General features: G+C 63.7%; 224 protein-coding genes, 3 tRNA genes, 1 other RNA gene and 1 pseudogene. 138 read left to right on the plus strand and 91 right to left on the minus strand.

Translation table 11 applies throughout. From position 1 onward, the window contains the following. Positions 1-161: 161 nt before the first annotated feature. Positions 162-1922, minus strand: coding sequence for a fatty acyl-AMP ligase (locus IEX64_RS01680; protein ID WP_188817645.1), 1761 nt, complete (start codon positions 1920-1922; stop codon positions 162-164). A 149-nt stretch (positions 1923-2071) separates the two neighbouring features. Here IEX64_RS01680 and IEX64_RS01685 point away from each other — a divergent pair, with 149 nt between their 5' ends. Together IEX64_RS01685 and IEX64_RS01690 are read left to right on the plus strand one after the other, a co-directional pair. Further along, positions 2072-2617 carry a regulatory protein RecX gene (locus IEX64_RS01685; RefSeq protein ID WP_188817647.1) on the plus strand — a complete coding sequence of 182 codons (546 nt, stop codon included), beginning with the start codon at positions 2072-2074 and terminating at the stop codon, positions 2615-2617. Beyond that, the gene (locus IEX64_RS01690; RefSeq protein WP_188817649.1) at positions 2618-3106 is read left to right on the plus strand and encodes a DUF192 domain-containing protein; all 489 of its coding nucleotides are present in this window, start codon (positions 2618-2620) and stop codon (positions 3104-3106) included. Here IEX64_RS01690 and IEX64_RS01695 read toward each other — a convergent pair. Further along, positions 2995-4557 carry an MFS transporter gene (locus IEX64_RS01695; RefSeq protein WP_188817651.1) on the minus strand — a complete coding sequence of 521 codons (1563 nt, stop codon included), beginning with the start codon at positions 4555-4557 and terminating at the stop codon, positions 2995-2997. The genes IEX64_RS01690 and IEX64_RS01695 overlap by 112 nt on opposite strands. A gap of 123 nt (positions 4558-4680) precedes the next feature. Between IEX64_RS01695 and IEX64_RS01700 the strand changes: the two genes are divergently transcribed. Both IEX64_RS01700 and IEX64_RS24340 read left to right on the plus strand, forming a co-directional pair. Beyond that, a complete protein-coding gene (locus IEX64_RS01700) occupies positions 4681-5082 on the plus strand; it encodes an NADH:ubiquinone oxidoreductase subunit NDUFA12 (protein ID WP_188817653.1) in 402 nt (133 codons plus the stop codon). Between the two features lie 11 nt (positions 5083-5093). Then, positions 5094-5696, plus strand: a complete 603-nt coding sequence (locus IEX64_RS24340; RefSeq protein WP_229710011.1) for a DUF2155 domain-containing protein — start codon at positions 5094-5096, stop codon at positions 5694-5696. Between the two features lie 17 nt (positions 5697-5713). Here the strand turns inward: IEX64_RS24340 and aat are convergent. Beyond that, positions 5714-6397: pseudogene (aat, locus tag IEX64_RS24345) on the minus strand (leucyl/phenylalanyl-tRNA--protein transferase); the annotation flags it as partial. Between the two features lie 50 nt (positions 6398-6447). On the opposite strand from aat, the gene IEX64_RS01715 reads away from it, so the two are divergent. The 9 genes from IEX64_RS01715 to IEX64_RS01755 all read left to right on the plus strand — a co-directional run bounded on the left by IEX64_RS01715 (position 6448) and on the right by IEX64_RS01755 (position 13957). Continuing rightward, positions 6448-6523: transfer RNA gene (locus tag IEX64_RS01715), tRNA-Trp, on the plus strand. 183 nt (positions 6524-6706) lie between these two features. After that, positions 6707-8254 carry a hypothetical protein gene (locus tag IEX64_RS01720; RefSeq protein ID WP_188817657.1) on the plus strand — a complete coding sequence of 516 codons (1548 nt, stop codon included), beginning with the start codon at positions 6707-6709 and terminating at the stop codon, positions 8252-8254. A gap of 131 nt (positions 8255-8385) precedes the next feature. Beyond that, positions 8386-8580: a preprotein translocase subunit SecE gene (gene secE, locus IEX64_RS01725; protein WP_188817659.1), complete on the plus strand. Its 195-nt coding sequence runs from the start codon at positions 8386-8388 to the stop codon at positions 8578-8580. 32 nt (positions 8581-8612) lie between these two features. Next, on the plus strand, positions 8613-9149 hold the full coding sequence (nusG, locus tag IEX64_RS01730) for a transcription termination/antitermination protein NusG (RefSeq protein ID WP_188817660.1): 537 nt from the start codon (positions 8613-8615) through the stop codon (positions 9147-9149). A gap of 524 nt (positions 9150-9673) precedes the next feature. Then, entirely contained in the window at positions 9674-10105 is a 432-nt protein-coding gene (gene rplK / locus IEX64_RS01735; RefSeq protein WP_039278447.1) for a 50S ribosomal protein L11, read from the plus strand. Positions 10106-10109: 4 nt separating this feature from the next. Further along, positions 10110-10811, plus strand: a complete 702-nt coding sequence (gene rplA / locus IEX64_RS01740) for a 50S ribosomal protein L1 (RefSeq protein ID WP_188817662.1) — start codon at positions 10110-10112, stop codon at positions 10809-10811. 360 nt (positions 10812-11171) lie between these two features. Continuing rightward, entirely contained in the window at positions 11172-12158 is a 987-nt protein-coding gene (locus IEX64_RS01745; RefSeq protein ID WP_188817664.1) for a sterol desaturase family protein, read from the plus strand. A 177-nt stretch (positions 12159-12335) separates the two neighbouring features. Further along, positions 12336-12962: a hypothetical protein gene (locus IEX64_RS01750; protein ID WP_308422578.1), complete on the plus strand. Its 627-nt coding sequence runs from the start codon at positions 12336-12338 to the stop codon at positions 12960-12962. A 146-nt stretch (positions 12963-13108) separates the two neighbouring features. Continuing rightward, positions 13109-13957, plus strand: coding sequence for a TauD/TfdA dioxygenase family protein (locus IEX64_RS01755; RefSeq protein ID WP_188817668.1), 849 nt, complete (start codon positions 13109-13111; stop codon positions 13955-13957). 24 nt (positions 13958-13981) lie between these two features. On the opposite strand, the gene IEX64_RS01760 is transcribed toward IEX64_RS01755, so the two are convergent. The 4 genes from IEX64_RS01760 to rimO form a co-directional block, all read right to left on the minus strand. Next, positions 13982-14494: a hypothetical protein gene (locus IEX64_RS01760; protein WP_229710012.1), complete on the minus strand. Its 513-nt coding sequence runs from the start codon at positions 14492-14494 to the stop codon at positions 13982-13984. A 38-nt stretch (positions 14495-14532) separates the two neighbouring features. Further along, positions 14533-15294 carry a competence/damage-inducible protein A gene (locus tag IEX64_RS01765; protein ID WP_188817670.1) on the minus strand — a complete coding sequence of 254 codons (762 nt, stop codon included), beginning with the start codon at positions 15292-15294 and terminating at the stop codon, positions 14533-14535. A 9-nt stretch (positions 15295-15303) separates the two neighbouring features. Beyond that, complete coding sequence (locus IEX64_RS01770; RefSeq protein ID WP_188817672.1) at positions 15304-15564, minus strand: hypothetical protein; 261 nt, start codon at positions 15562-15564, stop codon at positions 15304-15306. Between the two features lie 444 nt (positions 15565-16008). Beyond that, positions 16009-17403 carry a 30S ribosomal protein S12 methylthiotransferase RimO gene (gene rimO, locus IEX64_RS01775; RefSeq protein ID WP_188817674.1) on the minus strand — a complete coding sequence of 465 codons (1395 nt, stop codon included), beginning with the start codon at positions 17401-17403 and terminating at the stop codon, positions 16009-16011. 68 nt (positions 17404-17471) lie between these two features. Between rimO and IEX64_RS01780 the strand changes: the two genes are divergently transcribed. After that, the gene (locus IEX64_RS01780; RefSeq protein ID WP_188817676.1) at positions 17472-18005 is read left to right on the plus strand and encodes a hypothetical protein; all 534 of its coding nucleotides are present in this window, start codon (positions 17472-17474) and stop codon (positions 18003-18005) included. Positions 18006-18017: 12 nt separating this feature from the next. Next, positions 18018-18407, plus strand: coding sequence for a DUF1761 domain-containing protein (locus IEX64_RS01785; RefSeq protein WP_188817678.1), 390 nt, complete (start codon positions 18018-18020; stop codon positions 18405-18407). Here the strand turns inward: IEX64_RS01785 and IEX64_RS01790 are convergent. The 4 genes from IEX64_RS01790 to serS all read right to left on the minus strand — a co-directional run bounded on the left by IEX64_RS01790 (position 18399) and on the right by serS (position 23049). Then, complete coding sequence (locus tag IEX64_RS01790) at positions 18399-19436, minus strand: potassium channel family protein (RefSeq protein WP_188817680.1); 1038 nt, start codon at positions 19434-19436, stop codon at positions 18399-18401. The two genes, IEX64_RS01785 and IEX64_RS01790, sit on opposite strands and share 9 nt — an antisense overlap. A gap of 10 nt (positions 19437-19446) precedes the next feature. Next, positions 19447-20889 (minus strand): LysM peptidoglycan-binding domain-containing protein, encoded by a 1443-nt coding sequence (locus IEX64_RS01795; RefSeq protein WP_188817682.1) that lies wholly within the window; start codon positions 20887-20889, stop codon positions 19447-19449. Further along, positions 20886-21650, minus strand: a complete 765-nt coding sequence (gene surE, locus IEX64_RS01800; protein WP_188817684.1) for a 5'/3'-nucleotidase SurE — start codon at positions 21648-21650, stop codon at positions 20886-20888. Before surE ends, IEX64_RS01795 begins: the two co-directional genes overlap by 4 nt. Before the next feature lie 118 nt (positions 21651-21768). After that, positions 21769-23049: a serine--tRNA ligase gene (gene serS, locus IEX64_RS01805; protein WP_188817686.1), complete on the minus strand. Its 1281-nt coding sequence runs from the start codon at positions 23047-23049 to the stop codon at positions 21769-21771. A 106-nt stretch (positions 23050-23155) separates the two neighbouring features. On the opposite strand from serS, the gene IEX64_RS01810 reads away from it, so the two are divergent. Further along, positions 23156-23965 (plus strand): CmcJ/NvfI family oxidoreductase, encoded by an 810-nt coding sequence (locus tag IEX64_RS01810; RefSeq protein WP_188817688.1) that lies wholly within the window; start codon positions 23156-23158, stop codon positions 23963-23965. Positions 23966-23969: 4 nt separating this feature from the next. Here IEX64_RS01810 and IEX64_RS01815 read toward each other — a convergent pair whose 3' ends face one another. Next, on the minus strand, positions 23970-24161 hold the full coding sequence (locus IEX64_RS01815) for a YgaP family membrane protein (RefSeq protein WP_188817690.1): 192 nt from the start codon (positions 24159-24161) through the stop codon (positions 23970-23972). 117 nt (positions 24162-24278) lie between these two features. After that, a tRNA-Val gene (locus IEX64_RS01820) sits at positions 24279-24353 on the minus strand. Between the two features lie 93 nt (positions 24354-24446). Between IEX64_RS01820 and IEX64_RS01825 the strand changes: the two genes are divergently transcribed. Further along, complete coding sequence (locus tag IEX64_RS01825; protein ID WP_188817692.1) at positions 24447-24761, plus strand: DUF3297 family protein; 315 nt, start codon at positions 24447-24449, stop codon at positions 24759-24761. A 117-nt stretch (positions 24762-24878) separates the two neighbouring features. Here IEX64_RS01825 and IEX64_RS01830 read toward each other — a convergent pair whose 3' ends face one another. Continuing rightward, entirely contained in the window at positions 24879-25481 is a 603-nt protein-coding gene (locus IEX64_RS01830) for a CHAP domain-containing protein (protein WP_229710013.1), read from the minus strand. Between the two features lie 167 nt (positions 25482-25648). Between IEX64_RS01830 and der the strand changes: the two genes are divergently transcribed. Next, on the plus strand, positions 25649-27025 hold the full coding sequence (gene der / locus IEX64_RS01835; protein WP_188817695.1) for a ribosome biogenesis GTPase Der: 1377 nt from the start codon (positions 25649-25651) through the stop codon (positions 27023-27025). 40 nt (positions 27026-27065) lie between these two features. Further along, positions 27066-27473 (plus strand): DoxX family protein, encoded by a 408-nt coding sequence (locus IEX64_RS01840; protein WP_308422579.1) that lies wholly within the window; start codon positions 27066-27068, stop codon positions 27471-27473. A gap of 18 nt (positions 27474-27491) precedes the next feature. On the opposite strand, the gene IEX64_RS01845 is transcribed toward IEX64_RS01840, so the two are convergent. Then, positions 27492-28619 (minus strand): AI-2E family transporter, encoded by a 1128-nt coding sequence (locus tag IEX64_RS01845; RefSeq protein WP_188817698.1) that lies wholly within the window; start codon positions 28617-28619, stop codon positions 27492-27494. A 238-nt stretch (positions 28620-28857) separates the two neighbouring features. Between IEX64_RS01845 and IEX64_RS01850 the strand changes: the two genes are divergently transcribed. Continuing rightward, positions 28858-30879, plus strand: coding sequence for an alpha/beta hydrolase family protein (locus IEX64_RS01850; protein WP_188818210.1), 2022 nt, complete (start codon positions 28858-28860; stop codon positions 30877-30879). Here IEX64_RS01850 and IEX64_RS01855 read toward each other — a convergent pair. From IEX64_RS01855 to IEX64_RS01875, 5 genes are all read right to left on the minus strand, one after another. After that, positions 30869-31924 carry an NAD(P)H-dependent flavin oxidoreductase gene (locus IEX64_RS01855; RefSeq protein ID WP_188817700.1) on the minus strand — a complete coding sequence of 352 codons (1056 nt, stop codon included), beginning with the start codon at positions 31922-31924 and terminating at the stop codon, positions 30869-30871. The two genes, IEX64_RS01850 and IEX64_RS01855, sit on opposite strands and share 11 nt — an antisense overlap. A 19-nt stretch (positions 31925-31943) precedes the next feature. Further along, the gene (bfr, locus tag IEX64_RS01860; RefSeq protein WP_188817702.1) at positions 31944-32423 is read right to left on the minus strand and encodes a bacterioferritin; all 480 of its coding nucleotides are present in this window, start codon (positions 32421-32423) and stop codon (positions 31944-31946) included. A gap of 60 nt (positions 32424-32483) precedes the next feature. Further along, positions 32484-32678 (minus strand): (2Fe-2S)-binding protein, encoded by a 195-nt coding sequence (locus IEX64_RS01865; RefSeq protein ID WP_188817704.1) that lies wholly within the window; start codon positions 32676-32678, stop codon positions 32484-32486. 67 nt (positions 32679-32745) lie between these two features. Further along, the gene (locus IEX64_RS01870; RefSeq protein WP_229710014.1) at positions 32746-34002 is read right to left on the minus strand and encodes a DUF418 domain-containing protein; all 1257 of its coding nucleotides are present in this window, start codon (positions 34000-34002) and stop codon (positions 32746-32748) included. Between the two features lie 14 nt (positions 34003-34016). Continuing rightward, positions 34017-35081 carry an SPOR domain-containing protein gene (locus tag IEX64_RS01875; protein ID WP_229710015.1) on the minus strand — a complete coding sequence of 355 codons (1065 nt, stop codon included), beginning with the start codon at positions 35079-35081 and terminating at the stop codon, positions 34017-34019. A 341-nt stretch (positions 35082-35422) separates the two neighbouring features. Here IEX64_RS01875 and IEX64_RS01880 point away from each other — a divergent pair, with 341 nt between their 5' ends. The 3 genes from IEX64_RS01880 to IEX64_RS01890 are packed head-to-tail and all read left to right on the plus strand — an operon-like array spanning position 35423 to position 38200. Continuing rightward, entirely contained in the window at positions 35423-36145 is a 723-nt protein-coding gene (locus IEX64_RS01880; RefSeq protein ID WP_188817708.1) for an AAA family ATPase, read from the plus strand. Between the two features lie 13 nt (positions 36146-36158). Then, on the plus strand, positions 36159-36776 hold the full coding sequence (locus tag IEX64_RS01885) for a hypothetical protein (RefSeq protein ID WP_188817711.1): 618 nt from the start codon (positions 36159-36161) through the stop codon (positions 36774-36776). A gap of 41 nt (positions 36777-36817) precedes the next feature. Next, a complete protein-coding gene (locus IEX64_RS01890; RefSeq protein ID WP_229710016.1) occupies positions 36818-38200 on the plus strand; it encodes an SPOR domain-containing protein in 1383 nt (460 codons plus the stop codon). A 94-nt stretch (positions 38201-38294) separates the two neighbouring features. Here IEX64_RS01890 and IEX64_RS01895 read toward each other — a convergent pair whose 3' ends face one another. Next, the gene (locus IEX64_RS01895; protein WP_188817713.1) at positions 38295-39551 is read right to left on the minus strand and encodes a dihydroorotase; all 1257 of its coding nucleotides are present in this window, start codon (positions 39549-39551) and stop codon (positions 38295-38297) included. Next, the gene (locus tag IEX64_RS01900; protein ID WP_188817715.1) at positions 39548-40528 is read right to left on the minus strand and encodes an aspartate carbamoyltransferase catalytic subunit; all 981 of its coding nucleotides are present in this window, start codon (positions 40526-40528) and stop codon (positions 39548-39550) included. The genes IEX64_RS01895 and IEX64_RS01900 overlap by 4 nt, the downstream gene beginning before the upstream one ends. Positions 40529-40638: 110 nt before the next feature. On the opposite strand from IEX64_RS01900, the gene sppA reads away from it, so the two are divergent. Beyond that, positions 40639-42507: a signal peptide peptidase SppA gene (gene sppA, locus IEX64_RS01905; RefSeq protein ID WP_188817717.1), complete on the plus strand. Its 1869-nt coding sequence runs from the start codon at positions 40639-40641 to the stop codon at positions 42505-42507. A 112-nt stretch (positions 42508-42619) separates the two neighbouring features. Here sppA and IEX64_RS01910 read toward each other — a convergent pair whose 3' ends face one another. Further along, positions 42620-42781, minus strand: coding sequence for a hypothetical protein (locus tag IEX64_RS01910; RefSeq protein ID WP_188817719.1), 162 nt, complete (start codon positions 42779-42781; stop codon positions 42620-42622). 150 nt (positions 42782-42931) lie between these two features. Between IEX64_RS01910 and IEX64_RS01915 the strand changes: the two genes are divergently transcribed. Both IEX64_RS01915 and tig read left to right on the plus strand, forming a co-directional pair. Further along, positions 42932-43016, plus strand: a tRNA-Leu gene (locus IEX64_RS01915). 75 nt (positions 43017-43091) lie between these two features. After that, positions 43092-44765 (plus strand): trigger factor, encoded by a 1674-nt coding sequence (gene tig / locus IEX64_RS01920; RefSeq protein ID WP_188817721.1) that lies wholly within the window; start codon positions 43092-43094, stop codon positions 44763-44765. A gap of 71 nt (positions 44766-44836) precedes the next feature. On the opposite strand, the gene IEX64_RS01925 is transcribed toward tig, so the two are convergent. Beyond that, positions 44837-46342, minus strand: a complete 1506-nt coding sequence (locus IEX64_RS01925) for a hypothetical protein (protein WP_188817724.1) — start codon at positions 46340-46342, stop codon at positions 44837-44839. Positions 46343-46420: 78 nt separating this feature from the next. Next, positions 46421-47905 (minus strand): amidase, encoded by a 1485-nt coding sequence (locus IEX64_RS01930; protein ID WP_188817726.1) that lies wholly within the window; start codon positions 47903-47905, stop codon positions 46421-46423. Between the two features lie 217 nt (positions 47906-48122). On the opposite strand from IEX64_RS01930, the gene clpP reads away from it, so the two are divergent. The 3 genes from clpP (at position 48123) to IEX64_RS01945 (ending at position 51527) form a co-directional block, all read left to right on the plus strand. Next, a complete protein-coding gene (gene clpP, locus IEX64_RS01935; RefSeq protein WP_188817728.1) occupies positions 48123-48791 on the plus strand; it encodes an ATP-dependent Clp endopeptidase proteolytic subunit ClpP in 669 nt (222 codons plus the stop codon). 120 nt (positions 48792-48911) lie between these two features. Then, positions 48912-50177 carry an ATP-dependent Clp protease ATP-binding subunit ClpX gene (clpX, locus tag IEX64_RS01940; protein ID WP_188817730.1) on the plus strand — a complete coding sequence of 422 codons (1266 nt, stop codon included), beginning with the start codon at positions 48912-48914 and terminating at the stop codon, positions 50175-50177. Between the two features lie 489 nt (positions 50178-50666). Next, positions 50667-51527: a VOC family protein gene (locus IEX64_RS01945; protein ID WP_188817732.1), complete on the plus strand. Its 861-nt coding sequence runs from the start codon at positions 50667-50669 to the stop codon at positions 51525-51527. Between the two features lie 9 nt (positions 51528-51536). On the opposite strand, the gene IEX64_RS01950 is transcribed toward IEX64_RS01945, so the two are convergent. Continuing rightward, positions 51537-52484: a cation diffusion facilitator family transporter gene (locus IEX64_RS01950; protein WP_188817734.1), complete on the minus strand. Its 948-nt coding sequence runs from the start codon at positions 52482-52484 to the stop codon at positions 51537-51539. A 355-nt stretch (positions 52485-52839) separates the two neighbouring features. On the opposite strand from IEX64_RS01950, the gene IEX64_RS01955 reads away from it, so the two are divergent. Then, positions 52840-55401, plus strand: a complete 2562-nt coding sequence (locus IEX64_RS01955; RefSeq protein WP_188817736.1) for a TonB-dependent receptor — start codon at positions 52840-52842, stop codon at positions 55399-55401. A gap of 167 nt (positions 55402-55568) precedes the next feature. After that, the gene (locus tag IEX64_RS01960; RefSeq protein WP_188817738.1) at positions 55569-56180 is read left to right on the plus strand and encodes a carboxymuconolactone decarboxylase family protein; all 612 of its coding nucleotides are present in this window, start codon (positions 55569-55571) and stop codon (positions 56178-56180) included. Between the two features lie 18 nt (positions 56181-56198). Here IEX64_RS01960 and mtgA read toward each other — a convergent pair whose 3' ends face one another. The 4 genes from mtgA to IEX64_RS01980 all read right to left on the minus strand — a co-directional run bounded on the left by mtgA (position 56199) and on the right by IEX64_RS01980 (position 60813). After that, positions 56199-56864, minus strand: coding sequence for a monofunctional biosynthetic peptidoglycan transglycosylase (gene mtgA, locus IEX64_RS01965; protein WP_188817741.1), 666 nt, complete (start codon positions 56862-56864; stop codon positions 56199-56201). A gap of 91 nt (positions 56865-56955) precedes the next feature. Beyond that, positions 56956-58707 carry a sensor domain-containing diguanylate cyclase gene (locus IEX64_RS01970; RefSeq protein WP_188817743.1) on the minus strand — a complete coding sequence of 584 codons (1752 nt, stop codon included), beginning with the start codon at positions 58705-58707 and terminating at the stop codon, positions 56956-56958. A gap of 159 nt (positions 58708-58866) precedes the next feature. Further along, positions 58867-59772, minus strand: coding sequence for an RNA polymerase sigma factor RpoH (gene rpoH / locus IEX64_RS01975; RefSeq protein ID WP_188817745.1), 906 nt, complete (start codon positions 59770-59772; stop codon positions 58867-58869). Positions 59773-59868: 96 nt separating this feature from the next. Next, positions 59869-60813 (minus strand): RluA family pseudouridine synthase, encoded by a 945-nt coding sequence (locus IEX64_RS01980; RefSeq protein ID WP_188817747.1) that lies wholly within the window; start codon positions 60811-60813, stop codon positions 59869-59871. Between the two features lie 30 nt (positions 60814-60843). Here IEX64_RS01980 and IEX64_RS01985 point away from each other — a divergent pair, with 30 nt between their 5' ends. The 4 genes from IEX64_RS01985 to rnpB all read left to right on the plus strand — a co-directional run bounded on the left by IEX64_RS01985 (position 60844) and on the right by rnpB (position 63164). After that, positions 60844-61269, plus strand: a complete 426-nt coding sequence (locus tag IEX64_RS01985; protein ID WP_229710017.1) for a M67 family metallopeptidase — start codon at positions 60844-60846, stop codon at positions 61267-61269. 19 nt (positions 61270-61288) lie between these two features. Beyond that, on the plus strand, positions 61289-61930 hold the full coding sequence (locus IEX64_RS01990; RefSeq protein WP_188817751.1) for a histidine phosphotransferase family protein: 642 nt from the start codon (positions 61289-61291) through the stop codon (positions 61928-61930). A 43-nt stretch (positions 61931-61973) separates the two neighbouring features. After that, positions 61974-62678: an N-acetylmuramoyl-L-alanine amidase gene (locus IEX64_RS01995; protein WP_188817753.1), complete on the plus strand. Its 705-nt coding sequence runs from the start codon at positions 61974-61976 to the stop codon at positions 62676-62678. A 38-nt stretch (positions 62679-62716) separates the two neighbouring features. Further along, positions 62717-63164, plus strand: an RNA gene (gene rnpB, locus IEX64_RS02000) — RNase P RNA component class A. 27 nt (positions 63165-63191) lie between these two features. Here rnpB and IEX64_RS02005 read toward each other — a convergent pair. Next, the gene (locus IEX64_RS02005) at positions 63192-63989 is read right to left on the minus strand and encodes a metallophosphoesterase (protein WP_188817755.1); all 798 of its coding nucleotides are present in this window, start codon (positions 63987-63989) and stop codon (positions 63192-63194) included. 236 nt (positions 63990-64225) lie between these two features. Between IEX64_RS02005 and IEX64_RS02010 the strand changes: the two genes are divergently transcribed. Further along, positions 64226-64978, plus strand: coding sequence for a TorF family putative porin (locus IEX64_RS02010; RefSeq protein ID WP_188817757.1), 753 nt, complete (start codon positions 64226-64228; stop codon positions 64976-64978). Positions 64979-65073: 95 nt separating this feature from the next. On the opposite strand, the gene IEX64_RS02015 is transcribed toward IEX64_RS02010, so the two are convergent. Continuing rightward, on the minus strand, positions 65074-65766 hold the full coding sequence (locus tag IEX64_RS02015) for an SIMPL domain-containing protein (RefSeq protein ID WP_229710042.1): 693 nt from the start codon (positions 65764-65766) through the stop codon (positions 65074-65076). A gap of 156 nt (positions 65767-65922) precedes the next feature. Between IEX64_RS02015 and IEX64_RS02020 the strand changes: the two genes are divergently transcribed. Continuing rightward, positions 65923-66354 carry a VOC family protein gene (locus IEX64_RS02020; protein WP_188817761.1) on the plus strand — a complete coding sequence of 144 codons (432 nt, stop codon included), beginning with the start codon at positions 65923-65925 and terminating at the stop codon, positions 66352-66354. 10 nt (positions 66355-66364) lie between these two features. Here the strand turns inward: IEX64_RS02020 and nhaA are convergent, their stop codons facing one another. Next, complete coding sequence (nhaA, locus tag IEX64_RS02025) at positions 66365-67567, minus strand: Na+/H+ antiporter NhaA (protein WP_188817763.1); 1203 nt, start codon at positions 67565-67567, stop codon at positions 66365-66367. An 88-nt stretch (positions 67568-67655) separates the two neighbouring features. On the opposite strand from nhaA, the gene IEX64_RS02030 reads away from it, so the two are divergent. The 5 genes from IEX64_RS02030 (at position 67656) to IEX64_RS02050 (ending at position 73769) form a co-directional block, all read left to right on the plus strand. Next, a complete protein-coding gene (locus IEX64_RS02030) occupies positions 67656-69074 on the plus strand; it encodes a glycosyl transferase family protein (RefSeq protein WP_229710019.1) in 1419 nt (472 codons plus the stop codon). Beyond that, positions 69071-70267, plus strand: coding sequence for a hypothetical protein (locus IEX64_RS02035; protein WP_188817765.1), 1197 nt, complete (start codon positions 69071-69073; stop codon positions 70265-70267). Before IEX64_RS02030 ends, IEX64_RS02035 begins: the two co-directional genes overlap by 4 nt. A 47-nt stretch (positions 70268-70314) precedes the next feature. Further along, on the plus strand, positions 70315-71229 hold the full coding sequence (locus IEX64_RS02040) for a sulfite exporter TauE/SafE family protein (protein WP_188817767.1): 915 nt from the start codon (positions 70315-70317) through the stop codon (positions 71227-71229). Next, positions 71226-71990 carry a TIGR02186 family protein gene (locus IEX64_RS02045; protein ID WP_188817769.1) on the plus strand — a complete coding sequence of 255 codons (765 nt, stop codon included), beginning with the start codon at positions 71226-71228 and terminating at the stop codon, positions 71988-71990. The genes IEX64_RS02040 and IEX64_RS02045 overlap by 4 nt, the downstream gene beginning before the upstream one ends. 87 nt (positions 71991-72077) lie before the next feature. After that, positions 72078-73769: an ATP-binding protein gene (locus tag IEX64_RS02050; RefSeq protein ID WP_188817771.1), complete on the plus strand. Its 1692-nt coding sequence runs from the start codon at positions 72078-72080 to the stop codon at positions 73767-73769. A gap of 15 nt (positions 73770-73784) precedes the next feature. Here IEX64_RS02050 and IEX64_RS02055 read toward each other — a convergent pair whose 3' ends face one another. The 3 genes from IEX64_RS02055 to IEX64_RS02065 all read right to left on the minus strand — a co-directional run bounded on the left by IEX64_RS02055 (position 73785) and on the right by IEX64_RS02065 (position 79270). Further along, the gene (locus IEX64_RS02055) at positions 73785-75209 is read right to left on the minus strand and encodes an MATE family efflux transporter (protein ID WP_188817773.1); all 1425 of its coding nucleotides are present in this window, start codon (positions 75207-75209) and stop codon (positions 73785-73787) included. Beyond that, entirely contained in the window at positions 75206-75952 is a 747-nt protein-coding gene (locus tag IEX64_RS02060) for a 7-carboxy-7-deazaguanine synthase QueE (protein WP_188817775.1), read from the minus strand. The genes IEX64_RS02055 and IEX64_RS02060 overlap by 4 nt, the downstream gene beginning before the upstream one ends. Before the next feature lie 480 nt (positions 75953-76432). Then, the gene (locus IEX64_RS02065; RefSeq protein WP_188817778.1) at positions 76433-79270 is read right to left on the minus strand and encodes a valine--tRNA ligase; all 2838 of its coding nucleotides are present in this window, start codon (positions 79268-79270) and stop codon (positions 76433-76435) included. 162 nt (positions 79271-79432) lie between these two features. Here IEX64_RS02065 and IEX64_RS02070 point away from each other — a divergent pair, with 162 nt between their 5' ends. The 5 genes from IEX64_RS02070 to IEX64_RS02090 all read left to right on the plus strand — a co-directional run bounded on the left by IEX64_RS02070 (position 79433) and on the right by IEX64_RS02090 (position 83885). After that, positions 79433-80548 (plus strand): ABC transporter permease, encoded by a 1116-nt coding sequence (locus IEX64_RS02070; RefSeq protein WP_188817780.1) that lies wholly within the window; start codon positions 79433-79435, stop codon positions 80546-80548. Then, positions 80545-81429, plus strand: coding sequence for an ABC transporter ATP-binding protein (locus tag IEX64_RS02075; protein WP_188817782.1), 885 nt, complete (start codon positions 80545-80547; stop codon positions 81427-81429). Before IEX64_RS02070 ends, IEX64_RS02075 begins: the two co-directional genes overlap by 4 nt. Before the next feature lie 10 nt (positions 81430-81439). Then, on the plus strand, positions 81440-82378 hold the full coding sequence (locus tag IEX64_RS02080) for an MlaD family protein (RefSeq protein WP_188817784.1): 939 nt from the start codon (positions 81440-81442) through the stop codon (positions 82376-82378). After that, positions 82378-83043: an ABC-type transport auxiliary lipoprotein family protein gene (locus IEX64_RS02085; protein WP_308422580.1), complete on the plus strand. Its 666-nt coding sequence runs from the start codon at positions 82378-82380 to the stop codon at positions 83041-83043. Before IEX64_RS02080 ends, IEX64_RS02085 begins: the two co-directional genes overlap by 1 nt. 284 nt (positions 83044-83327) lie before the next feature. Continuing rightward, positions 83328-83885: an outer membrane protein gene (locus IEX64_RS02090; protein ID WP_188817786.1), complete on the plus strand. Its 558-nt coding sequence runs from the start codon at positions 83328-83330 to the stop codon at positions 83883-83885. 86 nt (positions 83886-83971) lie between these two features. Here the strand turns inward: IEX64_RS02090 and IEX64_RS02095 are convergent, their stop codons facing one another. The 7 genes from IEX64_RS02095 to crcB form a co-directional block, all read right to left on the minus strand. Next, entirely contained in the window at positions 83972-84706 is a 735-nt protein-coding gene (locus IEX64_RS02095; RefSeq protein ID WP_188817788.1) for an Nmad3 family putative nucleotide modification protein, read from the minus strand. Then, a complete protein-coding gene (locus tag IEX64_RS02100; RefSeq protein WP_188817790.1) occupies positions 84703-85416 on the minus strand; it encodes an ATP12 family chaperone protein in 714 nt (237 codons plus the stop codon). Before IEX64_RS02100 ends, IEX64_RS02095 begins: the two co-directional genes overlap by 4 nt. Continuing rightward, positions 85413-85628, minus strand: a complete 216-nt coding sequence (locus IEX64_RS02105) for a hypothetical protein (RefSeq protein ID WP_188817792.1) — start codon at positions 85626-85628, stop codon at positions 85413-85415. The genes IEX64_RS02100 and IEX64_RS02105 overlap by 4 nt, the downstream gene beginning before the upstream one ends. Positions 85629-85884: 256 nt before the next feature. Next, positions 85885-86535 (minus strand): HAD-IA family hydrolase, encoded by a 651-nt coding sequence (locus IEX64_RS02110; protein WP_188817794.1) that lies wholly within the window; start codon positions 86533-86535, stop codon positions 85885-85887. After that, positions 86532-87134 (minus strand): FMN-binding negative transcriptional regulator, encoded by a 603-nt coding sequence (locus IEX64_RS02115; RefSeq protein ID WP_188817796.1) that lies wholly within the window; start codon positions 87132-87134, stop codon positions 86532-86534. Before IEX64_RS02115 ends, IEX64_RS02110 begins: the two co-directional genes overlap by 4 nt. Beyond that, positions 87134-88363, minus strand: coding sequence for an RluA family pseudouridine synthase (locus tag IEX64_RS02120; protein ID WP_373290119.1), 1230 nt, complete (start codon positions 88361-88363; stop codon positions 87134-87136). Before IEX64_RS02120 ends, IEX64_RS02115 begins: the two co-directional genes overlap by 1 nt. A gap of 11 nt (positions 88364-88374) precedes the next feature. After that, on the minus strand, positions 88375-88782 hold the full coding sequence (gene crcB, locus IEX64_RS02125) for a fluoride efflux transporter CrcB (RefSeq protein WP_188817800.1): 408 nt from the start codon (positions 88780-88782) through the stop codon (positions 88375-88377). A 296-nt stretch (positions 88783-89078) separates the two neighbouring features. Here crcB and rpsU point away from each other — a divergent pair, with 296 nt between their 5' ends. The 7 genes from rpsU to gatB all read left to right on the plus strand — a co-directional run bounded on the left by rpsU (position 89079) and on the right by gatB (position 94262). Further along, positions 89079-89285 (plus strand): 30S ribosomal protein S21, encoded by a 207-nt coding sequence (gene rpsU, locus IEX64_RS02130; RefSeq protein ID WP_039278277.1) that lies wholly within the window; start codon positions 89079-89081, stop codon positions 89283-89285. 153 nt (positions 89286-89438) lie between these two features. Further along, positions 89439-89951, plus strand: a complete 513-nt coding sequence (locus IEX64_RS02135; RefSeq protein ID WP_188817803.1) for an FKBP-type peptidyl-prolyl cis-trans isomerase — start codon at positions 89439-89441, stop codon at positions 89949-89951. Positions 89952-90073: 122 nt separating this feature from the next. Further along, positions 90074-90376, plus strand: a complete 303-nt coding sequence (gene gatC / locus IEX64_RS02140) for an Asp-tRNA(Asn)/Glu-tRNA(Gln) amidotransferase subunit GatC (RefSeq protein ID WP_188817805.1) — start codon at positions 90074-90076, stop codon at positions 90374-90376. A gap of 138 nt (positions 90377-90514) precedes the next feature. Then, positions 90515-92002, plus strand: coding sequence for an Asp-tRNA(Asn)/Glu-tRNA(Gln) amidotransferase subunit GatA (gene gatA / locus IEX64_RS02145; protein WP_188817807.1), 1488 nt, complete (start codon positions 90515-90517; stop codon positions 92000-92002). Between the two features lie 37 nt (positions 92003-92039). Then, positions 92040-92360, plus strand: a complete 321-nt coding sequence (locus IEX64_RS02150; RefSeq protein ID WP_188817809.1) for an AbrB/MazE/SpoVT family DNA-binding domain-containing protein — start codon at positions 92040-92042, stop codon at positions 92358-92360. Then, the gene (locus tag IEX64_RS02155) at positions 92357-92767 is read left to right on the plus strand and encodes a type II toxin-antitoxin system VapC family toxin (protein ID WP_188817810.1); all 411 of its coding nucleotides are present in this window, start codon (positions 92357-92359) and stop codon (positions 92765-92767) included. The genes IEX64_RS02150 and IEX64_RS02155 overlap by 4 nt, the downstream gene beginning before the upstream one ends. Continuing rightward, a complete protein-coding gene (gene gatB / locus IEX64_RS02160; protein WP_188817812.1) occupies positions 92760-94262 on the plus strand; it encodes an Asp-tRNA(Asn)/Glu-tRNA(Gln) amidotransferase subunit GatB in 1503 nt (500 codons plus the stop codon). Before IEX64_RS02155 ends, gatB begins: the two co-directional genes overlap by 8 nt. A 36-nt stretch (positions 94263-94298) precedes the next feature. On the opposite strand, the gene IEX64_RS02165 is transcribed toward gatB, so the two are convergent. The 4 genes from IEX64_RS02165 to IEX64_RS02180 form a co-directional block, all read right to left on the minus strand. Continuing rightward, positions 94299-95057 (minus strand): hypothetical protein, encoded by a 759-nt coding sequence (locus IEX64_RS02165; RefSeq protein ID WP_188817814.1) that lies wholly within the window; start codon positions 95055-95057, stop codon positions 94299-94301. A 20-nt stretch (positions 95058-95077) separates the two neighbouring features. After that, positions 95078-95761, minus strand: a complete 684-nt coding sequence (locus tag IEX64_RS02170) for a hypothetical protein (RefSeq protein ID WP_188817816.1) — start codon at positions 95759-95761, stop codon at positions 95078-95080. Positions 95762-95898: 137 nt separating this feature from the next. Continuing rightward, positions 95899-96201, minus strand: coding sequence for a hypothetical protein (locus IEX64_RS02175; RefSeq protein WP_188817818.1), 303 nt, complete (start codon positions 96199-96201; stop codon positions 95899-95901). A gap of 5 nt (positions 96202-96206) precedes the next feature. Next, positions 96207-99116: a M16 family metallopeptidase gene (locus IEX64_RS02180; protein WP_188817820.1), complete on the minus strand. Its 2910-nt coding sequence runs from the start codon at positions 99114-99116 to the stop codon at positions 96207-96209. A 611-nt stretch (positions 99117-99727) separates the two neighbouring features. Here IEX64_RS02180 and IEX64_RS02185 point away from each other — a divergent pair. Then, entirely contained in the window at positions 99728-100612 is an 885-nt protein-coding gene (locus IEX64_RS02185) for an OmpA family protein (RefSeq protein WP_188817823.1), read from the plus strand. Between the two features lie 40 nt (positions 100613-100652). Here the strand turns inward: IEX64_RS02185 and IEX64_RS02190 are convergent, their stop codons facing one another. Continuing rightward, positions 100653-101102: a nuclear transport factor 2 family protein gene (locus tag IEX64_RS02190; protein ID WP_188817826.1), complete on the minus strand. Its 450-nt coding sequence runs from the start codon at positions 101100-101102 to the stop codon at positions 100653-100655. Positions 101103-101407: 305 nt separating this feature from the next. Here IEX64_RS02190 and clpB point away from each other — a divergent pair, with 305 nt between their 5' ends. Continuing rightward, positions 101408-103987 (plus strand): ATP-dependent chaperone ClpB, encoded by a 2580-nt coding sequence (clpB, locus tag IEX64_RS02195; protein ID WP_188817828.1) that lies wholly within the window; start codon positions 101408-101410, stop codon positions 103985-103987. Between the two features lie 222 nt (positions 103988-104209). Here the strand turns inward: clpB and IEX64_RS02200 are convergent, their stop codons facing one another. The 3 genes from IEX64_RS02200 to IEX64_RS02210 all read right to left on the minus strand — a co-directional run bounded on the left by IEX64_RS02200 (position 104210) and on the right by IEX64_RS02210 (position 108230). Continuing rightward, positions 104210-104752, minus strand: a complete 543-nt coding sequence (locus tag IEX64_RS02200; RefSeq protein ID WP_188817830.1) for a hypothetical protein — start codon at positions 104750-104752, stop codon at positions 104210-104212. A 154-nt stretch (positions 104753-104906) separates the two neighbouring features. Beyond that, the gene (locus tag IEX64_RS02205) at positions 104907-105200 is read right to left on the minus strand and encodes a hypothetical protein (RefSeq protein WP_188817832.1); all 294 of its coding nucleotides are present in this window, start codon (positions 105198-105200) and stop codon (positions 104907-104909) included. Between the two features lie 189 nt (positions 105201-105389). After that, complete coding sequence (locus IEX64_RS02210) at positions 105390-108230, minus strand: TonB-dependent receptor plug domain-containing protein (RefSeq protein ID WP_229710020.1); 2841 nt, start codon at positions 108228-108230, stop codon at positions 105390-105392. 474 nt (positions 108231-108704) lie between these two features. Between IEX64_RS02210 and IEX64_RS02215 the strand changes: the two genes are divergently transcribed. From IEX64_RS02215 to mtnP, 3 genes are read left to right on the plus strand one after another with little or no spacing between them, the layout of a single operon-like run. Continuing rightward, positions 108705-109490: an SDR family oxidoreductase gene (locus IEX64_RS02215; RefSeq protein ID WP_188817836.1), complete on the plus strand. Its 786-nt coding sequence runs from the start codon at positions 108705-108707 to the stop codon at positions 109488-109490. An 8-nt stretch (positions 109491-109498) separates the two neighbouring features. Next, positions 109499-110152, plus strand: coding sequence for a TetR family transcriptional regulator (locus IEX64_RS02220; RefSeq protein ID WP_188817838.1), 654 nt, complete (start codon positions 109499-109501; stop codon positions 110150-110152). Further along, entirely contained in the window at positions 110142-111032 is an 891-nt protein-coding gene (gene mtnP / locus IEX64_RS02225; protein ID WP_188817840.1) for an S-methyl-5'-thioadenosine phosphorylase, read from the plus strand. Before IEX64_RS02220 ends, mtnP begins: the two co-directional genes overlap by 11 nt. An 81-nt stretch (positions 111033-111113) precedes the next feature. On the opposite strand, the gene IEX64_RS02230 is transcribed toward mtnP, so the two are convergent. Next, positions 111114-111479, minus strand: a complete 366-nt coding sequence (locus IEX64_RS02230) for a hypothetical protein (RefSeq protein ID WP_188817842.1) — start codon at positions 111477-111479, stop codon at positions 111114-111116. A 206-nt stretch (positions 111480-111685) separates the two neighbouring features. Here IEX64_RS02230 and gntA point away from each other — a divergent pair, with 206 nt between their 5' ends. The 3 genes from gntA to IEX64_RS02245 are packed head-to-tail and all read left to right on the plus strand — an operon-like array spanning position 111686 to position 113560. Then, the gene (gene gntA, locus IEX64_RS02235) at positions 111686-112381 is read left to right on the plus strand and encodes a guanitoxin biosynthesis heme-dependent pre-guanitoxin N-hydroxylase GntA (RefSeq protein ID WP_188817844.1); all 696 of its coding nucleotides are present in this window, start codon (positions 111686-111688) and stop codon (positions 112379-112381) included. Next, positions 112368-113000 carry a DUF1989 domain-containing protein gene (locus IEX64_RS02240; RefSeq protein ID WP_229710021.1) on the plus strand — a complete coding sequence of 211 codons (633 nt, stop codon included), beginning with the start codon at positions 112368-112370 and terminating at the stop codon, positions 112998-113000. Before gntA ends, IEX64_RS02240 begins: the two co-directional genes overlap by 14 nt. Further along, complete coding sequence (locus tag IEX64_RS02245) at positions 112997-113560, plus strand: DUF421 domain-containing protein (RefSeq protein WP_188817846.1); 564 nt, start codon at positions 112997-112999, stop codon at positions 113558-113560. Before IEX64_RS02240 ends, IEX64_RS02245 begins: the two co-directional genes overlap by 4 nt. Positions 113561-113854: 294 nt before the next feature. Here IEX64_RS02245 and IEX64_RS02250 read toward each other — a convergent pair whose 3' ends face one another. The 7 genes from IEX64_RS02250 to IEX64_RS02280 form a co-directional block, all read right to left on the minus strand. Next, positions 113855-114874, minus strand: coding sequence for a type II secretion system F family protein (locus tag IEX64_RS02250; RefSeq protein WP_188817848.1), 1020 nt, complete (start codon positions 114872-114874; stop codon positions 113855-113857). Between the two features lie 19 nt (positions 114875-114893). Further along, entirely contained in the window at positions 114894-115865 is a 972-nt protein-coding gene (locus IEX64_RS02255; RefSeq protein ID WP_188817850.1) for a type II secretion system F family protein, read from the minus strand. A gap of 70 nt (positions 115866-115935) precedes the next feature. Then, positions 115936-117201: a P-loop NTPase family protein gene (locus tag IEX64_RS02260; RefSeq protein WP_188817852.1), complete on the minus strand. Its 1266-nt coding sequence runs from the start codon at positions 117199-117201 to the stop codon at positions 115936-115938. 3 nt (positions 117202-117204) lie between these two features. Further along, a complete protein-coding gene (locus tag IEX64_RS02265; RefSeq protein ID WP_188817854.1) occupies positions 117205-117864 on the minus strand; it encodes a CpaD family pilus assembly protein in 660 nt (219 codons plus the stop codon). A 14-nt stretch (positions 117865-117878) separates the two neighbouring features. After that, positions 117879-119492 carry a type II and III secretion system protein family protein gene (locus IEX64_RS02270; RefSeq protein WP_229710022.1) on the minus strand — a complete coding sequence of 538 codons (1614 nt, stop codon included), beginning with the start codon at positions 119490-119492 and terminating at the stop codon, positions 117879-117881. Beyond that, a complete protein-coding gene (gene cpaB / locus IEX64_RS02275; RefSeq protein ID WP_188817856.1) occupies positions 119492-120508 on the minus strand; it encodes a Flp pilus assembly protein CpaB in 1017 nt (338 codons plus the stop codon). The genes IEX64_RS02270 and cpaB overlap by 1 nt, the downstream gene beginning before the upstream one ends. A 69-nt stretch (positions 120509-120577) precedes the next feature. Then, positions 120578-121288, minus strand: a complete 711-nt coding sequence (locus IEX64_RS02280) for an A24 family peptidase (protein ID WP_188817858.1) — start codon at positions 121286-121288, stop codon at positions 120578-120580. An 86-nt stretch (positions 121289-121374) separates the two neighbouring features. Between IEX64_RS02280 and IEX64_RS02285 the strand changes: the two genes are divergently transcribed. The 3 genes from IEX64_RS02285 to IEX64_RS02295 all read left to right on the plus strand — a co-directional run bounded on the left by IEX64_RS02285 (position 121375) and on the right by IEX64_RS02295 (position 123708). Next, positions 121375-122349, plus strand: a complete 975-nt coding sequence (locus tag IEX64_RS02285) for an alpha/beta fold hydrolase (RefSeq protein ID WP_229710023.1) — start codon at positions 121375-121377, stop codon at positions 122347-122349. Between the two features lie 5 nt (positions 122350-122354). Next, complete coding sequence (locus tag IEX64_RS02290) at positions 122355-123440, plus strand: NAD(P)/FAD-dependent oxidoreductase (protein WP_188817860.1); 1086 nt, start codon at positions 122355-122357, stop codon at positions 123438-123440. A gap of 85 nt (positions 123441-123525) precedes the next feature. Further along, positions 123526-123708: a YegP family protein gene (locus IEX64_RS02295; RefSeq protein ID WP_188817862.1), complete on the plus strand. Its 183-nt coding sequence runs from the start codon at positions 123526-123528 to the stop codon at positions 123706-123708. Positions 123709-123711: 3 nt separating this feature from the next. Here the strand turns inward: IEX64_RS02295 and IEX64_RS02300 are convergent, their stop codons facing one another. The 4 genes from IEX64_RS02300 to ispH form a co-directional block, all read right to left on the minus strand. Further along, a complete protein-coding gene (locus IEX64_RS02300) occupies positions 123712-124818 on the minus strand; it encodes an FUSC family protein (RefSeq protein ID WP_229710024.1) in 1107 nt (368 codons plus the stop codon). Between the two features lie 103 nt (positions 124819-124921). After that, positions 124922-125356 carry a ribonuclease HI gene (gene rnhA, locus IEX64_RS02305; protein ID WP_188817864.1) on the minus strand — a complete coding sequence of 145 codons (435 nt, stop codon included), beginning with the start codon at positions 125354-125356 and terminating at the stop codon, positions 124922-124924. Then, a complete protein-coding gene (gene thrB / locus IEX64_RS02310) occupies positions 125353-126333 on the minus strand; it encodes a homoserine kinase (RefSeq protein ID WP_188817866.1) in 981 nt (326 codons plus the stop codon). The genes rnhA and thrB overlap by 4 nt, the downstream gene beginning before the upstream one ends. A gap of 13 nt (positions 126334-126346) precedes the next feature. After that, the gene (gene ispH, locus IEX64_RS02315; protein WP_188817868.1) at positions 126347-127309 is read right to left on the minus strand and encodes a 4-hydroxy-3-methylbut-2-enyl diphosphate reductase; all 963 of its coding nucleotides are present in this window, start codon (positions 127307-127309) and stop codon (positions 126347-126349) included. A 67-nt stretch (positions 127310-127376) separates the two neighbouring features. Between ispH and IEX64_RS02320 the strand changes: the two genes are divergently transcribed. Beyond that, entirely contained in the window at positions 127377-128039 is a 663-nt protein-coding gene (locus IEX64_RS02320) for a hypothetical protein (protein WP_188817870.1), read from the plus strand. 3 nt (positions 128040-128042) lie between these two features. Here the strand turns inward: IEX64_RS02320 and IEX64_RS02325 are convergent, their stop codons facing one another. The 6 genes from IEX64_RS02325 to IEX64_RS02350 form a co-directional block, all read right to left on the minus strand. Continuing rightward, complete coding sequence (locus IEX64_RS02325; protein ID WP_229710025.1) at positions 128043-128786, minus strand: lysophospholipid acyltransferase family protein; 744 nt, start codon at positions 128784-128786, stop codon at positions 128043-128045. A gap of 41 nt (positions 128787-128827) precedes the next feature. After that, entirely contained in the window at positions 128828-129274 is a 447-nt protein-coding gene (locus IEX64_RS02330) for a Fur family transcriptional regulator (protein WP_188817872.1), read from the minus strand. Between the two features lie 157 nt (positions 129275-129431). Then, on the minus strand, positions 129432-129884 hold the full coding sequence (locus IEX64_RS02335) for a Ros/MucR family transcriptional regulator (RefSeq protein WP_188817874.1): 453 nt from the start codon (positions 129882-129884) through the stop codon (positions 129432-129434). A 162-nt stretch (positions 129885-130046) separates the two neighbouring features. After that, positions 130047-130505 (minus strand): GNAT family N-acetyltransferase, encoded by a 459-nt coding sequence (locus tag IEX64_RS02340; RefSeq protein ID WP_188817876.1) that lies wholly within the window; start codon positions 130503-130505, stop codon positions 130047-130049. Then, a complete protein-coding gene (tsaB, locus tag IEX64_RS02345; RefSeq protein WP_188817878.1) occupies positions 130502-131149 on the minus strand; it encodes a tRNA (adenosine(37)-N6)-threonylcarbamoyltransferase complex dimerization subunit type 1 TsaB in 648 nt (215 codons plus the stop codon). The genes IEX64_RS02340 and tsaB overlap by 4 nt, the downstream gene beginning before the upstream one ends. Before the next feature lie 19 nt (positions 131150-131168). Continuing rightward, the gene (locus IEX64_RS02350) at positions 131169-131747 is read right to left on the minus strand and encodes a NifU family protein (protein WP_188817880.1); all 579 of its coding nucleotides are present in this window, start codon (positions 131745-131747) and stop codon (positions 131169-131171) included. Between the two features lie 91 nt (positions 131748-131838). Here IEX64_RS02350 and IEX64_RS02355 point away from each other — a divergent pair, with 91 nt between their 5' ends. The 8 genes from IEX64_RS02355 to IEX64_RS02390 all read left to right on the plus strand — a co-directional run bounded on the left by IEX64_RS02355 (position 131839) and on the right by IEX64_RS02390 (position 142771). Next, on the plus strand, positions 131839-134769 hold the full coding sequence (locus tag IEX64_RS02355; RefSeq protein WP_188817882.1) for a M16 family metallopeptidase: 2931 nt from the start codon (positions 131839-131841) through the stop codon (positions 134767-134769). 153 nt (positions 134770-134922) lie between these two features. After that, complete coding sequence (locus IEX64_RS02360; RefSeq protein ID WP_188817884.1) at positions 134923-136296, plus strand: class II 3-deoxy-7-phosphoheptulonate synthase; 1374 nt, start codon at positions 134923-134925, stop codon at positions 136294-136296. Between the two features lie 131 nt (positions 136297-136427). Beyond that, complete coding sequence (locus tag IEX64_RS02365; protein ID WP_188817885.1) at positions 136428-137204, plus strand: DUF2189 domain-containing protein; 777 nt, start codon at positions 136428-136430, stop codon at positions 137202-137204. Positions 137205-137295: 91 nt separating this feature from the next. Further along, positions 137296-139182: a CocE/NonD family hydrolase gene (locus tag IEX64_RS02370; RefSeq protein WP_188817887.1), complete on the plus strand. Its 1887-nt coding sequence runs from the start codon at positions 137296-137298 to the stop codon at positions 139180-139182. A 41-nt stretch (positions 139183-139223) separates the two neighbouring features. Beyond that, positions 139224-140009 (plus strand): SDR family NAD(P)-dependent oxidoreductase, encoded by a 786-nt coding sequence (locus IEX64_RS02375; RefSeq protein WP_188817889.1) that lies wholly within the window; start codon positions 139224-139226, stop codon positions 140007-140009. Next, positions 140006-140755: an SDR family NAD(P)-dependent oxidoreductase gene (locus IEX64_RS02380; RefSeq protein ID WP_188817891.1), complete on the plus strand. Its 750-nt coding sequence runs from the start codon at positions 140006-140008 to the stop codon at positions 140753-140755. The genes IEX64_RS02375 and IEX64_RS02380 overlap by 4 nt, the downstream gene beginning before the upstream one ends. Positions 140756-140768: 13 nt before the next feature. After that, on the plus strand, positions 140769-141761 hold the full coding sequence (locus IEX64_RS02385) for an NAD(P)H-dependent flavin oxidoreductase (protein WP_188817893.1): 993 nt from the start codon (positions 140769-140771) through the stop codon (positions 141759-141761). An 11-nt stretch (positions 141762-141772) separates the two neighbouring features. After that, entirely contained in the window at positions 141773-142771 is a 999-nt protein-coding gene (locus tag IEX64_RS02390; RefSeq protein WP_188817896.1) for an amidohydrolase family protein, read from the plus strand. A gap of 4 nt (positions 142772-142775) precedes the next feature. On the opposite strand, the gene IEX64_RS02395 is transcribed toward IEX64_RS02390, so the two are convergent. Further along, entirely contained in the window at positions 142776-143465 is a 690-nt protein-coding gene (locus IEX64_RS02395) for a TetR/AcrR family transcriptional regulator (RefSeq protein ID WP_188817898.1), read from the minus strand. Positions 143466-143611: 146 nt separating this feature from the next. Between IEX64_RS02395 and IEX64_RS02400 the strand changes: the two genes are divergently transcribed. From IEX64_RS02400 to IEX64_RS02420, 5 genes are all read left to right on the plus strand, one after another. Further along, complete coding sequence (locus IEX64_RS02400) at positions 143612-144982, plus strand: aromatic ring-hydroxylating oxygenase subunit alpha (protein ID WP_188817900.1); 1371 nt, start codon at positions 143612-143614, stop codon at positions 144980-144982. 47 nt (positions 144983-145029) lie between these two features. Next, complete coding sequence (locus IEX64_RS02405) at positions 145030-145488, plus strand: hypothetical protein (RefSeq protein WP_188817902.1); 459 nt, start codon at positions 145030-145032, stop codon at positions 145486-145488. A 159-nt stretch (positions 145489-145647) separates the two neighbouring features. After that, on the plus strand, positions 145648-146991 hold the full coding sequence (locus IEX64_RS02410; RefSeq protein WP_188817904.1) for an aromatic ring-hydroxylating oxygenase subunit alpha: 1344 nt from the start codon (positions 145648-145650) through the stop codon (positions 146989-146991). 14 nt (positions 146992-147005) lie between these two features. Next, entirely contained in the window at positions 147006-147476 is a 471-nt protein-coding gene (locus IEX64_RS02415) for a hypothetical protein (protein ID WP_188817906.1), read from the plus strand. A gap of 32 nt (positions 147477-147508) precedes the next feature. Beyond that, complete coding sequence (locus IEX64_RS02420) at positions 147509-148201, plus strand: TetR/AcrR family transcriptional regulator (RefSeq protein WP_188817908.1); 693 nt, start codon at positions 147509-147511, stop codon at positions 148199-148201. On the opposite strand, the gene ppsA is transcribed toward IEX64_RS02420, so the two are convergent. The 3 genes from ppsA to IEX64_RS02435 form a co-directional block, all read right to left on the minus strand. Further along, positions 148198-150585 carry a phosphoenolpyruvate synthase gene (gene ppsA / locus IEX64_RS02425; protein ID WP_188817910.1) on the minus strand — a complete coding sequence of 796 codons (2388 nt, stop codon included), beginning with the start codon at positions 150583-150585 and terminating at the stop codon, positions 148198-148200. The genes IEX64_RS02420 and ppsA overlap by 4 nt on opposite strands. 28 nt (positions 150586-150613) lie before the next feature. Beyond that, positions 150614-151756, minus strand: coding sequence for a site-2 protease family protein (locus IEX64_RS02430; RefSeq protein ID WP_188817912.1), 1143 nt, complete (start codon positions 151754-151756; stop codon positions 150614-150616). A 201-nt stretch (positions 151757-151957) separates the two neighbouring features. Beyond that, complete coding sequence (locus tag IEX64_RS02435; protein ID WP_229710026.1) at positions 151958-152254, minus strand: rhodanese-like domain-containing protein; 297 nt, start codon at positions 152252-152254, stop codon at positions 151958-151960. A 276-nt stretch (positions 152255-152530) separates the two neighbouring features. On the opposite strand from IEX64_RS02435, the gene IEX64_RS02440 reads away from it, so the two are divergent. The 20 genes from IEX64_RS02440 (at position 152531) to IEX64_RS02535 (ending at position 164275) form a co-directional block, all read left to right on the plus strand. Further along, positions 152531-153529 (plus strand): NAD-dependent epimerase/dehydratase family protein, encoded by a 999-nt coding sequence (locus IEX64_RS02440; protein ID WP_188817916.1) that lies wholly within the window; start codon positions 152531-152533, stop codon positions 153527-153529. 90 nt (positions 153530-153619) lie between these two features. Continuing rightward, the gene (locus IEX64_RS02445; RefSeq protein ID WP_229710027.1) at positions 153620-153868 is read left to right on the plus strand and encodes an SDR family oxidoreductase; all 249 of its coding nucleotides are present in this window, start codon (positions 153620-153622) and stop codon (positions 153866-153868) included. A 37-nt stretch (positions 153869-153905) separates the two neighbouring features. Then, positions 153906-154148 (plus strand): tautomerase family protein, encoded by a 243-nt coding sequence (locus IEX64_RS02450; protein ID WP_188817918.1) that lies wholly within the window; start codon positions 153906-153908, stop codon positions 154146-154148. Positions 154149-154182: 34 nt separating this feature from the next. Then, on the plus strand, positions 154183-155577 hold the full coding sequence (locus tag IEX64_RS02455) for an MFS transporter (protein ID WP_188817920.1): 1395 nt from the start codon (positions 154183-154185) through the stop codon (positions 155575-155577). 149 nt (positions 155578-155726) lie between these two features. Further along, positions 155727-155921 (plus strand): 4Fe-4S dicluster domain-containing protein, encoded by a 195-nt coding sequence (locus IEX64_RS02460; RefSeq protein WP_188817922.1) that lies wholly within the window; start codon positions 155727-155729, stop codon positions 155919-155921. Positions 155922-155945: 24 nt separating this feature from the next. Then, positions 155946-156797, plus strand: a complete 852-nt coding sequence (locus IEX64_RS02465) for a 4Fe4S-binding leucine-rich repeat protein (RefSeq protein WP_188817924.1) — start codon at positions 155946-155948, stop codon at positions 156795-156797. Continuing rightward, positions 156794-157012 carry a putative nitrogen fixation protein NifT gene (gene nifT / locus IEX64_RS02470; RefSeq protein ID WP_188817926.1) on the plus strand — a complete coding sequence of 73 codons (219 nt, stop codon included), beginning with the start codon at positions 156794-156796 and terminating at the stop codon, positions 157010-157012. Before IEX64_RS02465 ends, nifT begins: the two co-directional genes overlap by 4 nt. A gap of 2 nt (positions 157013-157014) precedes the next feature. Continuing rightward, the gene (locus IEX64_RS02475; RefSeq protein ID WP_188817928.1) at positions 157015-157857 is read left to right on the plus strand and encodes an SIR2 family protein; all 843 of its coding nucleotides are present in this window, start codon (positions 157015-157017) and stop codon (positions 157855-157857) included. A gap of 281 nt (positions 157858-158138) precedes the next feature. After that, positions 158139-159701 carry a nitrogenase cofactor biosynthesis protein NifB gene (gene nifB / locus IEX64_RS02480; RefSeq protein WP_188817930.1) on the plus strand — a complete coding sequence of 521 codons (1563 nt, stop codon included), beginning with the start codon at positions 158139-158141 and terminating at the stop codon, positions 159699-159701. A 5-nt stretch (positions 159702-159706) separates the two neighbouring features. Then, complete coding sequence (locus tag IEX64_RS02485; protein WP_188817932.1) at positions 159707-159925, plus strand: 4Fe-4S dicluster domain-containing protein; 219 nt, start codon at positions 159707-159709, stop codon at positions 159923-159925. Positions 159926-159938: 13 nt separating this feature from the next. After that, on the plus strand, positions 159939-160484 hold the full coding sequence (locus tag IEX64_RS02490) for a hypothetical protein (RefSeq protein ID WP_188817934.1): 546 nt from the start codon (positions 159939-159941) through the stop codon (positions 160482-160484). Next, complete coding sequence (locus IEX64_RS02495) at positions 160477-160806, plus strand: nitrogen fixation protein NifZ (protein ID WP_188817936.1); 330 nt, start codon at positions 160477-160479, stop codon at positions 160804-160806. The genes IEX64_RS02490 and IEX64_RS02495 overlap by 8 nt, the downstream gene beginning before the upstream one ends. After that, entirely contained in the window at positions 160803-161054 is a 252-nt protein-coding gene (locus IEX64_RS02500; RefSeq protein WP_188817938.1) for a nitrogen fixation protein NifZ, read from the plus strand. Before IEX64_RS02495 ends, IEX64_RS02500 begins: the two co-directional genes overlap by 4 nt. A 12-nt stretch (positions 161055-161066) precedes the next feature. Next, complete coding sequence (locus IEX64_RS02505; RefSeq protein WP_188817940.1) at positions 161067-161435, plus strand: DUF3024 domain-containing protein; 369 nt, start codon at positions 161067-161069, stop codon at positions 161433-161435. A gap of 14 nt (positions 161436-161449) precedes the next feature. Further along, positions 161450-161725, plus strand: coding sequence for a DUF6129 family protein (locus tag IEX64_RS02510; protein WP_188817942.1), 276 nt, complete (start codon positions 161450-161452; stop codon positions 161723-161725). Further along, positions 161722-162900 carry a DegT/DnrJ/EryC1/StrS family aminotransferase gene (locus IEX64_RS02515; RefSeq protein ID WP_188817945.1) on the plus strand — a complete coding sequence of 393 codons (1179 nt, stop codon included), beginning with the start codon at positions 161722-161724 and terminating at the stop codon, positions 162898-162900. The genes IEX64_RS02510 and IEX64_RS02515 overlap by 4 nt, the downstream gene beginning before the upstream one ends. Positions 162901-162918: 18 nt before the next feature. After that, positions 162919-163200, plus strand: a complete 282-nt coding sequence (locus IEX64_RS02520; RefSeq protein WP_188817947.1) for a 2Fe-2S iron-sulfur cluster-binding protein — start codon at positions 162919-162921, stop codon at positions 163198-163200. Between the two features lie 11 nt (positions 163201-163211). Beyond that, complete coding sequence (locus tag IEX64_RS02525; RefSeq protein WP_188817950.1) at positions 163212-163472, plus strand: BolA family protein; 261 nt, start codon at positions 163212-163214, stop codon at positions 163470-163472. A 3-nt stretch (positions 163473-163475) separates the two neighbouring features. Beyond that, complete coding sequence (grxD, locus tag IEX64_RS02530; protein ID WP_188817952.1) at positions 163476-163790, plus strand: Grx4 family monothiol glutaredoxin; 315 nt, start codon at positions 163476-163478, stop codon at positions 163788-163790. Between the two features lie 2 nt (positions 163791-163792). After that, positions 163793-164275: a TOBE domain-containing protein gene (locus IEX64_RS02535; RefSeq protein ID WP_229710028.1), complete on the plus strand. Its 483-nt coding sequence runs from the start codon at positions 163793-163795 to the stop codon at positions 164273-164275. A gap of 46 nt (positions 164276-164321) precedes the next feature. Here the strand turns inward: IEX64_RS02535 and IEX64_RS02540 are convergent, their stop codons facing one another. Next, on the minus strand, positions 164322-164753 hold the full coding sequence (locus tag IEX64_RS02540; protein WP_188817954.1) for a response regulator: 432 nt from the start codon (positions 164751-164753) through the stop codon (positions 164322-164324). Positions 164754-165106: 353 nt separating this feature from the next. On the opposite strand from IEX64_RS02540, the gene nifH reads away from it, so the two are divergent. The 13 genes from nifH to IEX64_RS02605 all read left to right on the plus strand — a co-directional run bounded on the left by nifH (position 165107) and on the right by IEX64_RS02605 (position 175744). Continuing rightward, the gene (nifH, locus tag IEX64_RS02545; RefSeq protein ID WP_188817956.1) at positions 165107-165979 is read left to right on the plus strand and encodes a nitrogenase iron protein; all 873 of its coding nucleotides are present in this window, start codon (positions 165107-165109) and stop codon (positions 165977-165979) included. A gap of 154 nt (positions 165980-166133) precedes the next feature. Further along, positions 166134-167636 (plus strand): nitrogenase molybdenum-iron protein alpha chain, encoded by a 1503-nt coding sequence (gene nifD / locus IEX64_RS02550; RefSeq protein WP_188817958.1) that lies wholly within the window; start codon positions 166134-166136, stop codon positions 167634-167636. Positions 167637-167672: 36 nt separating this feature from the next. Continuing rightward, positions 167673-169232, plus strand: a complete 1560-nt coding sequence (nifK, locus tag IEX64_RS02555; protein WP_188817960.1) for a nitrogenase molybdenum-iron protein subunit beta — start codon at positions 167673-167675, stop codon at positions 169230-169232. A gap of 141 nt (positions 169233-169373) precedes the next feature. Further along, on the plus strand, positions 169374-170849 hold the full coding sequence (gene nifE, locus IEX64_RS02560) for a nitrogenase iron-molybdenum cofactor biosynthesis protein NifE (RefSeq protein ID WP_188817962.1): 1476 nt from the start codon (positions 169374-169376) through the stop codon (positions 170847-170849). A 2-nt stretch (positions 170850-170851) separates the two neighbouring features. Then, complete coding sequence (nifN, locus tag IEX64_RS02565) at positions 170852-172231, plus strand: nitrogenase iron-molybdenum cofactor biosynthesis protein NifN (protein ID WP_188817964.1); 1380 nt, start codon at positions 170852-170854, stop codon at positions 172229-172231. Then, the gene (nifX, locus tag IEX64_RS02570; protein ID WP_188817966.1) at positions 172228-172632 is read left to right on the plus strand and encodes a nitrogen fixation protein NifX; all 405 of its coding nucleotides are present in this window, start codon (positions 172228-172230) and stop codon (positions 172630-172632) included. The genes nifN and nifX overlap by 4 nt, the downstream gene beginning before the upstream one ends. 1 nt (position 172633) lies before the next feature. After that, entirely contained in the window at positions 172634-173104 is a 471-nt protein-coding gene (locus IEX64_RS02575) for a NifX-associated nitrogen fixation protein (RefSeq protein ID WP_188817968.1), read from the plus strand. Positions 173105-173118: 14 nt separating this feature from the next. Continuing rightward, positions 173119-173322 carry a CCE_0567 family metalloprotein gene (locus IEX64_RS02580; protein ID WP_188817970.1) on the plus strand — a complete coding sequence of 68 codons (204 nt, stop codon included), beginning with the start codon at positions 173119-173121 and terminating at the stop codon, positions 173320-173322. After that, entirely contained in the window at positions 173319-173609 is a 291-nt protein-coding gene (fdxB, locus tag IEX64_RS02585) for a ferredoxin III, nif-specific (protein WP_188817971.1), read from the plus strand. The genes IEX64_RS02580 and fdxB overlap by 4 nt, the downstream gene beginning before the upstream one ends. Positions 173610-173684: 75 nt before the next feature. Continuing rightward, entirely contained in the window at positions 173685-174308 is a 624-nt protein-coding gene (locus IEX64_RS02590; RefSeq protein ID WP_188817972.1) for a nitrogen fixation protein NifQ, read from the plus strand. Next, positions 174305-174697: a group III truncated hemoglobin gene (locus tag IEX64_RS02595; RefSeq protein ID WP_229710029.1), complete on the plus strand. Its 393-nt coding sequence runs from the start codon at positions 174305-174307 to the stop codon at positions 174695-174697. Before IEX64_RS02590 ends, IEX64_RS02595 begins: the two co-directional genes overlap by 4 nt. Continuing rightward, on the plus strand, positions 174694-175104 hold the full coding sequence (locus IEX64_RS02600; protein WP_188817974.1) for a Rieske (2Fe-2S) protein: 411 nt from the start codon (positions 174694-174696) through the stop codon (positions 175102-175104). The genes IEX64_RS02595 and IEX64_RS02600 overlap by 4 nt, the downstream gene beginning before the upstream one ends. Before the next feature lie 64 nt (positions 175105-175168). Further along, positions 175169-175744: an NAD(P)H-dependent oxidoreductase gene (locus tag IEX64_RS02605; RefSeq protein WP_188817975.1), complete on the plus strand. Its 576-nt coding sequence runs from the start codon at positions 175169-175171 to the stop codon at positions 175742-175744. A 19-nt stretch (positions 175745-175763) separates the two neighbouring features. Here IEX64_RS02605 and IEX64_RS02610 read toward each other — a convergent pair whose 3' ends face one another. Beyond that, on the minus strand, positions 175764-176372 hold the full coding sequence (locus tag IEX64_RS02610; RefSeq protein ID WP_188817976.1) for a hypothetical protein: 609 nt from the start codon (positions 176370-176372) through the stop codon (positions 175764-175766). A 265-nt stretch (positions 176373-176637) separates the two neighbouring features. Here IEX64_RS02610 and IEX64_RS02615 point away from each other — a divergent pair, with 265 nt between their 5' ends. From IEX64_RS02615 to IEX64_RS02675, 13 genes are all read left to right on the plus strand, one after another. Further along, positions 176638-176958, plus strand: coding sequence for a HesB/IscA family protein (locus IEX64_RS02615; RefSeq protein WP_039285898.1), 321 nt, complete (start codon positions 176638-176640; stop codon positions 176956-176958). 12 nt (positions 176959-176970) lie between these two features. After that, a complete protein-coding gene (gene nifU / locus IEX64_RS02620) occupies positions 176971-177894 on the plus strand; it encodes a Fe-S cluster assembly protein NifU (protein ID WP_188817977.1) in 924 nt (307 codons plus the stop codon). Positions 177895-177911: 17 nt separating this feature from the next. Further along, entirely contained in the window at positions 177912-179120 is a 1209-nt protein-coding gene (nifS, locus tag IEX64_RS02625; RefSeq protein ID WP_188817978.1) for a cysteine desulfurase NifS, read from the plus strand. A 27-nt stretch (positions 179121-179147) separates the two neighbouring features. Then, the gene (gene nifV / locus IEX64_RS02630) at positions 179148-180290 is read left to right on the plus strand and encodes a homocitrate synthase (RefSeq protein WP_188817979.1); all 1143 of its coding nucleotides are present in this window, start codon (positions 179148-179150) and stop codon (positions 180288-180290) included. Further along, positions 180290-181036: a serine O-acetyltransferase gene (gene cysE / locus IEX64_RS02635; RefSeq protein WP_188817980.1), complete on the plus strand. Its 747-nt coding sequence runs from the start codon at positions 180290-180292 to the stop codon at positions 181034-181036. The genes nifV and cysE overlap by 1 nt, the downstream gene beginning before the upstream one ends. Beyond that, positions 181023-181382: a nitrogenase stabilizing/protective protein NifW gene (nifW, locus tag IEX64_RS02640; protein ID WP_188817981.1), complete on the plus strand. Its 360-nt coding sequence runs from the start codon at positions 181023-181025 to the stop codon at positions 181380-181382. The genes cysE and nifW overlap by 14 nt, the downstream gene beginning before the upstream one ends. Before the next feature lie 2 nt (positions 181383-181384). Further along, positions 181385-182242, plus strand: coding sequence for an electron transfer flavoprotein subunit beta/FixA family protein (locus IEX64_RS02645; RefSeq protein WP_188817982.1), 858 nt, complete (start codon positions 181385-181387; stop codon positions 182240-182242). Between the two features lie 13 nt (positions 182243-182255). After that, positions 182256-183356 carry an electron transfer flavoprotein subunit alpha/FixB family protein gene (locus IEX64_RS02650; RefSeq protein ID WP_188817983.1) on the plus strand — a complete coding sequence of 367 codons (1101 nt, stop codon included), beginning with the start codon at positions 182256-182258 and terminating at the stop codon, positions 183354-183356. A gap of 10 nt (positions 183357-183366) precedes the next feature. Beyond that, positions 183367-184680, plus strand: a complete 1314-nt coding sequence (locus IEX64_RS02655) for an FAD-dependent oxidoreductase (RefSeq protein ID WP_188817984.1) — start codon at positions 183367-183369, stop codon at positions 184678-184680. 52 nt (positions 184681-184732) lie between these two features. Then, positions 184733-185038 carry a ferredoxin family protein gene (locus tag IEX64_RS02660; RefSeq protein ID WP_188817985.1) on the plus strand — a complete coding sequence of 102 codons (306 nt, stop codon included), beginning with the start codon at positions 184733-184735 and terminating at the stop codon, positions 185036-185038. Positions 185039-185222: 184 nt separating this feature from the next. Beyond that, the gene (nifA, locus tag IEX64_RS02665) at positions 185223-186953 is read left to right on the plus strand and encodes a nif-specific transcriptional activator NifA (protein ID WP_188817986.1); all 1731 of its coding nucleotides are present in this window, start codon (positions 185223-185225) and stop codon (positions 186951-186953) included. Between the two features lie 75 nt (positions 186954-187028). Then, complete coding sequence (locus IEX64_RS02670) at positions 187029-187979, plus strand: aldo/keto reductase (protein ID WP_188817987.1); 951 nt, start codon at positions 187029-187031, stop codon at positions 187977-187979. 154 nt (positions 187980-188133) lie between these two features. Next, on the plus strand, positions 188134-189918 hold the full coding sequence (locus IEX64_RS02675) for a thiamine pyrophosphate-binding protein (RefSeq protein WP_188817988.1): 1785 nt from the start codon (positions 188134-188136) through the stop codon (positions 189916-189918). Positions 189919-189945: 27 nt separating this feature from the next. Here IEX64_RS02675 and IEX64_RS02680 read toward each other — a convergent pair whose 3' ends face one another. Continuing rightward, positions 189946-191211 (minus strand): phospholipase A, encoded by a 1266-nt coding sequence (locus IEX64_RS02680; protein ID WP_188817989.1) that lies wholly within the window; start codon positions 191209-191211, stop codon positions 189946-189948. Positions 191212-191519: 308 nt separating this feature from the next. Here IEX64_RS02680 and IEX64_RS02685 point away from each other — a divergent pair, with 308 nt between their 5' ends. From IEX64_RS02685 to IEX64_RS02695, 3 genes are all read left to right on the plus strand, one after another. Continuing rightward, complete coding sequence (locus tag IEX64_RS02685) at positions 191520-193889, plus strand: TonB-dependent receptor (protein ID WP_188817990.1); 2370 nt, start codon at positions 191520-191522, stop codon at positions 193887-193889. A 154-nt stretch (positions 193890-194043) separates the two neighbouring features. Then, entirely contained in the window at positions 194044-195024 is a 981-nt protein-coding gene (locus IEX64_RS02690; protein ID WP_188817992.1) for a phosphotriesterase family protein, read from the plus strand. A gap of 35 nt (positions 195025-195059) precedes the next feature. Next, the gene (locus IEX64_RS02695; RefSeq protein ID WP_188817994.1) at positions 195060-196007 is read left to right on the plus strand and encodes an SDR family NAD(P)-dependent oxidoreductase; all 948 of its coding nucleotides are present in this window, start codon (positions 195060-195062) and stop codon (positions 196005-196007) included. Positions 196008-196020: 13 nt separating this feature from the next. On the opposite strand, the gene IEX64_RS02700 is transcribed toward IEX64_RS02695, so the two are convergent. The 3 genes from IEX64_RS02700 to IEX64_RS02710 form a co-directional block, all read right to left on the minus strand. Continuing rightward, positions 196021-196440 (minus strand): acyl-CoA thioesterase, encoded by a 420-nt coding sequence (locus IEX64_RS02700; RefSeq protein ID WP_188817996.1) that lies wholly within the window; start codon positions 196438-196440, stop codon positions 196021-196023. An 87-nt stretch (positions 196441-196527) separates the two neighbouring features. Then, positions 196528-197628 carry an NAD(P)/FAD-dependent oxidoreductase gene (locus tag IEX64_RS02705; RefSeq protein WP_188817998.1) on the minus strand — a complete coding sequence of 367 codons (1101 nt, stop codon included), beginning with the start codon at positions 197626-197628 and terminating at the stop codon, positions 196528-196530. Positions 197629-197873: 245 nt separating this feature from the next. Continuing rightward, complete coding sequence (locus IEX64_RS02710; RefSeq protein ID WP_188818000.1) at positions 197874-198773, minus strand: LysR family transcriptional regulator; 900 nt, start codon at positions 198771-198773, stop codon at positions 197874-197876. A 203-nt stretch (positions 198774-198976) separates the two neighbouring features. On the opposite strand from IEX64_RS02710, the gene IEX64_RS02715 reads away from it, so the two are divergent. The 4 genes from IEX64_RS02715 (at position 198977) to IEX64_RS02730 (ending at position 201951) form a co-directional block, all read left to right on the plus strand. Beyond that, positions 198977-199588, plus strand: coding sequence for a glutathione S-transferase family protein (locus IEX64_RS02715; protein ID WP_188818002.1), 612 nt, complete (start codon positions 198977-198979; stop codon positions 199586-199588). Further along, positions 199585-200550, plus strand: coding sequence for a pyridoxamine 5'-phosphate oxidase family protein (locus IEX64_RS02720; protein ID WP_188818005.1), 966 nt, complete (start codon positions 199585-199587; stop codon positions 200548-200550). The genes IEX64_RS02715 and IEX64_RS02720 overlap by 4 nt, the downstream gene beginning before the upstream one ends. A gap of 238 nt (positions 200551-200788) precedes the next feature. Then, the gene (locus IEX64_RS02725) at positions 200789-201253 is read left to right on the plus strand and encodes a nuclear transport factor 2 family protein (protein WP_188818007.1); all 465 of its coding nucleotides are present in this window, start codon (positions 200789-200791) and stop codon (positions 201251-201253) included. Between the two features lie 143 nt (positions 201254-201396). Then, complete coding sequence (locus IEX64_RS02730) at positions 201397-201951, plus strand: carboxymuconolactone decarboxylase family protein (RefSeq protein ID WP_188818233.1); 555 nt, start codon at positions 201397-201399, stop codon at positions 201949-201951. Positions 201952-202027: 76 nt separating this feature from the next. Here IEX64_RS02730 and IEX64_RS02735 read toward each other — a convergent pair whose 3' ends face one another. From IEX64_RS02735 to IEX64_RS02745, 3 genes are read right to left on the minus strand one after another with little or no spacing between them, the layout of a single operon-like run. After that, the gene (locus tag IEX64_RS02735) at positions 202028-205231 is read right to left on the minus strand and encodes an amidohydrolase family protein (protein ID WP_229710030.1); all 3204 of its coding nucleotides are present in this window, start codon (positions 205229-205231) and stop codon (positions 202028-202030) included. Continuing rightward, complete coding sequence (locus IEX64_RS02740; RefSeq protein ID WP_188818008.1) at positions 205228-206391, minus strand: PepSY-associated TM helix domain-containing protein; 1164 nt, start codon at positions 206389-206391, stop codon at positions 205228-205230. Before IEX64_RS02740 ends, IEX64_RS02735 begins: the two co-directional genes overlap by 4 nt. A 29-nt stretch (positions 206392-206420) precedes the next feature. Then, complete coding sequence (locus IEX64_RS02745; RefSeq protein ID WP_188818010.1) at positions 206421-207026, minus strand: FMN-binding negative transcriptional regulator; 606 nt, start codon at positions 207024-207026, stop codon at positions 206421-206423. A 189-nt stretch (positions 207027-207215) separates the two neighbouring features. Here IEX64_RS02745 and pdxR point away from each other — a divergent pair, with 189 nt between their 5' ends. The 4 genes from pdxR to IEX64_RS02765 all read left to right on the plus strand — a co-directional run bounded on the left by pdxR (position 207216) and on the right by IEX64_RS02765 (position 212577). Continuing rightward, on the plus strand, positions 207216-208667 hold the full coding sequence (pdxR, locus tag IEX64_RS02750; protein ID WP_188818013.1) for a MocR-like pyridoxine biosynthesis transcription factor PdxR: 1452 nt from the start codon (positions 207216-207218) through the stop codon (positions 208665-208667). Between the two features lie 179 nt (positions 208668-208846). Beyond that, entirely contained in the window at positions 208847-210991 is a 2145-nt protein-coding gene (locus IEX64_RS02755; RefSeq protein WP_188818015.1) for a TonB-dependent receptor, read from the plus strand. A gap of 101 nt (positions 210992-211092) precedes the next feature. After that, positions 211093-212061 carry an alpha/beta hydrolase gene (locus IEX64_RS02760; RefSeq protein WP_188818017.1) on the plus strand — a complete coding sequence of 323 codons (969 nt, stop codon included), beginning with the start codon at positions 211093-211095 and terminating at the stop codon, positions 212059-212061. A 69-nt stretch (positions 212062-212130) separates the two neighbouring features. Further along, positions 212131-212577, plus strand: coding sequence for a DUF3429 domain-containing protein (locus IEX64_RS02765; protein ID WP_188818019.1), 447 nt, complete (start codon positions 212131-212133; stop codon positions 212575-212577). Here IEX64_RS02765 and IEX64_RS02770 read toward each other — a convergent pair. Then, complete coding sequence (locus tag IEX64_RS02770) at positions 212552-213535, minus strand: NAD(P)/FAD-dependent oxidoreductase (RefSeq protein ID WP_188818021.1); 984 nt, start codon at positions 213533-213535, stop codon at positions 212552-212554. The two genes, IEX64_RS02765 and IEX64_RS02770, sit on opposite strands and share 26 nt — an antisense overlap. A gap of 17 nt (positions 213536-213552) precedes the next feature. Continuing rightward, positions 213553-214164 carry a GTP cyclohydrolase I FolE gene (gene folE / locus IEX64_RS02775; RefSeq protein ID WP_229710045.1) on the minus strand — a complete coding sequence of 204 codons (612 nt, stop codon included), beginning with the start codon at positions 214162-214164 and terminating at the stop codon, positions 213553-213555. A 164-nt stretch (positions 214165-214328) separates the two neighbouring features. On the opposite strand from folE, the gene IEX64_RS02780 reads away from it, so the two are divergent. After that, on the plus strand, positions 214329-214907 hold the full coding sequence (locus tag IEX64_RS02780; RefSeq protein ID WP_188818236.1) for a LuxR C-terminal-related transcriptional regulator: 579 nt from the start codon (positions 214329-214331) through the stop codon (positions 214905-214907). A gap of 3 nt (positions 214908-214910) precedes the next feature. Further along, the gene (locus IEX64_RS02785) at positions 214911-215924 is read left to right on the plus strand and encodes a homoserine dehydrogenase (RefSeq protein WP_188818025.1); all 1014 of its coding nucleotides are present in this window, start codon (positions 214911-214913) and stop codon (positions 215922-215924) included. Between the two features lie 251 nt (positions 215925-216175). Here the strand turns inward: IEX64_RS02785 and pip are convergent, their stop codons facing one another. From pip to IEX64_RS02820, 7 genes are all read right to left on the minus strand, one after another. Continuing rightward, complete coding sequence (pip, locus tag IEX64_RS02790) at positions 216176-217126, minus strand: prolyl aminopeptidase (RefSeq protein ID WP_188818027.1); 951 nt, start codon at positions 217124-217126, stop codon at positions 216176-216178. A gap of 47 nt (positions 217127-217173) precedes the next feature. Next, complete coding sequence (locus tag IEX64_RS02795) at positions 217174-218619, minus strand: efflux transporter outer membrane subunit (RefSeq protein WP_188818030.1); 1446 nt, start codon at positions 218617-218619, stop codon at positions 217174-217176. Next, the gene (locus tag IEX64_RS02800) at positions 218619-219515 is read right to left on the minus strand and encodes an efflux RND transporter periplasmic adaptor subunit (RefSeq protein WP_188818032.1); all 897 of its coding nucleotides are present in this window, start codon (positions 219513-219515) and stop codon (positions 218619-218621) included. Before IEX64_RS02800 ends, IEX64_RS02795 begins: the two co-directional genes overlap by 1 nt. Continuing rightward, on the minus strand, positions 219512-219727 hold the full coding sequence (locus IEX64_RS02805) for a DUF1656 domain-containing protein (RefSeq protein ID WP_188818034.1): 216 nt from the start codon (positions 219725-219727) through the stop codon (positions 219512-219514). Before IEX64_RS02805 ends, IEX64_RS02800 begins: the two co-directional genes overlap by 4 nt. Next, on the minus strand, positions 219724-221811 hold the full coding sequence (locus tag IEX64_RS02810) for an FUSC family protein (protein ID WP_188818036.1): 2088 nt from the start codon (positions 221809-221811) through the stop codon (positions 219724-219726). The genes IEX64_RS02805 and IEX64_RS02810 overlap by 4 nt, the downstream gene beginning before the upstream one ends. Further along, positions 221811-222260: a MarR family winged helix-turn-helix transcriptional regulator gene (locus IEX64_RS02815; protein WP_188818038.1), complete on the minus strand. Its 450-nt coding sequence runs from the start codon at positions 222258-222260 to the stop codon at positions 221811-221813. The genes IEX64_RS02810 and IEX64_RS02815 overlap by 1 nt, the downstream gene beginning before the upstream one ends. A 102-nt stretch (positions 222261-222362) precedes the next feature. Continuing rightward, positions 222363-223814 (minus strand): aromatic ring-hydroxylating oxygenase subunit alpha, encoded by a 1452-nt coding sequence (locus IEX64_RS02820; RefSeq protein ID WP_188818040.1) that lies wholly within the window; start codon positions 223812-223814, stop codon positions 222363-222365. Positions 223815-224010 lie beyond the last annotated feature (196 nt).

Consider the following 224010-nt stretch of genomic DNA (forward strand, 5'->3'; position numbering starts at 1 on the left):
CCCACGAATGCGCCAACTACTTCAAATCATGCGGGTACGAACCAGAATGATCGAAAACCGCTCTAATTTTACAAAAACAATCTGCAGTCAGCGGTGTCACAAAGAAACGGGCCGGAAAGCCTACGCCTTCCAGCCCGCCTTTCGTCACCTCGTGAAGCCGCTCAGGCGGCGAGCTTGAAGGGTTCGATCTCGCCCGAGAGGTAGAGCTTCTTGGCCTTGGCGCGGCTGAGCTTGCCCGAGCTGGTACGCGGCAGGCTCTTGGGCGGGACCAGTTCGACCACGCAGTTCATGCCGGTGATCGAACGGACCTTGTCGCGGATCTGCTCGCGCAGTTCCAGGCGCTTGTCCGGATCGGAAACGCGGCAGTGGACGAGCACGGCGGGGGCTTCCTCGCCGTTTTCGGTTTCCACCGAGAACGCGGCGATGTCGCCGTGGTTGAAGCCGGGAAGCTGCTCGACGGCCCACTCGATGTCCTGCGGCCAGTGGTTCTTGCCGTTGATGATGATCATGTCCTTGGCGCGGCCGACGATGAACAGGTAGCCATCGGCCATGTAACCCATGTCGCCGGTGTCCAGCCAGCCATCGACCATGCATTCGGCGGTCGCTTCGGGATCGCGGAAGTAGGAATGCATCACGCTGGTGCCGCGGCACCAGACCTTGCCGATCTTGTGATCGGCCAGCGTCTGGCCCTTCTCGCCGCGGATCACGACTTCCATGTCCTTCACCGGCTTGCCGCAGTTGACGATGGCGCGGTAGCGGGCGGGGCGCGAGAGGTCGCGCGGGCTGCCGGACAGGCGTTCTTCCTCGACCAGCTCGACGCGGATGCCTTCGCCCGGTGGCATGATCGTCACCGCGAGCGTCGCTTCGGCAAGGCCGTAGCTGGGCAGGAAGGCGGTCGCCTTGAAGCCGGCGTCGGCGAAGGCGTTGACGAAGCTCTGCATCACGTCCGGGCGGATCATGTCGGCACCGTTGCCGGCAAGGCGCCAGCGCGACAGGTCGAAGCGTTCCGAAACCGCAGTCTGCGTCGAGATCCGGCGCGAGCAGATGTCGTAGCCGAAAGTCGGCGAATACGAGATCGAGGCGCCCTGGTTGCGCGTGATCAGGTCCAGCCACGCCAGCGGGCGGCGGGCGAAGTCCTCGGTCTTGAGATAGTCGCCCGAAACCTGGTTCGCGATCAGTGAGAGGAAGCAGCCGACCAGGCCCATGTCGTGGTACCAGGGCAGCCAGGAAATGCAGCGATCCCCATCGGTAAGCTGCATGCCGTGACTGTGCGCGGCGAGGTTCGACATGAGCGAACGGTGCGTGACGGCGACGCCGTGCGGGAAGCGGGTCGAGCCGCTGGAGTACTGCAGGTAGCAGATGTCGTCGGGGCTGAGCTTCGGCAGGTCGCAGGGCGCTGCGTCCCTGGCGGCGAAGTCGGCCCAGGTCGCGTGACCGCAGCCCTGACGTTCGGCAGCGGCCGAGGTCAGCGCGGCGATCTCGTCCGGGCCGATCAGCATCAGCGGGTCCGAGCTGGAGAGCTGGACGGCAAGCTGCTCGATGTAGTTGTCCTTGCCGCCGAAGCTGGTCGGCAGCGGCAGCGGCACCGGCCAGGCACCGGCATAGACGGCGCCGCAGAAAAGCGCGGCGAAGTCCGGGCCAGTCTCGGCGATCAGCGCGATGCGGTCGCCCGGCTTCACGCCGCGCGCAATGAGCGCATAGGCAACGGTAAGCGAATCTTCACGCAATTGGCTGAAAGGATAGACCTGCTTCAGCGTGCCGCGCGGATCATGGAAATTGAAACCACGCTCACCCTGCGCCGCGTAGTCGAGCGCGTCGCCAAAGGTGTCGAAGTCGGCGAACCGGCGCGGCAAAGCGTCGTCGTTCGGCGTCGCTACAAGTGCCTCATTTGAATTCGGCACCATGCTGATGGTGTCGGCCATATTCGTCTAACCCGTTGTTGTTATACATTAAATTCTTCAAAGAGATGCGCTTCTAGCCGGTACTTTCTGAACCGGAGATAGCTGACGTCTCCTGCTTGCCACCACGCGCTCTCCCCAATCTGAGCCGAGTGTGGCACGAATAGGGCAAGATGTCGGTCAAGCGTCGCAATCCCCGTCCCCTTACGTCGGCCCGCCTGGAAGAGCTGGCGCTGGCCTATGTCGCGCGCTTTGCCACGACGCAAGCGAAGTTGCGCGCTTATCTCCAGCGCAAGCTGCGCGAGCGGGGCTGGGAAGACGAGGGCACGCCACCGATCGACGATCTGGTGAGCCGCTACGCCGAGTTGGGCTACATCGACGACGAAGCCTGGGCGCGGATGAAGGCGGGCAGCCTGATGCGGCGCGGTTACGGTAGGCGGCGCGTGGCCGAGGCGCTGGGGCACGCAGGCATCGAGGAGGATGTTCGCGAGGACCTGCGCGCATCGGAAGGCGATCAGCGCCGCGCCGCCTTGATCATGGCGCGTAGGCGGCGCTTCGGACCGTTCGCGGTTCAGCCTGTCGACAGGCCGGCGCGGGAAAAGCACCTCGCCGCGATGCTGCGGGCTGGACACCCGCTCGACATTGCGCGCCGGATCGTCGATGCCACCGACCCCGACGAGACCGAGGAGTGGGTCGAGTCGGCTTTCGGAGATGAATAAGTGCGCCTGACCAGGACTTTTGCCGCCACTTTCCTTTTGGCTATCGCCGCTTGCTCGCAGAGCGGCCCCGAAGCCGCGGCCAGTGCCGCGACCAAGCAGGCGGCCGTGCATCCTGTTTCCGGCCTGCCGGTCGTGCCGCTAACGGTGACGTCGGACGGCAAGACTCACACGTTCCAGGTGGAAGTCGCCAAGACCGAGGCGGAGCAGGCCAAGGGCCTGATGTTTCGCACCGAACTGGGCCCCGACGAAGGCATGATCTTTCCGAAGGACCCGCCCGAGCGTTCGGCTTTCTGGATGCGCAATACGGTGATCCCGCTCGACATCATCTTCATCGGTACCGATCACCGCATTCTGAACATCGCGGCGAACGCCGTGCCTTACGACGAGACGCCGTTGCCTTCGACCGGGATTACCTCGGGCGTACTGGAACTCGCGGGCGGCCGCGCCGCCGAACTGGGCATCAAGCCCGGCGACAAGGTGAAGTGGTAACCGTCGCAGTCCTCATGCCATGACAGCGGGCGCGCCACGTGTTCTAGCGGCTTGCGCGCGCTGTCGAGGCCGAAGCGCCATGCGGCTGCGCCGGCTACGATCATGAGCACGGCGGCAAAGAGATAGCCGCCCAGCACTTGCAGGCGCGATCCGCTCTCGATCAGCAGGCCGAAGACCCACGGGGCCAGAACCCCGCCGACGCCGGTGCCCATTGCATAGAACAGGGCGATGGACAGGGCGCGGATCTCCAGCGGGAAGCTTTCCGCTACGGTGAGGTAGGCCGAGGAGGCTGCGGCCGAAGCGAAGAAGAAGGTCAGGCTCCAGCATAGCGTCTGGGTCGTGGCGTCGAGCAACTCGGCGGCGAAAAACAGGCCGGTGATCGCGAGCAGGGCGCCGGAGACGGCATAGGTGAGAGCGATCATCTGTCTGCGCCCGACGGTGTCGAACAGCCGCCCCAGCAGAAGCGGGCCCAGCACGTTACCCGCCGCGAAGGGCAGGACGTACCAGCCCACGTCTGCCGAGGGGATGCCGTAGAAATCGCTCAGCATCAGTGCGTAGGTGAAGAAGATCGCGTTGTAGAGAAACGCCTGCGACGCCATCAGCAACAGGCCGAGTGCGGCGCGTTGCGGATAAGTGCGCAGCAAAGTGCCGAAGACTTCACTCAGCGGCGTGTAGCGGCGGGCCCTGAGGCGCATCTTCTGGTCCACCGGATCGAGCTTGCCGCCGCTTGCGACGATGTTGCTTTCAATGTCCGCCACGATCGCTTCGGCCTGTTCGGCATGGCCGTGCGTGATCAGCCATCGAGGGCTTTCGGGCAGGTGGCGGCGCAGGAAAATGATCACGAGGCCGGTGATGGCCCCGATCAGGAAGGCGAAGCGCCAGCCAAGATCCACGTGCAGGACTTCCGGGTCGAGCACGACCACCGCCACCACGCCGGCCACGGCGGCTCCGATCCAGTAACTGCCGTTGATGACGAGGTCGGTCCAGCCGCGATGGCGGGCCGGGATCAGCTCCTGAATCGCTGAGTTGATCGCGCTGTATTCGCCGCCGATCCCGGCGCCGGTCAGGAAGCGCATCAGCGCGAAACTCGGCAGGTCCCAGGTGAGGGCAGTTCCGGCAGTCGCCGAAAGATAGATCAGCAGCGTGATCGTGAAGAGCTTCTTGCGACCCATCCGGTCGGTCAGCCAGCCGAAGAACAGCGCGCCCAGCACAGCGCCGGCGAGATAGGCGCTGTTGGCGAGGCCCACATCGCTCGCGGTGAAGCGCAAGGTGGGGCTTTCGCGCAGGGCAGGGGCTACCGAACCGGCAAGCGTGACTTCCAGTCCATCGAGAATCCAGGTGATTCCCAGCGCCACGACCACAAGCCAGTGAAAACCCGCCCATGGCAGGCGATCGAGGCGCGCGGGGACGTCGGTTTCGACAATCCGCGCGGGGGACGGCTCGTGATTCATCGTGGGCAGCCTATCCGCAGCCCCGCAGGGGATCAAATAGGACGTTGTGGGATCACTCCGTTCGTGCAGGGCTCCCGCTCAACACGCTTGCCTTGGCGCAGGCGGAGAGGTAACGCGCGGCTCATGGGAATTCTCGGCAAGATCTTCACCTGGTGGGACGGCGCCACCATCGGCACCTCGCTCTGGAGCGCGCGTAACGGCGAGCATGTCGGCACCGACGCACAGGGCAACAAGTACTATCGTGCCAAGAAGGCCACGACGCCCGAAGGCTACGACAAGCGCTGGGTGATCTATGCCGGCGCCAACGATGCCAGCAACGTGCCGTCCGAGTGGCATGGCTGGCTGCACCACTCCTATGACGAGGTGCCCGAAAGCCACCTTCCGCCGCCGCGGATCTGGGAAGTCGACTACACACCCAACGCCACGGGTACGGTCGCTGCCTACCGTCCGCAGGGCGCGCTCGAACGCGGCGGCCGACGTGCGGCGGCAACGGGCGACTACGAAGCCTGGTCGCCGGACGCCTGAAGGGCGGCCTAGTGAAGCGGGCCGCCGCCAATCTGACGCTTTTCGCCTCGCTGTCGCTGCTTGCAGCCTGCGGTAGCGGGGGGAACGATCCGGAAGCGCAGGATACCTCTGTGCCGGAGGCGATCGCCGGCATGCAGGCAGGGCCGGCGCAGGCCGAGCAGGGCCAGCACCTCGGCACGCCCAACAAGGACCGCGTGGTCACGCTGGGCGTGCTCAACAAGCGCAACAACCTCACGCAGGACGTGGTGATGAAGCCGGGCGAATCGAAGCGCCTCGGCAATCTCGTCGTGAAAGTGGCAACCTGCGAGAAGACGCTTCCCTGGGAGCACCCGGAGGAGCAGGGCGCTTTCGTTCAGGTCTTCGTCGAGGAACGGGCCAACGCCGACGAGAAGCTGGCGTGGCACAAGGTCTTTTCAGGCTGGCTGTTCAAGAATTCGCCGGGCCTGAATGTGGTCGAGCACCCGGTCTACGACGTCTGGGTCAAGAAGTGCGCGATGAGCTTCCCGGGCGAGGATTCGAGCCCGGCCGCCACGGCATCCTCGCGGAGTGCCGCGAATGCCGCGGGCAGTGCCAGTACGTCTGCTCCGGCGAGTTCCGAAGGCGAAACGGACTGAGCGTCCTTCAGTAGCGCAACATAGCGCTTCTGGCTGATCTCCACGGCCCCCAGCGACGAAAGATGGTCGGTTATGAACTGGCAGTCGAGCAGGCTGCCATGGCCGCGGCGCATGGCTGCGACGAGCCAGGCGAGGGCCACTTTCGAGGCATCCGGCACGCGGCTGAACATGCTTTCGCCGCAAAAGACCCCGTCGAAGCCGACTCCGTAGAGACCGCCGACGAGTCGCGGACCGCTGCCATCGGGCCCGTCCTGCCAGCATTCCACCGAATGGGCCTGACCCATCTCGTGCAGGTTTTCGTAGCTGGCCTGGATGCGATGGCTGATCCAGCTGCGCCCGTCGTCGTCCTCGCCGGTCGGCTCTCTTGGTGCGGCGCAGGCCTCCACAACCTGCGAAAAGGCGGCATTGCAGGTCACCTTGAAGCGGCCGCGGCGCAAGGTGCGGGCCAGCGATCGCGAGAGATGGAAGCCGTCGAGCGGAAGAATTGCGCGCAGGCGCGGTTCCACCCAGAAGATTTCCGGGTCGTCGCGGCTGTCCGCCATCGGGAAAATCCCGGTGCGGTATGCGAGCATGAGAAGATCGGGCTCGATCAGGTCGACGGCGCGCGGGGCATGCATTCCGGGTGTCATAGCAAATAGAAGTGAACGCGAATATCGTATCACCGCGCGATGGCGATTTGTGCGTTGTCGCGGCAGGCGCATTCCGCCCTTGTAATCCTCATCGTCTCCCTCTAGAGGCACCCGGCGCCTGCAGGAGTGTAGCTCAGTTGGTAGAGCATCGGTCTCCAAAACCGAGGGCCGCGGGTTCGAATCCTGCCACTCCTGCCAGTCTCTCCCCAAAGCCTCGCCGCTACGGATCATGCGGAAATTGCGGCCTGCCGCGATCCCGTATAGCTTATGCGGGACTTGCCAACGGCTTGGGGGCATTTAGGACGGCGACGTTTCCGGCGAGTCGTTACGCACGTACGACCCGGTCCGGTTTCGACTTTGCGGGGAAAGATTCAGTCGCACATGCACGGAACGGCTAAGCCAGACGCGGGCGATAAGGGCGACGTGCCGGAGACGGCCGCCGAAAGCGAAGCCACCGAAGCCTATCGTCGCAAGCGCGATGTCGCTTTCTGGCTGGGACTGTTCCTCTCGATCGTCGCCTCGCTCCCCGTACTCGTCACCTGGGCTCCGCAGATGACCGACTATCCCTCGCACCTCGCGGGATACAAGGTTCTGCTCGACCACGGCTCCGATCCCTGGCTGACGCATTATTTCCTGCACAACTGGGAATGGACCGGCAATCTCGGGGCCGAACTGCTGATGGTGCCGCTGGCGCCGATCTTCGGCCTGGAAGAGGCGGGACGGTTGATAGTCGCGCTGATCCCTTTCCTGACCGGGCTTTCCATCATGGCGGTGGCCTGGAGCCTGCGCAAGAACATCGGCGTGGGCGCGATCCTGGCCTTTGCGATGATCTGGTCGCCGTCGCTGCTGATGGGCTTCCTCAACTATTCGCTCTCGCTGGCCATGGCGCTGTTCGCGTTCGCGCTGTGGGTGCGCATGGAAGGATCGGCCTGGCGCCACGTCGTTTTCGTGCCGATCTCCTTTGCGGTATGGCTGTGCCATGTCTCGGGCTGGGGCATCATGGGTGTGCTCGTGTTCGGCTACGAATGGACCCGCCGCCGCAACTGGCTGGACTGGCGCCCGTTCACCAAGCCCTGGCCGCTGGTATTCCCGATTGTGCCGATGCTCGCGGGGATGGGCGCCAATTCGCAGGTTTCCTACGGTCGCTGGGGCGTGCTCGAGTACAAGTGGGCGATCCTCTACAAGGCGATGCGCAGCTACGATCAGGTGTTCGACATCGCCAGCCTTTGTCTGGTGATGCTCGTCATCACCTTTGCGTTGTTCACCAGGCGTATCGACGGCCGCGCCGGCTGGGCCGCACTGCTGCTGTTCTTCCTGACGCTGGCCGTGCCGCGTCAGATCTTCGGCGGCGACTATGCCGACTACCGGCTCAGCACCGCCGCGCTGCTGGTCGCGTGCCTGGCGATCGACTGGCCGGTGTCGCGCTGGGGGCTGGCGCTGGCCGGCCTGCTGTTCTCGGCGCGCACGGCCGTGACCACTGTAGTCTGGTATCAGGATGCGCAGAGCGCCAAGCAACTGATCGCCGCGCTCGATTACGTGCCTGAAGGCGCCAAGGTCGCTACGGCCGTCGCCATTCCGCGCGTGCAGTGGCGCTTCGGCCCGTTCGAGCATTTCGGCAGCTATGCCGTCGTCCGGCGCAGCGCCATGGAGAATTCCAACTTCGCGCTCCCCGATGTGCACATGCTGGCAATGCGTGAGACCAAGTACCGTTTCAACGATCCGACTCAGCGCATTCTCTATTCCCCGAACCAGCGGATCGATCTGCGCAAGTTCAAGCCTGCGCGCCATGCGGACTACCTCTGGTTCATCGGCAGCGTACATCCAGTGGCGGTGCCCGATGGGGCACGGATCGTTTACAGCACGCCCAATTCGTTCCTGGCGCGCATGCCAGATGCAGTGGACCTTGCAAATCCGGCAGACGGGGGCTAAGTCGCCAATTCCTTCCGACATAGGAAACGCAATCTGCCCCTCCCGGTCTCGACCGGGGTGGCGATGGCCCCTAGCCGGAAGCCACGAGAATTTTGCTCAGGCATCAGGCAAGAGATACGAAAGCGACTGACATGGCCAAGATCAATCCCGGCGAATTCATGCGTCAGGTCCAGGCGGAAGGACGCAAGATCTACTGGCCCTCGCGCCAGGAGACGGTGACCACGGCGATCTTCGTCGGCATCATGACGGTGCTGCTCGCGACGTTCTTCCTGGGTATCGACGCCCTGTTCGGCTGGGTCGTCAGCGCGCTGCTGTCGCTGCTGTGATCGCCTGAAAATAGACTTAGATAGAGAGAATCATGGCCCGCTGGTACATCATCCACGCCTACTCCGGCTTCGAGAACAAGGTGAAGGAAGCGATCCTCGCCGAAGCTGAACGGATGGGGCTCTCGCAGCTCGTCGAGGACATTCAGGTCCCTTCGGAAACCATCACTGAAGTGAAGCGCGGCAAGAAGGTTCAGGTCGATCGCAAGACCATGCCCGGCTATGTGCTCGCCAAGCTGACGCTGAACGACGACATCTACCACCTTGTGAAGAACACGCCCAAGGTAACCGGATTCCTCGGTGCCAGCGGCAAGCCGCAGGCGATCAGCGAAACCGAGGCCGCACGCTACTTCGGCGCCGCCGAAGCCGCAGCCGCCGCCCCGCGCCAGCAGGTCAGCATCGATTACGAGATCGGCGACTCGGTCAAGGTTCTCGACGGTCCCTTCGCCAGCTTCAACGGCGTGGTCGAGGAGCTCGATTTCGACAAGAACCGCGTCAAGGTCTCGGTCTCGATCTTCGGTCGTGCGACCCCGGTCGAACTCGACTTCGAGCACGTCGAACTCAGCAAGTAATCGCGTCACCGCGGCGCGTGCCTTGTCGGCATGCCGCACTGGTGCATTGACGATAAGCGTACCCTGAAGGTGTCCCCGTTCCCGTATGCCGGGAATGAGGTCAGACGGCGGGCGCATTGCGTCCGCAGGGGTGGCGCGCCTTCCGCGACTGGGCGGCCTGCGCGGGCTCGCCGGTTGCGGTGTGGCCTTTCTCGATCATCTGCAGTTTCTTTGCTCGCGAATGCGCCGCTTCCGCTCCCAGGGTTCCAGGCTTGGGGTTGGCCGACCGGATCTTCCTGATTTCCGGCTATGTCTTCGCAAATGTCTGCCTGCAGGGTAGTCGCGACCAGCCCCACATAAGGGCCATCAACACGGCGCTTTCCTTTTGATCCGAATTCGGTTAGGGGCGCGCTCTTCGCGGCGGCCTTGCGGATTTTCCGGGGCCGAGGTGATTATCGTGCGGGAGGGCGCTCAGGCGCCTGTTCGACCGCTTAACATGAGCTTCTGCCAAGGTGCAGGGGCGATAGTGTGAAAGGAGGCCTCTCGTGGCCAAGAAAATTGAAGGCTACATCAAGCTGCAGGTGCCTGCCGGCGCCGCCAACCCCTCGCCGCCGATCGGCCCCGCCCTGGGTCAGCGCGGTGTGAACATCATGGAATTCTGCAAGGCGTTCAATGCCGCCACGCAGGAGATGGAAAAGGGCATGCCGATCCCGACCATCATCACGGTCTATGCGGATCGCAGCTTCACGTTCGTCACCAAGACGCCCCCGGCTTCGTTCCTCATCAAGAAGGCTGCCAACCTCAAGTCCGGCTCGAAGGAGCCCGGCAAGGTGTCGGCCGGCAAGATCGCTCGCTCGAAGCTGAGCGAAATTGCCGAGATGAAGATGAAGGATCTCAACGCCAACGATATCGAGGCTGCGACCAAGATCATCGAAGGTTCGGCCCGTGCGATGGGCCTCGAAGTGACGGAGGGCTGATCACATGGCAAAGCTGACCAAGAAGCAGAAGTCGCTGAACGAGAAGCTGGGCGACAACATGAAGCTCTACGCCGTTGGCGAAGCGCTGCAGACCCTGCGTGACCTCAAGACCACCAAGTTCGACGAGACCGTTGAAGTCGCGATGAACCTGGGTGTCGATCCGCGCCACGCCGACCAGATGGTCCGCGGCATGGTTTCGCTCCCGGCCGGTACCGGCAAGACCGTTCGCGTCGCCGTGTTCGCCAAGGGCGACAAGGCCGAGGCCGCTGTCGCCGCTGGTGCCGACAAGGTGGGCGCCGAGGACCTCATGGAAGACATGCAGGCCGGCAACCTCGACTACGACCGCGTCATCGCCACTCCGGACATGATGGGCGTCGTCGGCCGTCTCGGTAAGCTGCTGGGTCCCAAGGGCCTGATGCCGAACCCGAAGCTGGGCACCGTTACCCCGAACGTCGAGCAGGCCGTGAAGGACGCCAAGGGCGGCCAGATCGAGTTCCGCGTCGAGAAGCAGGGCATCATCCACGCCGGCATCGGCAAGATGTCGTTCTCGGATGACGATCTGAAGAAGAACTTCGACGCTTTCGTCGATGCCATCGTCAAGGCCAAGCCGTCGGGCGCCAAGGGCAAGTACGTGCAGAAGATCGCGCTGTCCTCGTCGATGGGCCCGGGCCTGAAGATCGACACGACGGAAGTTGCCGGCGCCTGATTCGCTCAGAGCACCGAAGAGACAAGAAAAGGTCGGGAGGGAAACCTCCCGGCCTTTTTTATTGCTCGCGATAAACGCCGCAGACTTTGCTTTCGCAGCCATGGCCGAAGGGGGGGTGGTGGGAAGCCTGCCAGGTTTTTCGGGCGCTGCGATGGCAAATCCGGCCTGCGATTGGTTCGCCCTGTTACAGCGACAACCAAACACTTGGAATCAGGACAGAATCTGACGTCAGCAGGGGCTGTCTCGAATTATTATGCCGCATGTGCGAAGGTGGCCGTAGACACAGGCTGGAAATAGTATTACTATGATTCCATTGCGTATTACTGAGATGGGTAGCTAGGTATTACGAGGGTGGAAAATATGAACGGCGTTCGGGTTGGCAAAAGGATCATTGGTGCGGATGCGCCGGTGACCATCGGATGGGAAAATCTCCCCCGCGTGGAAGGTGGTCCGGTGAAGCAGTTCGTCTTCACATGGTTCCAGCCTGCCATGCTCTTTGCACTGATTGCTTTCTGGTACTACGCCCCCAATTCCATCGCCAAGTTCTCGACGGCCATCGGCATCGGTATCGGCGTGAAAATCCTGCTGCTGGGGCTCGAATGGGTGAACCCGCGGCACGAGAGCTGGCGTCTCACGTGGAAGGAGCTGGCGACCGATCTGTTTTTTGTCAGCCTGGGCTATACGATTCTGCGCATGGCCGACACTTACGTCGGCGATACGGTCATCATCACTTCGATCCAGAACTTTTTCCAAATGGAAAAGTTCACATGGTTCACCGGTTTGCCGCTGCTGGTGCAGGCTTTCCTGATCTCGTTCATTTTCGATTTCGGACAATACTGGATGCACCGCGGGATGCATAACTGGTATCCGCTGTGGCTGACCCACGCGCCGCATCACTACATCACCCAGTTGAACATCAACAAGGGCGCTGTCGGCAACCCGATCGAACTCTTCCTGATCGGCCTGGGTATCGGCGGATTTTTCGACTTCCTGCCGCGCGCCTTCCTGCTGGCAGGGTCGCTCGGTCTGGCCGTGAGCATCTACCAGCATATCAACGTGCGCTTCAACACGCCGCGCTGGTGGCGCTTCGTGTTCAACACGACCGAGCATCACAGTGTGCACCATTCGCAGGACTATGAAGCCACGCGCAGCAACTATTCCGGAACCTGGATCATCATCGACCGCATGTTCGGCACTTGCGTCGACGGCGAGGCGGAGCTGCTGGGCATGGAAGGCGGTCGCAAGATGTCGATCCGCGAGAACATGACGTTCCCCTTCAGCGAGGGCTGGAAGACGCTGAAGGCGAAATTCGGCCGCCACGAACCGGCAGCCGTTCCGGCAGAGTGACTGCACGGCAGCCGCACTGGAACAAGTACAAAACATGCCGATAATGGTCAGGCCGGAGCGATCCTAATCGATCCGGCCTGACCCTGCTTGCCGCATCGAGCGGCAAGATAGGCCCTGCAAGAAGGAAATCGCGTGGTCCCTCGCTTTATCGACTGGATCTGGCACATCAGGGGGAGCGTGGCACTCGCCCCCGGACAAACGAGCGACGAGGCTTTCGACAAGCTTGAACCCTTGTTCAACCAGGTCGGCACCACCCATGAACGCGCAGGGGACACTCTGAGGTTCAAGAAAAAGGACTCCGCCGCTCAGGACAAGATGTCGGTGTTCGACGGCGGCGTGCTGCAAGTCGAACGAGGCCCGGGTGGCGGCGTTTTGCGCTATCATATGATCAGCCGGGCATTGCTGGCCTGTTTTCTGGCGCCGTTGCTTTTCCTGGGTTTCGCCCAGCTGGCCATTTTCGTGAATTCGTACGAAGCGGCGTCAGCCAAAGCCGGGGCTGCATCGGAAGAAAAGAAAAAGGCGGAGAAGGAGAAGGCCGAGGTGCCGATGCACCCGATCGACAAGTTCCTCGGTGCGCCAGAACCCGAAAAGCCCGAGAAGGACAAGGCCGACAGCGAGGAAGAAGGCGCTCAGGAAGGCAAGCACTCGCCCACGCCGGCTTGTGTCTTCGCCGGAATATTTGCCGCGCTTTATGTTGGCGGCCGCATTCTTGAGGACAGGCTCATCAAACGGCTGTTCCGGAAGAGGTTGTACGAGGGTATGGTCGCTACCAGCCACAGCCCGATGATGCCGACTACAGACTGAGGCTCCTTTACACGACAGGCTTCCGCATGTCCGCCTTCGGTGGCGTGCGCAAGCCTGTATGCGTTGGCCGTTTACCTGCGAACCGTTCCCATGTATTGGCTTGCTGTACACATGTTCAGCATACAATCTGGGAGAAGGTAGCGTCCATGGCTATCCACTTTGAAAACATTAAGGAACATATCGGATCGCGAGTGTCCTGGGACGACCGCGCCGATCTCTTCACGCCTGAAGCCGCAAAGGCGATTCGCGAGCAGGTGGCCGAGCGCACCGTGCTGGTCTTCCCCGAAGTGAACCTCACCGACGAGGAACAATTGGCGATCACCAATGCCATCGGCCCGAAGATGCGCCTGACCAACACCACCAATGTCCAATCGAACGATGAGGATGTCTATCAGGTCACGCTCGACGAAAAGATCAACCCGCAGCCCGAATACGTGCTGGGCACGTTCTTCTGGCACATGGACGGCATAACCGTGGACACGCCGCCGCCGTTCGCGACGCTGCTGTCCTGCCGCATTGCTCCGGACAAGGGCGGCGAGACCGAGTTCGCCAGCACTTATGCCGCCTACGAGGGGTTGCCCGAGGAAGAGAAGCAGGCGCTCGAAGGGCTCAAGGCCGAGCATTCGGTCAAGGCCAGCCTCTCGCCGATTGCCGATGCGATCCCCGAAAAGCATCGCGAACGCGTGCTGGGCATCGGTCTCGTGAAGGAGCATCCGGTGGTGTGGACGCATGAGGACGGGCGCAAGTCGATGGTAATCGGCACGACCGCCGATCACATCGTTGGCATGGATATCCCGGCCGGCCGCGCAATGCTGGTACGGCTGCAGGAATGGGCCGCCCAGCCTGCCTTCTCGCTGCGGCACAAGTGGACGAAGGGCGACTTCGTGATCTGGGACAACACCGGCGCGATGCACCGGGCGATCCCCTACGAAAAATCGACCGGCCGAATGATGCACCGCACCTCGATCGCGGGCACTGAGGCGGTAGCGGCCTGACCGTAAAGCGGCCGGCGGCCTCGCCTAGAGGCTGTCGGCCAGGTTCGCGGCGGTATAGCACTCGATAAGGTAGGCCAGCGGCCGCCCGTCGGGCAGGACCAGCATGGCGCGGTGCGTGGAGATGGTCCCTTGGGGGCAGCCCTCGGCCCGGCCGCGCACGTTTTCGAGCGGTTGCCGCCGAAAGTTCAGCGGCGCAACGACCTTGCCGAACGGCGCGTCGCTGCCTTCGAGCGCCGCGTTCATTTCCGGCGTGAGCCGCGCGGGGACATACCAGTTCCAGGCCACGGAGAGCACGGCCGGTCCGCAGGTCAGCCGGACGTTGCGCATGGCCACCGTTTCGTCGCCTTGCAGTACAAGGTGCGCGCGGGCTTCGGCCGGCGGTGCTCCGGCAGGTGCCTTGGTGCCGTGGGCAGTTACCTCGGCCGGATTGGCCATGCCGCGCATGGCGCACCACTCCTCAAGCGCAAGGGTAGCGCTGTCGTGACGGCGTAGCACCGCCTCGAAGGCGTCCAGGGTCGGTTGGGCGGGGTGTTCCATCGCGGGGGCTGCCATCGCAACGATCGGCACGAGCAAACTCAGATTCCCCCGGCGATGGCAGGTTTGTCGATCGCTTCCAGGCGGCGCACCAGAGCGCGTGTGCAGGAGGCGAGATCGTCGGCGCTGACCGAACGGATGACGAAATTGGCGCCTGTCCGGCCCTCGGCCCAGAACGGATAGGAGCCGATCTGGCAGGTGTCGAATTCCTGTTCGGTCTCACGCAACACGTCGGCCACTTCGCTTTCGGCGACCCAGCAGCCGATGGTCTCGGCCAGCAGCGGTGCGCCGCCTTCGAGCTGCCCCGAGAGCGCATCGAGCATGCCCGCCGTGATGCTGGGCACACCGGCCATGATGAAGATGTTGTCGTAGCGGATCCCCGGTGCGCCGGTGTAACGGTTGGGTATCAGCGTCGCGCCTTCGGGCGTGCGCGCCATGCGCAGGCGGGCATCGCTGAGGCCGCCGCGGGTTTCATAATAACCTTCGAGGATCTCGCGCGCTTCAGGGTGCACGATCACGGGCACGCCGAGCGCCTGCGAAATGGCATCTACGGTAATGTCGTCGTGCGTGGGGCCGATACCGCCTGTGGTGAACAGATAGTCGTTGCGGGCCCGCAGCGTGTTCACAGCCTCGACGATGGCGTCGACGTCGTCTGCCACGACACGCACTTCCTTGAGGCGTATGCCCTGAACCTGCAGCCAGGAGGCGACCTGGGCGATGTTCTTGTCGTGGGTCCGGCCCGAGAGGATTTCGTCGCCGATTACGACGAGGGCGGCTGAATAGATTCGCGGAGCACTGGCCATGCAACGTCGCTAGGACAATTGCGCGTCCGGGGCCAGAGTTTCGCGCCGTACTATCCTTTGGAAACGCAGGTTTCCGTCATCGATCGGCGTTTCGCGCAGGGCCTTGCGGTCGACGAGCCAGTCATGGCTGAGCCGCCACGGGCCTTGCGCAGCGCTCTTCGGAATGAGGCCGCGTCCGCGGGTCGAGGTATCCGGACCTGAAACCGGCGAGCGGATCGGCTTCGGTGAGCGCGTGATCGTCCGGCAGATAGGGCGTGACCACATCGGCATGCCATGCCTCCATCTGGGCGAACAAGCGGCACAGCCATGCTGGGCACCCTGAAGTCATAGCGCACAGGGCGCACAAATCCCAAAGCATGCGAAATTCGGGCAAAAAGAAAGGGCCGGTCCGAGGACCAGCCCTGTAGAAGTTTTGGGAGAGGATGCCTGAAAGGTCCGATCCTTATGCGCCAGAGTCACCCATGCTGCAAATGCGAAAAGGTTCAGCAATGTTGCATAACGTGCAACTGCAGATCGGGTGGAGGAGGATGCCACCGAGGGGCCGCAGAAGGCCAAAAAAAAGGGCCGATCCGAAGACCAGCCCCTTGGAAGTTATTTGGGAGAGGATGCCTGAAAGGCCGTTCCGATATGCATCCCGGCCCCGATTCCGGCAAATGAGAAAACCTTTGCAGAAGTTGCATGATTTGCAACTACATATCGCCCTTTCGATGAGAGTCAGGCCTGGGCGATCGCTCCGAAAAGGTCGTGCTCGTCCGCATCTTCGACAATAACATCAATGATATCACCAACTTGTAGGTCTTCCCCGACATCACGAAGGAAGACGTTGCCGTCGATCTCCGGGGCATCCGCCTGGGAGCGACCTGTTGCACCGATGTCGCCTTCCTCATCCGGTTCACCGACTTCGTCGATGATCACGGGCAGAACGCGGCCAACCTTTGCGGCCAGCTTTGCGGCGCTGATCGCGGCGGTCTTTTCCATGATCCGGGCGTAACGCTCTTCCTTGACCTCTTCGGGAACGGCGCCGGGCAGGTGGTTGGCGCTGGCCCCTTCGACCGGTTCGAAGCGGAACGCGCCCACGCGATCGAGCTGCGCTTCGTCCAGCCAGTCGAGCAGGTACTCGAAGTCCGCCTCGGTCTCACCGGGAAAGCCGACCACGAAGCTGGAGCGGATGGCGATGTCGGGGCAGATCTCGCGCCAGTTACGCAGCCGCTCGAGCACCTTGGCTTCGTTCGCTGGGCGTTTCATCGCTTTCAGCACCGACGGTGCGGCATGCTGGAAGGGAATGTCGAGGTACGGCGTCAGTAGCCCCTCGGCCATCAGCGGGATCACCGCATCGACGTGCGGATAGGGATAGACGTAGTGCAGCCGTACCCAGGGTCGGCGCCCCTGCGCATCAGAGAGCTGGCCAAGTTCGCGGGCGAGGTCGGTCATGTGGGTGCGAACCGGATGGTCCTTCCACATGCGTTCCTCGTGCTTGACCTCGACACCGTAGGCCGAGGTGTCCTGGCTGATCACCAGCAACTCGCGCGTACCGGCCTGCACCAGCTTTTCCGCCTCGCGCAGCACCGCGTCGATGCGGCGGCTTGCCAGCTTTCCGCGCAGCGAGGGGATGATGCAGAACGAGCAGGCGTGGTTGCAGCCCTCGGAAATCTTCAGATAGCTGTAGTGGCGCGGCGTCAGCTTCACGCCGGCCTCGTCGCCAAAATCACCGCGGGCCTGCGGGATGAGATCCACGTAGGGGCTCAGATCTGGCGGAGCAGCCTCGTGCACGGCCTCGACGACGGCCTCGTACTGGTGCGCACCGGTAACGGCGAGCACTTGCGGGAACCTGGCCCGGATCGCGTCCGCTTCGTTGCCCATGCAGCCGGTGACGATGACGCGGCCGTTTTCGGCCATCGCTTCGCCGATCGCGGCAAGGCTTTCTTCCTTGGCCGAATCGAGAAAACCGCAGGTGTTGACGAGCACCACATCGGCGCCGGCATAGTCCGGGCTCATGCTGTAGCCGTCCGCGCGCAGGCGGGTGAGGATGCGTTCGGAGTCGACAAGCGCTTTGGGGCAGCCGAGGCTGACCATGCCGACCTTGGGCGGGGAGGGAATTTCTATGGCCATGGGATCGCGCGCCCGATACGCTGAAAGTGGCCGAGAGTCACGAAAAACGCGAAGAGTGCCCGAACACCATGGAAATCGCCATTACCAAGGGCTCTCGTGACGATGCCATCGAGATTCGCCGCGCCGATGGCAGCGTCGCGGTGACGCGCTTTCCCGGGAAAGGCCCGGTGCCGCATGATGCGGTCCACTATTTTGTTGAAACGGGGATGGGACTGGCCCGCGGCTTTTGGGGACTCGTGGCGGAAGGCATGCATCCCGAGGATATCGCCGAGATGGCCAAGGCCAGCGGCCATGCCAGCGCCAAGCGCGCGCAAGTGCCGGATGCCGGGATCGTGGAACTGTTGCAGGTCGAACGGCTGGTCGAATGCTTCGAGGCGGATCTCTGGTCGGGCAGCGGCGACGATCAGGCGCTGATCGGGATTGCCGAAACCGCGTTTGCGTCTTCCCACGTGCCTGCGCCATCGGCGCTGGGGGCAGCGATACCGGCTATTCGTACGGCGCTCACGCGTTTTTCGTGTGACTGGATGGACGCGCGGGAGGGGCATGTGGCACGCTTGCACTGGACGCGCCCGGACCGGTCGCTCAACGAAAACGAAGATTGAGGGAGAGATGCGATGGGCCCCGTGAACTGGTTGGCGGTATTCCTGGCTGCAGCACTGGCAGTGGCCGTGGGCCTCGTGTGGAACGGGCCGCTTTTCCGGACCGGACGGCAGTTACTGCCGGGTAACGCCCAGCGCGGCAATTACATGCTCGTGGGGTTCGTCTTCCTGATCAGCGCGATCATGCTGGGGCACAACTTTGCACGGATCGGCGCGGAAACGCTCGCGGCAAAGCCCTGGCTCTACTTCATGCAGACGGGCGGAATCGCGCTGGCCTTCGTGATTCCCTCTGTTTGGCTTACGCACTTGCGCAATGGCGCAGAGCCGATGCGCAGGGTGATCGACTGTCTGTTCTGGCTGGTGGCCTATCTCGCGATGGGCCTGGTGTTCTGGGTCTTAAGCTGACGGCTGCGGGCACGCGGCGATCTCTACGATGATGTCGCCCGCTTCCAACACATGCGCGCCGGGTTCCCAGAAGCCGATTTCCTTGCCCTTGCGGTAGATGCGCAGGCCCTTTCCGGTGGCGATCTCCTCCAGCGGCTTGCCCACTTCGCCGGGTTCTACGGCGCGCTCGATAAGCTGCACACGGCCCGTTACCGAGGCGAGGTCGGCCAGATAGTCGGAAATGTGCTGCCCTTCGGCAGAACCGGCCAGCAGCAGTCCGGTGAAACGCACGGGATTGATGACATTGTTGGCGCCGGCCTGCCGGGCCAGCGCTTCGTTGTCGTCAGCGCGTACTACCGCTGTGATCGGGACGTGCGGGGCTACATGGCGCGCCGTCAGGATGATCAGGATCGTGGTGTCGTCGCGGCCTGCCGAAACCAGCACGGTACGGGCTGACCCGATGCGCACGGCCTCCAGCGTCTCGTCGCGCGTGGCATCGCCTTCCATGACGTTGCAGCCTGCCTGTTCGGCAAGGGCCAGACGCTGGGCGCTGGGGTCGATCACGACGATGCACGAGGGATCGGTGCCGCGGGCGATCAGTTCCGCGACCGATTCCGAGCCGCTGACGCCGTAGCCGAGCACCACGATATGGTCCGAGAGGCGCTCCTGAATTCGTTTCATGCGCCAGGTCTCCCAACTGTGCTTGATGATGAAATTGTAGGCGGTGCCTACGAAGATGTAGATCACGGCCAGTCGGATCGGGGTGACGATTACCGCCTCCACCAGCCGTGACTTGTCGCTGACCGGGGCGATGTCGCCGAAGCCCGTGGTCGTGATTGAGATCATCGTGAAATAGACGACATCGAGAAAGCTGACGACGCCATCGTGCGAGTCGTTCAGACCGTCGCGGTCCAGCCAGTGAACCATGACGACGATGAACACGAGCGCCAATGCGCCGCCCAGTCGCAGGGCAACGTCGGCCCATACGGGCATGCCCAAGGCGCGGCGCAGCGGTTTGAAAAGGGAAGGCGGTGGCCGCTTTCTCGACATGGGAAGAGGACTAGGGTGCCTTGGGCAGCTCGTCCAGCGGGTCTACGGGCTTGCCGTCCTGACGCACTTCGAAATGCAGTTCGTTGCCCTTGGCCAGGCCGGTGCCGCCGACGAGCCCGATACGTTCGCCCGCCGAGACCTTGGTGCCTTCCTTCACGGTGATCCGGCTGAGGAAACCGTAGGCGGTGTACCAGCCGTTACCATGATCGATCACGACCAGATTTCCGAACTGTTCCTTTTCCTTGCCGGCGAACTTGACGGTGCCGGCCGCAGCAGCGCGGACCATCGTTCCCTTGGCGGCCTGGATGTCCAGACCGTCATGGTAATTCGTGCCGGTGGCATAGCCGCGGCGGATCGGCCCGCTGACCGGCCAGCCGAAGCGCGCCGTCTTGGCGTTGCTGGCGGGCAGTTCGGTTGCCGCCGGGGCAGGGGCCGGATTGAGCTTGGAGACGCCCGTTGTCGGCGGATTGAGCAAGGTCGGAATCAGCAGGTTCTGGCCGGTCTGGACGGGGGTATCGGGCTCCATGCCATTGGCGGTCGCGATCTGTTCCCACGGCATCCCGTACTTCATCGCGATCGAGAAGCCGGTATCGCCGCTGGCCACCGTGTAGTGCCGGGTGCGCGGGATCTGCAGTTTCTGGCCGACGCGAACGGTGAACGGCGGCTGCAGGCCATTGGCTTCCGCGATGAGCACGCGCGGTACCTTGGCGCGCGCAGCGATCCCGCCCAGCGTCTCACCGGGTGCGACAACGTGAACGCTTTCGGTTTCAGGAGACCCGCCGGAGGAGACGGGCGCCGACGATGGGCGCGTCTCAATGACCCGCGAGGCGACGCGTGTCGATGCGGCACCAGGGATCGTCAGCTTCTGACCGATCCTCACGATGTAGGGCGCTTCAAGGCCGTTGGCTTCGGCAAGAGCAGAAGCGGAAACGCCGCCGCGGTTGGCGATACCGCCAAGCGTTTCGCCTGCCTCCACGACATGAAAGCCGGGCGTCGCTGCCGCGCTTGCAGCGGTGGCGCTCTTCGATCCGCCTGCTCCGGGGATCGTCAGCTTCTGGCCGATCCGCACGATATAGGGCGCTTCCAGCCCATTGACTTCGGCAATGGCGGAGGCAGAGACACCGGCCCGGTTGGCAATGCCGCCCAGCGTCTCGCCGGGCTCGACGACGTGGACACCGCTTTGCGACGTAGACGCCGTGGCAGGCGCTGCGGAACTCTTGCGCGGAATGCTGAGCTTCTGGCCGACTTGCACGACGTAGGGTGCTTCGAGCCCATTGGCCTCGGCAATGGCGGAAGCGGAGACGCCGGCCCGGTTGGCAATGCCGTTCAGCGTTTCACCGGATTCGACGACATGGACCGCCTCGTCTTCCGGCGAGACCGCCAGAGCCGGTGCAGCCATGGCGAGGGGAGCGAGGACGAGCGCCGCGCCGGCCAGAAGACGGAAGTTCCTCATGCCCGGTAGATCTCCGCCAACGGGGCGAGAGAATCGTGATGGGTCAAGTCAATCTGCAACGGCGTCACCGAAACAAAGCCCCCTGCAATCGCTTCGAGATCTGTATTGCTACCTAAAGTATGCTCTATGCCATGTAGCCCGAACCAGTAATAAGGGAAACCGCGAGGGTCTGTTCCTTCCACAACTGATCCACGCGCATAGTCGTGAAAGCCCTGCCGCACGACACGAATGCCGGCAACTTGGTCACCGGCGACCGGCGGAAAGTTCACATTGATCAGCGTGCGCGGTGCGAAGGGCGCATCGAGCAGCGGCTTCAGGACTCTCGCACCCCATTGTTCCGCCGCGGAAAAATCGACATTGTTGCCAACGCCTTCCTTCGAATAGACCTGGCTGAGGGCCACGGCGCGGATGCCTGCCAGCGCGCCTTCGAAGGCGGCCGACACAGTGCCGGAATAGGTGACGTCATCGCCCAGATTAGCCCCGCGATTGACGCCCGAGAGGATCAGATCGGGCGGAGCAGGCAGAATTTTCTTCAGCGCCATGGTCACGGAGTCAGTCGGCGTGCCGCTGACCGAGAAACGCCGCTCGGCATGCTGACGCATCCGCACGGGACGGGTGAGCGTCAGCGAATGGCCTGCGCCCGACTGTTCCTCGCTCGGCGCGCAGATCCAGATATCGTCAGAAAGCTGCGCCGCGATCTTTTCCAGAACGTAGAGGCCGGGTGCGTTGATGCCGTCGTCGTTGGTGAGGAGGATGCGCATTGCTGGTGACCTCTGGTTCAGGTTTGTCGGGTTGTCCCCATGTCCGCTCATCCTGAGCTTGTCGAAGGATGATGGCACAGTGCTCGCGTCCTTCGGCAGGCTCAGGACGAGCGGGGCGTCATGATAGGGGCGTGAGCTTCTCGATCCCGCCCATCCACGGCTTGAGCGCGTCAGGCACGAGGACCGAGCCGTCTTCCTGCTGGTAGTTTTCCAGAACCGCCACGAGCGTGCGGCCCACGGCAAGGCCGGAGCCGTTGAGCGTGTGCACGAACTCGGTCTTCTTCGAACCTTCCGGCTTGAAGCGCGCGTTCATGCGGCGGGCCTGGTAGTCGCCGCAGTTCGAGATCGAGCTGATCTCGCGGTAGGCGCCCTGGCCCGGCAGCCAGACTTCGAGGTCGAATGTCTTGCGCGCCGTGGCGCCCATGTCGCCGGCGCAGAGCAGCACCTTGCGATAGGGCAGGTCCAGTGCCTGCAGGATGCCTTCGGCAGCGGCTACCATGCGCTCGTGCTCGGCCTCGCTTTCCTCCGGCTTGCACACGGTGACGAGTTCGACCTTCTCGAACTGGTGCTGGCGGATGAACCCGCGCGTATCGCGCCCGGCCGCACCCGCTTCCGAGCGGAAGCAGGGGGTGAGGGCGGTCATGCGCAGGGGAAGCGCTTCGGGATCGAGGATCTGCTCGCGCACCGCATTGGTCAGGCTGACTTCGGCGGTGGGGATCATCCAGCGCCCGTCAGTCGTCTGGAACAGGTCTTCGGAAAACTTCGGCAATTGCCCGGTGCCGAACACCGCATCGTCCTTCACCAGCAGCGGCACATTGCATTCCATGTAGCCGTTGGTGGCCGTCTGCGTATCGAGCATGAACTGCGCCAAAGCGCGGTGCAGGCGTGCCATCTGGCCCTTGAGGAACGTGAAACGCGCGCCCGAGATCAGCGCGCCGGTCTCGAAATCGAGGCCGAGGGCAGGGCCGAGGTCGGCGTGTTCCTTGGGCGTGAACGCGAAAGTACCGGGCGTGCCCCACTTGCCGACTTCGACGTTCTGGCTCTCGTCCTCGCCGTCCGGCACTTCATCGACCGGGATATTCGGCAGGCGCGCGAGTGCGTCCTGAAGCTTGGCCGTCAGCTCCTTTTCCTCGGCTTCGAGCGCGGGGAGCGTTTCCTTGAGCTGCGCGACTTCGGCCTTCAGCGCTTCGGCGGTTTCGGTGTCGCCCTGGCCCATGGCCTTGCCGATGGCCTTGGAGGCCTCGTTGCGGCGGCTCTGGCCTTCCTGCATGCGCGTGGCGACCGAGCGGCGCTGCTCGTCGATGGCAAGGATGGTCTGGGCGACGGGTTCTACCCCGCGGCGGGCGAGGCCGGCGTCGAAGCTTTCCGGGTTTTCGCGGATCTGGCGGATGTCATGCATGGTCCCGCGCCTATGCCGTCTTGAGAGGGCCGTCGCAAGTCGGCTCGCTTGTGCTTTTCAGGGTTTTGAGTGAGACTTGCGGCCAAAGATCGAGGGGAGAGCGATCATGACAGAGGCGGAAACGCTCGGCGCCATGCAGGCGCAGATCAATTTTGCAACCAACCGCGAAGATGGTGGCACCTGGAGCAATCTCCACAAGTCGCTGATTACACAGCCGCTGACGGCGCAGGGCATCATGTTGCGCGATCGCTCGCTTTCGGCCGACGCGCCTTCGCTGGAATGCGAAGGTTTCGAAGTGCATCGGCTGGCGTTCGACGGTGCCAAGTGGCGCAATCCCGAATGGGTCGAGACGACCGGTAGCCCGCTGACCATGGAGCACATTCGCGAATGCACCGGCGCGGCGCATATCGCGCCTTTTTACGGCCATATGGCGCTGATCCGCGATACCGGCGATCCCGCCCAACCCACCGCGGCCGAATTCGTCCATCTCGACCATAGCCGCACGTCTGCCCTGCCGTTTATCGAGCGCTGCGCGCCGGAAAATATCCGCGCCCGCTATCCGCACGTGCGCATTTACAACGTCTGGCGCGCACTCACGCCGCCGCCGCACGACATGCCGCTGGCGATTTGCGACCAGCGCACGATCGATCCGGCAGACTGGGTGGAAGGCAAGACCGTCGAGCCGGTGATGCCCGAAGGCGTCCCTTACGTGACGACGGTCTTCAATCCCGGGCAGCGCTGGAACTGGTTTTCCGATCTCACCCCGGACGATGCGCTCGTGTTCAAGGCCTGGGACAGCGATCCGTCCGTGCCGTTCGGATGCCTGCACGGCGCCTTCCGCAACCCGTACGCGCCAGCCGATACCGTGCCGCGCGCGAGTGCGGAACTACGGTACATCGCCTTTTTCGAGGATTGAGCGCTTACGAAGCCTTGCAGGTCCGGATGCCGAGCAGGCTGTAGAGCGGGCAGGTGCGGAAAAGCCCGGTCACCAGCGGCACGACGCCGATCAGGCCCCACATCGTCTTCGGTCCCACGAACACCAGCGCCAGCAAGACAATGCCCAGCACGATCCGCAGCATGCGATCGACGGAGCCGACGTTTACTTTGAACATTTCCATTCTCCCTGTCCTTGATAGGCCGGAAGTGCGCCAGACAGGCGTTGTCCGCATTGATTGCGGTCAACCGATCTTTGGTAGGCGATGGAAGGAGGAGGCATCCCGTCTGGGGGATGGTGGGCGCGACAGGGATTGAACCTGTGACCCCACCCGTGTGAAGGGTGTGCTCTACCGCTGAGCTACGCGCCCGCTACCATTTGCGGAAGCGCGCCCCTAGACAACTCGGGGCGCGTTGACAAGCGCTGAATTGACAAGCCCCGATAGGACACTAGAGGCGCAGACATGACCGAAGAGACCAGCACGCCCGAGCAGGCATCGCAGCAGACCGGCGCCGACGTGCCGCCCGATCACCTTGCCATCAATCCGCGCAGCCCGTTCTTCGATGCGGAGAAGCTGCAGCGCGGCATCGGCATCCGGTTCAAGGGCACCGTGCGGAACAATGTCGAGGAATACTGCATTTCCGAAAGCTGGGTGCGCGTGCAGGCCGGCAAGACGCTGGACCGCAAGGGTAACCCGCTGACGATCAAGCTGACCGGCCCGGTCGAAGCCTGGTACGAGGATCTCGGCGACAACCCGCCCGTCGCGAAGAAAGACTGAGCTCCAGGCTTCAGTCCCTTCGGAGGCTCCGGCGAGTGTCCCGTCTCTGAGACGTTAAATCGTCTAAGCACAGGCGCTTAAGCGCGGCCCTTAAACTTAGCGGGGTCGGGCCGTCCTTCAGTATGTCCCGGCGATGATCTCGCCGATGGGATCGCTGTGACGGCGCTTGCGCTTGGTTTTCGTCTGGGGAGGCGTGGAAACCTGCGTGAGGCGGTCGCTGCCGAGATCGGACATGCTTCCCGGCTCGGCATTGTAGATGAAGCCCGCGACCGGCCAATGGGTGGTACCCAGGTTATGGCTCGGGCCGTACCAGATGCGCACCTCGCTCCAGTCGTTGTCTGGGGAGACATCGAGCGCGGTGACGTTCCGTTCGATCTTGCCGGGATACGACCAGTTGGCGTGGCTCAGCAGAATCGTACGCGAATCGACGATCTTGCTGACCGCCGCAACGTGGCCGAGATGCGAGTTGCGGAACGGGCGGACGGCCATGACGGCGCCGACTCTGGGCGTACGCCCGCGGGCGTAACGGCCCTTGGCCTGCTTCCACCAGGTATGCGCATCGCCGTATATCTGGATGCCCGAGAGCCGGCGCGCATAGGGCACGCACTGCAGGATGCCCGACGACGTCTTGTTCGACGTGATTGCGCTACCGCCGGTGTCCTCATCGCCCGATACTATCGTGTCGATGGCCGAACTGGCTGCTGCCGGTGACAGGGCCACCGCGCAAGCTCCGAGAAAAATTGTCTTTTTGAGACTCTTCATGCCACCCGTTTTATGGCGGCTAAGTTAGTGCCATCCTGCAAAGAAAGGTTAACAACACGGCAAGCATGTGCCGTTCGGTTGCCGGATGCTTGCCAAATGGCCGAAAGATCCCCAAGCGCCTAGTCATGCTCCCTCAGGTCATCATCATCGGCCGGCCCAACGTCGGCAAGTCCACGCTATTCAACCGGCTCGTCGGCAAGCGTCTGGCGCTGGTCGACGACCAGCCCGGCGTTACGCGCGATCGCCGCTTCGGCGATGCCGAACTGCTGGGGCTGAAATTCCAGATCGTCGACACCGCTGGCTGGGAGGACGACGAGGCGGAGACGCTGCCCGGCCGGATGCGCAAGCAGACCGAAGCCGCGCTGGCCACCGCCGATGTCGCGCTCTTCGTGGTCGATGCGCGCGCAGGGGTGACGCCGCTCGACGAGGAAATTGCCAACTGGCTGCGCTCCTCACCGGTTCCGGTTATCCTGCTCGCCAACAAGGCGGAAGGCCGCGCGGGCGAGAGCGGCTTGCTTGAGGCCTATTCGCTGGGGCTCGGCGATCCGGTTGCCATTTCGGCCGAGCACGGCCAGGGCATGGGCGATTTGTTCGAGGGGCTGCTGCCATACCTCGAACCGCTGCAGCCGCCCGAAGAGGAAGAGAGCGACGAGGACTGGGAGTTCGATCCGCAGGCCGTTCTCAAGCTCGCGATCGTCGGACGACCGAATGCGGGCAAGTCCACGCTCATCAACAAGCTGCTACAGGAAGACCGTCTGCTCACCGGACCCGAGGCCGGGATTACCCGCGACTCGATCGCCATCGACTGGATCTGGACCGATCCCAAGACCGGCGACTCGCGCGATGTGCGGCTGATCGATACGGCTGGCATGCGCAAGAAGGCGCAGGTTACCGAGAAGCTGGAGCGCATGGCCGTGGCCGATGCGCGCCATGCCGTCGATTTCGCCGAAGTGGTCGTGCTGCTGCTCGATGCCACGCGCGGGCTGGAGCATCAGGACCTCAAGATCGCCTCCATGGCGCTGGAGGAAGGCCGCGCGCTGATGATCGCCATCAACAAGTGGGACGTGGCCGAGGATGCCAGCAAGCTGTTCAACGGCATCCGCGCCGCGCTCGACGAAGGGCTGGCGCAAGTGCGCGGCGTGCCGCTGCTGGCGGTTTCCGCGCGCACCGGCAAGGGGCTGGACGACATGATCGCCGCTGCCTTCTCGATCCGCGAGGCCTGGAGCCGCCGCGTACCGACCTCGGCGCTCAACCGCTGGTTCGATGATGCCCTCGCCGCCAACCCGCCGCCGGCGCCGGGCGGCAAGCGCATCAAGCTGCGCTACATCACCCAGGCCAAGACGCGCCCGCCGGGCTTCGTGCTGTTCGGCACCCGGCTCGACATGCTGCCGGAAAGCTACAAGCGCTATTTGATCAACAGCATCCGCCGCGAACTCGGCTTCGAAGCGGTGCCGATCCGGATCAACCTGCGCTCGCCCAAGAACCCGTTCAGCAAGGGTTGATGGCCCCGACGCCTTTCATCGGACGGGTCGGAGGGCGAAGGTGAATTTGCCCGAGGAGCGCGGGCGTGCGGTAGCGCTGGTGGCCTTGTGCCTCTTCTATCTGGCGGCAGGGATCATCCATCTGCTGTCGCCATCGGTGTTCGTCAGCGTGACACCGCCCTGGGTTCCCGACGCATCGCTCGTCGTGAGGGCCACGGGCCTATGCGAAATTGCCGGAGCTTTCGGTCTCCTGATCGCACGCACCCGAAAGTTGGCCGGGGTGATGCTGGCGCTCTATGCGCTTTGCGTATTTCCCGCGAACATCATGCATGCCGTGCACGATCTTTCGACCGGCACGGGGCTGGGCTGGGCGTATCACTATCCGCGTCTGTTCGTTCAGCCGCTGATTTGCTGGTGGGCACTCTGGGCCGCGGGAGTGGTCGGCGGTTCGCGTGGGAAAGATATATAAATCTTACCGCCGCACCTTCTACGAAGGATGCGCCACGGTCTCGTCGCGCGCATTCGCGGGGTCGTCCGCCTGCTCATCCAGCACGGCCAACTTGCGGTCACGTTGCTGGTTCCACACGGCCATGAACAGCGCGGCGATCACCGGACCGACGATGAAGCCGTTGAGGCCGAACAGTTCGAGCCCGGCAAGCGTTGAGATCAACACGACGAAGTCGGGCATGCGGGTGTCGCGGCCGACGAGGATGGGGCGCAGGACATTGTCCACCATGCCGATGATGAAGACGCCGCAGAACACGAGGATTGCGGCCTTGCCGACTTCTCCGGCCGCGAACAGATAGATCGCAACGGGGACCCAGATGATGCCCGATCCCACCGCCGGCAGCAGCGAAAAGAAGCCCATCAGGACGGCCCAGATCAACGCACCTTCGATGCCCAGCGCCGAGAACAGGATGCCGCCGAGCGCGCCCTGAACGACAGCGACGACCACGGTTCCGCGCATGGTCGCGCGGACCACCAGCAGGAAGTGGGCGACCAGGGAATCGCGGGTTTCCGGCTTCAGCGGCAGCGATTCGCGCACCAGCAGACCATAGCGGTCGCCGTCACGCAGGAGGAAGAAGCTGAGATAGAGCATCACGCCCAGCGCGGCGATGAAGCTTAGCGCGCCCTGACCCAGCGACAGCAGCCGCCCGGCAAGAGCCTGGAGACCGGAAGTTATGCTCGATCCGAACTCGGTCCGCACCTGCTCGAAGTCCCTGATGCCGTACTGCGCGATGAAGCGGCGCAGGCTTTCAGGCAGCGCATCCTGCAGGTTGCGCACGATTTCCGTGATGTCGATCTGGCCGGTGACGATCCGGTTGTAGATGCTGCTGGCTTCGTTGACGAGGTTAATGCCAAGCAGGATTGTCGGGATCACGAAAACCGCGATGAGCCCCAAAAGCACCAGTGACGCCGCCACGTTCTTGCGGCCTCCCAGCTTGTCCGCGAGCTTGGCCGAGAGCGGCTGGAACATGATGGCGGCGACCACGCCCCAGAGCACGGCGCCGAAGTAGGGCGCGAGCAGGTACGCAAAGGCAACGGAAATGAGGATAACGAGCGCGATGAAGCCGCCGTCTTCTACCTCGAAAGTGCGATTGGGGGGTGTTTCCATGGGCTCTCCTTAGCACGAATTTTCCGTTTGCAATCGGCCCTATCGCGCTGCTGCGTTGGTCCGACGAACGCAGCAGATGGATCGACCAACACCATGATCCGGGGTGGATTTCGCTTCGTAAACCGGCAAGACACCCTGCATCCAGAAATTTGCAGGAGTGCGATCCTTGCCCACAATCCGTTTCGTCCGTTTTGCAGCCGTGGTTCTGGCTGGAACCGCGTGTATCGCTGCGCCGGCCATGGCCTCTGCCCAGGAGGCTGCGAAGGCCGCGGGGCCTGAACGCGCTTTCACGCCCGATGATCTTTTCAAGCTGGACGGCGCGACCCATCCCGAAATCTCGCCCGATGGGTCGAAGATCGCCTACGTGCGGTCCAGCGCGGACGTGATGACTGACAAGGTCGTGCCCTCGATCTGGCTGGCCGATGCAAGCAGCGGCGCGCAGCGCCCGCTGGTGGCGGGGCCGGGTGCGCATTTCTCGCCCGCATGGTCCCCGGACGGCAAGCGGCTGGCCTATGTCTCCAGTGACGGTTCCAGTTCGCCGCAGCTCTATGTGATGTGGCTGGATAGCGGGGCCAAGGTAAAGGTTACCGAACTTCCCGACAGCCCCGGCAGCATCGCCTGGTCTCCCGATGGCAGCACCATCGCCTATACCATGCGGGTGCCGGGCGAGGGGATGAAGCTCGGCTCGCAACCGGCGGGCCGTCCCGAAGGGGCCGAATGGGCCAAGCCGCTGCAGATCATCGACCGCGTCATCTACCGCTTCGACGGCGCGGGTTATCTGCCTGCCGGTTTCGATCACATTTTCGTCGTCTCCGCCGATGGCGGCGCACCGCGACAGGTGACCTTCGGCAACTACGACGATGGCGGTCCGCTCTCGTGGAGCACGGATAGCCGCCGCATCGTGTTCAGCGCCAATCGCCATGAGGACTGGGAACGCGACATCAACAATTCCGAAGTATACAGCGTCGATGTCGCGACCAGCACGATCACGCCGCTGACCAGCCGGCAGGGGCCCGATGCCGGAGCGAAGCTCTCGCCCGACGGCAAGTACATCGCCTATGTCGGCTTCGACGACGTCAATCGCTCCTATGAGAACAACGACCTCTACCTGATGAATGCCGATGGCAGCGGCTCGCGTCTGCTGCTGCCGGATTTCGACCGGTCGATCGATGCGCTCGAATGGGCGGGCAGCAACGCGATCTACATCAAGTACGACGATCACGGCGAAACCAAGGTCGCCCGCGTCGGCCTGAACGGATCGATGAAGACCGTGGCCGAGGGGCTTACGGCGGGCACGCACTTCGATCGGCCGTACACTGGCGGCGAGTTCAGCGTCTCGGCGGCGGGCAAGGTCGCCTACACCAGGGGCTCGACTACCAAGCCGGCGGACCTGTGGGTCAACGGCAAGCGGCTGACCGACCTCAACGGCAACTGGATCGATGCCAAGGCCATGGCGCCGGTGCGAAAGCTGCCCGTCACGGCGCCCGATGGTCGCACGATCGATGCCTGGCTGGTGACACCGCCCGGGCTCAAGCCGGGCGAGAAGGCTCCGCTGATCCTGGAAATCCATGGTGGTCCCAATGCGGCCTATGGCCCGTCCTTCGCCACCGACAACCAGCTCTATGCCGCGCATGGCTACGCGGTGCTCTACACCAACCCTCGCGGCAGCACCTCCTACGGCGAGGAGTTCGCCAACCTCATCGACCGCGCCTATCCCGGCACCGACTACGACGACCTGATGGCGGCGGTCGATGCCGCGATTGCCGATGGCGTGGCCGATCCGGACAACCTGTTCGTGACAGGCGGTTCGGGCGGCGGTGTGCTGACGGCGTGGATCGTCGGCAAGACCAACCGCTTCAAGGCAGCCGCGACGCAGAAGCCGGTGATCAACTGGACCAGCGAGGCGCTGACCATGGACGCGACGCCGTTCACCTCGCGCTACTGGTTCGACAAGAAGCCGTGGGAAGATCCCATGGCGTACTGGAAGCGTTCGCCGCTCAGCCTTGTCGGTAATGTCGAGACGCCTACGCTCGTCGTGGTGGGGTCGGACGACTACCGCACGCCGGACAGCGAGTCCGAACAGTACTATGCCGCGCTGCAGATCCGCGGTGTGCCGACAGCGATGGTAAAGGTGCCCGACGCGAGCCACGGCGGCATTGCCGCGCGTCCGTCGCAGGCGGCGGCCAAGGCTTCGGCAGTGCTGGCGTGGTTCGACAAGTACCGGACCGACGGAAAGACGGACGCCGCAGCTAGCGAGTAGCGGCGAGTTCCCCGGCCAGCAGGGCGACAAGCTTTGCAGCCGGCATCGGGCGGGAGAGGGGCGCACCCTGTCCCGCCCATTGTGCGCCGAAGCCATGCTCGCCGTGTGCTTTGGCCGCCGCGTTGAGCGCCTTTCCGGCGTGATAGGCGCGCGGATAGGCCGCCACTTGCGGCAGGTCTGGGTTGTCGGCCAGAGCGGTGAAGCGGTTGGCAAGGCAGCGCGCCGGGCGACCGGATACGGCATCGACCATCACGGTACGATACGCTGCATCGCTGGCGAGCGTCTCGCGGTAAGCCGCATCGGCACTGCTTTCCGGGCAGGCGACGAAGGCCGTGCCCATCTGTGCGGCGACGGCGCCCAGATCGAGCGCGGCGCGGATTCCGGCACCGCCCATGATCCCGCCCGCTGCAATCACCGGCAGGCCTGATTGCGCGACAAGCAGCCGCGTAAGCGCGAAAGTTCCCAGCCGGGCGTCCGGTCCATCGGGATCGAAAATGCCGCGGTGCCCGCCGGCTTCCCACCCCTGCGCCACCAGCACATCGATCCCGGCATCGCGCGCCAGGTGCGCTTCGGCAAGCGAGGTCACCGTCGCGAGCAGCAGGCAACCGGCGGCCTTCAGCGCGGCTAGCGCGGCGGGTTCGGGCAGGCCGAAATGAAAGCTCACGACCGGAGGCGCCAGACCTACCAGCATTGCGAGCATCTCCGCGTTTCCCGCGAAGGTCGGATAGATTGTCTCAAGCGCTTCGGGCGGGGCCGCGCCGTATTCGGCGAAGCGCGGTGCCAGCGCCTGCAGCCACGCCGCTTCGCGCGCCGGGTCGGGCACTGGATCGGTATGGACGAACAGGTTGACGTTGAAAGGCCGGTCGGTCGCGGCGCGGACCTGCGCGATGTCGCGCGCGGCGGCTTGCGGTGTCAGCGTGCCGACAGCGATGGAGCCCAGCGCCCCGGCATTGCTGACCGCCGCGCCGAGGGCGGGTGTCGAGGTTCCCGCCATCGGCGCCTGGATCAGCGGCAGCGACAGGCCGAGGCGTTCTGCGAATTTCACGGGACGCTCGGCGAGGCGCTTACTCTTCGGCGGGCTTGCTCTGAAGCTGGCAGTAGTTTTCGAGGCCCATACGGGCGATCATGTCGAACTGCTTCTCGAGGAAATCGATGTGCTCTTCCTCGCTTTCGAGGATGCGCTCGAAGATCTCGCGGCTGACGTAGTCGCGCACCGCCTCGCAATGGGCGATGGCTTCCTTGAGCAGCGGTACGGCTTCATGCTCGAGCGCGAGGTCGCACTTGAGGATTTCTTCCACGCCTTCGCCGACCTTCAGCTTGCCGAGCGCCTGGAAGTTGGGAAGTCCGTCGAGAAACAGGATGCGATCCGCGAGGGTATCGGCATGTTTCATCTCGTCGATCGATTCGTGGCGCTCGTAGTCGGCGAGACGCTTGATCCCCCAGTTGTCCAGCATGCGGTAATGCAGCCAGTACTGGTTGATGGCGGTCAGCTCGTTGAGCAGGGCCTTGTTGAGAAAATCGATGACCTGTGGGTCGCCCTTCATCGTGCGCTACTCCTGTAACTGGGAGCGCACAGTATGCGGTCAGGGACCGGTCAATACAAGTCAGGCAGCGGCGTAAAGCGCCACGCCCGAGGCGGAATTTTCTTCCGCGATGATTTCTTCTGCCTCTTCGAGACACTGACGACACTGCGGAGCGCGACCGAGAGCGGCATAGATTGCTTCGGCATCACCCTTGCTGCGACGGGCTGCGTCGCGAAGATCGGTTTCCCGAATGGCATTGCAGATGCAGACATACATAGGCGAATCCTCTTGTCCCCAGTATAGCTAACTGCGATCCAATCGCAATAGCTTTTGAGAACGATTATCATGCGCGGTTCGTCAGCACCTTGCGCTCGATCAAGGAACGCCACAGCCATTCGAGCGGTCCGCGCCGGTACCGGCGCAGCCAGGGCTCGCTCCAGCCGAGCATGAGCGCCCAGCCGCCGAGCACGAAAAGCCATTGCATCGCAGGCCCGACGGTGCCGAACAGGCCGAGCCCCCAGCCGTAGAACAGGAAGGTCATGACGAGGCTGGTGAGGATGTAGTTGCTGAATGCCATTCGCCCTGCCGCGATCAGCCGCCGTCCAAGCGCCGTGGGCGCTAGGCGCGGGGTGGAAAGCACAAGAAGTGCCGCATAGCCGCAGCCGCTCAGCAGGTGGGGTAGCGCAAGCCCCCAGACGAGGGCGGCATGCATGGTGACCGGCGGAAAGTGACGGGGCCATGCCCAGCCCAGAAACAGGGCCGTAAGGCCAAGTCCGCCCAGCGCGCAGGCAAAGCCGACGGCTCTCAGCCGCCGCCGCGAGAGTGTCCCGGTGAAGACCCCGCGCCGGTACAGAACCATCCCCACCAGCATCAGCGGCAGCGTTTCCGAGAAACTGCCGGTGACCATCTGGAACTGCCAGAACGGGCGCTCCTGCAGTTTCACCAGCACCAGATCGAAGAAGCCATAAGTGCTTTCGCGCATTTCCTGCGCGGCCCAGCTGCGCATCGGATCGAGCCATTCGCCCAGCATGGCAAGCTGCGAAGCGGATGCGGTTCCGTGGCGCAGCGCGGTCTCGGCGCTGATGGCAGCGGACGAGTCGAGAACGCCCCAAAGATGCCAGAAGTAATAGAGCCCGAGCGCGATGATCAGCAGGGTGCGGTCGCGCAGCGGACGCAGCAGCAGGGCGCCGAGCCCGCAGACGGCATAGAGGAAAAGGATGTCCCCCCACCAGAGCAGCAGGTAATGCAGCGCGCCCAGCAGCATCAGCCAGAACAGCCGGCGCGTCTGCAGCGTATCGCCGTTGCGCCCGGCGGCTTCGGCGCGCTCCCAGAACAGGACTAGCCCGGCGCCGAACAGCAGCGAGAACAGCGCGCGCATCTTGCCTTCGAAAAACAGGAACGAGAAAGCGAAGGCGGCTTCGTCGATCGGAGAGACCGGCTGCGGCATGTTGGGTGACGTCATCGAGGCCATCGGCCCCGCGAAACCGGCGATGTTGATCGCCAGAATGCCGAGTACGGCAACGCCGCGAACGAGATCGAGCGACGCGAGGCGCTGAGCCCCGGCGGCGCTTTTTTCTCCTTCCGGTTGGGTATCAGGCAATCATGCCGCCGAGCCTAGTTCCGCACGGCAATGCAGGCATAGCCTCCGGCCGAGAGGCGCGAGCATGCGGCGTCCGCCGCAGCCTTCGAAGCGAAACCACCCGCCTGAAGCTTGGTCAGCCGGCCTGCCGGGACCAGCAGCTTGCCGTGGCCCGAGAGTTCGGGACGGCCGCGGATCTTCGCCCAGAGGGCATCGGCATTTCCGGCCACCCCGAAAGCGCCGAGCTGTACGCGCCAGGGGCCCGACGGGGACGCGGCAACCGGAGCAGGCGCTGGGGTCGGGGATGCGGCTATGGCGGCCGGGGCCGGGGCCGGTGCCGGTTTGGGCGCGGGGTGGCTGGTAACGGCGGGAAGCGTCGCCGGTCGGGCGTAGTCCGCGCCGGCGGTGGCTGGACTGTCGTTGCCTGCTACGCGGGTGGCTTCAGCAACCGCGCGGTCGGCCGAGACGACGGCGGGCGCTCTGGCGGGAGCGGCGGCAACACGCGGAGGGGCATAACCGGGCTGGGCGGCAGGTGTGCCGAGTTCCGCAGTTGCGGCCATGCGCTGGCTTGTGGCTTGCGCTTCGGTGGCCATCTGGGTGGAGAGGATCACGCTCTTCTGGCGGTCTGCCAGCGGAATGTGTTCGTCCATTTTCTGCAAGGCGCGGGAGGCCTGCGGCAACCCGGACTGCCGGGCAAGGCTGACCAGCGCATAGGCGCGGATCCAGTCCTTCTCGACCAGGTCGCCGTTGAAGTGGGCGACACCCAGAATGTATTGCGCCCGCGGATCGCCGCGTGCCGCAGAGGCCTTGATATAAGGCATGGCCTTTTCGCGCTCGCCGTCTTGAAACAGCAGCAGGCCATAGACGTCGGCTGCCTGAATGTGGCCGTTGGCTGCCGCCTGACCGTAAAGCGTCTTGGCCTTGTCGAGGTCCATCGGCACACCGCGGCCAAGCTTGTAGGCCTGGGCGAGATTGAACTGGGCGTCGGGATCGCCTTGCTTGGCCAGTGGCATCCAGTCGCGCACGGCGGTGTCGTAGTCGCCCGCACTCCAGGCATCGACTCCGGCCTTCACGTCCGCAAAGGCGGCGGTAGAAGCCATGGCGAGGGAAGCCGCAATTGCACTTGCATAGCCAAGAATCGGCAGAATTTTTTTCACGTCGATCATGCCCCCGTCTGAGCCGTCTGTCTGGCGGTATGGTAAGCGAAAAACAGTAGCCGACGCCAGCGACAAGGCGTGAAAGCTATGAACCTGCACCATTCTTTCTTGTTACCGGGAATGGTGAATTTTGCATTAGCATTGTCTGCAAAACGCCGCATTTCGCCTGCGATCTTGGGCATTTTCAGTCTCGTAACGATTAACTCAAAATTAGGAACGATCTGCGAATTTCCACCCGCAGAAAGTTTCATTTGGCCTGTTTGATTTAATTAGGGGACGTTGTTTTGCGGGTACTGGCTTTGGCATCGCAAAAAGGTGGGTCGGGCAAGACGACCCTGTCGGGCCACTTGGCTGTCCAGGCGCAGCGCGCCGGTGCCGGGCCGGTCGTCCTGATCGACATCGACCCGCAAGGCTCACTCGCCGACTGGTGGAACGAGCGCGAGGCAGAATTGCCCGCTTTCGCCCAGACCACCGTCGCACGCCTCGCCAGCGACCTTCAGGTTCTGCGCCAGCAGGGCTTCAAACTGGCGGTCATCGATACGCCGCCGGCGATTACCATGGCGATCCAGAGCGTTATCTCTGTCGCTGAACTCATCGTCGTGCCTACCCGTCCCAGCCCGCACGATCTGCGCGCCGTGGGCGCCACGGTCGATCTGTGCGAACGTTCGGGCAAGCCACTGCTCTTCGTCGTCAATGCCGCGACCCCCAAGGCGCGCATCACCGGTGAAGCCGCTGTCGCGCTGTCGCAGCACGGTACTGTCGCCCCTGTCACGCTGCACCAGCGCACCGACTTTGCCGCGTCGATGATCGACGGGCGCACGGTGATGGAAGTCGATCCCAAGGGACGCTCGGCGCAGGAAGTCACGGCGCTCTGGAATTACATCGCCGATCGCCTCGAACGGAATTTTCGCCGCACGGTGTTCTCGGTTCCCGCTGCGGGCCAGCATGTCATGCAAGGCGCGGTGCGTCCGGTCGGCGGTTTCGGCCGCCGTGTGGCCGGTTCCTGAGGAGGCTTAGACCATGGCCGAAAATCACGCTTTCGCTTCGCTCTCGCCGCGGCTGCTTGCCCGCAAGGGCGGCGCCAAGCCGGCCATGCGGCGCCAGGATGCCACCAAGTTCGTGAACGGCGGCAGTGTCGCTCCGACCGAGGATCTCGGCTGGAACGATTGGGGTCATAACCACGACCACGCCGCGCCGGATCCGGCCGACCATGAAACGGCGGCGCACGATCAGAACCAGAAAACGCAAGGCGGCGAGGTCGCAAAGCTCATAGCGACTGCTCCGAAGCGTGCCAGCACGGCAAACCGCGGCGGCGCGCGCAAGGTGGTGATCCCGACAGCACCCGCTGCCCGTGCATCCGACCTGCAGGATCGCGAGATTCCCGAAGTGCTGCGGCAGATCGAACAGATCGCCTGGCGCATCAATCGGGCCATGCCGGCCGCCGAAGCGCCCAAGCCCGAAGGCCGCCGCGCCGCATTCACGCTGCGGCTCGATGCAGAACGTCATTTCCGCCTCAAGATGGCGGGCGTCGTCCTCAATCGCAGCGCCCAGGTGCTCGTGACCGAGGCGCTCGACAAGTACCTGTCCGAAATTCCCGAAGTTGCTCAGGCTCAGCGCCCCGCCGGCACGCGGCCCTGACCCTAGCGCTTCGTAAAGAGATCCAGGGGGACCTTAGTTCGATGGAACGCTTCACTTTCAAAGCCAGGTTCGCAGGCCTTGCCGCCTGCAGTGCAATGGCAGCGGTCTTGCTCGTGGGCTGTTCGGCCCACGCGCCGCTTGCCAGCTCCGGCAGTCCCGCCATTTCCGGCGAAAGCGCCGATGCGCAGATGAGCGAGGCGATTGCCAAGGCGGAGAAGCGGGTGGCCAAGTCGCCGCAAAGCGCTTCCGCGCGCGTCGATCTCGCGCAGGCCTATCTGACCGCAGGACGTTTCGATTCGTCGGCGACGACCTTTCAGGACGCGATGAGCCTGGGTGAAAAGGACCCGCGCGTCGCTCTCGGGCTGGCCCTCAGCTACATCGGGTCGGGCCGCAATGCCGAAGCGCTTTCGCTGCTCAGTAGCCACCGCGCGGACATTCCCGTCAGCGACTTGGGGCTTGCCCTCGCGCTGGCCGGTCAGCCCGCGCAGGCGGTGGGTCTGCTTTCCGATGCGGTGCGCAGCGGTAACGACAATCCCAAGACCCGTCAGAACCTTGCCTATGCCTACGCGCTCAACGGCCGCTGGGCCGAAGCGCGCGTGGTTGCCTCGCAGGATGTGCCGGCAGACCAGATCGATGCCCGCATGAGCGAATGGGCCGCCAGCGCGCGTCCGGAGCAGTTCCAGGTTCGTGTGGCCGGTCTGCTTGGCGCTCCCGTGCGTGCCGACTCGGGCCAGCCCGCTGCGCTCGCGCTGAACGGTGCAGCCAGGGACGATACGCCGCGCATGGCTGTTGCCGACCTTCCCGTACCGACGCCGATCGCGCCGGTTCAGGCTCCGGAGCCCGCCACAGCCGAACTGCCGCCGGTCGCGACTCGCGAACTGGCCGCCGCCACCGAGGGTGATTTCCAGCAGGCTTTCAAGGCCGAGCCGGCGTCAGCCCCCGCATCCGCGCCGGTATCGCTTGCCACCAACGCCGCGGAAGTTGCCAAGGAAGCACCTGTTGCGCTGGCTTCGCGCAGCATCGAGAATCCGAAGGCGGTACCGGTTCGCAAGTTCGTTTCGCAGCCGACGGTCCAGTCGGTCAGCGCGACGCACAGCGCTTATGTCGATGCGCCGAAGTCTGCCACGCATCTGGTGCAGCTTGGTTCCTTCAGCACTCTGGAAGGCGCAAAGCGCGCCTGGGGCATCTTCGTGGCCCGCAATCCCAAGCTCAAGGATCACACTATGCGGATTACCGAGGCCGACGTTCGCGGCCGCCGGTACTATCGCGTCGCGGCTGAAGGTTTCGATCGCGGTACCGCGCGCAACCTCTGCTCCAGTGTCCGCGAGCGCGGCGGCGGCTGCTTCGCCTACGCCAAGACGCACACGCTTCCCGGCACCATCCCGGGCAAGTCCACGAGCGGGGCGATGCTGGCAAGCCTCTGAATTCAAAAAGTTCCCATGTGAAACCTTGCAGGCCTCCGTCCTTCGGGACGGGGGCCTTCTTTTGCATGGGGCCGGTTCTAATTGAGGGCGGGGCTCAGGCGGGCTTGGTCTTCTTCGTGCGCACCGTGACACCGCCCTTGAACAGGGCCAGCACCCGGCCCTGAACCGGCTGCTTGTCGAACGGCGTATTGCCCGCGCTGGCGGCCATCTTGTCCGAATCGACAATCCATGGGCGGTCCGGATCGACCACCGCAATATCCGCCTCCGCACCGACTGCGAGCCGTCCGGCATCCACGCCCAGCAGCTTCGCCGGATTGGCGGCAAGCAGGTCGAAGGCGCGTCCCATGTCGATCACGCCGTCGCGCACGAGATTAAGCGTGAGCGGCAGCAGCGTTTCGGCGCCAGCCATGCCGGGGGCCGAATCGGTAAAGGGCAAGCGCTTGTCTTCCGGGCCGCGCGGATCGTGGCTTGAGGTGATGACGTCGATCGTGCCGTCGCCGACCGCGGCGATCACGGCCTGACGGTCCGCCTCGGAGCGCAGCGGCGGGGAGAGGTGGGCGAAAGTGCGGAATTCGGCCATCGCGAGGTCCGACAGCATGAAATAGGCGGGCGAGACGCCGGCGGTGACTTTCACGCCGCGCTGCTTCGCCCCGCGGACCAGATCGAGCCCGGCGGCGGTCGTGACCTTGCGGAAGTGGATGGCCGCACCGGCCAGTTCGGCCAGCGCGATGTCGCGGGCAATCGCCAGCGCCTCGGCCTCGGACGGGGCGCTCGGCAGGCCCAGACGGGTCGCCATTTCGCCGGCGGTGGCCACCGCGTTGCCGGTGATCCCGGCATCTTCGGCATGCGCGATCACCACCATGCCAAGCATCCCGGCATATTGCAGCAGTCGCAGCATCGTGCCCGAATCGCCGATCCATTGGCGCCCGGTCGCCACGGCGAGGGCCCCGGCCTCGCGCATCAGCGCGATTTCCGCGAGCGACTCGCCGCCCAGATCCTTGGTCGCTGCCGCAAGCGGGTGGACCCAGAAGTCCGGCTTGCCCGACTGCGCGGCGAAACGGACTCGCGCCGGCACGTCGAGAGGCGGGTTCTGATCCGGCATGACCGCGGCGCGGGTGATGCCGCCGAAGTGGAAGGCCGGTTTGTCGATCTCGAACACGCCGATGTCGACGAGGCCGGGCGTGACCAGCTTGCCGGCGGCATCGTGGACCGTATCGCCGGGTTGCGCCGCGACGTCAGGCCCGACGGCGGTGATGAAGCCGCCTTCGCAGCGGAGCGCGCCGGTTTCGATCGTGCCGCCGGGAAGCAGCAGGCGGCCGTTTGCGATGGTGAGGGGGGCGTGCGAGCTCATGACCAGCCCTCCAGCTTGCGAGCCCTTCGGGTCAGCACGTCGAGGCAGGCCATGCGCAGCGCGACGCCCATTTCCACCTGCGTGGTGATCTGCGAGCGACCGACCAGATCGGCAACGTCGCTTTCGATCTCGACCCCGCGGTTCATCGGGCCGGGGTGCATTACGAGGGCATCGGGTTCCGCCTTTTCAAGCCGCTCCAGCGAGAGGCCGTAGAGGTGACGGTATTCGCGCGGGGAGGGGATGAACTGGCCCTGCATACGCTCCATCTGCAGGCGCAGCATCATCACCACGTCCGCGCCCTTCAGCGCCGCGTCGAAATCATGGAACACCTGCACGTTCATCCGCTCGATGTCCGTCGGCATCAGCGCGGGCGGGGCGCAGACGCGCACTTCGGCGCCGAGCGAGGAAAGGCACAGAATGTTCGAGCGGGCTACGCGGCTGTGCAGGATATCGCCGCAGATCGTCACGCGCAGCCCGTTGAACACGCGCTTGGCGTGGCGGATCGTGAGGGCATCGAGCAGCGCCTGGGTCGGGTGTTCGTGCTGTCCGTCACCGGCGTTGAGCACCGGGCAATCGACCTTGTCGGCGATCAGCTGCACCGCGCCTGAGCTGGCATGGCGAATGACGATGGCGTCGGCGCGCATGGCGTTGAGCGTCATCGCCGTATCGATCAGCGTCTCGCCCTTCTTCACGCTTGAAGTCGCGACCGCCATGTTGACCACGTCGGCGCCGAGACGCTTGCCGGCGATCTCGAAGCTCAGCAGCGTGCGGGTCGAGTTTTCGAAGAAGGCGTTGATGATCGTCAGGCCGGAGAGCACTTCGCGGCGCTTCTGGGCATTGCGGTTGAGCTCTACCCACTGTTCCGCCTCGTCGAGCAGGAACCAGATTTCGTGGGGCGCAAGCCCGGCGATCCCTACAAGGCTGCGATGCGGGAAGGCGGCGCCGCCTTCCGGATAGATGTATTCCGGAGATGTCATTGAAGACGATGCCTTAGGCATGCCTGCCCCCCGGCTCAAGCCAATTCGCGCAGCGCCTTTCAACCGGGCACCGCTATGGCTATCTAGCAGCTCGAAAGGCAGGTGTATTCATGAAGTTCGCGAGCAAGATCTGGAAGCTGCTGGTCGGCATCAAGGATGCGCTGGCGCTGGCGTTTCTGATCCTGTTCTTCGGCGTGATATATGCCGTGCTCACGGCCCGGCCCACGGCGGGGCATGTCGAGAAAGGCGCGCTTCTGCTCGACCTGAACGGCGTGATCGTCGAGGAAAAGAGCGAGGTCGATCCGCTGAGCATGCTTCTTGCGAGCGAAGCACCGACGCGTGAATACCAGGCCCGCGACATCGAGCGCGCGCTGCACCTTGCCGCCAAGGACGACCGGATCAAGGTTGTCGTCCTCGACCTGTCGCGCTTCATGGGCGGGCGCTTCGTACACCTGAGCGAGATAGGCCGGGCCATGGACGAGGTGCGCAAGGCCGGAAAGCCGATCCTGACATTCGCCAATGTCTATGTGGACGACTCCGTTCAGCTTGCAGCACATGCCAGCGAAGTCTGGATGGATCCAATGGGCGAAGCGCTGGTGATGGGGCCAGGCGGTGAAACGCAGTACTTCAAGGGACTGATCGACCGCTTCAACGTCAACGCGCACGTCTACCGTGTCGGGACCTACAAGAGCTTTGTCGAGCCTTACATGCGCAAGGACATGTCGCCCGAGGCGCGCGAAGATTACCGCGACATCTACGGCGCGCTCTGGAGTGCGTGGCAGGCTGATGTGAAAAAGGCCCGCCCCAAGGCGCAGATCGACAAACTGGCTGCTGATCCGCTTGCCGCGATCAAGTCTGCCGGTGGGGACTTCGCACAGGCGGCCAAGGCTGTCGGTCTCGTCGACAAGCTGGGCGACAAGACCGAATTCGACAAGCACGTGGCCAAACTGGCGGGCGCCTCGAGCGATGGCGATCTGCCTTATGCCCATACGGGCCTTGCGACATGGCTGAAGGCCAATCCGCCCAAGACCCCCGGCAAGGGAGTCGCCGTGGTGACCGTGGCCGGTAACATCGTCGATGGCGATGCCGGGCCGGGCGAAGCCGGCGGCGACCGTATTGCCGGCCTGCTCGATGACAATATCGATGAGGGATACAAGGCGCTGGTAGTGCGAGTCGATTCGCCCGGCGGGTCGGCAACCGCCGCCGAACGCATCCGCCGTGCGGTGCAGCGCTGGCGCGACGCCAAGATTCCTGTGGTGATCTCGATGGGCAACATGGCTGCGAGCGGTGGCTACTGGGTCTCCACGGCGGGTCAGCGAATCTTTGCCGAGCCCGCCACGATTACCGGCTCGATCGGGGTCTTTGCTGTGATCCCCAGTTTCGAGAAGACGCTGGCCGACTTCGGCGTGACCAGCGACGGGGTGCGCACGACGCCGCTTTCGGGCCAGCCGGACATTCTCGGTGGCTTCACGCCGGAGCTGAACGACCTGCTCCAGTCCACGGTCGAGGACGCTTATGGCAAGTTCATCAATCTGGTCGCCAAGGCCCGCGAGCGGACGCCCGAGCAGATCGATGCGATCGCGCAGGGCCGCGTGTGGGCCGGCGCGGAAGCGCAGAAGATCGGACTGGTCGACCAGATGGGCGATCTCGATACGGCGCTCGCCTATGCGGCGAAGCTGGGCGGACTGGGCAATGCCAAGTGGCATCCCGTGTTCCTGCACGAAAAGCCCGATGCCTTCTCCAGCTTCCTTCAGGGGCTGGAAGCCGAGCCGCAGGATAATGCCGTCGCTCACGATTTCGCGGCAATGATCGCCATGCGTCAGCAGGCGAAGGCGGGCAGGGCGCTGGAACAGCTGGATGGATTGCTGGGCGCGCGCGGCGTGCAGGCCTATTGCATGGAATGTCCGCCGCTGCCGGGCGCCAGGGTGAAGAGTGGGGATCTGACCTTGGTTCAGGCTCTGGCGCGGTTCGTTAAGTAGGTAGGTTCACCATAGCCGGTCATCCCAGCGCAGGCTGGGATCGCTCTCGACCGTGCGCCGGGCGGCAAGCGGTCCCAGCCTGCGCTGGGACGACATTGGTAGCGAGAGGGCATCAATCCGGCGGTGGCATTTCCACCGGCGCTTCGTCCGGCTGGTCGAAGTCGGGCATGTCGGGCTGCGTTTCGGGCGGGGTCGCCGGTTCGCCGGGCTCGCCGGGCTGAACGGGCACTTCGGCAGGCGAGCCGCCGGGGTTGTCATCGGGCTGGGTGGCCATGTTAACCTCTCGTGTAGAGCTTTGACTTCTACGTGGGCCCAATCCCGCCGTCCCGCAAGGGGGCATGAAAGCGTGTGTAACGTCGCGGCGCTTGCCCTTTTCCGCGTGACATTCTAAGGGCCCGTCCCTTGAGTTTCAGGCTTCTTCCATGCGGGCGTGGCGGAACTGGTAGACGCGCTGGTTTTAGGTACCAGTATCGAAAGATGTGGGGGTTCGAGTCCCTTCGCCCGCACCAGTCCGCCGCCTGTGGGAGGGGGAGCCAAGAAAATCGGCCGAAAAGGCCCCGAGAATTGCACAGGAAGGCATCGAAATGCAGATCGTCGAAACCACCAATGAGGGCCTGAAGCGCGCCTACACGGTGACCATTCCCGCCCAGACCATTACCGACCGCGTCGAGGGCGAGATCAAGAAGATTGCACCGCAGGTGCGCATGCCCGGCTTCCGCCCCGGCAAGGTGCCCGCGAACCTCGTCAAGAAGATGCACGGTGACGCGATCCATCAGGATGCGCTGAACACCACGATCCGCGAAGCGATGGACAAGCTGGTTGCCGACAAGGCGCTGCGCCCGGCGATGAATCCCGACGTCTCGCTCGGCGAAGGCTACGAGCAGGGCAAGGATGCCGAGCTGACCGTCAGCCTAGAAGTGCTGCCGCAAATCGAGGCTCCCTCGACCGAGGGCCTCAAGCTCGAGAAGCTCATCGTCGCCGTTGCTGACGAGCAGATCGAGGAAGGCCTGGAGCGCATCGCCTCGCAGCAGCAGCGTTTCGAGACCAAGGACGGCGCGGCCGAAGACGGCGACCAGGTGATCTGCGACTTCACCGGCAAGCTCGACGGCGTCGAGTTCGAAGGCGGCAAGGCCGAGAAGCAGCCGATCGTAATCGGTTCGGGCAACCTGATCCCGGGCTTCGAAGAGCAGCTCGTCGGCATCAAGGCCGGTGACGAGCGCACTATCACCGTGACCTTCCCCGAGGACTACCAGGCCGCGCATCTCGCCGGCAAGGAAACGACCTTCGACATCGTCGCGCACGAAGTGAAGGCGCCCGCCGAGAGCAAGATCGACGACGATTTCGCCAAGGAACTGGGTCTCGAGAGCCTGGAACAGCTCCGCGGTCTGCTCAAGGGCCAGCTCGAGCAGGAAACTGCCGGCATGACCCGCACCGCCATGAAGCGCTCGCTGCTGGACCAGCTTGCCGCCGGCCACGATTTCGACGTGCCGCCGACGATGGTCGAAGCCGAATTCTCGCAGATCTGGCAGCAGCTCACCCACGAAGCCAGCCACGAGGAAGATCCCGAGGCGGCGATGAAGGAAATCGAGGCCGAGAAGGACGACTACCGCAAGATCGCCGAGCGCCGCGTGCGCCTCGGCCTGCTCCTGTCGGAAATCGGCCAGGCCAACGGCGTGGAAGTAAGCCAGCAGGAAATGTCGATGCTGGTCTCGCAGGCCGCGCAGCAGTACCGCCCCGAAGACCGCCAGCGCTTCATGGAATACGTCGCCAACGATCCGATGATGGCCGCCCAGCTGCGCGCGCCGCTCTATGAGGACAAGGTAGTCGACTTCCTTATCGAGCAGGCCGAAGTCACCGAGCGCGAAGTGACCCGCGACGAGCTGCAGGCTGCGATCGAGGCCGACACCGACGGCGAGACCGCCGAGGCCAAGAAGCCGGCAGCGAAGAAGCCTGCCGCGAAGAAGGCGCCGGCCAAGAAGGCTGACGCCGACAAGGCCGAGGACGGCGAGGCCGAGACTAAGCCTGCCGCCAAGAAGGCTCCGGCGAAGAAGGCCCCCGCCAAGAAGGCCGAAGACGCTGACGATGCTGCCGTGGAAAAGCCGGCAGCGAAGAAGCCTGCGGCCAAGAAGGCCCCGGCCAAGAAGCCTGCCGCCAAGAAGGCCGAGGCGGCTGAGGAAGGCGAGGCCAAGCCCGCCGCCAAGAAGCCTGCTGCGAAGAAGGCTCCGGCCAAGAAGGCAGCTGCCAAGACCGAAGACTGATCCCTACCGGATACGGTCCTACAGCAAGGGCCCGGGGCGCCGAGCGCTCCGGGTCTTTCTGATTCCGGCTGTCAGCGCGTCTCCGGCAACGGGCGGTCGCTGGCGACCCAGCCCACACCCACGCGGTAAAGCGTGACCGTTGCGACCGGAAATCCGCTCTCGCGCAGGTGCCGTGCAATCGCATCGGCGTCGAAGCGGCGCTGCGTTTCGTGCTCGGCCCAGAAAAGGTTTGGGCAAGTGCCCGACAGTTCGCGCGAGGTGGCAGGCGCGATGCGAAAGCCGAGCTGGTCTGCCACCCGATGATAGGCCCAAGGTGCCACCTGGCGGTTGTCCGCTGGCGACATGGCCATCACGTCCGCGTTCCAGAAGGCATCGGTGTGGACCGTGGTGTCCGGGCAGGCGGCAACGGTGCGGGCAATGAGCCGGCCAGTGCCCAGCCAGCTGTTGCGCACCGCGATGGTCTGCGCATTGCGCATGAGCGCAAAGCCGGTCCAGATGAGCGCGGCGATCAGAAGAAGCACTTCGATCCGTCCGGACACGGCGGCCAAGAGCCGCGCGCAGGCGGCGGCCAGGAAGAAGGCCAGCGCACCGCCCATGACCACGAGGTACTTTTCGATAAGGATAGGCCGGACGAGATGAATGCCCGCGAGCACGGCTAGTCCGAGAACGATTCCGACGCCGGTCAACAGGCAGACGCTCAGGAGGTTGGGAAGGGCGCGTTCGCGCAAGGCATCGCGGATCAGCAGCAGGCTGCCGGCGGCACTGCCAAGCAGGATCGGCAGGTTTGCTTCCAGAGTACGAAGCGACAGATACAGTGCCGCATGCCCAGCTGCAGGAAGACCGGCTTCGATCCAGAACACCTGCGTGTTGCGTGTCCAGTAGGGAAGCTGGAAGGCCGTCACCGCCAGAAACAGCGTTCCCGCCGCGATGGGTGCGGGAAGGAGCGCTCGCAGCCGCGCGCGGTCGCGCCGAAGCAAGGCAGTGGCAATGAACGGAACCAGCAGAAAGCCCGAAAACAGCGTTGTTATGATGTGCGTATTGAAGGCGACCAAGACCGTGGCAGCATAGACGGCTTGCCGCCCGCGTCCGCCTTGTGTCGGCGCCATCCAGATGCTTGCCAGCGTAAGCGACAGCAGCGCACCTGCGCATAGCGAGATGAAGTAGGAGCGCAGTTCGCTGCCCGCGTGAAGCGTCCACTCGTTGCTCGCCAGTAGCAGCACCAGCAATCCCGCTGCACCGCGAAGGCGCGGCTCGCCCCGGGCGATGATCCAGCCACCTGTCGCCGTGACCGCAGCCACCGCAATGTTGACCAGACGGTGATGTGCGATGTCTCCGGTCCAGGCCGTGGCCCGCATCAGCATGTAGAAGAAGGGCGGGTGGTTGTCCGCCAGCCAGCTTGTCCGGAGGGCCTCGATCCAGCCCCGATCGGGGCGGGTGACGTACTGGGTGTAGAACTCGTCGTACCACGGCCCGCGTGTTAGCGATGTCCACACCAGTGCCGCAGCGAGCCCCAGCAGCGCCACCGCCACGACGGCGCCACGCGGTGCGCTACGGGCGGTGTCCTCCTGGCTGGCCATTACGTGCTCCTGATCGGTCCGTCCGCCGCGTTAGGCGCAGCAGGCAAAGATTCCGTGAAGCCGGCGGGGCGCTGGAGCCTACTCGTGCCAGTTGCGGAAGGACGGCTGGGCAAGTTCGGCACTACGGGCGCGTTCGTAGGCGGCGCCGATGCGCAGGACTTTCGCGTCCTCCCACTGGCCCGCCATGAACGACAGGCCCACCGGCAGGCGCTCCACCTGGCCCATCGGCACGGTAAGATGCGGATAGCCTGCGATGGCCGCCAGCGATCCCGCGCCGATACCCATGAAATGGTCGCCGTTGACGAGATCGATGGGCCACGCCGGGCCCGTCGTCGGCGCAATCAGCACATCGACGTCGTTCTCGCGCATCAGCTTGTCGATACCGTCGGACCTCGCCAGTCTGAGAGAGTTCTCGCGGGCCTTTTCGTATGCCTCGGCGTCGGTCGCTTCCAGCGCTTCCTTGAAGGTTTCCTGCCCGTACCAGCGCAGCTCCTCGGCCGCGTGGGCCTCGTCGAAAGTGATCAGGCCGGCAAGGTCGCGGGCAGGGGGATCGCCGGGCAGGCTGGCGAGATAGGCGTTGATGCCTTCGCGGAACTCGTAGAGCAGCACGGTGTACTCGTCGCGGCCCATGGCCGGGTCGCGCTCATAGTCGATCTCGACGATCTCCGCACGGGCGCGCTTCATGTCGGCAATGGCCCGGTCGAACAGCGAAAGAACGCCCGGCAGGTTGCCTGCCTGCTTGCGCAAGACGCCGATGCGCACGCCTTTCAGGCTCGCCTGGGCGAGACCCTGCGTGAAATCGACCAGATGCTCGTCTGCTTCCGCCGTGGCCGGGTCCGCCGGATCGCTTCCCGCCATGGCATTGAGCAGCAGCGCGGCGTCGGCAACGCTGGTGGCCATCGGGCCCGCCGTATCCTGGCTCGCGCTGATGGGAATGATGTGCGTGCGGCTGACGAGCCCGACCGTGGGCTTGAAACCGACCACGCCGTTGACCGAGGCCGGACAGGTGATCGAACCGTCGGTTTCAGTGCCGATGGCCGCCCAGGCGAACCCGGCGGCGACAGCCGCGCCGCTTCCCGCCGAGGAGCCGCAGGGGCTGCGGTCTATGGCATAGGGGTTGCGCGTCTGCCCGCCCACGCCGCTCCAGCCGCTGGAGGAGCGGTCGCCGCGGAAGTTGGCCCATTCCGACAGGTTGGTCTTGCCCAGGATGATCGCGCCTGCCTTGCGCAGCCCCGCCACCAGCGGCGCATCGCGCCCGGTCTCATTGTCCCTGAGCGCGAGGCTGCCCGCAGTCGTGGGCATGTCGCGGGTTTCGATGTTGTCCTTGATCAGGACCGAATGGCCGGCGAGCGGGGCACTCATGCCCGCTTCGAACGCTGCTGTTGCATCGCCCGCATCGGGATCGATTGCAATCACGGCATTGAGGCGCGGCCCCACGTCGTCGATGGCCTCTATGCGCTTGAGATAAGTCTCGGGGCTTTCCTGTGCTGTAGCGGGAAAACCCGGTAGTGCCGCCAGTAGCGCGGATGCCAGGGACAGCAGTTTGACTCGCGGAAAACCCATAAACGCCCCTTGTTCCTTTTGCAGCCCACGGGATGAAACTGCGCGCTCGGGATCGCGACTGCAACAGGATAAAACCGGCGGCGGTGCCCGATCCAGCCCGATTTTCGCAGCAAAAGCGGCGAATTGTCTCAAACGCGACAACGATTGAAGGGTTAATCCCCTTGAACATCGATGACGGGCGCGCGACATAGGCGGTCCCATTCAGAAGAGGACTCTCATGCTCGACCTGTTTGGCGCCTCGGGCGCCCAAGGAAAGTTCACCACCGATCCCGTGACTGGCGCCCTGGTGCCGATGGTTGTCGAGCAGACCAGCCGCGGCGAGCGCAGCTTCGACATCTATTCGCGCCTCCTGCGCGAGCGCATCGTGTTCATCACCGGCCAGGTGGAAGACCACATGGCCTCGCTGATCGTGGCGCAGTTGCTGTTCCTGGAATCGGAGAATCCTTCGAAGGACATCTCGATGTACATCAATTCGCCGGGTGGCGTCGTCACGGCGGGCATGGCGATCCACGACACCATGCAGTACATCAAGCCGCGCGTTTCTACCGTTTGCATCGGTCAGGCTGCCTCGATGGGCAGCTTCCTGTTGGCCGCCGGCGAGCCGGGCATGCGCATTGCGCTGCCGAACGCGCGCATCATGGTCCATCAGCCGTCGGGCGGCGCCCAGGGCATGGCATCCGATATCGAGATTCAGGCGCGTGAAATCCTGCGCATGCGCAAGCGCCTCAACGATCTTTACGTGAAGTACACCGGCAAGACGCTCGACGAGATCGAGAAGGCCATGGATCGGGATACCTTCCTCGAGGCCGAGGAAGCGCTGTCTTTCGGCTTGGTCGACAAGGTCTTCGAGACGCGTCCTGATGCCGACAAGTCGGCAGAGGGCTGACTTTTTGGCCACTGATATCTATCTTCAGTCTGTGGCAAGCATTTTTGCCTAGGATTGATAAATCGCCCCCTGCCAGAGTAGACTGTGCGAGTCGCCTCAGTGGGGGGCCCAAGACGGAAAATGACGAAATTGAGCGGATCTGACGCGAAAAGCACCCTGTACTGCAGTTTCTGCGGCAAGTCGCAGCACGAAGTGCGCAAGCTGATCGCGGGCCCTACGGTTTTCATCTGCGATGAGTGTGTCGAGCTGTGCAACGACATCATTCGTGAGGAAACCAAGGCTGGCATCGCGGGCAAGAAGGACGGCGGCGTGCCGTCTCCCCGCGAAATCTGCGAGACGCTGAACGACTACGTGATCGGCCAGCAACGCGCCAAGCGCGTGCTGTCGGTGGCTGTCCACAACCACTATAAGCGGCTGAAGCACGCGGGCAAGCAGGGCGAGGTCGAACTGTCGAAGTCGAACATCCTGCTGGTCGGGCCGACCGGCTGCGGCAAGACGCTGCTGGCCCAGACGCTGGCCAAGACGTTCGATGTGCCCTTCACCATGGCCGACGCAACCACGCTGACCGAAGCGGGCTACGTGGGAGAGGATGTGGAGAACATCATCCTCAAGCTGCTTCAGGCTTCCGACTACAATGTCGAGAAGGCGCAGCACGGCATCGTCTACATCGACGAGATCGACAAGATCAGCCGCAAGGCCGAGAACCCGTCGATCACGCGCGACGTTTCGGGTGAAGGCGTGCAGCAGGCGCTGCTCAAGCTGATGGAAGGCACCACGGCTTCGGTACCGCCGCAGGGCGGGCGCAAGCACCCGCAGCAGGAATTCCTGCAGGTGGACACGACCAACATCCTGTTCATCTGCGGCGGCGCCTTCGCCGGCCTCGAAAAGATCATCGCCGACCGTCTGCAGAAGCGCTCGATCGGTTTCGGCGCGCATGTCGCCGATCCGGACAAGCGCCGTGTCGGTGAACTGCTCCAGAAGGCCGAGCCGGAAGACCTTCTCAAGTTCGGTCTCATCCCCGAATTCGTCGGTCGTCTGCCGGTGATCGCGACGCTGGAAGATCTCGACATCGCCGCACTGGTTATGATCCTGCGCGAGCCGAAGAACGCGCTGATCAAGCAGTACGCCAAGCTCTTCGATCTTGAGGACGTGGAACTGACGTTCACCGACGATGCGCTCGAGGCGATTGCCCAGAAGGCGATCGACCGCAAGACCGGCGCTCGTGGTCTTCGCTCCATTGTGGAGGGCCTCCTGCTTGACACCATGTTCGACTTGCCGACCGAGAGCGATATTGCTGAAGTCGTAGTCGATGCAGACGTGGTGGCTGGCCGCAAGGAGCCTGTTCGCGTGCTGAAGGGCGACAAGACGGAGACGGCTGCGGCCTGATCTGCCTGATTTTGTAGAGACAAAAAAAGGGCTGCTTGCACCTCGTGTAGGCAGCCCTTGCTCTTTGTCGGTTCATGCGGATGGGCATGGACTTGTTCGGGTATAAGCCTAGAGGTCGTACATCCCCCTGTGTTGTCACGCCTTGCGTTTCAGCCCCCTGTAATCGGAGCTACGCATGGAACGTGTTCACCAAGTCTACCTCGCATATGCGCTTACCGTCGGAATGGTCGCGACGATCGTCGCCATCATTCTTCGCGCTCGGTACAATGCCCCGCGGCGCAAGAACGCACGTGCTCGAAAGCGGGATAATGATGCTTACGAAGCGCGCATGGCACGGCAGGACGCGGATAAAGACACTAACTGAGGCTGCCTGCATTCCTGGTGGAGCGGTGCTGTCCCATTGGGCTACATCGCTCTCACGGAGTCTGTCGCGGACCTTGCGCCGCGCGCGGCGGCGGCGCTAGCCTTTCAAAAACGAGGGGAGAGCCGATGACAGACGCCCGGATTCCGGTTTCGCGTGTGATCCATACGATTCACGCCACCACCGACATCTACAAATGCCGCCTGCTCTATCAGGATGCACTCGGCGGGCTGGTCTTTGCCGAAAACTACTTCCCGGCCGAGGATCGCGACGCGGCCTTGCTTTATGTGACCGATCACATGGTCGAGCCGATGGCGCCGCGCAACGCGGAGGATCTGACCAAGCCGTTTGTGCGGATGACGGCCAAGATCGGTCAGGCCTTCCACTCCTTCGAGATCAAGGTGCCCGACGGGAAGGCGGCCAGCGCCGCTTTCCGGGAAGCCGGTTGCACCGTCGCCAGCGACTACGGCGTGTTCTTCTTCGTGAAGCCCGAATCGACCGGCGGTGTGTTGCTCGAGGTCTGCGAACTGCCGATGCCGAACGATCCCTACGATCGTGGCAACTGGAATCCCGCAGTTGGCGCAGGGCACGCCTGCACGGTAAGCGGGCTGGATCACATCGCTTGCGTAACTGCCGATATCCCCACGGCCTTGCACTTCTTTACCGAGGTGGTGGACGGGCAGCTTCTCGACGACGCCCGTACAGAACTGCCGCAGCCTGGCCGACGGGTGTTGCTGCGGGTAGGCGATACGCGTGTGGCTTTCATCCAGCCCGACGATACGGCGTCAGGGCCGCTGGGGGCCTTTCTCGCAAAGGAGCAGAACGGCATCTACGCACTTGTCTGGAAGGTCGCGGACGAGAGCAAGGCCCGGGCGCACTTTGCGGACAAGCTCAAGCTGCGGTTGACGCAGGATGACTGCGTGACACCGGGCTTCGCCATCAATCCCGAGGACTTCCTGGGCGCCCGGCACGAGTTCGTTACGGGCTGACCGCAAGCGTCAGACTGTGGCTGCGCTTTCCAGCGGGCAAGCGCAGTTGCCGTCCGTCTCGATCTGGATGGTCGGATGGCCGATTCCGAACGCGTGCTCGAGGTCATGCGCGAGATCGCGCAGGAACGAGTCGTGCGGTGCCCCCTCGGGCATGAGCAGGTGCGCGGTCATCGCGGTTTCGGTCGTGCTCATCGGCCAGATGTGCAGGTCATGCACCTGCGTCACACCGGGCTGGCGCTCGAGCATGGCCCGCACTTCGGCGCTATCGATATTGGCCGGAACGCCCAGCATGCCCATTCGCAGCGAATCGCGTAGCAGGCCCCAACTCGACCAGGCGATGACGGCGGTAATGACGAGCGACGTGATCGGATCGACCAGTTCCAAGCCTGTCAGCATGATGATCCCCCCGGCGACGACCACGCCGACCGATACGACGGCGTCTGCCATGAGATGGACGAAGGCGGCGCGCAGGTTGAGATCCGACTTCGAATCCTTGACGAAAAGCAGCGCGGAAAGCGCATTGATGACGATGCCGATGCCCGCCACCACCATCATCGTCGTACCGGCCACAGGCGCAGGATCGGCGAACCGCCGGATGATCTCGACCAGAATCGCACCGACAGCCACCCACAGCAGGGCTGCATTGGCGATCGCGGCGAGGATCGAGGAACTCTTCAATCCGTAGGTGAAACGGTCCGAGGGAGGTCGTGCCGACAGGACGTTGGCAGCCCAGGCGAGGATCAGCGAGAGAACGTCGGAAACGTTGTGCCCGGCGTCGGCCAGCAGAGCCATCGATCCACTGACAACGCCGGCGACGACTTCGGCAATCACGAAGATGACGTTGAGCGCTATCGCAAGCGCGAAGGCCTTGCTGGCATCGCCGCTGCTGGGTGGTGACGGGTGAGCATGTCCATGATGGTGCCCGTGACTGTGATGATGATGATGGCCTGCGCTCATGTTTTGTCCATCGCACGCGCCACGTCGCACCAGCAAGCGATGACGTATCATCTCATGGCCATTTGACGGGCGTAGCAGAGGTCGGCGGAAATGCTTTTCCGTGACATTTTTGCCGCACTGCAAAACTGCATGGGTTAATTATCAATTTGAAATTAATAGATAAAAATATGTTCTCGACGGAGATATGACAATCTGGTCATAAAATTTCGCAGTTGCGAACGTAAATGAATCCCAAACGTCAGAAAGTTGTCATATCGGGCTGCTCTTAGCAGCCGCAGCAATCTTGCGGCGGAGGGTAAAAAACAAACCGTCGCACTTTGTGTCCACCCAGTCCGAAAGAGCTCAGGGGGCTAAAATGAAGTTCCAGTCCGTTCTCAAGACCGCTGCCAGTAGCCTGGCTGTCGGTACCGCATTCCTCGCCGTTCCGGCATTCGCGCAGTCGACCGGTTCGATCGACTTCGAAGATAACGCGATCGTCGTCACCGGCCTTCGGGCCAATGGCGTCGAGGGCATCGAACTGCCCGATACGCCGAAGGCCTCGCAGGTTCTCACTTCGGAGCAGATCCAGCGTGCGCGCCCCGGTCAGACCATCAACGACATCATCAACCTGGTCCCCGGCGTCAGCTTCCAGAACAACGACCCCTGGGGTTCGTCGGGTGGTGGCTTCACCATCCGCGGCTTCGGCGCAGACCGCGTCTCGCAGACACTCGACGGTCTCCCGCTCAACGACTCGGGCAACTACGCGCTGTACACCAACCAGCAAGTCGACACCGAGATCATCGACAACGTCAACGTCAACCTCGGCGTGACCGACGTCGACAGCCCGACCGCTTCGGCTTCGGGCGGTACGGTCAACCTGCGCACGCGCGTTCCGGGCGACGACTTCGGCGTCTTCACCACGATGTCCATTGGTGACGTGCTTTCGCCGGGAAGCTATTCGGACAGCCTGTACACCCGTGCATTCGGCATGATCGACACCGGCGACATCACCGGCATGGGCACCAAGGCTTTCGTTTCGGCCAGCTACCAGCGCTATGGCGTACCCTACAATCCGTACGGCATGGTCGACAAGACGCAGCTGAACGCCCGCATCTACCAGGAACTGGGCGGCAGCGGCGACTTCGTTTCGGTCGCGGCGCACTGGAACCAGAACCGCAACAACTTCGCGGGCTCGGAAGACGTCAACGATCTGCTTGGCTACTACGATGGCGAGTTCAGCAAGCGTGATCGTTTCACCGTCTACGCGAAGGAAGCCGAAGCGCCCTATCCGTGCAGCGTTCCTGCCGGCCAGGTCTATCAGGGCGGCGGGGATCCCACCCAAAGCGAACGCTACGACGACCGTAACGGTTGCGGCGCGCCCTTCTATCGCCGCTATAACCCGTCCGACACGGGCAACATCCGCGGTTCCTCGCGCTTCACACTGGCCGATGGTCTCATCCTGACCGTCGATCCGAGCTACCAGTACGTCAAAGCCAACGGTGGCGGCCCCGACGATCTGCGCGAAGCATTCTACACCGAGGGGGGTGTCAATTACACGGGCGCTTTCGGTGGCGGTTACTACTTTGGCCGGGATCTCAACGGCGACGGTGACATGCAGGATCGCGTCGCTGGTAACGACCCCAGCCAGACCCGCACCGACCGTCTTGGCGTGATCGCCAACCTGATCTGGGAAATCAATGACGACCAGCGCGTTCGCGTCGCCTACACCTGGGACCGCGCCCGTCACCGTCAGACCGGCCAGATTACCTACATGCTGCCGAACGGCGAGCCGAGCGATGTTTTCGCGATTGATAACCCCGTGCTCGACCTCAACGGTAACGAAGTCAACAAGCGGGATCGTCTGTCGTGGGCCATCCTGCATCAGGTTTCGGGTGAATACCGCGGTACGTTCGGGGATCTCACTGCCAAGCTGGGTTTGCGTGCACCGTTCTTTACGCGTCGCCTGAACCAGAACTGCTTCACGACGTCGGTTAGCGGTTTCGTCGATTGCCCGACTCCCGGTCAGGACCTGACGGCATACATGGCAGCCAACCCGAACTACGCTCAGCCGCAGTCGCGCGTTTACAAGTACGACAAGCTGCTGCCGAACGTCGGCTTCACCTACAACTTCACGCCTGAAGCTTCGGTGTTCGCCAACTATGCCAAGGGTCTTTCGGTGCCCGGCACCGACCCGCTGTACGACTCGCTCTACCTGCCCGACAGCGACTTCGCTCGCCCGGTTCCGGAAACGACCGACAGCTTCGACCTTGGTGTGCGCTATCGTAGGGGCCGCCTCACGGCTCAGGTCGCGGGTTGGTACACCAAGTACAACAACCGTCTGGCGAGCTCGTTCGACCCCAATGCCAACAACGGTGACGGTGCCACCGTTTATCGTAACCTCGGGCAGGTCGATAAATGGGGTCTCGATGGTTCGATCGCGTACAGCCCCACCGATAATACGCTCCTCTATATCTTCGGCTCGTACAACGACTCCAAGATCAAGGACGACATCCTTGGTGGCAATTGCAGCCAAAGGGACGTCGACAACAGCGACAACGGTTGCACGGTTGTAGGTGATCAGTACTACTTCCTGACCGGTGGCAAAATGGAATCGGGCTCGCCGAACTACTCGTTTGGTGCCCGCGGTCAGGTTCGTTTTGGCGGGCTCGAACTCGGTGCACAGGTCAAGCGGACCGGCAAGCGCTGGTTGGATGACGTCAACTCGACTCGCATCCCGGCTTACACGCTCGTTGATCTCGACGTGCGCTACGTGATCGCTGAGGGGCCGACCGGTGGCGATGTCGCGCTCCAGCTGAACCTGACCAATCTGTTCGATGAATACTACATCGGCTACTTTGGCGGTTCGACCAACGGTGAGAGCTTTGCCCAGATCGGTGCTCCGCGCGCCGGCAGCCTTTCGCTCTCGATCGGCTTCTGATCCTTCGATCAGTCTGAAAGAAAAAGGAGGGAGGGGCCTGCGGGTCCCTCCCTTTTTCTTTGTCTGCTATCCTCCCGGCGGTAATCGGCGGCATGCTCTTGTTCGCATCGACCAGTGCGATAGCGTGATCCCACAGGCTCCGATCAGAGGGCGAGGGAGGACAGGGCATGCGATGGAACGAGGCCGAGCGGAATGCGCAGGTCGTGGGGGCGAGGGAGCGGCTTCCGTTCCTCAGCGAAGACCAGCTCGACGATCGTCACTTCGAAGCGATGGAGCAGTTGCGTGTGCTCTATGGCTATCCCGAAGGAATGCCGCTGGCGCCCTTCTTCGCTACTCTGGCGCACAGTCCCGAATTTTTTGCCGGGTATATCGATCTCGGCGTGACTGCCTCGATCCGCAGTGCCTTGCCGGCGCGGGTGCGTGAACTGGCGATCCTGCGGACCGGATGGCTCCACGGAGCGCCTTACGTTTGGGGAGAGCATGTCCATTCCTCGCGGGACCGCGTGCTGAGCAGCGAAGAAATCGAACGGATCACGCAGGGATCGCAGGCCGAGGGGTGGGATGAACTCGACCGCGCTGTTCTGCGCGCTGCAGAGGATCTGCATGCCGATTCCATGATCTGCGACGAAACCTGGGATCTGCTCGCTAGCCATCTCGACGCGAGGCAGCTTCTCGAACTGCCGATCGTCATCGGGCACTATGTGACGACGGCGTATGTGCAGAACTCGCTGCGCACCCGGCTTACCGACAACAATCCTGAAGGTCTGGCGACGCGCTGACGGCGTCGCGCTGGGGGGCTATTCGTAGACGCAGGCGTCGTAACCGTCGCGCTTCACGGTCCCGAGGCGCGCGGCGATGGTGTTGCCGTAGCGGCGGGTGAAACCGCCCGGGCTCTTCACGCTCCGGGTCTTGGGGCTGGGCAGGGCGGCTGCCATGCGCGCGGCTTCGAGCGGCGTCAGCTTGGCCGCCGATTTGCCGAAATAGCGCTGCGCCCCGGCCTCGACGCCGTAGGTACCGATGCCGGTTTCCGCGACGTTGAGGTACACCTCCATGATCCGCCGTTTGTCCCACAGGTTCTCGATCAGGAAAGTGAACCAGACCTCCAGCCCCTTGCGCAGGTAGCGGGACCAGCCTTCACCCTGCCAGAGGAACACGTTCTTGGCGGTCTGCTGGCTGATGGTGGAGCCGCCGCGCAGGCGTTCGCCCTTGGCGTTGCGCTCCATGGCCTTTTCGATGGCCTCGGTATCGAAACCGTTATGGCTGCAGAACTTGCCATCCTCTGCCGCGATCACGGCGGCGACCATGTTGCGGTCGATCCGGCTTAGCGGTTCCCAGTCCTTGGTCAGGCCATTGCCGTCGGCCAGCATGGTGAACGTCACCGGCGGGGGGACGAAACGGTAGAGAACCGTGATGCCCACGCTGATCGCGACGAACCAGACGATAAGCTTGGCGATGAAACGCATGACCCGCAAAATGCCCTGAACCGGAGTGTTGCAGCGGTTCTAGAGCCTGCCGCAGCGATCTGGCAACGGGGCTTGATACGGGTGTCGCGGGTTATGCGGCGTGGATCGGCGGGTTGTCCCCGGCTTCGTGGCCGGCATTCTCGGCGCGGTAGAATACCACGCGATCGCGCCCTTCGTGCTTGGCACTGTAGAGCGCCTCGTCGGCGTGCCGGTAAAGCTCGCGGAAATCGCTGTCGGGCGTTGCTTCGGCGACGCCGATGCTGACCGTCACCGGGCCCTCGCCAATGGCCTCGGCGTGATTGCACTCTGCGATCCCCTTGCGCACGCTCTGCGCGAAACGGTGCAGGGCGAAGCCGTCCATGCCGGCGACCATCAGCGCGAACTCCTCGCCGCCGAGACGGGCCACCTTGCACATGTCGCCTTCCCAGCGGGCGATGCGATTGCCAATGGTGACGAGCACCATGTCGCCGGCATCGTGGCCATGAGTGTCGTTGATGCGCTTGAACTTGTCGATGTCGAGCAGAAGCAGGGCAAGCGGGCTGGCGCCCGAGCGGTTGACGTCGAACATCGGGGCGGCCGCTTCCACAAAGCCGCGGCGGTTGCGCAGGCCGGTGAGGGGGTCGCGGCGGGCGAGTTCGTGGGCCTGGGCCTCGGCCCTGCGCGCCCGGTCGTGCTCGATGCGTAGCCGGGCATGGGTGCGCGAGGCGGCAGCGGCGAGCCAGAGCGTCTGCCAGGCGGCGGCGAAGAGCACCAGAAGCTGCGAGCCGCCCCCCCAGAAGATAGTGTTGGTATCCACGAACTGCACGCTGCCCAGCGCCAGCATCGGCAGCGACCATGCGCCCGCGAAGGTCCGCGCCTCGACGCTCCCGCGCCGCCATGCCCAGCCGAGGCACAGGGCGACACCGATCAGCACGCCGAGGATCAATGCGCCCAGAACCGCCGCCATGGTCTCGATCGGGCCTTGCCGCATGAAAGTCAGCGGAATGCCGAGAATGGCGACGGCAGCGGCGAGGGTCAGCGTGATGCGGCGCATCGGTTCCGGCAGGACCTGCCGGTCGAGCGCCATCACGGCACTGAACGCCGCCATGGTCACGGCAAGGCACGAGAGCGCCGTGCAGGTCTGGGCGGAAACGGCACCGGCCAATCCGGGTAAGATGAAGAGGTGCAACTGCGACCACATCGTGCCCCACACCAGCATGCAGCCTGCCCATGCCGCCTGCCACAAAGGGAACTGGCGTCGCAGGGAAAAGGCCAGCGTTGTGTTGTAGAGCGCACCGATCAGCAGCAGCGTGAGTGCTGCTGCGACCGAGATCGAAAGCGCGGTTGCCTGCACATTGGCCTCGCCGCGGGTCATCATGCGCATGCGCAGGAGGTTGGCGCTCGCGAGTCGATCGAAACGCATGGTGATCGAGAGCAGCCGGGCATCGCGCAAAGGCGCCTCGAAGGCGATCTGACCGCCCGTGCGCCAGTGCGAGCCGAAGTTGCCGCTGTTCACTTCCTGGCTCAGGCTGCGGCCATCCGCATACGTGAAAGAGACCTTCAGCCGATCGAACCGCGAATGATGGACGAGCAGGACCAGATTGCGCGGATCGACAGGATAGGTGTCTACGTTCGTGCGCAGCCAGAGACTTCCGCGCTGATAGCCTTGCGGATCACCGATGCATGAGAAAGGCGGTGGAGAAGCGCTGTCGGCCGACAGCGTTTCCGATACGGCATGGCACAGCGAATGGTTGAGGATGACTTCGGCAGCCGCGCGATCCGTCCAGCCCGTCCACAGCAGCAACGCGGCAAGGAAGGCCAGTACCTTCAGGGCCGGATTTCGGGGATAGACGCGGGGCTGCATGACAGCCATCTCCATGGCACGATTATGCCTTACGGTTTATTACCGATCCCTGGATTTTCCCCACTTTTCACGGTGTTGGACGAGCTGCATATACGAAAAGACCGGGCCGTCGGATTGACGACCCGGTCCTTGTTTGATTGTTACGCGCCTGCGAACTTATCAGGCAGCCGGCATAAGTTTCTTTTCGCCGGCGATGCGATTCATCGCCTTCTGCAGCTTCTCGAAGGCGCGGACCTCGATCTGGCGGACGCGTTCGCGACTCACCTTGTAGACCTGGCTGAGTTCCTCGAGCGTCTTGGGGTCGTCGGTCAGACGGCGCTCGGTCAGAATGTCGCGTTCGCGATCGTTGAGCGAGTCCATCGCTTCGACCAGCATGTCGTGGCGCACGGTCTTCTCTTCGGCCTCGGCGACGATTTCGTCCTGCAGCGGGTTTTCATCCTGCAGGATGTCCATCCACTGGCCTTCGCCTTCCTCGCGCAGCGAGACGTTCAGCGAAGCGTCGCCGCCCATCATCATGCGCCGGTTCATGTTGACGACCTCGGTCTCCGACACGCCCAGCGTGGTCGCGATCTTGGTGACGTCGTCCGGGTGCAGGTCAGTATCCTCGTATGCGTCGAGGTTCTTCTTCATGCGGCGCAGGTTGAAGAACAGTTTCTTCTGCGCGGCGGTGGTGCCCATCTTCACGAGCGACCACGAGCGCAGAATGAACTCTTGAATCGAGGCCTTGATCCACCACATTGCATACGTGGCGAGGCGGAAACCCCGGTCGGGTTCGAACTTCTTCACGCCCTGCATGAGGCCGATGTTGCCTTCGGAAATCAGTTCCGACACGGGCAGGCCGTAGCCTCGATAACCCATCGCGATCTTCGCGACGAGGCGCAGGTGGCTGGTCACCAGATGCGCGGCGGCTTCGGGATCCTCGTGTTCCTTGTAGCGCTTGGCGAGCATGTATTCCTGCTCAGGCGCAAGCACCGGGAATTTGCGGATTTCCGAAAGGTAGCGGTTGAGGCTCTGCTCACCGCCCAGTGTCGGCACCGCGGGGAGGTTTCGTTCCTTGTTGCTCACTATCTTCCGTCCTTTCTAGGTCGGCCAGCGGTCAAAGACCCTTAAGAGGCGTCTTAGCTTGCGGCCACCTGTTCATCATAGCACATAAATACGATTTCAGTGTCGCAATTCGTCGATCAGTGTCCGCATGTCGTCGGGCAATGGACTGACGAAGTGGACCGTTTCCTTCTTAACGGGATGAGCGAAGCCAAGTTCCGCAGCATGGAGCGCTTGCCGGGAAAAACCCAAGCTTTGCAGAAGGGGGCGAATCGCTGAAGGTGTACGTCCATAGACAGGGTCCCCTAATAGCGCATTGCCTATTGACGACATGTGAACACGGACCTGATGCGTCCGCCCTGTCTCCAGGCGACACTCGATCAGCGATGCGCCCTTGAGCGCTTCCAGAGTCCGATAATGCGTCACTGCGTGCTTGCCTCTGCCGTCCTCGACCAGCGCCATCTTCTTGCGATTGGTATTCGAACGGCCGATGGCTCCGGTTACAGTCCCCGAAGGTGGAACGGGTCTTCCGGCCACTACGGCGCGGTAGGACCTCTGAATCGAGTGGTCTGCGAACTGGGCGGCAAGCCCCTCGTGTGCGCGATCGGTCTTGGCAACGACGAGAAGGCCGGAGGTGTCCTTGTCGATGCGGTGGACGATGCCAGGGCGGGCGACACCGCCGATGCCAGAAAGCTGGCCGCGGCAATGGTGGAGCAGGGCATTGACCAGAGTTCCGTCGGGATTGCCTGCAGCGGGATGGACGACGAGCCCGGCGGGCTTGTCGATCACGATCAGGTCCTCGTCCTCGTAGACGACGTTGAGTGGCAGATCCTGGGCGACGGCCTCGGCAGGCGCGGCTTCGGGCACATCAATCAGAAACGGCGTGCCGGGCGCGACCTTGAGCGAGGCTTGCGACGCCGGTTTGCCGGCCAGCGTGACGCGACCTTCGCCCATCAGCGCCTTGACCCGTTCGCGGGAAAGCCCGCTGGCGTCGGCCAGCGCCTTGTCGAGGCGGCCGCCTGCCGATCCGATCTCGCCCTGGATGATGTTTTCGTTCGCCCCCATTGCGGCTAGGATTTGGGGATGGTTGTCGAGGTGACAAGTGGCGTTATGGCCACACTGTGCGAGGAAGCGGACCGCGCCGCGCCCGAAGAATGCTGCGGGCTGCTGCTGGGACGGGATGAACCGGGCGGGGAAGGGCGTATCGACGGGCTGGTCCCTGCCGCCAACGTGGCCGATGATCCACGTCTGCGCTTTGAAATCGACCCCGCCGTGCTGCTTTCCGCACACAAGGCTGCGCGCAGTGGTGGCCCTCAGATCGTGGGCTATTATCACTCGCATCCGGTGGGACATCCGGTGCCTTCGGCCACCGATTGCGAACATTCCACTGGCGATTCGCGCATTTGGGCGATCATTGCCGGTGCACATGTTGCTTTCTGGCGTGATAGCGGGAATGGTTTCCGCGCATTGACTTATCGCATGGTTGGAGAGGACCATGCGGACGATATCAAGGCGAAGTGAACGGAAAGCGCCCTATACAATGACTACGAGCTCGCTCGAACTTGCCAGTCTCTTATGCTCCCGACTGTGTCACGACATGCTCAGCCCCGTCGGCGCGCTGTCGAACGGGCTAGAGCTTCTGGCGGACGAGAACGATCCCGAAATGCGCCAGCGTTGTTTCGAGCTGCTGGACCAGAGTGCGCGGATTTCGACCGACAAGCTGAAGTTCTTCCGCCTCGCGTTCGGCGCGGCTGGCGGTTTCGGGGAAATGGTCCCGGTCAGTGAAGCGCGGGCGCTGGTGGACGGACTGGTCGCGAACAATGCGCGGATCGTGGTTAACTGGTCGCTATCCAGTGATTCCCTGCCCAAGGCGGCGATCAAGATCCTGCTCAATTTCGCGCTGTTCGGGATCGAGGCGCTGCCGCGCGGCGGCAACCTCGACATCGCGGCGGAATTCCGCGACAGCGGCAGCGAGATCGCGGTGCGGGCCGCCGGGCAGCGCATTGCCTTCGACCGCGATATCGGTCGCGCGCTGGAGGGAACCTTGCCGACCGGAGAGCTTTCAAGCCGCACGGCACCGGCGGCGATGATCAACGGCCTGGCCGAGGAATATGGCGGCCAGCTGCAATTCGTCCTTGCGGAAGACGCGCTGGTGCTCGGCGCCGTCCTGCCGGGCAGCTGAAGGAAACCGGGGAGAACGCACGCATGCGGAAAGGTCGAGCGAAATGAACCGCTGGCTGGTCAACCGCGTCGTCGAATCGCCCAACTGGAATGCGCGGAAGCTGCCGATCTCGATGGTCGTGCTGCACTATACCGGCATGAAGAGCGCCGACGAGGCACTCGCGCGGATGTGCGATCCTGAAGCGGAAGTGTCGGCGCACTACATGATCGACGAGGAGGGTGTCGTGACCTCGCTGGTTCCCGAGGATAAGCGTGCCTGGCATGCGGGCAAGTCCTATTGGCGCGGTGTTACCGACGTGAACTCGGCCAGCATCGGAATTGAACTCGCCAATCCGGGGCACGAGTGGGGCTATCGTCCGTTTCCCGAGCCGCAGATGGACGCCTTGCTGCCGCTTCTGGCCGACGTGATGGATCGGCATGACATCCCGCGCGCCAATGTCGTGGGCCATTCCGACATCGCACCAGCCCGCAAGCAGGATCCGGGCGAATATTTCGATTGGCACCGGCTCGGCGAACTCGGGCTCGCGCTCGACATTCCCTCGGCAAAGATGAACCTCTTCTACGACAATCCCGGGGCTTTCTATCTGGCGATGGAGCGGTTCGGATATGATATCTCCGACGGCCGCGCGGCCGTGCGCGCCTTTCAGCGGCGGTTCCGGCCGATGATCATCGATGGCGAACTCGACGGCGAGATCGGCGGCATTCTGTTCGAACTTCTGCTGGAGCGCGACACCGGCCGGGCCCGGTAAGCTTCCCTTATCCGAAATTCCTGCTAGGGCACGCAGCGCCGGGGAGCCGGGCAGCCGCGCCGTTCGCAAGAACGTCGAGGAAAGTCCGGGCTCCACGAAACAAGGGTGGCGGGTAACGCCCGCCGGGCGAGGGCGGTTTTCAGGCCGTTCGAAGCTCAGGGAAAGTGCCACAGAGAGCATACCGCCGATGGCCCGCGCCTCTTTCGGGAGGTTGGGGCACAGGCAAGGGTGAAAGGGTGCGGTAAGAGCGCACCGCGCTTCCGGTGACGGCAAGCGGCATGGCAAACCCCACCCGGAGCAAGACCGAATAGGGGCTGCTGGCTATCTTCGGATAGCGGGTCGGTTTCGGACCCAGGCAGCCCGGGTTGGTCGCTGGAGCGGCGCAGCAATGCGTCGCCGAGAGGAATGGCTGCCGCCGCGGCGTAAGGTCCCTCTTAAGGGAGACCACGCCAGGCACAGAACCCGGCTTACAGGCTCCCCGGCATCACGATTTTGAAAAGCCTGTTCCGCCGCTCAGGCGACCGCGGTCGTTTCTTCGGCCGGCACCTCATGGTCGCGTGCCTGCAGAAACCAGCGTTCGGTACCTTCCAGGCCGATCGCGGTGAGCGTGCCATGCACGAACGCGCCGGTATCGATGCCGATACGGTTGGCGCAGACCTCCGGTTCCTCGGTGATCGTGTGCCCGTGAATGACACAGGCGCCGAAGCTGCCCTTGTGGCTGAGGAAAGGTTCGCGAATCCAGCGGCAATCCTGTCCGAGCTGGTGCTCGATCGGTGTCGAGGGGCGGATGCCGGCATGGACGAAGAGGTAGTCGCCGATGCGCACCATCTTCTTGAAACTGTCGAGGAAGTCGAAGTCGTCCTGCGGGATCGCCTCGTTCATCAGCGCCTGCAATTCCTCGATGCTGGCCGCCATGATCGTCTCGGCATCGACTCCGTAGGACTGGATCGTCTCGCGACCGCCGAACTTCAGGAAGCCGCGTAGCGATTCGGTCTTCGTGCGGCTCAGCAGGAGCATTTCCTCGTGATTGCCCTGCAGGAATTCGATCTCGCGCGTCTTGGACCATTCGCGTGCACGCGCGACGACCGCGGCGCTGTCATGCCCGCGGTCGATCAGGTCGCCCAGCAGAACGATGGTCGTATGCGCCCGCCTGCGGCCAGCGTCATCCTCCTCGATCATGCGGATAAGATCTTCGAACAGATCGATGCGTCCATGGATGTCACCGATCGCATATACGCGTTCACCGGTGGGCACGGACGGAGTGGGCATCGCAGGGGACCGACCCAGAATATGTCTGATCTTGGCAAGCATTCGTTGCAGTGCGGTATAGGCCCGCCCGCAATCGCTGACAAGGCGGGAGCTGCCATGTGTGCAGTAGTGGCAGAAAGTCCACACATCATTGCTGGTTTGTTGCAAAAGTGAAATTTTTCTTGTCTCCGATCGTGGTGCAATGCAGCATTATTCCGCTGTCGCAAACGCGTCCGAAACGAGGCGCGCGGTGACTGTGCAGGTGGGACGAGGCATTAAAAAATTGTGAGGGAATGAATATGCTTATGTCCGTCCGCGGCGCTATTGCCGCAACTCTTCTTGCGGGTACCGCGCTTGCTGCGACCCCGGCTTTCGCCCAGGACTCTGATATTCCTGCGGATATTTCGGTCTCTGCCAACGTTGCGCTGACGTCCGACTATCGTTTCCGCGGCGTTTCGCTTTCCGCCGGCGACCCGGCCATTCAGGGTGGCTTCGATCTCAGCCACTCGAGCGGTTTCTACATTGGCACCTGGGCGTCCTCGATCAGCGGTGGCCCGGTCTACGGCGATCAGGAACTCGACATTTATGCCGGTTGGACCGGTGACCTCGGCGCAAGCGGTCTTTCGCTCGATGTCGGCCTTCTGCTGTACGCCTACCCGAGCGGGCACGTTGGCAAGGCCAACTACTGGGAGCCCTATGCCAGCATTTCCGGCACGCTGGGCCCGGCATCGATCACCACCGGCGTCGCCTATGCTTGGGACCAGGATTCGCTGGGTAACCAGGACAATCTCTACATCTACACCGATGCCGAGGTTGCCATCCCCGACACCCCGTTCACTCTCAGTGGCCACCTCGGCTACACCGACGGCGTGCTGGCGCCCGACCTGCTCGCTGGCGGCTATGACGACACCGGTCTCGACTGGTCGCTGGGCGTCTCGGCCACCATCTTCGGCCCGCTTTCGGCCAGCGTTTCCTACGTTGGTGTCGATGGCGCGTCGGTTGACGGCCTGACCGACGACACCATCGTCGTGACCCTGTCGGGCTCGTTCTGATCGTCTGACAGACTCGACTTTGCGATTTTCGCAGGAGGACCCGTCCGGAGCGATCCGGACGGGTTTTCTCGTTTCCGGAGGGTGCCTGCGTCCGTTTAGCGCAGATAGAAGTTTACCGTCGTGACGACGCGGACCTTCTTGAAGGGGGAGTCGGACACGCCCCAGCCACCGGAATCCCCGTCGCGCGCGTCGATTGAGAAATACCCCTGGGTGGCATTCTTGATCGCGCCCACTTCCGCACCGCTGTCCTTGGCGAATTGCTCCGCGGCGGCACGGGCGTCCTTGGTCGCTGCTGCCACCATTTCGGGCTTGATGTCGTTGAGTTTGGTGAAGGTGTAGGACATGCCCGAGCCTTCCTCCAGGATGACCCCGCGCCGCACGAGATCGAACTGTCGCCGGACGGCATCTTCGGCGCGTTCGATGTCATTCGTGCGCAAGGTGATGCGCTGGCGCACGGTGAAATTCGGGACACCGTTGTCCTTGTATTGCGAGACGTTCACGCCGGTTGGCTGAAGTGCATCGTCGGGAAAGCCGAGTTCGCGGAAGAACGCGTGGATCTGCTTGGTGTCCTGATCGACACTGGCCTGCGCCGAGGACAGATCGCTTGCCGAAGCCGAATAGCTGATCGTCCAGGTCGCGAGATCGGCCGTCACGTCGCGTTCGGCAAGGCCGCGCACGGTCACGGAACGGTCGGCGCGCTGCGCCCGCTTGAGGCCGTCGCCGAGGGCGAATCCGCCGATCACGATGCTCGCCGCCAGAATGACGGAGCTGAGAACGATGGGGCGCATTGCAGAACTGCGCCAAGTGGGGGTGGAGCGGGACGTATCTTCTAGGCTATCGTCGGTCATGGCAGCATCTCCCAATAGACCTGCTCGCTATGCGGCCAGATGGCTTTATCTGCGATGAACCGTTTCAATCTATAGATGAAATGAGGTGACGAACCTGTGACGCGATACCTTCACACCATGATCCGCGTGACCGATCCCGATGCGACAATCCGCTTTTTCGAGCTGATCGGTCTCAAGGAGGTACGGCGATTCTCCAATGAAAAAGGGCGTTTCACGCTCATTTTCCTCGCTCCGGAAGGGCAGGAAGATGCCCAGGTCGAACTGACCTACAACTGGCCGGAAGAGGATGGCTCGGCCGAGGAATATACCGGCGGCCGCAATTTCGGTCATCTGGCCTATGAAGTCGACAACATCTACGAGACCTGTCAGCGGCTGATGGACGCGGGCGTGACGATCAACCGCCCGCCGCGCGATGGCCATATGGCCTTCATCCGCACACCCGACGGCATTTCCGTAGAGCTGCTTCAGGACGGCAGGCTCGACCCCGCCGAGCCCTGGGCCAGCATGCCCAACGTGGGCAGCTGGTAACAGGCGCCTGTCAGTCTGGCTGAGGCGCCGGTGGCGCCTTGGCCAGACGCAGGATCGCGTAACCCAGAAGCGACGAGAGGAAGGATCCCAGCAGAACCCCCAGTTTCGCTTCCTCCACCAGGTGCGGTCGGTGCGGGAAGGCGAGGGCGCCGATGAACAGGCTCATCGTGAAGCCGATGCCGCACAAGACCGACGTTCCCCATAATTGAACCCAGCTTGCACCGGCAGGCCGAGGCGCAAAGCCGATCCGGTCCGAGGCGACGATCGCGGCGAAGATGCCGATCTGCTTGCCAAAGAAAAGGCCCAGCGCCACGCCGAGAGGAATGGGATCGAGCAGGCCGGATAGGCCGATGCCTGCGAGGGCGACGCCGGCATTGGCGAAGCCGAACAGCGGCACGATCACATAACTGTTCCACGGCACCAGCGCATGTTCGAGGCGCAGCAGCATGCTGTCACCGCGGGGTGAATTCTTGAGCGGGATAGTAAAGGCGAAGACAACGCCGGCAATCGTCGCATGAATGCCGGAGTTGAGGATGCAGTACCAGAGCCCCAGACCCAGAAGCAGATAGGCCGGTAGGTAAAAGACCTTGCGGCGGTTGAGCAGAATAAGGCCGCCAAGCAGGACAAGGGCTGCGATGCCCCACAACAACTTGATCTGTGCCGTGTAGAAAATGGCGATGATGGCCACGGCACCGAGATCGTCGACAATGGCCACGGTCAGCAGGAACAGCCGCAGCGAGGCGGGGACGCGGTTGCCCAGCAGGCCAAGGACGCCCACCGCAAATGCAATGTCGGTAGCGGCGGGAATGGCCCAGCCGCGGTGCATCGGCTGGCCGGTTCCTGCCACCATCAGGTAGATCAGCGCCGGAACACCCATGCCGGCCGCTGCTGCCAGTACGGGCAAACGCCGCTTGGCAGCATTGGACAACTCACCGTCAAGTATCTCGCGCTTGATCTCCAGCCCGACGACGAAGAAGAAAATCGCCATCAACGCATCGTTGATCCACAAGTGCAGCGTGTCGAGCTTGGCCACAGGCGTCCACGCAAGTTCGCCATGGAACAACTCGTGGTACTCGTGCGACCAGCCGACGTTGACAATGATCATCGCCAGCGCCGCAACAATTATGAGCAGAATGCCGGCCGAAGCTTCGCCGCCCATTAACTTTGTGAAATTGGTTGCCAATTTGTTGGCGAAATGTCTGGGGATGCTCATAAGTATATTTTCAGATGATCTTCTAAAAGATGCAATCGGATTCGGCCGATTGGGATGAATTACCGTACAAGTACGGGAAAGGGGCGTTGTGGCGGCGACCTTTACGATACAGTATGCAATTCATGCGCTGCAATTTGTTGAACAGGAACTTCTGCTGTTCGCAGCGTTCTGGTTCCTGCTTGGTGCCGCCGATGATATCGGTGTCGATCTGTGCTGGATATGGCTGAAGCTGACCGGCCGTGCACAGGTTGATCGGATCACGCGTGAAGAAGCTGGAGCGCCACTCGCCGGGCGTGCCGCCATTCTCATCGCCGCGTGGCGTGAAGCGGACGTGATCGGTCATACCGTGCGTCATGCGCTGTCTGTCTGGCGGCAAGATGACTTCACTCTCTACGTCGGTTGCTATTCCAACGATCCCGAAACAATCGCAGCGGCCATGTCCGGAACAGGCGCGGATGCGCGTGTCCGGATCGTGATCCACGACAACGCCGGGCCGACCACCAAAGCGGACTGCCTGAACCGCCTCTACACCGCCCTGTGCGACGATGAGAAACGATACGGATATCGCTTCAAGAGCGTTGTCTTGCACGATTCTGAAGACATGGTCCACCCGGCGGAACTGGCAGTGATCGACTCGGCACTCTCCAAGGTCGATTTCGTACAACTTCCGGTGCGGCCGGAACCGCAGCCGCAATCACCATGGGTAGCGGGGCACTATTCCGACGAGTTCACGGAATCGCATGCGAAATCTTTGGTCGTGCGCGATGCTTTGGGTGCGGCCATTCCTGCCGCCGGGGTGGCCTGCGGTTTCTCGCGCGAGATTATCGCCGGTATAGCCAGGCAAAGGAAAGCGGAAGGCGGCCCGGGACCCTTCGCGGCCGAGTGCCTTACCGAAGACTATGAACTGGGCGTTCTGGTCTGGCGGGAAGGGGGCTCCTCGCGGTTTGTGCGCGTGCGCGACGAAACGGGCGATCTGGTCGCGACACGCGCCTACTTTCCGGCGCGGCTGGAGGATTCGGTTCGGCAGAAGGCGCGCTGGATTCACGGGATCGCCTTTCAAGGCTGGGACCGTCTTGGCTGGAGCCGGGGGCTGACCGATCTGTGGATGGCCCTGCGCGACAGGCGCGGGCCGTTGACCTCGATCGTCCTGGCCTGTGGCTATGCGCTTGTCGTGATCGAGGGGTTGCTGGCGTCTGCGTGGCTGCTCGGAGCGCAATCGCACCTCGCCGTGTCTCCGTTTCTGCAAGGCATGCTGTTCTTGTGCTTCGTGAGCCTTGCATGGCGCAGCGTGATGCGGTTCGCCTTCACCGCTTACGAATATGGCGTAGGCGAAGGCCTGCTGGCGTTGCTGCGCATCCCGGTAGCCAATTTCATCGCGATCATGGCGGGGCGCAGGGCCTTTATGGGCTATCTGCGCACCCTGAGGGGCGGTGCGGTCAAGTGGGAAAAGACCACGCATAGTGCACATCCGGTGCTGGCGCCTGCCGGCGGGGAGAACGGCCGATGAGCAACGGGAACACGATCAAGGGGCAGCCTCTCGTGGCACTTCTCGCCATCCTGGCGGGATGGATCGGCGGTCGCGCCATCAACTGGGAGGCACCGCGGCTTTCCGACGCAGCCGCAGCGACGCTTCCGCAACCCTGGCAGCAACCGGTATCCAGCGTCGGGTTCGTGATCGATGGCAGGGCGGGGCCGCAGTCGCTTCCTGCAAGAGTGCTTCCTCACTTTGGCGATGCCTATCCGCCGGCCAGCATCGCCGGCCAGATCATTCCGGGGGTGGGGGGATATACTGGGCCCTATTTTGCACCGGCCGCGCCGGCCGTCGCTGCAGCAGGCATGGCAAGGCCCCACGCTTCCCGAACGATCTGGAGGGGGCCTGGATCGGGCCTGGGGGAATCTGACCGCATGTTCATGCCGTTCGACGGTCTGGCGTGGTCGGATCCCGGGCAGCACTTCTATGCCCCGGAATTCGGGTCGTTGCGGCCAGTGGCGGCGCCGCAGCCGGTTTCCCCGGCTCCCGTGCCTGCGGCTCAGCGTAAATCCAACCGCTGGTCACTGGACACATGGGCCCTGTTGCGCCGGGAAACAGGCGGGGGAATTTCGCCAGGCGTGCTGCCCGCGACCTATGGCGGCAGCCAGACCGGCGCTGTTATGCGTTTCCGGGTGGATCGCACCAGTCCACACTGGCCTTCGATCTATGCGCGCACGACCACGGCGCTGGGGGAAGTGCGCGAAAACGCGGCAGCGCTTGGCTTTTCGGCCCGCCCTTTTCCCGACGTTCCGCTGATCGCCGCTGTTGAAGGTCGGATGACCGACCAGATCGGGGGCACGCGCTTTCAACCCGCTGCTTTCGTCTACACGCTCCTTCCACCAGCTCAGTTGCCCGGCAAGCTGCGCTCGGAGGCCTATGTTCAAGCCGGATATGTCGGTGGACGCTTTTCGACCGCCTTTGCCGACGGGCAGGTCCGGCTGGATCGCGGTCTCTTTGAGCTTGGCTCCATAAAGGGAAGCCTCGGCGGCGGCGTTTGGGGCGGAGCACAGAAAGGCGCTGCACGTCTCGACATAGGGCCTTCGGCGATGCTCGAGTTTCCTCTGGGCAACCGCATGTACGGGCGCGCCGCTCTGGACTGGCGTTTTCGTGTCGCCGGCAATGCCCAGCCCGGCTCTGGCCCTGCCGTCACTCTTTCCGCAGGTTTCTGAATAGCCGCTTTCCTATCGCCCGATGCTGCGGTAGCGAGAGCCCAGCAATGGACGTCTACCTTCCGATCGCCAATCTATCGGTCAATGGGCTGATCATCATCGGTCTTGGCGCGATCACCGGGGTGCTCTCCGGCATCTTCGGTGTGGGCGGCGGGTTTCTGACGACGCCGCTAATGATCTTCTACGGTATCCCGCCCACGGTCGCGGCGGCCTCGGCGGCCAGCCAGGTGACCGGTGCAAGCGTTTCCGGTGTTTTCGCGCATTCGCGGCGCGGGGGTGTCGACTACCAGATCGGTTCGGTCATGGTGGCAGGCGGCATTCTGGGTACGGGCATCGGGGCTGTGCTTTTCAATCTGCTCGAGAAGCTCGGTCAGATCGATACGGTCATCAATATCCTCTATGTCCTGCTTCTCGGCTCGATTGGCAGTTTGATGGCGAAAGAGAGCATTCAGTCGATCCGCGCCGAGCGGTCGGGCGTTCCCGTTGCTGCCAGGAAGCGGCGCCATCACCCGATGGTGGCCAGCCTGCCCATGCGCTGGCGGTTCTATCGCTCCGGCCTTTATATCTCGCCGCTGGCGCCGCTCATCCTGGGAATGTGCACCGGCATTCTGACCATGCTGATGGGTATCGGCGGTGGCTTCATCCTTGTGCCCGCCATGCTCTACATTCTGGGCATGAGCGCGAATGTCGTGGTCGGCACGTCCTTGTGGCAGATCCTGTTCACGACGATGGCGACGACAATGATGCACGCGCTGACCACGCATGCCATCGATATCGTTCTGGCCACCATGCTGTTGCTGGGGTCGGTAACCGGCGCGCAGATCGGCGCGATGTTCTCGCAGAAGGCCAACCCGGTGAAGCTGCGGCTGCTGCTGGCGACCATCGTCTTGCTGGTGGCTGCGCGCATGGCTTTGGGGCTGGGGTACAGGCCGGACGAAATCTTCACGATGGCCCCGCTGTGAGCCGCAGGCTCGCCTCGCTGCTCGCGCTCTTCGCGCTCGTTACCCTGACTGGCGCGCGCGACCCGATCCTCGTCCCGGAAGTCTCGCAGCACGAAGTGAACCTGCAGCAGGGGTTTACCGGTACCGAACTGCTGCTTTTCGGGGCCGTACTCACGCCCGAGGGCTCCCGCGCAGCGCAGGATTACGATATCGTCGTGGTTCTCAAGGGGCCGACCCGGTCGATTGTCCTGCGCGAAAAGCAGCAGATCGCCGGCATCTGGATCAACGCCGCCAGTACCGAGTTCCGCTCCGCGCCTGCCTATTATGCTATCGCCTCCACCAAGCCGATCTCCGAGATCGTCGATGACAAGACAGCGGCGATCTACGAACTCGGTCTGAAGTGGCTGCAGCTCTCGCCCATCGGGGCAATCAATCCCGAAGAGCAGGCGCGCTTTTCGGCAGGACTCGTCGATCTCAACCGTAGCAACGGTCTTTACCGCGAAGAAGAAGGCGGCGTGAAGGTCAGCGAGCAGGTGCTGTATCAGGCCCGTATCGATCTGCCATCCAGCGTTCTTACCGGGACCTATACGGCAGAAACTTTCGCGATATCGAAAGGCCGCGTGGTCGCATCCGCCAGCAGCAAGGTCGAAGTGCGAAAGCAGGGCGTCGAACTGGCGATTGCCCGCTTTTCCGATGACTACGGCTTTGCCTATGGCTTGCTCGCCGTGATCGTTTCGGTGGGTATGGGCTGGCTGGCGGGGCGCCTCTTTGCACTCGTTTGAATTAATTTGACGGCTGTCCATGCATTAGGACGAAATTAACTGCCGGCCCCCTAGGCAGAATGCAACTGTCTGGAATGCTGGTGTTGAATGAAGCAAATGCGACATGATGGTTTCGAGACGGCTCGCGAGGCGGGTCCGGGCGAAATCCCGACGAATGGCCCCGCCGGAGGCTCCGACCACGGTCGCGAACCGATCGGAGTCATTCTCGAGATCACCGGTGCCGGGACGCGCATTGCCTTCGACATCGATCGTCTCAACCAGATTTCCAAGAATTCCGATCCTTCCATCGCGCTCTCCGGGCAGGTCGGCAGCCAGGTAAAGATTCGCGTCGACAACGGCTGGCTGCTCGCCAGCGTGCGCAGCCAGAAGCAGGATGCCAAGGTGCCGGGCGGGATCGTCGCCGACGCCGATTTTCTCGGCGAAGGCCAGGAAGAGCGTCTGACCGGGCGGATTCACGGCTTCCGCCGCGGTGTGACGTTCTATCCGATGTCCGGCGGGCTGGTCTATCCGGCCACCAGCGACGACTTGCGCCAGATCTACGCCAGCGACGGGCGCAGCGCGATCCAGATCGGCAATGTCTATCCCACCAAGGACATCCGCGCCGGGCTCTACGTCGATGCGCTGCTCGGCAAGCACTTCGCGCTGCTCGGCTCGACTGGCACCGGCAAGTCGACGAGTGCCGCGCTGATCCTGCACCGCATCTGCGATCATGCGCCCGAAGGCCATGTCATCATGGTCGATCCGCACGGCGAATATTCGGCGGCATTCCGCAACACCGGCATCATCCTCGACGTCACCAACCTGCAGATGCCCTACTGGCTGATGAACTTCGAGGAGCACTGCGAGATCCTGCTGACCTCGCGCGGGGACGATCGCCAGATCGACTCCGAGATCCTCGCCAAGTGCCTGCTCGAGGCGCGGTCCAAGAACCGCCTTGCCGAGCAGATGGGCAAGATCACCGTCGATTCCCCGATCCCCTATCTGCTGTCGGATCTGTCCAACATCATCAACAACGAGATGGGCAAGCTCGACAAGGGGCACACCAGCGCGCCCTACCTGCGCATCCGCAACAAGCTCGACGAACTCAAGAGCGATCCGCGTTACCAGTTCATGTTCTCGGGCATGCTGGTGGGCGACACGATGGCGGACTTCATCGCCAAGCTTTTCCGGATGCCTTCGCGGGGCCGGCCGATCTCGATCATCGACGTTTCGGGCGTGCCTTCCGATATCACCAGCACTGTCGTCGCCGTGCTCAGCCGCCTGGTCTTCGACTTCGCCGTGTGGTCGCGCGAGGATAACACCCGCCCGATCCTGCTCGTCTGCGAAGAAGCGCACCGCTACGTGCCCAACGAGAAGAACGCCGATGGCTCCTCGGTCGGCCGCATCCTGTCGCGGATCGCCAAGGAGGGCCGCAAGTACGGCATCTCGCTCGGCCTGATCACGCAGCGTCCGTCGGACCTTGCCGAGGGCGTGCTCTCGCAGTGCGGCACGATCATCTCGATGCGGCTCAACAACGACCGCGACCAGGCTTTCGTGCGTGCCGCGATGCCCGAAGGCGCGCGCGGCTTCCTCGATTCCATTCCCGCCCTGCGCAACCGCGAATGCATCATCTGCGGCGAGGGCGTGGCGATTCCGATCCGCGTATCCTTCGACGACCTCGAGGAATACAAGCGCCCGGCCTCGGCCGACCCCTCGTTCACCGACTTGTGGAGCAAGTCCGGCGGGGAAGAGGAAATGGTGCTGCGGACCGTCCAGCGCTGGCGCTCGCAGGGCCGGTGATTTCCGGCTCCAGCCTTACATCCTGAACGCGTCGCGCCACTTGCCGAAGCGGTAATAGCCCAGGGTCAGCGCCACGGTCAGCACCGAGCCGACCGGATAGGCCCACCACACCGCTTCGCTGTCGAGCATCGGCCGCGACACGAAATAGAAGCCCAGACGCCCCGGGTAGAGCCCCAGGAACATGATCACCAGCGGCGCCACGACCGCGCCATAGGCGCGCATCGTGCCGGTCAGGATCATGGTGATCGAGACGATCACGAACGAGGTCGTGCAGATCAGCTGGATGTGCTCGGCGACCGGCAGGGCGGGGCTGCCGCTGCCGAGGAACAGGGTGAGCAGAGGACGGTCGAACCCGACGATCAGCGCGGCCAGCAGCACCGAAAGCGCAAGGTTCGTGCCCATGCCCACCAGCGTGACCTTGCCCACGCGTGAATGGTCGCCCGCGCCCAGCGATTGCGCGACCATGGCGCTGACTGCGGTGGAGATCGCGAAGGCGGGCATCTGCAGGTAGTTCCACAGCTGCAGCGAGGCACCGTAGGCGGCCGCGGCGTTGAGCCCCTCGCGGTTGACCAGGCCGACCATGATCAGGCCCGCGGATGAGACCAGCAGCATCTGGGCGCCCATCGGCAGGCCTTTGGTGACGATGTAGCGCAGCTCGCTTTTGCGGGGCAGGACATAGCCCAGCTCGGCGCCGCGCAGCCGCATCGGCAGGTCCTGCCCGTATATGCGCCAGATCTGGTAGACCATGCCGGCAATGTTGGCGCAGGCCGTGGCGAGGGCGGAGCCGGCGATGCCGAGCTGCGGAAACGGCCCGATCCCCATGATCAGCAGCGGATTGAAGATTGCGTCGATCACCACCGTCAGGATCATCGCGTACATCGGCGTCTTGGAATCGCCCGCGCCGCGCATCGCCATGGAGACCATCATGTTGATGCCCCCGAAGGGGATGGTGATGAAGATCACGCGCAGGTAAGCGAGCGCTTCCAGCTTGCTCGCATCCGGTGTTCCCAGTGTGTCGAGCAGGTCGGCGGCGAAGATCCAGCCCAATCCGGCAACAAACAGCGACAGCGCGAAGCAGAAGCCCGTGCCTGACCCGAAGGTCATGCGTGCCGCATCCACATCGCGCGCGCCGAAGTGCTGGCCTACGCGTACGGTCGTGGCCATGCCGAAGCCGAACACGGCGGCATAGAGCAGGAACATGATGACGTTGGCATTGGCAGTGGCCGCCAGCGCGCTTTCGCCGATCAGCCGCCCGACCCAGATCGCATTGACCGAGCCGTTGAGCGTCTGCAGCACGTTCGAAAGCAGCATCGGCAGCGAGAACAGCAGCAGCGTCTTGAGGATCGGCCCCTGCGTCAGGTCACCCTTCATCGGCGGTCGCGCCGCATCGGTTTCGACTGCCGGGTCTTCACCGGCCGGGATGGGGGACGCCTCGTTCATGTGCCTCTCGTGTCGCCCCAGAGATGGATGTGCAAGCGATCGGTGAAGCGCCATCCGCTCTGCGCGCAGAAATCCGCCAGCCATGCCGAACGTTCGCGCAGAATAGCGCTGGAGCGGCCTTCGGGCATGAGGAAGAGGCGTTCGCCGGGAATAGCATAGCGCTCCTGCAGGGCGCGCACTTCGTCGAGGTCCGGCTGCTGTGCCACCACGAACTTGAACACGGCGCGCGATTCGGCGGCCCAGGCGGTAAGGCGCTCGGGGATCAGCGCGAGATCGGCGGGGTTGCCGCTGTGCGCCAGCTTGGGGCTGACGTTGAACTGGTGCACCAGCGGATCGAGCGCGGGGTGCGGCGCGACCGTGCCATTGGTCTCGATCTCGACGTGCATGCCGGGGCGCAGCGCGTTCAGTTCCGCAACCATGCGCGCCAGTGCTGCGCCCTGCAGCAGCGGTTCGCCGCCGGTAATCACCAGCCGGTCGGGCGCCAGCGTTGCAATGCGCTCGGCAACTTCCGCTTCATCCAGCGTGATCTGGTTGGCCTTGCGCTCGAAGGCAGCTTCGTCGCGGTGGGGGCGGTTATCGCCCTCGAAACGCCAGGTGTAGGCGGTGTCGCACCACTGGCACGCAAGGTTGCAGCGCGAGAGACGCACGAACGTGCTCGGCCGCCCGATCGAGGGGCCTTCGCCCTGCAGCGAGGCGAAAATTTCCGGTTCGTCCGGAACGGTGGTGGCGAGGAATAATGTCACAAGGTTACACGTCAGGTTGACACGGTTTACACGGTCCAGAGGGAAAGGTGTCACCTTGCGCCGGACTGTCACCTTGTGCGGGTTCGAGGCGGAGCAGGGCGGTCATGCCGCGACACTGGCAGAAGCCGCGGGCGTAGGAAAACGAAATTGCCTCTAAACCTTCCCCCGCGATGGGGGAAGAATACGAAGCCTTGGTGAGCGGAGCGAACCTAGGCGCAGTTGGAAGGGGGTGAGAGGGCGTGGTGCTTCGAATATCACCCCCACCCAACTCCGGCTAGGCAGACAAGCTGCCAAGCCTGCGTATCCCTCCCCCATCAAGGGGGAGGAGGCCAGCGCATAGATTGCCGCTCAATCAAAAAACTGCCGTCGTCGCCGCGAAGGCGGGGACCCCGCTTCTGGCCGCAGGGCGCTTCGTGAGGAATAAAGCGGGGCCCCCGCCTTCGCGGGGGCGACGATGTGCTTTGATTTGGCGGAGGCTCTTTACCCCAGCCGTTCCAGCGCAGCAGCCAGCCGTTCCGCCTCGGCCGCATGGTGCGCGTGATCGGCGCGGGCCTTTTCGACCGCTTCGGGCTTGGCCTTCTCGACGAACTTGGGGTTCGACAGGCGGCCTTCGAGCGACTTGGCTTCCTTCTGCGAGGCGGCGAGGGCTTTTTCGAGGCGGGCCTTTTCGGCGGCGATGTCGATCACGCCTTCGAGCGGGATCGTCAGCATCGCATCGCCGGCGCCGACCTGCATGGCCGGGCCGTCCGGGGCTGCTTCGAAGTGGATCGCATCGAGGCGAGCGAGGCGGTCGACCGCCGTGCCGTTGCGCCCGATGATTGCCCTTGTGCTTTCCGAGGGTGTTTCCAGGTAGGCCGTGAGGCGCGCGCCCGGCGCAATGCCGAGCTCGGCCTTGGCGCCGCGCAAGTTGCCGATCAGCGCGATCAGCCATTCGACTTCGCGCTTGGCATCGGCATCGACGCTCGCACCCGGCTCGGGCCACTTGGCGGTGATCAGCGGATAGCCCTCGCGGTCGCCCATCTTGCTCCATAGCTCTTCGGTGACGAAGGGCATGAAGGGGTGCAGCATGACGAGGATCTGGTCGAGCACCCAGCCGGCGACGGCCTTGGTCTCGTCGTCGAAATTGCCCTTCACCAGTTCGATGTACCAGTCGCAGAACTGGTCCCACACGAAGTGGTAAATCGTGTTCGCGGCCGCGTCGAAGCGCAGGTCGGCCATGGCCTTGTCGAGTTCGGCCAGCGTCTCGACGACTTCGCCGATGATCCACTTGTTGACCGCACTCTGCGGTACGATGCCGGGACCGGTCTGATTGCCGATGCCGCCAGAAATGCCATTGCTCTGGCAGAAGCGGGCGGCGTTCCACAGCTTGGTGGCGAAGTTGCGGTACCCCTCGACGCGCTTCTCATCCATCTTCACGTCGCGGCCCTGGCTTTCCATGGCGGCCATGAAGAAGCGCAGCGCATCGGCGCCGTACTGGTCGATGAGGCCCAGCGGATCGACGACGTTGCCCTTGGACTTGGACATCTTCGCCCCGTCCGCCGCGCGCACGAGACCATGCAGGTAGAGCCGCTTCCACGGCACTTCCTTCATGAAGTGCAGCCCCTGCATCGCCATGCGCGCATCCCAGAAGAACAGGATGTCGAAGCCGGAGACCAGCAGGTCGTTGGGGTAGTGCTTCTGGAGCAGCGGCGCGTCCTCGTCCGGCCAGCCAAGCGTGGCGAAGGGCCAGAGCGCGGAGGAGAACCAGGTGTCTAGGACGTCGGGGTCGCGCCAGATGCCAATGCGATTTCCCGGCCATTTGCCCTGCAGGGACGCATTTACCACATCAATTGGATCGCTGATCTCGATAATTTCAAGATCGTTGCCGTAATGCGCTTTTGCGCGGGCAATCGCGCCTTCGACATCTTCTGCGACGAAATGCTCGTCTTCTGTAAGCGACATAAGATCGTAGCTGGCATTGCCATCAACAACTCGCGGCCCATACCACGCCGGAATCCGGTGTCCCCACCAGAGCTGGCGGGACACGCACCACGGCTGGATGTTCTCCATCCAGTTGAAGAAGGTCTTTTCCCAGGTCTTCGGGACGATCTCGATCGCGCCGGACTTCACCGCCTCGATCGGCGCCTGCGCGAGCTTTTCGGCATCGACGTACCACTGGTCGGTCAGCCAGGGCTCGATCACCACGCCGCCGCGGTCGCCGTAGGGCGTCTGGATCGTGCGCGGCTCTGCGTCGTGCTCGTGCGCGTTGCCTTCCTTGTCCCTGGTGACGTGCGGGATGAGCAGGCCGAGTTCCTTCATCTCGGCCACGACCATCTCGCGCGCCGCAAAACGCTCGACGCCAAGGAACTGTTCGGGGATCAGGCCGTCGGCGGTCTGGCAGACGTGCGCATCGGCATCGAGCATGTTGAGCATCTCGGCGGGCTTGAACCCGGCGCGCTTGCCTACTTCGAAGTCGTTGAAGTCATGCCCCGGCGTGATCTTCACTGCACCCGAACCGAGTTCGGGATCGGCGTGCTCGTCGGCGACGATGGGGATCTCGCGGCCGGTGATCGGCAGGGTGACGGTGGCCTTGCGTTCCAGCAGCGCCTTGTAGCGGTCGTCGTCCGGGTTCACCGCCACGGCCATGTCGGCCAGCATCGTCTCGGGGCGCGTGGTGGCGACCACGATGTGGCCCGAGCCGTCGCTGAGCGGGTACTTGAAGTGCCAGAAGCTGCCCTGAACCTCGCGCGTTTCCACTTCGAGGTCGCTGATCGCGGTCTTCAGGCGCGGGTCCCAGTTTACCAGCCGCTTGTCGCGGTAGATCAGGCCCTGATTGTAGAGGTCGACGAAGACCTTCACCACCGCCCTGGTGAAGTGCGGGTCCATGGTGAACTGCTCGCGGCTCCAGTCCATTGAGCAGCCGAGGCGCCGCAGCTGGCCGGTAATGGTGCCGCCGCTCTCGTGCTTCCACTCCCAGACCTTCTCGACGAACTGCTCGCGCGTGTAGTTGGTGCGCTTGTCCTGCCGTTCCTCCATCTGGCGCTCGACGACCATCTGCGTGGCGATGCCGGCATGGTCGGTACCCACCACCCACAGCGCATCCTTGCCGCGCAGGCGCTCGTAGCGGATCACCACGTCCTGCAGCGTATTGTCGAGCGCGTGGCCGATGTGCAGGCTGCCCGTCACGTTCGGCGGCGGGTTGACGATGGTGAAGGGCTGCGCGTCGGGCCGCTCCGGGTGGAACAGGCCGTTCTCTTCCCAGTGGGCGTACCACTTCGCCTCGATCTGGGCGGGGTCGAAAGTCTTGTCTAGCGCGGTGTCGGGCGTTGTGTCGGTCATGGCGCGGGGCTTTGCCAGCGGGCGGGTTTGCGCGCAAGACGCTAGTGCCACGCTTTCGCCGCAAGGCCCTGTCATCAGGCCGATGACACACCCTGTAACACAATTCGTCGCGCCGGTGGAACCACTTGCCGGTCCATGCTTTTTGCCTCAATACGAGAGAACATGCGGGAATACGCCGAATTCACCCTGTCGGAAAGCGACGATGGCAGCGCCCATACGCTGGTGCTGAAGGGGCCCCTGCGCGTCTATTCGCTGGGCGATCTCGACACGCGTTTGAACGCGCTGGAGGGCAATTTCGAGCGGATCGACCTTTCGGGCGTAACCGATATCGATACCACCGGCGCCTGGCTCGTCAGCACGTTCGCGCGCGAGCACAATCTTGCGACTGTGGGCGAAAGCGAGCAGGCGCGGCGCCTTTTCGCGGCGATCGGCAACATTACCGAGCATGAAGCGGAGCCGGAACCTGTTCCGGGCGTCTTTACCCGCACGCTGTCCGAGATCGGCGATGTCGTGCTCAACTGGGGGTATGGTTTCAAGCGAGCGGTCGCCTTCCTGGGTGAAACCGTTTCCGCCTTCGGTACGGTGGCACGCCATCCTTCGCGGCTGCGGGGCACGGCGCTGATCCACCACATGCAGTATGTCGGCGTCAATTCGCTGTGGATCATCGGCCTGATGAGCTTCCTGATCGGTATCGTCATCGCGCAGCAGGGCGCGGTGCAGCTCCAGCAGTTCGGCGCCGAGATCTACACGATCAACCTCACCGGCCGCCTGTCCATGCGCGAGCTGGGCATCCTGATGACCTCGATCATGGTCGCGGGCCGCTCGGGTTCCGCCTTCGCCGCGCAGATCGGCACGATGAAGCTGACCGAGGAAGTGGACGCGATGCGCACAATCGGCGTCTCTCCCATGGAGGCCTTGGTCGTGCCGCGCGTGCTGGCTTCCATGATGATGATGCCGCTGCTGGGGTTCTACTCCGCCGTCCTTTCGATCATCGGGGGGGCCTTCATTTCGAACTTCGCGCTCGACATTCCCTTCTGGACCTTCCTGCAGCGGACCCAGGAAGTTGTGCCGATCACCGACGTCTGGGTCGGGCTGGTCAAGGCGCCGGTCTTCGCGCTGATCGTGGCGTTGGCGGGGTGCTATCAGGGCATGCAGGTGGCAGGCAGCGCCGAGGAAGTCGGTCTGCGCACCACGCAGGCCGTTGTCACCGCCATCTTCACGGTTATCGTGCTCGACGCGTTCTTCGCCATCTTCTTCACGGAGATCGGTTGGACATGAACGAGCCGGAGGAATACGTCCGCGATACGCCCGCGTACGAGGATTATCCGATCGTCGTCGAGGGGCTGCGCAATGCCTTCGGCAGCCACGTCATTCACGACAATCTCTCGCTCAAGGTGAAGCGCGGCGAGGTGATCGGCGTTGTCGGCGGATCGGGCACCGGCAAATCGGTGCTGATGCGGTCGATCATCGGCCTGCAGGAGCCGACCGCGGGCCAGATCCACGTGCTGGGCCGCGATATGATGGCGGATCACGACGAGGACGACATCGACATCCGCTCGCGCTGGGGTGTGCTTTTCCAGGGCGGCGCGCTGTTTTCTACGCTGACCGTGGGCGAGAATGTCGAAGTGCCGCTCAAGCAGTTCTATCCCGAGCTTTCGGACGAACTGCGCAGCGAGATCGCGCGCTTCAAGGTGCGCCTGTCGGGCCTGCCGGAAAAGGCCGCGTTCAACTATCCCAGCGAGCTTTCGGGCGGCATGCGCAAGCGTGCCGGCCTCGCCCGGGCGCTGGCGCTCGATCCGGAGCTGCTGTTCCTCGACGAGCCGACCGCCGGGCTCGACCCGATCGGTGCCGCCGCGTTCGACAGCCTCACGCGCGAACTCAAGGAAACGCTCGGCCTCACCGTGTTCCTGATCACCCATGATCTCGATACGCTTTACGCGATCTGCGACAGGGTGGCGGTGCTGGCGGACAAGCAGGTGATCGCGGTCGGGACAATCCCCGAACTGCTCGCGCTCGATCACCCCTGGATTCAGGAATATTTCAATGGTCCACGTGGCCGGGCAGCGCTGGCAGCCAAAGGCGACTCCGAGTTGGAGGATGCCATGCCGGAATCGGATGAGAGTGCGGGCATGGACAGCGCAGGCATGACGGGAGCATAGGACACAAGGCATGGAAACTAGGGCCAATCACGTCTGGGTAGGCGCCGTCACGCTGATACTGCTCGCAGCGCTTGCAGCCTTCGTGCTGTGGATCGCGCGACTGAATGAAGGCGCGCAGCATGAATACGACATCTTCTTCAAGCAGTCCGTGGACGGCCTCGCGAAAGGCTCGCAGGTCGCCTACTCAGGCGTGCCCGTGGGGCAGGTGAAGAAGATCGAGCTGTGGCCGAAGGACCCCAAGTTCGTGCGTGTGCGCATCCGCGTGGATGAAAACGTACCGGTCACTGTCGGCACCACGGCGACCATCCAGGGCAGCTTTACCGGCGTTTCCGACATCCAGCTCGAAGGCGCGGCCAAAGGCGCGCCGCCGATCAAGGAGCCGGGGCCGGAAGGTGTGCCGGTGATCCCGACCAAACCCGGCGGTCTGGGCGAGATCCTCTCCAACGCGCCGCTGCTGATGGAGCGGCTGGCCACACTGACCGAGAACCTCAATCAGCTCTTGTCCGAAGACAATCGCAACTCGATCGCCGGCATTCTGCGCAACACCAACAAGATGACGCGCGATATCTCGAGCGCGACGCCGGAGATTCGCCGGACGCTGGTGGAACTGCAGGGTACACTCGATCAGGCGACGCAGACGCTGGCGTCCTTCCAGGGCGTGGCCGACAAGGCCGACGATCTGCTGGGCAGCGAAGGCAACTCGCTGGCCGTGCAGCTGCGTCAGACTCTGGCGTCCGCACAGAAATCGATGGATCAGCTCAACAAGACGATGGAGCATGCCCAGCCGGCGCTCGATCAGGTTTCGCAAAGTACGCTGCCTGCCGCTGAAGCCGCGATCCGCGACTTGCGCGCGACGAGCAAGGCGCTGCGCAACGTGACCGAGAAGATCGACGAGCAGGGCGCTGGCGCGCTGCTGAAGGGGCAGAAACTGCCCGATTACGAACCGTGATGTCTGCCGGGATGGAAACGATGATGGAAGAAGCGATGAAGTCCCCGGACAAGACCGGTGCTCTCAGGGGTGGCATGATCAAGGGCGTGCTGCTGGCCGCCTCCTGCTTTGCGCTATCCGGCTGCCTCAGCCTTGGCAGTAAGGCCCCCGATGAACTGTTCCGGCTGACGCCGGAGGAAACCGCTCCGGCCGGCGCGACGACCAGCGGCCCGATCACCGAAGCGATCGTGGTGCAGGACCCGGAGGCTGACCGCAGCCTCGACGTCCTGCGCGTGCCGGTGCGCGTCGATGCGTCCAGTCTGGCCTATCTCAAGAAAGCCGGCTGGATCGAAAAGCCGACCCGCCAGTTCCGGTCGCTCCTCGCCGAAACGCTCCGCGCCCGCACCAACCGGCTCGTCGTGGAAGGCGGCGATTTCGAAATGGCGGGCAAGACGCAGCTTGGCGGCCGCCTGCTGGAAATGGGCTACGATGTGCAGAAGCGGGCCGTTGTCGTGCGTTTCGACGCCATCCTCCGCGAGGGTGCGGGTGACGCCAGCCTCAAGACCAGGCGCTTTGAATCCATTGTGAACGTGATGGAACCGAAGGCCAAGTACGTCGGGCCGGCGATCAATCAGGCTGCCAACGACGTGGCGCGGCAGGTCGCGGACTGGGTGCAGGGCGCCTGACCCTTTGCACTGCGCATGGGAATCGCCCTTGCGATAGTAAAGCCTCTGATGCCGAATTATTTTTTGTGCTTTGTAGCAAGTAGGACTGAGATCGATTGAAGTGCCCTGAATCCGAGACATTCTGATCGGGTTAGCAGGTCAGTATTGTTGCAGTATTGCCACAAATATAGATCTGCTTAGGCATTGGGTTTTCTGCATATTTGACAGGCAGTCACTTGGCTGTATGGGGCGCGTCCCGGCTCTGCTCTGAGCCGGAACGGCATAATAATATTGCAGGAGTTCTCATGAAGAAGTTCGCCCTCATCGGCGGCGCGCTTGCGCTGTTCGCGATCCCGGCTGCCGCCAATGCGCAGGCTTTTGTTCAGATTGAAACCGGTCTCGATTCTGTCTCCGCCGACGGGGAATCGGATGAAGGCGTCCTCTACGGCATCTCCGCCGGCTACGACATGCCCCTTTCGGGCGGTATGTTCGTCGGCATTCAGGGTACCGTTGCCGACAGCACGACCAAGGAATGCGTCAGCGACGTCATTTCTGCCGGTGACAAGGCTTGCATCAAGACCGGCCGCGATCTGGCCGCTGTCGTTCGTCTCGGCACCACGGTTGGCGACAAGGGTAAGCTCTACGTTCTGGGCGGCTACACCAATGCCCGCCTCCGCGCGACTTATACCGACGGCACGAACTCGGGTTCGGACGGCGCTAACGGCGACGGCTTCCGTCTCGGAGCCGGTTACCAGTACGACCTGAGCGAGAACCTCTTCCTCAAGGCAGAGTACCGCTATTCGAACTACGAATCCGACTTCAGCCGTCACAATGGCGTTGTCGCTCTCGGCGTGAAGTTCTGATCTCAAGGAGGATGGGCAGGGCTTCGGCGCTGCCTGTCAGGAGGCCCGTCCCGGTTCGTCCGGGGCGGGCTTTTGTCCATCTGGCTCTACTGGGCGCCTTCGATCAGCGCGACGATGCGTTCAAGCCAGCGGCGCGGTTCCTGTGCGCGGCCGAGATCGCAGACGAATTCCTGCCCGCGCTTGGCGGAATCGAGCCCGGTGCGGCCGATCCAGCGATCAGCACGGTCGTGGTAGGTCAGGCCCCGCCGCTTGAGCCAGGGCGGCACGTCCCACAGGTTGAGCGGCCCACCAGGGCGTGTGAGGCGCAACTCTGATGGCGCCGACAGAGCGGTCCTGCCGGTGCCGAACCACAACGCATTGTTGGCAGGCCATTCGCCCTCGAGGTGGGGGTGATGCCGGGGCGGATCGCGCCAGTGCGAGGATTGCGCCACGATATCCGGCGCCCCGCAGGCCAGCACGCGCATGTGGCCGAAGATCCGGTGGTGGCGCTCGCCGGTTACGGGATCGGCGAATAGGCCGAAGAACAGGAAGTGGTCTCCGGGGCCGACGCCGTGCTTGAGCAGATGGCCTTGGGCCGCGCCGCATTGCCCGAACCAGCACAAGCCATCGGCGAACATCGGATCGTCATGGCAGAGATCTTCGCCGGTCAGCTTGCCGCGCGAAACCGTTTTCACCAGATCGCCGAGGTCGCGGTCCGCGAATGTGGTGCGAGACCGGTCGCGCGCAGGGATCGGCAGCGAGACGGGCACGCCGTCAACGATGGGAGAGGGCACGCCGCCTGCGGTGCTGTCGAAACCCTTGCGGCTGAAGACCAGCTTCATGCCGCCCCGAGCGACTCCGTTCGCGAAAGCGCCGCCATGCGCATGGCCAACGTGAAGGCCTCGAACCGGGCGGCGCGGCGTTCTGCGGCTTCCCAGTCCTCGCCCCACAGCTCGACCTGCCAGTCGGCCTCCAGTTCGGCAGCTTTCCACAGCGCTTCGGCATCGGCGCCGGGCCGGATCGCCTCAAGCGCGATGGTCAGCGATGCGGCGAGGCTGGCCAGCATTCTGAGTGCGGCGAGCACGAAGGCATCGTGCGCTTCCAGTTCCTCGCGCAGCCGGGCTAGCGTTGCCTCGGGCTGGGGGCGGTGGACGATGCCCGACACGCGAGTGAAGCGCACGCCCAGCCGGTCCTCGAACCGGGCGACCAGCGGTTCCCACACTTCTTCCTGCCGCGCATAGAGCGGCTCGTCGGGATCGGCGCGGTAGCACAGCGTGTCGGTCTCGGCGTAGGGCAGGACATCGCCGATCACCTGATCGGGGTTCTGGACAACGGCATCGATGGCGAAGTCAGCGAGATCGCGCAGGTGGAACAGGGCGGGATCGATCTCGTCTCCCTGCGCGGCCCATTCCGCTGCCATGGCTTCGGCCAGCGCCTGCGTCGGGACCACCTGCGGGCGTCCGCCGGCAGTCTTGATCGGGCGGCCGTCGAGCAGCACGCGCCAGCCATCGTCGGTCTGATCGACCGTTACAGTCCTGTAAAAGCGCTTCATTTCGGTGTGCGCCACTTTTTGACGAGAATGGAGGGGATAACGAAAATGTCCACCAGCCCGTTGCCTATCAGCAGATAGCCGACCCAGTCGGGCAGGCCGGGCAATATGCGGCCGGTGGCGATCAGCATGCCCGCGATCACGCAGGCCACGCCCAGCAGCCGCGTGATCTGGATCGCGGCAAAGCGTCCGGCGGCGGGGTCTTTCTCGCTCATGCCGGACATGCCTTTTTGAATTGGGATTCGCGCAGAGGCGTGGAGTCGCGGAGAAGATAAGGATTGGGTTCGCGCAAAGGCGCAAAGGCGCAAAGAGGCGGTTCTGCGCCGGAGGCGCCTTTTTCCGTTCCGACGTTTGCATGAAGATCACGCTTGGGTGTCATAGCGGCTTCGCCGCAAACACTTCCCCTTCGCGTCTTTGCGCCTTTGCGCGAACCAGAAGTCTCCGCTTTTCCGCGGCTCCGCGTGAATCCGATCATGCCAGCAGGTATTCCAGAAGCTCGGCAGGGCTCTCGACGACTTTTTCGGCGCCCGCTGCAATAAGCTCGTGCGGGTGGTGATAGCCCCAGTCGACGCCGATCCCGCGGCAGCCGGCGCTGACAGCCATCTGCATGTCGTAGGCCGTATCGCCGATCATCACCGTTTCCTCAGGCAGCGCGCCGGCCTGAAACAGCGCTTCCTCCAGCATTGCCGGGTGCGGTTTGGAGGGGTGGCGGTCGGCGGTCTGGAGCGTGACGAAGAGGTCTGCTATGCCGTTGTCGGCAAGGCAGTGGGCCAGACCCCGGTCGGACATGCCGGTGGCGACGCCGAGCGTCCAGCCTTTGCCGTGCAGGGTGCGAAGGGTGTCCTCGATACCGGGAAACAGCGGCTGCGACACGCGGCCCTCGGTGCGCGCGGTGCGGAAGGCGTCCTTGTAGGCCTCGGCCATGGCGTGCTGCTGCTCTTCGGTGCTGTCCGGTAGCAATTCGCGGATCGCGCGAGGCAGCGAGAGGCCGACGGCGCGGCGGATCTGGCCGCGCGGCGGGGCCGGCAGGTCGAAAGCACCGAAAGCGATCTCCATCGCCTCGCAGATGGAGGCCTGCCCGTCGATGAGCGTGCCGTCGCAATCGAAAACCGCGAGCTTCATCCGACGACATCCCGCATCAGCTGGGCAATGGCGCGCGAGCCTTGCGCATCGAGGCCAAGCGCCAAGCGTTCACGCTCGTCCGCGCTCTTGTTCTGCGAAAGTTTGAAGGTCGGGCGCCAGGCCTGCACTTCCATTTCGAAGCCGACGATCCCGGCTTTCAGCTTGGAAAGCGTGGCGGACGGCACCTTGTCCATGGTCCACGTTTCGCCTTCGGCGATGCGCGCTTCGTTACGGACGGAGAGTGCTTCGAGCAGGCCATCGAGACCGTCGCTGTCCATCCGGCGCACGCGGCCTTCCATTTCCACCGTCACGTAGTTCCATGTCGGCACTTGCGCCGCATCGGCATACCAGCGCGGGGAGACATAGGCCTCGGGCCCGTTGACGACGGCGAGCGCAGTCATGCCACTGAGGTGGCGGGCGAGCGCATTGCCGCGGGCAAGGTGGAACTGGATCGCCCCGTCCCCCGTCCACAGCACCGGCGTATGCGCGACGCGCGGGCCATCGGGCGTGGTCGCGAAGATCATGCCGAAGCCGATCTCGTCGACCAGCGCTTCCATCAGCGCGCGGTTCTCGGTGCGGAAGAGCGGGTTGGGATGCATCAGCGCTTGCCTTTCGGGCCTCCCGACCGGCCGCCGCCGGGCTTGCGCGCGCCGGGGCGTCCGGGTTTGGGCGGACCCTTGCCGGTCGGTTTGCCACCGGGCTTTCCAGGCCCCTTCGGACCAGGCTTGCCGGAACGGACGCGGCCTGATGGGCTCTCGCTGCGCTTGCGCCGCTCGCCGCGCCGTTCCTTGCGGTATTCCTTGGCGTGGGCCTTGGCGGCTCGCTTCTCGTCCGCCTTGCTCGGTTCGGGCGGGCCAAGGGGCAGCTCGGCGCCGTCCGCCTCGTCGAAGCCGAGGCTCAGCATCGAATTGGCGAAGTGCTCGGGCAGCGGCGCGGTCACGTCGAGCGGGGTGCCGTCCGGGTGGTCGATGATCAGGCGGCGCGCGTGCAGGTGCATCTTGCGGCTGATCGTGCCCGAAAGGAACGCATCCTGCCCGCCGTACTTGCCGTCGCCGACGATGGGGTGGCCGATGGCGGCCATGTGGACGCGAAGCTGGTGGGTGCGGCCGGTCAGCGGATGCAGCTCCACCCAGGCGGCGCGGTTGCCGGCGCGGTCGAGCACGCGGTAGCGGGTGCGCGCGATCTGGCCGCCTTCCTCGTCGACATGCATCTTCTCGCCGCCGGTGCCCGGCTGCTTGGCGAGCGGCAGTTCGATCATGCCGTCGTTGATGCTGGGCACGCCCACCACCAGCGCCCAGTAGATCTTCCTGGCCGAACGCCCTGAAAAGCGCTTGGAGAAATAGGCCGCGCTGCCCGGCGTGCGCGCGATCAGCAGCACGCCCGAGGTGTCCTTGTCGAGCCGGTGGACAAGGCGCGGGCGCGGACCATCGGGGGCAAAGGCATCGAGCAGCCCGTCGACATGCTGCTTCATGCCCGAGCCGCCCTGCGTGGCGAGGCCCGGCGGCTTGTTCAGCACGATGGCGGCGCGGTCCTGCGTCAGCACCATCGAATCGGCGAGATCCAGCTCCTCCTCGGTCAGCTCGCGCCGCGGGCGCGGGGCGTTCCCGCCGGGTTTTGCCTCGCCGCCCGGCGGCACGCGCAGGGTCTGACCGGCTTCGAGCCGGGTATCGACATCGGCGCGCTTGCCGTCGACGCGGATCTGCCCGGTGCGCGCCCAGCGCGAGACCATGGCAAAGCCGACCTGCGGCAGATGGCGTTTGAACCAACGGTCGAGGCGCACCCCGTCGTCGTCATTGTCGACGGTAAACTGGCGGACGGAATCGCTCATGTTCTGCTTGCTCATCCTACGTGCCGCATCAGGGAGAGGCCGATGAACAGGCTGGCAACGCCCGCGATCACCGAAATGCCGGTATAGAAAGCCGCCAGACCAAGCTGTCCGCGCTCGGCAAGCGACACGATGTCCAGGCTGAACGAGGAGAAGGTGGTGAACCCGCCCAGCAGGCCCATGGCCAGGAACAGGCGCGTGCCTTCACCATGGCTGCCGAAGCGGGCGAGCCAGCCGACGAGCAGGCCCATGAAGAGGCTGCCGAGCACGTTCACCGTCAGGGTGCCGTAGGGAAATTCGCTCGCGCGCACGGGGCCGAGCATGGCGGTCCAGGCGCGGCCTACAAGAAAGCGCAACCAGGCGCCGGTGCCGCCGCCCAGCGCTACGTAGAGCGAGGCCGCAAGAAAGGAAGGTTGGGGCATGAGGCCGCCTTAGCCGCGAATGCGCGGATTTCCAATCTCCGCCGTGTGTCATGCCCAACTGGAAATTTGCGGCGAAATGCCTTATATAGATAACAGGCCACAGCAGCCCGGCGTTGACCATGTTGTGCGGCAAGTTCTCTGGCGAGATTGCTTGCCTTTTCGTCCGTCCGGTGCTAGCGGCGCCCAACTTCGAGCCGACCCCAGGGGGATTCGGCGTATCTTCGTGTTTTATATGAAGGTGCTCCCCGCGTCGGAATGTGGGGCTAGCGCATTCGTTTTGTGAGGTGTTTCGGTTTATGCAGATCATGGTTCGCGACAACAATGTTGATCAGGCCCTTCGTGCGCTCAAGAAGAAGCTGCAGCGTGAAGGTGTCTACCGCGAAATGAAGCTGCGTCGTCACTACGAAAAGCCCTCGGAAAAGCGCGCTCGCGAAAAGGCTGCTGCTGTACGCCGCGCCCGCAAGCTGGAGCGCAAGCGTCTCGAGCGCGACGGCGTCAAGTAGGAATGGATTCCTGCGCATCTGCGTGGGGACCCTCAAAATCGCGGGTTCGCGCTTGAACGCGGGCCCGGCTTGAGCCATGAGGGCGCGGAAATTCTATCCGCGCCCTTTGTGCATCTGCACTTCCCGGGCAATTCCTTACGAGGTCTTTCGACGATGACAGAGATCACCCGCGTCCCGCTGCAGCCGATCGCCAAGGGCGCGCTTACCAAGATCTGGCTGGGTGTGGCCGCGGTTGCGCTGGCCGCCGGCGGTATCGCCTACGCCGCGCTTCCGCCCACCGTCCACGTCGAGACGCTGACTGCCGGTAACGGCGAGTCGCCGACGATGGATGACGTGGTGCTCATCAACTACAAGGGCACGCTTCCCGACGGGAAGGTGTTCGATCAGGCCGATCAGGTGCCGATGGCGCTGGGCGAAGTCGTTCCCGGCTTCAGCAAGGCGCTGGTGCAGATGCAGCGCGGCGGCAAGTACAAGGTCGAGATCCCCTCGGAGCTGGCTTACGGCGAAAAGGCCGTGGGCGACATTCCGGCGAACACCGACCTGACCTTCGAAATCGAACTGCTCGATTTCAAGAGCCGTGCCGAGATCGAGCAGCAGCAGCGCATCATGCAGCAGCTGCAGCAGATGCAGGCCCAGCAGGGCGCCGGGGCGGCTCCGCAACCCTGATCAGGCTGCCGTCGCTGGACGGCTGCCGCTTGATGAGGTGCCGGGCGGGTGCTAGCGCCCGCCGGTAGCCCTTTTCCTGTTCTGGGGCCGCATGTCGGCCCCGTCATCTTTGAGGAAACGCCATGTCGGTCGATACCGCAACCGTGGCCAAGATCGCCAGCCTCGCCCGGATCAAGGTGTCCGAGGGTGAGCTTGAGGCGATGGTCCCCGAACTCAACGGCATTCTCGCCTGGGTCGAGCAGCTGGGTGAAGTCGACGTCACCGGCATCGAGCCGATGACTGCCGTGATCCCCAACACGCTGCGCCTGCGCGACGATGTGATCGATGCCGATCCGCTCACCGGCGGCGGCAAGCGCGACGCGGTGCTGGCCAATGCGCCCGCGGCTGAGCACGGGTTCTTCGGCGTGCCCAAGGTGATCGAGTGATCCGTGCTGTTTTCCCATCCTTCGATGCTTCGACAGGCTCAGCACTCCGGATGAGCGGGTCGAAGAACAGAACGAATCTATCCCCGCTCATGCTGAGCCTGTCGAAGCACGAGCGGCATACAATGGCTGGAAAACAGCATGACTGACATTACCGAACTCGGCGTAGCAGCCATCCGCGACGGCGTGGCCAAGGGCGACTTCACCGCCGTCGAAGTGGCCGAAGCCTTCAACGCGAACGTCGCGGCGGCGCAGGACGCGCTCAACGCCTTCATCGTCGCCACGCCTGAAAAGGCAGTGGAGGCCGCAAAGGCCATCGACGCCAGGCGCGCCAAGGGCGAGGCGCTGGGCAAGATGGGCGGCGTGCCCATCGGCATGAAGGACCTGTTCGCCACCCACGGCGTGCAGACGACCGCGGCCAGCCACATCCTCGAAGGCTTCACGCCCGAATACGAGAGCACCGTCAGCCAGAAGCTGTGGGATGCTGGCGCGGGCATGCTCGGCAAGCTCAACCTCGACCAGTTCGCGATGGGCTCTTCGAACGAGACGAGCTACTTCGGCAACGTGATCTCGCCGTGGAAGCGCAACGACGGCGGCAATGCTCCGCTGGCGCCGGGCGGTTCCTCCGGCGGGTCTTCCGCTGCCGTCTCCGCGCGGCTGTGCCCGGCGGCGACCGGCACCGACACTGGCGGCTCGATCCGCCAGCCCGCCGCCTTCACCGGCATCACCGGCATCAAGCCGACGTATGGCCGCTGCTCGCGCTGGGGTGTCGTCGCCTTCGCCAGTTCGCTCGATCAGGCTGGCCCGATGGCGCGCGACACGCGCGACTGCGCGATCATGCTCGAAGCCATGGCCGGTTTCGATCCCAAGGACGCGACCAGCCTCGACATGCCGGTGCCCGAATGGGAAGCGAACCTTTCTGCCGACATGAAGGGCAAGAAGGTCGGCATCCCGCGCGAATACCGCATGGACGGGATGGACGAGGACGTCCTGAAGTCGTGGGACCAGGGCATCGCCTGGCTCAAGGAAGCGGGCGCGGAGATCGTCGATATCTCGCTGCCGCACACCAAGTATGCGCTGCCCGCCTACTACATCATCGCTCCGGCCGAGGCCTCCTCGAACCTCGCGCGCTATGACGGGGTGCGCTATGGCCTGCGCGACCTGCCCGACGGCGCCAACTTGCAGGATATGTACGCCGCCACCCGCGCTGCCGGTTTCGGCGCCGAAGTGAAGCGCCGCATCCTCATCGGCACTTACGTGCTCTCGGCGGGCTTCTACGATGCCTATTACACGCAGGCGCAGAAAGTGCGCACGCTGATCAGCCATGACTTCAAGAACGCCTTCACCGAATGCGACGTGATCCTGGCGCCGACCGCACCGAGCGCGGCTTTCGGCCTTGGCGAGAACGTCGACGATCCGCTCAAGATGTACCTCAACGACGTCTTCGCGGTGCCTGCCTCGCTGGCGGGCCTGCCGGCGATGTCGGTCCCGGCCGGGCTGAACCGCGAGGGTCTGCCGCTGGGACTGCAGGTGATCGGCAAGGCCTTCGACGAGCAGGGCGTGCTGAACGCGGGCCTCGCGATCGAGCAGCGCGCCGGGTTTGCGGCCAAGCCGGACAAGTGGTGGTGATTGACGGTATTACCTCGAGCGGGTAATACTTTCATCGATGAGGCACGAGAGCAACCTTACCAGCAAGGGGCAGGTGACCGTTCCCAAGGACATCCGCGATGCCCTGGGGCTCGTCGCCGGCCAGCCGGTGCGCTTCGAACTCGATGCCGATGGCAACGCCCGGATTCTCAAGGTCGACACAGTAGCCGAGAAAGAGCGGCGGAAGGCCGAATACCTCGACCGGCTGAAAGAGGCGCAGGCGATCTTCAAGGCCAACGATGCCTTTCCCGGCATGTCGACCGATGAGTACATGGCGATGATCCGTGAGCCGATCCAGCCGTTCGAGCGCGACGGCGCCGAGAGCGACGATCAGGCGTGATCTTCGTCGATTCCAATGTGGCCATCGATGCCCTTGACCCGGAATCGCCTTTCCATGGCTGGGCGCAGGATGGACTTGCCGATGCGTTGGGCACAGGCGCGTTCTTCAACCACATCGTCGTGGCCGAACTGGCAGCACGCGCGGTATCGGTCGAGGAACTGCAACGGATGCTCGATATCCTGCAGATACCGGTCGAGCCGCTGACGGATGACGTTGCATTCCGTGCCGGTCAGGCCTTCAAGGCATGGATCCGCAACGGAGGCCGCCGCGGCGCCCTGCTGCCTGATTTCGTGATCGGCGCTCATGCCGCGGCGCGCAACGCGCGGGTACTTACGCGTGACCCGCGCCGCTTTCGCTCCTATTTCCCAGAACTAGACCTGATATTACCGGAACCGACCAATGACTGAATCAACCTACCGCATCCAGGGCGCAACCGGTGACTGGGAGGTCGTGATCGGCCTCGAAGTCCACGCACAGGTCACGTCGAACTCCAAGCTGTTCTCCGGCTCGGCAACTGCGTTCGGCGCGGAGCCGAATTCGCAGGTGTCGCTGGTCGATGCGGCGATGCCGGGCATGCTGCCGGTGCCGAACCGCGAGTGCATCCGTCAGGCGGTGCGCACCGGCATGGCGATCAACGCGCAGATCAACAAGTGGAGCCGGTTCGACCGCAAGAACTACTTCTACGCCGATCTGCCGCAGGGCTACCAGATCAGCCAGCTCTACCACCCGCTGGTGGGCGAGGGCTCGATCGAGATCGTGCTTGACGACAAGGACCCCGAAGGCTCGACCAAGACCATCGGTATCGAGCGCATCCACGTCGAGCAGGACGCGGGCAAGCTGATGCACGACCAGCACCCGACGATGTCCTATGTCGACCTCAACCGCTCGGGCGTGGCGCTGATGGAGATCGTCAGCCGTCCCGACATGCGTTCTCCCGCCGAAGCAGGGGCTTACGTGGCAAAGCTGCGGACGATCCTGCGCTATGTCGGCTCGTGTGACGGCAACATGGACCAGGGCTCGATGCGCTGCGACGTCAACGTCTCGGTGCGGAGGCCCGGTGAGCCGTTCGGCACCCGTACCGAGACCAAGAACGTCAACTCGGTGCGCTTCGTCATGCAGACGATCGAGCACGAGGCGAACCGCCAGGTCGACGTGCTGGAGAGCGGGGGCAAGATCGTGCAGGAAACCCGCCTGTTCGATCCCACCAGCGGCACCACGCGTTCGATGCGCAGCAAGGAAGACGCGCACGATTACCGCTACTTCCCCGATCCGGACCTGCTGCCGCTCGAACTCGATGATGCCTTCCTCGAGGACTGCCGCAATTCGCTGCCCGAACTGCCGGACGCCAAGCGCCATCGCTACGAGAGCGACCTCGGCCTGTCCGCCTACAACGCCGGCGTGCTGACCGCCGACGTCGAGACCGCGCGCTGGTTCGAACTGTTGCTGGCCGAGACCGCCAAGGCAGCCGGCAAGCAGCCTGCAGACGTCGCCAAGCAGGCTGCCAACTGGCTGATCTCCGAACTGTTCGGCGCGCTCAACAAGCTTGGCACCAGCCTCGAGGAATCGCCCGTAGCCCCCGAAAAGGGCGGCGAACTTCTCGCGCTGATCGCCAAGGGCACGATCTCCGGCTCGGCCGCCAAGCAGGTGCTCGAAATCATGCTCGAGACCGGCGACGATGCCGGCGTGATCGTCGAGCGCGAAGGCCTCAAGCAGGAGTCCGACACCGGCGCGATCGAAGCCGAAGTCGACAAGGTCCTCGCCGCCAATGCCGACAAGGTCGAGCAGTACAAGGCGGGCAAGGAAGCCCTGTTCGGCTTCTTCGTCGGCCAGACGATGAAAGCCATGAAAGGCAAGGGCAACCCGCAGGTGGTGAACGAGATCCTGAAGGCGAAGTTGGGGTAAGGCAGAGCCCCCGGAACTGGCCCGGGGGCGCTTCCATCAGCGGCGCTTCATCCCGGCGCTCGTGCGTTCGTTGTTGGCATATTCCTGGAAGTTCTTCTTGAACACGCCGACGAGCTCGTCGAGCGCGGCGATCGTGTCTTCGCCTTCCTTTGGCGGGAACAGCTTGAGGCCGTTGCCGCCCCACGCCTTGTATTCGAAGTCAATCTTCTGATCCTCGCCAAATTTGCGGACCATGAACAGCGTCTTGAGCGAGCGGCCGTAGATGGCGGCCTTCTGGTAGAATACGTCGGCGACGATCAGCTCGGAATAGCAGCTCGCCGTGGAATCCGAGCGGCGGGTCTTCACCTTGTTCATCGTCTTGCGCTCAAGCGGCTCTTCGTGGACGACATAGGTCGTGCCGGGGCTGAGCTGCAGTTCCTCGCGCAGGTCGAGCGAGAGCAGTGCGTCGAGCTGGCTGGGGCTGTCCAGCGCACTGGCTAGCAGCGTCTTGTTGTTGGTGTCAGTGCCTGCGTGGAGGGCGACATCGAGCAATCCACCGCCCAGCAGGCCGGTCGTGATCGAGATCATGCGCTCTGCCGGCCAGATGTGCAGTTCACACCCATCGGGAGCGTCGGGAGCAAGCGCGCGACCGGGTTCCTCTGTGGAGTCAGCGACCTCCTCTTCGGCGGACGGCGCGACGTCCGCGGCTACATCAGCCGGGGCCGTTACGTCCTCTCCCTCTTCCGCCGTCTGCGCCTGCAACGGCATGGCTGCGCCAAGGCATATTGCCGCCATGGCTACGATACGAGTTTTCATTTTGCCTCCATGACAAGGGGTCACTTGCCCCGCTTCTTTCCGGCTGGTTTGTTGAGTGCCTTGCCGAATTCCCCGACTGCGTCCGCATAGGCCTTGCCCAGTTCTTCCAGCGCAGCCTCGGCGTCTTCGGGACCTGTGGGCGGGAAGTGGAGCAGTTTAACTTGGCTGTAGGCGCCGAACCGGCGGGCGGGAGCGTCGCCCTCGAATGCACGAAACCGGTAGAGCGTCTTGAGGTATTTTCCGGTGACGATGTCTTCCTGGAAAAAGACGTCGTCGACCACCAGTTCGGCGTAGCAGGCGGTGCCTTCATCGGTGAGGCGGCCCTGTGCCCTGCGGACGACTCGGCTGTCCGGCGCATTCTTGTGGATCACTGCGCGATATCCCGGCAGCTTCAGAAGATCGGCCAGAGGGAGGGACTTCAGAATTTCGGCCTGACGTTCCGGATCGAGCGGCGTTTCGGGAAGTTTGCGGTAGCCGTCTCGCCCCTGAACGGCGCCATCCACGATTCCGCCGTGGAACCATCCGAAGTAGGTCGAACGCAAACCGCTCGACGGCCAGACGTGCAGTTCGCAGTCTACGGGGGCAGGTGCACCAGCGGCCAACGCAGGCTTGTCCACCGGCTGCGCCGTGGACGGCGTAGTCAGCGTGCCGCTTGCAACACTAACGGCCGCGACAATCGCGTACCGCATCCAGTCATGTGGCAATATCTGTTTCCCCCGAAAGCCCGTCCTTCGAATCGACCGGGGAGGGTGCTTTCGGGGGTGGTATTATTATTGAACGAATGTCTCGACAAGCTTTTGATATCAGGGGGTGTCTTCAAGGCTGACGAGACCGAAAAACCTCAGTTTTTCCGCGTTCCCGTCAGGTCCATCGTCCCGAACATCCCGGCCTTCACTTTGCCGGTGAGGGCATCGCCATCCACGGTGGCGGTGCAGTCGAGGTCCATCGGCATCGGCATGGTCATCTTCATCTGCCAGGTCAGCGTGTTGCCGCTCACCGTGCCATGCTCGATGTCCATCGAGCCGAGGTCTCCGGTGATGTTGCCGGTGAAGGTATCGCCTTCGCCCGGCACGATGGTCAGCACGCCCTTCTGCGGCCCCATCGGGGTCTTGGTCACGCAGTCATAGCTTCCTGCAACGGACATCTGGCTTACTCCTGTTCCGATCCTTCGTCGGCGCTCGCGGGCGCCGCGCGCACTTCGACTGGAATGCCGAGGTCTTTCAACTGCGGTTCGACGATCTTGCGATCTCCCACGACGACGAACGTCAGGCCGGTCGGCTGCAGGTATTCGGTTGCCGCTGCACCGATGGTCTTGGCATCGACGGCGCGGTAGATGCTCGCAAGCTGCGCGTAGTAGTCCTCGGGCCGGCCCAGCTGGTCGTTCTTGCGGATGCCGGAGAGAACCGAGGCGTTTGTCTCGAACTGGTTGGGCATGCCGCGGATCGCACCGTCGGTGACGCGCTGGAGTTCCTCGTCGCTGACCGGCTGCGAGGCGGGGAAGGCCGCCATGTCATCCATGATCGCCTTGATCGTGTCACCGGTGCGGTCGGCCTGAACCGGGGCGCTTACTTCGAGCATGCGCGGGCCGACCGGCTGGTCGACCGAGGTGCGCACGCCGTAGCTCCAGCCTTTTTCCTCGCGGATGTCGAGGTTGAGGCGCGAGAGGAAATCGCCGCCGAGCACATTGTTGGCGAGGATCAGCGGTTCCTTGCCCGGGGTCTTGCCGGTGATCGGCAGCACGCGGCCGGCCATCACCACCGACTGCGGCGAATTGGGCCGGTCGATCAGCACGATACGATTGCCGGCGGCAGGCGTCGTCGCCGCATCGATCGGCTTGACCGGGGCCGGGGTGTCAGGGGCTTTCCACCCGCCGAAGGCCTGCTCCAGCAGCGGCTTGAGTTTGTCCATGGTGACATCGCCGACCACGCTGATGCGCGCGAGATCGGGACGCAGCCACTTGTCGTGCGCGGCGCGCATGTCTGCCGGGGTCAGTGCTGCCAGCGATTCCGCATTGCCGAGGCCGTCGAGCGGCTGGGCATAGGGGTGTGCACCGTAGACCTGCGCTTCCAGCGTGCGCGCGGCGAGGCTGCGCGGGGTCGAGAGCGCCTGCGCCAGAGCCGCCTCGGTCTGCGCCTTCACCCGCACGAAGTCGCTTTCGGCAAAGGCCGGGTGCAGGATCAGGTCGGCCGTCAGCGCCAGCGAGGGGGCGAGATTGTCGCTCAGCGCGCTCAGCGTGACCGTACTGGTGTCGAGCGAGCCGTCGGTGCCGATGCGGGCGCCGAGCCGCTCCTGCGCTTCGGCGATCTGCGTGGCGTTGAGCGTCGTCGTGCCTTCATCGAGCATCGAGAGCATGAGGCCCTGCGTACCCGGCGTGTCGAGTGCGTCGGCGGCATAGCCGGCGTCGAAGTCGATCGTCATCACCAGCTTGGGCACGGCGGTACGGCGCGCCAGCACTACGGGAATGCCGTTCGAAAGCGTGGTGCGTTCGATTTGCGGGAACTGCATTGCCTTCACCGGCTGCACCGGCGGAGCTTCGCGCTTGGGTGCGGGGGGCAACGGCGCGGCTTCCGCATGCGGATCGGCCTGCGGAGCAGGGCGTTCCGCCTCGTCGCCCCAGCCGCCCATGCCGTCGCCGCTCTCGGTACGCTCACCGGGGACGACGTTGAGGGCATAGACCGGGCGCGACAGCCACTTGTTGAGCGCGGCCTTGACCTTGGCCGGGGTCAGCGCCGCCATGGCGGCCAGGTCCTTCTTGTAGTGTGCCGGATCGTCCGAATAGACTTCGCCCTCGGCCAGAGTGGCACCCTTGCCGGAAAAGCCGCCGACGCGTTCGAGGCCGCCGATCTCGCCCGAGAGCATGCTGGTGACGGCGCGGCGCACTTCATCCTCGGTGGGGCCTTGGCGCAGGTAGTCGGCCAGAACCGTGTCGAAGGCCTTTGCGGCCTCCGCGCGGTCGACGCCGGGCTTCACGTCCATCGACATCGACAGGAAGCCGAGCTGCTGGAACACCTGATCGTAGGCGGAGACGGAAACGGCCAGTTCCTTGCCGCGTACCAGCGCGTTGTCGAGCCGCGAGCTGGCAAGGCCGCCGAGGATGTGCATGCCGATCTTGAGCGCGGGCGTATCGGCATCGTTGAGGCCCGGCGCGGTCCAGTTGCGGGTGAGGCGCAGCACCGGGACCTGATCGTGGATGTCGCGCGATACCGGCGCGGCGAGCGTGACCGGATCGGCCGCGACCGGATGGATGTCCGGCCCGCGCGGAATGTCGCCGAACCACTTTTCAACCTTGGGGCGGGCAGTCGCCGCGTCGATGTCGCCCGAGAGGACGAGCACGACATTGTTGGAGCCGTAGTGGTCGGTGAACCATTGGCGCACGTCGGTCAGCGTCGCGGCGTCGAGGTCGGCCATCGAGCCGATGGTGGAATGGCGATAGGGATGGCCGAGGGGCAGGAGGCCTTCGCTCTGTACATAATCGAACAGGCCGTAGGGCTGGTTGTCGCCCTGTCGCTTCTCGTTCTGGACGACGCCGCGCTGCTTATCGAGCTTGTCCTGCGTGACTGCGGGCAGCAGGTGGCCCATGCGGTCGCTTTCCATGAACAGGGCCAGATCGAGCGCGCCGGTGGGGACCGTCTCGATGTAGTTGGTGCGGTCGTACCAAGTGGAGCCATTGGTCGAGGTGGAACCGGCGGCTTCGAGCGGAATGTCGAAGTTGGGCACATTGGCCGAGCCACCGAAGAACAGGTGTTCGTATAGGTGGGCAAAGCCGGTGCGGCCGCGCGGCTCGTTCTTGGAGCCGACCTTGTAGTAGAGCGTGACGCCGACGATCGGAGACTTGCGGTCGGTGTGGATCAGCGTCGTCAGGCCGTTTTCGAGGACGAACTTCTCGTAGGGAATGTCGACCTTGGCGACGAGATCCTGCAGCGAGGCGGCTGCGGGTGCCGTCGTTGCCGTCCCGGCATTGGGCGCCTTGGCCAGCGTGGCTACGGGCGTGGCAGTGCCAAGGGAAAGGAGAAGGGCGGCGGCGAGAGCGGTGGCGCTCGGCATGGAGGGGATGCGCATGGACCATGCTCTAGCAAACGCATGGCCCGCCGCAAGCGGGGACTGCGGCGCTTCGGGTTTCGGTGCCGGAAGCGCCGTGCAACCGTCACGCCTGGTTTGGAGGGAGGGGTTGCAATGGCAGGTTTCGACACGCGTTTCGGACGGCGCGAGGCAAGCGCGGCAGGGCTCTTTGGACTGGCCGGCGGAACGCTCGGCATGGCCTGGGCCGGATCGGCGCGTGCGGGCATCGGCGATACGTCTTCCGCTACATCGGTGGTGAAGCGGCAAAGCTGCGGGCCACTCCGCTCAAGCCTGCAGGCAGTCTGCGGAAAGGGCTGTGGGAGGCCACCAGGCGGATTGCGCGGCTCGTCCGGACCCGCGTGAAACGGTTCGCCGCGCGATGGGCTCGCGTTGCCTGTCCCGTGAACGGTGGCTTCGCATGCGTTCATCTGCAGGACAGGTCTGGCTGAACAGGCAGGAGGTCCCTCGCATGCAGGTGCTGCTTCCTGGGTGGTGCCGTGAGCAATGAGGGGTAAAGAGTTTTCGCCAGTCGGAAGGGCGGTCACCGTGGATGTCGCATGACGTGGCGCGGAATGGCCGGGGCGGCTGGTACAATCTGAAGGAGTAAATTCATGCGTGTCACATCCCTGCGGCCAAAGCTGCTTTTCCTGCTTGGCGCTGCGGCCTTGCCGGCATCGGCTGGCGTCTCCGCGCAGGAACTGGACCCGTCCGCCGACACGGGCGTCGCTGCGACCGTCTATGGCGCGCGTCCGGTCGATCCGGCGGAGATGACCGAAGGGCCCGAGGTCGAAGGCATCATCTCGGCGCGTAGCGGTGACAAGATGCGGGTGACGAGCACCGACGGAACCAGCGCCGTGATCACCATCACCGACGATACCCAGATCAAGGGGCGCGGCGGTTTCCTCGGCCTCGCTAGCAAGGAGCGCGCGGCGACGTCGCTGCTCAATGGCCTGCCGGTCAGCGTGAAGACGCTGCAATCAGGCGAAGACCTGTTCGCCAGCGAGATCAAGTTCCGCAACGACGACTTCAAGACCGCGGCCATGATCCACAACGGCACCGATCAGCGCTTCGCCGAGCAGACCGCGGCAACCGAGGCGCTGCGCGGCCGCATGGGCGACATCGACAAGTACAACATCAAGGGCACGACGAACGTGAACTTCGACACGGGCAAGGCCGTGCTCTCCCCGCAGGGCAAGCAGGCGCTGTGCGCCGCGGCATCGCAGGCCGAGAGCATGGACAACGCGCTGCTGCTGGTGGTCGGCTACACCGATTCCACGGGCAGCCTCGAATACAACCAGAAGCTCAGCGAGAAGCGCGCGGGCCGCGTGGTCAACTATCTGCAGCAGGCCTGCGGCTGGAAGCCCTACCGCATGCTCACGCCCACCGGTATGGCCGAAGCCGATCCGCTGGCGAGCAACGATACAGTGGAAGGCAAGGCGCAGAACCGCCGCGTTGCCGTGAACATCCTGGTCAGCAAGGGCCTCGACGGCCTTTGAGATGTGCGGGGTGGGTGCGGCCCACCCCGACAATCGCGACTTATCCGCGCTTGAAGATCTGGCCGCTGTCGAAGCGGGTGATGCGCCATTCGCCGTCGGAATCGCGGCGGCATTCCATCTTCACGTCGGCAACGGCCAGCGGATCGCAGTACTTGTCGAGATCCTTCACGGTCGCGAAAAAGACCAGCAGGTAGCCCACCTTGGCGTGGTCCGCGTCGTCGAAGGAGACGCGCAGCGAGGAGATGATGTGGCGCATGGTCATCAGCCCGGCGCCGGCTTCCATGGCCTCGGCGCGGCCCTTGTAGAACGCTTCGACCGCCGTAAGGCCGTCGCGCCATTCACCGCCCACGAAATACTGCACATCTTCGGCCAGGCAGTCCGCCTTGCGCATCGACAACCCGTTGTTGATGTCCAGCTCGTCGCCCCATTCGTAGATGGCCTGCTTGATCGCCAGGACGTCCGCTGCCTGTTCGGGGGTGAATTTCGCCACGTCTGTCTACCTCTTCCCGTTACTGTCGGTGTTGCGCGTGAGGCTAGGGAAAGCCGGGCAGGGCGCCAAGACCTTTAGGCGACAGCGCTGTCGATTAGCGCCGTGGCGACATGCAGGATTGGCAAAGCGCAGGTCTGTGCCCATCTTGGACGCGGCGAGGGGCGGACGGTCACAAATCGTTCGTATCCTTGTGCAGAATCAAAACATTCCGGCCTTCCCGGTGCTAGAGACAAAAATCATCGGAGAGGCTCTTGTGTTGCAAAAATGCAACACTATATCATCGGGGTCAGGAGGCATCACACACCATGAATCTCGAAAAGTTCACCGACCGCGCCAAGGGTTTCCTGCAGGCGGCACAGACCGTCGCGATCCGCTTGAACCACCAGCGCATCAGCCCCGAGCATGTGCTCAAGGCGCTGCTCGACGATCCCGAAGGCATGGCCGCGGGGCTGATCAAGCGCGCGGGCGGCAATCCCGAATATACGACCGAGGAACTCGACAAGGCGCTCGCCAAGGTGCCGTCGGTGTCGGGCAGCGGCGCGCAGGCCTCGCCGGGGCTCGATAACGATGCCGTGCGTGTGCTCGATGCTGCCGAGCAGGCTGCGACCAAGTCGGGCGACAGCTATGTTACCGTCGAACGGCTGCTGCTGGCGCTGGTGCTCGCCACCACGACCCCGGCCGGGCAGGCGCTCAAGGCGGGTAACATCACGGCCGAGTCGCTCGAAGCCGCGATCACCGAACTGCGCGGCGGCCGCACCGCCGACACCGCTTCCGCAGAAGAAGCCTACGACGCGATGAAGAAGTACGCGCGCGACCTCACGCAGGCGGCGAAGGACGGCAAGCTCGATCCGGTCATCGGCCGTGATGAGGAAATCCGCCGCACCGTGCAGATCCTGGCGCGCCGCACCAAGAACAACCCGGTGCTCATCGGCGATCCCGGCGTCGGCAAGACCGCCATCGCCGAAGGCCTCGCACTGCGCATCGCCAATGGCGACGTGCCCGACAGCCTGAAGGACCGCCAGCTCATGGCGCTCGACATGGGTTCGCTGATCGCGGGCGCCAAGTACCGCGGCGAGTTCGAGGAACGCCTCAAGGCGGTTCTCGACGAAGTGAAGGGCGCCGAGGGCCACATCATCCTGTTCATCGACGAGATGCACACGCTGATCGGCGCGGGCGCTTCCGAAGGCTCGATGGATGCCGGGAACCTGCTCAAGCCTGCGCTGGCACGTGGCGAGCTGCACTGCATCGGCGCGACCACGCTCGACGAGTACCAGAAGTATGTCGAGAAGGACGCCGCGCTGCAGCGCCGTTTCCAGCCGATCTTCGTCGATGAGCCGACCGTCGAGGATACGATCTCGATCCTGCGCGGGCTCAAGGAGAAGTACGAGCTGCACCACGGTGTGCGCATCACCGACAGCGCGATCGTGGCTGCCGCGACGCTCTCCAACCGCTATATCACCAACCGCTTCCTGCCCGACAAGGCGATCGACCTCATGGACGAGGCCGCCAGCCGCATCCGCATGGAAGTGGAAAGCAAGCCCGAGGAAATCGAAGGCCTCGACCGCCGCATCATCCAGCTCAAGATCGAGGAATCGGCGCTCGCCAAGGAGAGCGACGACGCTTCGAAGGATCGCCTCGCGACGCTGCGCGACGAACTCGCGAACCTTGAACAGCAGTCGAGCGAGCTTACCACGCGCTGGCAGAACGAGCGCGACAAGATCGCTGCCGAAGGCAAGATCAAGGAGCAGCTCGACCAGGCGCGCATCGAACTGGAACAGGCACAGCGTTCGGGCGACCTCGCCCGCGCGGGTGAGCTGTCCTACGGCACGATCCCCAAGCTCGAAAAGCAGCTTGTCGAAGCGCAGGAACAGTCGGGCAATGCCCTGCTGCGCGAGGAAGTGACCGAGGACGACATCGCCGGTGTCGTCAGCCGCTGGACCGGCGTGCCCGTCGACAAGATGCTCGAGGGTGAGCGCGAGAAGCTGCTGAAGATGGAAGAAGTCCTCGGCCAGCGCGTGATCGGCCAGAAGGATGCGGTGGAAGCCGTTTCCAAGGCGGTGCGCCGTGCCCGCGCCGGTCTGCAGGACCCGAACCGGCCGCTCGGCTCGTTCCTGTTCCTCGGCCCCACGGGCGTCGGCAAGACCGAGCTGACCAAGGCGCTCGCGAGCTTCCTGTTCGACGACGACACCGCGATGGTGCGCATCGACATGAGCGAGTTCATGGAAAAGCACGCGGTCGCCCGCCTGATCGGCGCGCCTCCGGGCTATGTCGGCTACGAGGAAGGCGGCGTGCTGACCGAAGCGGTGCGGCGCCGGCCCTATCAGGTCGTGCTGTTCGACGAGGTGGAAAAGGCGCACAGCGATGTGTTCAACGTGCTGCTGCAAGTGCTCGACGACGGCCGTCTGACCGACGGACAGGGGCGCCAGGTGGACTTCACCAACACGCTGATCATCCTGACCAGCAACCTCGGCAGCCAGTATCTCTCGAACCTCGAGGAAGGGCAGGACGTCGAAAGTGTCGAGCCCCAGGTGATGGACGTCGTCAAGGCGCACTTCCGCCCCGAGTTCCTCAACCGTCTCGACGAGATCGTGCTGTTCCATCGCCTTGGCCAGGAGCACATGGGTCCGATCGTGGAGATCCAGATCGAGCGGGTGCAGAAGCTGCTCAAGGATCGCAAGATCGTGCTCGAACTGACCGACGCCGCCAAGCGCTGGCTGGGCCGGGTGGGCTACGATCCGGTCTACGGCGCAAGGCCATTGAAGCGCGCGGTCCAGCGCTACCTGCAGGACCCGCTGGCCGAAAAGCTGCTCGCCGGCGAAGTGCCCGACGGCTCGACGGTGAAGATCGACGACGGCGACGGGGCGCTGGCCTTCGTTGTCAGCTAGGACAGATTGAAGCGGGGGCAGAGGCCTGTCGCTTCAGCCAAACGAACGGGGCGGAACCGCGAGGTGCCGCCCCTTCTTTTTTGTTTTGATAGCCAGCGCTTAGTCGGCCCACTCGAAAATGCTGGCAAGCTCTGTGCCGCCCTGGAACTCGAACTTGTCGACCACTTCCCAGGTCATGCCACCATTGCCATCGTCCTTCGCGCCCCGCATGCCGGGAACGATTCAGTTTACGCGGTAGCCTTTAACGCCGGTCTGACGATTGATCCGCACGAAATAGGACCCGAAAGTCGCCTTCTTGAACTCGACCTGATCGCCTGCTTTGGGGCGGCGCAGGTAATAGGGGTTCTCGGTAAGCTGCCAGGTGGCACCTTCGGCGATCGTCAGTCGATACTTGCCGTTGACAGTACTCACATCGGTGATCGTCGTTTGCATGATGTCGTCGGATGCTTCATCTCCGCCGAACAGGGCGATTTTGGGGAGCGAGAAACCGAACAGCGAGCGGCGCATCTCCTTGGCCTCTGCCTTGTCGATGACCTTCACTTCGCCCTTGTCGGCAGCGCTTATCAGGCTTCCGGATTCGCGATCGTAACAGGCGAGGCGCTCGGCATCGTCGGCAAGCGCACGGCATTCGGCGAGCTTCGAGAGGACCTGCGGGAGATCATGGTTCTGACCGTTTTCGTCCTTGGCCGCTGCGGGACTATTCAGGGCCATCGCAGCAGCTGCCACCGTCATAGCGGTGAAGGGGGGAAGGAACATCCTCTTCATTGTCTGGCCTCGCCTAGCCTTGTTGTGACTTGCCGAACGCCGAGGCGCCCGGACGGACCTTACCCTGCACTATGGACAGAGGAAAGAACCGTGTGGTTTGTGCCTGTTGGCCCAAAACTGTGCACCGCACGGGTGCGCCATTGGGCGTTCGATTTCAGGAGCCGGGCGAGCCAACGCCCCAGGTGTTGCCGCGGTCGATCGTGTTCTTGGCGGCAGAGCGATTGAGCTCTTCCTCGCTTTCCCATTCAGCAATCGTCTTGCAGACCTTGATGCGCCGCACGCGCGAACCGGTGACCGATAGGCGCTTACACTTCACTTCCGATTTCGGGTCGACTTCACCTTTGTCGGCGGAGTGCAATGTATCGGTGGCGTCGGTGGACTGCGGGGTGTCGGAGGCGGCAGCCGGACCGGCAGCCAATGCGGCGACGAAGAAGAGGAAGGAAGGCATGAGAATCCTTGGTGTAAATTTGTGAACCATTCAGGCGTCTAGCGGGAGCTTACCCTACTTCCGGTTCGCCTGTCAGGGGGCGATGCGATTTATTTCCATATGTTGATCGGCTCTTCTGCACTCGGGCAACAAAAAAGGTGGCGATGCCCAGGCATCGCCACCTCCTTTTGCGTTATCGATCGAATGTGATCAGAAGCTCACGTTCGTCGTAACCATGAAGCTGCGACCAAGAACGTCGTAGGTCGTCGGGTAGGTGTTACCCGAGTTATACGTGGTCGAGCCGATGTACGAGCTCACGTTCGGCGGCTTCTTGTCGAGCAGGTTGAAGACCGAGAGCGTGACGCCGATGTTCTCGGTCGGCTGCACGCGGTAGGTCAGGTCGAAGTAGCTGTACGACGGGATCGTCATGTACTCGTCCAGGATCGACCGGTCGTCGTCGGGAAGAGCAAGCTCGGCAGCACGGTCTTCGTACTGAACACCGTCCATCCAACGCCACAGCAGCGACAGTTCGCCAGCATCGCCGAAGCCGACGGTACCGCGGACGTTGAAGCTCCATTCGGGAACGATCGGGTCGCAGTTCGTACCGTACTGACCGACGCACTCACGCATGTCGGACGTCGGCGAGGCCTGGAACTTGTACTCGTCCGTCCAGTTGCCGTTGAACGAGAAGCCCACGTGACCGAAGCTGGTCGGCTGGCGGTAGTTCAGGCGAACATCGACACCCGAGGAGATCAGCGTGCCCTGATTGGTGCGCTGCAGGATCAGGCCCGGGGTGTCACCGCCGCCGTTGAGCGAACCGTTGAGCGGGTTACGACCAACGAGAGCGCATGCGTCTGCATTGCCATCGTCGTAGCACGGATCGAGGATGTCACCCGGAGTCGGGACCGTGATCGCGTCGGTGACCTTGATGTTGTAGTAGTCAGCCGTGAACGACAGGCCCGGCACCTGCGGCGGGGTGAGGATCACGCCGATGGTGTACGAGTTGGCCTTCTCCGGACCGAGGTCCAGGTTGCCGCCGCTGGTGGCGTTGACCTGACCAGCCGAAGGCTGCGGGATCGAGCCGATCGAGTTTGCCGGAGCGCCCTGAGCGATACAGATCGCGGTCAAGGCAGCATTGCCAACCGGGTTCGAGCCGGCGCAGGGATCGGTCGCAAGGTTGGACAGACCCGTTGTGACGGGATTGTACAGCTCGAAGATGTTCGGCGCGCGAACGGCACGCTGGTAGATACCGCGAACGGCATAACCCTGCGCGACTTCCCAGGTACCACCAGCCTTCCACGTCCAGGTGCTGCCTGCGGTCGAGTACTTCGAGTACCGCACACCTGCTTCGAGCGAGAGGTTGTAAATGCCCGGAGCGTCTTCGACCACGGGAACGAGCAGCTCGCCGTAGGCTTCGTACACGTCGTAGCCGCCAGTGAAGCTCGGCGCCGGAGCACCAGTGCCAAGGACTTCGTCCTGCGTGGCGCTGGCCGCGTCGGACTGCTGCGAGGCGGTGTACTTGCGGTATTCACCACCGACGGCGAAGCCGATCGGGGTGTCTGCCCACAGGAAGCCGCTTTCGGTCAGGTCGCCCGAGAAGGTCGCGTTGACGACCGACAGCGAGGTCTTGACGGTCGACAGGGCCGGAGCGCTGAAGAACGCGACCGAGCGCGGATCGATCGACTGACCATCACCGAACAGGTTGATCGGATAGCAGTTGTTCGACGAGTCGACGCAAGTGTCGGCATCGGTGGTGCGCAGCGCCTGCTGGACGCGCGACTTCAGACCCCAGTTGATGTTGGTCTCGGCCTTGTCCGACTCGCCGTAGCTGCCGAACACGTCGAAACTGATCAGGTCGGTGACCTGGCCGCGAACACCGGTCCAGATCTGGAACATGTTCGTGGTGTAGTCGGTCTGACGGTTGCCCTGCTCGACCAGACGACGGTTGATGATCGTCGGGACTTCCGTGCCGTTCGCAATGGCGCCGGCGCAGTCGGCAATCTCGTTGTCAGCGCAGAGCTGAGCCTGGATCTGGGGCGTCAGATATGCGTTGTTCAGCGGCATCTGGTAGGTGTCACCGAACAGGCCGGACGGTGCAAGCTGGAGGCTCACGGTCGTCTTGTTGAACATGGCCTTGGAGTAGACTTCGATGCCGTCAGCAACTTCGTAGTGTGCCGATGCAAACGCATTGAAACGCTCGAGCGGGGTCTGGAAGTAGTTGAAGGGAGCGAAGTTGAAGCTGTTGTACTGATCGACCAGGGCTCCGGTTTCCGGATCGTACTGATCGCCGTTCAGGCGGGTCGGAACGGTAGTGCCCGAACCGATCGACTGACCGCCGACGAACAGGGTATCTCTGGAGATCGCACGATCGCCCTGGAGAACCGGATCGATGGACTGGTAACCGACCGACAGCACCGCGTTGCCGCGGCCATCGTCGAAGTTGCCGCCGACGGTGACGTCGGTGCGGAAGCGCTGGCCGTCGCCACGTTCGGTCGTGCCGAACGAGCTGGTGACGTCGACGCCCGAGAAGTCCTTCTTGGTGACGAAGTTGACAACACCGGTAACGGCGTCTGCACCGTACACCGAAGAAGCACCGCCAGTAACGATCTCGACGCGCTCGACGAGAGCGACGGGGATGTTGTTAAGGTCGGTGACGCCGTCGAGGTCGGCGGGAACGATGCGCTGGCCGTCGAGGAGCACCAGGTTGCGGTTGTCGCCGAGACCGCGAAGGTTGAACGTCGCGGTACCGCCGCTGCCGTTGTTGACGCTGGCGTTGATGCCCGGAGCGACACCCGGAAGTTCGCCGATGAGTTCTTCGGCGTTGGTGGCCTGGCGCAGGTTGATTTCTTCTTCACCCACGACGCCGATCGGGCTGGACGTCACGAGGTTGGGGTTAACGATGCGAGTGCCGGTAACGACAATCGCGTCGCCGCCTTCCGATGCGGCCGCGTCAGCAGCTGCTTCCTGTGCGTAGGCACCGGTGGTGCCGATCGCGAAAGCAGCAACGCAAGTAGCGCCCCGCAATGCGGCCTTTTTGAGAAGTGTGTTCACGTTGGTGTCCCTTGTTGCTTTCGTTCGCCCACCAAGTGAGTGACCATTCCTGATGAGCGACCCGGATGCCAGCAGCGGTGCGCCTGTCGGTGCTTTGCTGCCATGGGGCGATCTTGTTGCGCTACGGAAAGCCGCTTTCAATCCAATTTGCCGCATTGCGCAAAATGACTTTCGGGTTGTGTTTTAATTGCAACAGTGTGTCGGGGCGGTAATGCCATTGCCTGCGTCGTCCCGCAGAATCCCAGCGTTTTCAGGCGCAATGGAGATGTGGCAGATGAGCATTAACCCGGCTGAAAATTGCGCTTCGCATCGCTGCAGTGAAATCCTGTTGCGTGGCGGCGGCAAGCGCGGCCTGCTGCATTGACCGTTGCGGTCCGGGCTCTTAACCGTGCGCTTAAATTTATCGGTCGGCACCGTCCGGCGCCGTTGCTTGCGTGAAAGCCTGCGCAAGCGTTCAGGAAAGGAAAAACGAACATGAAGCTTGATAGCTCCGTTGCCGCCGTCGTGACCGGCGCTGCCTCCGGACTTGGCGCCGCGACTGCCCGCGCGCTCGCGGCGCAGGGCGTGAAGGTTGCGATCTTCGACCTCAATGCCGAGGCGGGCGAGGCGATGGCCAAGGAAATCGGCGGTGTCTTCTGCGAGGTCAACGTGACCGACGATGCCAGCGTCGATGCCGGCTTCGCCAAGGCGCGCGCGGCGCACGGGCAGGAGCGCGTGCTCGTCAACTGTGCCGGTATCGCTCCGGCCTCGAAGACCGTCGGCAGGAATCGCGAGACCGGCGAGCCCAAGGCGCATGACATGGGCCTGTTCGAGAAAGCCATTGCCATCAACCTCGTCGGCACCTTCCGCTGCATCAGCAAGTCGGCCGCAGGCATGGCAGCGCTCGATCCGGTGGACGAAGCCGGCTCGCGCGGCGCGATCGTCAACACCGCTTCGGTCGCGGCGCAGGATGGCCAGATCGGTCAGGCCGCCTATGCCGCCTCGAAGGGCGGCGTGCTGGCGATGACGCTGCCGGTTGCGCGCGATCTCATGGCCAACGGCATTCGCGTGAACACGATCCTGCCGGGCATCTTCGAAACGCCGATGATGGCGGGCATGCCGCAGCAGGTGCAGGACGCGTTGGCCGAGATGGTTCCGTTCCCCAAGCGCCTGGGCAAGCCCGAGGAATATGCCAAGCTCGCTCTCTTCATGGTCGAGCATGACTACATCAACGGCGAGTCGGTCCGCCTCGACGGTGCGATCCGCATGGGGCCGAAGTAAGAGCGGCCATGGCGGGTCGCAACACGACGCAGGCGGGGGGCACGGCTGGACTGGCCGCCCCTCCCGGTGCGCGTGAACTGTTGCTGGATACGGCCAGCGCGATCATGCGCGAAGGCGACGTGATCGACATTTCGCTGTCGGAGCTGTCGCTGCGCTCCGGCCTCAATTCGGCGCTGGTGAAGTACTATTTCGGCAACAAGGCGGGTCTGCTCAAGGCCTTGCTCGAGCGCGACTGGCAGGCCATCGTTACCAGCGTCGATGCCTTGGTGGCCAAGGACGAGTGGAACCCGGAAGACAAGCTGCGCCGCCACTTGTGGAAGGTCGTCGATACCTTTTACGCGGTGCCCTATCTCAACCGCCTGACGATGCGCGTGATCCGCGAGAGCGACGATGCCGAGGCGCGCCGCATCGCCGAATGCTACCTCTCACCGATCTACCGTGCCTACGAGCAGCTCATCGGCGAAGGCGTGAAGGCGGGCGTGTTCCGTGAAATCGATCCGCAACTTTTCTACTTCACGGTGACCGGCGCGGTGGACCGGTTCTTCTCCACGCGTCTCGTGCTCAAGCACTGCTTCGATCAGGACACGTTGACCGAGGAACTGCGCGACCGCTACCGCGAACACACCATAGACATCATCATGGCAGGTATCCTTGCGCGCTGAGAAAAGCAGCTACTGGCACATCGGGGTGATCGGCGGCTCCGGGCTGGCCGCGGGCATCGATCTGGAAGACGCACAGGAGATTGCCGTCTCCAGCCCCTTCGGCGAGCCCTCTGGCCCGGTGATTACCGGCCGGCTCAACGGCGTGCGTTTCACCTTTCTGGCGCGCCACGGGGCAGGGCATCGCATTCCGCCCTCGCAGGTGAACTACCGCGCCAATATCGACGTGCTCAAGCGCTGCGGCGTCACCGATCTGGTGTCGCTCTCGGCGGTGGGATCGCTGCGTGAGGAGCTGGTGCCCGGCCAGTTCGTGACCGTGGACCAGTTCATCGACCGTACCCATTCGCGCGAGAACAGCTTCTTTGGACCGGGCCTTGTCGCCCATGTCAGCCTTGCCGATCCGGTCTGCCCGCGGCTCTCCGCCGCGCTTGCCGCCTCGGCCCGACAGGCTGGCGGCACCGTGCATCGCGGGGGCTGCTACGTGGCCATTGAAGGTCCGCAGTTCTCCACTCGCGCCGAAAGCCGCATGTATCAGGCGTGGGGTGCGGACGTGATCGGCATGACGGCGATGCCCGAAGTGCGCCTCGCGCGCGAGGCCGAACTGCCATACGCACTGCTGGCGATGGTCACCGACTACGACTGCTGGCGCGAGGAAGAGGCCGGGGTGGAAGTGACCGATGTCCTCGCCGTCCTCCATGCCAATGCCCGCACCGCGCGCGACACCATGGGCGCGATGGCGCTGCAACTGCAGGGGCTGCGCGAACCCAGCCCGATCGACATGGCGCTGGAGCATGCCTTCATCACGGCGCCGGATGCGCGCGATCCGGATATTATCGCGCGGCTCGATGCCGTCGCCTGCCGCATCTTCGGCGAGAAGGACTAGGCGGCTTCGCTTCAACAGAAAAACCCCTCCCGCGGCCGGGGCCGGGGCCGGGGAGGGGCAGGGGTGCTACCAGACCAGCGGTCAACTGCCGGGGTTAGCTGCTGCGCTGGCGCCCATGTCCTGAGTCCGGTTCTGTGCCTTGCTCATAGTGCGGGAGCGGGTCTGGTCGCCCGATTGCGTCTGGTTCTGGATGCGCTTGCGTTCCTGGCGCATTTCACGGGCCTGATTGCGGCTGCGGTCCCAGGCACGGATGCGGTCCATCGAGCCCGTGTCCGAAGACGACCCCATCATCGTGCCGCCGCCCATGGATCCACCCATGGCGCCCATACCGCCACCCATACCGCCACCCATACCGCCGCCGGGGCCGGCAAGGGCAGGGCTCGCGACCAGCGAGAGGGCAAGGGTTGCGCCGGCGAGAATGCGGACTTTTGCTGCTTTCGAAATCATAATTTCAAGCTCCTCCGTCGTTGCCCCCGACAGTGTCACCCTGCGAAGTCAGATTGGCTCGCAGAGCTGACGGCAACCTGACAACTGTATTCAAGTGAACATAACTGAAGCTCGGTTCGTCGCGGCCAAGCGTGTTTGGGAACTGCCTGTCGCGGCGCCCGTTTTCTAGCCAGCAGATCACAAGCGCTGAACAGCAAGGATGGGGCGTGAGCGAACAACCCGAGCAGATACCCGAGACTATTCGACAATTCGAAGAGTTCATCCGCAAGGATGACTTTCCCTGTGTCGGGGCTAAGAGCGCGCTGGGCCGCGGAACGCTGCAAGTGCACGCATGCCGTTCGATTACCAGCGGCTGGGACGATGTGCGGATCCACCGCCAGTTGCTCGACTGGGCCTTTGCCTACCGCAAGGACCCCGGCCTCTTCCGGTCCATCGCCTTCGTTTTCGACGGGCCCGATGATCTGGATGAAAAGGCCTTCGAGGCGGCGATGTGGGAGCGCATTCAGTCTCTGGCCGACAAGGACGCCTGGCTCGAGCAGAAATACGATCCCGGCGTCAGTTCCGATCCCGAAGATCCACATTTCTCGCTGAGCTTCGGCGGGGAGGCTTTCTTCGTGGTGGGGATGCATCCCCACGCCAGCAGACCCGCGCGGCGGTTTCACAAGCCGGTGCTGGTGTTCAATCTGCACGACCAGTTCGAGCAGCTGCGCGAACAGAAGAAATATGAATCGATCCGTTCCACCATTCTAAAGCGGGACGAGGCGCTGGCGGGATCGATCAATCCCATGCTGGCCCGCCATGGCGAATCCAGCGAGGCGCTGCAGTACTCCGGCCGCATGGTGGAGGAAGACGACTGGCAATGCCCGTTCCGGGACAAGAGGACCGACAATGACAAGGAATGACATGCAGACGTGCGATACGCAGACGACGCGGATCGCGCCGCGAACGGGAGTGGCTTTTACTCTGCCGAAAGGGGCGGCGCTGACCGTCATCGATCCGGAAGGCACGCAGGTTTCCGATCTGCTCGCTTTCGCCGCCGACGATGTGCGCGAGGTCATCTCCAATGGGCGCACGTTCGATTACGAGGAGACGATCGCGCTGACCACCGGCAACCGTCTGTGGTCGAACCGTTCGCGGGTCCTGCTGACCATTGAGGAGGACACGGTGGGGCGGCACGATTTTCTGCTGACACCGTGCAGCAAGGACACCTTTCGCCATTTCTATCCCGACAAGCCGGTTCACCGCGGCTGCTTCGGCAATCTCGCCGAGGCGCTGGCGTCCTGGGGGATCACCGAGGATCAGATCCCTGTCGCCTTCAATTGCTTCATGAATGTGCCCGTCCATGGCGACGGCTCGATCGAGGTGTTGCCGCCGCCTAGCCGGCCCGGGGACCGCATCGTGCTGCGCGCGCAAGAGGATCTGGTGATCGGCCTGACCGCGTGCTCGGCCTATGCCAGCAACGGAGGTGCCTTCAAGCCGATTGACTACCGCATCGATCAGGGCGGCGAGGTGCCGTCATGACGCTTCAGGATCTGCTTTCCTACATCGTCCCGCAGAATATCGGTCCGCTGGTCAAGGTAGTGGTCGCTGCACCGCTCGTCTATCTGCTCGTCATCCTGTTCGTCCGCATTGCCGGCAAGCGCTCGACATCGCAGATGAACAATTTCGACTGGATCGTGACGGTCGCGCTCGGCTCGATGACCGGGTCGACCATCATTCTCGAAGACGTCTCGGTAGCGCGCGGTGTGCTGGCGATCGGCATGCTGCTGGGGCTGCAGATGATTCTCACCATCTGGGTCAGGCGCTCGCGGCTGGTGGCCGACGCGGTCGAGGCGAGCCCGACCATCCTTTACAGCAGCGCCGGTTATCACGACGACCAGATGCGCAAAGAACGCGTGTCCCGTAGCGAAGTGCTGGCCGCGGTGCGTGACCAAGGCCTCTCCGAAATGTCGCAGGTCGCCTACGTCATCCTCGAAAACGACGCATCCTTCAGCGTGCTCGAAAAGCCTGTGTCGACCGATGGCGATGCCCTGGCCTCGCTGGAAAGCCGCAAGGGCCCCGCTGCTGTGTCGACACGCTAAACGAACAGAAGGCAGCGCGTGACGCATGCAACGCCGCGCTTGAAATTCCTGATTTTCCTACTCGCCGGGTTGTCGCCACACTGCGAGCGGCATCTGTCTGGCCGGGCTCTTTGAAACGGTGAAAGCGGGACGTTCGCGGCGATTGCGGGTGTGAAGTTACGCGGCCTGCAAGCGGCTGCGATTGCATGGGTTTTTGAAAAGTTGCCAGTGTTGGAGTGGGCGAAGTTAGAAATTTGCTCGGCCGGGCCTCTCTCGCTGGGAGAGGTGGCCCGGCCGGGGATTCAGGAACCGGTCTCAGTTCGCCTTCGGCGGGTGCGGGTCGCCGCCGGAGAAGGCATCCGAGATCGAGCAGGCTGCCGGACCGAGAATGACGATGAACAGCGTCGGCAGGATGAACAGGATCAGCGGCACTGTCATGATCGCAGGCAGGCGAGCCGCCTTTTCCTCGGCGCGCATCATGCGCTCGTTGCGGAATTCGGCCGAGAGCACGCGCAGCGCGGAGGCAAGCGGGGTGCCGTAGCGTTCGGTCTGGATCATGGTCGTGACCACGCCCTTGACCGCGTCGAGATTGACGCGCCAGGCGAGGTTCTCGAAGGCTTTCCGGCGCTCGGTGAGGAACGACAGTTCGATCGAGGTCAGCGAGAATTCGTCGCCCAGTTCCGGATAGGCGCGGCCCAGTTCGCGGGCGACGCGCTCGAAGGCGGCGTCGACGGTCAGGCCCGCCTCGGCGCAGATCACCAACAGGTCGAGCGCGTCGGGCAGACCCTTGCGGATCGCGTCGGTGCGCTTGTTGACCATGTTCTGGATGAAAATATCCGGGCCCTTGTAGCCGGCGCCCACCGTTGCGGCGAAGGCCATGAACTTCTTCAGGGTGCTCCATTCCGGAAAATAGTCGATCCAGTAGATCACGAGCGCGCCCAGGCCGCCCAGCAGGATCGGCGCGACGAGGCGCGCGAAAACGACAGCGACGGCCCATTCCTTGTTGCGGATGCCGGCCTGCGCCAGCTTCTGCTGGATCGTATGGATCTGGCTGTCCTGCAGCATCTTGAAAGCGCCGAGGAAGCTGCCGATGCGGTCAGTCGTATCGTTGCGGCGAACCACGCTCTGGCGCTTGCGCGCGGTGGTGGTGATGCCGGCCTTGAGCGCTTCGCGGCGCTGGTTGAGCGCCTTGACGCGCTTGGCCATCGGGTCGGTGACCGTAACCGCGGCATAGATCGCCAGAACCATCGCGCCGGCCGCGACGAGCGCGAGCACAGTTGCGACGAGAACGACGTCGAAGCCGAGAAGAGTGGGGCCTGCCTGCTGTTCGAACATGTTGCTTGCCTTCCCCCGGTCAGATCTCGAAGCTGACCATCTTGGCCATGATGAACACGCCGATGCCCATCCACACCATGCCGCCCAGACCGGCCACGATCAGGCGCTCGTCCACGAAGAAATCGCCGATGTAGCCGGGGTTGATCCACCAGATCATGCCGAACACGATGAAGGGCAGGGAGCCCACGATGTAGGCCGAGGCCTTCGATTCCGAGCTCATTGCCCGGATCTTTAGCTTCATCTGCGCCCGCTTGCGCAGCACGTCGCCCAAGTTGGCAAGCGTCTCGGCAAGGTTGCCGCCGGTCTCGCGCTGGATGGCCAGAGTGATGCAGAAGAAGTTGAATTCGGGCATCGCGAGGCGGTCAGCGGTTTCCTGAAGGGCATCCTCCATGGTCTTGCCGATCTTGATGCGTTCGGTAACCAGCTTGAATTCCTCGCCGACCGGTCCCGGCACTTCCTGGGCGACAACGCCCAGCGTCTCCGTGACCGGAAGACCTGAGCGCAGGCCGCGCACGAGAAGATCGATGGCATCCGCGAACTTCACGGTGAACTGGTTGTTGCGCCGCTTGATGAAATGATTGACCACCATGTGCGGCAACCCAACACCGACAGCGAGGCCGACAGCCAGCGACAGGAATGGCGCGCCGGACTTCAGGTAGAAAATGATGGTGATGAACGCGGCCAGACCCAGCGAGGCGTAGAAGTACTGGGTGATGGACCAGGACATGCCCGTGCGGTGCAGGCGCAGGGCGAGGGCTTCCATGCGCGAGCTGGAGCCGGCAATGGTCTTGAGCCGGGGTTTGCGCGCGGCAATCGCCTTGCGCATCTGCGCCTCGACGCGGTCCTTGGTGCTTTCCGAGTGACGAAAGCGCACGGCCCGCAGACGACGTGACGATTCCTTCGCTGCGGATGGACCGGAGAACGCCGTCCAGACGAGCACCATGACGCTCATCAGGCCCGCCGCCACCAGAATCAACTGAAGAATGTTCATCTGCTTCCTGTGCCTTTACGTCCGCGGCGCCGGTGGCGTCCGGAGAGGACGAACCTCTCCGAAACGTCCCTTATTCCGCCGGTTCCGCCTTCTTCGCCTTGGACATCATCGACTTGAAGTCGAGCTTGCCGAGCAGCGATTTCTTGCCGGATGCGCTGGCGTCGGCCTCGCGCTCGGATACCTTGCGTGCCAGGTCGCGCATCGCGCCGGCGGCCTTGCTCGAACGGTTGGCGTCGACGAACGTCTGGCCCAGCTTGGCGGCCATCGACGCGGCCTTGATGTCGTAGGGGATCAGCACGTCGATGTCGGTCTCGATCGAGGCCTCGAAATCGGAGCGGCTGATCTCGGCAAGGTTCGCCTGCACCTTGTTGGCGACCACGATCACGCGGGCCTGCGGTGCATTGGCCTTGAGCCAGGAAAGCATGCGGATGGTGTCTCGCGCAGAGGCGAGAGTCAGTTCCGCTGCCAGAACCACGACGTTCACGTCGCCCATCAGCTGCGGGAAGTTGATCAGCATGTTGCGCGGCATGTCGATGACCGTCATGTCGAACGCCTGACGGAACTCTTCTTCCAGCTGGATGAAGGCGGTGCCGTCGGTCATCAGCGGCGAATTGATCGGCGCTTCTGCAGACAGGATCGACAGATTGTCGTTCGCGCGGATCATGGCGCGCTCGATGAACAGACCGTCGATGCGGCTCGGGTTCTCGATGGCGTCGGTAAGACCGCGGCCCGGTTCGAGATCGAGGCACAGGGCTCCGGTCCCGAAGTGGATGTCGAGGTCGAGCAGCGCGGTCGACAGCTTGTCATCGGCGCTGAACAGCCATGCCAGCGAGGTCGCCAGCGTGGAAGCACCCGTGCCGCCGCGCGTCCCGATCACGGCCGTGGAGATGTGCTCCTTGGCTGCGCTCGCATCGTGGTTCTTGGGCGAGGCGAAGACGGCCTGCGCCTGCGAGAGCGAGTCCCGCAGCTGACCGGGCGAAAGCGGCTTCAGCAGGTAGTCGTGGATGCCGCTGGCGAGCAAGTCGCGGTAGAGGCGCACGTCGTTGACCTGCCCTACGGCGACCACGATCGTGCCGGGTTCGCAGACTTCCGCCAGCGCGTTGATGTCGTTGAGCGGATCGCCGCTTTCGGACAGGTCGACGAGCAGGATGTTGGGGCTCGCCGTGATCGATAGCGACTGGACGGCGTTGCGCAGGCCGCCCTTGTTGCACTTCTCGGGCTGCCAGCCCATTTCCATCGCCACGGGGCGCAGGACGTCGAGCGAGGCCTCGTCGCAGATATAGGCGGCGAACTGATCGCGGCCGTTTCCGCCGCCGGATTTCCAGGGTGCGTTCATGGCTTAGTTGCTCTTGCTGCCGGTTTGAGAAACGGTGTTGCCGTTGCCGGTCGGCTCGGCCTTGCGGTAGGCGCTGATCGCCTTGTTCGAGCTCATCGACACCGTCGAGCCGGTGGTGTCCTCGCCGTTCAGCAGGTCTTCCGGATCGGCGACCATTGCAGCGAGGTTGGTGTTGGTGGCGCAGCCGTAGTTGCTGGTGAGCCCGTTGTTGGGATTGAAGTCGCTCTTGGCCGACCAGTCCGGGCAGCTCGGCACCGAAGCCTTGCTGCGCACGAGCACGATGCGGGCGGTGCCCGGCGAAAGGTATCCGCCAGTGCGCGGCGGTTCGCCGCCCAGCAGGATGCCATAGCGCGAGGCAACGGCTTCGACCGCGTTGTGCGTGGCCGCGTTCGCGTTGGGATCGTCGACGTAGACCTTGTCGCCGTACTTCAGGCCCATGGCGTCGAACCAGCCTGCGAGACGGCCCTGTTCGCCGTAGGCGAGACCGCTGCCGCTGGTGGTGACGTCGAGCGTGTAGCTGACCTTTTCGACCACCGGCTGATGCACCGAGTACATCGACCGGTTGGTGGGAATGCCGCCGCAGCCGGAGAGGGCAAGGCCCAGCGAGATAGCGAGCGCGGCGCCGCCGAAGCGGAAAGCGTGTGCCGGTTTGGAGGAACGCATGGTTTTCACCTTTCTCACTTCAGGCTGAAGCCGGGCTTGGCGCTGTCGTCGGCAGCAGCGCGGCGCGACGATCTGGACTTGGAGGGAATGTCAGCCTTGCCGACGCTCGGGCCATCCACCGGCGAGGGTGCCTGGGTCGGCCCGGGACGCTTGCCGCCGCTGACGCCGTCATTTTCCATATTGCCCAGCAGACGCTGAAGCTCGTTGGGCGAGTTGAAGCCATCGGTGGGCAGCGCGATCTGCGAGCCGTTGACCGGATTGACGAGATAGGGCGTCACCACGATCACCAGCTCGGTCTCGCCGCGGCGGTAGCCGGTTGAGCGGAACAGCGATCCCAGGATCGGCAGGTCGCCGGCGCCGGGCATCTTCTGGATGGTGTTCGAGGTGTTGTTGCTCAGCAGGCCCGCGATCATGAAGCTCTGGCCGGAGCCGAGCTCGATCGTGGTTTCGGTGCGGCGCACGGTAAGCGCGGGCACTTCATAGCCGTTGAGGTTGACCGAGCCCTGGCTCGAAAGCTCCGAGACCTCGGGGCGGACGCGCATCGAGATGCGGCCGTTGGCGAGAACCGTCGGCGTATAGGAGAGGCTGACACCGTACTTCTTGTACTCGACCGAGGTTGCACCGAGGCCCTGGCTGATCGGGATCGGATATTCGCCGCCCGCGAGGAATTCCGCGGTTTCCCCCGAGAGCGCGGTGAGGTTCGGCTGGGCGAGGGTGGAAACGAGGCCCACCGTCTCGCCCGCATCGAGAGCGCCGAGGATGTTGAGGCCGAACAGCTTGCCGGCCCCGGCCAGTGTGCTGCCGGTAGTGATCGGGGCAACGCTGGTACCCGGGGCGGTCGTGCCGTCGGGATAGGTCACCGTGACGCCGTTGGACTGCGTGCCGAGCGGCATTCCGGGCGCGAAATAGGGCGAGAAGCCCGCACGGCCCTGACCGATGCCGAACTTGAAGCCGCCGGTGCCGTCGATGGTCGTCAGGTTGGTGCTCAGGTTCTTCATCATCGAGCGGCTGACTTCGGCGATGCGCACCTGCAGGTTGACCTGCAGCGGCGTCGCCATGCGCAGACGGCTGATGACGTTGGCCTGTTCACCGACGTAGGCCTGAACCAGCCGTTCGGCTTCGGAGGCGTCTTCAGGCGTCTTGACCGTGCCCGTGAGCAGGAAGGTGTTCGAGCCCATCGTCGATACGCCGATCTTGGCCTCGGGCATTGCCAGGTTCAGCATCGAGTCGACGCTGTCGAGGTTGGACCCGACGCGGATCGTGCCGGACCAGATCACCCTGCCGCCGGAGTCGCTGGCGTAGACGGTGGTGGTGCCGCCCGCCTTGCCGAAGACGTAGAACTGGCTGCGGGACTTGACCTGGACATCGGCGACCTGGTCGTTGGCCACGAAGACATCGGTCATCGAACCGGGCACGTTGACCAGCTGGCCGTTGCCGATCGAGAGATCGATGTTCTGCGTGGGACGAACCACGGACTGCGCGGTGACCGGGGCCGAGACCGAGACTGCCAGCGGCGAGAGCGCGCAGGCGGCGGTCATCATGGTCTTGATAAGGCGCGGTTTCATAGACTTGCCCTCAAAGGCGTTGAAACAGGCGGCGGAGAGACGTTTGGCGTTGCCGGTTGCCATCATTTGCTCCCCACGACTTCTTCGGTGGTTTCCTTGCCGCGGGTGACACGGACGACGGGGCCGCTACGGACGGGCTGGCTCGGGCCGGAGGCGCGCTGCGTGAAGGCGGCGGTCATGGCCGGGCGGGGGCCGATTTCATTCGGCATCGCCGGGCGGCTGGAGCGCTGGAACCGGGAGACGTCGCCGCCGGTCACATACGTGGTCTTGCCCTCGATCGGCTTGTTCATGGCCTGGCGCATGAGCTGCTCTTCCTGCTCCTTGGTGGCGCCTTCGGGAACCTTGACGTCGCCGTCCGCCAGAGCGCGTTCGAACTCGGCCTGGTTGTCGGCGATGGAACGCAGCGACAGGCTGATCTCACCGATCTCCTGGGCAACCGCGACCTTCTCGGCGATGCGCGGGGTTACCTCGAGCGTGACGGTGCGGAACGCGCGGACAACGGTCTTGCCGTCCACCACGTCGTTGTCGGTAGCCTGGTCGGTGGCGAGAACGCGCATGTTGCGCAGGATCGTCTCAGCGGTGCGCAGAGGCTCGCCTTCGCCCTTGACCTGCTGGGTCAGGACGAGGTCGACATGGTCGCCAGGGAAGACGAAGCCGCCGACGCCGGTCTTGGCCGAAACGGGAATGGTAACGGCGCGCATGCCCGGGCCGAGCGCGGCGGCGAGGAACCCGCGGTCACCCGGCGCGACGAGCGCGCCCTGGGTCAGGGGCTGGCCGGCGGTGACCTGATAGCGCACCACGGTGCCGAGCAGTTTCGTCATGTCGGCTTCGCCATCGATGAAGTAGGCGTCCTTGACGAGTTCTTCCGGCCAGTCCTGGAACGAGACGGAATCGGCAGTGATGATCGTACCGACCGGCAACGCGCGCTGGGCAACGAGGACCTTGGGCCCCTTGGGTTGGACGGGCACTGCTTCCGCCTGAGGTGCCGAGGCACCGGTGAACAGCGATCGGGCAGCAAACGCCGTACCTGCTGCAACGAGCAGAGCGACGACCAGCAGCACCAGCTTCTTCTTATCCATGGCTTGATAAGCCCCCTGAGAATCCCCGAGTGGAGTGGCCACAATCGGGCAAATTGGTTAAAATCGGGTTCATCCCGAATGCGCCGCCAGCCTGGCCGCGCTAAGTGTCTGTTCCCCAAGCACCCACAGGCCTGCCGCGGAGATCGCGATGCCGTAGGGGATGGGAAGTCTCGATTTCTGCCGTCGGACGATATGGAAGAATCCGAGGGTGAAAATTACGATCAGTCCAAGGGCCGCGAGTGCCAGCGTCCAGAGCTGCGGCACGACGCTGGTAACCGCAGCCATCGTCTCGCCGTCGATCAGCGGCTTGCGCATCGCGAGCGAGAAGACGACCGCGCAGGCGCCCCAGACCCAGACCAGCGCGACCACCAGCGACAGGGCGTCGCGTACCGTCTCGCCGGGGACGCGCTTCATGTTGAAGGCGGCCATGGCGACCGACGCGCCGCCGCCGATCACGGCCATGAGCACGATGACCTGCAGGAAGCTGAGCGGCGAGAACCACAGCGCCAGCGCCGTCAGCAGTTTGACGTCGCCGCCGCCCATCTGGCGCATGACGAAAAGCACACAGGCGAAAACGAAGGTTATGGCGGCAAGCCCGAGCTGGAAGGCGACGTCCATCCACGTGAAGCCCATCGAGAGCCACCACAGCGGAGCCGCCAGGGCAATCGCACCGTTGAGCGTGTTGTCGATCTCGCGCCGGCGCAGGTCGGTGAAGGCGGCAACGAGCAGGGCGGTTGCCAATGCAGCCAGCAGTGCGTACGAAAAAATCCCGCCCGACATGTGTTTGTCCCCCTAGGTAGGGGATGTGATCTACCGGGTATCGCTTACTAAAAAGTAACCAGTCGGCTGAGCATGGAATTAGCCAAGTGACCTCTTCCCTGTTCAGCAAGTCGCCATCGTCTGCGCGCCGGGAGATTCCTTCCGATGCGCGCGAGACGATGTGGCGCCTGCCGGACGGATTTGCCATTCGCCGCATGGACTGGCCTGCGCCGGGCGGGGCGCAGCGTGGTTCGCTGCTGTTCATGCCGGGCCGGGCGGATACTTACGAGAAGTGGCTGGAGTCGCTCGACCAGTGGCACCGCGGGGGCTGGCAGGTCTCTTCGGCTGACTGGCGCGGACAGTCCTATAGCGGTCGGCTGGGGCGCGATGCGCTGACCGGGCATATCGACGACTTCTCCACCTGGGTGGACGACTACGCGGCGCTCTGGGCCGACTGGACAGCGCACACGCGCGGGCCGCATGTCGCGGTTGCGCATTCGATGGGCGGGCACATCGCCTTGCGGGCCGTGGCGCAAGGGCGGGTCCGACCCGATGCGCTGGTGCTCTCCGCGCCGATGCTGGGGCTGCACCCGGCCCGGGTGCCAAGCTCGCTTCTGCACCTAGTGGCACGCGCCGTTGCGGCGATCGGCGACCGCCGGCGCCCGGCCTGGAAGAACAGCGAGAAGCCGGAGGTCATCCCTCGTGCGCGTAGTCATCTGCTGACGCACGACAGCAGCCGCTACGAGGACGAAGTCTGGTGGCGCACGAAGCGGCCCGCGATCCTCATGGGCGCGGCGAGCTGGGGCTGGATCGAACGCGCATTGGCCTCGATCGGCGTGCTCGAACAGCGCGGCGTCCTCGAAGGTGTGGGCGTGCCGACGCTCATTCTGGCGACGCGGGCGGACCGGCTGGTGTCATGGCCCGCGATCCGGCGGGCGGCGGCGAGGATACCGAGGGCGGAGCTGGTCGCCTTCGGCAATGAATGTCGTCACGAGATCCTGCGCGAAGTCGATCCGGTACGCGACCGGGCGATGAATGCCATCGGGGAGTTTCTTGATCGCGTCGTTCCCGCTAGGGGCTGAGCGCGATGGATGCCCGGTACGATATCGTCGTTGTCGGCGCCGGCATGGCCGGTGCCTCGATTGCCGCCAGGATCGGCACCAAGGCGCGCGTGCTGATGGTCGAGGCCGAGGAGCACCCCGGCTATCACACCACCGGGCGTTCGGCGGCCTTCTGGTCCGAGAGCTACGGCGGGCCGGGCGTGCAGCCGCTTACCACTGCATCCGGCCCCACCTTGCGCGAACTCGGCCTGCTGACGCCGCGCACGGCGCTCACGCTCGGCCGGGAGGGGCAGCAGGGCGAAGTCGCGGCCTTTGCCGAGACTTACAGCGCGATCGGGCTCGAGGTAGAGCTGCTCGACCGGGCAGGGATCGAGCGCAAGGTGCCCGGCTTGCGCGAAGGCTGGATCTGCGGCGCGTTCGAGCCGAGCTGCTGCGATATCGATGTCGGCGGGCTGCACCAGCACTATCTGGCCGAAGGCCGCGCGGCGGGTGTCGACCTGTGGTGCCGGGCCGGGCTGCGGGAGATGGAGCGGACGGACAAGGGCTGGACGCTCACGCTCTCCGACGGGCGGCAAATCGAGGCTGGGGTTCTCGTCAACGCGGCCGGGGCCTGGGCCGATCCGGTGGCGAGCATGGCCGGTCTCGCGCCGCTGGGGATCACGCCCTACCGGCGCACCGTGGTGCAACTGGCGGTTTCCCCCGCGGCGCCTGATACCCTCCCGCTGGTTCTGGATGTGTCCGGCAGTTTCTACTTCAAGCCCGAAAGCGGGCGGCTCTGGCTGAGCCCGCACGACGAGACGCCGAGCCCGCCCTGCGATGCCGCGCCCGAGGAAATCGACGTCGCCCTTGCCATTGACCGGTTCGAGCATGTGGCGGACTGGCAGATCGACCGTCTCGAACACCGCTGGGCAGGGCTTCGTTCGTTCGCGCCGGATCGGCTGCCGGTCTACGGCTTCGCACCGCAGGACCCGGCCTTCTTCTGGTTCGCGGGGCAGGGCGGGTTCGGCATCCAGACGGCGCCCGCCGCTGCTGACCTGGGGGCACGGCTCCTGCTGGGCGAGCCGGCCGGTACGGTCGATCCCAACCCCTATTCGCCGAGCCGCTTCGCCTGACCGGTGCGAAAGTCGCTGACTGTACTTGCATCTGTCATTTCGAACTGGTCAGTACTGCACAGACTAACCCGAAAGGAGATCATCGATGGCGCACCGTTTTGAAATCCGGAAGAACAAGGCGGGCGAGTTCGTAGCCTACTTCTGCTACAACTCGGAAACGATGTTCTGGACCGAAGGCTACACCTCGAAGGCTTCGGCCAAGAACGCCATCGAATCGATCCAGAAGAACGGCCCCGAGGCCGAAGTGGTGGATACCACCGTCGAGTAAGGCCTATGCCGACGCGGCGGGCTTCTCCTGTCCGCCGCGGTGCGGCAGGCGCGCGGCAATGAAGTGCCACGCGAGGAGCACCGGCTCCAGCAGGGCCATGCCAACGAGAATGCCGATCAGACGATCCACGGCAAGGCCGGGATCCAGCTGGCGATAGCTGTCGGGCACCAGCGCCATCAGCAAGGCAATCGAGAATTGCAGGCCGACATAGTTCGTGGCCGCACTGCTCGTTTCCAGATGACGGCCGATGATGAGGCCAAGGCAAGTGCCCGCGACGATAACGGCCGGATTGCCATCGGCGATCAGCAGGACGGCAATGGCGAGCGCACCGCCGGCGATGCAGCCGATAGCGCGGTGCAGCAGCCGGCGGCTGACCGGAACCAGCCCGCTCTGGCCGAGCCCGGCCACCGGTACGATCATCACCGCCAGGATCGTGATGGCGGCGCCCGACAGTTCGGGCAGCTTGCTCATCGAATAGATCGGCGGCAGCAAGGCGAGGGCCAGTCCGGTTTGCGCGGCGTGGCGGGCCGCCCGCGGGTTCCAGCGCATGCGGTCCGGGCGCGGCTTGCTGTTTTTCAGCCAGTCGCTGCCCGACAGTAGCGCGGCGCCAAGGCTGACGATGACGCAGGCAATCGTGCCCGCACCGACTTCGATCAGCCGTGTCCAGGCCAGTTCAGCGGTTTCGAGATGCGGGAAGGCCAGCTTGTCGAACAGTACGATCTCGTAGGTCAGGCCGAACAGCAGCCAGGCGTAGGCCCGGCGGCCCGTCAGCATGCCATAGAGGCCGACAGCGCCCATCACGGCGGCGCTCAGGCTCGCCAGAGCCATCGATTCGGCCGCGTAAGGCACGATCAGCAGCGCGAGCCCGGCGCCCGCACTCGTGCCGATCAGGCGCATCACGCCGCGTGCAAGCGTTTCGCGGGCATCGCTCTTGAGCAGAACCAGCGCCGAAACTGCTGCCCAGGAGACCATGCGCGCACCGGCATATTGGGCAAGGGCAATGGCCAGCAGCACTGAAATGACGCAGGCGACTTCGTCGGCCATGCGGGGGCCGGGCGTCGCAAGCGCGCGCAACTCATGCCCCAACCGGTTTTTCATAGCCTCGACCATGAATGTGCCTATGGCGAGCGTTTGCGGTTGTTTGAAGCTCTAGTCAGCTTGCAAAGAACGCAACGATGTGCGTCCATTTCGCAAATGCAGCATGAACGGGACGTCAGCCAATCGCCTGCGCAGCATCGCTGGCCAGCTTGTCGGCCCGTTCGTTTTCCACGTGGCCCGAGTGCCCGCGAACCCATTCCCACTGCACCTGATGCCGCGCGACGGCTTCGATCAGGTCATGCCACAGGTCGGCATTGCGTACCGGCTGCTTGCTGGCGTTGATCCAGCCCTTCTTCTTCCAGCCGTGGACCCACTTGGTGATCCCGTCGATCACGTAGCGGCTGTCGGTATGGAGCGTGACGTCGCACGGTTCGGTGAGGGCGTTGAGCGCCTTGATCACCGCGGTCATTTCCATGCGGTTGTTGGTCGTCTCGGGATCGCCGCCCGACATTTCCTTTTCGTGCTGCCCCATGCGTAGCAGCACGCCCCAGCCTCCGGGGCCTGGATTGCCCTTGCAGGCGCCATCGGTGAAGATGTCGATCTTCTTCATGCGGAGAATACCTCCGCATTGGCCGGATCGGCATAGAACTCCAACCGCCGCACGAAGGCCATCGGGTCCTTGAGCGTCACCAGCGCATCTTCGACGGTGTAGAGCCAGTCGTAGGCTCGGGTGGCGAGGAAACGCATGGCGGCACCTTGTGCGAGCAGCGGCATCGCGGCTCGTTCGACAGCAGAAAGCGGGCGTACGCTCTCATAACCTTCCATCAGAGCAGCGGAGAGATCCGGCAGGAACTCGGCGCCGTCCGCGCTGAAGCACCAGGCGGCATGGGTAACGGCAAGGTCGTAGGCGACGATGTCGGTGCAGGCGAAGTAGAAGTCTATCAGCCCCGTGACTTTATCGCCCAGCATCAGCACGTTGTCGGGGAACAGATCTGCGTGGATCACGCCGCGCGGCAGGTCGGTAGGCCAGCCGGCAGCGAGAACGGACAATTCGCGTTCGACCAGTCTGGACAGGCCGGGGGCGATGGATTCGAGGCCGTCGCTCCTGCAGTCCGAGAGCAACTGGCGCCAGGCATCCGGGCCCATGGAATTGGTGCGCTCGCACCCGAAATCCGCCGCGGCAAGGTGAACCTGGGCCAGTGCTTGCCCGACGGCGCGGGCCTGCACCGGCGTCGGATCTGAGACGGAGATGCCGGGCAGGAACTCGATCAGCGCCAGCGCCTTGCCCTTGTAAAACCGGTGGCTGGCGCCTTCGACGTCGTGAATCGTGCGCGGCACCGGGCAGTTGCGGGCGGCGAGATGATCGAGCAGGTTCAGGAAGAACGGCAGGTCGGCCGTATCGGTACGCGTCTCGTAAACGGTGAGAATGAAGCGGTGGGTCGCGTCCTGCGAATCCTGCGTTTCGATCAGCCAGTTGCTGTTGGAAACACCTTCGGCGATCCCCTTCGCCGAGATCAGCGTACCGACATCGAAAGCCGCAATGATTGCGGCCATTTCTTCCGCACCGAGCCGGGTATAGACCGCCATCTCTTTCCGGCCCTCAGCGAACGAGCTGACGCGGGAGCTTGAAAGTGATGTGCTCCTTGGCGGTCACCACTTCCTCGGCTTCGACGTCGCAGATTTCCTTGAGCCTTGCCACCACTTCGTTGACCAGCGCTTCGGGGGCGGAGGCACCGGCGGTTATGCCGACGGTCTCGACGCCGGTCAGCCAGACCGGGTCGATGTCGGACGCGCGCTGGATCAGCTGTGCGCAGGCTCCGGCACGATGCGCGACTTCGACGAGGCGCAGCGAATTGGAGCTGTTGGGCGCGCCGATCACGAAAACGAGCTGGCAAAGTGGGCTGATCTGCTTGACCGCGGCCTGCCGGTTGGAGGTCGCGTAGCAAATGTCTTCCGCCTTCGGGGCCACGACCTGCGGATAGCGCGCTTCGATAGCCCGGATGATCGCACCGGTGTCGTCGACCGATAAAGTCGTCTGCGAGAGGTAGGCCAGTTCGTCATCGGGGCCGAAATCGAGCTTCGCCACGTCCTCGAGCGTTTCGACCAGTGTCATCGTGCCTTCGGGAACCTGCCCGAACGTGCCGATCACTTCGGGATGGCCAGCATGGCCGATAAACAGGATGTGCCTCCCGGCCTCGATCTGGCGTTCCGCCTGGCGATGGACCTTGCTGACCAGCGGGCAGGTCGCATCCAGCCATTCCAGCCCGCGTTCGGTTGCTTCCCGGGGTACCGATTTCGGTACGCCGTGGGCGCTGAAGATCACCGGTACGCCATCGGGCACGGCGTCGAGTTCCTCGACGAAAACGGCGCCCTTGGCCTTGAGAGAATCGACCACGAACTTGTTGTGAACGATTTCGTGCCGCACGTAGACTGGCGAACCGTAGATATCGAGCGCGCGCTCGACGATCTCGATGGCGCGGTCGACACCGGCGCAGAATCCGCGTGGTGCCGCAATCAGGAGGCGCAGGGGCTGTTTGGTCGGGGACGGAAAGGGCGCGTTCATGCACGGCCCTCTAGCGCTTTGCTGCTTGCATCGCTAGGGCAAGCGCACGCCATTCGAGGATTTGACGATGAATGCACGCCGCCTGACTGCCATTGTTCTCTGCTCTGCCGCTACGCTGACCATGCTCAGCGGGTGCAAGACCAAGGGTGAGATCGTGGTTGACGAAGGCGTCGGTATCACGGCGGTCCGCAGCAAGTGCCCCGCGGTCGGTATTCCCAACTACACTGGCGACATGACCCTGTTCCGCGCGCCCGGCAGCAAGACTGCGGCGAACATCGACGTTGTCGCGATGATGACCGACGTGCGCATGCAGTGCAATCAGGACGCGGGCGACAAGGTCTACGCTCAGGTCTCGTTCAAGGTGCTGGGCCGCCGCAACGATACCAGCGGTGCCCGTCAGGTGACAGTGCCCTATTTCGTGTCCGTTCTGCAGGGTGGCAGCGCCGTTATCAGCAAGCGTGTCGGCAACGTGACCCTGAACTTCGCCAACGGTCAGGACCGGGCTCAGGCAACGGGAACGGTCGAGGCCTATATCGACCGGGCGGCTGCCACCCTGCCGGAAGACATCCGCGATCGCATCACTCGCAAGCGCCGGGCTGGCGATCAGGATGCCGCGCTCGACCCGCTGGCCGATCCGCAGGTGAAGGCCGCCGTTGCGCGTGCCTCGTTCGAAGTGCTGGTCGGTTTCCAGCTTACTGAAGAGCAACTCGCCTACAACGCTACGCGCTGAGGCCTATTGCTTTCGCGCTGACGTCATGGCGGTCGCGATCGCCTGACGGGCTGCGTTCGCACTCGTCTTGCGGTTGGTGCGCTCACGGCCGGTCAGCGGCGGCAGAAACGTGACCGTCAGTGTGATCGGACGAACGCGCGCGAAAATACGCAGCGCGTTGGCGAGCCCCGGTTCGGCGCCTACCCACGCAATGTTCCCGGTTTCCTTGCCGTAGTCGAGCAGAACCGGCTGGATCGGGATATGTTCGGCATCCGCGTCCAGAGCGGAAAGCAGCGCCGACTTGAAGGGTAGCAGTTCCAGCCCGTCGGACGTGGTGCCCTCGGGGAAGATCGTCAGTGCGCCGATTTCGTTCAGGGCGGTACGGACTTGCTCGATCTGAAACGCTATCGAGCGCCGGTCATGGCGGGCGATAAAGACGGTATCGTTGAGATCGCATAGCCAGCGCAGCGGTCCGATGGCGGCCAGCCCGTCATGGGCGACGAATGCCGTCCCCGTGGCGCTGGCGAGGGCGGGAATATCCAGCCAGCTTACGTGATTGGCCAGAAAGAACGCCCGTCCGCGCGATCGTTGTCCGCGCCTGCGTATCCTGACACCGGAAATGGTCGCCAGTGCATACAGGAAGGCGCGGGGGATCGGGTTTTGGGCCGTGAAAGGGGCGGCCAGATAGTAGAGCGGAAGGCTGACCGCGAGGGCGACCAGCATGGCCAGAAGGCGAAGGCCGATGATCGGCCAGCGCCAGAAAGCCACCTTTCGCTCGCGTGAGGAGGCCGGCGGTGACGCCGTGCCGGTCACTTGCGCGTGCTTGTGCTCTCGTCGTCCTGGCGTTCGAGCTTGACGCCGAAGAGTTCCATGCGGTGGTCGACGAGCCGGAAGCCGAGGCGTTCGGCGATCTGGCGTTGCAGGGCTTCCAGTTCAGGATCGACGAATTCGATGACGGAGCCCGTCTCGACATCGATCATGTGGTCGTGGTGCGCTTCGGGCGCCGCTTCGTAGCGGGCGCGGCCATCGCCGAAATCGTGCCGGTCGAGAATGCCGGCTTCCTCGAACAGGCGAACGGTGCGGTATACCGTGGCAATCGAGATGCCGGGATCGATGGCGGTGGCGCGTTCATGCAGCTTTTCGACATCGGGATGGTCGGTGCTGTCCGACAGGACTTTTGCAATGACGCGACGCTGTTCGGTGATCCGAAGGCCGCGTTCTGCGCAAAGAGCTTCGATGTCGATGGGTTGATGCACGAGCTGACCTACTAAACGAATTGGGGTGCACCGGACACATTAGGCCGGTGCACCCGCAATCTCAACCATGATGGCGCGGCACAAACAAGGCTGCGCAAAGGTTTGTACGTGGAAATCCGGTCTGTCGGAAAAATCCGCGGGCCGGATAGGTAATCCCTTAGGCTGCGGCTGCAGCGGCCTTGGGCTTGCGGCCGCGGCGTGCGTTGGGCTTGCGGCCGAGGCCGATCTTCTTGGCCAGTTCGCGACGCTTCTCGGCGTAGTTGGGGGCAACCATCGGATAGTCGGCAGGCAGGTTCCAGCGCGCGCGATACTCTTCCGGGGTCATGTTGTAGTGAGTCATGAGGTGACGCTTGAGCATTTTCAGCTTCTTGCCGTCTTCAAGACACACGATGTAATCGGGCTTTACCGAAGCGCGGACCGAAACGGCCGGTTCCGGCTTTTCTTCTTCCACGACAGCCGGACCACCAAGACCAGCGAGTGCGCCGTAAACGTTGGTGATCAGCGAGGGAAGGTCCTCCACCGAAACGCTGTTGTTGCTGACATGCGCGGCGACGATGTCCGAGGTCAGCGTGATGAGCGTCTCATTGGCGTCGGTTTGAATCTCTTCCATTTTATTTACCTCTTGTGCGACCATTATATGGGGGAGAAGGCTTGTTAGGGCTCTTCATGGCGGGCATTGGACCATTTTGTTCGGGAGCGCAAGTTCAATTGGGCCATTTTCTACAAACGGTCGAATTGATTGACGAAAATCGACTGTATAGCCAGCCGGTTGTCAGCCTATGTCGCAAGCAAAGGTGATCGCGTCGATTCGTTCGCCATTCTGCAAGCGGTAGTATTCACGGCGCTCGCCAATAGAGTAGAACCCGAAACTGCGGTAGAGGGATTCAGCGGGGTTACCGCGGCGCATCTCAAGTAAAAGGCGACTTACATCTCGACCTTTTGCGCCCTTGGCCAACTCGTTTAGCAGATGTCGGCCAAGTCCCTGTCCCCGAAATTCGGGATTTACACCCAGCAAGAGCAGTTCTTCTTCGCCGAATCCCGTACGAGACAGAAAGAAGCCGACTGCCGGCTCGTCTTCGAGCGGGGGCATGCCCTGCGCACCGACAAGGCCGTAATGGCAATTGCCGAAGGCGAGGGCGTCTTCGACCTGTCGTCTGTTCCAGGCTTCGCCGTAGGCAGGATCGAAAGCCACGTTCATCACGGCCATGATCCGGTCCAGATCGTCGGTCATGATTGCGGTGCCGGAGACTTGCCGCCGGGAAGTTTTGCATCGGGCGCGCGACCGTAAAGCGGATGAACGTCCGTCACTACGTCTGCGGGCGATAGCAGCGTGAAGGCACGTGCATCGGGTAGAACTGTCATGGCCTGGCCATGACCGCGCCTGGCGACGAGCGCTTCGGCCTGGCTTCCCGCAACGAGCGGCTGGCCGCACCGCGTCGCGGCATCTTCGGGCCGCATCGAGGCGAGTTCGCTCGAAGCATGGCCCGAGGCCTCAAACGATTGCACGAACCATTCTCCGTGGCCGCCGGTCATGGCAACGTCGACGCCGACCGATCCGTGTTCCCGTCTGGCCACGGCTGCGACAAGTGAGAGGCAGGAATAGCCGACAAGGTCGGCGCCCCATGCCAGCGCGAGTGCCCGCGCGGCGGCAAGACCAACCCTCACGCCGGTGAAACTTCCGGGGCCGAGCGATACGGCAATACGGCCTGCGCGGCCCTTGTGGGGCAGGGCCGAAATCATCGGGACGAGCGCTTCGGCATGACCGCGGCCGAGTAAACGCATTTCGCCCGCTGTCAGGGCGTCTCCATCGAACAGCGCTACCGAGCAGGCGTCGGTCGCGCAGTCTATAACCAGCGTGCGTCCTTCGTGGCTCATCGTGCCATCTGCCGCAGCGTCAGGCGGCTCTGACTTCCGTCACTTCGGGGACGTAGTGCTTGAGGAGGCTTTCGATGCCGTGCTTGAGCGTGGCCGTCGAGGACGGGCAGCCCGAACAGGCGCCCTGCATGGTCAGGAAGACCACACCCTCGCGGAAACCGCGATAGACGATGTCGCCGCCGTCGTTGGCAACCGCCGGGCGTACGCGCGTATCGATCAGTTCGCGGATCTGCGCGACCACGTCGGCATCGGCCGGATCGTCGCCGAAATCCTCGTCTTCATCGGTTGGCACGGCGATGCCGCTGGCGTCGCCGCCTGCAAAGAGGGGCGCCTCGGAAACGAAGTGATCGAGCAGGATCGAGACGACCTGCGGTTTGAGCAAAGGCCATTCGGCGCCGGGCGCGGCGGTTACGGAAATGAATTCGCCACCGAAGAACACGCCGGTAACATCGCCGAGATTGAACAGAGCCTCGGCAAGTGGCGAAGCTTCTGCATCTTCGTGCGACGTGAATTCGCGGGTTCCTGCCGTCATGACCTGCCGTCCGGGCAGGAACTTGAGCGTGGAAGGATTGGGCGTGGTTTCGGTTTCTATAAACATGATTGTCGCGATGTAAGTGAAGTGGCCGGGTGGTCAAGTGGTGCGCTCTATTCACTGGCCCTTAATCCCCTGTGCCCCTATAGCGTCTGCGATGAAGAATTTCACGCGCGCCGCTCGCTCGCTCGCCTGCCTGCTTGTTCTCGCTCAGGTCCCGGCCCAGCCCGTTTTCGCTCAGGACACCGCTCAGGACGAAGCGGTGCCGCCCACGCTGCTGGCCGATCAACAGGAGCCCTGGCTCTACAAGAACAGCGACGTTCCACACGACAAGGCATGGCACTTCGGCGAACTGGACAACGGCTTGCGCTATGCCGTTCGTAAGAACGGCGTGCCGCCGGGGCAGGTCTCGATCCGCATCCGCGTCGATGCCGGTTCGCTTTACGAAGCCGATTCCGAACGCGGCTATGCGCACCTGCTGGAACACATGCTGTTCCGTCAGTCGAAGTATCTCGCGGAAGGTACGGCGATCGCGGCGTTTCAGCGCCTCGGCGCGACGTTTGGCAGCGACACCAACGCGCAGACCACCACCACCCAGACGGTATTCCAGCTCGACCTGCCCAATGCCACGCCGGCATCGCTGGACGAAACCTTCAAGCTGCTTTCGGGCATGGTGACCGCACCGACGCTGTCTGGTTCCAACCTCAAGCAGGATCTGCCGATCGTGATGGCCGAAATGCGCGAGCGGGGCGGGGCTGCCAAGCGCGTGCAGGACGCGATGCAGCAGGTGTTCTACGCCGGACAGCCGCTGGCGGAGCGCGAGCCGATCGGTACGGTCGAGACGCTGACTTCGGCGACACCCAAGTCGGTCCGCGCCTTCTACGAGCGCTGGTACCGGCCCGACAATGCGACCGTGATCGTTGCGGGCGATGCCGATCCGGCGATGCTCGAATCCTACGTGCGAAAGTGGTTCGGCGACTGGAAGGTCTCGGGCGACAAGACACCGGCGCCCAGCTTCGGCGATCCCGTGGCGCCCAAGAGTGCCGATCCCGAAAACCCCGTCGGGGAAACGCGGGTGCTGGTCGAGCCCGATCTGCCGTCGACGCTGATGTACGGCATTCTGCGGCCCTGGCGTCAGGTGGACGACACCATCGTCTACAATCAGGGGCTGATGACGGACTCGATTGCCCAGGCGATTATCAATCGCCGGCTCGAGACCAAGGCGCGTGCCGGTGGCAGCTTCCTCTCCGCATCGGTCAACCAGAAGGACGTTTCCCGTTCGGCGGATGCCACATTCGTGACGGTCACGCCGCTGGGCGATGACTGGAAGGCGGCGCTGCACGATGTGCGTGCCGTGATTGCCGACGCCGTGTCGCGCCCGCCGACGCAGGAAGAGATTGACCGCGAAGTTGCCGAACTCGATGTCGCGTTCCAGGTCCCCGTCGAACAGCAGCGCATCCTGCCCGGATCGAAGCTTGCCGACGATCTCGTGAACGCGCTGGATATCCGCGAGACGGTGGCCGCGCCCGACGATGTGTTGCGCATTTTCCGGGAATCGAAGCCTTTGTTCACGCCCGCGGCGGTGCTCGAGCACACCCGCAAGCTCTTCACCGGAACCGTGAAGCGCGCGCTGTTTACCGTGCAGAAGCCCGGCGAAGTGAGCGACCAGCAGCTTCATCATGCGCTGGCGGAACCGGTAAAGCCCGACCAGACCATCCGCATGGCGGCGGAAGCCAAGCCGGTTTCGTTCGACAAGCTGCCGGCGATCGGAACGCCGTCCGAACCGGTGGTCGATGCGCCGACCGGGCTGCTCGACATCGAACAACTGTCGTTTGAGAATGGGGTTAAGGTTTTGCTCTGGCCGGTCGCCGAGGAACCGGGCCGCGTTATGGTCAAGGTGCGCTTCGGCGGCGGCTATCGGTCGATCGATCCCAAGGACGCGCCCTATATTGCACTGGGTCAGTATGCGCTGGTCGGGTCCGGGCTGGCGACGCTGGGACAGGAAGACCTCGACCGTATCGCCACCGGTCGCAAGATGGGGTTCAATTTCGACATCCAGGACGCGACATTCCAGCTCTCGGCCGAAACCCGGCCGCAGGATCTCGCCGATCAGCTCTATCTCTTCGCGGCCAAGCTCGATCTTCCCAAGTGGGACGTGAATCCCTTCATGCGCGCCAAGGCGGCGGCGAAGATCCAGTACGATACCTTCGCTACCTCACCGCAGGGCGTGCTCAACCGCGACCTGCAGTACTACCAGCGCGGCGAGGATCCTCGCTTCGCGACGCCGACGCCCGAAGACATCGAGGCGACGACGCCGGAAGGTTTCAAACGCGTGTGGAGCAAGGCGCTGTCGCAGGGCCCGGTCGAAGTCCAGATTTTCGGCGATTTCGACAAGGCGAAGGCCATTGCCGCGCTTGAAAAGACCTTCGGTGCGCTCAAGCCGCGCTTGCCCGCGCCCTCGACGGCGAACGTGGCTGAAGTTCAGGTGCCCAAGCCTTCGGACAAGCCGGTCGTGCTACATCACCACGGTGATCCCGATCAGGCCGCAGCGGTGATCTCCTGGCCGACGGGCGGCGGTTCGCTGGGCATCCATGAATCGCGCCAGCTCGAAATCCTCACGCAACTCTTCACCAACCGTCTGCTCGATGCCGTTCGTGAGAAGCTGGGCGTATCCTATGCGCCCTATGTGTTCTCGACCTGGCCGGTGGATCTGCAGGCGGGCGGTTCGATCACGGCGATGGCACAGCTCGATCCCAAGTCGGTGCCGGTGTTCTTCCAGACTGCCGATGAAATTGCCGAGGACCTGATTGCCAATCCGCCCACGGCTGATGAACTCGAACTGGTCACCGAACCGCTGCGCCAGCAGGTCACGCGGGCCGCGTCGAGCACCTCGTTCTTCATGAGCCAGCTCGAAGGGGCGACCAGCGATCCGTCCCGCATCGGCAGCGTGCGTTCGGTCCTCAGCGACTATACGGTGACCACGCCGCAGAAGATGCAGGAACTTGCCGCGCGCTATCTGGGACAGGACAATTCCTGGCGCCTCGAGGTCGTGCCCGAGAACGCCAAGGCGAACGTCGCGACACGGTAGTTTCCTTTTACGAAACAGCCTCCTGAGGTCTCTGGGCGCAATCGATCAGTGTGATCGGGCAATGCGGCTTTGCAAAAATTGCCCGCGAGCGCTAAGGGAGCGCCCCTTGTTTCTGTCCGGCGCTCTGCGTGCCGGGACGTAGGAGTAAAAGAAGTGGCTAGCAATTGGACCCCGGACGGCTGGAAAGCGCAGGAAGCGCGCCACCTTCCGGAATATGGCGATGCGGAAAAGCTGAGCGAGGTCGAGGCCACGCTCGCAAAGTATCCGCCGCTGGTCTTTGCGGGCGAGGCGCGCGAACTCAAGAAGGACCTGGCCGAAGTGGCCGAGGGTCGCGGTTTCCTGCTTCAGGGTGGCGACTGCGCCGAGAGCTTCGCCGAATTCCATCCGGACAACATCCGCGACACGTTCCGCGTGCTGCTGCAGATGGCAGTCGTTCTGACTTTCGCCAGCAAGCAGCCGGTCGTGAAGGTCGGCCGCATGGCTGGCCAGTTCGCCAAGCCGCGCTCGGCCCCGACCGAGAAGCAGGGCGATCTGGAAGTGCCCAGCTACTTCGGCGACATCATCAACGGGATCGAGTTCGGCGAGGAAACGCGCCGTAACGATCCCGAGCGCATGCTTCGCGCCTATGGCCAGTCGGCGGCGACGCTGAACCTCCTTCGCGCTTTTGCGACCGGCGGCTATGCCAACTTGCGCCAGGTCCACCAGTGGACACTCGAGCACATCGGCCGCAGCCCTTGGGGCGAGAAGTTCTCACAGATGGCTGACCGCATCGGCGAGGCGCTCGAATTCATGGCCGCCTGCGGTGTCGATCCGGAAACCGTGCCGCAACTGCAGGGCACCAGCTTCTACACCAGTCACGAAGCGCTCTTGCTGCCCTATGAGGAGGCGCTTACCCGTCGGGATTCGCTGACCGGCGATTGGTACGACTGTTCCGCGCACATGCTGTGGATCGGCGACCGCACCCGCTTCGAGGGATCGGCTCATGTCGAGTTCCTGCGCGGTGTCGGCAATCCGATCGGCATGAAGTGCGGCCCAAGCCTCGAGCCCGACGCGCTGCTGCGCATGCTCGACACGCTCAATCCCTCGCGCGAGGCGGGCCGCATCACCCTGATCAGCCGCTTTGGCCACGAGAAGGTGGAAGCGGGCCTGCCCAAGCTGGTGCGCGCCGTGAAGGCGGAAGGGCATCCCGTCGTCTGGTCGTGCGATCCGATGCACGGGAATGTCATCAAGACGGACTCGGGCCTCAAGACCCGCCCGTTCGACCGCATCCTGTCCGAAGTGCGCGGCTTCTTTGCGGTGCACCGGGCCGAAGGCACGCACGCAGGCGGCATCCACATCGAGATGACCGGCCAGGACGTGACCGAATGCACCGGCGGCGCCATTGCCATCACCGACGAGCGTCTGGGCGATCGCTACCACACGCATTGCGATCCCCGCCTCAACGGCGCGCAGTCTATCGAACTCGCGTTCGAGATGGCCGACCTGCTCAACCTCGAGGCGAACGAGCGGCACAAGCAGGCCGCCTGATTTCGCAGGGCGAATAAAGACAAGAAGGGCGCGGGGAGTATGCCTTCCCGCGCCCTTCTTCTTGTCCGGTGCTTGCCCCCGCTCAAAACCTGTTGCACGATCCGGCGACGCTTCTGTCTGGGAGAGGTGTGATGCAGGTGGGCGAACAGGTACAACTCGCGCCCGTCACGGTGGCCAGCGATCTCGGGGTGCGCGATCTTCGCGCGGCGCTGGCGGCAGGGTGGCGCGACTTCACGGCATGTCCGGTTTACGGGCTGTTCTTTGGTGCAATCTATGTGGTTGCCGGGCTTTTTCTCTATTATGCGCTGTTCAATTGGGGCGCGGTGGTCTGGCTGATCCCGGCGGCGGCAGGGTTCCCTCTTCTGGCGCCGTTCGTGGCCGTGGGCCTTTACGAAGTGAGCCGGCGGCGTGAGCTGGGCCAGCCGATGTCGTGGTCGGTCGTCCTGGGTGCGCTGCGCGGGCGCGGGGACGAACAGATCCTCAGCATGGGCGTGATCGTGTTCGTCGCCTTCGGGTTCTGGCTGATGATTGCGCACGGCATTTTCGCCGTATTCATGGCGGAATCGGGGATCGGCTCGGAATCGCTGGCCTTGTTCACCACAACGGCGGGGATCATGATGCTCGCCGTCGGCACCATTGTCGGCGCGGTCATGGCGCTGGCCTTCTTCTCGATCACCGTGATGAGCCTGCCGATGCTGGTGGACCGCGAGGCGGACTTTCTTACAGCGATCATCGTCAGTCTGGGCGCTGTGCGCTCAAACCGCTTCGTCATGGTGACTTGGGCGGTGTGGATCGCGATCGGTCTGTTCATTGCCATGCTGCCGCTGTTTCTCGGCTTGCTGGTTGCGCTGCCCGTGTTCGGTCATGCGACGTGGCACCTGTATCGCCGGGCCGTGCAGGGCACCTGACCCTTTCGAAAAAAAGCATTCCTGAAAGCCCGGTGTGCGCATTTTGCGTGCCCGGCTTGACCGCGCCCCATGCCCGCGCCACCGAAGGCGCATGAATCACCGCACGATTGCCGCGACCCTTTGTCTCGCGATTTCCGCCACCGCCGTTACCCATGCCGCGGTTCCCACCGACACCATGATGAACGAGCAGGTCGAATCCTACGACTGGGTTCTTCCGCATGCTGACTTCGTGCGGCGCGAAGTGATGATCCCGATGCGCGACGGGACCAAGCTCTACACCGTCATCGTCTTCCGCAAGGGAACGCAGGACGCGCCGATCCTGCTCAGCCGCACACCCTACAACGCGCAGCGCATGACCACGCGCAACCGCAGCCAGAAGATCGAGGAGATCCTTCCAGTGATGGACAAGGAGTTCGTCAACGACGGCTATATCCGCGTTTATCAGGACGTGCGCGGTCTCGACCGGTCGGAAGGCGAATACGTGATGAACCGGCCGCTGCGCGGACCGCTCAATCCGACCGAAGTCGATCACGCCACCGACGCCTATGACACGATCGACTGGCTGGTGAAGAACGTGAAGGAATCGAACGGGAAGGTCGGGATCACCGGGTCTTCCTATCTCGGTTTCACCTCGCTGATGGCGCTGGTCGATCCGCACCCGGCGCTGAAGGCCGCCGTCCCGCAAAGCCCCATGGTCGACGGCTGGATGGGCGACGACTGGTTCCACAACGGCGCGTTCCGCACCTTCGGGTTCGACTACGATCTGGGCCAGACGGTGAAGGAAGGCGGCGGCGCTGTGCCCAAGGGGACCGGCGATGAGTATACGGCCTACCTCGAGGCCGTGTCGGCAATGGAATACGCCAAGGCCTATGGTCTGCTGAAGTTGCCGGTCGTGCGCAAGATGCTGGAGCACCCCATGTACGATGCTTGGTGGCAGGGCCAGGCCGTCGACAAGCTGCTCGCCAAGCGCAAGCTGACCGTGCCGACCATGCTCGTCGTCGGCCAATGGGACCAGGAAGACAGCTACGGCGCCCCGGCGGTCTACAAGGCGCTGGAGCCGCAGGATACGAACAACGACATGGTCAGTCTGGTGATCGGGCCGTGGCGTCACTCCCAGGTGAACTACGAAGGCCGCGAACTCGGCCCGCTCAAGTTCGAGGGCGATACCGCGCTGCAGTTCCGCCAGCGCTGGATGAAACCGTTCCTCGACTGCCATCTCAAGACCGATGCGCCCAAGTGCGACACGCCGCCGGTACTGACTTACGCCACCGGCAGTGACCATTGGGAAGTCGCGCAGAAGTGGCCCGATGGGAACTACAAGCCGCTCTATCTGGCCGGGAACTTCGACCTTTCGTGGAGCAAGCCGGCCGAGGGCAGCGACAGCTATGTGTCCGATCCTGCCAAGCCCGTGCCGATGCTGCCGCGCCCGATCCACATGGAAGGCGACGAGTGGCGCGAGTGGCTGGTGCACGACCAGCGCTTCGTGGACGGGCGCCCGGACGTGCTGAGCTACACCAGCGGCGTGCTCGACAAGCCGGTCCACATCAAGGGGGCACCCAGGGTGGACTTGCGCGCCGCGACGACCGGACGCGACAGCGACTATGTCGTGAAGCTGATCGACGTCTATCCCGAGGAGAACTCGGCCGATCCGACGATGGCGGGATACCAGCTCGCGCTCGGCATCGAGATCTTCCGTGGCCGCTATGTCCATGGCTTCTCTAGCCCGGCACCGCTCGAACCGGGCAAGACTTATGCTTTCAAGTGGTCGCTGCCCAACGTCGATCACGTCTTCCTGCCGGGGCACAGGATCATGGTGCAGGTGCAGTCCACGCTGTTCCCGCTCTATGATCGCAACCCGCAGTCGTGGGTGCCATCGATCATGGAGGCGATGCCCAAGGACTATGTGAAGGCGACCGAAACCGTGCACTATGGCGGGGACGCGGCCAGCGCTGTCTGGCTGCCGATCGCCGAGGACTGAGAAGGAACACTTCCCGGTCGGCTGGAGAGAGGACCGGGAAGATGGACTTTGAACGTTACGGACCCTGGGCGCTTGTCGTCGGCGGGTCGGAAGGTGTCGGCGCCGAATGCGCGCGGCAACTGGCTGCAGACGGCTTCGATCTGGTGCTGACCGCGCGCAAGCTGGAGCCGCTCGAGGCGCTGGCCCACGAATTGCGCGAGACCGGGCGGCGCGTGCGCATCGTCAGTGCCGACCTGTCGCACGGCGACGTACTCGCCCGCGTGCGTGAAGCAACCGACGACATCGAGATCGGGCTGTTGGTCTACAACGCCGGGGCCAACAACACGCGCGGCAACTTCGTAGATCTGCCCGCGGATGTGACGCGCTCGGTCATTGCCATCAACGTGGTCGGGCAGACCGAATTTGCGCGGCACTACGGCGCGCTGATGAAGCAGCGGGGCAGGGGCGGCATCATCCTGACCGGGTCGCTCTCCGGCTACATGGGCTCGCCTTCGCTGGCGACCTATACCGCTGCCAAGGCCTTCAGCCGGACTTTCACCGAAGCGCTGTGGGCGGAATGTTCGGCATTCGGTGTCGACGTGCTCCATTTCGTGATCGGCTTTACCGCCACGCCGGCGATGGAGCGGCTGGGCATCGACACGTCCAAGGCCGAGGACCCCGCCTCCGTCGCGCGAAAGGCACTGGCGAACCTCACCAATGGACCAGTCGTGATCGCGGGTGGTGAGGATAATCTGGAGCGGGCGCGCCAGCGTTCGGTCATCGATGGGCGCGGCGAGGCTATCCGCGCCATGGCGACACCTTCACGGGAGGCAATACTCAAGACATGAGCGGACTATTCGATCTCACCGGGCGCGTCGCGCTCGTCACCGGCGGGGCCAGCGGCATCGGTGTCGGCATCTGCGAACTGCTGACCGAGGCAGGCGCGACGGTCGTCATCGCCGACCGCGACGAGGCGGGTGCCAGGGCGCAGATCGACGCCGGCGCTGCTGCCGATTTCGTGGCGGTGGATCTCACCGACGAGGCATCGATCGTCGGCGCCTGTGCGGAAGCGGTCATGCGGCATGGCGCACCGTGGCTGCTGGTGAACAATGCGGGCCTGCAGCACCGCGAAATGCTGCTCGAAGGCACCGTCGAGCACTGGGAGCGGATCAATAATGTAAACGCCCGCGGACCGTTTCTGATGATCCGCGAGGTGGCGCAGGCGATGATCGCCAAGGGTGAGGGCGGCCGCATCGTCAATTGCGCCTCGTCCGGACTGGTCGGCCAGTTCGTGCAGGGGCTGGCCGCCTACATGGCTTCGAAGGGCGCGGTCGCCGCGCTCACCACAAGCGCGGCGTTCGAACTCGCCGAGCATGGCATTACGGTCAACACCGTGCTGCCCGGCGGTGTCGGAACCCCCGGTGCCATCGGCGCGGAGGGGCCTCCACCGGTAGGGCCGGGCAACCGCAAGCCACCGCTGGGCCATTGCAGCCCGCGCGATATCGCCTCCGCCGTGCTGTACTTCGCGACGCCGATGGCGCGACTGGTGACCAATCAGGTGCTCGCCGTCGATGGCGGCTTCACGGTGAGCTGAGGGGCGATTTGCAATGGCCTTGCCCGAGAGGATCCGAAAGAACCTGACCCTGCCGGCCTTTGCTGCGCCGATGTTTCTCGTCAGCGGGACCGACCTTGCCATTGCCTGCTGCAAGGCGGGCATCATCGGCTCGCTCACCCGCAACCACTGCCGCGACATCGAGGAACTGGAAGCGCAGCTTCGCACCGTTCGCGAGGCGTTGGACCGCTTTGCGGACGAAGCGCCGGGCTATCCGGTCGGTCCGCTGGCCGTGAATATCTCGCCCACCTTCTCGCAGGAGGAGTTTCGCGCGCATCTGGACCTGTGCCGTCGGTACGGGGTGGAGATCATCGTCACCTCGGTCGGCAATCCCACCGTGAATGCGCCGCTGGTGCAGGAGTACGGGCTGCTGCATTTCCATGACGCCACGACCATCCGCTTTGCCGAGAAGGCAGCGGCTGCCGGCGCGGACGGGATCGTCTGCATCGGTGCGGGCGGCGGCGGGCATGCCGGGATCATCAGCCATCTCGCTTTCGTCCCGCAGGTGCGGGCGATGTTCGACGGGACGATCGTGATGGCAGGCGCCATTTCCACGGGCTCCGCGATCCGTGCAGCGGAAGTGCTGGGCGCCGATCTGGCCTATGTCGGGACGCGCATGATCGCCACGCGCGAGTCCGCCGCGCCCGATCCTTACAAGGCGATGCTGGTATCGGGCGGCGTGACCGATGTGCTTTATACCCGCGGCGTCAACGGGCTGCCAGCAAGCTGGCTCAAGCAATCGCTGCGTGAGGCGGGTCTCGATCCCGACAATCTGTTCCAGCCCGAGGGGCGCAGTACCGGCCACTTGCCGCCGGACAAAACGCCCTGGCGCGACATCTGGAGCGGCGGGCAGGGCATCGGCCTGATCGACGATGTGCCTCCGGTCGCGGACCTCGTGGAGCGGCTGCAGCGCGAATACGTCGCCGCATGCCGCGTTCCCGACAGCGCTGAGGCGGCTCTGGCCGCCCTGGATCGCAAAGCCCGATAAGGAGGTACACGATGGTTGAGGAGGCCCCGCTGGATCCGGAATGCGCGATCATCGATCCGCACTTGCACCACTGGGACATCAAGCCCGTTCCCGGCGGGCTGCAGGATCCGCAATGCTTCCTCTTCGACGAATCGGTGCAGACAATTGCCGACAGCGGCCACCGGATCACGCACAGCGTCTTCGTCGAATGCCATGCAATGTATCGGGAGGATGGCCCGCAGGAGATGCGCTCGCTGGGCGAGACGGAGTTCGCCAATGGCATCGCGGCGATGAGCGCGAGCGGGAACTACGGCCCATGCCGGTTCGCGCACCGGATCGTCGGTAACGTGGACCTTTGCCTAGGCGAAGGCGCGGCGACGGTTCTGGAGGCCCATTGCCGGGCGGCGGGTGAGCGCTTTCGCGGCATACGCATGAACACCGCATTCAGCGAAGCGGGCCTGTTCGGCGGGCCTGCGGAAAAGGCAGCCAAGAACCGGCTGGCCGATCCGCGCTTTGTGGAAGGCGCGCGGCAGCTCGCGCGCATGGGGCTCAGCCTCGATGTATGGTGCCTGCATCCGCAGCTGCCACAACTGATCGCTCTGGCCGATGCACTGCCGGACCTCGAGATCATCCTGGATCACGTCGGCACGCCCGACTTGCGCGGTCGTTATGCCGGCAGGGAGGATGAGGCCATGGCCGAATGGCGCGAGGCTATCGCCGGTCTGGCCGAACGTCCCAACGTGCGGGTGAAACTGAGCGGCATGGGTATGGATGTGACCGGCCGCATGCTGGCACACACCGGACCCGCTGCGTCGAAGGAACTGGCAGCGCGGTGGAAGCCGCTGGTGGAGCATTGCATCTCCGCCTTCACGCCGCAGCGCTGCATGTTCGCCAGCAATTTCCCGCCGGACAGGAATGCCGCGAGCTACGGCACTGTCTGGAACGCCTTCAAGCGGATCGCCCAGGGATACAGCGATGCCGAGCGCACCTGGCTGTTCCACGACACGGCCGCCGAGACCTATCGCTTCTGAGCGGCTACCACGCAGTGCGCCCGGCGACGAGGGTGTCGACCATGGCGTCCACCCAGGCCTCGCGTTCCGCGCGGGGAACCGGCGTGTCGCGCAGGAACGCATGTCCGTACCAGCCGCGTAGCAGGAGGATGAAGAACTCCGCCGGCTTTTCGGGCTCGTGGCAGGCGATGCCGTCGGCCTCGGCGCAGCGTTCGATGAATCCGGCGATTTGCTCGATGCCGACGGTCGTGCTCTCCCTTGCCGCACGGGCGACTTCGGGGAACTGGTGCGAGGCTCCGTAGATCAGCCGGTTCACGTCGAGAAAATCGCCTTCCAGACTGTAGGACAGTGCGCGGTTGGCATAGGCCTTGAGCCCGGCGCGCAAGTCCGGCGGCCCGTTCGAATCCAGCGAGGCCGCCGCCGACATCTTCGCGATCTGCTGGGTCATGATTGCCTGGAACAGGGCTTCCTTGGTGGCGTATCGCGCCTGCAGCGTGGTGCGCGCCACATTGGCGGCCTTGGCGATGCTGCGCATCGAGGCGCCGGCGTACCCTTCGCGGCTGAACTCGGCCAGCGCCGCGGAGAGGAGAGCGTTTTCGATTTCCGCCGCATCCTGACTGGTCGGCCGGCCGCGAGGGCGGGAAGGGCGCTTGGGCGTGCCCTTGCGTGGTTTCCGGGGCGGAGTCTCGGTTCTGCTCGCAGCCTGTTTCGTCATACCCATTCCTGCCAAGAGTGCCCGTAACCGTGAGACGCACGGCACAGCCGTCAAAGGCGGCTTGCGGTTAAATAGTCCATGTGGCAGCTTAACGCCAACCGGAGAAAGCGAGTCCGTCAAACGGACCCCGGCGGGAGAGAGCGACAATGCAGGACGAGAAACCGGGCAGGCTGGTCGACGAAGGGCCGCGCATCGCCGACATCGACTTTTCCGGCTACCGGATGCGCATTGCCACCGATCGCTATCATTCGCAGGACTACGCCCGGCGCGAACGCGAGGCGCTGTGGCTGCGGATCTGGCAGGTCGCCGGCCGCTGCGACGACATTCCCGAACCCGGTGACTGGTTCGAGTACCGGCTGTTCGACCAGTCGTGGATTGTCGTGCGCGGGCGCGACGGAGAGGCTCGTGGTTTCGTCAATGCCTGCCGGCATCGGGGCAACGCCTTTTGCGAGGGCAGGGGGCATGCCGCCCGGTTCACCTGCCCCTATCACAACTGGTCCTATGGCCTCGACGGCAAGCTGCTGGCCGTGGCGCGGCCGGACTTCGACGGCACGCTGGAGGATTTCGTCGGCGCCAAGGAAGAGCTTGGCCTGCTGGAAGTGCCGGTGGAGACCTTTGCGGGGTTCATCTTCCTCAATCCCGATCGCAATGCCGCGCCGCTTTCCGAATTCCTCGGCGAAGCCATGGAGCTGATGGCGCCGTATCGGATCGAGGACATGATCCCTTACGGGCTCAACGTGCGCGAGGCGATCGACTGCAACTGGAAGGTCATCATGGATGCCTTTCAGGAGGGATATCACATTCAGGGCGTCCATCCCGAACTGGTCGCGGCGATGGACGAATCCCAGGAACGTTACCGCTTCTGCGGCGATCACAGCGTCGCGACGGCACCGTTCGGAAGTTCGAACCTCGAGGGCAGCAGTCTGGAAAAGCAGGTGGCGGCGATCCACAGTCTGCCTGCGACCTTTCCGGCGGTGGCGAATTGCCTTCCGCGCTTCGACGAACTGCTGGAGGGACACCGCAATGCGGACGGTGCGATGCCTTCCGTAACCGACATTCCGCTGCGCACCCTGCTGCAGCAGGCGATGCGCGAAAGCTGGGAGGCGAAAGGCCTCGATGTCAGCGGGCTGACGGACAACCAGCTCAGCGACAACCACTTCTGGATCCTGTTTCCGAACTTCTTGCTCACCATTCATGCCGGCGAAGGCACGCTTATCATGGCCTATCCGTACGAGAGCGGGGATACGAACCGCTGCTACTGGCTGGTTCAGAACCTCCAGTGGTTTCCGCCCGAAGACCGGGCCGCAAACCGCGCGCCGCTTACCGAAGTGCGCGAAGGCGAACACTTCCCGTACTTTCTCGCGCTCGAACAGGATTACGAGCAGATGCAGCACCAGCAGCGCGGGCTGCGCAACACCGCTCAGCCTTACCTCACGCTGACACGGCAGGAAGTGCGTCTCGCCCACTACCACGCCTCGATTGCGAGCTGGGTGGAAGGCGCGGAGCGCGAGGGCTGACCCGCGCGGGTGCCGCGACGAAAAAAGACAAGTGGGAGAAAGCCGCAATGGAAGTGATCACTGCAACCGCCACGACGAGCGAGAAGGGACCGCTCACCAGGCTGGTCGAGGCCTACAGCGAAGCGGTCGCCCGCCTCGCCGCGCGGGGCGTTTCCTCGCCCGCGGACTGGGAACCGCTGACAGAGTATATCGCCAGGGACGAGTTCAAGCGCGTCGGGGCCTATCTGGAGGAACTCGACTGGGACCAGTACTGCCGCTTTATGACCGAGTGGGTCGGCGGCGGCACGCGTTTCGAGATGACCATGTTCCGCATCACTGAAGCCGGACGGGTCGTGATCCAGGAGATCGAGGAGCGCCACTATCGCGGCGATGAATTCATCCGCAAGAACGTGATCGCGCTTTATGTCTTCAACGATCAGAACAAGATCGCCCATCTCGACATCTACGAACAGGCGAAGGATTCCGGCCGCTGGATCATGGAAGCCGCCGATGCGGCGATGGCCTGAGGCGACGGGCAAGCCTGGCATTTTCGAATTCAATGAGCACGATCGGGCACTGTGCCATTGTGTTGCCTTAAATAAGAATGTATCTATACATTTATCAATAAAATACATGGGATGCCCTGCGCAGGGGCAGGCTTCGAAGCCGAGGGAAAGGTTGATGCGATGACTGAACAGACCGCCGTAAAGCCATTCAAGGAAATAGATTTTTCGGCCTTTAACTGGCGTATCGGTACGGATCGCTACACCTCCGAAGAGGTGCAGGAGCGTGAGAAGGAGCAGATCTGGAGCAAGGTGTGGCAGATCGTCGGCCGCGCCGATGAACTTCCGGAAAGCGGCGACTGGAAAGTCTATTCGCTGTTCGATCAGTCCTATGTGATCGTGCGCGGGCGCGACGGTGTGATCCGCGGTTTCGTCAACGCCTGCCGCCACCGCGGCAACATCCTGTGCGCGGAGAAGAAGGGGCACTCCGGACGCTTCACCTGCCCCTATCACCTCTGGACCTATGGTCTCGACGGCAAGCTGATCGGCGTCGCCCGGCCGGATCTTGTCGGGGATATCGACAAGGGCGCGCATGGCCTGATCGAAGTGCCGGTCGATACCTTTGCAGGCTTCATCTTCCTCAATCCCGACAAGGCCGCCAAGTCTCTCGCCGAGTTCCTCGGGGCGGAGGTCGTCGAGCGCCTGTCTGCCTACAAGCTCGACGAAATGACCCCGGTGGGCATGGACGTTCGCGAGGAACTCGACTGCAACTGGAAGGTCGTGATCGACGCCTTTTCGGAGGGTTACCACATCATCGGCGTCCATCCCGAACTGCTCTCGGTGATCGACCTCGAGGCGGGCAACAGCCGGCACGGGTTCTTCGGCGATCACGGCATGGCGGTTTCCCCCTTCGAAGTGAAGCGCACGGCGGAATGCTCGCTGGAGGAACAGGTCGAGGGCATTCGCAGCCTGCCCGGCACGTTTCCGACCGTCGCGGAAGTGCTGCCGCGCTTCGAGGAACTGGTTGCCGGCTATCGCGATGAAGACGGGGCTCTCGCCTTCCCTGAGGGCGTTACGGTGCGGACGCTGCTGCAACAGGCGACGCGCGAGACGCTGACAGGCAAGGGCCTCGATGTCAGCGGGCTTAGCGACGACCAGATGAGCGACAATCAGGGCTGGTTCCTGTTCCCCAACTTCTTCATGACAATCCGCGCGGGCGAGGCGACGACGATCATGGCCTATCCGCATCCCAGCGGCGATCCGAACAAGTGCATCTGGCACGTCACCGCCTACATGTGGCTGCCCGAGGCCGTGCGGGCGCAGTACCGCGCGGAGCCGATCGAAGTGACCGAAGCCGGCAGCTATCCCTATTTCCTCGCGCTGCAGCAGGACTACGAGCAGATGCCGCGCCAGCAGCAAGGGCTGCGCAACAAGGGCCTCGATCACATGTCGCTGATCCACGAGGAACTGAGCATCGCCCGGTTCCATACCGTCCTCGACCGCTATCTCGCCGCGCAGGCCGCCTGACCGGAGCCAGACCCATGAAAATGTACGAAATCGCAGACATAATCGATGGCTACAGGGGCCTCTCGCGCAAGGCGCTGGAATACGGGGAGACGACCAAGGCGCTGGTCGATGCCTCCAAGCAGACCGGCTTCGATGCCTCCCGCTGGGACGAGATCGCCGCTTTCCTCGATCCCGAAAGCTTCGAGCGTGTCGGGAACTTCAAGGAAGTGATGGACTGGCCCAGCTACCGCGATTTCCTGGCAGGCTGGGCGCCGACGGCGGAATGGGAGTGCTCGTTCAAGCGCGTGACCGAGAAGGGCAACCTCGTCCTGCTCGAGTTGGAGGAGCGCACGACCATGGGCGGCGTGCAGAATGCCGTCAATTCGCTGTCGGTCTATGCGTTCGATCAGGACGGAAAAATCCGGCACCTCGACATATACCTGCAGATGCCTCTCCCCGATCCGGCGATGCTGGCCAGCTACGCCGACGTCGATATTAGCGGGTGACATTCGGGCGAGGCGTGCTCTAGTCCCAAGTCATGGACGCAGGAACCACGACCAGACTGTTCACCGGAAAGCCGGTCCGCAAGCCGCGCAGCGATGGGCGCAGGCCGGGTCGGCCAACGCGCGAGATGATCGAGCAGCGCAACGAGGAACTGCTCGACAGCTCGCTCGATCTGTTTCTGGATCGCGGTTTCGAAGCCACAACGATCGACACGATCTGCGCCGAAGTGGGCATGTCGCGGCGCACGATCTACTCGCGCTATGGCGACAAAGAGACGCTGTTCAAGGCGGCGCTGCAGCGGGCCATAGACCAGTGGATCATCCCGGTGGATCGGCTGCGCGAGCAGGAGTGCGACGACCTCGAGGACACGCTCGTTGCGGTGGCGCAGCTGTGGGTGTCCAACATCAAGAAGAAGTCCGGCATGCGGCTCGTGCGCATTGCCAATACGGAGGTCTTCCGCAGTCCTGAAATCGCCGCCTACCTCTGGGAACGGACGGCGGGGCCGACGCTGGGATACATCACCGATCTGCTCGAACGCCGCTTGCGGCCCGATGCGGCCACCGTGCCGGATGCGCACGATGCAGCCGCGTCTTTCCTGATCCTCGTCGTCGAGGGATCGGTACAACTGGCGCTGTGGGGCCAGATGGCCCCCGACGACTACGACCGCCAGATCCGCTATCGCACGCGCCTGTTCCTCAAGGGTGCGCTGGCCGCGCCCGACGCCTAGCCCGCTTTTTTCTCGGCATCGGCAATCGAGCCGATGGTGCGCACGAAGCTGTCCGGGTTGAGCGAGATCGTATCGATGCCTTCGTCCACCAGGAATGCCGCGAAGTCGGGGTAGTTGCTGGGGGCCTGGCCGCAGATGCCGATCTTGATCCCGGCCTCGTGGGCCTTGTCGATGGCCTGCGCGATCATGCGTTTGACCGCCTCATTTCGTTCATCGAACAGGTCGGCGAGCATGTCGGAATCGCGGTCGATGCCGAGCGTGAGCTGGGTCAGGTCGTTGGAGCCGATCGAGAAGCCGTCGAAGCGCTTGGCGAATTCCTCAGCCAGGATCACGTTCGCCGGGATTTCGCACATCATGTAGATCTCGAGCCCGTTCTCGCCGCGCTTGAGGCCGTTTTCGGCCATGACCTCCAGCACCTTGTCGGCCTCTGCGGTGGTGCGGCAGAAGGGCACCATGATCACGACATTGGTGAAGCCCAACTCCTCGCGGACCCGCTTGAGCGCGCGGCATTCCAGCGCGAAGCCTTCGCGGTAGCGCTCGTTGTAGTAGCGTGAGGCTCCGCGGAACCCGATCATCGGGTTTTCCTCTTCCGGTTCAAACGTCGAGCCGCCGAGGAGGTGGGCATATTCGTTGGTCTTGAAGTCGCTTAGCCGGACGATAGCGGGGTGCGGGTGATAGGGTGTGGCCAGCCTCGCGATCCCGCGGGCCAGTGTGTCGACGAAGTAGTCCGCCGGGCTGTCGTACCCATGGGTAAGAGCGCTGATCGTGCGGGCATCCTCGTCGCTCAGGCGCTCAGGGTGGAGCAGCGCCATCGGATGGACCTTGATCAGGTTGTTGATGATGAACTCCATGCGGGCGAGGCCCACGCCCTTGGCGGGCAGACGCCACCACTGGAACGCCGCGCCGGGATCGGCGATGTTCACCATCACTTGCGTGCGGGTCTCCGGCAGCGCGCCTACGTCGATTTCCTCGCTGTCGAAAGCGAGCAGGCCGTCGTAGATGGTCCCGGTTTCGCCGCCCGCGCAGGACAGGGTGATCTCCTGCCCGTCGCGAAGGTCGCGCGTGGCCGTGCCGGTGCCGACGACGGCGGGGACTCCCAGTTCGCGGCTTACGATCGCGGCGTGGCTGGTGTTGCCGCCATGGTCGGTGACGATGCCCGAAGCGCGCTTCATCACCGGCACCCAGTCGGGATCGGTATTGCCGGTGACGAGGATCGCACCGTCGGGAAAGCGCTCGATATCGGCGACATCGCGGATGACGCAGGCCTTGCCCGCGGCAATGGCGCTGCCTACGGCAGCGCCGGTGGCGATGGGCGTACCCTTTTCCTTGAGCCGGTAGCTGCGAAAGGCGGTGCGGCTGGCGCCTGACTGGACCGTTTCCGGGCGGGCCTGCACGAGGTAGAGCAGGCCGGTCTCGCCGTCCTTGGCCCATTCCATGTCCATCGGCCGGCCATAGTGCTTCTCGACCGTCGCCGCCCAACGGCCGAGTTCGACGATGTCCTCGTCTTCCAGCACATATTCGCGCTGCTCGGCCGGTGTCGTTTCCAGCAAGCGGGTGCGCTTGCTGCCGCCTTCGGCGTAGACCATCTTGGTGGCCTTCGCGCCCAGGCTCTTTTCGATGATCGGCTTGACGCCCGCGGTGTCCAGCAGGGGCTTGAATACGATGTACTTGTCCGGGTCGACCATGCCCTGCACGACCGTTTCACCGAGGCCCCAGGCGCCGCTGATCACGGCGACATCGGGAAATCCGGTTTCGGTGTCTAGCGTGAAGATAACGCCCGATCCTGCCAGATCGGACCGCACCATCTGCTGGATGCCGATCGAGAGCGCGACGGAGAAATGATCGAAGTTCTTGGCTTCGCGGTAGGAAATCGCGCGGTCTGTAAAGAGCGAGGCATAGCAGCGCCGGCAGGCATCGAGCAGGGCGCGGTGGCCGCGCACGTTGAGGAAGGTCTCCTGCTGGCCGGCAAAGCTGGCGTCCGGCAAGTCCTCGGCGGTAGCGCTGCTGCGTACGGCAACGGCGGGACTGGACATGTCGAGCCGGCGCGCCAATTCATCGTAGGCAGCACGGATCTCGTCGGCAAGCGCATCGGGAAGCGGGCTCGAGAGGATGTGTTCGCGCACCGCGCTCCCGGCCTTGTGCAAGGTAGACTTGCCTTCGTTGTAGGCCCGGATTTCGGCGCGGATGTCGCTTTCGATGCCGCTGGCGTCGATGAAGTGGCGGTAGGCGGCAGATGTGGTGGCGAAGCCGTTAGGCACGCGCACGCCGCTCTTGCCGAGTTCGCGCACCATTTCGCCGAGCGAGGCGTTCTTGCCGCCGACAGTGGGGACATCGGCAATGCCGATGTCTTCGAACCACAGGACGGATGAGGGGGGCTTGGTCATCGGTTCGGCCTCTCTTTGTTATCGTTGTCTAGTGTCCGGGGTGCGCCCCGGCGGGGAAGCTTTCCGCTTTCCGACGCTTGAGCGCGCGTGAGATAAGCAGTTCTTCCATCAGGTTTTCCCAAGTGATGTAGCCCAGGCAAAGTCCATCGTCGGCCGCCACGCCGACAGCCTTTGTCCCACTGGCCAGCATTGGGATGATCTCGTCCATGCGGGTCCATTGCGACACTTGCGGGATGTCCAGCATGACCTGCCCGATCGGGGTGTCGGGGCCGGGACCGGCAAGCGCATGAATGATCCCGTCGCGGGTCAGAAAACCGACGAGATGACCATGATGGTCGAGCACGGGAAATTCGCCCTGATCGGAATGGATCAGCGTGCTTGCCGCTGTGGCGACGGGATCGCTTGCCTGCAGCCGCACGAAGTTGTCGATCATCGATTCCCGTGCGGTCTTGCCTGCCGTGATATCGCGCAGCGCCACAATGCCGGTTTCCGAACCCGCAGCGAAATAGACGAAGACCGCGATCAGGACGAGGATGATGTTGCTTGAGAATATGCCGGCCACGCCCAGCAGGATCGCGCAAAACTGACCGATTCCGGCAGCAACGCGGGTGCCCTGCGAATGACCGAGCCACGCTGAGAGACCGGCACGCAGCACGCGGCCTCCGTCCATCGGAAAGGCCGGGATCAGGTTGAACAGGAACAGGAAGAGATTGATGTAGGCAAGCTGGGCAATCATCCCCTGCACACCGCCACCAAGCTGGATCTCCTCGGCCGACGGCATCCTGCCCAGAACCAGCAGCAGGCCGAGCGCGATTGCCAGCGTGACCAGCGGCCCGGCTATGGCGATCACGAACTCCGCGCGCGGTTCCTCTGGAATACGTTCGAGCCGCGATACGCCGCCGATGGGAAGCAGCACCACTTCGGGCGTGCGCACACCGAACCGTCTCGCTGCAAAAATGTGGCCGAACTCGTGCAGGACGACGCAGAAGAAGACCAGACAGATGAGTGTGATGATATGAAGCGCGGCGGTCGGACCTCCGGTTGCCCAGCCTCCAATGCCCACCCAGAGCAAGAGCAGGAAAAAGGTCGCGTGAATGCGGACGGCGGTGCCTTTGACGGTTCCGATCGAGAAGGACCAGCGGCGCCCCATGGCTGATGCAGTATGACTCATTACGACCCGCGCGTTTCCAAGCGACTCTGACGGTTATCTTGCGCGGCGACTATGAACCCTTGTGTACACATGGTCCACCGGTAGGGCATCCGGTGTGGCCATGCGTTGATCCGTCTCAACGTTTTGCTGGACATCGGTTTTTTGAATGGCAGGGCAGGCGCTGCGCGACCGTTGCCAAGCCCTGCAGATAATCCCGAGCGATCAGCCGTGCGCCGACGTCCAGGCGCCCATTAAGCCGAGATAGATGTCGAGGTTCTCGAACCCCTTGCTGGCGAGCCAGCCCGCGGCCACGGCCGCCCGCATGCCGCTGGCGCACATCAGCGTGTAGTCGCCATCCTTGTCCCGTTCCTGGCAGCGCTTGTTCAGTTCGCCCACATAGATGTGCCGCGATCCCTCGATAGCCTCGGCGGCCCGCTGATCGGCGGCGCGGACGTCGAGCAGGGTCCATCCCTCCGGGGCGTGCGACACCCTTCGCTCGACGGTGTCGGTGCCGACCATCGGAGTATGCTCCATGGCTTTGGCTTGGACAGATGCGAAAGACCCGGGGTTTTGAATTTTTCCAAAAGCAAGAATTCTCTCCTTTTGGGAATTTCAACGCGACCGACCAACTCTCGTTCGAACCCGTTTAGGGAGCATGGGACGCAGGCATAGATCGGCGTGGCGCTTCTGTGCTGGCCTGCCTTGGCGAAGCCGCCCATGCCCGGTACCTGTAGCGGCAGAGGGAAATCCGATGCCGCGGGCTTGCCAACCCGGCGCGGTGCGATGGGGACAAGCATGACGGATACGGACACCAAGATAACGCTGGTCACCGGCGGCAGCGGTTTTGTGGGCAGCCACATCGTGCGACAGCTGGTGGAGCAGGGGCGCAAGGTGCGCGTGCTGCTGCGCAAGAGCAGCAATCAGCACGCGATAAAGGGGCTGCCGGTTGAGATCGTCTATGGCGACGTGCTCGATCCGGAATCGCTGCGCAAGGCCATGGAGGGCTGCGGCACGGTCTTCTACAGCGTCGTCGATCCGCGCTTCTGGCTGACCGATCAGACCCCGATCTTCCGCAACAACGTCGATGGGCTGGTGAACGCGATGGATGCGGCGCTGGAATGCGGCATCGAGCGTTTCGTCTTCACGAGCACCATGGGCACGCTGGGCATCAACCCTGACGGCCCGGTGACAGAGGACATCCCGTTCAACTGGCTCGACCGCGCGCCACCCTACATCAAGGCGCGGCTCGAGGCGGAAAACCGCCTGCTGGCCTATTGTCGGGACAAGGGGCTGCCGGGCGTGGCGCTTTGCATCGCCAATACCTACGGGCCGGAAGACTACCAGCCGACCCCGCACAATCATGCGCTGTGGGACGTGGCCCGCGGGGCGATGCCGATCGGCATCGATGTGGGGCAGCCGACCGTCGACATCCGCGACGCGGCGCAGGCCGCGTTGCTGGCCGAAAAGCACGGCCGCATCGGCGAGCGCTACATCATTGCGAACGAATATGTCCGCAACCGCGACTTCTACGCGATGGCGACGAAGATCCGCGGCAACAAGTCGCCGCGTTTCCTGCCCTACAAGGTCGGCTATGGCATCGCCTGGGTGGCGGAGCGCGTGATGAAGCTGCTGGGCCGCAAGGATTTCCTCGTCAGTACCGATGCCATGTACCTGTCCGATGTGTTTCGCGAACTGGACAACGGCAAGGCGCGCCGCGAACTCGGCTGGAACCCGCGCCCGCTCGAAGAAACCGTGCGCGATGCCATCGCGTGGTTTGCCAAGCGGGAAGGGTAACCGCGCCTATTCGCCGGAATGTTCCGCGTCGCTGACGGGCTCCAGCCAGTTGACGTTTTGCCCTCCTTGAATTGCTGGATGGCATAGTGAGTGACAGCGCCAGTTGCCGTGGCGCCGTGCCAGTTAGCCCGTGCCCCGGGCATCATCGATACACTGATGGTGGCCGAGATGAAGGCACGCGAGACCGCCATCATGGATGAAATGATGCGCGACGTGCCGATCAAGCGGCTGGGCCAGGCCGAGGAAGTCGCCGCTGCCGTTATGTGGCCCAGCAGCCCGGGCGCAAGCTTTGTGGTGGGCCTCGTTCTCCCGGTCGATGACGGATGCGTGGCGCGCTGATCGGCGCGGTCCGTCCCGAGTCTCCGAGGAAAAAGTCATGCCGGATGTCAGTGTGAAAATGCAGGCAGGGCGCAGCGATGCCGATAAGCGGGCGCTGGCCGACAAGATCACGGATGCCATCCGCGATACTCCCGTAGACGGTCCCGGATTGGTCTCGGTGGCGATAGAGAATGTTCCGCCATCGCAATGGATGAGCAGCGTCTACGGCTCCGATCTCCAGAATAACGAGGACGAGGTGTTCGGGCGGTTCGGGCGGCCGAGCTACAGCCCGCTCGCCTGAACCGGATGCAATCCGAGGAGTTTATCGCCCCAAGATGGCCGATCTGCAGAATACCGAAACTCTTGCCGCACCCATGCCTTGCCCCGTCGAAAAGACGGGGGCGGCATTGGCCGTCGTGTCGCTGGCAACGGCGCTCGTCCTTGCCGTGTTCACGATCCCGCTGACGACGCTGGGCACCACGTCGGCTGCGCTCGGGTCGGGGGCAGGTGGGCAGGCCTGGATCTTGAGCGGCATGCCGCTGGGGTGCGCCATCGGGCTGCTGCCCGGGGGAGCCCTTGGAGACGATTATGGCAGGCGGCGGGTGTTCAATGCCGGTCTGGCGGTACTGGCTCTGGCGCTCGGTGCCGGTCTGTTCGTGTCCAGCACGGGCGGGTTGATCGTCTTGCGCGTGCTGCAAGGCGTCGGCGGTGCTGCGGTCATGGCTTGCGGTCTTGGGCTGCTGGCCAAGATATTTCCGGTGCCTGCCGACCGGGCCCACTCTACCGCCATATGGGCGGCGGCTCTGGGCGGCGGTGTCGCTGTCGGTCCGATCTTCGCCGCCTTCGTGGACAGCCTGGCCGGCTGGCGGGCGGTCTATGGTCTGGAAGCGCTGCTGGCCGCTGCGCTCGTTGTCGGCGGCATCTGCTTCCTCCCGGAGTCGAAAGCCGAAAAGGCCCGACCGGTCGACTTCGCGGGAACGCTGACGCTGGGCGTCGGCATGGCCGCGCTGCTGAGCGGCATGACCGAGGCGCGGGCCGATCCCGCACGTCCGCTCGTCGTAGCGCTGCTCGTAGGCGGCGCCGTGCTGCTGTGCTCGTTCGTCGTCATCGAATATCGCAAGCGCCAGCCGATGCTCGATCTATCGCTGTTCCGCCGCGGAGACTTTACGGGAGCGATCCTGGGCGCGTTCTTTTCGGGCACCGGGGTGCTGGCCATCATGTCCTTCGTGCCCACCGTGCTCCATCGGGCTTATGGGACGTCTCCCATTGTCGGCGCCTTCGTTCTCCTCGCCTGGTCGGCGATGACAGCCATCGCCGCGCTGCTGGCGAAGCGCCTGCCGGACTGGGCGACGCCGGACCGGGTGATTGTCGCCGGTCTGCTGGCCTGCGGGGCAGGGCAGGCGGCCACGGGCTTCGCGGGCCCTGACGGCAGCTTTGTGCACTTCCTGCCCGGCATGCTGCTGGCAGGAAGTGCCAACGGCCTGCTCAATGCGGCCCTGGGCCAGCAGGCGATCGACAGCGTGCCGCCGGAAAGGGCCGCGATGGGAAGCGGCGCGAACAATACCGCGCGCTATCTGGGCTCGGCTACAGGCCTGACGTTGGCAGCGGTACTCGTGGCCCATGCCGGGGATGACGTGCTCCACGGCTGGAACGTGGCAGTGATCGTTTCGGCCACGCTCACGCTGCTGGGCGCAGTGGGTGTGATCGCGGCGCAGCGCCTTCGCGGCTGAGGGCCGGCTTTGTCGCCAGTGGGCGAATGTCGACACCTTTGTCGCAGACCCGACAAAGCCTGCGAACATGAAATCGCCGAGTTTCAGCCGTTTAGGGTGCTGGCATGGTTCCTGCTTTGCTTTCGGAAAACGACAGCAGGAGACCATCCATGGCTTACAAGATCATTGCTTCGCAGTGCACCGGGTGCAGTGCCTGCGAGTTCGAGTGCCCCAATGCGGCGATCTCGATGAAGGGCGATACCTTCATCATCGATCCCAACAAGTGCACCGAATGCGAAGGGCAGTACGACCACCCGCAGTGCGACACCGTCTGCCCTGTGCCCAAGACCTGCGTGCCGGCCTGAGCTGCAACGTCCGGGAAGCGGCCGATGACGGACGACGACCTCGGACTAGCGCTGGACTGGAAAGGGCGGCCCATTCGCTGCCGCGAATGCGATCACCAGCAGATCAACGCGATGGGGCTTTGCGCCAAGGGCAAAGCCTGCATCCGGGATCGCCGCGCGCGGCGGGTGGAGCGCTTCTTGAAAGGGAACCCCGATCTTGCCGACCAGTACCTCGATCATCCCTACTTCGAAGTTCGGGCCGGGGCGGCACGTTATGCCAACCTTTTCCGGTTGCCGCCGCTGCTTGCCGATCCGGAACCCGAAGTGCGGGCCATGGCAACGCTCCGGCTTCCTGAAGAGCGGATTCGCCGCATGATCCGGGACGAGGATACCGACGTGCGCATTGCCGCCGCCTCGCGCCTCAAGGGGGCTGATCTGATGCCCGCCGTCAAGGACGATGCCTACATGGTGCGCATTACCGCAGTACGCCGCATGCCGGTGGAAATGCTGCCGCTGGTTCGCCATGATCCCGATCCGGAAGTGCGGGCCTGGGTGGCGCGGCGTATCGACGTGCGCGCGCTGCCGGACATGTGTTTCGATCCCGATCCGCTGGTGCGGCGGCTGGTGGCCGAGCGTCTGCCGCTTGACCAGTTGCGCCTGCTGCTGACGGACAGCGATTTCCGGGTCCGCTTTACCGTCGCAGAGCGTGTCGCCGAGGAGGAACTCGCGCCGCTTCTGGAAGACCCGGAACACGCCATCCGCGACATTGCCCGCGAGCGGATCGGGCAGGTCCCGGCGCTCGCGCATCTTCTCGAAAACGGCCCGGTGACGCCCTTGAGGCTGCTGGAATCCGAACCGTCCCCTGCGGACCCATCGCCCAAGGAGCCCCGTCGATGAAAGTCATGATCCGCCGCGCCGAGGGCGTACTCTCCGCCTATGTTCCCAAGAAGGACCTTGAAGAGCCGATCGTCGAGCTGGAACGCGAGACGATCTGGGGCGGCTGGGCGAAGCTCGCCAACGGCTGGGTGCTCGAAATGCCAGAAATGGCCGAAAACACCCCGCTGCCGATCACGGTCGACGCCCGCAAGCGCGTCGCGGCCGAGGAGGATTGAACATGACGCACGACGTTCTTGAAAATCCGCTGGTGCTGCTCGACGAAGTGCGGGCGGGGCTCCAGGGCGGCACTATGGTGCCCTATCTGGGCCCCGGCATATCGGCCCTGCGGGAGCAGGAAGCGCCCATGGCGCCCGAGGCTCTGGCCGATTTCTTCGCGAGCAAGACCGCACTGCCCAAGCGGGCGCGCGGCAATCCCTGGGCCGCTGCCCAGTACATCGAAAGTTATCGGTTTCGCGACACGGTAACGCTGTGGATGCAGGAGGCCTTCGCCGCGCCGGTTCCGCCGTCGCCCTTCCATCTCTGGCTGGCTGGCCTCTCGCTGCCGCTCATCGTCGATACCTGGTATGCTGGCGAAATGCGTGCGGCTCTAGCCGGGCATTACGATTGGGCCGAAGTGCAGGGCATAACCCGCGCCGGCATTGGCGAGGACCGCTGGTTCCGTTTCTATAATGAAGAGGGCAACGCCATCGATGCGGAGCAGGCGGCCAAGGCCCGGACACTGCTCTACACGCCGCATGGCTGCATTGCGCCGGACGCCAATTTCCTGATTTCGGATGCCGACTATGTTGAGGTCCTCACCGAGATCGACATTCAGACGCCGATCCCCGAGGAAGTCCGCCAGCGCCGCACCGGCATGAGCTTCGTCTTTCTCGGCTGCCATTTCCACGATCAGCTGCTGCGCACTTATGCCCGGCAAGTTAAGAAGCGGTCTTCCGACCGTCATTACGTGGTGGTCGATCCCGAAACGCTGACGCGCAACGAAAGGCGCTTCCTCGACGAACAGGGCATCGTCGCCATCGACATGCCGCTCGGCGAAGCGATCGAGCGCCTGCTTACCTAGTCCCTCGCGACCCGACTTGTGCGACGAGCCTGGAGTGGAACGCCTGCACCGTCTCCCTTGGGAGGCGGTGCTTTTGTATTGGTTGACCGTGTCGTGTCTGTCGCGGTCGCGACAATGAGACAAAGCGCACGGAGAAAACCCGACACGATCTGCTGCATTGCGGCATTGAAAGTCCGGGAAATGCGCCGTTCCCGGTTTTGGCACGGTGTTTGCGATGCAGCATCCATCGTCAAACCGCGGGCGAGCTTCCCGCCGCCGCGCGACACAAACGGGGAGTTTCCATGACCGAAGCCGTGTTCCCGGAAGGACAGTCCAGCCAACCCGCCGTCGATATCGGCGACGTCATGCAGAAGCTAGCCGAGCACAAGGGCTGCGGCACTGAAGGGGGGAGTGGCAAGGCCAGCTGTGGCAGCAGCGCCGGCCCCGCCGACATGGCGCCCGAAATCTGGGAGAAGGTGAAAAACCATCCCTGCTATTCCGAAGAAGCGCACCACCACTATGCCCGCATGCACGTGGCTGTGGCGCCCGCCTGCAATATCCAGTGCAACTATTGCAACCGCAAGTACGATTGCGCCAACGAGAGCCGTCCCGGGGTCGTTTCCGAACGGCTGACGCCCGAGCAGGCCTCAAAGAAGGTGCTGGCCGTCGCATCGACCATTCCGCAGATGACCGTGCTCGGCATTGCCGGCCCGGGCGATCCGCTCGCCAATCCGGGCAAGACTTTCGAGACCTTCCGTCTCATCAGCGAGGTCGCGCCCGACATCAAGCTGTGCCTGTCGACAAATGGCCTCGCGCTGCCCGACTGGGTGGACGAGATCGCGAAGTACAAGGTCGATCACGTCACGATCACGATCAACATGGTCGACCCTGAGATCGGCCAGCACATCTATCCCTGGATCTTCTGGGAGAACAAGCGCCTGCAGGGCTACGAGGCGGCCAAGATCCTGACCGAACGCCAGCTTCTCGGCCTCGAAATGCTCACCGAGCGCGGCATTCTCGCCAAGATCAACTCGGTGATGATCCCGGGCATCAACGACAAGCACCTTGTCGAGGTCAACAAGGCGGTGAAATCGCGCGGGGCCTTCCTGCACAATATCATGCCGCTGATCTCGGCGCCCGAGCACGGCACCGTCTTCGGTCTCAACGGTCAGCGCGGCCCGACCGCGCAGGAGTTGAAGGCGCTGCAGGACGAGTGCGAAGGCGACATGAACATGATGCGTCATTGCCGCCAGTGCCGCGCCGACGCCGTCGGTCTGCTGGGCGAGGATCGCTCGGCCGAGTTCACCACCGACAAGATTATGGCGATGGACGTCGAATATGATGCCAAAGGTCGCAAGGCCTACCAGCAGGCAGTCGAATCCGAACGTCAGGCCAAGGTCGAGGCGAAGAAGAGCGAACTCGACGGTCTGGAAAAGGCCGGTGACAAGAAGCTGCTGGTTGCCGTCGCCACCAAGGGCCACGGCATCATCAACGAACACTTCGGTCACGCCAAGGAGTTCCAGATCTACGAGCTTTCCGCCAAGGGCGCCAAGTTCGTCGGCCACCGCCGCGTCGATCTCTACTGCCAGGGCGGCTATGGTGAGGAAGACGCGCTCGATACGGTCATCACCGCGATCAACGACTGCCATGCCGTCTTCGTCTCGAAGATCGGCGGCTGCCCCAAGGCCGATCTTACCGCCGCCGGTATCGAACCGGTCGACCAGTACGCGCACGAGTTCATCGAGCAATCGGCGCTGGTCTGGTTCAAGGACTATCTGGCCAAGCTTGAGGCGGGCGAGATCGTCCATGTCGACCGCGGCGATGCAGCCATCCGCCAGGGTGCGCTGCTCAGCCAGGCGAGCTGACGGCCATGGCCTTCAAGATTGTCGCCAGCCAGTGCACCAACTGCACCGCCTGCGAGGCGCTCTGCCCCAATGAGGCGATATCGGAGGCGAAGGGCACTTTCGTCATCGATCCCGCCAAGTGCACCGAGTGCATCGGTCACTTCGACGATCCGCAGTGTGTTGCCATCTGTCCCGTGGACAACACCTGCGTGATCGACAGCGCCTATCCCCGGTATCAGGCGTAAGGAGGTCGGGGTGATGGATGGGCCGTTCTTCGAAGGCTTTGGCGGGGCATCGGACGCTGTGGAGCGTTCGATCCTTGCCAGTCCGCTGCTTGGTGGTGGGCTACCGGCAGAGGCACGCGCCCATCTCGACAAGGCGGCCGAGCGCTATGCCATGACCGATGTGGCTGAAACGCACCTGTTTCAGGCCGAGGCTATCGCCCCCGATCACGCCGCCGTGCTGATCGCGCTCTACCGCTTCTACTTCTATAAGGGACGACTGGCCGAAGCGCTCGACGTAGCCCGTGCCTGTGTCGAGAAGGCAATGCGGCTCAATGTGCTGGGCGACGACTGGCGCCGGGTGGCGCCCGAAGACGCGGCTTTCGGTGAATGGGAAGCGCTGTTGCCGCGCTTTTTTCTCTTCAGCCTGAAGGGCTTCGCCTACCTCTCGATGCGGCTCGGCAAGCTCGATCAGGGGCGCGAGGCCGCCGAAAAGCTTCTCGAACTCGACCCGCGCGACCGCATCGGCGCGCAGGTCCTCATCGATGTTCTCGACCGCATGGAGGAGGAAGCCGATGACTAATATCGTGCGCGACAGCGATGTCGTCGAACTCAATGGCCCGCCGGCCTTCCGCTACGGTGAGCGGGTCCGGGCCAAGCGGCTGGTGCGCAACGACGGCACTTATGCCGGCAAGGAAATCGGAGACTTGCTGGTGAAAAAGGGCGAGGAAGGGGTGATCGTCTCGATCGGCACTTTCCTCCAGCAGTTCTACATCTACGGCGTCGAGTTCCTGGAGAGTGGCAACCGCGTCGGCATGAAGCGGCGCGAGCTGCTGCCGGTGTGGGAGAACGAGGAAGAGGACGAACTGCCTTGCGCGCTCCCGGCGAGGAGGGTCGGCGCATGATGGACCTTCGCGAACCCGTTTACGGTTGGGGCGAACGCGTGATTGCCGCCGTCGATCTCGTCAATGACGGCAGCTATCCGGGTGTGGCCGCAGAAGCTGTTCTGGCGGCCACCGGAACACCCGGCGAAATCGTCAATGTCGGCCATCACGCGGATTCCAACACGCCCGTCTATCTCGTCGAGTTCCTTTCGGAATCCGGCAGCCCGCTGGTTGTCGGATGTTTCGAGGAAGAGTTGTTAAGGCCCTGAGGGAGAGCGACAATGTCCATTGCCTCGACCCTTCGCCGCCGCACTGCAGAGCCGATGGTCGCGCGCCAGCCGAACGAGATCGATCTCATGCGCGTCTCGCGCTCGCTCGAAGGGCGTGAACGCTATCGTTACGTGACGCCGACGGTGCTCCCGGTTTCGGACGGCTACCTCGTGCGCAGCCCCTGTTGCTCGCGCAACGTCGACCCCGATGGCGGCGAGATCGACGTGGCGCTGCTGACCTGGGACGAGCGGCGCGGCGAATGGTCGCTGTCCCGCCGCGATCACGCAGCGGAATGCTGGGTAGAGGATGGCCGGTTCGCGCGGCTGGGTGAATTGCTCACGCGTCTCGCGGTCGATCCGGCCCGTCAGTTCTGGCAATGAGGAAGGGCAGAAGCATGGCGATCGAAGCGGAAGACATCGCCCGGATAGACGCGCTGTCGCGCGCATTGAAGGACAGCGTGGAGCCCGCCAGCGTGGCCTATGCGCTGCAACGTCTCGTGCCCGATCTTACGCTGCGCCATTGCGACGCCTCGGACGTGCTGGAAGAGCCGTTTCGCACTGTGGGGGGATGCGACCTCCATCTGCTCGACACCTCGGAACACTGCATCCGCGTGACCGAAGTTCCTGCCGAAGCGACCGGCATCCTTCTGGCGGCAAAGGTGCCGGCATGAGCGCGGAAGTCGTCTCCATCGCCGATGGCGAACCGCTGCAGATCCCGCTCTGCGACCCGGATCTGACGCAGGAGGATCTGGAGGCCGTCAACGTCGTGCTGTGCGGCGACCGGCTGGGTGAGGGCCCCACGGTCGAGACGCTCGAGCGGGCCTTCGCCGATCACTGTGGCCGCGCCAAGGGCATTGCCGTGGCGAGTGCCGCCATGGGCCTGCTTATCGCTTTGACCGCCAAGGGGATCGGCCCCGGCGACGAAGTCATCCTGCCCGCCCACAGCTTCCGCGAGCTGGGCCATGCGGTGTTGCGTACCGGCGCAACGCCCGTTTTCGCCGATATCGACTACTGGTCGGGTTGCCTGTCCGCGATCAAGTCCGCTGCGAAAGTGACCGACAAAACGCGCGCGATCATCGCCGGCAACGCGGCAGGGCATCCCGCCGACTGGCCCGCCTTGCGCGCGCTGGCGGACGAACACAGTCTTTTCCTGATTGAAGATTCGAGCGAGGCTATCGGATCGCGTCACAACGCGGGGATCGTCGGCAGCTTCGGCGATGTCGCACTGTTCGATTTCGCGCAGCCCGGCGTCATCTGCTGCGGTGAAGGGGGCATGATCGTCACCGACGATGCCACGCTGGCGATGACGATGCGCCGCATGCGCGCGCGGACGCTGGGGGACCGTGCTTCGGTGTCCGCCGGCGTCGATGCTCCGTTTGGCGCGCCCATGGGCGAACTGACCGCCGCACTGGCGCTTTCCCAGCTTTCCCGGCTCGATGTACTGCTGGAGCGGCGGCGCGGCGTGCAGGCCATGTACGACGGTTTCATGCAGAGCTTCGAGGGGATCAAGCCGCCTTATGTCTCGCCCGATGTCGAGGCGGTGCACTGGTTCCTCTACGTCGTCCATCTCGGCACGCGCTTCAGCAAGTCCTCACGCGATGCGATCCTTGAGGATCTGCGTACGGAGGCGATCGAGGTCCATGCCTATTCCAGCCCACTGCATCTGCAGCGCGTCTACCGCGAGCGAGGCTGGACGAGGGGCGACCTCTTCGTGACCGAGAAAGTCGCCGACCGCGCGATAGCCTTGCCGTTTCACGCCCATCTCACGCCGGAACAGATCGCCTTCATCGTCGCGCGCCTCAAGGACGCGTCGATCAACAGCGGCGCCGGCGCAGCGATTTACTGACACCCGGAGTACAAGACCATGACTACGCTTACCATCATGCCCGCAGGCCGAACCGTCGATGCGCCCGAAGGGGCGTCGCTTCTCTCGCTCATTGGCGGGGGCGAACCGGCCGACCACGACTGCAGCGATGCCTGCCATGTGTCCGTGCTGGAAGGCCGCAAGGGGCTGTCCAGGATATCGTCTGACGAGAACGGTAAACTCGACATGATCGTCGGCGTCGGATCGAAGTCCCGCATGGCGTGCCATGCCACGATCCTTGGTACCGAGGACGTAACCGTCGAAATCCTGTCCTTCGTCTGAGGAGATCCGCAATGCCGATGGACGCTGCAGAAATCGAAAGCCGCATCATCGCGGCTTTTCCCGATGCCAGGGTGCTGATGGTGGATATGGCCGGAGACGGCGACCACTGGGCCGCGCGTGTCACGTCTGCGGCGTTCGCCGGCAAGAGCCGCATCCAGCAACACAAGATGGTCTATGCCGCGATCGGCTCGGACATGGGCGGCGAACTGCACGCCCTGGCCTTGCAGACTTTCGTTCCCGAAACCGCCGATACTTTCAGCCAAGGAGACTGACTCGTGGCCACTTCAGATCGTATCCGCAAGCTCGTTACAGACAACGAGATCGTCGTCTTCATGAAGGGTGATCCGGCTGCGCCGAAGTGTGGATTTTCCGCCGGTGTGGTCAAGGTTCTCTATGCCGTGGGCCGACCCTACATCGGTGTCGACGTGCTGGAAGATCCCTTCCTGCGCGAGGGCATCAAGGAATACTCCGAGTGGCCGACGCTGCCGCAGGTTTATGTGAACGGCGAGTTCATCGGCGGCTGCGACATCGTGCGCGACATGTATGCCAGTGGTGAACTGCAGGCGCTGTTCGCCGGGGAAAGCGCCTGACCGTGGCGAGCGTCGCACGCCTTGGCGATCCCCCAGGTCTTGCGGGCCAGCGCCGGCTGCGCACGAGTTCGCGCAACATGCTGGATGGTATCGTGACGGCCATCGTCCATGGTCCGGTCAACGCCGAGGTGGGCCTGCTGGTGAACGACTGCATCGTCATCGATGCGCTGGTGACCAACTCTTGCATTGCCGCACTTGACCTGCGCCCCGGCGGACGCGCTGTCGCGCTGATCAACGCCAGTTTCATAACCTTGCTGGCGGACACGCCGGGGCTTCGCCTCTCGGCACGCAACCTGATCGGCGGCACTGTCGTCGAGGTCACCGATAGCGCAGTCGAAAGCGAAGTCGTGATCGACATCGGCGGCGGGCGAGAACTGGCGGCGATCGTCACCGGTTACTCGCGCCGCGAACTCGATCTCGTGCCCGGCGCGCAGACATTGGCCTGCTTCAAGGCATCGCACATCATCCTCGCTGCAGAGGATTGATCGGGACTGGCCCCGTCACGGCCGGGGGGCGCGTGACGGGGTTTTTTCAAAGACCGCCCAGTTGCACCAGAGGCGCGGCGCCGGCGCGGCCCAGAATGGTGTCGACCTTCTGACGCACCGCTTCGATCTTGAGCGGTTTCAGCAGCGCCCCCGCAGCGCCTGCCTTCAGGGCGGCCAGACCCAGCTCTTCGTCTTCCATCCCGGCAACGATCAGGACGCGGGCAGACGGGTAGTTCTTGGCGATTTCGCTGATCACGCCGATCCCGTGCGCCTTGAGGATAGACATGCCCAGGATGAACACGTCCGGCAGCAACCAGTCCTGACCCTTGTCATAAGCCTCGGCGAGACTGCACAGCTCGTGCGTCTCGATCTCGTCATGCAACATGAACTGGAGGGCGGCGCGCGTGATCTCATCTTCGTCGACGACGAAGATGCGGCGCTGGTCTACGGCCTTGGATGTTTCGACACCGATTTGCATGGGCTTCTCCATAGCTTGCGATGTCCACTCACAAGCAAGTCGCGCGCCAATCCTGCTGCGCCGCAAAACCCGTCGCTTTCGGCCCAGAAAAGCCGACGTCGACATGTGTCCTTTGCGACAAACTCGCCCATTTGTCCGCTTTGTCACATGGCCCAACGAGGCTCTACAAGGCTTGGAAAGCGCGGAAATGCTGGTTTTTGCTGCGCCTGCGAGCGTTTGGCACGGGCATTGCAGAACAGCCGGTGCAGCGGCGTTAGACCCGCTGACCCGCCGCAGGAGAACACGGGCGACGGGGAGAGCCGGAAGCGGGTGACCGCTCCGGAGTACCGCGAAGAACAGCTTAGGAGCATGCAATGTCACTTCGTCAAATCGCCTTCTACGGCAAGGGCGGCATCGGCAAGTCCACCACCTCGCAGAATACCCTCGCCGCGCTCGCCGACCTCGGCCAGCGCATCCTCATCGTCGGCTGCGATCCTAAGGCCGACTCCACCCGCCTGATGCTGCACGCCAAGGCCCAGGACACCATCCTTTCGCTCGCCGCCGAAGCCGGCTCGGTCGAGGACCTCGAGCTCGAGGACGTGATGAAGATCGGCTACAAGGACATCCGCTGCGTTGAATCGGGCGGTCCCGAGCCGGGCGTCGGCTGCGCCGGTCGCGGTGTTATCACCTCGATCAACTTCCTCGAGGAAGAAGGCGCCTACGACGACATCGACTACGTCTCCTACGACGTGCTCGGCGACGTCGTCTGCGGCGGCTTCGCCATGCCGATCCGCGAGAACAAGGCTCAGGAAATCTACATCGTCATGTCGGGCGAGATGATGGCCATGTACGCGGCCAACAACATCTCCAAGGGCATTCTCAAGTATGCCAATTCCGGCGGCGTGCGCCTGGGCGGACTCATCTGCAACGAGCGCCAGACCGACAAGGAACTGGAACTGGCAGAATCGCTCGCCGGCAAGCTGGGCACCTCGCTCATCCACTTCGTGCCGCGCGACAACATCGTGCAGCATGCCGAGCTGCGCCGCATGACGGTGATCGAATATGCGCCTGAAAGCAACCAGGCCAACGAGTACCGCGAGCTGGCCCAGAAGATCCACAACAACTCGGGCAACGGCATCATCCCGACCCCGATCACGATGGACGAACTGGAAGACCTGCTCATGGAGCACGGCATCATGTCGGCCGTCGATGAAAACCAGGTCGGCAAGGCTGCCGAAGTCGCCTGAGCCTGATCCGACACAAGGCCCGTCCCCCGCTTCCATGCGGGCGGGGGACGGTTCCCGGATCGAACCGGTCTGACAGAGGCCGGCCCGGCACAAGCAGGTCCGTTGCAAGCAGGCCCGTTATTAGCAGGCCCGTTATTAGCAGGAGTGCATCGAAATGAGTGTCTCGAACCCGACAGACATCGCAGAAGTCAAGGAACGCAACCGGGCGCTGATCCAGGAAGTCCTTGAAGTCTACCCGGCCAAGGCCGCCAAGCGCCGCGCCAAGCATCTCAATGTGTCCGAAGAGGGCAAGAGCGACTGCGGCGTGAAATCCAACATCAAGTCGATCCCGGGCGTCATGACCATCCGCGGCTGTGCCTATGCCGGCTCGAAGGGCGTGGTCTGGGGCCCGATCAAGGACATGATCCACATCAGCCACGGTCCCGTCGGCTGCGGCCAGTACAGCTGGGCTGCCCGCCGCAATTACTACATCGGCACGACCGGCATCGACACTTTCGTGACGATGCAGTTCACCTCCGACTTCCAGGAGAAGGACATCGTCTTCGGCGGCGACAAGAAGCTCGCCAAGATCATCGACGAGATCGAGATGCTCTTCCCGCTGAACAAGGGCATCACCGTGCAGTCGGAATGCCCGATCGGCCTCATCGGTGACGACATCGAAGCCGTCTCCAAGATGAAGAGCAAGGAATACGACGGCAAGACCATCGTTCCGGTTCGGTGCGAGGGCTTTCGCGGCGTTTCGCAGTCGCTCGGCCACCACATCGCCAACGACGCGGTGCGCGACTGGGTCTTCGACAAGGCCGGCGACAAGGAGCCGACGTTCGAACCTTCCCCCTACGACGTGGCCATCATCGGCGACTACAACATCGGCGGCGATGCCTGGTCCTCGCGCATCCTGCTTGAGGAAATGGGGCTTCGCGTGATCGCGCAGTGGTCTGGCGACGGCTCGATCGCAGAACTGGAAGCAACGCCCAAAGCGAAGCTCAACGTCCTGCACTGCTATCGCTCGATGAACTACATCTCGCGCCACATGGAAGAGAAGTACGGTATCCCTTGGGTGGAATACAACTTCTTCGGGCCGAGCAAGATCGAGGAATCGCTGCGCAAGATCGCCAGCTACTTCGACGAGAGCATCCAGGAAAACGCCGAGAAGGTGATCGCCAAGTACAAGGCCCTGACCGAAGCGGTCATTGCCAAGTACAAGCCGCGCCTCGAAGGCAAGACGGTCATGCTCTACGTCGGCGGCCTGCGTCCGCGCCACGTCATCGGCGCTTACGAGGACCTTGGCATGGAAGTCGTCGGCACCGGCTACGAATTCGGCCACAACGACGACTATCAGCGCACCGCCCAGCACTACGTCAAGGACGGCACGTTGATCTACGACGACGTGACCGGCTACGAGTTCGAGAAGTTCGTCGACAAGATCCAGCCTGACCTCGTGGGTTCGGGCATCAAGGAAAAGTACGTCTTCCAGAAGATGGGCGTGCCGTTCCGCCAGATGCACAGCTGGGACTACTCGGGCCCCTACCACGGCTACGACGGCTTCGCGATCTTCGCCCGCGACATGGACATGGCGATCAACTCGCCCGTCTGGTCGATGGCGCCGACGCCCTGGAAGCGGGACGACGGCGACTCCTACGCGATCGCGGCCGAGTGACCGGCTTCACCCCCATATTTCTGACAGGAGGCTCACATGCCCCAGGACGCTAATCAGGTTAAGGACCATTTCGAGCTGTTCCGCGGTGAAGAATACACCGACATGCTCGCGAAGAAGAAGGCCGAGTTCGAGAACCCGCATCCCGCCGAAGAGGTGGACCGGGTCAAGGAATGGGCCAAGACCGAGGAATACAAGGACCTCAATTTCAGCCGCGAGGCGCTGACGATCAACCCGGCCAAGGCCTGCCAGCCGCTGGGTGCCGTCTTCGCCGCGGTGGGCTTCGAAAGCACGCTGCCGTTCGTTCACGGATCGCAGGGCTGCGTTGCCTACTACCGCTCGCACTTCTCGCGCCACTTCAAGGAGCCGACCTCGTGCGTCTCCTCGTCGATGACCGAGGATGCGGCGGTATTCGGCGGGCTCAACAACATGGTCGATGGCCTTGCCAACGCCTACAACATGTACAAGCCCAAGATGATTGCGGTCTCCACCACCTGCATGGCCGAAGTCATCGGGGACGACCTCAACGCCTACATCAAGACCGCGAAGGAAAAGGAATCGCTTCCGCAGGAATTCGATGTTCCCTTCGCCCACACCCCGGCTTTCGTCGGCAGCCACATCACCGGCTACGACAATGCCATGAAGGGCATCCTGGAGCACTTCTGGGATGGCAAGGCCAATACGGTCGATAAGCTGGTGCGCGAGCCCAACGACAAGATCAACTTTCTGGGCGGGTTCGACGGCTATGTAGTCGGCAACCTGCGCGAAGTGAAGCGCATCTTCGACATGATGAAGATCGAATACACGATCCTCGGCGACCAGTCGGACGTCTGGGATACCCCCACCGACGGCGAGTTCCGCATGTACGACGGTGGAACCACGCTGGAGGATGCGGCCAACGCGCTCCACGCCAAGGCGACCGTTTCGATGCAGCAATACTGCACCGAAAAGACGCTGCCTTTCATCGCCAACCACGGGCAGGAAACGGCTGCGTTCAACCACCCGATCGGTGTCGAGGCGACCGACAGCTTCGTTATGGAAGTTGCCCGGCTCGCCGGGGTCGAGATCCCCGATGAACTTGCCAAGGAACGCGGCCGGCTGGTCGACGCCATCGCCGACTCCAACGCCCACATCCACGGCAAGAAGTTCGCGATCTACGGCGATCCGGACCTTGCCTATGGCCTCGCCAAGTTCGTGATGGAACTGGGCGGCGAGCCGGTCGTGGTGCTTGCCACCAACGGCGGCAAGGCCTGGGCGGCGAAGATGCAGGAACTGTTCGACTCCTCGCCGTTCGGCGCGAACTGCAAGGCCTATCCGGGCAAGGACCTGTGGCACATGCGCTCGCTGCTGTTCACCGAGCAGCCGGACTTCCTGATCGGCAACACCTACGGCAAGTACCTTGAGCGCGACACCGGCGTGCCGCTCATCCGGATCGGCTTCCCGATCTTCGACCGGCACCACAAGCACCGCTACCCGGTGTGGGGCTATCAGGGTGGTCTCAACGTCCTCGTGACGATCCTCGACCGGATCTTCGAGCACATGGACGCGACCACCAACGTGCCCAGCAAGACCGACTACAGCTACGACATCATCCGCTGATGTCGCGAGCCCCGCATTTCGTCATTTCCGCGAAGGCGGGAATCCAGAATCCGGCGCTGCTCTACGGACGGCACCGGAACTGGACCCCCGCCTTCGCGGGGGTGACGAAGGGGTGATGGATCGCAACCGGGGAGCCATTCGATGAGCAGCTTGAACCAGACCATCCAGGACGTGTTCAACGAGCCCGGCTGCGGCAAGAACCAGGCGAAGTCGGAAAAGGAACGCAAGAAAGGCTGCACCAAGCAGCTCCAGCCCGGGGGCGCGGCCGGCGGCTGCGCCTTCGACGGGGCGAAGATCGCGCTCCAGCCGATCACCGACGTCGCCCACCTCGTGCATGGTCCCATCGCCTGCGAGGGTAATTCCTGGGACAACCGGGGCGCCAAGAGCTCCGGCTCCAGCCTCTATCGCACCGGCTTCACCACCGACATGACCGAGAACGACATTGTCTTCGGCGGCGAGAAACACCTGTTCAAGGCGATCCGCGAGATCGTCGAGAAATACGCGCCACCCGCAGTCTTCGTTTATCAGACCTGCGTCCCGGCCATGATCGGCGATGACATCGACGCCGTGTGCAAGGCGGCCTCGGCGAAATTCGAAACGCCCTGCATTCCGATCCAGTCACCCGGCTTTGTCGGGCCCAAGAACCTCGGCAACAAGCTGGCGGGCGAGGCGATGCTGAAGCACGTCATCGGCACCGAGGAGCCCGAGCACACGACGCCTTACGACATCAACATCATAGGCGAATACAACCTTGCCGGCGAACTGTGGCAGGTGAAGCCGCTGCTCGACGAGCTTGGCATCCGCATCCTGTCCTGCATCTCCGGCGATGCGAAGTACAAGGAAGTCGCCTGGTCGCACCGTGCCAAGGCTGCGATGATGGTCTGCTCCAAGGCCATGATCAATGTCGCCCGCAAGATGGAGGAGCGCTACGAAATCCCCTTCTTCGAGGGCAGCTTCTACGGCATCGGCGACATGTCCGATTCCTTGCGCGAGATTGCCCGGCTGCTGATCGAGCGCGGCGCCGATCCCGAGCTGATGGACCGCACCGAAGCGGTGATCGCCCGCGAGGAAGCCCGCGCCTGGGCAGCTATCGAGCCTTACCGCGAACGGCTCACCGGCAAGAAGGTGCTGCTCGTGACGGGTGGCGTGAAGAGCTGGTCGGTGGTTGCCGCGCTGCAGGAAGCCGGCATGGAAATCGCCGGCACCTCGATCAAGAAGTCCACCAAGGAGGACAAGGAAAAGATCAAGAAACTTATGGGCGACGATGCCCACATGTTCGACGATCTCACTCCCCGCGAAATGTACCGCAAGCTGAAGACGGCCGAAGCGGACATCATGCTTTCCGGTGGCCGTTCGCAGTTCGTGGCGCTCAAGGCGACGATGCCGTGGATGGACATCAATCAGGAACGCCACGCGGCCTTTGCCGGCTATCACGGCATGGTCGAGATGGTGAAGGAAATCGACCGGACCCTGTCCAACCCCGTCTGGCAGGAAGTCCGCCGTCCGGCACCGTGGGAGAGGGCCGGCGCTGCGTCATGGATGGACCGGGCAATCGACGAAGATAGCCTTCCTGCAACCGCGACTGGTCCCACCGACCAGGGCAAGGAGGCCGCATAACCATGGCGCAGGTCGTGAAATCCACCAAGGCCTGTACGGTCAACTCGCTCAAGATGAGCCAGCCGATCGGCGGCGCGCTTGCCTTCATGGGCATGCGCGGGACGATGCCGCTGCTGCATGGCTCGCAGGGCTGCACCAGTTTCGGTCTCGTGCTTTTCGTCCGCCACTTTCGCGAGGCGATCCCGCTGCAGACGACGGCCATGTCCGAAGTCGCGACGGTGCTGGGCGGGTTCGAGAACGTCGAACAGGCGGTGCTCAACATCGTCAAGAAAACCAATCCCGAACTGATCGGCATCTGCTCGACCGGCGTGACCGAGGTGAAGGGCGACGATCTCAAGGGCTTCGTCAACAGCATCCGCCAACGCCATCCCGAACTGGACGGTATCGCGCTGGTCCAATGCTCGACGCCGGACTTCTCGGGTGCCTTCGAGGATGGCTGGTCGAAGGCCGTCACCGCGATGATCGAGGAATTGGTGCCCGAAGCACCCGCAGCCTCCCGCGATGCGAAGCGCGTCAATGTGCTGCCCGGCTGCCACCTGACGCCGGGTGACATCGACGAACTGCGCGATGTGATCGAGGCGTTCGGGCTGGCGCCGACGTTCCTGCCCGACCTGTCCGGCTCGCTGGACGGACACATTCCCGAGGACTTCACCCCGACCACGCTTGGCGGCACCGGCTGCGAAGAGGCGCGGGGGATGGGCCTTGCCGGCTGGACCATCGCGGTCGGCGAGCAGATGCGAACCCCAGCAGAGGCGCTCGAACGGCTTAGTGGTGTCCCCTACCGGCTGTTCGAGCGTCTCACCGGGCTTGCCGCCTGTGACGAGTTCATGCTGTTCCTGAGCGAGATCTCGGGGCAGCCGGTGCCGCGCAAGTACCGCCGCCAACGCGGGCAATTGGTCGATGCCATGCTCGACGGGCACTTTCACATCGGCGGACGCCGCTTTGCCATCGGGGCCGAGCCCGACCTGCTCTTTGCGCTGGTCTCGACGCTCACCGAGATGGGCGGCCTGGTTGCTTCGGCGGTGACCACGACAACCTCGCCGATCCTTGCCAAGCTGCCGTGCGAGAAAGTGCTGCTCGGCGATCTCGAGGATCTCGAGAGAGGCGCAGCGGACGCCGATGTTCTCGTCACGCACAGCCATGGTCGTCAGGCGGCCGAGCGGCTGCACCTGCCGCACTATCGCATCGGTATTCCGATGTTCGACACGCTGGGCGCGGCGCATCTCGTCACGGTCGGGTATCGCGGCACCCGCGAACTGATCTTCGCCATCGGCAACATGCTGATGAACCGCCACCACGAGCCTTCGCCCGATGACTGGCGCGATGCCTGGCCGGCCGCGTCCCCCGTTTCACCCGAGCCCGCAAAGGAGCTTGTCCCATGAAAGTCGCATTCGCCACGCAGGATCTGGAACGGATCGATGCCCACTTCGGATGGGCCCGAAATCTCGCCATCTACGATCTGACGCCCGAGGGCTGGTCGCTCGACCGGGTCGAGGAGTTCTCCGGTGAACTCAACGAGGACGGCAACGAGGACAAGCTCGAACCCAAGCTCAAGGCGCTGCAGGGCGTAGCGATCCTTGTGGTCGGCGCCATCGGCGGTTCGGGCGCGGCGCGCGTCGTTGCCCAGAACATCCACCCGATGAAGGTGGCCGAACCGGAGCCGATCGAGGGCATGCTCGAAAGGCTGCGGCAGGTGCTCAACGGTACGCCGCCGCCATGGCTGCGGAAAGTCATGGCCAAGTCCGGCGAGCGCGATTTCGATTTCGAAGAAGAGGAAGCGTGAAATGACCGAAGCCATCGTTGATCGGGCGGTTGAAGACCCCAAGGTAGAAGGCTTTGCGGCCGCGCTGGTACGCCAGATGCGCGCCGAGGACACGCACGGGCATTGGGAGCGCAAGAGCGATGCGCAACTGCTCGAACCCTTTATCCTCGACAAGGAAAAGCGCCGTGCGATCCCGATCATCGGGGATCCCGATCCCGACACGCTCTGGCGACTCCAGCTTTTCTATGGTGCGCTGTGCCTGGAAATCGAGCGGCTTACGCGGCGCATGGTCCAGCCGATGATGAAGATGAGCCATGAGGGCTTTGGCCGTATGGTCTTGATCGGCGGCCGTCTTGTCGTGCTCAACAAGCAGCTTCGCGACGTTCACCGCTTCGGCTTCGACAGTATCGAAAAGCTCAATGCAGAGGCGGAAAAGATGCTCGGTCAGGCGGTCGGCATGATCGAGAAGTTTCCGGAAGTCGCAGACTACTGAGGGAGACCCGGAAAATGTCCGATGTCGAAACCTTGAAAGCCGAAGTGAAAAAGCTGTGGGCCAAGGCCATGCAGGCCAAGATGGACCTGCATGATCTTTCCGAAGAACTGCCCATCGGTGTCGAGAACGTCATAGTCACGGCCGAGCGGGTGCGCGATGCCTATGCCGCGCTGTCCGACAAACGCGCCGAACTGAAGGCCTTGGAGGAGGAGGCGTGACCGCGCTGCTAACCCGGGGCGGGCGCGAGTGGGTGCCCGACTACCTCGTAAGCATCGATCCGGAGGTCTGCATCGGGTGCGGGCGCTGCTTCAAGGTCTGCGGTCGCGACGTGATGACCCTCAAGGGTGTGAACGAGGACGGCGATGTCGTCGATCTCGACGACGATGATGACGATGAAATCGAAAAGCGTGTGATGGCGATCAATGACGCCGATGCCTGCATCGGCTGTGGTGCCTGTGCACGCGTTTGCCCGACCAATTGCCAGACGCACGCAGCTGCGGCCTGACAGCAGACAAGAACAGGTCGGCGGACAGCAGGAGAGGGCCCGGAGGAGTGCGATGAACTGACGAGGAGAACGGTGATGGGACGTGCAGAATCGATCTATGCGGAGCTTCTCTGGCAAGGCGGAAACGCGCATGTGCCGCCTGTCGACGTTCACTTATCATCCTGCATTCTTGCGCTCGCGCTGTTCGAATCGGAGTGCGAAAGCACGAGTCTCGCCGATGCCACCGGGCTCGACGGCGAAGAGTTGAACGAGCTGTGCCGTATCGTCTTCCCGCATGTGTGCCTGCCCGAAGCGGGCGAGCCGACTGTCGGCAAGGAGGAACAGGCCTTGCGCGACATCCTCTGGATGAACTGTGCCGAGGCCTCCGTTCTCGAATTGCTACTCACCCGGCTCGTTGCGCGGCGCTGCCAGCGGCCGAACCACCTCTGGCAGGACCTTGGCCTTGCCAGCCGCACTGAACTCTCGATGCTGATGGAACTGCACTTTCCGCGCCTGGCGATGAAGAACAGCGCGGACATGAAGTGGAAGAAGTTCTTCTATCGCATGATGTGCACGTCCGAGGGTTTTCGCCTGTGCTCGGCGCCGGTCTGCAGCGAATGCGACGACTTCGACGCCTGTTTCGGCGCGGAGGACGGCGAGGCGCTGCTCGCGCGGATCGCCAATGGCAAGACCGCTGCCCCGAAGGAGATGCGCCAGTGAAGCAGGACCCTGAAGCCGCGATCATGGCGATGGTGCGCCGTTTCTATGCGCTGTCGCTCGAAGACGACCTCTTGGGCCCGATGTTTCGTGCCGAGATATCCGATTTCGACGAGCATTACGGCATTGTCGCTGACTTCTGGTCGCATTCCTTGCTCGGCACCGATCGCTACAAGCGAGGCACGCCTTATACCCATCACGTCGGCCTCAAGGTCGAGGAGGTGCATTTCGACCGCTGGATGGCGGCTTTCGAACAGGCGGTGGGCGAGGAACTTCCCGAAGATCTGGCCGGTCTCGCCATGCAGCGCGCCCGGCACATGACCGAGAGTTTCAAGATGGGCATGCTGCCCTTGCCGACACCGAAAGTGCGCCCGGCGGGCGCGCCGGCATGATGACAGGCGAACTGTTCGCCGTCTGCGCGCTGGAGGATATTCCCAACCGTAGGGCCGTGCCCTTCGTTCTTGCGCGGCGCAACGAAACCGGTGACGTGGGGCCCTGGCCGATCTTCATCCTGCGGTGGGGCCGCAATGTGCGGGCCTACGAAAACCGCTGTCCGCATCAGGACACCAATCTCGATTGGGAACAGGGCGAGTTTCTCGACGGCGAGGGTACGCGCATTCAGTGCGGCAAGCACGGCGCGCTGTTCGATCTGGGGTCGGGCGAATGTGTCGACGGTCCATGCACGGGCCAGCACCTTACCGCCATCGACACGGTCATCGACGATGAGGACGATATCTGCCTGACGGGCATCGACCTTGTTGAGGACGATGACTTCGACAGCGGGCAGGGGCTCGAATAGGATTGTTGCGCCGGAGTTGATCGCTGTCATCGCACCGATCGCATTCGCGCGTATGGTCGGCGGCATGACTCGCATTCTGATTATCGACGGCCACCCCGATCGCGCCGAACACTTCCTCCACGCCGCAGCGGACGCCTATGCCGAAGGGGCGGAATCCGGCGGGCACGACGTGCGCCGCATCGAAGTCGCCAGGCTCGACTTTCCGCTGATCCGCTCGGAACAGCAGTTTCATGCGGATGACGTGCCCTGCGACATTTCGGCCGCGCAGCAGGCGATCCGGTGGGCAGAGCACATCGTCGTGCTCTATCCGCTATGGCTGGGGGAGACGCCGGCCTTCTTCAAGGCGTTCCTTGAGCAGGTGGCACGGCCGAACTTCGCCTTTGCTCCCAGCGATGGCGGCTTTCCCAAGGGTACGCTGGAAGGCCGTTCCGCGCGGATGATCGTGACGATGGGAATGCCGGCGCCGGTCTATAAGCTCTACTACGGAGCCCATGGTGTGAAGAGCTTCAAACGCAACATCCTTGAATTCGTGGGGATGGACCCGGTGCGCTATGCGATCATCGGTTCGGTCGACGGGCCGGAGAAGCATCGGACGCGGTGGCTGGAACGGCTGCGCCGCTGGGGCGAACAGGCGCACTGACCACCGCGTCTGGATTTCATCAGACCGGACGGTTCTCGTTGCGATTGCGCACCGGTTCCATCGTCGCGACGCCGTCCTCGTAGCTCAGTTCCGGATACGACATCGTCTCGTCGGCCAGAGCATTCAGGACGTGCTCGAGCTTTTCCGGCCCGCTCATCTTCTTCACGTCGTTCTTCTCGATGCCGACAAGTTCGAGCGTTTCCTTCCACACTGTTGATTCATCGAGCGGCAGGATCTTCGCGGTGATCCCGCCGGGCAGGGGCACTGTGTACTGCTTCAGGAAGTCGATGTTGTTGACGAAGAACAGATAGGTGCCTTCGGGCACCAGAAAGTCCGCCAGTACGTCGGCGACGTCCTTCAACCACGCGAAGTTGTGCAGATAACCAGCCAGGACGGGGAACTTGCCAGTCGAGGCATCGGCGACGGCGAGCACCTGCTCGAGCGAGTAGGCCGGCGGACGGGCTTCGTCGGCAACCTGGTCCTGAAAGGCGAGCGCAATGTCGACGCGGAAGCCGAAAGTGCCGGCCTTGGGGAGCGGCTCCTTGAGAACCGCGTTGAGCAGGCGGTGCTGGGAGGCAAGCGTGCCGAAGGCCGTGTCCTCGAGGCGCACGGTTTCGAGTGTGGTCATTGTGATCTCCTGGTGAACTTGCGCGATAGTTCGTGCGCGCGCCCTACACGCAAGAACCGGGCCGTTTGGGCTTTGCCCGTCCTGTCGGGCGCGCGACACATGGGCTTTGTGTGCATCGCAACATTTGCGCTGTTGGGATTGTGCCAAAGCCGACACGTGCGCGTCGCATTCCTGTCGGCCATTCGCGCTTTTTCGAGGCTTTGCGCAGTTGGCACGGTGCTTGCTGCGATGCCCTCACGGAAATCCCTAGCGAGAGTGGCAGACGATGATCGTACTCACCGACAGTGCCGTGAATGCCGTCCGCAACGCCATAGAGCAGGCAGATGCCGAGCCGGCGGGCCTGCGTATCCAGGTCGAGGCGGGTGGGTGCGCCGGCTACAAATACATGATGGGCCTCGTGGGAGCGCCCGAGGCGGATGACGCAGTCGTTCAGAGCGATGGCGTCAGCGTCTTCATCGACCCGACGAGCCAGCCGCTGCTGGCCGGTACCACGATCGATTTCGTGGTGGCGCTCGAAGGCTCGGGCTTCACTTTCGACAACCCCAACGCATCGAACAGCTGCTCATGCGGCAAGTCATTTGGCTGACGGAGACCGGCAATGTGGGAATATAGCGAAAAGGTCAAAGACTACTTCTTCAACCCCAAGAACAGCGGGATCCTTGACGACGCGGACGGCGTCGGCGACGTCGGCGCGCTGAGCTGCGGCGATGCGCTGCGGCTGATGATCAAGGTCGATCCGGTCACCCAGATCATCACCGATGCCCGCTTCCAGACCTTCGGCTGCGGTTCGGCGATCGCCAGCTCCTCGGCACTGACCGAGCTGATCATCGGCAAGACCATCGAAGAAGCGATGAAGATATCCAACCAGGACATCGCCGACTTCCTCGGCGGTCTGCCGCCCGAAAAGATGCACTGCTCGGTGATGGGCTACGAGGCGCTTCAGGCAGCCGTCGCCAACTACCGCGGCGAGGAGTGGGTTGACGATCACGAGGAAGGCGCGCTGATCTGCAAGTGCTTCGGTGTCGATGAAGGCATGATCGAGCGCACCATTCGCTCCAACACCCTGACCCGGGTGGAAGACATCACCAACTTCACCAAGGCTGGTGGCAGCTGCGCGACCTGCGCCGAAGATATCGAGGCCGTCCTTGAGCGCGTCAATGCCGAGATGGTCGAAGACGGCCTGATCACGGCTGCAGAGGCTTTCGTGCCGGGTCCCGTCCCCGTGCTTGCAAAGCCAAAGAAGATTGTCGCGGCAGCAGCGCCGGCGGAGAAGAAGCCGCTCACCACGCTGCAGAAGATCCGGCTGATCGAAGAAACGATCGAGCAGATCCGTCCTTCGCTCCAGCGTGACGGCGGCGACTGCGAACTGGTCGACGTCGAAGGCAACCGGGTGATCGTCAAGCTCACCGGCGCCTGTGTCGGCTGCCACCTGTCGAGCGCCACGATCGAGGGCGTGCAGGCCCGCCTCGTCGAGGCGGTCGGCATTCCGCTGCTCGTCGTTCCCGCTGCTCCCGTGCACTGATCGAAAGGACCCGCGCCATGGCCCCCGAACCGGTCTATCTCGACAACAACGCCACCACCCGCTGCGACCCGGCCGTGGTGGAGGCGATGCTTCCCTACTTTTCCGAGCAATTCGGTAATGCTTCCTCGATGCATGCCTTCGGGGCCCAGGTCGGCGATGCGCTGTCCAAGGCCCGCAAGCAGCTTCAGGCTCTGCTGGGCGCCGAGTTCGATCACGAGATCATCTATACCTCGGGCGGCACCGAGGCGGACAACATGGCGATCCTCTCGGCGCTCGAAACGCAGCGCGACCGCGACGAGATCGTGACGTCCGCTGTCGAGCACCCGGCGGTGCTGAGCCTCGTTGCCCATCTCGAAAAGACCGGGCGCGCCAAGGTCCACATCATCGGTGTGGATGCGAAAGGCCGTCTCGACATGGAGGCCTATCGCAAGGCGCTCGGCCCGAAGACGGCGATCGTCTCGATCATGTGGGCCAACAATGAGACGGGCACGATCTTCCCGGTCGAGCAGCTGGCGCACATGGCCCATCAGGCCGGCGCACTGTTCCACACCGATGCGGTGCAAGCAGCCGGCAAGATCCCGATCAACATGGCCGAAAGCGAAATCGACATGCTCTCGTTGTCGGGTCACAAGCTGCACGGTCCCAAGGGCATTGGCGCGCTCTATGCCCGCAAGGGCACCCGCCTGCGCCCGCTGATCCGTGGCGGGCATCAGGAACGCGGCCGCCGGGCCGGGACCGAGAATGCACCGGCCATCATCGGCCTGGGCAAGGCCGCCGAACTGGCGCTCGAACACATGGCCGACGAGCAGACCCGCGTTGCCGGCCTGCGTGACAGGTTGGAAAAGGGCCTGCTCCAGCGCATCGGCAACGCCTTCGTCACTGGAGATACCGAGAACCGGCTGCCCAACACCGCCAATGTCGCGTTCGAATATATCGAGGGCGAGGCGATCCTGCTGTTCATGAACCGCGAGGGCATTGCCGCCAGCTCCGGCTCGGCCTGCACCTCGGGCTCGCTCGAACCCAGCCATGTGCTGCGGGCGATGAACGTACCCTACACCGCCGCCCACGGTGCCATCCGCTTCTCGTTCAGCCGCGAGAACGGCGAGACCGACGTGGACCGCGTGCTCGAAGCCATGCCGCAGATCATCGAGCGGCTGCGCGAGATGTCTCCGTTCTGGCGCGAGCGCGACAAGGCCGACGCCGGTTTCAACCCGACCTATGCCTGACCCCTGCATGTGAGGAGGAACATTAGCATGCCCGCCTATCTGCCCCGCGTCATCATCAACGACAGCACGCTGCGCGATGGCGAGCAGTCGCCCGGTGTAGCCTTCACGCTCGAAGAAAAGCTCGCGATTGCCGCCGCACTCGAAGCGGCGGGGATCGACGAGATCGAGGCGGGCACACCGGCGATGGGTGGGCAGGAGATCGAGGCGATTGCCGCCATGGTCGCGCAGGCGAAGACCGCCGAAGTGATCCCCTGGTGCCGGATGACCCGCACCGATGTCGAAGCCGCCGTGCTTACCGGAGCTTCGCGGGTTCATCTCTCGGTGCCGGTTTCGGATCGCCAGATCCACGCAAAGTTCGGCACCGGCCGCGCCGATGTGCTTGCCCGCATCGCCGATGTCGTGGGCTATGCTCGCGAACTGGGCCTGCGGGTCTCGGTGGGCGGCGAGGATGCCAGCCGGGCTGACCTCGCCTTTCTCAAGCGGGTAGTGATTGCGGTCGAGGAAGCCGGCGGGCACCGGTTCCGCTTTGCCGATACGCTGGGCGTGCTTGATCCCTTCGGCACCTGCGACGTGTTCCGCGAACTGGCGCGCGAAACCGATATCGAGCTGGAATTCCACGGCCACGACGATCTCGGCCTTGCCACGGCCAACACGCTGGCTTCCGTGCGCGGCGGAGCGACCCATGTCAGCGTCTGCGTGCTCGGCCTCGGCGAACGCGCGGGCAATGCGCCGCTAGAGGAAGTCGTGACCGGGCTCGGCGAGACGCTGGGCCGCCTGACCGGCGTGAACCTGGTGCAGCTTCCCGCTCTCGCGACGCTGGTGGCCGATGCCGCGCGCCGGGCTATTCCGGAAAACAAGCCGATTGTCGGTTCGATGGTTTTCAGCCACGAATCCGGCATCCACGTCTCCGGCCTGTTGCGCGATGCCGCAACCTACGAGGCGCTCGATCCCGTCCGCTTCGGGCGTGAACGCCGCATCGTACTGGGCAAGCATTCGGGCCGGGCCGCACTGCGCTCCACGCTGCGCTCGATCGGTCTGGATTGCGATCATGAACGCATGGAGCGCCTGCTGGCCGAAGTTCGCGCGCGCGCCAGCCTCACCAAGCGGCCGGTGGAATTGGCCGACCTCGCGCTGATGCATAGTGCATCGGCGATGGAAGGGGCGGTGTGATGCCGTACTCCACGCTCATCGATCAGGTTGCGCCAGAGGCTTCGCGCCGCAAGCCGTCGCTGGTGGCGATGATCCGTGACGACATCGCGTGCGTTGCGGCGCGCGATCCGGCGGCCAGCGGCACGCTGGAGATTGTGCTGACCTATCCGGGGGTGCATGCCATCGTCTGGCATCGCATGGCCCATCGCCTGTGGCAGCGCAGGATGCGCTTTCCGGCGCGCTTTCTCGCCTGGTTCGCGCGGCTGATGACCAATGTCGATATTCACCCCGCCGCGACCATCGGCCGCCGCTTTTTCATCGATCACGGTGCCGGCGTGGTGATCGGCGAAACCGCCGAGATTGGCGACGACGTTACGCTCTACCACGGGGTGACGCTGGGCGGCACGAGCTGGTCGCCCGGCAAGCGCCACCCGACGCTCGAAGACGGCGTGCTCGTCGGTTGCGGGGCGAAGATCCTCGGCCCCATCATGGTAGGGAAGGGCGCGCGCGTCGGCGCGAACAGCGTGGTCGTCGATCCCGTGCCGCCGGCGATGACCGTGATCGGCATTCCCGGCAGGCTTGTGCGCGCAGCGTCGGACCGCCGCCGGATCGGCGGGCGGATCGATCTCGACCATCACCTTATGCCCGATCCGGTGGGCGAGGCGATTTCCGAGCTGCTCGACCGCATTGATTTTCTCGAAATGCGCCTTGCGCACCGCGAAGGCCGCGAACCCACTTGCGAGGAGGACATCCATGAGCCTGCTTGACGATCTTCAGGGTCTCTCGAGCGCGGAGGACTTCTTCACGTTTCTCGGCGTGCCCTACGAACCAACGGTGGTGCACGTCGCCCGGTTGCACATCATGCGGCGCATGGGCCAGTACTTGCGCGGCAGCGAAGTCGAAGGCGCGCTGGAAGCGGCCGACGATGAAGCGCTCTTCGCGCTGTGCCGCGACCATCTGACGCAGGCCTACGAGGACTTCGTCGGCTCCTCGCCGATCGAGGAGCGGGTTTTCAAGGTCCACAAGGACGCGGTCCTGCCCAAGCCCGAACCGAACCAGCCGTTCGTTCCGCTCACCGCCCTTACCGGCCAAACCCTTTCTGCAGGAGAGTGACCATGCATATCGTCGTATGCATCAAGCAGGTCCCCGACAGCGGCCAGATCCGCGTCCACCCCGTGACCAACACGATCATGCGTCAGGGCGTGCCGACGATCATCAATCCTTACGACCTCTTCGCGCTCGAAGAGGCGCTGCGCCTCAAGGACAAGTTGGGTGCGACAGTCACCGTGCTGACCATGGGCCCGCCCACCGCCGCAGACTCGCTGCGCAAGGCGCTGACCTTCGGTGCGGATCGCGCAGTTCTGCTCACCGACCGCTACTTCGCCGGCTCGGACACGCTGGCGACCAGTTTCGCGCTGTCGATGGCGCTCAAGAAAGTCGCGGAAGAGTTCGGCAAGCCCGAGATCATCTTCACCGGCAAGCAGACCATCGATGGCGATACCGCGCAGGTCGGCCCCGGCATCGCTAAGCGGCTCGACTACAACCAGCTCACTTACATATCCCGCATCGTCGAGACCGATCTCGACGGCGGCACGATCCGGGTGGAACGCCGCGCCGAAGGCGGGCTGCAGGTGCTCGAAACGAAGCTGCCAGTGCTCATCACCATGCTGGAAGCCAGCAACGAGATGCGTCGCGGCTCGATCGAGAATGCCCTGATCGCCGCGCGTGCGGACGTCGTCACCTGGAATGCGCAAGCCGTGGGCATCGAGGACCTCACCAAATGCGGTCTGCGTGGCTCGCCGACCATCGTGAAAAAGGTCTTCGCGCCCACGGCCCGCACCGAAAAGGCCCAAATCGTCGAAGCCGAAGGCAAGGCCGACGCCAGGGCGGCGGCGCTTGTCGAAGCCATTTTCGCCAAAGCTCCGGCTGTGGAGAGCGACCTGCTCGAAAACGCCGCGCAGCACTACGTCTGAAGGAGGAACGACCATGGCCGAGGAGAAGAAACCCGCTCCCGCCGCTGGTGGAGGGCGTGCCAATACCAAGAAGGAACTGCCCGAGCACTTCAAGGCGTACAAACACGTCTGGGTCGCGGTGGAGATCGAACACGGCCAGGTCCACTCGGTGTCGTTCGAACTGCTGGGCGAAGGCCGCAAGTTGGCCGAAAAGCGCGGCGTTGAACTGGCCGCTTGCGTTATGGGCGATGATCGGGCCAGCCTGGAGGAAGCCGCCAAGGCCTGCTTCGAATATGGCGCGGATTGCGTCTATGTCGTGCAGGACCCGGCGCTGAAGCACTACCGAAACGAGACCTCGACCAAGGTCCTGACCGATCTGGTCAATACCTATCAGCCGGAAATCCTGCTGCTGGGCGCGACCAACCTTGGCCGCGATCTCGCCGGCTCGGTGGCGACAACGCTGCAGACGGGCCTGACCGCGGACTGCACCGAACTCGCCATCGACGACGAAGGCTCACTGGCAGCCACGCGCCCGACGTTCGGCGGATCGCTGCTCTGCACGATCTTCACGCTCAACTTCCGCCCGCAGATGGCGACCGTGCGCCCGCGCGTTCTCGCCATGCCGGACCGTCAGGAAGGCCGCACCGGCAAGATCATCGAATTCGATCCGAAGTTGGTCGAGGAAGACGTCATCACCAAGGTGCTCTACTTCATCGCCGATCGCGATACCGACAAGGCCAACCTGCCTTATGCCGACATCGTCGTTGCCGGCGGACTTGGGCTCGGTTCGGCCGAGAACTTCCAGCTCGTGAAGGAACTGGCAGAGGTGCTCGGCGCCGAATACGGAGGCTCGCGCCCGCTGGTCCAGAAGGGCTGGATTACCTCGGACCGCCAGATCGGCCAGACTGGCAAGACCATCCGGCCCAAGCTCTACATTGCCGCCGGCATTTCCGGTGCGATCCAGCACCGCGTCGGCGTGGAAGGCGCCGATGTGATCGTGGCGATCAATACCGATCCCAATGCGCCGATCTTCGAGTTCGCGCACCTGGGCATCGTTGCCGACGCCGTGACCCTGCTCCCTGCGCTGACCGACGCCTTCGCGGCGCGGCTGCGCGTCAACCGTCTTGCAAGCTGAGGAGGCTCCGATGGGTGAATTCAACAAGCCGTTCGACGCCATCGTCGTGGGGGCAGGGCCCTCCGGCAATGCCGCCGCTTACACGATGGCCAAGGAAGGCCTCAATGTCCTGCAGATCGAGCGCGGCGAATATGCGGGCTCGAAGAACGTGCAGGGCGCGATCCTCTACGCCGATGCGCTCGAGAAGATCATCCCCGAATTTCGCGACGAAGCGCCGCTGGAACGCCATGTGATCGAACAGCGCATGTGGACGATGGACGATCGCTCGCACACCGGCATGCATTACCGCTCGGACGACTTCAACGAGGAGAAGCCGAACCGCTACACGATCCTGCGCGCGCAGTTTGATAAGTGGTTTTCGTCGAAAGTGAAGGAGGCCGGCGCGCTGGTGCTTTATGAAACCACCGTTACCGAGCTCGTCCGCGATCTGTCGGGCAAGGTCATCGGCGTGCGCACCGACCGGCAGGGCAGCCCGATCATGGCCAATGTCGTGGTTCTGGCCGAAGGCGTGAACGGGCTGGTCGGCCAGCGGTCTGGCCTGCGCGACGAGCTTGCGCCCGACACCGTCGCGCTCGCGGTCAAAGAGATGCACTTCCTGCCCCGCGAGACGATCGAGGCGCGCTTCAACCTCTCCGGCAATGAAGGCGTGGTGATCGAGGCGATGGGCACGATCACCAAGGGCATGACCGGCACCGGCTTTCTCTACACCAACGAGGAATCGATCTCGGTCGGTATCGGCTGCATCGTCTCCGACTTCGCCGAAACCGACGTGACGCCGAACGAACTGCTCGAAGCGTTCAAGAACCACCCCTCGATCAAACCGCTGCTGGCGGACTCCGAGTGCAAGGAATACGCCGCGCACCTTATTCCCGAGGGTGGCTACAAGGCCATTCCCCAACTCACCGGTGCGGGCTGGATCGTCGTCGGCGATGCCGGGCAGTTCGTGAATGCGGTGCACCGCGAGGGCTCCAACCTCGCCATGACCACCGGCCGTGTGGCAGCTGAAACCGTCGTGTCGCTGACCCGCAAGCGCGAGGAAATGACGGCTGCGAACCTTGCCGCGTACCAAAAGCGCCTCGCGCAGTCCTTCGTGATGAAGGATCTCAAGAAATACAAGGGCATCCCCGAGTTGCTGCACAAGAACAAGGGCAACTTCTTCGGGACTTATCCCAAGTTGCTGAGCCAGGCGATGCAGACCTGGTTCCGCGTCGACGGGATCGACAAGGTCTCCAAGGAAAAGGCCATCTTCCGCAATTTCCGCGAGACGCGGACCCTGTGGGGAATGATGGGCGATGCCTTCCGGGTGGTCCGCGCCTGGCGCTGATGCGGAGACGACAGCATTTTTTTCGAATTCGGATAAGACGAGGAGCAGGTAAATGAGTGATGTGATGGTGGCGCCCCGCGCCAAGGTTGAAGAAAAGCTCTTCCAGAACCGCTACCTTGTCGATGCGGGGCGTCCGCACATCAAGGTGAAGGCGCACACCAAGCCGTCGGCCAGCCTGCTGGCGATGACCACGCTCTGCCCGGCCGGCTGCTACACGCAGACCGAATCGGGACAGGTCGAAGTTGCCGCCGACGGTTGTCTCGAATGCGGAACCTGCCGGATCGTTACCCGCAAGACCGGCGAAATCGAGTGGAACTATCCCCGCGGTGGTTTCGGCGTCCTGTATAAGTTCGGATGAAGTCTCGACTTTTTGATAGTGCTATTGCGCATGGTTATCAATTTACGGTCTTCGCACTGTTTGCTTGTAGAATCGGCGGAAATCTGAGACTTTTTTACTATAACGCCCATTTCCCCGGCGCACGACCGGGCCATGTAGAAGTGGCGGTTGGAGGAGATGACCTGACGGCAGGAACACATCCGTCATGGGCAGTCTCGTGATCAGCTATTCGAACCCTTTATCGTCCGGATCCTACGTGAACACGTATAGCCGCCAACCGAGCCACACGCGGGCCGACATGGCCTTGCGCGGCGTTTACGAGATTTCGAAAGTCCTGGCCGTGCCGGGGCGCCTGGAAACGACGCTGGCCAACGTGCTCACGTTGCTGTCCAGCTTCCTCGACATGCGTCATGGGCTCGTGACCATGCTCGACGAGGAAGGGGCGCCGAGCAACGTCGTGGGGATCGGCTGGAGCGAGGAACGGGCAAGCGCATGGCTCGGCAGTCTTCCCGAACAGGCTGTCGAGCGCATCTTCACGACGGGGATGCCCGTCGTTGTCCAGAACATGCAGAAAAGCTCGCTATTTCCGGGTTGGCGTTTCGACGGGCCGATCGAACCCGATGGGCGCGTCTCGTTCATCGGGGTACCGATCAAGGACCGCAACACAGTCGTTGGTACGCTGACCATCGAACAGATCTGGGACGAGAGCACGACCTACCACGCGGCCGATGAAGACGTACGCTTCCTGACCATGGTGGCGAACCTGATCGGACAGACCATCCGCTTGCTCGAAATGGTCCAGCGCGATCGCGAGCGGCTGATGGAACAGCAGCGGATGCTGGAAAAGGGGCTGATCCGCGAAGCGCCCACCTCCGGTGCGGGGGGCAAGAAGGGCAAGGCAGGCAAGGTTGGCATCGTCGGCTCGAGTCCCGCGTTGCAGAATGCGTTGCAGCAGATACGCCGCGTTGCGCGTAGCCATTCGGCCGTCTTGCTGCGCGGCGAGTCCGGCACCGGCAAGGAACTCTTCGCGCGGGCCACGCACGACTTCTCGCCGCGGGCCAAGAAGCCGTTCATCAAGCTCAACTGCGCCGCATTGCCGGAATCGGTCCTGGAGTCCGAGCTTTTCGGACACGAGAAAGGAGCCTTCACCGGCGCTGTCGCCCAACGCAAGGGGCGCTTCGAACTGGCCGATGGCGGCACTCTTTTCCTCGACGAGATCGGCGACACGACGCAGGCGTTTCAGGTCAAGCTCCTGCGCGTGCTGCAGGAGGGTGAATTCGAACGCGTCGGCGGTACGCAGACGATCAAGGTCGATGTCCGCCTGGTCTGTGCGACGAACCGGAACCTTGAAGAGATGGTCTCGAAGGGTGAGTTTCGAGCCGACCTCTATTACCGCATCAACGTCGTCTCGGTTCGTCTGCCGGCCCTGCGCGACCGGCGCGAGGACATTCCCCAGCTTGCCCGCGAGTTCCTGCGCCGCTTCGATGAGGAGCACCATACCGAGCACCAGCTTTCGCCCTCGGCGGTCCGGGTGCTGGAGAGCTGCTATTTCCCCGGCAATGTCCGCGAACTGGAAAACTGCATTCGCCGCACGGCCACGCTGGCGCACGACGATCGCATCGATGACGAGGATTTCGCGTGCCGGCACGACGAGTGCCTTTCCGCGACCTTGTGGAAGTCCGCGGTTTCTCCGCCATTCCCCATCGTCCAGCCGCGCACTTTTGCCGAGCCTGACATCGCGCCCGATCCTGCGCCCCGTGTCGATGCCAGGGATGAAGTGCCGGTCGACAATGTGAAAGTCGGCCGCGGCGAACTGGTGAAAGCACTTGAGGCGACGGGCTGGGTTCAAGCGAAGGCGGCTCGCGTGCTGGGGCTCACGCCACGACAGATCGGCTACGCAATCCGCAAGTACGATATCGAGGTGCGCAGGTTCTAGGCCCTGTTTGCATGTGCGCCGGTTTGATTGCACCTAGGCTTTCAACGGCAAGATGCAGCGATGGGAGAGAACGCGATGCGCATGCGCAAACTCGGAAGCACGGGTATCGAAATCGCGCCGCTGGTTCTGGGCGGAAACGTTTTCGGCTGGACGGCGGACAGGGACGCCTCCTTCGCGATCCTTGATGCCTTTCTGGATGCCGGGTTCAATGCGATCGACACGGCGGACGTCTACAACCGCTATGCGCCTGGGCTTGTCGGTGGCGAGTCCGAAACGGTTATCGGCCAATGGATGAAGGATCGCGGTGTACGCGATCGTGTCGTGCTGATCACCAAGGGCGGCTTGCCGATGGGCGAAGGAATGGAAGGCCTCGGCCGCGATTACCTGTCGCGCGCTTGCGAAGCCTCATTAGGTCGCCTGCAGACCGACCATATCGATGTCTATCTCTCGCACGCCCCGGACCCTCATACGCCCATCGCAGAAACGATGGAGGCATTTCAGGGCCTGATCGATACGGGCAAGATCGGCCATGCCGGGTGTTCGAACTACCCTGCCGATCTTCTCGCCGAAGCGTTGTCGGCTGGTGGGCACGGGAAGGCACGTTACGAAGTGATCCAGCCTCTCTACAACCTTGCTGCGCGTGGTGACTATGAAGGGATAGTCGAAGACCTTGCCGTCGAGCATGGCCTCGGTGTGATCACCTACTACGCGCTTGCCGGAGGTTTCCTGACCGGCAAGTACCGCAAGTCCGAGGACGCCGAGGGCAAGGCCCGTGCAAGGGTGGTGTCGCAATATCTCACTCCCGAAGGCCTAGACTTGCTGGCGAGGGTGGACACGGTTGCAGCGCGCCACGACGCGCGGCCGGCGCAAGTCGCGCTCGCCTGGGCGATGGCGCGTCCATCCGTCAGCGCGCCTATCGCCAGCGCCACGAGCACCGCGCAGCTCGAAGAGATCCTGCAGGCGACCCGCATCCAGCTGTCGTCCGAAGACATGGCGCTGCTCGAAGGCGAGCGGGCGGCAGGATAACGCCGAGGCGCTGAAACTGACTTGCGCGAAACGAAACAGCACATTTCGCGCAACCGGCGTTACGAGGTGCACAATGGAGTGCTGGACCTCGCCTGTGCTCCCCTGATAGCCGGAACGCACAAGAAGCGATGAACCAGATGAGAGGCCTGATCCGATGACCCAGACCATGTATGACCATATTCTCGACCTGCTGCAGGCGGAAGGTGTGGACACGCTCTTCGGCATTCCGGATCCCAGCTTCTTCGGCATGTTCATCGAGGCGGAACGGCGCGGCATGCGCATCATCTCTCCGCACCACGAGCAGGCGGCGGCGCTCACGGCGGACGGCTATTTTCGCATGACCGGCAAGCCGGCGGTGCTGTGCATGAACAAGGGGCCGGGCGTCGCCAATGTCATGGCGGGCGCCAACTTCATGATGAAGGAAAACGTGCCCGCCGTGTTCATCATGGCCAACCGCCAGCGGTTCTATGAACAGAAAGTGCGGCGCGGCAAGATGCAGTATATGAGCCAGCCGCCGCTGTTCGAGAACACGGTGAAGTACACCGGCGTGATCGAATACCCGCAGCAGACCGACGAGATCTTCCACGAGGCTTTCCGTCAGGCGCTCAGCGGGGTGCCGGGGCCGACCTACATCGAACTGCCGCTTGGCGTGATGCAGGCCAAGTTCGAGAAGAAGCCCGCACTGGCGCCCAGCCAGTATCGCCTGGTGCACCAGCGCGCCGATGCGCAGTCCATCGCCGAAGCCAAGGCGCTGCTGGAAAATGCCAAGTCGCCGGTGCTGCTGCTGGGGCAGGGCGGTTTCGTCAGCCGCGCGCACGAGGTGCTCACTGAACTGGCGGGCAAGCTCAAGTGCCCGATCCTGCTGTCCAACGCGGTCGAGGCGATCCTGCCGGGGATGGAGGCGCGGACTTTCAACTACAGCTCCGCTGTCGGTGCGGAGATCGCCGGGCAGTCGGACGTGGTGCTCGCCATCGGTACCGAACTGGGCGAGGCGCTCAATTACGGGCGCGGCCATTCGTGGAAGCCGGGCAACGAAACGCGCAAGTGGATATACATCGAGCGTGATGCCGATGCGATGGGCGTGAACCGGCCAATCGACGTGCCGCTCGTAGGAGACCTGCGCGACGTGGTGCCGCAGCTCAACGCGGCGCTGGAAGGCGTTTCGCGTGAATTGCCCGCCAAGCTGGCCGAATGGACCAAGCAGCGCGATGACGCCAAGCAGGCGCTGATGGATGCGATCCCGACCACGTCGATGCCTATCCATCCAGGCCAGGTGCCGATCGTGGCGACCAAGGTCGTTCCCGAGGACTCGATCCTCATCCGCGATGGCGGCGGCGCAAGCATGTGGGCCTCTGCACTGGTACAGTTCACGCCGCGCGATTCCATGTGGAGTTCGAACTGGGGCGCTATCGGCAATGGCCTGCCCATGGCCATGGGCGCGCAGCTCGCCGTGGGCGACAAGCGCCGGGCGGTGCTGCTTACCGGTGACTCCGCGTTCCTCTTCCACATTTCCGAGATCGAGACGGCGGTGCGCAAGAAGCTGCCGATCATCTGCATCGTCTCGGTAGACCACGCCTGGGGGCTTGAGGCGGCGTCCTACAAGGCCAACTTCGGTGAGAACACATCGACGCCGGAAGCCCGGTGGAGCAACGAAGTGCGGCTCGACAAGACTGCCGAGAGCTTCGGCGCGCATGGCGAATATGTCGAGCGTCTGGAAGAGCTGGCCCCGGCTGTCGAGCGGGCGCTTGCCTCGGGCAAGCCGGCGGTGATCCACGTCGAAGTCGACCAGATGGCCAGCAGCACCTTCGAGGGCGTGCCCGGTTTCACCGAGTTTCGTGCATGGTTCGGCGAGGAAGGCGATTTCCTCGGTGTCCCGGGTGTTGCTCCGGCTGCTCCGTCTGCGTCAGGCAGCGCCACGGAAAACAGCAGCGGCTACTGACGCCGCTACCGGGCGTTCCGCTCGGCCTCAGCGAACCATGGCGAGGCCGATGCGGAACCGGGTGGTGTGGACGTTGTAGTCCAGCAGGTTCTCGCCGTACCCCACGAAGCTCTGGCCGAAGAGATAGAAGTCGGGCGCCCCGGAAATGATCCGGCGGAGCGGGTAGGACAGGTCCGCTGCGAACGAGCTCTTGCCGCTGGAGAGGCTTATCCGGGTGGTGGTCGAAAGGCGCAAGCCTTCCTCCTCGCCGATTTGCACGAAGAGTTCGGTGTTTCCCCGGTAACGGCGAATGTCGGGATTATCGGAGAGGTCACCGGCGTAAAACCATGCACGCGGGGCAATGATCAGACGACGGTCATCGCCAAGCGAAAAAGCCGCCATCGGCGAGAAGTAGACGGTATTGAGGCTGCGCGATGAATCGCCCGCACGCCCGTTGGAGATGTGCCGCAGACCGACTTGCCCGCTGAGCGTCGTAGTGCCTGCAAGGCTGACCGAAGGCGACAGGTAAAAGACTTCGGGCTGGAAATCGATGTTGCGGAAAGGCGAGGAATCGGCCCCGAGATTCCAGAACATGCGCTGGGTGTACCCAAAATAGAGCCCATCTGCGGGCGAGAAGCCGTCGCTTTGCTCGTCCTCGCCGTGCTTGCCGTAGATCTTGTATTTGAAGCTTATCTGAATGCGCGCTTCCGTGTTCGTGCCCGGCCCGAAGACACCGTAGATCGGTTCGTAGGCGGTCAGGTTGTTGAGGAAAGCATTCCCGAACGTCTTGTCCCCCGGAGGTGCCGGTGGCGGTGGTTGTGTCGCATCGGTGGCGTCTGCCAGCTGCGGCGTCGCGGCCTTCGGGTCGCTCTGCACGGAAGTCACCGCGATCTGCTGCCCACCCCACGCAGGAACGGACAGCATCGCATCGTCGGGCACTTCGCCGGCAGGAAGCATGTACCGCGCTGAAGAAAAGGCGCCCGGCGCAATGGTAAGCGATGCGGAAGTCTCGGGTGTACGCTCCAGCCACACGGCCTGTGTGCTGTCTTCGGAAGAGATTTGCGCCTCGACCCTCTGCGGCATCGGAACGTTTTGCGGCGCATCGCCGGGATTCAGGAGGCGGATATCGACCAGAGCCATTCCGTCCGGTGTCTGCGTACCGGCCCGGCTCAGAAGAATCTCGACCGGTTCCTTTGCAACGGCCTGGCAAGGCAGCGTCACAAGGGCGATAACTGGCAGGGCGAGTATCCGAGAGAGAGCGGGGCCATTGCTCGGGCGCCGTCGGCGGATGATCCGGGTCGCTTCTTCGATCATGCGCCTGATTCTCCAATGCGGCGGCAGGGCATAAGGAGACCATGGCTTGGCGGGACAGATACTCTGGGTCAAGGCTGGCGGGCACAATTGACTGCAGCCGTCATCAATCGACCTTGCGATCACCCCGGCGTTTCATCGCCGCACCCTGCAATTTGTCCACATTGGTCAAGCCCGCGCGAACAATCTGCGTCAAGGGAGGCCGGTTGGAGAGGATATCAATACGGCCGGAGCACGGGTGTGCGTTCGGTCTGTCACATCCATCCTCTCCGTTACGGTCGAGCCCTAAAGGGCCGCAGGGAGGACTACACATGCATTCTTCGATCGCGAAGTTTTCGACTTCGTCTCTGGCGCTTGCCGCCGCGCTTCTCGCCACGCCTGTGTTTGCCCAGGACACAAATGTAGCGGATCAGGCCGACTCTTCGAACGAGATCGTCGTTACCGCGCAGCGCCGCGAGGAGCTTTCGCGCGACGTGCCGATCAGCGTCACCAGCCTTGGCGGAGATCAGCTGGCGGCGGCCAACGTCAAGCAGCTCTCGGATACGGCCAAGCTGACGCCGGGCCTGCGCTTCGATAGCCAGGGGCCTGCCGTGCAGCCGACCATTCGCGGTGTCGGCACGGCCATCACCACCTCCGGTGGCGGCCCCAACGTCGGTATCTACGTGGACGGCTTCTTTCAGGCGAACACCTACCTGTCCGACTTCGACCTGCTCAACGTGCGCAGCATTCAGGTGCTGAAAGGCCCGCAGGGCACGCTCTTCGGCCGGAATACGACCGGCGGCGCGATCATCGTCACCACCGCCGAACCGAGCACGATCACCAGCGGTGAGGCCAAGGTCAGCTACGGCCGCTTCAACTCGCTGAAGGCGCAGGCCTATGCGACCTTCGGGATCAGTGACCGCGTGGCCCTGGACATCGAAGGTCTCTATCGCCGCGGCGACGGGTACTTCACCGACATCAGCGATGGCAACGACGAGATCGGCCAGTACGAGAACTGGTCCGTGCGCATGGGCCTGAAGGCGGATCTCACCGATGACGTCTCGCTGCTGCTGCGCTGGATCCATGCCGAAACCGACGATCCGACGACGCAGCTTGTCAATGCCTATGTCGACAAGTCGGGTCAGGCCGGGTTCCTCGACAAGGTCTCGGCAGCGGGTCAGTCCATCTATGGACAGGCTGCTTCGCAGGGCCTGCCGCTGGTGGCCATGTTCCCCAACGGCTCGCCCACCGCACCTTACTATTCGGCCATTCCCGGAACTTACGCGACCGAGCCGGGCGACGTCCTGCTGAACAAGCCGCTGAGCTTCCGTACGAACTCAGACGCGCTTCAGGCCACGATCAAGGCCGATCTCGGCTTTGCCGACTTCACCTCGTACACGCAGTACCGCAAGGACCTTTCGCCCTACTACGGCGATCTGGACGCATCGGCCGTGCCGATCTTCAACATCTACGTCGGCGTGAACGACGAGACCTGGAGCCAGGAATTCCTGTTCAATTCGAAGCCGGGCGGGCCGCTGCAGTGGACTGCGGGCCTCAACTACTTCCAGATCCGCGACACCTGGGACATTGGCGCTTCGTTCGGCGGTGCGGACTTCGCGCCCTTCGGCGGCTCAAGCACCACAACCAAGTCCTACGCGGCCTTCCTCGACGCGACCTATGAGATCAACGACCGGTTCTTCGTGACGGTGGGCGGCCGGTACAGCCACGATGTCGTTGCCGATGGCTACTTCACGGCCAACTTCACCACGCCGCTGACGGGATACACCGGGCCCGATGGACAGAACGTTCCGTTTACCGGAAGCCCGGGTGACCGGATCGCGGTGGACACGCTCAAGAACGACAGCTTCACCCCGCGTGTCGTGCTGCGGTACAAGCCGAGCGAGGATTCCAGCGTCTATGCCTCCTACACCAAGGGGTACAAGGCAGGCATTCTTAACGTCGGCGGCTATTCGCAGCAGCCGGTGAAGCCGGAAAAGATCAGCGCCTTCGAAGTCGGCTACAAGTTCGACAACCGCGTGTTCCAGGTCGATCTGGCCGGGTTCTACTATGATTACAAGAACCTGCAGGTCTCCAGCTACCAGGACGGCGCGGCTCAGATCCGCAATGCTGCCAGCTCCGAAATCTATGGCGCAGAAGCCCAGCTTCGCTACAAGGTGACCAGCGACTTTACGATTAACGGCGGCGTCGCCTGGACCCACGCACGCTACAAGAGCTTCGAGAACGCGCCGTATTACAGCTACTGCGACCCGGCGGCGGCAGCCGACTTCACCAACCCGCTCAACTGCGCCTTCAGCGGCACGCAGTCGCCGGGCGGCATCGTGCAGGCCTCCACCGACGCCTCGGGCTTCAAGATGCAGCGCGCGCCTGAGTTCACCGGCAATATCGGTGCCAGCTACGGTCTGGATCTTGGCGGCGGCCGGCTCATGCTCTCGGGCAACCTCTATTACACTTCGAGCTTCTACTTCGACCCGGAGCAGCAGTTCAAACAGAAGGGGTATGAGGTGCTGTCACTGCGTGCGCAGTGGACGGACCCGACCGAGACCTACACGGTCGCGGCTTTCGGCGACAACGTCACCAACAGCCGTTACCAGACGCAGGTGCTCTTCAACACGCTGGGCACTGGCTCGGTCTGGAATTCACCGACGACCTACGGTGTGGAAGTCGGTGTAAAGTTCCGCTGAGTCGGTTTGGACCAAAGATGGCGGGAAGGGCACGGCCTTTTCCGCCATCGGTCCAGACACTAGCATTACGGCGCGTGGCAGAGCCCCACGTAATCGCTCTGTCCGCCAACCGATGACGAGGAACGCGTCGAAACCGGAATAGGACCCTGATTCCATGGCCATGATCGAAACCGCACGCGGCACAATCACATCAAGCGACCTGGGCAGGGTTCTCATCCATGAGCACGTTTTCCTCATGGATATGGAATATACCTTTAACTATCGGCCGGATTTCTTCAGCGACAAGACCATCGACGATGCCGTCGCGCGGCTCGATGCGCTGAAGGCCAGCGGGATCGACACGATCATCGACCTTACCGTACTGGGTCTGGGGAGGCACATGCCGAGCCTGGCGAAAGCAGCGGCCAAAACCGATCTCAACATTATCGTGTCGACGGGTGCCTACACTTTCGATGCCGTGCCGGCGCCGTTCCAGTTCTGGGGGCCGGGGCTGCTCAAGGATGCCGACGTCGAGCCGATGATCGGCCACTTCGTTTCGGATATCACCGAAGGTATCGGCGGCACGGGCGTGAAGGCCGGCATGCTCAAGTGCGCGATCGACGAGCCCGGACTCCAACCCGGCGTTGAGCGCGTGATGCGCGCGGTAGCGCGGGCGCACGTGATGACCGGCACGCCGGTAACCGTGCATACCGCGCCGCTGCAGCAGACCGGGCTGATCGTGCAGGACGTGCTTACCGAGGAAGGCGTGAACCTTGAACGCGTGGTGATCGGCCATTGTGGCGATACCAGCGACATCGACTACCTGATGAAGCTGGCCGACAAGGGCTCGATCCTCGGCATGGACCGCTTCGGCGTAGAATTTGCAATCACCATGGAAGAGCGGGTGAAGACGATCGCGCAGATGGTGCAGCGCGGCTATGCGGACCAGCTGACGCTCAGCCATGATTGCTGCTGCTGGTCGGACTACTTCCCGGATGTCTCCGACTATCACCAGGCCATGCCCAATCATCACTATCTGCACATCCACAACGACGTCATTCCCGCGTTGCTGGAGGCCGGGGTTTCGCAAGGCGACCTCGACAAGATGTTCGTCGACAATCCGCGAAGGCTTTTCGCGGCACCCGGGAAGGACTGACAAACAGCCCCCGGATCAATGGGAGAGGGAGAGAGATGGAGGATCTTCGTTTCGATGGGCGCACGGCAATCGTGACCGGCGCCGGAGGCAATCCCAGTCTCGGCCGTGCCCATGCGCTCTTGCTGGCCGAGCGGGGCGCCAACGTCGTCGTCAACGATATCGGGCAGCTTCCCGCCGGTCTCGGGTATGAGGGCGAGGCCAGTGCCGAGGCTGTTGCCCGTGAAATCCGCGAGGCCGGAGGGCAGGCGGTGGCCGATACCAACAGCGTCGCCACGCAGGACGGCGCCGACTCGATTATCGACACCGCGTTGGAGGCCTTCGGTTCGGTCGATATCCTGATCAACAACGCGGGCGTTTGCCCAGTCGTTTCTTTCGATGACATGACGCCGGACGACTTCCGTCAGACCATCGAGATCAATCTGATGGGAACGGTGCAGACCTGCCGCGCGGCGTGGCCGCACATGAAGAAGGCAGGCTACGGGCGCATCGTGAACATCTCGTCCGGATCGATGAGCGGGTTTGCCTGGCAGACGGCCTATGCCGCAGCGAAAGGCGGCGTCTATTCGTTTACCCGCTCGCTGGCATCCGAAGGCGTCGAATTCGGGATCAAGGCGAACAGCTTGGTGCCGGGCGCACTGACGCGGATGGTCTACGCGGCGCAGGAGGAGGAAACCTCATCCTTCATCGCCCATGCCAGGCAGAACCTGCCACCTGAAATCGTATCTCCTGCGGTGGCCTTCCTCTCGCATGAGAGCGTGCCGTTTACCGGCGAATGCATCGAGTCCATCGGCGGCCACGTAGCGCGGTTCTACCTCGCCCGTACGCCGGGCTTCGACGATCCGGAAATGACGATCGAGACACTCGCGGAACGCTGGCGGGACCTGCTCGCCGGAACGCCCGATGGGCTCTCCCGTCACGACGAAGCCGATCCGCGCGAATGGAGCATCAAGCCTTACCAGCCTGACTGGTTCGCCAAGGCTTGAAGAGCCGGACGGCTTAACCCGCCTGTTCGGTGTCGTCGGAGGAAAAGAACCGCTGGATCACGTCGCGGGTGAGGCGGGCAGGGCGCAGCGTTTCGGCATCGACGCAGCACCAGCTCGATTTGACTTCGGCCAGCACTTCCTCGCCTCGGCGAATGATGGTCTCGTAGAAGGCCCGCGCGCCTTGCACGCGTTCCAGCAGAACGGTGGCGATCACGTCGTCTTCGAGGAACGCGGGTTTGCGGTATGTAATCTCGTGCTTGAGCGCGACCCACATCTTCTGGGCAACCGCTTCGGTGGGTGCCAGCGCGCGCCAGTGATCGAGCACGGCGGCCTGAACCCATTTCAGATAGCTGGCATTGTTCACATGCCCCATGAAGTCGATGTCTTCCGGGTCGATACCGATTGAAAAACGGTGGGGAATCGCGTGGCTCACGGAGCAATCACTTTCATCTGCACACCATGCGAGATAGGCGCTTCGGCTTCGCCTTCAAGAGCTGTTAGTACCTCATGGGCACGGTGGTCAGGAAGGTTTTCCCACCATCGATGCCACGTGATTGCCGATTGCCATCGAGGACGTAAGCCCCGGCGATTCAATCCCGAACAGGTTGACGAGACCGACAAGCCCGTGGGTCTCCTGGCCCTGTAGCACGAAGTCGGCGGTCGGCATGCCCGGGCCGGCCAGTTTCGGGCGCACGCCTGCGTAGGCAGGCTGCAGCCGGTCTTCCTCGGCATCGGGCCAGATCCGACGCGCCGCTGCCAGGAACTCGGGTTTGAGGGCCTGGTTGACCCTATAGTCGACTTCGTCGATCCAGTGGATGTCCGGTCCGAAACGGGCCTGTCCGCCAAGATCCAGCGTGAAGTGCGTGCCGAGGCTTGCGGGGCCGGGCACCGGATAGATCAACCGCGTAAACGGCACGCGCCCCGAATAGGAAAAATAGCAGCCCTTGGCGTAATAGAGGCGGGGCACCAGTTCCGGGTCGAGAGCCTCGATCGTTCCTGCCAAGGCCTGTGCCCCGAGCCCCGCCGCATTGATCAGGATCGGCGCGGCCAGATGCGTCTCGCCGACCTTGACCTCCCAGAGCGCTCCCTTGCGGCGCACGCGTTCGACTGCAGCATCGCATACCAGCATCGCCCCATGGGCTTCGGCTTCACCGAGCAGGGCGAGCATGAATTCGTGCTGGTCGACGATGCCGCTCGATGGCGAATGGATAGCGCCCGCACAGCTGAGAGCCGGTTCGAGCGCGCGGACCTCGTCGGGATCGAGCCGGACCAGATCGTCGACGCCGGCGGCGGCGCCGTGCGCCATGACGGCATCGAGCGCCGGAAACTCCTCTTCGCTCCCGGCGATGATCAGCTTGCCGCACCGCCGGTGCGCGACGCCACGCTTTTCGCAGAAGTCGTAGAGGAGGTGCCTGCCTTCCACACAGAATTGTGCTTTGCGCGATCCGTCGGGATAGTAGAGCCCGGCGTGGATGACGCCGCTGTTGCGGGACGACGTGACGGTGCCGAACTGTTGCTCGCGCTCGAGGATCATGACGTCATGGCCATCGAGCGCGAGGGCCCGGGCCACCGCCAGGCCCACGACACCGGCCCCCACTACAATCGCGCCAACCTCTTCCATGTCCTACCCTTAGTTCATGGAGGGAGGGATGAAACCCATTTTGCGGATAGCAGGCTAGTCAAACCCACGCTTAGCGCTTTCAAGCGTCCGCCGCGCGAAGCGTTCCACTTGCGCTATGTCTGTGTCTCCAGGTCGGGCACGGAAGTGTGCTGGAGAGGCAGGTAGGCCTTGCTTGATTTTTAATTAATTGCCGTAAAGAGGAAGTTTTTATTCCGATTTATGGAATTATAGGCCTGCGCTCGTTGCTAGTTGATCAACCGGTTTGCGCGCAGGCGTTCGGCGGCGAAGTCTACGAAACTGCGAACCTTGGCAGAGGCTTTGCGCCCTTCCGGGTGGATGATGTGGATCGGCAGCGGTTCTTCCTCATAGTCCTCAAGCACCGTTAGCAGGCTGCCTTCCTCCAGACAGGGGCCTATCTGGTAGGACAGGACGCGGGCGAGGCCCCAGTCAAGCCGTGCGGCTTCGATCACGCCGGCATAGGTATTGCAGTACAAGGAAGGGCGGACCTGTACGCTGGAGCGCTTGTCCTCCTGCCCGAAGCGCCAGTCGAGTGACGCAAAGGCGCTGGTGCCGGCGATGATCGTGTGGTCGGCCAGATCGGCAGGCGTGCGCGGAACACCGCGGGCCTCAAGATAGGCAGGCGATGCGCAAACCACGCGGCGCACGGTCCCGACCTTGATCGCGGCGTGGCTGGAATCGGGCAGGTGGCCAATTCGGATCGATACGTCGATACCTTCGTCGACAATGTTGGTCACGCGGTCGAGGAACAGCAGGCGGGCGCTCACATCCGGGTAGGTGTCTAGGAACTCCGTGATGATCGGCAGGACGTAGATCTGTCCGAAAAGGACCGAAGCAGTCACTGTCAACGTGCCGGTCGGCGTGGCATATATGCCTGCGGCCGCGGCATCGGCTTCCTTGATATCGGCAAGGATGCGTCGGCAGTCTTCCAGATAGCGATGTCCGGCATCGGTCATCTGCACCGATCGCGTGGTACGGGTCAGAAGCCTTGCACCGATGGCATCCTCCAGCGCGGAGACGGCGCGGGTCACGGCGGGCGGGCTCATGTTGAGATTGCGCGCTGCCTCGGCAAAGCCGCCGGTCTCGGCCACCCGAACGAAGACCTTCATCGCATGGAGCTGATCCATGTGTCCCACCCTTCCTTATCGCCGGCGTGACACGGCGGTGGCCGATAAGCCCACCGCGTGCAGCGTAAGGGCCATGGCCGCTTCCCGCAATCTGGTTATTCCGCAGGATGGAACGGTGCCTTGCATTTAAGGCTCGTTCTGTCGTGAGCAGAAACGCCGCACTGTGCGCAGGACCTTGCCGAAGACCTCGAAAGGACCACGCCGTGAAGCTTTATCATTACCCCCTATCCGGTCATTCGCACCGCGTCCGCCTGTTCCTGTCGCTTATCGGCGCCGAGGCCGAGCTCGCGCAGGTCGATCTGGGCAGCGGCGAACACCGGGCGGCCCCGTTCCTTGCGCTCAACCGCTTCGGGCAAGTGCCGGTGCTGGAAGATGGCGATACGATTGTTTCGGATTCCAACGCGATACTCGTTTATCTTGCGAAGAAATATGAGCGCAGCGACTGGTTACCCGAGGACCCGGCGGGCGCCGCTGCCGTACAGCGGTGCCTGTCGGTCGCGGCGGGCCAGATCGCCTATGGTCCAGGTGCGGCCCGGTTGGTCGCGCTCTTCAATGCCCGCTTCGACATGGCCGAAGTCTCCACACGGGCTCATGCTATCCTCAAGCTCATCGATGCCGAACTGGATACGCGCATCTGGATCGCCGCGTCGCGACCCACGCTCGCCGATGTCGCCCTCTACAGCTACATTGCGCGCGCGCAGGATGGGCGGATCGCGCTATCTTCCTATCCGGCCATACAGGCCTGGCTGGCGCGTATCGAGACCTTGCCGGGGTTCGTGCCCTTTTCGCCCGAGCACCTCGCGGCCGCGGCATGACCGGTGCAGAAACATCACCGCCTTCGCCCTTCCATCCCGGCGAACGCCTGCTGCAGGAGCGGTTGGGCTTGGGCGACCGGATGGCCGCGATCGGGCCGAAGGCGATCTTGCCGCGCCTGGCGCCTCAACTGCGAGACTTCTTCCCGATCCTGCCTTTCGCCATAGTCGGTACCGTCGATGATACGGAGGAAGGCAGTGCATCGCCTTGGGTCAGCGTGGTTCATGGTCCGGCAGGGTTCATTACCTGCCCCGATCCCACTCGGCTCAGTCTGAGCGCGAAGCTCGCATATGACGATCCGGCTGCGGCCGGTGTGGTCGAGGGCGCCGCCGTCGCGCTGCTGGGGATATGCCCGCACACGCGCCGCCGCAACCGCGTGAACGGGCGCATCGAGGCGGTCAAGGGGCTGGGTTTCGAGGTGTCCGTCGCGCAGGCTTTCGGCAATTGCCCACGTTTCATCAGCCCACGCAGAATGGATGCGGACATGCCCCGTGCATCGGAGCGTTCGCCAGCACATTCCATTGTTCTTAGCGGTAGCCTGGATGCGGCATCGCGCGCACTCATCTCACGGTCGGACACGTTCTTCGTCAGCTCGTTTATCGAAGCGCGCGACGCCGGTGCGTCTGATCGTGCCGCGCGGCAAGTGGATGTTTCGCACCGTGGCGGCGAGCCGGGCTTCGTGGCCATCGAGCGCCAGGATACGCTGCTGATCCCGGACTTTGCAGGCAATCGGTATTTCAACACGCTTGGCAACTTCGTGCTCAATCCGGTGGCAGGCCTGCTCTTCATCGACTTTGCGACCGGGGACATGTTGCATCTGACTGGCACTGTGGAGTTTCCGGCAAGGGCCGGGCCCCGCTGGCGCGGGCATCCGCCTTTCGCAGAGGCCGAACGCTTCTGGCGTTTCACCCCCCGCAAGACCGTCATGCGCCGTGCGGCGCTGCCGCTCGTTGCAACCGATTGAGGGCGTTGTCCGGTGCCATTTCGGATTCCGGAACAGTCCCTTTCCGACAACATGAATTCCGGCACCTGCCGATAGAGCCTAACCCGTTTTTGCAGCCGATGTTCACTCCACGGCTGTCCCGAAAAGCTCGCCGCGACCCCTCTTGAACCACGCGCGGGCCCTGCTGCGCCCGGGTCTTCTCTCAGCCCCCCGAAGACCCGGGCGCTTTTTTGTTCCGAGCAACCAAGGAGTTTACCCCATGATCCGACCGCCCTTGCCGCCGTTTACCGAAGAAAGCGCCCGCCAGAAGGTTCGCCTTGCGGAGGATGGCTGGAACAGCCGCAATGCCGTCGCCGTCGCACTGGCCTATTCGCGCGATACGGCCTGGCGAAACCGCGTGGAGTTTCCGCGTGGGCGCGGAGAGGCCGAAGCCTTTCTTGCCCGCAAGTGGGCGCGGGAGCACGAGTATCGCCTCATCAAGGAGTTGTGGGCCTTTACCGGCAACCGGATCGCTGTCCGCTATGCTTACGAGTACCGCGACGACAGCGGTAACTGGTTCCGCGCTTACGGCAACGAGAACTGGGCGTTTGCGCCGGACGGCCTGATGGCCGAGCGGCATGCCAGCATCAACGAGATGCCGATAGCCGAGGCAGACCGGCTTTTCCGTTGGCCGCTCGGGCGGCGTCCCGATGGTCATGCCTCGCTGTCCGACCTCGGGCTGTGACGGACGATCTATTCCATTTATCTGAACAATGTCTTCCTCATGATGTTGATTATCGTTTCATGAGGGAATGGTTAGGTCTCGATTGCAGCCGGGGAAGGCTCCCCGCGCTGAACATCCTAACCCTGATTTCGATGGAGTTTCCTATGTCCCGTATTGCTGTTCCTACCCGTGAAAATGCCCCGGCGGCATCGCAGCCGCTGCTCGATGCTGTCGAAAAGTCGCTTGGCGCCGTACCGAACCTGTTCCGCCTTCTGGCGCTCAGCCCGACCGTACTGGAAGGTTACCTCGGCCAGAATGCAGCGCTCGGGAAGACGCTGGACCTGAAGACCCGTGAACGCATTGCTTTGGCAGTCGCGCAGATCAACGGCTGTGACTACTGCCTTTCGGCCCACACTTATCTCGGCCTCAATCTCGCGCGGATCCATGCCGACGAGATCCTTGCCGCCCGCAAGGGCCGTTCGGCCGACGCCAAGGCGGACCTGGCCGTTTCCTTCGCTGCAAAGGTCGCCAGCGAGCGCGGCCGTGTTGCTCACGCCGACATCGAAGGTCTGCGCAATGGTGGCTATAGCGACGCGCAGATCATCGAGATCGTCGCGCTCGTGGCCGAGAACACCTTCACCAATTTCGTCAACAACGTGGTGGAAACGGAGATCGATTTTCCGGTCGTGACCGCTGAAGACCTCTACGCAGCCGCCTGACTTTTCCGCAGTCAGCACATTATCGGCGGCAGGGAGCAGCAATGCCCTCTGCCGCCGTTTTGCGTGAGCAGGCGTTTCAGTTGGGCGTGGGGTCAGGCGTCGGAAGCCAGAACTCGTTCTGCGCCGGTGAAGGCGAGGTTTGAGGCGCTTTGTCTGCCTCTGGCCACAGGGCGCGCAGCGTCTGTCCGTCATAGAGGAAGCCGCCGCGCATCACGCCCTCGATATCCATGGTCGCATCGATGTCCTCGCGCGGATCGGAGTCCAGTATCAGCAGGTCTGCCAGCTTCCCCGGCTCGATCGTGCCCAGATCGGTGAGCCGGCCTATCGTTTCCGCGGAGCCGGCAGTTGCAGCATGGAGGACCGCTTCGGGCGACATGCCGCCAAGAACGTGGGCCTTCATCTCCCAGTGATAGCCGATGCCGGGGGCTTCGCCATGAGAGCCCATGCCGACCAGCACGCCGGCTTCGGCCAGCCGTGCCGCGTCGCGGGCAATGACCGGGAAGCGCACCTCCGACAGAGGCACGAAAGTTCGGCTCGATGTCAGCATTTCGCGGATTGCATAGGATGGCCAGAAACGACGGAGCTTATCGTCGACGACCGGATCTTCGCGCGCGATGATCCAGTTCATGGCCGGGGAGCCGCTATTGGTGATGCTCAGTGTCGTGTCGTAGCTGGTGCGCATGGCTTTCATCACCGCGATCACGTCATCGCCGAGCGGCGGGGCGGGCAGGGCATGCTCATTGCCCGCATAGCCGTCGAGAATCTGGGTGAGGTCCAGTTTGAGCGCCAATGCACCTTCGGTGGTGGGCATGAAGTGTTGTTCGCGCGCTGCCATGGCCAGCCATTGGCGCACTTCGCGGTCGCCGGTCCGGTATTCCTTGAGATTGGAAAGCCGATACCCTTCCGAATAGCGCCTAAGCACTCTGCGAGCATCGTCCAGCGAGCCGATGCGCACTTTCGAGAAGACGGCGGGGCCGGTCGAGCGTATCCGCGGGCCAAGCACGAGCCCGGCGTCGACCATGCCCTGATAGCCCACATGATCGATGCTCAGTGTTGAGGGATCGAAACTGGTCGTGACGCCATAGGCCAGTCGTGCGCGCAGACCCCAGAGTTCGCTCGACCAGTTGCCGCGCCGGATCTCGCCGATGTGGTCGTGCACGTCGATAAGGCCCGGTATGATCGTCTTGCCGCGGACATCGCGGATTGAGACGTTTGCGGGCAGCGCAAGGGTGCCGCTGGGGCCGACGGCTGCGATCCGGTCTCCAGTGACAAGCACATCGGCGTTGTCGAGAACACGGTCTCTGTGCGCCATGGTGAGGACCCGGGCACCGCGCAGCACGAGCGAATCTGTCGGGACGGTGCGAGGCAGCACTGCTGTCAGCCGCATCTGCGCCGTTTCGGTTGCCGTTGCCGTATCAATGCGGCTCCACAATGTGCCCACCACAGCATCGAGTCTGGTTGGTCCGCTCCACTCGAACCAGTCCGCGCCCAGGCCGGGCAGGACGCGGGCCGGGCTGTCCAGTGCAAGTACATCTACCGCAGTCTCGGGATCGGACGGGCGGGGCAGAACATAGAGCCGGTCGCCAATGGCTGCTGCGATTGTGCTGCCGTCAGGACTGATGCGCATGTCGTCGACCGGCGAATTGCCTTCGACGAAATAGTATGAGGGCCCGGTTACTTTCGCGACGGTCGTCTTCGCGCCGTTGGCCAGATCGATACGAATGAGCCCTTCGCCGCTGAACAGGTATGCAATACCGGCTTCGCCTGTCAACTGAGGGCGCCCGCCGAACTTGCCCCGCGCCATCACACGCGCCGCGTCGGTCTGCAGATCGAGTTCAACCAGTTCGCTGGCGCGGAGCGAGCCGAATTCGAAGAAGTTCTGGCGACGCTCGTCGAGGGCGGAGCGCAGCACCAGCAGATGCCTGCCGTCGGGCGTGAAGACCGGATCGCGGTAGTAGGCCTGGAGCACTGACACGCGGGTCGTACCTGCGCCATCGGCAGAGGCAGTCCAGATCGCGCCGCCGTCCGCTTCAGACCATGTGGCGAAAGCCAGCCGCTTGCCATCCGGGCTCCACGACGGCTGCATCGGCATATCCCTATCGATGGGCAGCCGCCGCGCTTCGCTGGTCCCGACATCCTGCACCCACAGGCTGCCGAGCGCTGCAAAGGCGACATGCTGTCCGTCGGGAGAAGGGGCAGGTTCCATTGCCAGTCTGGATTCAACCGGCCCCGTTTCCTCGCGGATGGCGAAACGCGTCGATGGCGCAACGGCGACCCGCGCGTCGATCTGGCGGGGCAGCGCGTCGGGCCGGGTGCCGTCGGTCGGCTGGCGCTCGAAACGGCCGTCACGGCTCAGCACGATGGCCTTGCCGTCGGGCGTGAACGCCATACCGGGAACCATACCCTGCCATGAAGAGGCCTGCATCGAATCGAGCTGTGTCTGGCCAAGCGCGCTGTCCCTTCCGGTCGCAAGGTCGCGCAGTCGAAGCATGGACTTGCCTTCGCGCCGGGTGACGTAGGCGAGGTGCCGGCCGTCCGGGGCAATGCGGGGCGCGAAGTAGGCTTCCTCCTGTGTGCCGCGTCCACCGGGGCCCGCAATGACCTGCTGTTCCTCGTTCGTCGCAAGATCACGCCGCACGACGGTCCACTTCGTGGGCAGGTCGAATTCGAGCCCGCCGACCCTGCGGGCATAGTAGAGCCATCGACCGTCTGCTGATGCGGACGCATCGAGTGTCGAGCGCCAGCTGTCCCGCGGCGCGTCGGGCGCGGGCTTTACCGGAACCAGCAGGGCAGGCTTGCTGCTCAACGGGAATCGCCAGAGTTCGTAGTTGTTGAGGTCGGGCCGGAAGCGGCTGGCGAATACCGCGCGTCCGTCGGCGCTCCAGGTCGGAGAAACCATGACCGTCTCGTCGTCAAAAGCGGTGATGCTGTGGGCCTGGGACCCGTCCGGCCGTGCGATCCAGACATTTTCCGAACCATTGCGGTCGCTTGTGAAGGTGATCCACCGTCCGTCCGGTGAAAATCGCGGTTGGCTGTCGAAGGCCAGGCCTTCGCTGATCTGCTGTGCTTTCCCGCCGGATGCGGGCATCGTGTAGATATCGCCGAGTACGTCGAAGACGATGGTCTTACCATCGGGCGAGACATCGAGCGAGGACCATGTGGTGCGGTCGGGATGCAGCGTCAGAACGCGTTCGGGCTTCATCGGCAGCTCGGCCGCGGCAGGCAGGGCTGCCATGCCGAGCCCCGCGATGAGCAGGGCCTTCGCAATCAGTCGCGTCATCGTCCGGTTCCGTTCCGTGGCTTTCGCCGCATTACCCGCCCGGGCCGTTTCTTCCACCACAAGTAAATGCCCGTGATGCACATTCCGAAGACAACGAGGCCGGACACGACCACCAGCAGTTCCGTCGGCCAACCGGCGATATGGCCGCTGTGAACAGGGTATAGCCAGCGGAACATCGCGAGGTTGTCGTTGCCGTGATAGGGATCGATCATTTCCGCCAGGCGGCCGCTCCCCGCATCGAAGTAGAAATAGATAGGTCCGAGGTCGTTGTAGCTCAGCACGCCGTTGTCGGTCAGCGTCACGCCGATCCGGTCCGCCGAGGCATCGTAGAGGACACTGGCCGGAAGCCATTGCCCGTTAATGCTGCCGGCGACGGATCGGGCCTCGTCCACGGCTGTTGCGAATGTCAGCGGGCCTTGCCCTTCGGTCGTCGGGAGCATCAGCTCGCGCTCGGGGACAAGGCGATCGACCAGTGGTACGTAAGCCTCTGAGAAGAAGTTCATGCAGACTGAAGTGAGCGCCAGCAGCGTCAGTGGTACGATCAGCCAGAGCCCGAGCGAGCGGTGCAGGTCCATCATCAGGCGCGGGGTAGGGCTGCTAAAGCTGAAGCGCCACGTCCGCTTCCACTGCTTCCAGAAGGCACCGCGCGCGGGGAAGGTCAGATAGACCCCCACGAAATTGCTCACCAGCCAGGTCAGCGCCAGGGCGCCCATGAACCAGCGTCCATAGTCTCCCAGCATCAGCGTATAGTGCGCTTCGTGCAGCAACCGGGCCATGCCGCGCCGGTTCAGGGCAGGTGTGTCCGATCGGCTGGCGACCAGCCTTCCGGTCGCACGGTCGAGAAAGACCTGATCGGTTTCGACCGCCTGATCGACGGGAGCGACGTTTACCGGAATACGGGCATCAGCGGCGACGGTAAGTGGAAAGGAGCGGACCGTGAGTTCGGGATGCCTCGCCCTAAACTGGTCGACCAGCACCGAAACCGGCGGGGCTTCGGTTGCCGCAGGTTGGCGGAACAAGTCTGCATTGAGCGCGGCGTCGAGCGGTCGCAGGTAGACGAGGATGCTGCCGGACAGCGCGGCAAAGGCAAGGAAAACGAGGATGGTCAGGCCGGAGTAGCAGTGTGCCGCCATCCACAAATCGCGTCCCTTTATCGTCATTGTCCTTTCACCCGTTCTCCTATCTCGGCTCAGCGCAGGCGGTCGCGGTTCAATGCGCGAACCCAGCTGCGCATGGCCTCGTCCGGATGCGCTTCCACGAGCTGGCGCAGCACCGCGTCGTCCTCATCCTGTGCCAGCTTGAATGTGGCATCGATGGTCGTGACACGGGCCTCGAAGCCGATGATCGCGCCCAGCATGGCATCGTAGCGTTCGCCAAGTTCAGGAGCGCGCCATGGCTCCTTGCGGCCGGCTTCGCAGGTTTCCACCAGTCGCGCCACTGCAGTTTCGGTCAGCGCCTCGTCGAAACGCACCTCTGCCTCGATGCGTAGGGCAGCATAGTTCCACGTCGGGCCCCAGTTACGCCGGCCGCTGTGCTCGGGTGAGACGTATCCCTGCGGGCCGGTGAACAGGAAGTGGGCCTGCGGCTTGGCGGAGAGCAGCTCGTACAGCGGACGGCGGCGCGACATGTGGCCGAGCAGTCCGGTCAGGCGTCCGTCTTCGTCGTACTGCCCCAGCATGGGCAACATCGTGGCCGTCGTGATCGGCGCAGCTTCGGACAGCACCCAGGCAAGCGGATATTGCGCGACGAGACGGCGCACGTCCTCGTTGCCGTGTTGCGTGAACAACGCGGTCATCCCTGGGCGCTGCCGTCGATAGCAGTCTTGTGCATGCACACGATCACCGGATCTCCGAACTTGCCTGTTTCTTCCCTCAGTGCTCGCGGTTCAGTGGACCCTGTACAAGTGCCAATCGGTGTTAATGGCATGGTCCAATTGCCGACCGGGTGCTAAACCGCCATTGCAACCAGAGGAGATGCACTGCAGATGTTGCGACCCTGGCAGATATCGCTTGGCGCGCGGATCGACCCGGCCCGCGACACGCCGATCTACATGCAGATCATCCACGCGCTGATCCGCGACATCGAAACTGGTAGGCTGGCTTCGGGGACCTATCTGCCAAGCAGCCGCGAACTGGCTGCCGCGCTCGAGGTGAATCGCAAGACGGTCGTGCTCGCCTACGAAGACCTGATCGCGCAGGGCTGGCTATCGACGGAAGGTACCCGGGGGACCGTCGTTTCGCGTTCGCTGCCGACCCCGCCGACGCCCACGGCCGTGGCAGAAGCGATGGCGGAGGATACGCACTACCGTTTCGCTCCACCGCCCGAGCGGCCGCTGGCCCTGCCCGGGGGCGGAGGGATCAAACTCGACGAAGGTGCGCCAGATGGGCGGCTTTTCCCCGCCGACCAGCTGGCTCGCGCCTATCGTTCGGCGGTGCAGCGGGCCTCGCGAACGAACCGCATGCAGTATCGCGACCCACGCGGTTCGCCGCGGCTGTGCGAGCAGATCGCCGAGATGTTGCGATCGCAGCGAGGGCTCAACTTCACGGGGGCCAACATCTGCATCACCCGTGGCAGCCAGAACGGGCTTTTTCTCGCGCTGCAGGTACTGATTCAGCCGGGCGATGCGGTGATCGTCGAGGAGCTTACCTATGAGCCCGCCGTCGCCGCCATTCAGGCGCTTGGCGGCAAAGTCATCCCCGTCCGGCTGGACGAAGGCGGGATCGATGTCGTGGAGATGGAGGCGGCCTGTCGTCGCCATGCAGTCCGGGCGGTGTTTCTTACCCCGCATCACCAGTTTCCCACGACGGTGGCGCTCAGGCCGGAGCGACGTTTGCAGGTGCTGGAGGTCGCACGCCAATTCGGCGTCGCCATCATCGAGGACGACTACGACCACGAATTTCATTTCCAGTCGCAGCCGCTGCTACCCATGGCCGGCTATGCGCCGGGGCAGGTGATCTATCTCGGCTCGATGTCGAAGCTGCTTCTGCCTGCCCTGCGGATCGGTTATCTCGCGGCACCGGAGCCGGTGATCGAGGCCATTGCCCACCGGGTCTCGCTGACCGATGGCATGGGGAATACGATAACCGAAGACACCTGTGCCGACCTGATCGCAAGTGGCGAAGTCAGGCGTCATGCCCGCAAGGCCTGGCGCGCCTATGCGGAGCGGCGAGAGCACTTTGCCGAGCTCTTGCGACGGGAACTGGCGGGGCATGCAGAGTTCACCATGCCCGATGGCGGGCTTGCCTTCTGGGTTCGCTTCGACGGTGACCTCGACTCCATCGAGAGCAGGGCGAGGGAGGCCGGGTTGCGCTTTGCCAGCCATCGCTCCTTCATGGCGCGGGATACGGCGCAAAAGGGGCTGCGGCTCGGTTTCGCCAGCCTCGACGAGGATGAAGCCGAACGCGCGGTGGCGGCGCTGGCGAAAGCGGCCCGCTGAGGGCATCGTGACCCACTGGTCCCTTGCAGAAATCGGATTGGTCCCCTGAACCGTCACAACTTGGATGTTTTGTGCGGACTAGTGTTGAATCAGTGTCGGGCGTACTGGAAGTCCTAGGGAAGAGGATTGGCACCAGCATTCTGCAACAGCGGGGTTGCATCACAGTGAGGGATCGAACCATGTCGACCAGTTCCAAGCGCATTCATCCGGGAGCTGCAGGGGGCAGCCGACTGGCCCTTGCCGTAGCCATGGCGACACTCGCCACGCCGGCGTTCGCGCAGGATGCGAAGGAAATCGTCGTCACCGCGCAGCAGGTGAACGCGACCCACGTCGAGAATGGAGGTTCGGCAGGCGTACTTGGCAACAAGCCGGCCGAAGACCTGCCTTTCAACGTCCGCAGCTTCGATGAGACGTTGATCCTCAACCAGCAGCCCAGATCGCTGGGTGAAGTGCTGGAAAACGACCCGACCATCCGCACGACTTACGGTTTCGGCAACGCAGCGGAGACTTTTGTCATTCGAGGCTTCCAGCTCTACGGAGACGACATCGGCCTCAACGGCCTGTACGGCATCACGCCGCGCCAGCTTATTGCCCCGGAGCTGTTCGAGCAGGTTCAGGTCCTCAACGGGTCCTCGGCTTTCCTCAACGGTGCCGCTCCCGGCGGTTCGGGCCTCGGCGGCAGTGTCAATCTGCTGCTCAAGCATGCGGGGCAGAGGGACCTCAACCGGGTGACGCTGGGCTATACTTCGGACTCGCACTTCGGCGGCAGCTTCGACGTGTCGCGCCGGTTCGGTGACTTCGGCATCCGCATCAACGGCAACTATCAGGATGGCCAGACCGGCATCGACCGGGAAAAGCGCATGACGCAGGTTCTCGGCGTCGGTCTCGACTGGTCTAGCGGTCCGGTGCGCATGAGCCTCGACATGGCCTACCAGAAGGTGCGCGTCGACGATTTGCGGCCCAAGGTCACGATCTACACGCCGGTGGTGCCGCGTGTTCCGGGCGCCAGCGACAACTATTCGCAGGAATACACCTACTCCAAGCTGCGCGATGTCTTCGGCGTGTTCAATCTTGAATATGATTTCGCCGACAACGCCACGATGTGGTTCAAGGCGGGTGCCCGCGACGGGTCGGAGGACGGCATCTATGGCGGCTTCAACCTTTTCGATGCGGCGACCGGCGATGGTTCGGGCAATGCGCTCTACGTGCCGCGCACGGACAACAACGAAGCGGTCGAGATTGGCGCGCGGGCCAAGGTCGGCAGCGCCATTACGCAGGAATTCGTGATCGGTGCCAATGCCAGCTGGCAGGTGAACCGCAACGCTTTTGACTTCCTCTACGGGCCGAATTTTGCCGGCTTCCCAACGAACCTTTACGATACGCCGCAGGTGGACATTCCCAGTTCGACACTTGTCGGCGGCGATCTCGACGATCCCTATCCGATCTCGCGTACGCGCCTCTGGTCGGCCTTCGCCTCGGACACCATCGGGTTCTGGGATGACAGGATCCTGGTGACGGGCGGGCTCCGTCTGCAGACGATCAAGGTCAAGGCTTACGGCAACTACGACGGCGGATTGCTGGCATCGGTGTACGACGATGACGCGGTGACCCCGGTTGTCGGCGTGGTGGTCAAGCCGGTGGAAGGGCTATCGCTCTACGCCAACCGGATCGAGGCGCTGCAGCAAGGCCCGAGTGCGGGCTTTGGTGCGGCGAACTTCGACGAGGTATTTCCGCCTTATGTTTCGACCCAGTACGAGGTCGGCGGCAAGGTCAAGGTCGGCCCGATGTTCGCCAGCCTTGCCTGGTACCAGATCGAGAAGCCCTATGGCTACATCGACAACAGCACGCTGATCTACGCCATCAACGGCACACAGCGGAACCGCGGCGTCGAATTCACGCTGAACGGCGAAGTGCTACCCGGCCTGCGCCTGATCTCCGGCGCATCGGTGACCAAGGCCAAGCTTCTGGCGTCGACTGATCCCAATGCGGGTTCCGAAGCCAAGGGCGTGCCCGACTGGACGGCCAACGCCAATGTCGAGTGGGACGTGCCCTTCGTGCCGGGCTTCACGCTGACCGGCCGTGTGACGCATACCGGCAAGCAGTGGGTCGATGTGGCGAACACGCTTCGTTTGCCGAGTTGGACGGTGTTCAACGCCGGTGCGCGCTATGTCCTTGCTGCCGGCGATGTCCCGGTCACGTTCCGCTTCAACGTCGATAACATCGCGGACAAGCGCTATTGGGCTTCTGCTTACGACGACTTCTCGGCGGCGTTGCTGCAGGGGCAGCCGCGCACCTTCAAGGCGTCGATCTCCGCCGATTTCTAATTATCGTTCCATTCTGACTGGCGAGGCCGGCCTTCGTGCCGGTCTCGCTTTTTCCGTCTTCGCCTGCATTCGGGTAGAAGAGGGCGGCAAGGAAGTTTCCAATGTCCCAGTCTCCTTTTCCGGACGATGACGTCGATCCTGAAATCCGTGCGTGGCTCACGCAGATGTTTGCTGCGTCGGCCGCGCTGGGAGCAGGGCCGGACACGCCCCTCCACGAGCGTCGCGCGATTGCCGAAGAGCAGCGCAAGCCATGGTGCACGGGCGGCCCGGCGATGCATTCGAGCGAGGAGCTGTACATCGGTGATCCTGCTGTCCGCGTGCGTATCCACCGTCCTGTCGAAGCCGAAACGCTTCCGGTCCTGATCTATATGCACGGTGGGGGCTGGACGCTTTTCAGTATCGACACTCACGACCGGCTGATGCGCGAATATGCGGCGCGGGCAGGTGTCGCCGTATTGGGCGTCGACTACCGGCTGGCTCCCGAGCATCGCTTCCCGGCACCTCTGAACGATGTGGCCGGCGTGCTCGATTGGCTGCGTGCCGAAGGGGCATCGCATGGCCTCGATCCGAGCCGCTATGCCATCGGCGGAGACAGTGCCGGAGCCAATCTGTCGCTTGCCAGTGCTATCCGCAGGCGCGACGCAGGCCTTCCCATGCCGCGCGCGCTCCTGCTGAACTACGGGGCGTTCGATCGGAGCGCCCATCCGAGCTACGACCGCTATGGCGACGGCGACCGGTACATGCTCACCGGTCCAGAAATGGACGCCTTCTGGGAGACCTATCTGGGGGAAGGCCCGTCCGACGATCCGCTGTTAGAGCCGCTCGGTGCCGATCTGCAGGGGCTCTGTCCGGCATGGCTCTGTGTGGCGCAGTGCGACATCCTGCTCGATGAAAACGAGGAAATGGCCAGTCGGCTGCAAGCCGCCGGCAATCCGGTCGCATGTCGCATCTACGAAGGCGCGACGCACAGCTTCCTGGAGGCGGCCGAGATATCGGGGCTGGCGGTGCAGGCGATCGATGATGCCTCGACATGGCTTGCGTCGCAGTTGCGGGGGGCCGCAGCGACCTGAGTGTAGCGGCTGGGAGGAATGGCCCAAGGGGCATGTTGTACCTGGCCGAATTTGCGCCATGGTCGCTGCATGACGGTTTCTTCCCTCCCCCGGCCGGTGGTGGTTCTCGGCCTTGCCGGTATCGCTCCACAGGTCTTCTGCCTTGCCGTGGCCCTTTTCTCGCATGACTGGCGCTGGATCGCGCTTGCGGCCGGATGCTTCTACGCGAGCCTGATCCTGTCGTTTCTGGGCGGCATGTGGTGGATGCTGGCGTTGCAGCACAAGGTCTCGGACTGGAGCCCCTATGTCGTTGCGGTCATCCCCAGTCTGGCGGGCTGGGCGGCTGTGCTTCCGTGGTGCCTGGGGTGGACATGGCCGGCACCTGCGCTGGTATTTCTCGCTCTCCTGCTGGGAGCAAGTCCTTTGGTCGACCGGGAATTGTCCCGCCGGTTCACATTCGATCCGGCCTGGCTCAAACTGCGCTGGGTAATGGCGTCGGGGCTGGGCGCGTCTACTCTGCTGCTTGGGCTGAGTTGACCGCTTCGCACGGCAGGTCGCCGATATTGCCGGAAAGGGACCTTGCGACCGTTTCCGCCAATGCGTTACCCGATAGCCAGGCACCCTCTATCGTTGGAGCGCGGCACCAGTCGCCGCATGCACCAAGCCGGCGTTCTTCGTTCCATAAAAGCAGGTCCTGTTCGCCGCGAGGGCGCGCATAGCGCCAGCGATGGGCCTTCAGGAATGTTGTTGGCGGCAGATCGGCGTTCGTTTGCTGGCGAAAGGCTTCCAGAAGGTCGTTTGCGACATCTTTTGCGTCGCGCTCAAGGTTCGGGCGCGACCACGCTGCGTCTGCCTGGATGACCCAGCATTCTCTGTCGGGCCGGTCGGGTTTGGTATTGTCGCGCGCAGCCCAGCTGAGCGGCGGCGAGTCGCTGAGAAAGGTGGTTTCGATATCGAGGGGCTCGGCAAAGCTTGCCATGACTGTCCAGCAGGCGACCGACCGCACCGATGCGGCTTCGCTCGCCATCGCCAGATCGTGCAAGGAGAGCAGCGCCGCGGCTTGCTCGGCAGGGGTCGCCATCAATACGGCATAGAACGGACCTTCTTGGAACCCGTCTCCGGCGACATGCCAGCCGGTATCGTCCCGAAACGTGCGATTGACATGGGTGCGGAAACGGACATCCAGATTGTCGCACATTGCGCCAACCAGCGCGCCCATGCTGGGCGTGCCGACCATGGCCCCGGCAGGACCGGACCACCATCGCGCCAGAACGCCTTCGCGAGTCCACCGGGCCGCTTTGGCGCTGAACAGCGGGTCGCGCGCGACAAGATAAGGCGCGCCGAAATCCCATGCACCTTCTTCGATGGAGAGGCTGGAAAGCCGGCCGCCCGGACGCTTGCCCTTGTCGAAGAGAACCGCGTCGATCTGGTAATCGGCCAGGCGTTCGGCACAGGCAAGGCCGGCTATCCCGGCACCCACAATCGCTACCCGCACAATTGTCAGCTCCTGCCTCAGTCGTTGTTGATGAGGGACAGAACTTCGCGGCGACTGCTGGGATTGTCGCGGAAGCAGCCGAGCATCTTGCTGGTGACCATGTCGACACCATGCGTCCGCACGCCGCGCCCGGTCATGCAGCCGTGTGTTGCCTTGATAACGACAGCCACGCCTTGCGGGTTCAAGCCGTCCCAGATGCAGCTGGCGATCTCGGCGGTCAGGCGTTCCTGGATCTGCAGGCGGCGGGCATAGCCGTGCACCACTCTGGCCAGCTTGGAGATGCCCACCACCCGGTCGGTTGGGAGATAGGCCACCGATGCCGTGCCGACGATCGGAGCGAGATGATGTTCGCAATGTGACTGAAAGGGGATGTCACGGAGCAGGACCACTTCGTCATAGCCGGCGACTTCCTCGAAAGTGCGATGTAGATGGACGGTGGGATCTTCCTCGTACCCGGCGCAGTATTCGCGCCATGCCCGGCCTACTCTTGAGGGAGTATCGACCAGGCCCTCGCGATGCGGATCGTCTCCGGCCCAGCGCAGCAGAGTACGGATGGCGTCCTGCACTTCGGCTGGTACCGGGGCCTCGTCGCTTTCGCATTCGCGTTCGGCCAGCACATGGCCCTGCATGACATTCATGATAGTCCCTTGCTTCAGCTTCGGTGTCGATCGCCGGGAGTCAGGGAGGGAGTTTGCTGTTGGACCGGCGATCGACGTGTCTAGATCTAGCCTTTGCGGCGCGGCTCTGCGATATGGCCGAACGTGAAGTTCCAAGAGGCCGATAGCTTGTGGAGATGACCCCCGAAGGCTTGATCGCGAGCAGCAATGTCGCAGCCGTGATCAGCGATCCGCTTCAGCCGGATAACCCCATCGTTGCCTGCAACGATGCCTTCGTCGCGCTTACCGGATATTCTCGTGACGAGGTCGTCGGCCGCAATTGCCGGTTTCTGCGCGGAGATCTTACCGAGCCGGAACAGACACTTATGTTGCGTGAGGCGGTGAAGGAAGTGCGGCCCGTGATCGTCGAGCTGATGAACTATCGAAAGGACGGGACGCCGTTCCGCAATGCGGTGATGATTGCGCCGCTGTTCGATGATGACGGCGATCTGCGCTATTTCCTCGGTTCCCAGATGGCGATCGACGATCAGGGCGCCAGCCGACACGAGATTGCACGCCAGCAGGTTGAATCGCTGAGCAAGCGCCAGCGGCAGATTCTCGAAGCACTGGCGAAGGGGCAGCTCAACAAGCAGATCGCCTACGAGCTCGGCGTCACCGAAAGGACGGTCAAGATGCACCGGGCGGCGCTATTGCGCGCGCTCGGCGTTCGCACCCTGGCCGAGGCCATTCGTATCGCTGTGGAAGCAGGATACTGAAACTTGCGGCAAGTCAGAGTAACGATTTCCGGCTTCGGCAATGTCGGCCGGCAGATCGCGGCGATGCTGCTGGAGCGGAGAGGGCGGTATCGGCAACTCTACGACGCCGATGTCCGCCTTGTGGCCTTGTGCAATTCCAGGGCGGGCATCCGCAATGACGACGGGATCGCAGCGACCGATTTTGCCGCGATGGTCCCCGGCGCCACCGGCGCATCCTTTCTGGCTGACGCGAAGCCCGATGTCCTGATCGAAACCGGCCCGAGCGATTTCGCAACGGGCGGTCCGGGGCTGTCCTATCTCGAAACTCTGCTCGCCGAGGGCTGCGATGCCGTGGTCGTTTCGAAAGGGGCCCTGGTCCACTCCGGCGCGCGGTTGCGTGAACTTGCCGCATCGACCGGCGCGAGGATCAGGATCAGCGGCGCCACGGCGGCTGCGCTGCCGACCATCGACGTGCTCGAAACCGGCTTGCTGGGGTGCCGTGTCCTGAGTCTCGAAGGCGTGCTCAACGCGACCACCAACTACCTGCTTAATGCCATGATGGCGCGACGTGTGGAATTCGCCGACGCGCTGGGCGAGGCGCAAGCCGGCGGCTTTGCGGAGCGCGAGCCCAGCCGCGATATCGAAGGGTGGGATACGGCCTGCAAGCTGCTCATTCTCGCCAACTTCGGCCTCGGTCTCGATCTGCGCATGGACGATGTGACCGTGTCGGGCATCGGCCATGTGACGCTGCATGATGTCGAAGACTGGCGGAACAAAGGTGTAGTCCCGCGCCTGGTCGGACGGCTCGATCTGCAGGGGGGCAAGCCCATGGCCTCGGTAGCGGTGCGCACCTATCCGCTGGACGATCCTTTCGCGCACATCGCGGGCAAGACCAAGGCCATGCGGGTTCAGACCGACTGCATGGGCGAGATACTGACGATGGGCGGCGGCCCGGAGCCGATGGCAACCGCGTCGGCGGCGCTGAAGGATCTGGAACTGCTGCTGGCTGGCTCGAAAAACGCAGCTTCGCGAGATTGAATGCAGCGTTGGTCCGGATTGCGACGACGGCGAGCGAAGCGCAGAGCGGCATGCCGAATTTTTTGAAACAACTCGACGCCGAGGGCGTTAAGGCCGTTCGCAGTTATGTCGTGAAGCGGGCCAACGACCGGCTCGGGCCTGCCTCTGCAAAGTGATACCGGACCGACCGAACCGGTGAACGTCCACCCTCTTGGCCCGGGCTTCCTTCAGGGAAGTCCGGGCTTTTTTTGGCAGAGTTCCATTTGGTGATCTCAGCCCTTGTTGGCGTAGCCATCGGTCGCACGGATCAGTTGATCGAGTATGCCAGGTTCGGAGTAGGCATGCCCGGCGCCCTCGATCAGATGGAAGTCGGCTTCAGGCCAGGCCTTGTGCAGTGCCCATGCATAGTGCGCGGGGCAGAGCATGTCGTAGCGCCCGTGGATGATCGTTCCCGGTATCCCTTGCAGCTTCCCGGCATCGCGCAGGAGCTGTCCGGGTTCCAGCCAGCAGTCGTTGACGAAATAATGGGTTTCGAGCCGGGCAAAGGCGAGGGCGAAGTGGCCGTCGTCGTGCTGCGCCGACATCGCGGCATCCGGAAGCAGCGTGATCGTTTCGCCTTCGAACAGGCTCCAGGCGCGAGCCGCGGCGATCTGGTCTTCCGTGGAGCCGGTCGTGAGGCGCCGGTGGTAGGCGTGGAGCATGTCGCCGCGCTCGGCCTCGGGGATCGGCGCTACGAAGCGCTCGTACTTGTCCGGGAACATCTGCGAGACGCCGAACTGGTAGAACCAGTCGAGTTCCGGCTTGGAGCACATGTAGATGCCGCGCAGCACCAGTTCACTGACCCGCTCAGGATGCATCTGCGCATAGGCGAGTGCGAGCGTCGAGCCCCAGGAACCGCCGAAGACCAGCCATTGCTCGGCACCGGCAAGGGCGCGCAACCGCTCGATGTCCTCAACCAGATGCCATGTCGTGTTGGCTTCGAGCCCGGCATGGGGCGTCGATTTGCCGCATCCCCGCTGGTCGAACAGCATTACATCGTAGAGTTTCGGATCGAACAATGAACGATGCGCAGGCGAAATACCGCCGCCCGGCCCGCCGTGCAGGAAAACGGCGGGCTTGGCACCCGGTGTTCCGCAGCGCTCGTAGTAGATGGAATGGCCGTCACCGGTGTCGAGTGTGCCAGTCGCGTAAGGTTCGATGGGGGGATAGAGAGTGCGCAGCATCGCTTGTTTCTGGCGGAATTCCATTGGGTTGGAAAGAGGGGTGCTTACTATGAAGCACCGTTCGCCGGTGCTTGCTGCCAGCCTCCACCAAGCGCCAGGAAAACGGCGATCTGCCGATCGACCAGCGCGGCTTCGGCCTGTGCCTGATTGACCCGCGCAGAGGCTAGGGCGCCTTGTGCGCTCAGCAGCGAGAGAAAGTCGCTTCGCCCGAAACGGAATAGCTTGCCCGCCTGATCCGCCGAGAGTTGCGCGCTTGCCGCTGCCCGGTCCAGCGCCTGTGCACGGTCGCGGCCGCGGGCGTAGGTTTCCAGTGCGGTTTCCGTTCCGCGCAGGGCATCGAGGACCACGCTGTCGAAACGGGCAATGTCGGCTTCGACTTGAGCATCGGCTGCGTCGATCCGCGCCTTGACGAAGGGACGGTTCGGGAAGCTCCAGCTCAACAAAGGGCCGAGGCTGAACCCGAAACTGTGCGAAGAGCCGATGCCGGAGAGCTTGCCGCTGCTGATCAGCCCTCCGCCGATGCTGACTTGCGGATAGAGATCGGCGGTGGCGACACCGATGCGCGCGGTGTCAGCTGCAATGGTGCGTTCGGCCTGACGAATATCCGGACGCCGCCGGATCAGCGCGGCACCGTCCCCCACCGGCATCGGGAGCGTCAGGCGGGGCAGGGTGGCGCAGTCTTCGACATCGCGTGGATAGTCCGCGGGCGGTCGGCCCAGCAGTGTCGAAAGCAGATAGAGCGCGTTGCGCCGTGCCGCGACGAGTTCCGGCAGGCTGGCCTTGCTCGTTTCCACGGCCGTACGGGCGCGACTGACATCGAACGCAGTCCCGCGCCCGCCTTTCTGGAGGCGCTCGGTGGCATCGAGCGTTTTCTGCTGCAGCGTCACGACCTGCCGGACCGTGGCGATCTGGTAGTTCGCTGCGCAGACCTCGGCATAGGCCCGCGTGGTCGCGGCGGCCACGCTGATCCGGACAGCGTCGCGGGCAGCTTGCACCTCATCGCGGTCGGCCTCGCTCGCCTCGATGGCGCGGCGCAACTTGCCGTTGAGGTCCAGCGGATAGGACAGGGAAAGACCCAGGGCATAGGTGCCCACGCCCGGCATGTTGGTGCGCGCCGAGACCGGAGAATAGTCGCGTTCGAGACCTGCGTTTGCGCTGGCCGTGGTGGAAAGGGCGCGTTGGCCTGCGGCTTCGCGCACCAGAGCATCGGCGCGGCGCAGGTTGGCATCTGCCTCGCGCAAGTCGGCATTGGCGGTCAGCGCCTGTTCGACCAACTGGTCCAGCCGGGGATCTTCGAAGAGGTGCCACCAATGATCGGGTAAAGGCGCACTTTCGAAGGCGGGACCTTGCGCGGAAAGAAACGCGCCTTGGGCGGATGGCGCATTCGCTGCGGCATTCTGCGGCGGCGCATAATCCGGACCGGCCGTGGCGCACCCTGCGAGAACCAGCGCCAACGCCAGCGCTGCGGAAGAGAGAATGTTTCCGGTGCGCATCAGGCTGCCTTTCCTTGCGGCTTCGGCTCCTGCTCGGGCTCGACGGTGACCGTGGCGGTGCGCCCGAGGATAAGGCGGACGTCGGCGGGCACGTCGGTCAGCTTCACGCGCACCGGAATACGCTGCGCAAGACGGACCCAAGAGAAGGTGGCCTGAACGTCGGGGAGCAGGTTGCCCGACATCCCGCGCGAATCCTCGCTGATGCCGGCGGCAATGCTTTCCACACGGCCATGCAGCGGTTTATCCTCGCCCATCAGCTTGACCGTCACCGGGGCGCCGATGCGGATCAGCGGCAGCTTGGTTTCCTCGAAATAGCCCTCCACGCGCAGCGATGCGGCATCGACCAGCGCCATCGCCTGATTGCCCGCAGCCAGATAGTCGCCGGGGTGCAGATCGAGGTTGGTCACGGTGCCATCGACCGAGGCGTGGACCTGCGTGCGCTTGAGATTGAGCAGCGCCCCGTCGAGCGTGCTGCGCGCTTCGGCAAGGGCTGCCTGCGCCGTCGCGACGCGCGCGACGTTCTGTTCGTGGGTCTCGGTAGCCACCAGATCGCCCAGCGCCCGGTCGCGGTTGGCCTCGCGGCGGGCCTGACGCAGCGTGGCCTCGGCGCTGGCGACACCGGCGCGGGCCTGTTCCACCGCCAGCGTGTAGCGCGGCCGGTCGAGCACGAAGAGGAGGTCGCCGGCTTTTACCGTCTGGTTGTCGTGGACCTCTACCGAGGTGACGAGGCCGGAGATGTCCGGTGTGACGCGAACGACGTCCGCCCGGACCCTGCCATCGCGGGTCCAGGGACTGCGTTCGTAGTGGTTCCACATCCACACGCCTATGGCGATGGCGATCAGGACAATGGCGATGGTGGCGGCGCTGCGGCCGAGATTGGTCAGGACGTTCTTCATGGGGCGAAACCGAATTGGGGGGCGAGGAAAGCGACAGCGCCGAAGACGATGACGTAGAGAGCCAGGTCGACGAGCGCGCGATAGGTGACGAAGCGGTAGAAGCCGAACCGGTCGGCCACACGCATGAGCGCCAACGTGCAGAGCGAGGCAATGATGCCGAAGACGAGCAACGTGGGTACGAAGACGCCGTGAACCGCAAGTTCTCCGTTCATGACGCTCCCTCCCGAAGTTGTGCGTCGCTGACAAAGGGCGGGGCATCGGCAAAAAGGCTGCGGCGCAGGGTGACGAGCGGCAGCACGGCTTGCCGGCGCATTGCCGTTTGGGCGGCGCTACCGAAGCTGCGCAGAGCGTGGTCGATGCGGCCAAGCAGTTCGGGATCCTCCGCAGGCGGTTCGTGGGGAACCATGCGGCGGTAGTATTCGCCGACTCCTGTCAGCACCTCGGTAACGGGGGCTTGGGCCGGAGGATCGATGTACCGGCGTAACTGGCGCAGTTCACTGATGGCCAAGCCGGTGCGGAGGTCGCGCAGCACGTCGTAAAGTGGTTCGCCCGGCAGTTTGCCGCTTGCAGCAAGACGCGGGGCCAGCAGAGCCTGCCGATCCAGCATGCGCGAAACCCAGGCGGACACGTCCGGGGCGGCCCAGCGGTTGCTGCGTTCGGCGATGTCCTGCCAGCCCGCCCGCAGGGTTCGGGCAATGGCGTGGTCGATCCCCGCCGTCTGGATGATCCGGATCATGGCGCCGGCAAAGAGAATCGCGCTCAGCGTAGCGATCTGGCTGTTGAGGAATGTGGCGAAATTGGCCGGAACGCCGGGTCCGAGGTCCACGCCGTACGTCTCTGCGATAATGAAGGGGCTGCCGACGCCCAGCAGAGCGGGGAGGGCGATGCCCCTGTAGCGCGGGTTGCTGAACAGCGCGCCCAGAACCAGCAGCGCCGGGGCGAGGGCAACGGCCATCTCGGGAAAACCGTCGAGCATGGGCAGGATGGCGAAACCGTAGAGGCTGCCAAGAACGATGGCGATTGCCGTGCCCTTGAAGAAGCCGACGACCGGAGGGAGCGAATTGTCCATGGCCGCGAAAAGCGCCGGAAAGATCGACGAGAGCATGACGAAGGTCCCGCCATCGGGCCATCCGCTGTAGAACCACAAGGTGCTGCCGATGATCAGGGTCAGCGCTGCGCCCACGGCGGCACGCAGGGCCCCGCCGACATCGCGATGCAAGGGCCGGTCTCCGACGGTGTCGAGAATTGCAGGCACTCTGGGCGATACGGGGCGGCGATCGGGAGATTCCAGCTGCGCCTGAAGCAGCCGGCAATTGATGTGGGCGTCGATCAGGATGGCCAGCCGTGCGAGCAGGCTCATCCGGAGCAGGTCGGTCCAGCCGGTATCTGCGCCAACCTCGGGTTCGAGTTCAACGCACCGCGCCTTGAGCGCGTCACCTGATTGCTCCAATTCACCGAGGTCTTCCCCGAGGCCGTCAAGCCAATGGTTGGTGTCGCGGAGCAGGTCGACGGTGTCCGGTGGCAATCCGCCTTGCGCGCGGAGGGCAGCGATGCGGTCCGCAACGGCGGCTCCCAGCGGCATGATTTCCGCCAGCTTCTCCTCGATGGCGCGCACGACGCGGATCCGCGGGGCCGGCCCGCTGGTTTCGAAGGGCAGGTGGGTCGACAGCTGGTGCAACTCGGTGATGTCCTGAGCCAGACGGCGCCGCTCCCGGTCGACCTCGTGATTGGGCGCGATGTCGAGTGTATCGCGGCTCCAGACTTCGGCATCGCGCACCACCGTGCGGGTGCGGGCGCGCAGGAACCGGGTTACCGAATTGGGAAGCACCACGCCGTGGACCAGCGATGAGCACAGGATGCCGATTGCGATTTCCTGTGCCCGCAGCGCTGCGACGTCGAAGATGTGCCCCGGCGCGTCGACGATGGGCCAGACGATCAGGCCCGCCGTATAGCCGGCAAGAACGAACATGTACGAAGTGGGCTTGCGGTCGAGCAGCGACAGGAAGACGCACAGGCCCAGCCAGCTCGCCATGGCGGTTACCAGCAGCACCGGCTGCTGCACGAAGAGCGGCACGACAAGGACTGCGAACGCCGCGCCCACCGAGGTCCCTATCAAGCGGAAGAGAGCACGCGAAACGACGGCGCCAGCCAGTGGCCCCGAAACGATGTAGGCGGTCAGGAAGGCCCAATAGGGCCGTTCAAGCCCGATGGAAAAGGCGACGAAGGTCGCCAGCATGGCCGCCGCGTAGCACTTGAGACTGAACACGGCAGCATTGATGCCCCAGCGCTGTGTCATCAGCGGGCACGCCTGTCGGCAATGCGGGTGGCGACGGTTTCGAGCACGCGCAGCGTCGTGTGCAGGTCTTCGTCGCTGACATCATGCAGCAGTTCCTTGCGCAGCTCGATCAGGCGGCCGTCGATCAGCCGCGCAAGCCGCGAGCCTTCCTCGGTGAGATGTAGTGTCTTGGCACGCCCGTCCTCGGGATCGGCGTCGCGGCGAACCAGATCGACTCGTTCGAGGTGTTGCAGCGTGCGGACCAGCGAGGCCTCGGTAATGCCGATCTCCCTGGCCAGATCGGACTGCCGTACGCCTTGCCCCATGCGCTCGAGATGCAGCAGTGCGTAACCGTTCGAGTTGGAAATTTTCAACGACGCGAGAACCTTGTCGGCCAATTGCCGCCAGGAACGGGCAAGGGAAAGGATGTGCGCGGGCAGCGCGGCAGTAAGCGACTCACGATCAGGCATGAGTCATTAGTTAGCGTGCTAACTATATTCTGCAACACGCTTCGGCTTGCGTTCTGCGAACCTGCATTGCTGGAAAATGCAACTATCGGGGCGGGAAGCGGCCTAGCCTTCCCACATATTCCGGATATGTCCGTCGAAATTGCCGGCCAAGTGATGGTTCGCATGGGCGAGGCGGTCTTGCGGAAAGCCGGCAAGGTAACCGTCGATCAACTGCTGATAGTTGCTGACGAGCCCTTCGATGTCCTTCGAAAGGCGCATGAACTCGAAGCCCGCGGCGTGCAGGCCTTTCTGCTGGATCGGGATATTCGAATAGTCCTGCCGGGGGATGGGCGGGAACTCCGGGCTGTCGAACGGCAACACCGTGGGCTGCATGATCGGTTCGGGTTCCTCCCCTTCGGGAAACATCGTCAGCGACCAGATTTCGAAGAAGCACTTCTCCGGGCCGAGCGGACGGATCCGGTAGGCGGCCATGCTGGTGAAGATCGGCAGCAGGAAGTAGTGGGGGAACAGGAACTCCACGGCACGCAGGGGGGCAGTTTGCGCCACTTCCAGCAGGTCCGGAATGGGCTCGCCCCGCGCCTTGAGCTGCTCGGTGACGTGTTTCATGACGATGCCGTACCAGACCGGCACTGCCTCTGCGGGATCGTCCGGCAGTTCGACGTTCACAAGCTGCCCGGCGATTTCCAGTTCCTTGGCGTGGATCATGCCGGCCATGCCTTCGTTGAGCACGCGCAGGTGCTCGAACTGGGCCTCGATCGCCTGGCGCGTCGTGACGCCCTGTTTGGCGCCCTTGCGCATGTTGTCTTCGGTCGCGCCGGAAGGGCCACCGACGGCCTCGTAGCTGTCGTGATTGATGTCCTTCAGAACATGGTGCAGCTGCGGATGCGTCTGCGCGACATGGTAGCCTTCCATGAAGGCCTCCATTGCCGTCTTCCAGTTCGCGGGCAGGACGGTGCCGAAGTGCCATTCGGCATGCAGGCGGTCGATATTGTGCGCGTCGAGCCGCTCGGCAAGCGGGCCCAGGCATTCGCGCAGCGACGGCGCGTCGTCGTCGAGGTTGATCCAGGCGCATCCGCCGAACGTCTCGACCCGGCAGGGGATGAGGTCGAGATCGTCCTCGCCAAGTTGACGTTCGGAAAACAGGTGCTTGCCGTAGACGCGGGTATTCTCGCCATTCATGTTCCATCGCCAGCCGTGGAACGGGCAGATGAAACCTTGTGCAGCGCAGTTGCCGTGCGCGGTTGCATGCGAGCAGTCGACCGTTGTGCCCCCGGCAATCGGCACCCCGCGGTGACGGCAGGCATTGTGCCATGCCTTCACCCCCTGTTCGGTACGCACGACCAGCACGGACTTGCCGACGTTATCGTATTCGATCCAGTCTCCCACTTCGGGGATTTGCTCCAGACGGCAGGCCATCTGCCATACATGCGGCCAGAGGTGTTCGAGTTCGGCCTGATAGAACGCGTCGTTGAAGTAGCGCTGGGCGGGAATGCGTTCCGGATCGTCTATTGGAAACGGAACGGGGCGCAGGCCCGTATCGGCTGACTTGAGCATGGGGTTCCTCTCCGTAGTATTCTTGTGGCCGCGGTCATTCCGCGTGCCTGTTCTATCGTTGCCGCGTATTTCCGTGCCGCGGTTCACATCGATGATGCGCGTAACTCTTGCCTGATGCAATCAGTTAGGGTTCTGAACGCGCGCGTATCGCCTGCACGGGCAAGCGGACGTTCCAAGAGAACGGTAGAGAAAAGGG

The organism is Novosphingobium indicum, from assembly GCF_014645195.1.
Classification (GTDB): domain Bacteria; phylum Pseudomonadota; class Alphaproteobacteria; order Sphingomonadales; family Sphingomonadaceae; genus Novosphingobium; species Novosphingobium indicum.

Coding starts and splice junctions, on each gene's coding strand:
- IEX64_RS02120 (WP_373290119.1), bottom strand. CDS start 88,363: ATGAGCGATTCCGTCCGCCAGTTTACCGTCGACAATGACGACGACGGG.
- nusG (WP_188817660.1), top strand. CDS start 8,613: ATGGCCCGCTGGTACATCATCCACGCCTACTCCGGCTTCGAGAACAAG.
- nifU (WP_188817977.1), top strand. CDS start 176,971: ATGTGGGAATATAGCGAAAAGGTCAAAGACTACTTCTTCAACCCCAAG.
- IEX64_RS01865 (WP_188817704.1), bottom strand. CDS start 32,678: ATGTATGTCTGCATCTGCAATGCCATTCGGGAAACCGATCTTCGCGAC.
- surE (WP_188817684.1), bottom strand. CDS start 21,650: ATGCGCATCCTCCTCACCAACGACGACGGCATCAACGCACCCGGCCTC.
- IEX64_RS02730 (WP_188818233.1), top strand. CDS start 201,397: ATGTCCCGTATTGCTGTTCCTACCCGTGAAAATGCCCCGGCGGCATCG.
- IEX64_RS02335 (WP_188817874.1), bottom strand. CDS start 129,884: ATGGAAGAGATTCAAACCGACGCCAATGAGACGCTCATCACGCTGACC.
- der (WP_188817695.1), top strand. CDS start 25,649: ATGCTCCCTCAGGTCATCATCATCGGCCGGCCCAACGTCGGCAAGTCC.
- nhaA (WP_188817763.1), bottom strand. CDS start 67,567: ATGAGCATCCCCAGACATTTCGCCAACAAATTGGCAACCAATTTCACA.
- IEX64_RS02220 (WP_188817838.1), top strand. CDS start 109,499: ATGGCGGGTCGCAACACGACGCAGGCGGGGGGCACGGCTGGACTGGCC.
- IEX64_RS02375 (WP_188817889.1), top strand. CDS start 139,224: ATGGACTTTGAACGTTACGGACCCTGGGCGCTTGTCGTCGGCGGGTCG.
- IEX64_RS02670 (WP_188817987.1), top strand. CDS start 187,029: ATGCGCATGCGCAAACTCGGAAGCACGGGTATCGAAATCGCGCCGCTG.
- folE (WP_229710045.1), bottom strand. CDS start 214,164: ATGCAGGGCCATGTGCTGGCCGAACGCGAATGCGAAAGCGACGAGGCC.
- IEX64_RS02660 (WP_188817985.1), top strand. CDS start 184,733: ATGAGTGATGTGATGGTGGCGCCCCGCGCCAAGGTTGAAGAAAAGCTC.
- nifT (WP_188817926.1), top strand. CDS start 156,794: ATGAAAGTCATGATCCGCCGCGCCGAGGGCGTACTCTCCGCCTATGTT.
- tsaB (WP_188817878.1), bottom strand. CDS start 131,149: ATGAGCCACGAAGGACGCACGCTGGTTATAGACTGCGCGACCGACGCC.
- IEX64_RS02180 (WP_188817820.1), bottom strand. CDS start 99,116: ATGCGCATCCCCTCCATGCCGAGCGCCACCGCTCTCGCCGCCGCCCTT.
- bfr (WP_188817702.1), bottom strand. CDS start 32,423: ATGAAGGGCGACCCACAGGTCATCGATTTTCTCAACAAGGCCCTGCTC.
- IEX64_RS02230 (WP_188817842.1), bottom strand. CDS start 111,479: ATGATTTCGAAAGCAGCAAAAGTCCGCATTCTCGCCGGCGCAACCCTT.
- IEX64_RS02200 (WP_188817830.1), bottom strand. CDS start 104,752: ATGAAGAGGATGTTCCTTCCCCCCTTCACCGCTATGACGGTGGCAGCT.
- IEX64_RS01970 (WP_188817743.1), bottom strand. CDS start 58,707: ATGCAGCCCCGCGTCTATCCCCGAAATCCGGCCCTGAAGGTACTGGCC.
- IEX64_RS02590 (WP_188817972.1), top strand. CDS start 173,685: ATGGGACGTGCAGAATCGATCTATGCGGAGCTTCTCTGGCAAGGCGGA.
- ispH (WP_188817868.1), bottom strand. CDS start 127,309: ATGAACGCGCCCTTTCCGTCCCCGACCAAACAGCCCCTGCGCCTCCTG.
- IEX64_RS02740 (WP_188818008.1), bottom strand. CDS start 206,391: ATGACGATAAAGGGACGCGATTTGTGGATGGCGGCACACTGCTACTCC.
- IEX64_RS01980 (WP_188817747.1), bottom strand. CDS start 60,813: ATGGGGGCGAACGAAAACATCATCCAGGGCGAGATCGGATCGGCAGGC.
- nifB (WP_188817930.1), top strand. CDS start 158,139: ATGACCGAAGCCGTGTTCCCGGAAGGACAGTCCAGCCAACCCGCCGTC.
- IEX64_RS02765 (WP_188818019.1), top strand. CDS start 212,131: ATGACGGTTTCTTCCCTCCCCCGGCCGGTGGTGGTTCTCGGCCTTGCC.
- IEX64_RS02485 (WP_188817932.1), top strand. CDS start 159,707: ATGGCCTTCAAGATTGTCGCCAGCCAGTGCACCAACTGCACCGCCTGC.
- IEX64_RS02240 (WP_229710021.1), top strand. CDS start 112,368: ATGACAAGGAATGACATGCAGACGTGCGATACGCAGACGACGCGGATC.
- IEX64_RS01810 (WP_188817688.1), top strand. CDS start 23,156: ATGACAGAGGCGGAAACGCTCGGCGCCATGCAGGCGCAGATCAATTTT.
- IEX64_RS02385 (WP_188817893.1), top strand. CDS start 140,769: ATGGCCTTGCCCGAGAGGATCCGAAAGAACCTGACCCTGCCGGCCTTT.
- nifX (WP_188817966.1), top strand. CDS start 172,228: ATGAAAGTCGCATTCGCCACGCAGGATCTGGAACGGATCGATGCCCAC.
- IEX64_RS02135 (WP_188817803.1), top strand. CDS start 89,439: ATGACAGAGATCACCCGCGTCCCGCTGCAGCCGATCGCCAAGGGCGCG.
- IEX64_RS02710 (WP_188818000.1), bottom strand. CDS start 198,773: ATGGATCAGCTCCATGCGATGAAGGTCTTCGTTCGGGTGGCCGAGACC.
- IEX64_RS01755 (WP_188817668.1), top strand. CDS start 13,109: ATGGCTATCCACTTTGAAAACATTAAGGAACATATCGGATCGCGAGTG.
- IEX64_RS02605 (WP_188817975.1), top strand. CDS start 175,169: ATGACTCGCATTCTGATTATCGACGGCCACCCCGATCGCGCCGAACAC.
- IEX64_RS02280 (WP_188817858.1), bottom strand. CDS start 121,288: ATGTCGGGCGGGATTTTTTCGTACGCACTGCTGGCTGCATTGGCAACC.
- IEX64_RS02320 (WP_188817870.1), top strand. CDS start 127,377: ATGAATGCACGCCGCCTGACTGCCATTGTTCTCTGCTCTGCCGCTACG.
- clpP (WP_188817728.1), top strand. CDS start 48,123: ATGCTCGACCTGTTTGGCGCCTCGGGCGCCCAAGGAAAGTTCACCACC.
- IEX64_RS01680 (WP_188817645.1), bottom strand. CDS start 1,922: ATGGCCGACACCATCAGCATGGTGCCGAATTCAAATGAGGCACTTGTA.
- IEX64_RS02110 (WP_188817794.1), bottom strand. CDS start 86,535: ATGAAGCTCGCGGTTTTCGATTGCGACGGCACGCTCATCGACGGGCAG.
- thrB (WP_188817866.1), bottom strand. CDS start 126,333: ATGGCGGTCTATACCCGGCTCGGTGCGGAAGAAATGGCCGCAATCATT.
- IEX64_RS02810 (WP_188818036.1), bottom strand. CDS start 221,811: ATGACACAGCGCTGGGGCATCAATGCTGCCGTGTTCAGTCTCAAGTGC.
- IEX64_RS02265 (WP_188817854.1), bottom strand. CDS start 117,864: ATGCGTTCCTCCAAACCGGCACACGCTTTCCGCTTCGGCGGCGCCGCG.
- rnhA (WP_188817864.1), bottom strand. CDS start 125,356: ATGAAGAAGATCGACATCTTCACCGATGGCGCCTGCAAGGGCAATCCA.
- IEX64_RS02475 (WP_188817928.1), top strand. CDS start 157,015: ATGACGCACGACGTTCTTGAAAATCCGCTGGTGCTGCTCGACGAAGTG.
- IEX64_RS02725 (WP_188818007.1), top strand. CDS start 200,789: ATGATCCGACCGCCCTTGCCGCCGTTTACCGAAGAAAGCGCCCGCCAG.
- IEX64_RS02215 (WP_188817836.1), top strand. CDS start 108,705: ATGAAGCTTGATAGCTCCGTTGCCGCCGTCGTGACCGGCGCTGCCTCC.
- IEX64_RS02655 (WP_188817984.1), top strand. CDS start 183,367: ATGGGTGAATTCAACAAGCCGTTCGACGCCATCGTCGTGGGGGCAGGG.
- IEX64_RS01960 (WP_188817738.1), top strand. CDS start 55,569: ATGCGATGGAACGAGGCCGAGCGGAATGCGCAGGTCGTGGGGGCGAGG.
- IEX64_RS02080 (WP_188817784.1), top strand. CDS start 81,440: ATGGAAACTAGGGCCAATCACGTCTGGGTAGGCGCCGTCACGCTGATA.
- IEX64_RS02780 (WP_188818236.1), top strand. CDS start 214,329: ATGACCCCCGAAGGCTTGATCGCGAGCAGCAATGTCGCAGCCGTGATC.
- sppA (WP_188817717.1), top strand. CDS start 40,639: ATGAAGTTCGCGAGCAAGATCTGGAAGCTGCTGGTCGGCATCAAGGAT.
- nifW (WP_188817981.1), top strand. CDS start 181,023: ATGAGCCTGCTTGACGATCTTCAGGGTCTCTCGAGCGCGGAGGACTTC.
- IEX64_RS01720 (WP_188817657.1), top strand. CDS start 6,707: ATGCACGGAACGGCTAAGCCAGACGCGGGCGATAAGGGCGACGTGCCG.
- IEX64_RS02455 (WP_188817920.1), top strand. CDS start 154,183: ATGGCCGATCTGCAGAATACCGAAACTCTTGCCGCACCCATGCCTTGC.
- IEX64_RS02690 (WP_188817992.1), top strand. CDS start 194,044: ATGGCCATGATCGAAACCGCACGCGGCACAATCACATCAAGCGACCTG.
- IEX64_RS02205 (WP_188817832.1), bottom strand. CDS start 105,200: ATGCCTTCCTTCCTCTTCTTCGTCGCCGCATTGGCTGCCGGTCCGGCT.
- IEX64_RS01825 (WP_188817692.1), top strand. CDS start 24,447: ATGACCGAAGAGACCAGCACGCCCGAGCAGGCATCGCAGCAGACCGGC.
- IEX64_RS02755 (WP_188818015.1), top strand. CDS start 208,847: ATGTCGACCAGTTCCAAGCGCATTCATCCGGGAGCTGCAGGGGGCAGC.
- IEX64_RS02255 (WP_188817850.1), bottom strand. CDS start 115,865: ATGAACATTCTTCAGTTGATTCTGGTGGCGGCGGGCCTGATGAGCGTC.
- mtgA (WP_188817741.1), bottom strand. CDS start 56,864: ATGCGTTTCATCGCCAAGCTTATCGTCTGGTTCGTCGCGATCAGCGTG.
- rplA (WP_188817662.1), top strand. CDS start 10,110: ATGGCAAAGCTGACCAAGAAGCAGAAGTCGCTGAACGAGAAGCTGGGC.
- nifE (WP_188817962.1), top strand. CDS start 169,374: ATGAGCAGCTTGAACCAGACCATCCAGGACGTGTTCAACGAGCCCGGC.
- IEX64_RS02245 (WP_188817846.1), top strand. CDS start 112,997: ATGACGCTTCAGGATCTGCTTTCCTACATCGTCCCGCAGAATATCGGT.
- IEX64_RS02055 (WP_188817773.1), bottom strand. CDS start 75,209: ATGAACGAGGCGTCCCCCATCCCGGCCGGTGAAGACCCGGCAGTCGAA.
- IEX64_RS01785 (WP_188817678.1), top strand. CDS start 18,018: ATGGGCCCCGTGAACTGGTTGGCGGTATTCCTGGCTGCAGCACTGGCA.
- nifA (WP_188817986.1), top strand. CDS start 185,223: ATGGGCAGTCTCGTGATCAGCTATTCGAACCCTTTATCGTCCGGATCC.
- IEX64_RS02490 (WP_188817934.1), top strand. CDS start 159,939: ATGGATGGGCCGTTCTTCGAAGGCTTTGGCGGGGCATCGGACGCTGTG.
- IEX64_RS01885 (WP_188817711.1), top strand. CDS start 36,159: ATGGCCGAAAATCACGCTTTCGCTTCGCTCTCGCCGCGGCTGCTTGCC.
- IEX64_RS02720 (WP_188818005.1), top strand. CDS start 199,585: ATGACCGGTGCAGAAACATCACCGCCTTCGCCCTTCCATCCCGGCGAA.
- IEX64_RS02395 (WP_188817898.1), bottom strand. CDS start 143,465: ATGACGAAACAGGCTGCGAGCAGAACCGAGACTCCGCCCCGGAAACCA.
- IEX64_RS01890 (WP_229710016.1), top strand. CDS start 36,818: ATGGAACGCTTCACTTTCAAAGCCAGGTTCGCAGGCCTTGCCGCCTGC.
- IEX64_RS02705 (WP_188817998.1), bottom strand. CDS start 197,628: ATGGAAGAGGTTGGCGCGATTGTAGTGGGGGCCGGTGTCGTGGGCCTG.
- IEX64_RS01930 (WP_188817726.1), bottom strand. CDS start 47,905: ATGGGTTTTCCGCGAGTCAAACTGCTGTCCCTGGCATCCGCGCTACTG.
- IEX64_RS02695 (WP_188817994.1), top strand. CDS start 195,060: ATGGAGGATCTTCGTTTCGATGGGCGCACGGCAATCGTGACCGGCGCC.
- IEX64_RS02405 (WP_188817902.1), top strand. CDS start 145,030: ATGGAAGTGATCACTGCAACCGCCACGACGAGCGAGAAGGGACCGCTC.
- IEX64_RS02295 (WP_188817862.1), top strand. CDS start 123,526: ATGGCGCACCGTTTTGAAATCCGGAAGAACAAGGCGGGCGAGTTCGTA.
- IEX64_RS02035 (WP_188817765.1), top strand. CDS start 69,071: ATGAGCAACGGGAACACGATCAAGGGGCAGCCTCTCGTGGCACTTCTC.
- IEX64_RS01955 (WP_188817736.1), top strand. CDS start 52,840: ATGAAGTTCCAGTCCGTTCTCAAGACCGCTGCCAGTAGCCTGGCTGTC.
- IEX64_RS01780 (WP_188817676.1), top strand. CDS start 17,472: ATGGAAATCGCCATTACCAAGGGCTCTCGTGACGATGCCATCGAGATT.
- IEX64_RS02745 (WP_188818010.1), bottom strand. CDS start 207,026: ATGACCGCGTTGTTCACGCAACACGGCAACGAGGACGTGCGCCGTCTC.
- IEX64_RS02370 (WP_188817887.1), top strand. CDS start 137,296: ATGAATCACCGCACGATTGCCGCGACCCTTTGTCTCGCGATTTCCGCC.
- IEX64_RS01700 (WP_188817653.1), top strand. CDS start 4,681: ATGGGAATTCTCGGCAAGATCTTCACCTGGTGGGACGGCGCCACCATC.
- IEX64_RS01745 (WP_188817664.1), top strand. CDS start 11,172: ATGAACGGCGTTCGGGTTGGCAAAAGGATCATTGGTGCGGATGCGCCG.
- IEX64_RS01950 (WP_188817734.1), bottom strand. CDS start 52,484: ATGAGCGCAGGCCATCATCATCATCACAGTCACGGGCACCATCATGGA.
- gatA (WP_188817807.1), top strand. CDS start 90,515: ATGACTGACATTACCGAACTCGGCGTAGCAGCCATCCGCGACGGCGTG.
- IEX64_RS02575 (WP_188817968.1), top strand. CDS start 172,634: ATGACCGAAGCCATCGTTGATCGGGCGGTTGAAGACCCCAAGGTAGAA.
- IEX64_RS02815 (WP_188818038.1), bottom strand. CDS start 222,260: ATGCCTGATCGTGAGTCGCTTACTGCCGCGCTGCCCGCGCACATCCTT.
- IEX64_RS02460 (WP_188817922.1), top strand. CDS start 155,727: ATGGCTTACAAGATCATTGCTTCGCAGTGCACCGGGTGCAGTGCCTGC.
- gatB (WP_188817812.1), top strand. CDS start 92,760: ATGACTGAATCAACCTACCGCATCCAGGGCGCAACCGGTGACTGGGAG.
- IEX64_RS02680 (WP_188817989.1), bottom strand. CDS start 191,211: ATGATCGAAGAAGCGACCCGGATCATCCGCCGACGGCGCCCGAGCAAT.
- IEX64_RS02095 (WP_188817788.1), bottom strand. CDS start 84,706: ATGAAGCTGGTCTTCAGCCGCAAGGGTTTCGACAGCACCGCAGGCGGC.
- nifD (WP_188817958.1), top strand. CDS start 166,134: ATGAGTGTCTCGAACCCGACAGACATCGCAGAAGTCAAGGAACGCAAC.
- IEX64_RS02340 (WP_188817876.1), bottom strand. CDS start 130,505: ATGACCGACGATCTGGACCGGATCATGGCCGTGATGAACGTGGCTTTC.
- gatC (WP_188817805.1), top strand. CDS start 90,074: ATGTCGGTCGATACCGCAACCGTGGCCAAGATCGCCAGCCTCGCCCGG.
- IEX64_RS02290 (WP_188817860.1), top strand. CDS start 122,355: ATGGATGCCCGGTACGATATCGTCGTTGTCGGCGCCGGCATGGCCGGT.
- serS (WP_188817686.1), bottom strand. CDS start 23,049: ATGCATGACATCCGCCAGATCCGCGAAAACCCGGAAAGCTTCGACGCC.
- IEX64_RS01795 (WP_188817682.1), bottom strand. CDS start 20,889: ATGAGGAACTTCCGTCTTCTGGCCGGCGCGGCGCTCGTCCTCGCTCCC.
- IEX64_RS02420 (WP_188817908.1), top strand. CDS start 147,509: ATGGACGCAGGAACCACGACCAGACTGTTCACCGGAAAGCCGGTCCGC.
- IEX64_RS02430 (WP_188817912.1), bottom strand. CDS start 151,756: ATGAGTCATACTGCATCAGCCATGGGGCGCCGCTGGTCCTTCTCGATC.
- IEX64_RS02760 (WP_188818017.1), top strand. CDS start 211,093: ATGTCCCAGTCTCCTTTTCCGGACGATGACGTCGATCCTGAAATCCGT.
- IEX64_RS02005 (WP_188817755.1), bottom strand. CDS start 63,989: ATGCTTGCCAAGATCAGACATATTCTGGGTCGGTCCCCTGCGATGCCC.
- nifN (WP_188817964.1), top strand. CDS start 170,852: ATGGCGCAGGTCGTGAAATCCACCAAGGCCTGTACGGTCAACTCGCTC.
- IEX64_RS02600 (WP_188817974.1), top strand. CDS start 174,694: ATGATGACAGGCGAACTGTTCGCCGTCTGCGCGCTGGAGGATATTCCC.
- IEX64_RS01845 (WP_188817698.1), bottom strand. CDS start 28,619: ATGGAAACACCCCCCAATCGCACTTTCGAGGTAGAAGACGGCGGCTTC.
- IEX64_RS02175 (WP_188817818.1), bottom strand. CDS start 96,201: ATGTCCGTTGCAGGAAGCTATGACTGCGTGACCAAGACCCCGATGGGG.
- IEX64_RS02820 (WP_188818040.1), bottom strand. CDS start 223,814: ATGCTCAAGTCAGCCGATACGGGCCTGCGCCCCGTTCCGTTTCCAATA.
- IEX64_RS02085 (WP_308422580.1), top strand. CDS start 82,378: ATGTCTGCCGGGATGGAAACGATGATGGAAGAAGCGATGAAGTCCCCG.
- IEX64_RS02505 (WP_188817940.1), top strand. CDS start 161,067: ATGTCCATTGCCTCGACCCTTCGCCGCCGCACTGCAGAGCCGATGGTC.
- cpaB (WP_188817856.1), bottom strand. CDS start 120,508: ATGGATAAGAAGAAGCTGGTGCTGCTGGTCGTCGCTCTGCTCGTTGCA.
- nifV (WP_188817979.1), top strand. CDS start 179,148: ATGCCCGCCTATCTGCCCCGCGTCATCATCAACGACAGCACGCTGCGC.
- IEX64_RS02435 (WP_229710026.1), bottom strand. CDS start 152,254: ATGGTCGGCACCGACACCGTCGAGCGAAGGGTGTCGCACGCCCCGGAG.
- IEX64_RS02440 (WP_188817916.1), top strand. CDS start 152,531: ATGACGGATACGGACACCAAGATAACGCTGGTCACCGGCGGCAGCGGT.
- IEX64_RS01995 (WP_188817753.1), top strand. CDS start 61,974: ATGAACCGCTGGCTGGTCAACCGCGTCGTCGAATCGCCCAACTGGAAT.
- IEX64_RS02185 (WP_188817823.1), top strand. CDS start 99,728: ATGCGTGTCACATCCCTGCGGCCAAAGCTGCTTTTCCTGCTTGGCGCT.
- rimO (WP_188817674.1), bottom strand. CDS start 17,403: ATGGCCATAGAAATTCCCTCCCCGCCCAAGGTCGGCATGGTCAGCCTC.
- IEX64_RS02010 (WP_188817757.1), top strand. CDS start 64,226: ATGCTTATGTCCGTCCGCGGCGCTATTGCCGCAACTCTTCTTGCGGGT.
- IEX64_RS02610 (WP_188817976.1), bottom strand. CDS start 176,372: ATGACCACACTCGAAACCGTGCGCCTCGAGGACACGGCCTTCGGCACG.
- IEX64_RS02040 (WP_188817767.1), top strand. CDS start 70,315: ATGGACGTCTACCTTCCGATCGCCAATCTATCGGTCAATGGGCTGATC.
- IEX64_RS02105 (WP_188817792.1), bottom strand. CDS start 85,628: ATGAGCGAGAAAGACCCCGCCGCCGGACGCTTTGCCGCGATCCAGATC.
- cysE (WP_188817980.1), top strand. CDS start 180,290: ATGCCGTACTCCACGCTCATCGATCAGGTTGCGCCAGAGGCTTCGCGC.
- rpsU (WP_039278277.1), top strand. CDS start 89,079: ATGCAGATCATGGTTCGCGACAACAATGTTGATCAGGCCCTTCGTGCG.
- crcB (WP_188817800.1), bottom strand. CDS start 88,782: ATGCCCCAACCTTCCTTTCTTGCGGCCTCGCTCTACGTAGCGCTGGGC.
- IEX64_RS02400 (WP_188817900.1), top strand. CDS start 143,612: ATGCAGGACGAGAAACCGGGCAGGCTGGTCGACGAAGGGCCGCGCATC.
- IEX64_RS02520 (WP_188817947.1), top strand. CDS start 162,919: ATGACTACGCTTACCATCATGCCCGCAGGCCGAACCGTCGATGCGCCC.
- IEX64_RS02260 (WP_188817852.1), bottom strand. CDS start 117,201: ATGAACGCACCCTGGAAATCCGGCGGCGGAAACGGCCGCGATCAGTTC.
- IEX64_RS02580 (WP_188817970.1), top strand. CDS start 173,119: ATGTCCGATGTCGAAACCTTGAAAGCCGAAGTGAAAAAGCTGTGGGCC.
- IEX64_RS02495 (WP_188817936.1), top strand. CDS start 160,477: ATGACTAATATCGTGCGCGACAGCGATGTCGTCGAACTCAATGGCCCG.
- IEX64_RS02100 (WP_188817790.1), bottom strand. CDS start 85,416: ATGAAGCGCTTTTACAGGACTGTAACGGTCGATCAGACCGACGATGGC.
- IEX64_RS02115 (WP_188817796.1), bottom strand. CDS start 87,134: ATGCATCCCAACCCGCTCTTCCGCACCGAGAACCGCGCGCTGATGGAA.
- IEX64_RS02685 (WP_188817990.1), top strand. CDS start 191,520: ATGCATTCTTCGATCGCGAAGTTTTCGACTTCGTCTCTGGCGCTTGCC.
- ppsA (WP_188817910.1), bottom strand. CDS start 150,585: ATGACCAAGCCCCCCTCATCCGTCCTGTGGTTCGAAGACATCGGCATT.
- IEX64_RS02650 (WP_188817983.1), top strand. CDS start 182,256: ATGGCCGAGGAGAAGAAACCCGCTCCCGCCGCTGGTGGAGGGCGTGCC.
- secE (WP_188817659.1), top strand. CDS start 8,386: ATGGCCAAGATCAATCCCGGCGAATTCATGCGTCAGGTCCAGGCGGAA.
- pdxR (WP_188818013.1), top strand. CDS start 207,216: ATGTTGCGACCCTGGCAGATATCGCTTGGCGCGCGGATCGACCCGGCC.
- IEX64_RS02525 (WP_188817950.1), top strand. CDS start 163,212: ATGCCGATGGACGCTGCAGAAATCGAAAGCCGCATCATCGCGGCTTTT.
- IEX64_RS02615 (WP_039285898.1), top strand. CDS start 176,638: ATGATCGTACTCACCGACAGTGCCGTGAATGCCGTCCGCAACGCCATA.
- IEX64_RS01895 (WP_188817713.1), bottom strand. CDS start 39,551: ATGAGCTCGCACGCCCCCCTCACCATCGCAAACGGCCGCCTGCTGCTT.
- IEX64_RS02355 (WP_188817882.1), top strand. CDS start 131,839: ATGAAGAATTTCACGCGCGCCGCTCGCTCGCTCGCCTGCCTGCTTGTT.
- nifK (WP_188817960.1), top strand. CDS start 167,673: ATGCCCCAGGACGCTAATCAGGTTAAGGACCATTTCGAGCTGTTCCGC.
- IEX64_RS02090 (WP_188817786.1), top strand. CDS start 83,328: ATGAAGAAGTTCGCCCTCATCGGCGGCGCGCTTGCGCTGTTCGCGATC.
- IEX64_RS02675 (WP_188817988.1), top strand. CDS start 188,134: ATGACCCAGACCATGTATGACCATATTCTCGACCTGCTGCAGGCGGAA.
- IEX64_RS01945 (WP_188817732.1), top strand. CDS start 50,667: ATGACAGACGCCCGGATTCCGGTTTCGCGTGTGATCCATACGATTCAC.
- IEX64_RS02410 (WP_188817904.1), top strand. CDS start 145,648: ATGACTGAACAGACCGCCGTAAAGCCATTCAAGGAAATAGATTTTTCG.
- nifH (WP_188817956.1), top strand. CDS start 165,107: ATGTCACTTCGTCAAATCGCCTTCTACGGCAAGGGCGGCATCGGCAAG.
- IEX64_RS02015 (WP_229710042.1), bottom strand. CDS start 65,766: ATGCGCCCCATCGTTCTCAGCTCCGTCATTCTGGCGGCGAGCATCGTG.
- IEX64_RS02070 (WP_188817780.1), top strand. CDS start 79,433: ATGCGGGAATACGCCGAATTCACCCTGTCGGAAAGCGACGATGGCAGC.
- IEX64_RS02065 (WP_188817778.1), bottom strand. CDS start 79,270: ATGACCGACACAACGCCCGACACCGCGCTAGACAAGACTTTCGACCCC.
- IEX64_RS02150 (WP_188817809.1), top strand. CDS start 92,040: ATGAGGCACGAGAGCAACCTTACCAGCAAGGGGCAGGTGACCGTTCCC.
- IEX64_RS02735 (WP_229710030.1), bottom strand. CDS start 205,231: ATGACGCGACTGATTGCGAAGGCCCTGCTCATCGCGGGGCTCGGCATG.
- IEX64_RS02515 (WP_188817945.1), top strand. CDS start 161,722: ATGAGCGCGGAAGTCGTCTCCATCGCCGATGGCGAACCGCTGCAGATC.
- IEX64_RS02500 (WP_188817938.1), top strand. CDS start 160,803: ATGATGGACCTTCGCGAACCCGTTTACGGTTGGGGCGAACGCGTGATT.
- IEX64_RS02390 (WP_188817896.1), top strand. CDS start 141,773: ATGGTTGAGGAGGCCCCGCTGGATCCGGAATGCGCGATCATCGATCCG.
- IEX64_RS02510 (WP_188817942.1), top strand. CDS start 161,450: ATGGCGATCGAAGCGGAAGACATCGCCCGGATAGACGCGCTGTCGCGC.
- clpX (WP_188817730.1), top strand. CDS start 48,912: ATGACGAAATTGAGCGGATCTGACGCGAAAAGCACCCTGTACTGCAGT.
- IEX64_RS02250 (WP_188817848.1), bottom strand. CDS start 114,874: ATGTTCGAACAGCAGGCAGGCCCCACTCTTCTCGGCTTCGACGTCGTT.
- IEX64_RS02075 (WP_188817782.1), top strand. CDS start 80,545: ATGAACGAGCCGGAGGAATACGTCCGCGATACGCCCGCGTACGAGGAT.
- IEX64_RS01990 (WP_188817751.1), top strand. CDS start 61,289: ATGACTACGAGCTCGCTCGAACTTGCCAGTCTCTTATGCTCCCGACTG.
- IEX64_RS01875 (WP_229710015.1), bottom strand. CDS start 35,081: ATGGCTTCTACCGCCGCCTTTGCGGACGTGAAGGCCGGAGTCGATGCC.
- IEX64_RS02800 (WP_188818032.1), bottom strand. CDS start 219,515: ATGAAGAACGTCCTGACCAATCTCGGCCGCAGCGCCGCCACCATCGCC.
- IEX64_RS02050 (WP_188817771.1), top strand. CDS start 72,078: ATGAAGCAAATGCGACATGATGGTTTCGAGACGGCTCGCGAGGCGGGT.
- tig (WP_188817721.1), top strand. CDS start 43,092: ATGCAGATCGTCGAAACCACCAATGAGGGCCTGAAGCGCGCCTACACG.
- IEX64_RS02805 (WP_188818034.1), bottom strand. CDS start 219,727: ATGAACGGAGAACTTGCGGTTCACGGCGTCTTCGTACCCACGTTGCTC.
- IEX64_RS01910 (WP_188817719.1), bottom strand. CDS start 42,781: ATGGCCACCCAGCCCGATGACAACCCCGGCGGCTCGCCTGCCGAAGTG.
- IEX64_RS01760 (WP_229710012.1), bottom strand. CDS start 14,494: ATGGAACACCCCGCCCAACCGACCCTGGACGCCTTCGAGGCGGTGCTA.
- IEX64_RS02165 (WP_188817814.1), bottom strand. CDS start 95,057: ATGAAAACTCGTATCGTAGCCATGGCGGCAATATGCCTTGGCGCAGCC.
- IEX64_RS01850 (WP_188818210.1), top strand. CDS start 28,858: ATGGCCTCTGCCCAGGAGGCTGCGAAGGCCGCGGGGCCTGAACGCGCT.
- IEX64_RS02300 (WP_229710024.1), bottom strand. CDS start 124,818: ATGGTCGAGGCTATGAAAAACCGGTTGGGGCATGAGTTGCGCGCGCTT.
- pip (WP_188818027.1), bottom strand. CDS start 217,126: ATGCTGCGCACTCTCTATCCCCCCATCGAACCTTACGCGACTGGCACA.
- nifS (WP_188817978.1), top strand. CDS start 177,912: ATGGCCCCCGAACCGGTCTATCTCGACAACAACGCCACCACCCGCTGC.
- IEX64_RS02365 (WP_188817885.1), top strand. CDS start 136,428: ATGCAGGTGGGCGAACAGGTACAACTCGCGCCCGTCACGGTGGCCAGC.
- IEX64_RS02415 (WP_188817906.1), top strand. CDS start 147,006: ATGAAAATGTACGAAATCGCAGACATAATCGATGGCTACAGGGGCCTC.
- IEX64_RS02645 (WP_188817982.1), top strand. CDS start 181,385: ATGCATATCGTCGTATGCATCAAGCAGGTCCCCGACAGCGGCCAGATC.
- IEX64_RS01925 (WP_188817724.1), bottom strand. CDS start 46,342: ATGGCCAGCCAGGAGGACACCGCCCGTAGCGCACCGCGTGGCGCCGTC.
- IEX64_RS01685 (WP_188817647.1), top strand. CDS start 2,072: ATGTCGGTCAAGCGTCGCAATCCCCGTCCCCTTACGTCGGCCCGCCTG.
- IEX64_RS01790 (WP_188817680.1), bottom strand. CDS start 19,436: ATGTCGAGAAAGCGGCCACCGCCTTCCCTTTTCAAACCGCTGCGCCGC.
- IEX64_RS02465 (WP_188817924.1), top strand. CDS start 155,946: ATGACGGACGACGACCTCGGACTAGCGCTGGACTGGAAAGGGCGGCCC.
- IEX64_RS02350 (WP_188817880.1), bottom strand. CDS start 131,747: ATGTTTATAGAAACCGAAACCACGCCCAATCCTTCCACGCTCAAGTTC.
- IEX64_RS02450 (WP_188817918.1), top strand. CDS start 153,906: ATGCCGGATGTCAGTGTGAAAATGCAGGCAGGGCGCAGCGATGCCGAT.
- IEX64_RS01770 (WP_188817672.1), bottom strand. CDS start 15,564: ATGCCGATGTGGTCACGCCCTATCTGCCGGACGATCACGCGCTCACCG.
- IEX64_RS02795 (WP_188818030.1), bottom strand. CDS start 218,619: ATGCGCACCGGAAACATTCTCTCTTCCGCAGCGCTGGCGTTGGCGCTG.
- IEX64_RS02270 (WP_229710022.1), bottom strand. CDS start 119,492: ATGGCAACCGGCAACGCCAAACGTCTCTCCGCCGCCTGTTTCAACGCC.
- clpB (WP_188817828.1), top strand. CDS start 101,408: ATGAATCTCGAAAAGTTCACCGACCGCGCCAAGGGTTTCCTGCAGGCG.
- IEX64_RS02540 (WP_188817954.1), bottom strand. CDS start 164,753: ATGCAAATCGGTGTCGAAACATCCAAGGCCGTAGACCAGCGCCGCATC.
- IEX64_RS01765 (WP_188817670.1), bottom strand. CDS start 15,294: ATGGCCAGTGCTCCGCGAATCTATTCAGCCGCCCTCGTCGTAATCGGC.
- IEX64_RS02380 (WP_188817891.1), top strand. CDS start 140,006: ATGAGCGGACTATTCGATCTCACCGGGCGCGTCGCGCTCGTCACCGGC.
- IEX64_RS01695 (WP_188817651.1), bottom strand. CDS start 4,557: ATGAATCACGAGCCGTCCCCCGCGCGGATTGTCGAAACCGACGTCCCC.
- IEX64_RS01815 (WP_188817690.1), bottom strand. CDS start 24,161: ATGTTCAAAGTAAACGTCGGCTCCGTCGATCGCATGCTGCGGATCGTG.
- IEX64_RS01900 (WP_188817715.1), bottom strand. CDS start 40,528: ATGACATCTCCGGAATACATCTATCCGGAAGGCGGCGCCGCCTTCCCG.